We start from the raw sequence: 220714 nt of genomic DNA, 5'->3' as shown, positions 1-220714 counted from the left end.
AGGGTTACCGCTTCGTGGCCGAGCAAGTCGTGGCGCTCGACCGCATCAATCCGCAGATCGCCTCGCGGCTCGCTCGCGCCTTCGATCGCTGGAAGAAATACGACGCGGGCCGCCAGGCCCATGCACGTGGCGCGCTCGAATCGATCCGCTCCGCCGAGGGGCTCTCGAGCGACGTGGGCGAGGTCGTGGGACGCGCGCTCGGCTGAGCGCGCAGGTGCCGCCGGCTAGGGCTGCTGCAGGTTCGAAGGCTCGCTGAGCGGTGTTTCCGCCAGCGTGTCGCGCGTGAACGCGGCGCGCACGCGATCGAAGGCCAGCCTCGACCCGCCGGCATCATCCATCCAGCGTTCCCACGCCACCGCGATGCGGTGCTGCCGGCTCGCGACCTTCTGCCGCGCCATCGCGCCCAGGTGCCACAAGCGCCGGTGCTCGCGCGTTTCCCTCGACCGCAGGAAAGCGGGAACGGCCTCGGCCTCGATCAGCCGCAGCCAGCGATCGCGCGTGCGCTCGATGCCGAAGTCCGCCGCGCGCTGGAGGCCGTTGGCGACCAGCGCCCGATAGAGCGAAGGATCGCGGCGCAGGCTGTCCACGGCGCGCACGATGTCGCCGGGCCCGTGGACCTCGACGAAATCGAACACCGAACGCCGCAGCTCCAGATACGCCGGCTCCGGCATCGCGAGCACCGGGACCCCGGCGTGCCACGCGTTGTAGAGCTTCGTCGCGGGCTTCGTCGCGAGCACGCGAGGCGATTCGCGCCGTGCGGCGAGCGCGAGGTCGACGTCCCGATAACTTTCCCAGCCCGTTGCCCGCACCTCGAACGCGACACCTCGCGCACCGAGGTCGCGCAGGAAAGCCTTCGAGCGAAACCAGTCCGGCGCGGAACCGAGGCGGCCCTGGTAGGCGAGGGAGCGAATGGCGGCGCCGCGGGAGGGATCGCGCGGTACGAGGCCGGGCTGGGGCCACAGGGGAATGAAGCGCTCGTGCCTCGCGGCACCGAGGCCGTTCTGGACGATCGCGAGGTCGCAGGCATGGACCGGTGCGCGATCCGCGCGAATCACCAGGCGATAGGCCGTCGAAGCGGCCTGCGAGAAATCGTTCGCGTCGTCGCGATGGGCGATGCAGAGGGCTCCGGGCTCGAAGTGGCGGCAGAGGCCGACATCGAAGCCGCGCGCCGAGAGAGCGTCGCGCAGCCTCAGGTACGACTGCGCGATCCACGAGTTGCGGCCGCCGACGAAGCGCCGCGGGTCGCGCGTGATCGCCGACTCGTCGAGCCGCTCGAGATCCGCCCAATCGCGATCGCGATTGCGCAGGACGAACGTGATCCGGATGCCGCGTTGCGTTTCTTGCATGGCCATACGGGCGATAACACACCGTACGACTTGCGAATTCACCCGCCGGTGCCCTGCGATTTGTAAGAAAACGTAGGCGTTTCGGAAAACGAAAAGGGCCGCGCGAAGGCGGCCCTTTTCGAAGCGCGGGATGGATCAGTTCTTCTTGATCGTCTCCAGCAGCTTGAAGATCGTGCGCGGCGAGCCGATGAACAGACGCTTGAAGGACTTCGGCAGGCAGCGGCGCTCGAGGGTGTTGCGGCGCACTCGTTTACGTTCGGCCATGGGGCTCTCCGGACTGGATTTAGAAAGCGATTATACCAGTCAATTCAACCACCTGACATTCCCGCCCACCATCTCCGCCGGGACGCGGGAACCGTCCGCCTTGACCACCTCGCCCTTGGCCTTGGCCAGGCCCTCGAACTGCCCCTCGAACCGCGTGCCGTCGTTGAACCAGAACACGCCCTTGCCGTTGGGGAGCCCATTGGCCATGTCGCCTTCGTACTTGAGGCCGTTGGCGTAGAAATACGCGCCCTGCCCCGTGAGCGCGCCGCCGCGGATCTCGCCTTCGTAGCGGTCGCCGTTGGCGAAGGTGTAGGTGCCCGGGCCTTGCGCCTGCCCGTCCTTGAAGCGGCCCTGGATCACGTAGCCGTCCTTCGCGACGTAGCGGCCCTGCCCGTTCATGCGGCCGTTGGACATCTCGCCTTCGTAGCGGTCGCCGCTCGCGAAGCGATAGACGCCCGTGCCCTGCGGCTTGCCGTCGACGAAGGAGCCGTCGAAGGAATCGCCGCTCTTCGTGGTCGAGGTGCCCCTGCCGACGATCACGCCGGCCTTCACGTCGCCTTCGTACGTGTCGCCGGAAGCGAAGGTCCACTTCCCCTTGCCGCTCGGCCGGTCGTCGGCGAATTCACCCTGGTAGCGATCGCCGTTCTCCCAGACGTACACGCCGGTGCCGTGCTTCTGGTTGTCCTTGAACTCGCCCTGGTACTGGAAGGCCTTCGAGACGTACTCGCCCTTGCCGTGCAGCGAGCTGCCGCGCATCGCGCCGCGATAGACCGAGCCGTCGGCGAACGTGAACTCGCGCACACCCGGCTGGATCTCCTTGCCGGGCTGCTCTTCCTGCTTGGGCGCCGCGGCTGCGGGGGCAGGCACGGGCGCAGTGGCCGTGGGTGGCGCGGCGACCACGGCCGCGGGACTGGGGGAAGGCCTCGCGGCCGGCGCCGTACTCGCCGGAGCGGCCGCGATGACGACGGGCTTCTCCGCCGCCTTCGCGGGTGCCGCCGTGGAAGCGGACGACGCGGAAGGAGCGCTTGCGGCGGCAGGCTCGATCGGCGCGCTGCCCGAGGGTGCCGCTTGCGAATTCGCGGACGCGCCGGAGCGCATCTCGGGCGGCGCGGAAGCCACGCGCGTGGGGCGGAGCAGCGCCTCGAGACGGTTCTTGGCGAGCGGCGCGAAATTGCCGCTCGGATATTTGTCGAGATACGCCTGGATGTCGTCGGCGCGATTGGAGTCGCGCACGCTGATCCAGAACTCGCGCTCGATCTGCAGCTGGGAATCGGCGCTCGGCCCCGACGATCCGCCGGAGGCCACGCCGGTCGAGCGCGATGTCGGGTTGAACGCGAAGTCGCCCTTCAGCGAGGACGAATCCCACGGGGTCTGCTGGCGCTTCGTCTCGCGCTCAACGCCTTCGCGCACGCGCTTGAACATGATCTCGACCGGAAGGTCGGGCACGCGGATGTTCTGCAGGATGTGGTGCGTGTACATGCCGTTGCGGCCATAGCCATCCGCGGCGACAGAGCCCGGCGCGGTGGCGTAGCCGATGAGCGTCCCCGAAGGCGAGCTCATCTGCGCGAGGCCGGCGCTGGAGACCTTGAAGCTCGACGCGAACGGGTTGTCGCGGCACGCATCGAGCACGAGGAAGTTGAAGCGGGTCTTCGCCCGGTCCATGCGGTCGAAGATCTGGCCCACCTCGACGGAGAAGAACGTGACGTCTTCCTCGCTGCCCATCGCGGCATCGATGGGGACGAGATAGTTGCGGTCCTTGAACTGCATCGCGTGGCCGGCGTAGAAGAAGAGCGCGGTGCTCGCGCCGTCCAGCGCGGTGCCGAACTCGCGGATGGCGTCGATCATGTCGCGCCGCGTGGCGTTCTCCTTCACGATGACCGTGAAGCCCAGCTCCTTCAGGGCGCCGGCGAGATCCCTCGCGTCGTTGACCGCGTTGCGCAGCGGCGCGGCCGCGTAGTTGTTGTTGCCGATGAGCAGCGCGACGCGGTCGGCCGCAGCCGCGGGCAGGGCCGCGAGGAGAGCGAGGGTGGCGAGGAGCGCGAGACGCAACTGCGCTTACTTGCCGGCGAAGCCGGCCAGCTCGGGAAGGTCCGCGCGTTCCTTGGACAGCTGGGCCCATTGTTCCTGGGCTTCCTGGACCGCGCCGAGATCCTGCAGCATCAGGGCGTACATGAGGCGGTCGGAGAACTCGGCCTTCTCTCCCGGCTTGCGCTTCTCGGCCCGTTGCACGGCCTCGCCGGGCAGCGTGCGGAACTTGCCGGTGCCCAGCTCCTTGTCGCCGGCCTTCACGACCCAGGTGTAGTCGGTGTCGGGCTTCAGCTTCGCGGGCACGCGGTAGCTGTTGGTCGAGGTCTTGCCGGTGATGACGGGCTTGTCGCCTCCGGCCACCGAGAGCGTCACCATCGCGGGGCCCGGGTCGGACCAGCGGAAGGTCGGCTGCAGGTTCGCGATGTTGCCTTGCGTCGGGAAGAGCAGCGCGGGCGGCGGCGGCTTGGGAGGCGGGACCGAGCGCATGCGCACGCTCGCGGCCGACGTCTGCGAGACCTGGCCCAGGACGCGCGTGCTGGCGCGCCATTCGGTCGTGCGCGCCGCGGGAGCCGCGCCACCGCTCGAAGCGGCGAGGCCGCTGTCCTGCACGACGAATTCGCCGGGGCCTTTCAGGGGGAATTCCTTGCCGCTGGCGATGAACATCACCGAGGCCATCGCGTCCTTGCCGAGGGTCAGCTTCTGGCCGCGCGAGAGCTCGGCCAGGAGCTGCGGCTTGGCGCCGTCCACGGCGACATCGCCCTTGATGTTGGAGAAGAACGCGACGCTGTCCGCCGCCCACGCCGCGGCTGCGGCGATGAATGCGAGGCAGAAAAGCAGTGCGCGCTGGATCGTCTTTTTCATGTCGACCTCCGCTGTCATGCCGCCGCCGGCGTGGCACGTGCCGTGCGGATCCCCCAAACGTTGACCGGGCTGTGGCCTTTCAGCTTGTGCTCGCCCAGTGGATCGAAGTGGAAGCGTTCCCCGATCCGGCTCACCACCGCCTCCGTGATGAGGATCTTGCGGCCGAGCTCCTTGGTGAGCCCTTCGATGCGCGCCGCGACATTGACCGCATCGCCGATCGCCGAGTAATTGTGGCGCTCGGACGATCCGATATTTCCGACCGTCACAGTGCCATAGTTTACGCCGATTCCAATGGTCAAAGTCGGCAGTCCCTCGCTCTCGAATTCACGATTCAGGGCATCGAGCTCGGCCATCATCTCGAGCGCGCATTGCACCGCATCACCGCACGGATCCGCGGACTTCCCGGGGGCACCGAAGAGCACCATGAGGCCGTCGCCGATGAACTTGTCGACCGTGCCGTCGAACTTGTGGACCACCTTCACCATGCGGTCGAAGTAGCGCTGCAGGACGTTGATCACGATGCCCGGCGACATGTGCTCGGAGAGGGTCGTGAAATCCCTGACGTCGCTGAACAGGACGCAGATGTCCGCGAGCTGGCCGCTCACGCCCGCCGAGAGGCCGCCGCGCAGCATCTCCTTCATCACCGCGGGGCTCACCTGGCCGGAGAACGTGCGCTGCATGCGGATGCGCTCGAGGATCGCCTCCAGGGTGTCGTAGGCGGCGCGCACCGCGAGGGCAATCCAGAACGCCAGCACCACCGAGCCCAGCGGGATCAGGACCTGGGCTTGCCGGATGGATACGAGGCTCACGACCGCGAGGCCGAGCGGAAAGAGGATCGCCACGCCGATGACCGTCAGCGGGCGGGCCCGGACGAGGGTTGCGAGCGCGACGATTGCGCAGAGGAGCGCGCGGAGCCATTCCGGCATCGGGGTCAGCATGCCGTTGGCGAGGTGGCTGCGGAGGACCTGGACGTGGATCATCACGCCCGGTTGGCTGAGCGCGACGGCCGGTCCCGGGGCCGCGCGGCGCTTGCTCTCCTCGACCAGCATGTCTTCGGGCCGCTCGAGGAGCCGCACGGGCAGGATCCAGCGATCGCGGTCACCCGTCATGCTCCCGATGAGCACGATGCGGCCCGCGAACGCGGCCTTGATCTTCCCGACGTCGCCCGCATCGAACCACGCGGTCACGTCGTGCATCGGGATGTAGCGCATCGGGGCGATCCCGACGCTGTAGTCGATGTATCCCTCGTGGACGGAGCGCCCGAGCCGTCGCAGCATCTGGCCCGAGAGCGTGGGAATGGTTTCGCCCGTCGTTGCGCTGCGCAGGTCCTCGAAGAAGCGGCGCGAGACGCCGTCGGGTTCCTTCGGCTGCCGGTCTACGCCGAGGTTGTCGATGCCGATGATGTTGCGGTAGTTCTCCTGCACCGGGACCAGCTCCTCGCGATCGTCGATGTGCTGCACGATCACGAGGGGTGCCTCGTGCTTCAGCGCGACCAGGCCGATCATCATCGCGCGGTCGATGCCCGGCACGAGCTTGTCGAACGTGCGCTCGGGAAGCCCGAAGTCGACACCGACGACGCGCGGCTTCGCGAGGGCGAGCGCGCGATAAGTCTTTGCGAGGTGGCGGTGCCAGAGCGCGATCGGCTCCGGGAAGGCCTTCTCCGTCTCGCCGTCCGTCCCGATCAGGACGACGTCGTTCTCCACGGGCAGCGGGAAACGGTCGCGGAGGAAATCCATCTGGGCGTCGAACGCGTAACGGTCGGCGCTCGCGAACCGGGCGTTCTCCCGGTGTGGGAGGAAGCTGCCCGCGGCCACGACCGCGAGCACCACCGCATACAGGAACGCGCCCTTCAGCCGGGGCGACGTACGCAGTCGTTCCCAGAAGGCGAGCAATCGTGCAAACGCGGGGGTGCGCTCCGTGGCGATGCTGTCTCCCGGCGGCCGAGCGTGGACCGGTTGTTTGCGGCTATTCTAGCGGCGCCCCCCGACCCCCGGAAAGTTTGCGGCCGGAATGTCGATTCGCGGGCGGTCCGTTCGTCGTAGGAATGTCCCGCTCCGGGACGACACTGGCGGAGATCCAAACATGGAATACATGATCCTGATCTACAGCGACGAGCGCGCCTGGGCGAGCTTCGACGAGGCCGCGCTCAAGGCCGAGTACAAGAAATACATCGACTACACGAAGGAGCTGATGGCTTCGGGCGTGCTGCGCGGAGGCTCGGAGCTGAAGCCCTCGACGACGGCCACCACCGTGCGGGTGCGCGGCGGGAAGGTCCTCACCACCGACGGCCCCTATGCGGAGACGAAGGACCAGCTCGGCGGCTACTACCTCATCGACGTGCCCAACCTCGACGAGGCGGTGCGGTGGGCGACGAAGTGTCCGGGCTCCGCGTATGGAAGCTGCGAGGTGCGGCCGCTCAATCCTTCGCCCGCTCCGGAAGCCGGCTAGGCGCCAGCGCTTGCTCGCGCGGATCCTCGACGAGATCGCGCGGCGCGAAGGCCCGCGCATCCTCGCGGGGTTGATCGGCCGCCTCGGCGGCAATTTCGACCTCGCCGAGGAGGCACTCCAGGATGCCTACCAGCGGGCGCTCGCGACCTGGCCTTCGAGCGGCGTTCCGGCGCGGCCCGCTGCGTGGCTCACGCTCGTCGCGCAACGCCGCGCGGTCGACGTCCTGCGGCGATCGGGCCGGCAGGTCGAGGGTGCCGAAGAGATCCTGGCGCAGCTCGCCGCGCCGGAGGCCGTGGAGGCGGAGGGCTTCGAGTTACCCGACGATCGCCTGCGGCTCATCTTCACGTGCTGCCACCCGGCGCTCGCGGTGCCCGCGCAGATGGCGCTCGCGCTTCGCACGCTCTGCGGCCTCACGACGCGCGAGATCGCGCGCGCGTTCGTCGAGCCCGAGGCCACCACCGCGCAGCGCCTCGTGCGCGCCAAGGCGAAGATCCTCGAAGCACGGATTCCCTACGAAGTGCCGTCCGGTGCCGCGCTGGAGGAAAGGCTCGCCGGCGTGCTCGCGACGATCTACCTCGTCTTCAACGAGGGATACTCCGCCACGGAGAACGAGTCGCTGGTGCGTTCGGATCTCTCGGCCGAAGCACTGCGGCTCGCGCGCCTGGTCGTCGCGTTGCTGCCGGGCCGCCCGGAAACGCTCGGCCTGCTCGCGCTCATGCTGCTCCACGAGGCGCGGCGCGAATCGCGAGCCGATGCCGAGGGCGTGGCGATTCCGCTCGAGGAACAGGATCGCGCGAGCTGGGACCGCGCGATGATCGCCGAGGGTCTCGCGCTCCTCGATGCCGCGCTCGCCCGGCGCACGCCCGGTCCGTACCAGATCCAGGCTGCGATCGCCGCGCTCCATGCGAAGTCGCCCGCGCCCGAAGCCACGGACTGGCCGCAGATCTCGGCGCTGTATGGCGCGCTCTATCGCCTGGCGCCGACACCGGTGGTTGCTTTGAACGCGGCCGCCGCGATCGCGATGGTGGCCGGGCCCGAGGAAGGTCTCGCGTGGATCGACGAGATCGAACGCGACGGCACGCTCGAGGACTACGCGCTGCTGCACGCTGCCCGCGCGGATCTCCTGCGGCGCGCGGGACGCCACGCCGAGGCGCGCGAGCACTACGGCACGGCGATCGCGCGGTCCACCAACGGTGCGCAACGACGCTTCCTCGCGCGCCGCCTCGCACAAATCAGTGCGGCGTCCCCTGCGAACGCTCCGCCAGCATCGCCTCCAGGGCCGCCTCGGTCGTCCGGATGAAGTGGTCGTTCTCGAAGAGGACCGCGCGCGTCGCCGCGATGCGCTCGACGCAATGCGTGCGATACGCCGGATCGGTCACGATGCGCACCGCCTTTGCGACGTAGTCGGCTTCGTCCACGGCGACGAGGTCCCTGAATCCCATCGCTTCGTACATGCCCAGCCCGTGCCGGCCGCGCTGGAATGCGCGCGGCAACGTGACCACCGGCACTCCGAGTGCGAGGGCTTCCAGCGTCGTGTTGTAGCCGTTGAAGTGCACGGTATCGAGGATCACGTCCGCGTTCGCCACCAGTCCGAGGTAGCGCGCGAAGGGCATCGCGGGGACGAACCTCACGCGATTGGCCATGCGGTTCGAATGGGCGCGGAAGCGGCGCTCGAGCGCGGGGCGCAGGCCGCGGTGGCCCGCGTCGATGAGGACGATCGTCGCCTGCGAGTCCCGTTCCACGATGGCGTCGAACAGCGCGTCCATTTGCGGCTGCACCTTGAACAGCGTCTGCGGGCAGAGGTAGAGCCGTTGCACGTCCCCGAGCCCGTAGTCGTCTCGGGTGGGCCGGGGTCCCGTCAGCTTCGGCGTGTAGTAGTAGGCGAGCGTTCCGACATCCGGCAGCGCCACCAGGTGTTCCGAGTAGTTGTCCTGCGCCCCGGGCGGCTCGTAGAGGCTGGAGGACACGTAGTGGTCGACGTTGGGAATACCGGTTGTATCGGGGTGGCCGAACGAGGTCACCTGCACCGGCGCCAGGCGCGACAGGGCGAGATAGTACGAGAGCGGCTCCATGCCGACGTCCTGGTAGTAGAGGATGTCGAACGCCTGGGCGGCGAGCTCGGCGCGGGCTGCATTGAGCTGCGGCGGAAGCGTGATCACCGCATCGGCGGCGGCGTCGATGGCACGGGAAGTCTCGTCGCCCCGCGACGGCTCGAAGCGAACGACGGTGACCTCGAACCGCGAGCGGTCGAGGCGCTCGACCAGGCCTCGCGAAGTGTTGCCGATGCTGTGGTCGCGAAGAAAGCGCGAGGCGATCGCGAGGCGCGCGCGTCCCTTCGGGCGCTTCCATTCGCGGATATGGGGGGCTTCGTAGGCGAGCGCCGGATTCCAGCGCAGGTGCAATGCGGCCAGGCGCCGCACGATGTCGAGGTTGCCGGCGCCGTGATACGAGAGCGGGAAATAGGTCGTCGGGAAGACGAGCGGATCCAGGATCGCGTGCGCCTGCGTTTCGAGGAGGGCGAGCTTGCCGCGAATCGATTCGCGCACGCGCTCCGGGTAGCCTGCATCGGGCGTGATGTCCGAGACCAGCATGGCCTCGCAGAGCAGGTACGCGCCGGCGTTCGCCGGATCAAGCTTGGCGAGCGCTGCGAGCGCGGCCGAAGCTTCGTCAAGTCGATCGGCCTGGACCAGGGCGCGTGCGAGATTCGCCGCATAGCGAACGTCGGACGGCGCCTGTGCGAGGGCGGCTCGGAAGTGCGGGAGCGCGAGCTCGCCCTGCCCCTTCAGGAGGAGCATCGCGCCCAGGTTGTTGGCCGCGTCCGCGTGGCGGGGATCGATCTCGAGCGCGCGCCGGAACTGCGCCTCGGCCTGGTCGGACAGGCCGCCCGTCCTGTTGTGGTGGACGCCGAAATTGAAATGGCAGTCGGCGAGCAGCCCGCGTGCCGCGGCGGCATCCAGGCCCATCGCGATGGACTTGCGGCACTGCTCCGCCGCCGCGGTGAACTCGCCGGACAGGAGGAGGCGCTGCGCTTCGGCGAGGTATCGGTTCATCGGCGGTGAGGATACGGCAGGCGACGTGTTCGGGTGGCGCAAAAGGAAACGCCCAACTTCGTGTGAAGTTGGGCGTTTTGGGTAAGGCCCTGGCGATGACCTACTTTCTCACGGGCAATCCGCAATATCATCGGCGCGGCGTCGTTTCACGGACCTGTTCGGGATGGGAAGGGGTGGGGCCAACGCGCTATGGTCGCCAGGAATTCTGTCGAGTCGTTGAGTCGATGCATTGAGGCTCAACGATTCATGTTCGGTATTTGAAGGTGCTGGGGGTGATGCATTGCGTGATCGGTGCCATCGGATGGTGCTCGATGGTGATCTGCACAAGGTTTGCAAGGTTATAGAGTCAAGCCGCACGGGCAATTAGTACCGGTCAGCTCAGAGCATTACTGCTCGTGCACACCCGGCCTATCAACGTCGTGGTCTACGACGACCCTTTAGGGAGCTCGAAGCTCCGGGAGATCTCATCTTCAGGCGAGTTTCCCGCTTAGATGCTTTCAGCGGTTATCTCTTCCGTATATAGCTACCCGGCAATGCCACTGGCGTGACAACCGGTACACCAGGGATACGTCCACTCCGGTCCTCTCGTACTAGGAGCAGCCCCCGTCAAATCTCCAGCGCCCACGGCAGATAGGGACCAAACTGTCTCACGACGTTTTGAACCCAGCTCACGTACCACTTTAAATGGCGAACAGCCATACCCTTGGGACCGGCTACAGCCCCAGGATGTGATGAGCCGACATCGAGGTGCCAAACTCCCCCGTCGATATGAACTCTTGGGAGGAATCAGCCTGTTATCCCCAGAGTACCTTTTATCCGTTGAGCGATGACCCTTCCATTCAGAATCACCGGATCACTATGACCTGCTTTCGCACCTGCTCGACTTGTCAGTCTCGCAGTCAAGCCACCTTATGCCATTGCACTATGAGTACGATTTCCGACCGTACCTAGGTGACCTTCGCACTCCTCCGTTACCCTTTGGGAGGAGACCGCCCCAGTCAAACTGCCTACCATGCACGGTCCCCGACCCCGTCAAGGGGCCCAGGTTAGAACCGCAACGTCGTCAGGCTGGTATTTCAACGTTGGCTCCACGGCACCTAGCGGCACCGCTTCAAAGCCTCCCAGCTATCCTACACAGACAGCGTCACAGTCCAATGCAAAGCTACAGTAAAGGTTCATGGGGTCTTTCCGTCTAGCCGCGGGTAGATTGCATCTTCACAAACATTTCAACTTCGCTGAGTCTCAGGAGGAGACAGTGTGGCCATCGTTACGCCATTCGTGCGGGTCGGAACTTACCCGACAAGGAATTTCGCTACCTTAGGACCGTTATAGTTACGGCCGCCGTTTACCGGGGCTTCGATCAAGAGCTTGCACCCCATCACTTAACCTTCCGGCACCGGGCAGGCGTCACACCCTATACGTCGACTTCCAACGTCTTAGCAGAGTGCTGTGTTTTTGATAAACAGTCGCAGCCACCGATTCTCTGCGGCCTTTTTCGGCTTCGGGAGCAAGTCCCTACACCTACCAAAGGCACACCTTCTTCCGAAGTTACGGTGTCAATTTGCCGAGTTCCTTCTCCTGAGTTCTCTCAAGCGCCTGAGAATTTTCATCCTGCCCACCTGTGTCGGTTTGCGGTACGGTCCCAACGGGCTGAAGCTTAGTGGCTTTTCCTGGAAGCAGGGTATCCGCGACTTCGAAAGAGCAAGCTCTTCCTGGTCCCGCGCCTCGGCATTGACCCCCCGGATTTCCCTAAGAGATCTGCCTACACGCTTCACCGGCACATCCAACAGCCGGTTCGCATAACCTTCTCCGTCCCCACATCGCACCCGTCGGCGGTTCTGGAATATTGACCAGATTCCCATCAGCTACGGCTCTCGCCCTCACCTTAGGGGCCGACTCACCCTGCGCCGATGAACGTTGCGCAGGAAACCTTGGGCTTTCGGCGAGCGGGCCTTTCACCCGCTTTATCGCTACTCATGTCAGCATTCGCACTTCCGATACCTCCAGCAGGGGTTACCCCCCACCTTCGCAGGCGTACGGAACGCTCCTCTACCACCCCAGGATTGCTCCTGAGATCCGCAGCTTCGGTTATCGGCTTGAGCCCCGTTACATCTTCCGCGCAGGACGACTCGATCAGTGAGCTATTACGCTTTCTTTAAAGGATGGCTGCTTCTAAGCCAACCTCCTGACTGTCTGTGCCTTCCCACTTCGTTTTCCACTTAGCCGATATTGGGGACCTTAGCTGGCGGTCTGGGTTGTTTCCCTCTTGTCCCCGGACGTTAGCACCCGGGGACTGTCTCCCGTGCTGTACTCGACGGTATTCGGAGTTTGCAATGGTTTGGTAAGCCTATAGCGGCCCCCTAGCCATAACAGTGCTCTACCCCCGTCGGTAATACACGAGGCACTACCTCAATAGTTTTCGAGGAGAACCAGCTATCTCCGGTTTTGTTTAGCCTTTCACCCCTATCCACAGCTCATCCCCGACCTTTTCAACGGGCGTGGGTTCGGCCCTCCGGTGAGTGTTACCCCACTTTCAGCCTGGCCATGGATAGATCAACCGGTTTCGGGTCTACGCCGCGCAACTGAACGCCCTGTTCAGACTCGCTTTCGCTACGCCTCCGGCATCAAGCCTTAAGCTCGCTACGCAACGTAAGTCGCTGACCCATTATACAAAAGGTACGCCGTCACCCGGATTGCTCCAGGCTCCGACTGTTTGTATGCATGCGGTTTCAGGATCTATTTCACTCCCCTCCCGGGGTTCTTTTCGCCTTTCCCTCACGGTACTGGTTCACTATCGGTCGATTACGAGTATTTAGCCTTGGAGGATGGTCCCCCCATCTTCAGACAGGATTTCACGTGTCCCGCCCTACTTGTCTCGAGCTTAGTTCCACACACGGGTTTTCGCGTACGGGGCTATCACCCACTACGGCTGGCCTTTCCAGACCATTTCGCTAACGCGCGTGCTAAAACTCGACGGCTCTTCCCATTTCGCTCGCCACTACTTTGGGAATCTCGGTTGATTTCTGTTCCTGCGGTTACTGAGATGTTTCAGTTCTCCGCGTTCGCTCCTTCACTCCTATGTATTCAGAGTGAGGTGACCTCAAAGAGGCCGGGTTTCCCCATTCGGAAATCTGCGGATCAGCGCCCATTTGCCGGCTCCCCGCAGCTTATCGCAGGCTGTCGCGTCCTTCATCGCCTGTAATCGCCAAGGCATCCACCACATGCACTTATTCGCTTGACCCTATAACCTTGCTGCCTCGTTTTAAGAAGCACCGCGAAGTAAAGTTCTTCACGGCATCACACGATCATAGGAATTCTCGCGCGCTTGTGCGTCCATCAAAACAAACACGTTTGATGAACATGCAATACATCACCCAGTTAATGTGCTCGCGCCCCGGCTCTACCAACTTTCGCACGCTGTAGCGGACATCCCGGGCGATCGCTCGCACCAGGCGTCCACGCGCAAAAAGAGCCACGCGAACACACCACCTTCAAATCCGAATTGTTAAAGAGCAGCCGAATAGACACTTCATAAAGAAGCATCAAGGAGCATTCATCCAAAGCCCACGCAATCCGCGTAGTGCCCCTTCAAAAACACTCGTTGATGTTTCCTCGAAAACAACCTTCTACGTGAACACAACCTCAAGCCCCAGGAGCATCGAGGCATTGGTGGAGCTGGACGGGATCGAACCGACGACCCCCTGCTTGCAAAGCAGGTGCTCTCCCAACTGAGCTACAGCCCCCGTAACGATTCCGACTCCAGCGGCTTCGTTGGTGGGTCTGGATGGATTCGAACCATCGACCCCCGCCTTATCAAGACGGTGCTCTAACCAACTGAGCTACAGACCCGTACCGAGGCCAAACCCCAAAGGAACAACCGATAGATGGTGGGCGCTACGAACAAACGCGCGCTCTAGAAAGGAGGTGATCCAGCCGCACCTTCCGATACGGCTACCTTGTTACGACTTCACCCCAGTCATGAATCTCACCGTGGTCGGCGCCATCCTTGCGGTTAAGCGACCGGCTTCTGGTGAAACCCACTCCCATGGTGTGACGGGCGGTGTGTACAAGACCCGGGAACGTATTCACCGCGACATGCTGATCCGCGATTACTAGCGATTCCGACTTCATGCAGTCGAGTTGCAGACTGCAATCCGGACTACGACGCGCTTTCTAGGGATTGGCTCCACCTCGCGGCTTCGCAACCCTCTGTACGCGCCATTGTATTACGTGTGAAGCCCTACCCATAAGGGCCATGAGGACTTGACGTCATCCCCACCTTCCTCCGGTTTGTCACCGGCAGTCTCATTAGAGTGCTCAACTTAATGGAGCAACTAATGACAAGGGTTGCGCTCGTTGCGGGACTTAACCCAACATCTCACGACACGAGCTGACGACAGCCATGCAGCACCTGTGTTCCAGTTCCCTTTCGGGCACACCTAAATCTCTTCAGGCTTCCGGACATGTCAAGGGTAGGTAAGGTTTTTCGCGTTGCATCGAATTAATCCACATAATCCACCGCTTGTGCGGGTCCCCGTCAATTCCTTTGAGTTTTAACCTTGCGGCCGTACTCCCCAGGCGGTCGACTTCACGCGTTAGCTTCGTTACTGAGAGTGTCAAACCCCCAACAACCAGTCGACATCGTTTAGGGCGTGGACTACCAGGGTATCTAATCCTGTTTGCTCCCCACGCTTTCGTGCATGAGCGTCAGTGTCAGCCCAGAGACCTGCCTTCGCCATCGGTGTTCCTCCTGATATCTACGCATTTCACTGCTACACCAGGAATTCCAGTCTCCTCTGCCGCACTCCAGACTTCCAGTCCCAAACGCCATTCCCAGGTTAAGCCCGGGGATTTCACGTCTGGCTTAAAAGCCCGCCTGCGCACGCTTTACGCCCAGTAATTCCGATTAACGCTCGCACCCTACGTATTACCGCGGCTGCTGGCACGTAGTTAGCCGGTGCTTATTCTTCCGGTACCGTCAGTAGTCAGCGATATTCACGCTAACCGTTTCGCTCCGGACAAAAGAGCTTTACAACCCGAAGGCCTTCTTCACTCACGCGGAATGGCTGGATCAGGGTTTCCCCCATTGTCCAAAATTCCCCACTGCTGCCTCCCGTAGGAGTCTGGGCCGTGTCTCAGTCCCAGTGTGGCTGATCATCCTCTCAGACCAGCTACCGATCATCGCCTTGGTAGGCCTTTACCCCACCAACTAGCTAATCGGACATCGGCCAACCCAGTCGCGCGAGGCCTTACGGTCCCCCGCTTTCCTCTCTCGAGCTCATGCGGTATTAATCCGGCTTTCGCCGGGCTATCCCCCACAACTGGACATGTTCCGATGTATTACTCACCCGTTCGCCGCTCGCCGCCAGGGTTGCCCCCGCGCTGCCGCTCGACTTGCATGTGTAAAGCATTCCGCCAGCGTTCAATCTGAGCCAGGATCAAACTCTTCAGTTCAATCCAATCAAAACTCACTCGAATCACTTGGATCCAAGATGAGTGCACTACAAGTATCGCTATGAGTTCCTATCGCCCCTAACCTTTGACGGCCAGAAACAACAGGTACGCGATCACTCGCAGCACCCACCTCTATCGGCTGTAACTTTTTAAAGAGCGAATTGGCCTGCGACGGGTTTCCCCTGCTCGACCAACGAAGCCCACCACTATAGCGGAATTCGACCCCTCGGTCAACAAATGGCAAACGAGGGGTTGGAGGGCCCTAGGCCGCCTTCTTCAGGACAACCCGGGCGAATTTGCGCTTTCCGACCTGCAGGACGTAGGACTCGCCCGCTTTCAGCTTGAGCGCCTTGTCGGCGACCTTCTCGCCGTTCACGCGAACCCCGCCCTGCTCGATCATGCGGGCCCCCTCGGAAGTGCTTGGGCAAAGACTCGTGGCCTTGAGCACCTGGATGAGGGGGATGTCCGCCCCCTCGACGGCAACCTGCTGCTCGGGAAGGTCGGCGGGAATTTCCCCATGCTTGAAGCGCGACTCGAAATCCTCGAGTGCCGCCTCGGCCGCCCGCCGGTCGTGGAAGCGGGCGACGATCTCCTGCGCGAAGCGCACCTTGATGTCGCGCGGGTTGCCACCCGCTTCGATCTCGCGCTTCCATCCCGCGATGGTCGCGAGCGACTCGAAGGACAGCAGCTCGATGTAGCGCCACATGAGGTCGTCCGAGATCGACATGAGCTTGCCGAACATCTCGTTGGGTGCCTCGTCGATGCCCACGTAGTTTCCGAGCGACTTCGACATCTTGTCGACGCCGTCCAGACCCTCCAGCAACGGCAGGGTGAGGATCACCTGCGGCTCCTGGCCATAGTGCTTCTGCAGCTCGCGCCCGACCAGCAGGTTGAATTTCTGGTCGTTGCCGCCCAGCTCGACGTCGGCCTTCATGGCGACCGAGTCGTAGCCCTGCATCAAGGGATAGAGGAATTCGTGGATCGAGATCGGACGCTGCTCGGCGAAACGCTTCGCGAAGTCGTCGCGCTCGAGGATTCGCGCCACGGTGTAGGTCGCGGCGAGCTTGATCATGCCGGCCGCGCCGAGCGCATCGCTCCACGTGGAGTTGAACATCACCTCGGTCTTCTCGGGGTGAAGGACCTTGAAGACCTGCGTCTTGTAGGTCTCCGCGTTCGCGAGGATCTGCTCACGGCTGAGCGGCGGGCGGGTCGCGTTCTTGCCGCTCGGATCCCCGATGAGGCCGGTGAAGTCCCCGATCAGGAACATGACGTGGTGCCCCAGGTCCTGGAACTGGCGCATCTTGTTCAACAGGACCGAGTGCCCGAGGTGCAGGTCGGGCGCGGTCGGATCGAAGCCCGCCTTCACTCGCAGCGGCTTGCCGCGCGCGAGCTTGCGAACGAGGTCCTCCTCGACGAGGAGCTCGACGGCGCCCCTGCGAATTTCCTCGAGGTCCGTGGGATGAGTCATTGATTTAATTCCGTTTTCTGCCGATTTGCGGCGCTTTTCTGCTATGCTTCGACCATCCGGACGAACGTAATCCGATCAGGTGGAAAAAGCCGACATTCTAGCGCAGCGCTCCGCGCGCCTTCGCCCCCTGAGGCAGGCCGCTTTCGGGTTCCTGCTGCTGGGCCTCCCGGCCCTGGGGATCGTGACCGCCTTTGGCGTCGCCCCGGGGACCTCCGTCATCGACGTCCCCCAGGCGACGGTCGAGCAGGCCATCGATTTGCCGGAATTCGCTCCGCAGGCCGCGCCTCCCGCACGGTACGTGACGCAGGAGCGCGTGCTCCGGGGCGACACGGTCGCCGCACTGCTCGATCGCCTGGGCGTCCGCGACCCGCGCGCCATGGAATTCCTCCGGGCCGACCGCAAGGGCAGCACGATCTTCCGCAAGCTCGTTCCGGGCAAGACGCTGCAAGCCGAGACGGGCGCCGAGGGTGAGCTGCTGACCCTGCGCTACTACCTCGGGGACAGCGTCCTTGAAGTCACGCGCACCGCCGAAGGTTTGGTTGCGCGCGATCGTGCCGTGGATGCGTTGCCGCGCACGTTCCAGAAATCCGCAACGATCCGCTCTTCCCTCTTCGCGGCGACCGACGCCGCCGGCATTCCCGACGCGGTCGCGATGCAGATCGCGCGCGTCTTCGCGACCGACATCGACTTCCATTCGGACCTCCGCAAGGGCGACCGCTTCACCGTGGTCTACGAAATGCTCTACGACGCCGGCGAGCTCCTCGGGCCCGGCCGGATCCTCGCTGCCGAGTTCGTGAACGATGGCCGCGTGCATACCGCCGTGCTGTTCAGTGACGGCGAAGGTGGCGAGACGCACTACGCTCTCGATGGATCGAACCGCGCGAAGGCCTTCCTGCGCTCTCCGGTGGAGTTCTCGCGCGTGAGCTCGGGCTTCGGAAGCCGCTTCCATCCGGTGCTGCGCAACTGGCGCGCGCATACGGGCGTGGACTTCGCGGCGCCCAAGGGAACGCGCGTGCTGGCCGCGGCCGACGGACACGTTCTCTCGGCGGGGTGGCGCAACGGCTACGGCAACGCGGTCGAGATCAAGCACGGCGGCAGCATTTCCACGCTCTACGGTCACCTCTCGGGATTCGCATCCGGCATTCGCGCGGGAACGCGCGTGCGCCAGGGCGACCCGATCGGCTTCGTCGGCGCGACGGGTCTCGCGACCGGTCCGCACCTGCACTACGAGTTCAAGGTATCCGGCATGCACCAGGACCCGATGAAGGTGGCGCTCCCGAAGGCCGCTCCCGTGCCACCCCATCTGCGCGCCCAGTTCCAGGATGCGGCCGCGGACGCGAGCGCGAAGCTCGCCGTCGTGCGCGCCGTGCAAGCCGCCCGATTCGAATAGCGTGGCGGCGATCTTCGCCGGCGTGATGTCGGGGACCAGCCTCGATGGGGCCGATGCCGCGATCGTCGCGTTCGACGCGCAACAGCCCCGCACGTTGGGATTCGCGTCCCTGCCTTTCCCGTCCTCGCTTCGCGAAACGCTCCTCGCCCTTTCGCATCCCGGGCAGGGTGAGCTCGACAACGCGGCCCACGCGAGCCTTGCGTTGGCCGAGCTGTATGCGGAGGTCGTGAATCTCGCGCGAGCGAGCGCGGGCCTCCCTCGTGACCAGATCACCGCCATCGGATGCCACGGCCAGACCGTCCGCCACCGTCCCGAGCACGGTTTCACGATCCAGCTGAACGATCCCGCGCGCGTCGCCGAACAAACGGGGATCGACGTCGTCGCGGACTTCCGCAGGCGTGACATGGCCGCCGGTGGCCAGGGTGCGCCGCTGGCGCCGGCTTTCCACGATGCCGTGTTTCGCAGCGCTTCCCGTGCGCGCGCGGTGGTGAACGTCGGTGGAATCAGCAACGTGTCCCTCTTGCTGCACGGCACGCCCTGCCTGGGGTTCGATTGCGGTCCCGGCAACGTGCTGCTCGACGCGTGGGCGCAGCGTCACCTGGGTTCTCCGTTCGACACGGATGGAGCCTGGGGCGCGCGCGGACGCGTCGAGCCTCGCCTCCTGGCCCGCCTCCTCGAGGACGACTATTTCCGGCGCCCGCCTCCCAAGAGCACCGGCCGCGAGCGCTTCAACCTTCCGTGGCTCGAAGCACGCCTCGACGCGGGGTTGGCTCCCGAGGACGTGCAGGCCACCTTGATGGAGCTCACGGCCCAGGCGATCGCGGACGCCATCGAACGCTTCGGTCCCGCGACGGAGGAGATCTACCTCTGCGGCGGCGGCGCGCGCAATCGCGTGCTCGCCTCGAGGATCGCGGCCCTGGCCGGGACGCGGCGGCTCGCGGATACCGATGTGCTCGGCATCGCCGCGGGCGCCGTGGAAGCGGCCGCCTTCGCATGGCTCGCGATGAAGTGCGTGCGCCGCGAGGCGATCGACTACTCCCGCATCACCGGTGCGGGCGGGGCACGCATCCTGGGCGCCATCTACCCGCGCTGAAATGACGAAGGGGAGCCGAGGCTCCCCTTCGAGTCGTGCTACCGGCGCGGTCTAGACCGAGAACGACGACCCGCAGCCACAGGTGGAGGACGCGTTCGGATTCTTGATCACGAACTGCGCGCCTTCGAGACCCTCGGTGTAGTCGATCTCCGCACCCATCAGGTACTGGTAGCTCATCGGGTCGATGAGGAGGCTCACGCCGTTCTTCTGCATCACCGTGTCGTCCTCGTTGGTGATCTCGTCGAACGTGAAGCCGTACTGCAGGCCCGAGCAGCCCCCGCCCGTCACGAAGACGCGGAGCTTGAGGTCGTTGTTGCCCTCTTCCTCGATCAGCGCTTTCACCTTGCTGGCGGCGCTGTCCGTGAAGACGAGGGCTTCGGGAATGGCGGTCATGTCGTTCATATGAGGTTCTCCTGGCGCGCTTTCAACCGGTGATGCCGGTGTTGGTGGGCTTGAATTCGACCACCTTGTCGCTTTTCTGCGGGTTTTCGTAAACCAGCTGGCCCATCACGATCGCTCCGACGTGGATCTCGATGGACTTGTACGACACATTGCCTGTGACACGAGCCTTGGGAAGGAGTTCGACGTACTCCGTGGCGCGGACCGGGCCGGCGACCGTGCCGTTGATCACGACATGCGCGACGTCGATCTCGCCTTCCACCTTGGCCATCTCCGACAGGACCAGCGTGCCGGGCTTGCTGCCGGTCGCCTTCACGTTGCCCTTCACGTGCCCGTCGATGCGCAGGCCGCCCGTGAAGGTGATGTTGCCTTCGATGGTCGAGCCGGAGCCGATGAGGCTGTCGATGGGGCTGGGCTTATTCGGCTTTCCGAACATGGGAAAGACCTCCTACGAAAGGTTGACGGTCTTGGACAGTTTAACCTGTCCCCCTGGGGACTGCAGCACACGGACATCCACGCTGCGCAGCACCGAGCCCTCGGGAATCCGGAAGCGGCCCTCGAACTTCTGGTAGAAGCGGAACTCGACGCCGCCGACCGTTTCGGCCGCGGTGGCATCCGGGAACGTCACGGTGCTGAGGACGTTGTTCTGCTCGACCTTGGCCAGCACCTGGACCTTGCCCTTGAAGTCCTGCTTGCGCTGGCCGCCCTGCGTGAGCAGCATCCGGTAGCGGAATTCCAGGGGCTTGCCGTCCGACTCGACCTTGAGGTTGGACATCGCGATGCCCTCCGGCGTGGTCCCCGAGGACATGATGTTGCGCAGGAAGCTCAGGTCTTCCTTCAGCGCGGAGTTCTCGTCCTGGAGCTGCGCCACCGTTCGCGCGAGCTCCGATTGCGACGCCTTCTCGATCTGCAGCTGTCGATCGCGCTCGGTGAGCGAGCTCTTCGCGCCCTCGAGGTCGCGCTTCAGCTTGCCGTTCTCCTCGCCGAGCGTCGAGATCTGCTGGCGCGCCTCGTCGAAGTTGAAGCCGGTGATGCGGTAGCTGTTCTCGACGAGCCACCACACCACGCCGCCCACGACGACCATCATCAGCAGGTTCAGCATCCAGCGCCAGTACCACGCCATCTGGGAACGAATGGTCATCCGCGCCGAGCGCATGCCGAAGCTGCTTCGCAGGCGCCGCGCGATGCCCCTCATGGAAGCAGGGCCACCTGGTCGATGCCCTGTGTCTCGGGAAAGCCGAACATCAGGTTCATGTTCTGGATCGCCTGGCCCGCGGCGCCTTTGACGAGGTTGTCTTCGACGGCGAGGACCACGAGCGTGTCGCCGTCCATGGGACGATGCACTGCGATGCGGCAGTGGTTGGTGCCGCGGACCCAGCGGGTCTCCGGCTCGCTGCCCGGCGGAAGCACGTCGACGAAGGGCTCGCCCTTGAAGCGCTTTTCGAACAGCGCCTGGAAGTCGGTCTCGCGCGTGATGCGCGCATAGACCGTCGCAAGGATGCCCCGCACCATCGGCGTGAGGTGCGGCACGAACGTGAGGCCGAGCTTGCGCCCCGAAGCGCCTTCGAGCGACTGCAGGCTCTCGAGGATCTCGGGATGGTGCCGGTGGCCGTGCACGGCATAGGCCTTGAAGTTGTCCGTGGCCTCGGCGTACATGATGCCCAATTCCATCTTGCGGCCGGCTCCGCTCACGCCGGACTTTCCGTCTGCGATGAGGTGCGCGTGATCCACGAACTCGGATTCCACGAGCGGCAGGAGCGCCAGCTGGATGGCGGTCGCGTAGCAGCCGGGGTTGGCCACGAGGCGCGCCTTGCGGATGCGCTCGCGATTGATCTCGGGCAAACCATAGACCGCCTGCTCGAAGAGCTCCGGAGACGCATGAGTCACCTTGTACCACTTCTCCCAGGTCGCGCGGTCCTTCATGCGGAAATCGGCGGAGAAGTCGACGATGCGCGCGCCCCCTTCGAGCAGCGCGCGTGCCTGCGACATCGCCACGCCGTTGGGTGTGGCGAAGAAAACGACGTCGCAGCCCGACAAAGGCGACTTGGCCGGATCGGTGAACGCGATGTCGTACCGGCCGCGCAGGGACGGGAACATCTTGGCCACCGGCGTGCCCGCCTCGCTGCGCGAGGTGATCGCCGTCACTTCGACTTGCGGGTGGGCGGCGAGCAAGCGCAGCAGTTCCACGCCCGTGTACCCCGTACCTCCGACAATACCGACCTTGATCATGGTGTCCTTCCCGTCATGGATGGTGCGCCCTGCCGGGAGCGCGCTTCAGAAAACAAAAAGCCGCCCGGCAAAGGCGGCTTCTTGTCCCAAGCGCGATCGAACAGCGCTCCGCCTATCGCTTCGAGAACTGCTTGCGACGTCGCGCCTTGTGCAGGCCGACCTTCTTGCGCTCGACCTCGCGCGCGTCGCGCGTGACGAGCCCGGCCTTCGACAGGGTGGGCTTCAGCGTGGGATCGTATTCGATCAGCGCACGGGTGATGCCGTGGCGCACGGCGCCGGCCTGGCCGGATTCACCGCCGCCGAAGACGTTCACTTTGATGTCGAACGTGGCCAGGTGGTTCGTGAGTTCGAGAGGCTGGCGCACGATCATGCGGCCCGTTTCGCGGGAGAAGAACACGTCGACGGACTTGCCGTTGACGATGATGTCGCCCTTGCCCGACTTGATGAAGACCCGTGCCACCGCGTTCTTGCGGCGGCCGGTACCGTAATTGTATTTGCCGATCATGGTCGCTCCTTAGATCTCGAGGGACTTGGGCTGCTGCGAGGTGTGCGGGTGCGCGGGGCCGGCGTAGATCTTGAGCTTCTTGATCATCGCGTAGCCCAGCGGGCCCTTCGGGAGCATGCCCTTCACCGCGAGCTTCAGGACGCGGTCCGGATGGCGCGCCTGCAGCTTCTTGAAGTTGGTCTCGTAGATTCCGCCCGGGTACGTCGAGTGGCGGAAGTACTTCTTGTCCTGCTCCTTGGCGCCCGTGACTTTCAGCTTCTCCACGTTGACGACGATGATGTAATCGCCCGTGTCGACGTGGGGAGTGAATTCGGGTTTGTGCTTGCCGCGCAGGCGGGTGGCGACTTCCACCGCAAGGCGACCGAGCACTTTGTCCGTTGCGTCGACGAGGAGCCAGTCGCGCCGGACTTCGTGGCCTTTGGCCGAGAAGGTCTTCATGGCAAATCTCCGTTTTGCGTCCCTGGGTGCCGCTGGCCTCAAGAGGTCCGGCGATACGTTTGAACGCTTAGCTGTTTGGGTACTGAACCCGAAATTATAGGGAAATCAGCCCTTTGTGTCAAAGGCGGGGTCCGCTAGAATCCGGGGACATGCCTCCCACGCCCGCTTCGCCCGCACCCACCGAGCACTACGTCCGGATCGCCGTCGCCGCCCTCTTGGTGATCGGGACGGTCCTGGTGCTGGTTCCCTTCCTCGCCGCCATGCTGTTCGCCGTGGTCATCTGCATGTCCACGTGGCCGGCCTACGCCTGGCTGCGCGACCGCTGGGGCGGCCGCAGCTCCCTCGCGGCCCTGGTCATGGTCCTGGCGCTCCTGGTGCTCATCGCGCTCCCGGTGGCGCTCGTGGCCCAGAGCCTCATCGTCCACTCCGGCGACATCGTCGACCTCTTCCGTGGCCTCCTGGATCGGCGGGAATCGATCCAGCTTCCGGATTTCGTCAAGAACCTGCCTCTCGTGGGCTCCTCTCTCGACCAGTACTGGCAAGCGCTGACCGGCAGCCGCGACGAGTTGGCCGCGCTCGCGCGCCGCCTGGTCGATCCGGGCAAGAAGATCCTCATCGCCACCGGCGGCGCCGTGGGCACCGGGCTCTTCCAGGTGCTGGTGGCCACCTTCATCGCCTTCTTCTTCTATCGCGACGGCGAGTTCGCCTCCAACCTCTTCCGCCGTGCCGTCGCGCGGCTCGCCGGCCGGGAGCAAGGCGGCGTGCTTCTCATGACGGCCCAGAACACCGTTCGCGGCGTCGTCTACGGGCTGATCGGAACGGCGGTCGCGCAGGCCGCCGTGGCGCTCGTGGGATTCCTCATCGCGGGCGTGCCGGGTGCCTTCCTCCTCGCCGCCCTCACGTTCGTGCTCTCGCTCGTCCCCATGGGCCCCGTGCTCGTCTGGGGCGGCGCGGCCGTGTGGCTCTATGCGACGGACCAGCCGGGCTGGGCGATCTTCATGGGCATCTACGGCGCGGCCGTGATCAGCTCCGTCGACAACTTCGTGAAGCCGATCCTCATGAGCCGAGCCGGCGGCCTGTCGATGTTGCTCGTCGTCCTGGGCGTGTTCGGGGGCGCGGTCGCCTTCGGATTCATCGGCCTCTTCGTGGGCCCGGTCCTGCTGGCCGTTTCGTGGAAGCTGCTCAAGGCGTGGTTGATCGACCGCGATGCGGCGAACCCGGTCCCGCCCGCAAGCGGCACGCCGGCATGAAGGCCAGGATCAAGTTGTCGGAGGGCATGACGTTCGTCGCGGAAAGCGGCAGCGGCCACGCCGTGGTTTCCGACGCCGCGCCCGACGTCGGCGGCCGCAATCTCGGCGCGCGCCCGATGGAGCTGGTGCTGATGGGCACGGGAGCCTGCACGGCGATCGACGTCATGCACATCCTGCGCAAGGCGCGCCAGCCCGTGACCGATTGCGTGGTCGAGCTCGACGCCGACCGGGCCGAGACGGATCCGAAAGTGTTCACCGCGATCCGCATGCGTTACATCGTCACCGGCCGCGGCCTCGATCCCGCCCAGGTCGAAAGGGCGGTGAAGCTCTCGAAGGAGAAGTACTGCTCGGCGACGATCATGCTGGCCGCGACCGCGGCCATCACCTACGACGTCGAAGTGCGCGAGGCCTGACTCAGACGAGGTAGGCCGTCCGCGTCATCACCTTCGACGCGATCCCCATCACCGCCTTCACGGCAGAAGGCAGCTCGCGGGCTCCCAGCGCCTCGCCGCTGCGGCCGTGCTCGATCTCGTCCTCGCGCATCCGGGTCACGATCGCGCGGCTGCGCGCATCGCCCTCGGGCAACTGCTCGAGGTGCCCTTGCAGGTGGCGCTCGACCTGCCGCTCGGTTTCGACGAGAAACCCCAGGCTCCATCGGTCGCCCGCGAGCCCGGAGGCCACGCCAAGCGCGAAGGAGCCGGCATACCAGAAGGGATCGAGTGCGCTCGGACGCGCGCCGAGCTCATCGAGACGCGTGCGGCACCACTCGAGGTGATCGCGCTCCTCGGCGCTCGCGTGCTGCAACGCTTCGCGCACCCGCGGCTCCCGCGCGACGATCGCCTGGCCCGCGTAGAGAGCCTGCGCGCAGATCTCCCCCGCGTGATTCACCCGCATGAGGCCCGCAGCGTGGGCACGATCCGCATCCGCCAGCGGCGCGGCCGCGGAGGCGGGCACCGGACGTGATGCGGTCGCCGCGCCGGACAGCGTGCGCAGGGCGTTGTCCGCGGCGATGAGAAGGCGGTCGAAGGGCGAAGCGCTCATGGCTCAAGCATAGCAAGGAGACAAAAGAAAACGGGCGCGGCTTGCGCCGCGCCCGTCGATACAACTTGCTTCTGCGACTTTGCTTAGAACAGGTGACGCACGCCGAAGCCGATACCTTCCGGATTCTGGCCAGCAGCGCCGATCGCGTTCGTGCCGAAGTTGCAGTTCATGCCGTTGTCGTTCTCGACCTTGGTGTAGCTGGCGATGAAGAACGTGCGGCGCGTGAAGTCGTAGCGATAACCGATCGAGCCCATGTCGCACTCGCCGGTCGTGCCGTCGACTTCGGCGTGCTGCCACGAAGCCAGCAGGACGTTCTTGCCGAAGGCCCACTCGAGACCGAGCATGTACGACTGGTCTTTCGTCTCGCGGGTGGCACCGGAACCATCACGCTTGTACTCGCCGTACTGGGCCGACAGCTTCACGTCGCCGAACTTGTACGAGGCGGCGATCGCGTTGCCTTCTTCGCTGAGGTTCGTCGTGCCGACCGAAGCCACGTCCTTGTGCTTCTCGTACGCGTAGGCCACATACAGCGGGCCGGCGGAGTACGTGAGCGACGCGCCGTAGTTCTCGGGGTTGGCCGTGGCGGTCTTGCCTTCGTTCGCCACGTACATCAGGCGAACGGCGAAGCCAGCCATGGTCGGCGACCAGTACTGCACCGAGTTGTTCTCGCGGCGGCTGAAGTTGCCTTGGTCGAGGGCGGCGCCCGTGATGTCACCGTTGGTCAGGTCGCCCCAGGGGTCGACCGCCGTCTGCGTGACTTTCATCGGGGTATCCCAACGGCCCAGCAGGATCGAGCCGAAGCCGCCTTGCAGGCCGACGGCGCTGTTACGGTTGGCAAACACGCCCGTGTTGTCCGGCGGGAAGCCCGTCTCGAGCTGGAAGAAGGCTTTCAGGCCACCACCCAGATCTTCCGTGCCACGCACGCCGAGGTAGGACGCCTGGTCGCCAACGCGATTGCGACGGGACACCGGGGTCGCGCCGCCTTTCGCCTCGACCGACTCGAACGTCGCATAGATGCGACCGTACAGAGTGACCGGGTTGGCGGTCTGCGCCATGGCTTCGGGCGCGACGCACGCGCCGACGACAGCCAGAGCGATCAGTTTCTTGTTCATCAGAATCTCCTTTGTTGAGTGAGGCCGTGTGTGCTGTAACGCTGGGGAACCTCTGGGGATTTTGTCGCCCCGATTCTTGCACTTCTCCCGCTTAATCTTTTGAGAAGCCGCTAGCATCATGCCAAAGCCGCATGTATGTCTCAAGTAGAAACACCCAAATCCGCAACAAACCGTAGGCGCTGTTGCGTAAATACAACAGCGAAATTCACCCCTTCCGGACCCCCGAAAAGAGCTTCGAAAGCTCCGCGCCCGGGTCCGGGGCCGACATGAAGGCCGACCCCACCAAGTAGGCGCTCACACCCTGCGCCTTCAGCCCCAGGACCTGATCGGGGGTGCCGATCCCGCTCTCCGTCACGACGATCCGGCCCGTCGGAATCGCGGGCAGGAGCTCCACGGTCGTCTCCAGGCGCGTCGTGAAGGTCCGCAAGTCGCGATTGTTGATGCCCACGAGCGCGGTCTGGAGCTGCAAGGCGACCTCCAATTCCGCGCCGTCGTGGCTTTCGACCAGCACATCCATGCCCAAGGACTTCGCCAGGTGCTCGAGCTCGAGCAGCGTGTGCGCGGGAGCAGCGCCGACGATGAGCAGGATGCAGTCCGCCCCCATCGCGCGCGATTCGTACACCTGCCACGGGTCGACGACGAAGTCCTTGCGCAGCACCGGCAGGCGGCATGCGTCACGCGCGGCGCGAAGGTCGGCGGGCGAGCCGCCGAAATACTCGCGGTCGGTGAGCACCGAGAGGCAGGTCGCGCCGTTGCGCTCGTAGCTCGCGGCTACGGCGGCGACGTCGAGGTCCGCGCGGATCGTTCCCGCGCTCGGGCTCGCGCGCTTGATCTCGGCGATCACCGCGGCGCCGAGCGCGGCATCGCGCCGGATCGCCTGCTCGAAGCCGCGCGTGGGCGGCGCCTCGCGCGCTTCGCGTTCGACCTGCGCGAGGGGACGCTCTCGCTGTCCCGCCGCGATCTCCGTGCGCTTGGTCGCGAGGATGCGCTGCAGGATGTCCGAAGCGCTCATGGGGCCTTCGCGAATCCCTGCGTGAACGCGACGAGCCGATCGAGCTTCGCGCGCGCGGCACCGGTGGCGATCGCATCGCGTGCGGCGGCGACGCCGTCCCACAGGCTTGCGGACACGCCGCTGACGTAGAGCGCCGCGGCCGCATTCAGCACGACGATGTCGCGCGCGGGCCCCGTCTCGTTGCCGAGCACGGCGAGGACGCGGTCCCTCGACGCTTCCTTGTCCTTCGCCTGGATCGCTTCCAGCGGCGCCATGTCGATGCCGAACTGGCGCGGCTCGATCGTGTATTCGGTGATGAAGTCGTGCTTCAGCTCGGCGACGAACGTCGGTCCGGAGATGGAGATCTCGTCCAGGCCGTCCTGGCCGTGGACGGTCAGCACGTGGCGGCTGCCGAGCATCTTCAGCACGCGCGCCTGGATGCCGACGAGATCGCTGTGGAAGACGCCCATCACCTGGTTGGGCGCGCCGGCCGGGTTGGTGAGCGGCCCGAGGATGTTGAGGATCGTGCGCATGCCGAGCTCGCGTCGCACCGGGGCCGCGTGCTTCATCGCGGGATGGTGGCTCGGCGCGAACATGAACCCCAGCCCGACCTCGCGGATCGACTGGCCCACCTGCTCCGGCGTGAGCGCGAGGTTCACGCCGAGGAGCTCGAGCACATCGGCGCTGCCCGATTGCGAGGACACCGCGCGATTGCCGTGCTTCGCGACGCTCGCTCCGGCCGCCGCGGCGACGAACGCCGCCGCCGTCGAGATGTTGAACGTGTGGAGCTTGTCGCCCCCCGTGCCGCACGTGTCGACCAGGTGCTGCGCGCCGCCGGCATCGACCTTGGTCGCGAACTCGCGCATCACGGAGGCCGCGGCGGCGATCTCGGAAACGGACTCCGTCTTCACGTGCAGGCCCATCAACACCGCGGAGAGTTGCACCGGGGTGACCTTGCCCTCCATCACCTGGCGCATGAAGTCGACCATCTCGTCGAAGAAGATCTCGCGCTTGTCCGAGAGCCGGCTGATCGCTTCCTGGGGCGTGAACATGTCAGGTCACCTGCATCGTGAGGAAGTTGCGGAGCAGCGCGTGGCCGTGCTCCGTGAGGATGGACTCGGGATGGAACTGCACGCCTTCCACGGCGAGCGAGCGGTGGCGCACGCCCATGATCTCGCCGTCGTCGGTCCAGGCGGTGATCTCGAGGTCCTTCGGGCACGTCTCGCGCTCGATCGCGAGCGAGTGGTACCGCGTCGCGTCGTACGGCGACGGCAGCCCCTTGAACACGCCCACGCCGTTGTGCGTGATGCGCGAGACCTTGCCGTGCATCAGCGTCTTCGCGTGGATCACCTTGCCGCCGAAGGCCTGGCCGATCGCCTGGTGGCCGAGGCACACGCCGAGGATCGGGATCTTTCCCGCGAAGCGGCCGATGAGCCCCAGCGAGATTCCGGCCTCGTTGGGCGTGCACGGCCCGGGCGAGATCACGATGCGCTCGGGCGCCAGGCGCTGCACGTCGTCGAGCGTCACCTCGTCGTTGCGGACCACCTTCACGTCCTGGCCGAGCTCGCCCAGGTACTGCACCAGGTTGTAGGTGAACGAGTCGTAGTTGTCGATCATGAGCAGCATGGCGGGCTCCTCAGTCGACCGGCTTGTCGAGGCCGGCGCGCACCATCTCGGCGGCGGCCAGCACGGCGCGCGCCTTGTTCTGCGTCTCGCGCCATTCGTTGTCGGGGATCGAGTCGGCGACGATGCCCGCGGCGGCCTGCACGTGGAGCTGCCCGTCCTTCACGACGCCGGTGCGGATCGCGATCGCGAGGTCGATGTTGCCCTGGAAGCCGATGTAGCCGCAGGCGCCGGCATAGACGCCGCGCTTCTCGCTCTCCAGCTCGTCGATGATCTCCATCGAGCGCACCTTGGGCGTACCGGTGACCGTGCCCGCGGGGAAGGTCGCCCGCAGCAGCTCCATGGGCGTCAGCGCCGGGTCCACCTGGCCCTCGACGTTGGAGACCATGTGCATCACGTGTGAGTAGCGCTCGACCACCATCGTCTCCGTCACCTTCACCGTTCCCGTCTTCGCGATGCGGCCCACGTCGTTGCGGCCGAGGTCGATCAGCATGAGGTGCTCGGCGCGCTCCTTGGGGTCGCTCACCAGCTCCTGCTCCATGGCGCGGTCCTTCTCGGGAGTGGCCCCGCGCTTGCGCGTGCCGGCGATCGGCCGCAGCGTCACCTTGTCGCCCTCGCGGCGCACCAGGATCTCGGGCGAGGCACCGACCAGCTGCAGGTCGCCGAAATCGAAGTAGAACATGTACGGCGACGGGTTGATCGAGCGCAGCGCCCGGTAGAGGTTCACGGGCGAATCGTCGTAGGGCTGCGAGAGGCGCTGCGAGACCTGCACCTGCATGATGTCGCCCGCGGTGATGTACGCCATCGCCTTCGCGACCGCCGCGTGGAAAGCGGCCTCGCCCATGTTCGACCTCGGCGGCGCGGCCTCGCGGGGCGGAGCCTGCGGCGGCAACGCTGCCGGCTCGCGAAGGCCGCGGCGAAGCTGCTCGAGGCGCGCCTGCGCCTGCGCATATGCGCCCGCCTTTGCGGGCTCGGCGTACACCACGAGGTGCAGCTTGCCCGAGAGGTTGTCCACGACCGCGAGCTCGTCCGAGAGCAGCAAGCGGATCTCGGGGATGCGAAGCGGATCCGGCTTGGTACTTTCGCGCAGCCGCGCCTCGATGTAGCGAACCGTGTCGTAGCTGAAGTAGCCCGCCACGCCGCCCGCGAATCGTAGCGAAGGCGGTGGCGGTGCGGCCTTGAACCGCTTCAGGTAGGCATCGATGAACGCGAGGGGATCCGCGGTGCGTTCGCGCTCGACGATCGCGCCGTCGCGTTCGATCGTCACCTCGTCGCCGTCGCACTGCAGCTGTTCGCGCGCGGGCAGTCCCACGATCGAATAGCGGCCGAATCGCTCGCCGCCGATCACCGATTCCAGCAGGTAGGAGCCGGGCCGGTTGGCGAGCTTCAGGTAGATGGACAGCGGCGTGTCGAGATCCGCGAAGGTCTCGAGATGCAGGGGGACTCGGTTGTAGCCGGCGCGGCCGAGCGCCAGGAATTCGTTTTCAGTCATGGGTCACCACACGGTTCACTTCGGTAAAGGACGACAGGCAGTGCGACGCGATCTAGCGCCAGCTCTGCCATCGCCAACCGAGGTGCTTGCCGCGCAGTGACATGAGATTCGGCCGTGGAGGGTTATTCGAGGGACGAGGCCATTGTAATCGATCCGGCCGCGGCTTCAAGGCTCGCCACCACGGCATCGGCGCCGAGCGACTCGACCGCGAGCCCCTCGCGATACCCGTAGGGCACGACCGCGACCGCCATGCCGGCGGCGTGCGCCGCGAGCACGTCGTTGGCCGAATCGCCGATCACCCAGGATTGCGCGGGCGCGGCGCCGAGCCGCGCGGCAGCCAGGAGGAAGGCATCGGGCTCCGGCTTCTTGCGTGCCACGTCATCGCCGCATACAACCGCTTCGAAGTAGGACGCGAGTCCCGTCGCGGCGAGAAGCGGCTTCGTGAAACGCGATGCCTTGTTGGTGACGCACGCGAGGCGCAGGCCCTGCGCGCGAAAGCGCTCGAGCCCCGCGACGACGCCCGGATACGGCCGCGAACGGTCGGCGACGTGCGCGAGGTACGCCTCCTCGAAATGGGCCAGCGCGGCATCGTGCTTGCCCGCTTCGCCGCCCGTCTCGCCGAGAACCCGGGTGACGAGGTTCGCGATTCCCTTGCCGACGAACTCCACGACGCGCGCCTCCGGAAGCGGCGCGCGGCCGAGCTTCGCGAGCATCACGTTCGCCGCCGATGCGATGTCGGGGCCGGTATCGAGCAGCGTTCCGTCGAGGTCGATCAGGACCGCGCGAAAGGGACCGCGCGGGGCAGCGCTCATCGGGTGCCGAGCTCGGAGCGCATCCTGCGGATCATCTCCGCGCGATCCTTCGCGCCGAAGATCGCCGAGCCGGCGACGAACGTGTCGGCGCCGGCCTTCGCGACCGCGCCGATGTTGTCGGCCTTGATGCCGCCGTCGACCTCGAGCCAGATCTCGCGGCCGCTCGCGTCGATGCGCTTGCGGATCTCGCGCACCTTGTCGAGCGCGGAGGGGATGAACGACTGCCCCCCGAAGCCCGGGTTCACCGACATCACGAGCACGAGGTCGACGAGGTCCATCACGTGGTCGAGGTAGTCGAGCGGCGTCGCGGGATTGAACACGAGCCCCGCCTTGCAGCCCTGGTCGCGGATCAAGCCGAGCGTGCGGTGGACATGCTCGCTCGCTTCCGGATGGAAGCTGATGATCGACGCACCGGCCTTCGCGAAATCCGGAATGATGCGGTCCACCGGCTTCACCATGAGGTGCACGTCGATCGGCACCGTGCAGTGCGGCCGTATCGCTTCGCAAACCAGCGGGCCCACCGTGAGGTTGGGAACGTAATGGTTGTCCATCACGTCGAAGTGGATGAGGTCGGCGCCGGCGGCGATGACGCCGCGCACCTCCTCGCCGAGCTTCGCGAAGTCCGCGGACAGGATGCTCGGTGCGATGCGCTTTTGGTTCGGGCTCATCCGGAAATTCTACGCGCGAATCCTGCTACCATGAACGCATGACGGAAGCGAAGAAATACAGCGTGGCGGTGACTGCGCACTCCACCTATCTTCCCGACCAGTCGGACGAGGAAGAGGACCGCTACGTCTTCGCCTACACGATCCGCATCACCAACAACGGCAACGTTCCCGCGCAGCTCGTGAGCCGCCACTGGATCATCACGGACGCGGAGAACCAGGTGCAGGAAGTGCGCGGCATGGGCGTCGTGGGCGAGCAGCCCACGCTCAAGCCCGGCGACACCTTCGAGTACTCGAGCGGATCGTCCATCCCCACGGCCGTGGGAACGATGCGCGGCACCTACCAGATGGTGGCGGAGGACGGCACGCGTTTCGAGGCGCCGATCCCCGAGTTCACGCTGAGCGTCCCGCGCGTCCTCCACTGACGCGCGTCACTTCGGCTTTTTCGGCAGCGTCCACCACACGATCGCGATGGCGACCGCGATGACGACCGCGATTTCGAGGAAGACCCAGCCCATCCGCGAACTATACTCGCGCTCGATGCTGCATCGAATCGCGTTTCCCATCGCCGCCGCACTCGCAGTCGCCGGGTGCGCAACGCCGCCCCCCGCTCCCGCGTCGCCGTCCGTGGCGAAAGCACCCGAGGCCCTCATCTGCCCGCCGGCCGAGAAGCCCGTGTGTCCCGCGCCGACGGCAACACCCCCGCCGCCCGAGCCCGAGCTGAAGGGCCGCCTCATCGTCGCGCGTTGGTCCGACATTCCCGATTGGGGCCGCGAATCCGTGCGCGATTCGCTCGCCGCGTTCTCGCGTGGCTGCGCGACGCTCGAGAAGCAGGATGCATGGAAGGGCGTGTGCGCCGGCGCCGCGACGCTCACCGGCGGAAGCGAGCGCGACATCGTGTCGTTCTTCGAGCTCAACTTCGATCCGTGGCAGGCGCTGAACGGGGACGATTCCAACACCGGCATGGTGACGGGCTACTACGAGCCGCTGCTGCATGGCAGCCGCACGCGCACGGCGAAGTACAAGTACCCGCTCTATTCCGTTCCGCAGGACATGCTCACCATCGACCTCAGCTCGGTGTACCCGGAGCTGAAGGGCCGGCGCCTGCGCGGCCGCATCCAGGGCAACAAGGTCGTGCCCTATCTCGAGCGGGGCGACATCGACCGCGACACGAGCCCGCCGCTCGGCGGCCTCGAGCTCGCGTGGGTGGACGACGCGATCGACGTCTTCTTCCTGCACATCCAGGGCTCGGGCCAGGTCGAGCTGGAGAACGGCGAGCGCATCCGCGTCGGCTATGCGGACCAGAACGGCCACCCCTTCAAGTCGCTCGGCCGCCTGCTGATCCAGCGCGGCGAGCTGCCGGCGGAGCGAGCCTCGATGCAGGGCATCAAGGACTGGGCGCGCCGCAATCCCGCGAAGATGCAGGAATACCTCAACGCGAACCCGAGCTACGTGTTCTTCCGCGAATTGCCGAAGGACCTGAGCGGCCCGATCGGCTCGCTCGGCGTGCCGCTCACGCCCGAGCGGTCCATCGCCGTCGACACACGCGTGATCCCGCTGGGAGCCCCGGTGTTCCTCGCGACGACGTTCCCCAATTCGCCGCAGCCGCTCCATCGCCTGATGGTGGCGCAGGACACGGGCGGAGCGATCAACGGCGGCGTGCGCGCGGATTTCTACTGGGGATTCGGAGACGCGGCCGGGGCGCAGGCCGGAAAGATGCGCCAGGGTGGTCGCATGTGGGTGCTCTATCCGAAGGGCGCGACGCCGCCCACGGCCAACAACAACACGACTCCCGGAACGAGGACGCCATGACGATCGCCATCGCCTGCCTGCTGGTTGCTGCGCTGATGCCCTACCTCACGATCGCCCCGGCGAAGTATCACCGCAGCTACGACAACCGGGCGCCGCGCGATTGGGCATTGGCCGTGGAGGGCTGGCGCAAGCGCGCCATCGCGGCGCACCTGAATCACTTCGAGGCCTTCGCGCCGTTCGCCGCCGGATTGCTCGCGGCCGAGCTGGTGAAGGCGCCCCAGGGAGCGATCGACGGCATCGCGCTGGTGTTCATCGCGTCGCGCATCGGCTACACCGCGTGCTACTTCGGGAACAAGCCGGCGCTGCGGTCGCTCGTGTGGATGGTGGGCTTCGGCTGCACCGTCGCCCTCTACGCGATCGCGCTCGCCGCGCGCTGAAGCGGCGCTACTTCTTCGCGACCGGCGCCGCTTTGGCGACCGCGGCCGTCGCATCGGCGAGGCGCTTCTCGAGCGCCGCGCGCGGCATGGCGCCGGGCACGCGCTCGCCATCCTCGAAGAACATCGTCGGCGTCCCCGTGATGCGCTTCTCGCGGCCGAAGGCGAGCGTCTTCTCGAGCGGAGCCTCGCACTTGTCACCGGCCGGGGTGGGCGTCGTGTCCTTCAGCATCAGGTCGAGCCAGGCCTTGGCGCGGTCGGAAGAGCACCACACGGCCTTCGACTTCTCCGCGGAATCCGGCGAAAGGATCGGGAACAGGAAGACATAGACGGTGACATCGCTCACCGTCGCGAGCTCGCGCTCGAAATGCTTGCAATAGCCGCAGTTCGGATCCTCGAACAGGGCGACCTTGCGCGAGCCGTTGCCGCGCACGATCTTGATCGCCGCATCCAGGGGGAGCTGGTCGAATCTCACCGCCGTGAGCTGGCGCATGCGCGCCTCGGTCACGTTCTCGCGCGTCTTCGCGTCGACGAGCTGGCCGTTGGCAATGAGGAACGAGGCCTTCTCGTCGGTGTAGAAGATCTCGCCGCCACCGATGACCTCATAGAGGCCGTACGGCGTCTTCTTAACGCTCTCGGTGGGAAGGTCGGGGAAGCGCTTCTTCAGCTCCGCCTTGATCGAATCCGGCGTCTGCGCGGCGGCGGAGAAGGAGAGACCGAGCGCGAGAGCGGCGGCCAGCAGCGTGTGGGGAATTTTCATCGTTTTGGACTCGTGGTTTGGGGTTGGGCACCCCGCGTCGCCCGAAAGTTCAGGGCCGTGGACCCGATTATCGCATTGCACGTGTAGCCAGCAGGCGCTTGGCCCACGAGGCGCGCTCCACCATCCGAAGGCCGGCGCCGCGAAGGGCGGCCACGCCCGGGCGCTCCGCCGCGAAGAGTCGATCCAGCCCATGCGTCACGAGCTGCATGGCGCCGACATCCTCGCTCCGTGCGCGTGCGTAGCGGCGCAGCACCGCGAGATCACCGGCGCGCTCGAGGCGCGAGCGTTCAGCCAACACGCGAGCGAGTGCCTTCGCATCCTGGAAGCCGAGGTTCACGCCCTGCCCGGCCAGCGGATGCACCGCATGCGCGGCATCGCCGATCAACGCGACGCCTCGCGCCACGGGCTGCGGCACGCGGATCCAGCGCAGCGGAAAGCGCGCGACGCCGGAGGCGAGCCGCAGGTCTCCGAGGCAAGCTCCGCCCGCATCGCGCACGCGTGCGGCCAGCGCCTGCGGCTCGAGCGCGGACAACGCGTCGGCCACGGCGGCCGGCGCGGACCAAACGATCGAGATCCGCGATCCGGGCAACGGAAGCCACGCGAGCACACCTTCCGGAAGGAACCACTGGCGGGCGAGACCCTGTGCGTCGTGCTCGGTTTCGAAATGCGCGACCACCGCCGTCTCGCCGTACGGACGCTCGTCGACCGCCATGCCGAGCGCCGTGCGCACGGGAGAATCCGGCCCGTCGGCACCCACGAGGAGATCACCCTCGACGCGCTCGCCATTCGCGAGCTCGGCCCATGCGCCACCCGCACCGGCCCCGAAGCTGCTCGCCGGAGTGGAACGCAACACGCGGACATTGCCGCGCCGCGCGACGCTCTTCTCGAGCGCGGCCGTGAGGCGGCCCGCCTCCACGATCGAAGCGAGCTGGCCCCCGGATGGCGCCGCGAACGCGAGGCGCGCCCCATCGTCGCCGAAGATCTCCATGCGCTTCACCGGCGCGATGCGTTCTTCGTCGAGCTCCGCCCAGGCTCCCAGCTCGCGCAGGAAGTCGCGCGTGCCCGGGCTCACCGCGAAGACGCGAAGGTCGAAGCCCTCCACGGGCGGCACGCGCGACGGCGATGCTTCGATCACGGTCACGTCGAAGCCGCTCGCCGCGCCGGCGAACGCGAGGCCCACGGGACCGCCTCCCGCGACGACGATGCGCTCGGTCATGGCGCCGGTGCCCCGCGGATCATGCGCTCGGCGAGCAGGCGGCGCGCCGTCGGAAAGAGGTCGAGCGTGGCGAGCGCGAAGCCGCGGCCCCACGTCGGCAGGCGCCGCGCATCCGCGAAGGCCGACACGAGGAAATCGGTGAACGCGACACCGCGCGCGGCATCGCGGCGCCGCGCCTCGCGGTAGGCCGAAAGCATCGCGTCGTCGCCGAGCGATTCGCGCGCCGTTGCCGCCAGCGCATCGGCAAGCTCCACCGCATCGCGAAGCCCGAGGTTCAGGCCCTGGCCCGCGATGGGGTGCAGTGCTTGGGCCGCATTGCCCACGATCACCGTTCGCAATGCGACGGGCGTGTTCACGGTGCGCAGCTTGAGCGGGAATGCAGCGCGCGCGGCGACCGAAACGAAGCGTCCCGCACGATCTCCGAAGTGAGCCTGGAGCTCGGAGAGGAAAGCCGCGTCCTCGAGCTTCAGCAGGCGCTGCGCTTCGTCGGGAGTGGCGGTCCACACCAGCGCGTAGCGGTCGTCCACCGGCAGCAGCGCGGCCGGTCCCTGCGGCGTGAATCGCTCGTACGCGCGACCGCCATGCTCGCGGTCCGTGCGCACGGCCGCCGTGAGCGCGAGCTGGCCATAGTCCTTGGTCTCGTAGGAGATGCCGGGTATGCGTGACGAGTTGGCGCCACCGTCGGCCAGCACCAGCAGGCGCGCCCGCGCCTCGCGGCCCGAGGCGAACCGCACCACAGCCGCGTCGCGCGTGAGCTCGATCCCTTCGCACGACGACCCATAAGCCACTTCGACGCCGACCTCGCGCAAGCGAGCGTCGAGCGCAGCTTCGAGCGCGCCGTAAGCCACGGTATAGCCGAGGGCGGGCAGCCCCTGCTCGGCCGCATCGATCACCGTGCGGCCGGGCCCGCCCTTCTGCGAGATGTGGATCGAGGCGATCGGCGTGGTGCCGGATGTGGGCCAGGCACGCGCGTTCTCGAGGAAAGCCCGGCTCGCGTGCGAGAGGGCCAGCGTGCGCCGGTCTCCCGAAGGAGCGCTCCGCGCCTCGAAGACCGCGATCGAGAGGCCGCGTCCGGCCGAGAGCGCGGCGACGGTGGCGCCGACCGGGCCGGCCCCGATGATCGCGACGTCGAGCAGGTTACTTCCCGCGGACCGCGTCCTCGACGTCCTTCACCTTCTTGGGACACATGCTGGTGAGCACGTCGCGGCCCTTGGCGGTGACGAGTACGTCGTCCTCGATGCGGATGCCGATGTTCCAGAAAGCCTTCGGAACGTTGGCCGCCGGGCGGATGTAGAGCCCGGGCTCGACGGTGAGCACCATGCCGGGCTTCAACTTGCGCCACTTGCCCTTGCGCATGTAGTCGCCGGCGTCGTGCACGTCGAGGCCGAGCCAGTGGCCCGTGCGGTGCATGTAGAACTGCTTGTACGAGCCGTCCTCGAGCACCTTGTCGACGCTGCCCTTGCAGAGCTTGAAGTCGATGAGGCCCTGCACGAGCACGCGCGTGGCGGCATCGTGATAATCGATGAAGTCCGCTTCGGGCTTCACGGCCTTGATGGCCGCTTCCTGCGAGGCGAGCACCACTTCGTACACGTCCTTCTGCACGGGCGTGAACTTGCCGTCGATGGGCCAGGTGCGCGTGATGTCCGAGGCGTAGCTGTCCAGCTCGCAGCCCGCGTCGATCAGCAGCAGCTCGCCCTTCCTGAGCTCCGCGTTGTTCTCGCGGTAGTGCAGCACGCAGGCATTGGCGCCCGCGGCGACGATCGAGCCGTAGGCCGGGGACCGCGCGCCGTTGCGCACGAACTCGTGCAGCAGCTCGGCTTCGATCTCGTACTCGCGCTTGCCGGGCTTCGTGGCCGCCATCGCGCGCGCATGCGCGGCGCTGGAGATCTCGCCGGCCCTGCGCATGATCGCGATCTCGTTCTCGTCCTTGAAGAGGCGCATGTCGTTCACCGCGACACGCACGTCCTGGATGCCTTCGGGCGCCGTGACGCCGGAGCGCGCCTTGGCGCGCACGGCATTCAGCCAGCCGGCGACGCGCGCGTCCCACGCGGGGTCGGCGCCCACGGTGGTGTGCAGCGCCGGCTGGTTCGCCAGCAGCTCGACCATGCGCGCGTCGAGCTCGCCGTACGAATGGGCCTCATCGAAGCCGAACACGTCGCGCGCCAGCTCGGGCCCGTAGCGGAAGCCGTCCCAGATCTCGCGTTCGAGGTTCTTCTCGCGGCAGAAGAGGATCTCGCGCGGCTTCTTGCCCAGCACGAGCACCACGACGGCCTCGGGCTCGCGGAAGCCCGAGAGGTAATAGAAACCGCTGTCCCATCGGTAGTCATAGTGGGAATCCGCGTTGCGGGTGCGCTCGGGCGCGGTGGGAAGCACCACGATTCCGTTACCGAGCTCGGCGGCGAGCCGGGCGCGGCGCTTGCGGAAGGGCTTCAGCACATGGGGGTTTTCGAGTTTCATGGCGCCATTTTACTCCGAGAGCCGGCGGTCCAAGGAGGCGAGCTGCTCCGCGGTCCCGACGTTGTCCCAGGGCCCCGTGTAGAGCTCGCCGGTGACACGCCCCGCCTCGCACGCCTCGTACATCCACGGGAAGAGGCGCATGGCGGCGTTCGGGTCCACGCCTTCGAAGTGCAGCGGATGGAAGACCGAGATGTTGCCGTACGTGAGCCAGGGTTTCGCTGCCCGCGTGACGTGGCCGGCGGCGGTCAGGCCCATGTCGCCCGCGGGGTGGTAGTCCGGATTCGGCACCAGCACGAAGTGCGCTGCGCGCTCCTGCGGCCGGCGGGCGATGTCCTCGATCACGGGGCGGAGCGACCCGTAGTCGAAGCGCGTGTAGATGTCGGCGCTCACCGCGAGGAACGGCTCGGATCCGAGCAGCGGCAACCCGCGCGCGATGCCTCCCGCCGTCTCGAGCGCGGGTGACTCCGCCGAGTACTGGATGCGCGCGCCGTAACGCGACCCGTCGCCGAGCGCCTCCACGATCCGGGGGCCGAGGTGGGCGTGGTTCACGACGAGGTCGGTGAATCCGCCCGCCACCAGGCCTTCGAGCTGCCATTCGATGAGGCGCTTGCCGCCCGCGCGCAGCAGCGGCTTGGGCGTGGTGTCGGTGAGCGGCCGCAGGCGTTCGCCCCGGCCCGCGGCGAGGACGATGGCCTTCAAAACGTGTAGCGCGCTTCGGTGCGCGTGCCCTCGAGCGCATCGAGGAGCGGCAGCAGCGGCTGCAGGTCGCGGTAGCGCGCCGCCGCGTGCCGCACGTAGCCGATGAAGCGCGGGGTGTCCTCGAGATAGCCGGGCTTGCCGTCGCGATAGTTGATGCGCGCGAAGATGCCGAGCACCTTGAGGTGGCGCTGGAATCCCATCCACTCCACGTCGCGCCAGAAATCGGAGAAGTCCGCGCGCACCGGCAGGCCCGCCTTCCGCGCGAGCTCCCAGTAGCGGATGGTCCAGTCGAGGATGCGCTCCTCGTCCCAGCTCACGAACGCGTCGCGGAAGAGCGACGCGATGTCGTATCCGATCGGCCCCATCACCGCATCCTGGAAATCGAGGATGCCGGGGCCGGGCTCGCTCACCATGAGGTTGCGCGGCATGAAGTCGCGGTGCACGAAGACCCGCGGCTGGGCGAGGTTGTTGTCCAGCACCTTGCGGAACATCGTCTCGAGCCCTTCGCGCTCGCGATCGGACAGGGTGTAGCCGCGGTGGCGGCCCACGTACCACTCAGGGAACAGGTCGAGATCCCGGCGCAGGAGCGGCTCGCTGAACTCGGGCAGCACGCCCTCCCGGCTGGCCCGCTGCCACGTCACCAGCGCCGCGATGGCGTCGCGGAAGAGCGCATCGGCATTCGCGTCGTCGAGGACGTTCAGGTACGTCTGGCGCCCGAGGTCGGTGAGCAGCAGGAAGCCCTGGTCCAAGTCCTGCGCATGGATCTCGGGAGCGTTCAGCTGCGCGTTGCGGAGCAGGCCGGCCACCTGGATGAACGGGCGGCAATCCTCGCGATCGGGCGGGGCGTCCATGGCGACGAACGTGCGATCGCCGGCGAAGACGCGGAAGTAGCGGCGGAAGCTCGCATCGGCGGAGGCGGGCTCGCGGCGGAACGGAGTGCCGCCCAGCGCGCGGAGGAGCCACGCATCCAGCGCGGCGAGACGGTCTGTCACAGGGAAGGCGGGGGTTTTGCGTGTATCCTTCGACGATTCTAGCATCGCGCTCCGCCGCATCCGGATGTCCTCACGAAACCGCCCGACGGCGATCGCGATCGCGACGGCTCTGGGCTTCGCCCCGCCGCTCGCCGCGCAGCAGATCGACGGCCTGCGCCTCAAGCTCGACCGCGTCTTGCCCGCCGCGCCCAAGCGCATCGACCGCGAGGCCGCCAAGTTCTTCGAGGCCGACCACATCGAGGGCGATCGCGAGAGCGGCATCATCGCCACGGGCAACGTCAGCATGCGCCAGCTCGGCGCCGCGGTGCGCGCCGACCGCGTCGAGTACACCGAATCCAACGACACGGCGATCGCCACCGGCAACGTGAAGATCGAGCGCGAGGGCAGCTCGGCCACGGGCCCCAAGCTCACGTTCCATCCGGATGCCGACACGGGCGAGATGGAGTCGCCGGTCTTCGCAATCCCCAAGCTCGGCAACCGGCCGATCTCGGCCCGCGGCTCGGCCGACCGCGCCGTCCTGGAGCCCGATGACAAGACCCGGCTCTATCACGCGACGTACACCTCCTGCCCGGTGCCGCGCAACGACTGGTACCTCAAAGTGCGCGAGCTCGAGCTCGACAGCTCGCGCAACGTCGGCACAGCCTACAACTCGACGGTGTACTTCCTCGGCGTCCCGATCCTCTACTCGCCCTACCTCACGTTCCCGATCGACAACGCGCGCAAGAGCGGCTTCCTCGCGCCGACCTTCGGCACGTCGGGCCAGAGCGGCTTCGAGATGTCGCTGCCGTACTACTGGAACGTCGCCGAGAACCGCGATGCCACGATCACGCCCAAGCTCTTCACCAAGCGCGGCCTGCAGCTGGGCGGCGAGTTCCGCTACCTGGAGCCCAAGTTCGCGGGCCAGCTCGACGTGGAGTACCTGCCCAACGACAAGATCGCGGAGCGCGACCGTTATTTCGTCGGCATCCGCCACACGCACGCCCTCCCCTGGGGGTTCACCGCGGGCGTGACGGCGCAGAAGGTCTCCGACGACGACTACTTCCGCGACCTGTCGACGCGTCTCGCGGCGACGGCCCAGACCAACCTGCCGAGGGACGGCATCCTCGCCTGGAGCAACGAGGACGTCGCGTTCTCGGCCCGCCTGCTCGCCTACCAGACGCTGCAGGACCCGTCGCTCGCCCAGCAGGTCGACACGCCGTACAAGATGCTGCCGCAGCTCCTGGGCAGCGGCCTGTGGCAGAACCTCTGGAGCACCGGTGCGGACGTCACGGCCTCGGGCGAATACTCCAACTTCAGCCATCCCACGAAGGCGAACGGCCAGCGCGCGATCCTCTATCCCTCCGTGCAGCTGCCGTGGCGCCGGCCCTGGGGCTACGTGGTGCCGAAGGTCGGCTACCACTTCACGCGCTACGACACCGACCCGAATACCGAGGGCGTGGAGAGCGGCACGCGCTCGCTGCCGATCGCGAGCCTCGACGCGGGCCTGTACTTCGACCGTGCGTGGTCCTTCGGCGGGCGCGACTACCTGCAGACCCTCGAGCCGCGCCTCTATTACCTGTACGTGCCCTTCCGCGACCAGTCGAAGCTGCCGAACTTCACCACCGCCGAGATGGATTTCAACTACACCTCGGTCTTCACGGAGAACCGCTTCATCGGCGGCGACCGCATCGGCGACGCGAACCAGGTGACCTTCGCCCTCGGCACGCGCTTCGCGGAATCCGACACGGGCGTCGAGCGCCTGAAGGCGGCGCTGGCGCAGGTCTACTACTTCGAGCCGCGCCGCGTGACGCTCAATCCCGGCGAAGTGCCGCAGGACACGGGACGCTCCGACCTGCTCGCCGTCGTTTCGGCCCAGGTCGCGCGCAACACGGTCGTCGACGCCGGCGTGCAGTACGCGACGGGCACCAACCAGCAAAGCAAGAATTTCCTTGGTGTGCGCTACTTCCCGCAGCCGGGCAGCGTCATCAATGCGGCCTACCGGTACACGCGCGGCGCGATCGACCAGGTCGACCTCTCGTCGCAATGGCCGCTCACGAACAACCTCACGGGCGTGGCGCGCGTGAACTGGAGCTTCCAGGACAGCAAGCTCCTCGAGGGCCTGCTGGGCTTCGAATATAATGCCGGGTGCTGGCAGGTTCGCGCCGTGGCGCACCGGTTCATCACCTCGTCCCAGCAGGTCTCGACCTCGTTCCAGATCCAGCTCGAGCTCACCGGCCTCTCGCGCATCGGCATCAACCCGCTGGAAACCCTCCGGCAGAACATCTCCGGCTACCGCCGCTCCGACGAAATCGCTCCGCCATGAGACACGCTCCCGCATTCCTCGCCCCGCTGATCCTCGCCGCGGCCGCCGCCCAGGCCCAGGCCCCCGCCGCGCCGGCCGCTCCGGCCTCGCCGAGCGCCCCGAAGCTCGACCAGCGCCTCTCCACGACGCCGTCGCGCATCGTGCCCATCGACCGCATCGTCGCCGTCGTGAACGACGAGGTGGTCACGCAGAACGACCTGAACGAACGCGTGGCGCTCGTGGCCAACCAGCTTCGCAAGGGCGGCGCCCAGGTGCCGCCGCAGGATGCGCTGCAGCGCCAGATCCTCGAGCGGATGATCAACGACCTCGTGCAGGTGCAGATGGCGAAGGAGACCGGGATCCGCGTCGACGACGCGACGCTCGACCGCACCATCGGACGCATCGCGCAGGAGAACAACCTTTCGATGGGCGATTTCCGCCTCGCCCTCGAGAAGGACGGCGTGAACTACACCCGCTTCCGCGACGACATCCGCTCCGAGATCCTGCTCGCGCGCCTGCGCGAGCGCGAGATCGACAACACCCTTGTCGTGACCGACGCCGAGGTCGAGACCGAGCTGCTGCGCGAGGCGCGCGAGAAGACCACCGACGCCGAGTTCCGCCTGTCCCACGTGCTCGTGATGGTTCCCGCGCAGGCCACGCCCGACCAGATCGAAGTCCGCCGCCGCCGCGCGCTCGCCGCGCTCTCGGAGCTGCGCAAGGGCACCAACTTCGCGCAGGTCGCCGCGCAGTTCTCGGATGCGCCGGATGCGCTGCAAGGCGGCAACCTCGGGTGGCGTCCCTCCGCGCGCCTGCCGTCGCTGTTCCTCGAAGCCATCGAGAAGCTCCAGCCCGGCGAGGTGAGCAACATCGTGCGCAGCCCGAACGGCTTCCACATCGTGAAGCTGCTCGAGAAGCGCGGCAAGGCCGCGACCGCCGGCATCCAGCAAAGCCGCGTGCGCCACATCCTCGTGCGCAGCAAGGAAGGCGTGACGGACACGGAGATCCGCGAGCGGCTCGCCCGCCTGCGCGAACGCGCCACCACCGGCACCGATTTCGGCGAGCTGGCGCGTGTCAATTCGGAAGACTCCTCGGCCGCCAAGGGCGGTGACCTCGGCTGGGTCGCGCCGGGCGACACCGTGCCCGAGTTCGAGCGCGCCATGAATGCGCTGGCCGCCGGCGAGATCAGCCAGCCGGTGCAGACGCCTTTCGGCTGGCACCTGATCCAGGTGCAGGAGCGGCGTTCCGACGAGCTCTCCGAGGACCGCAAGAAGCTCGCCGCGCGCCAGGCGATCCGCGCGCGCAAGGGCGACGAGGCGTATGCCGACTGGCTGCGCCAGGCGCGCGACCGCGCCTTCGTCGAGAACCGCCTCGACGATCGCTAGCCCGCCTCCGGGGCCGAAGCCGATGGCGCCACGTCCCCGCATCGCGATCACCGCCGGAGAGCCGGCGGGCATCGGTCCCGACCTCTGCGTGCTGCTCGCGGCGAAGCCCTTCGCGGGCGACCTCGTGTTCCTCGCCGACCGTGACGTGCTTGTGGCCCGCGCGAAGCAACGCGGAGTGACGCTGTCCCTTCCCGACTATGCCCCGAGCGAGCGGCAGCCCGCATCGCTGCTGCACATACCCGCTCCGCAACCGGTCGCGCCCGGGAAGCTCGATCCCCGGAACGCCCGCCATGTGCTGGCCCTCCTCGACCGCGCGCTCGATGGCTGCGTCGCGGGTGAGTTCGGCGCGATGGTCACGGCGCCGGTGCAGAAGAGCACGATCAACGACGCCGGCGTCGCCTTCACCGGACATACCGAATACCTCGCGGAGCGCACGTCGACCCCGAAGGTCGTGATGATGCTGGTGGGTGGCACGCTGCGCGTGGCGCTCGCCACCACGCACCTGCCTCTTTCCGCCGTGCCCGCGGCCGTGACGCGCGAGAACATCGAGCAGACGTTGCGCATCATCGATCGCGACCTGCGGACGCGCTTCGGCATCGCGAAACCGCGCATCCTCGTCGCGGGCCTCAATCCGCACGCCGGTGAATCGGGCCACCTGGGGCGCGAGGAGATCGAGCGCATCGCTCCGGCCCTCGCGACCGTGAAGGCCGAGGGCATCGGCGCGAGCGGCCCGTATCCCGCGGACACGCTCTTCACGCCGCGCATGCTGGAGGGCGCCGATGCGGTGCTCGCGATGTATCACGACCAGGGCCTGCCGGTCCTCAAGCACGGCTCCTTCGGCGACGCGGTGAACGTGACGCTGGGCCTGCCGATCATCCGCACCTCGGTCGACCACGGCACCGCGCTCGACCTCGCGGGCCATGGGGCGATCGACACCGGCAGCCTCGAGGCGGCGCTCGCCCTCGCCATCGACCTCGCGGGCCACTGACATGCTCCCGAAGCCCCGCAAGCGCTTCGGCCAGCACTTCCTCACCGACCGGCACTATCTCTCGCGCATCGTCGCGGCCATCGACCCGCAGCGCGAGGACACGATCGTCGAGATCGGACCCGGGCCGGGCGCACTCACCACCGAGCTCGCGAAGCGCGTCGAGCGCCTGCACGTGATCGAGATCGACCGCGATCTCGCCGCCGTGCTGCGCCAGCGGTACGCACCCACGCAAGTGGTCGTCCACGAGGGCGACGTGCTCGAGTTCGATTTCACCGTGCTGCCTTCGCCGCTGCGCGTGGTGGGCAACCTTCCCTACAACATCTCGACGCCGATCCTGTTTCGCGTGGCCGAGATGGCCGAGCGCATCGTCGACGGCGTCTTCATGCTGCAGAAGGAAGTCGTGGACCGCATGGTCGCCGCCCCGGACGCGGAAGCCTACGGGCGGCTCTCGGTGATGCTGCAGTACCGCTTCGCGATGGAGTCGCTGCTGCACGTGCCGCCGGGCGCTTTCACGCCGCCGCCGAAAGTGGACTCCGCCGTCGTGCGCATGGTGCCGCTCGGAAGCGACCGGCTGCGCGCGAAGGACGAAGGGCTCTTCTCGCGCGTGGTCGCGGCCGCGTTCTCGCAACGGCGCAAGACGCTTCGCAACGCGTTGAAGCCCGTCGGGGCCCCGGAATCGTTCGAGAAGGCCGGCATCGACCTCGGCCGGCGCGGCGAGACGCTGTCGGTCGCCGAGTTCGTGGCACTCGCCGACGTCGCCTAGGCGGGCCGCGCGAGGTCCGGGGCCGGAAGCCCCTCGATCATCACGTTCACGACTGCGGGCAAGCGCGACGCGATCGCCCGCCTCACGGCCGGGGTCATGGCCTCGGCGCTCGTGACGTACTCGCCATGGCCGCCGAACGCGCGAGCGACGTCGTCGTAGCGAGTCGGCAGCAGGTTCGTTCCTGCCGCGCGGGCCGCGCCGTACTCGCGCACCTGGATCTGGTACTCGGCATTCCAGCGCGCGTCGTTGCCGACGACCGCGATGAACGGCAGGCCGTAGCGCACCGCCGTGTCGATCTCCGCGGGATGGAACCCGAACGTCCCGTCGCCCATCACCGCGATCACCGGAGCCTGCGGGTGCGCGAGGCGCGCCGCCAGCGCGAAGGGCAGCGCGGGACCGATGGCGCCGGCCACGCCGTTGATCACGCGATGCGGAGCGTGCAGGCAAGCCTGCGCCCACTGTCCGAACTCGCCGCCATCGGAAACGAACACGGCATCCGGGTAGGCGTCGAGGAAACCCTGCAGCGGCCGCAGGGCCTGCACGGGATGCAGCCGCGAGGCGACGCTCGCCGTTGCCTTGCTCCACTCGGGCGGCCGATAGTCGACGGCCGCGCGCACCTCGCCGAGCCACGACGAACGCGGCACCGACCGCAACAGGGACTCGTCGCGAAGTGCGTCGCATGCAACAGCGACGTCGGCGACGCAATCCACTTCCAGCCGCGCGCCCACCGAGCGCCGCGTGCGCACGATCTCTCCCGCCTCGGGATCGACCTGCAGGAAGATGCACTCCGCGGAGATCGCGGGCGCCTGTCCGAACTTGAGCGTGAAGTCGAGGCGCTTGCCCAGCAGCAGGATGCAATCGGCCTCGCCCAGCACTTGCGCAAACGACCCGAGGCTGGGGTCGGCGATGCCGCGAGGACTCTCCATGCCGATCACGGGAATGCCGCAGGCTTCCTCGAGCTTGGCGAGGCGTTGGCGTCCGGAGCGGGTGAGGCTCGCGGGTCCCGCGAGGATCAACGGGCGGCGCGCGGCGGCGAGGCGATCGAGCAGCGGCCCCGCATCGATCTTCGCGGGACTCGCTCCGGCGGGTTGCACGGCTGTCGCGACATCGCCGGCGTCCGCCTCGAGCACATCGGAAGGCAGGCTCACGTGCACCGGCCCGGGACGCCCTGCGCGCGCGATGGCCATCGCCTTCGCGACATCGCTCGCGACGTGGGCCGGCGATGCACACATCCACGACGCCTTGCACAGCGGCACGGCGATCTCCGCCTGGCGCATCTCCTGGAAGGCCCCGCGCCCGAGCTGCATGCGGGGCGCGTGGCCCGAGAGCAGGACGACGGGCGACTCGGCCATCGCGGCGGTGTAGAGCGCGGAGACGGCATTGGCGTGGCCCGGCCCGCCCGTCACCATCGCGATGCCGACTTCGCCGGTGAGCCTGGCCCAGGCGTCCGCCATGTGCACGGCGGCCGCCTCGTGACGGACGTGCAGCAGGTCGATGCCCGCGTCGATCGCGGCATCGAACACCGACATCACGTGGTTGCCGGAAAGCGTGAAGACACGCCGCACGCCCGCGGAGTGCAATTCGCCAGCGAGGAGATCGGCGCCGCGGCGTTTCATGGCCTAGAAGTACCCCGCCTTGTGCAGCTTGTAAAGGGCCCAGAGCAGGATCAGGACGCCGAACACGACCCCCAGGGCGGAGACGCCCTTCTTCGCGGGCGTTTGCGGGGCCTTCGAAGGCGACTGGGCTCCTCCCGCGTCGCCCTCGAGCCAGGCTTCGAACGAAGCGGGCGTGTCCCACTGCGACCGGAATTGCTGCATGAATGCCCGGAACGTCACGTCGGGCTTCACGACCGCGCCGAGCTGGTAGTCGTAGGCGACGAAGCCGTGCTTCGCAAACAGGCCGACGATCTCGTGGAGCATCCCGTAGAGCGCACGCGGATCGCTCGCCATGCTCATGCCGACGGTTGCACGGCGCGGACCGATCGCGAGATCGGGGATCTTCTCGCCATCGATGACCACCAGCGCGTCCTGCGCGCCTTCGTCGAACTTCACGGCCGGATCGTAGGTGAGGAGCGACGCGCGGAGGGCAGCGAGACGCGCCCGATCCTCGTCCGTCGGCTCACCCGAGGGCTCTTCGTCGACCTGCTCCTCGAGCGGAGCGTCGCCGGAGGGAACGAAGAGCGTCACGTCATAAGACATGATCAGCTTCGCTGGATGAACTCGATCTTGTAGCCGTCCGGATCCTCGACGAATGCGATGACGGTGGTGCCGTGCTTCATCGGGCCGGCTTCGCGCGTGACCTTCCCGCCCCGCTTCTTCACGTCCTCGCAGGCCTTGTAGGCGTCGGACACCGCGACGGCGAGATGGCCGAAGCCGTTGCCGAGGTCGTACTTCGGCGTGTCCCAGTTGTGCGTGAGCTCGATCACCGTGTGATCGGCCTCGTCGCCGTAGCCCACGAAGGCGAGCGTGAACTTGCCCTCGGGATAGTCCTTGCGGCGCAGCAGCTTCATGCCCAGCACGTTGGTGTAGAAGTCGACCGACTTGTCGAGGTCGCCGACGCGGATCATCGTGTGCAGCATTCTCATGGAGCCTCCGGCTTCAGAACGATCGGTAGAGATGATCGGTCGCTTCGAGCTCGGAGCGCAACCGCTTGTGCCCGGGGCACAGGCGCTCGACCTCGGCCCAGAACGCGGGCGAATGGTTCATGTGGCGCAGGTGGGCCAGCTCGTGGCACACCACGTAGTCGACGATCGCGGGCGGGGCCTTCACGAGGCGCCACGTGAAGCGGATCTCGCGCTTCGAGTTGCAGCTGCCCCAGCGCGCGAGGGCCGACGAGAGGAACACCGTCGGCATGGGCAGCCCCGAGTCGCGCGCGATGGAGTAGGTGCGTCCCGCGAGGTGGACCAGCGCCGCTCGCTTGTACCAGCCGATCACGCCTTTGCGCACGGCGTCGTTGGAGGACGCGGGAATGGTCACGTACAGCTCGTCGCCTTCGAGCTCCGCGCGGGCACGTCCCGTGCCCGCGAGGCGCAGCGTGAGCGATCGACCCAGGTACGGAAGCGGCGCTCCGTCCGCCCACGACGCTTCGGGGGTCTTGCGCTCGCCCCATTCGGCGAGCTTCTTCGCGATCCAGCGCTCGCTCGCGCGCAGGTAGCTCTCGATGCTGGCGACGGAGACGGTGAGCGGTGCGTTCACGGTCAGGCCGGCAGGATCCACCTTGAGGCCCACGCCACGGCGCCCGCGGCGGCGGACGAGGACGTAGTCGACTTCGACACCTCCCAGCAGCAGGCGGCGAAGGTCGCGCGAGACGAGCTCACGCGTCGGCATAGCGTTCCGGATTCATCTCGCGCATGCGGGCCTCGATCCACTCCTCGAGCTCGCGGTTGATGGACGGGGCATCGCGTCCCGCCGTTTCGATGGGCTTGCCGATGATCACGCGAACGGTGCCGGCGTGCTTTCGGAACGCATAGCGCCCCCAATACTCGCCGGCATTGTGCGCGATGGGGACCACGGGAGCGCCGGTCTTGGCCGCGAGCAGCGCACCGCCGAGGCCGTAGCGCCCGCGCTTGCCCACCGCGATGCGCGTGCCCTCGGGGAAGATGGAGACGCACATGCCCTGTGCCATGCGCTTCGCGCCCTTCTCGACGATCTGGTCGCGCGCCGAGGTACCGCTCGAGCGGTCGATCGGGATCGCGCGGATGCCCATCAGGCCCCAACCCACGAACGGCAGCCACAGCAGTTGCTTCTTCACGATCCAGCATTGCGGCGGGAACGTGGCCTGCATGAAGACCGTTTCCCACGCCGACTGGTGCTTGGCCATGAAGATCACCGGGCGCTCGGGGATGTTCTCCTGGCCCTCGATCTCCCAGCGGATGCCGCAGCACAGGCGCGCGAGCCAGATGACGCACGCCGCGTAGAGCTTGGCGGTGGCGCAGCCCGGCCGGTAGCCGAGGAGGCCGGCCAGCGGCACCGCGAATCCGAAGGGCACGGTGACCAGCACCGCGAGCACGAGGAAAAGTGCGGAGCGAAACCCCGTCATGAATGCGGCGCGGTGAGGTGCTTCACGGCGTCGGCGAGATCGTCGAACACGAGCGTCTTGCGCGGGAGCTTCCCGTCGGACTGCGTCTTCTTGCCCTTGCCGGTCAGCACGAGGATCGGCTGGGCGCCCACGGCATCGGCGGCCTCGAGGTCGCGCAGGCCGTCACCGATGCAGGGCACGCCCTTCAGCTCGGTATGGAAGCGCGAGGCGATCTCCTCATACATGCCGGTCTTGGGCTTGCGGCAGTTGCAGTTCTCCTCGGCCGTGTGGGGGCAGAAGAAGAGCGCGTCGATACGCCCGCCCTGGCGGAAGACCATCTCCATCATCTTGTCGTTCATGGCGTTCAGCGTCGCCATGTCGAAGAGGCCGCGGCCGATGCCCGACTGGTTCGTCGCCACCGCGATGCGGAAGCCATCCTGCGACAGCCGCGCGATCGCCTCGATCGAGCCCGGCAGCGGACGCCACTCGGCCGGCGACTTGATGTACTGCGGGCTGTCGTAGTTGATGACGCCGTCGCGGTCGAGGATGACGAGCTTCATGATCATGCGGAGAGCTTCGAGATGTCGGCGACCTTGTTCATCACGCCGCCCAGGTCGGAGAGCAGGCCCAGGCGCGCCGCGCGAAGCTTCGGATCCTCGGCGTTCACCAGCACCTTGTCGAAGAACGCATCGACATCCGCGCGGATGGCGGCGAGTGCCGTGAGCGTCCCGGTGAAGTCGTTCTTCGCGAAGAGGTCGTCGGCCCGCGACGCGACGTCGGTCAGCGTGGCGCGCAGCTTCTTCTCCTCCGGGAGCTGCAACAGCGCGAAATCCACCGCCCCGTAGCCCTCGGACTTGCGAAGGATGTTCTGGATGCGCTTGTTGGCCGCGGCGAGCGCCTCGGCATCGGGAAGCGCGCGGAACGCCTTCACGGCCTCGATGCGATCCCACACCTGCTTCACGCGCGTGGGGTTGCCCGCCAGCACGGCTTCCACCTCGTTCGCGTCGTAGCCCTTGTCGCGCAGCATCGAACGAAGACGATCGAGCATGAACGCGTGCACTTGCGCGACCGTCTCGGCGGCGAGCTTGCCCGCGGGGAATCCCGCGAACGCTTCCTGCAGCAGCGCTCCGAGGTCGAGGTCCTTCGCCTCCGGCTTCTCCGACAGGATGCGCAGCACGCCGAGCGCGGCGCGGCGCAAGCCGAAAGGATCCTTGTCGCCCGTGGGCACCTGGCCGATGCCGAAGAGGCCCACGAGGGACTCGAGCTTGTCCGCGAGCGCGAGCGCGATGCTCACGTCGCCCACCGGCAGCTCGTCGCCCGCGAAGCGCGGCCAGTAGTGCTGCTCGATCGCGCGCACGACGGAGGGTTCCTCGCCGTCGGCCTCCGCGTAGTACTTGCCCATGATGCCCTGCAGCTCGGGGAACTCGCCCACCATCAGCGTGACGAGGTCGGCCTTGGCGAGCAGGGCGGCGCGGTCGGCGTACGACTTGCCGAGCGCTCCGCGCGGCAGCATCGCCTGGATCGCGGAGGCGAGACGCCGCATGCGCTCCACGCGCTCCAGCTGCGTGCCAAGCTTGTTGTGATAGACGATCGTGGCCAGCTGCGGCGCGCGATCCGCGAGCCTGGTCTTGCGGTCGGTGTCGAAGAAGAAGCGCGCGTCCGCGAGGCGCGGGCGCACGACCCGCTCGTTGCCCTGCACGATGTTCACGGGATCGGCGAGCTTCATGTTGCTCACGATGAGGAAGCGGTTCGTGAGCTTCCCGGCCGCGTCGAAGAGCGGGAAATACTTCTGGTTCTGCCGCATCGTGAGCGTGAGGCACTCCGCCGGCACCGAGAGGAACTCGGTCTCGAACGCACCCGCGTACACGGTCGGCATCTCGACCAGCGCCGTCACCTCGTCCAGCAGCGCGTCGTAGCTGCCCGCGGGGCCGAGCGATCCGGCGTGCTGCTTCGCGGCCGCGTCGAGCTGCTGCTGGATCGCGGTGCGGCGGCGCGCGAAGGAGGCGATCACGCCGCCCTCCTCGCCCAACGCACGCTCATAGTCGTCCGCGCGAGCGAGCGTGATGCGCGACGCACCCTGGAAGCGGTGGCCGCGCGTCTCGCGACCCGACTGCAGGCCGAGCGCGCGAACCGGAACAACCGTGTCGCCGTGCAATGCCACCAGCGCATGCGCGGGCCGCACGAAATGGACCGTGGTCTTGCCGTCGGCGAGCTGGTAGCTCATCAACTTGGGGATGGGCAGCTGCGCGATCGCCTCGTCGAGCGCGCCCTGCAGCGCCTCGGCGAGCGGCATCGGCGCCGTCGTCGTGTCGACGAAGAGCGTCTCCGCCTTGCCGTCCACGCGGCGCTTGAAGCGCGACGGGTCGATGCCCGCGAGCCCCTGGGCCTGCAGCTTCTTCTCGAGCGCGGGCGTGGGCTTGCCGTTCGCATCGAGGCCGACCGACACCGGCATCAGCTTCACCTCGAGCGCCCTGGGCTCCGAGGCCTCGCGAACCGCGCGCAGGCCCATCGCAAGCCGGCGGGGTGTCGCGAAGAGGAGCGCATCGCTCGGCTCTTCCAGCAGGCCGCGCTTCGCGAGGCCGTCGCGGATGCCCTGCGCGAACGCCGCGCCCAGCCGGGCCAGCGCCTTGGGCGGCAGCTCCTCGCAGACGAGCTCGACCAGCAGCGGGGCGCTCATGCGGCGTCCTTCGCGAGCATCGGGAAGCCGAGGCGTTCGCGCGATTCGAAATAGCTGAGCGCCACCGCCTTGGCGAGGTTGCGGATGCGCCCGATGTACGCCGCGCGCTCCGTGACGGAGATCGCCCCGCGTGCATCGAGCAGGTTGAACATGTGCGCGGCCTTGAGGACCTGGTCGTAGGCGGGCAACGCGAGCGCCTTCTCCATCAGGTGCTTGGCCGCCGCCTCGTGGTCACCGAAGTGCTGGAAGAGCACCTTCGCGTCGGACTGCTCGAAGTTGTACGTGGACTGCTCGACCTCGTTCTGGTGATACACGTCCCCGTACGAGAGGCGGCGCGTCTTGCCGTTCTCCTCCCATTCCGTCCACACGAGGTCGTACACGTTCTCCACGCCCTGCAGGTACATCGCGAGTCGCTCGAGGCCGTACGTGATCTCGCCGGTGATCGGCTTGCAGTCGAGGCCGCCCACCTGCTGGAAATAGGTGAACTGCGTGATCTCCATGCCGTTCATCCACACTTCCCAGCCCAGGCCCCAGGCGCCCAGCGTCGGGTTCTCCCAGTCGTCCTCGACGAAGCGCACGTCGTTCTTGCCGAGGTCGAACCCCACCGCAGTGAGCGAGCCCAGGTAGAGATCGAGGATCTCCGGCGGCGAGGGCTTCAGGACCACCTGGAACTGGTAGTAGTGCTGGAGGCGATTGGGGTTCTCGCCGTAGCGGCCATCCTTCGGGCGGCGCGAGGGCTGCACGTACCCGGCACGCCACGGCTCCGGCCCGAGCGAGCGCAGGAAGGTCGCGGTGTGCGACGTGCCCGCGCCCACTTCCATGTCGTAGGGCTGGAGGATCGCGCAGCCCTGCGCGGCCCAGTAATCCTGGAGGCGCAGGACCAACTGCTGGAAGGTCACCATCGGGAAAGGAAATCGGCGTTGCCAAAGGAATGATTTTAGCGGATAAGTTTGGCAATCCCCTCCGAAACGGCATTTCCATGGCGCAAGTCGCACCGGTTCGGCGTCCCTACGCGTGGCAGTCGTGCCTCGACGTCGAGGGGCAGGACGTGGGGCACTACCTCGATTACGTGAACCAGCCGCTGCTCGGGATCATCTCGGGCGAGCCTCGGCGCGTGCTCGAGCTGGGCTGCGCGGGCGGCCGTTTCGGCCAGGAGCTGAAGCTTCGGTACCCGGGCGCGACCGTCGTCGGTATCGAGGCCGGCCGCGCCGCCGCCGCGCTCGCCGCCACGCGCATCGACCGCGTGATCTGCTCGCGCATCGAGGATATCGACTTCGCCGCCGAGGGCCTGAAGGAAGGCGAGTTCGACACCCTGGTCGCCGCGGACGTGTTCGAGCACCTCGTGAACCCGTGGGATGCGCTGGTTCGCGCCCGCACGCTGCTCGCGCCGGGGGCGCAGCTCGTGGCGAGCATTCCGAACGCACGCAACCTCATGGTGGTCGAGGCCCTGGTCTGCGCGGGCCGCTATCCCTACGCCGAGCGTGGGCTGCTCGACATCACGCACCTGCGCTTCTTCACGCTGATCGAGATCGTGCGCATGTTCGAGGAGACGGGCTTCCGTGTCGAAGGTCACGCCTCGACCGTCTCGCCGCCGCTGGTGGCGTGGCATCGCGAGCACCGCGGCCGCGCGCCGGCGAAGGTCGACGTGGGCCGGATGTCGCTCTCGAACGTCACGTCCGCGGAGATCGACGAGCTCTGCGCCGAGGTATTCCTGGTGCGGGCGCGCCGCGCCGAATCCGCCTAGGGCCGGCGCCGTCGCCACGCGGCCGCGGCCAGCAGGGCAAAGACGGCCAGCAGCGCGGGAGCGTTGCCCCCGTACACGAAGGGCGTGGATCCCGTCCGCGGAACCACCGATTCGACCAGCGTCCCCGCCGTGAATTGCGCCAGCCGCGACACGACCCGGCCGCGCTCGTCGACGACGGCGGTGACACCGGTGTTCGTCGCACGCGCCGACCAGCGGCCCATCTCGAGGGAACGCATCTGCGAGGACTGGAGGTGCTGGTCGGAGGCGAGCGATTCGCCGAACCACGCGGTGTTGCTCACGTTGAGGAGGATTCGCGCCTCCGGAAGCTGGTTCACCAGCTCCTCGCCGAAGATGTCCTCGTAGCAGACGGTCACGCCGAATGCGGTGCCGGCAGCGACCAGCGGCGGCTGCGAGGCCTCGCCGCGCGAGAAATCGGTGAGCGGGATGTGCAGGATGTCGAGCACCCAGCGGAAGCCCCACGGGATGAACTCGCCAAAAGGCACGAGGTGGCGCTTGCGGAACGACTGCGGCGCCCCGTCTCCGAGGCGCACGACGCTGTTGTAGTAGGCGAAGCGCTCGCCCGAGAACGTGCGCTCCAGCGCGCCCAGCAGGATGTCCTTCTTCGCCTCGAGCGCGTGGGCCTTCAGCTCGTCGAGGTAGCCCGGCGGCAGGCGATCGAGGAACGCGGGCAGCGCGGTCTCCGGCAGCACCACGACACGCGCGTTCGCGTTGCGAATCATCTCGCGGTACTCGATCAGCGTCTTCGCCCGCGTCTCGTCGCGGAACTTGAGGTTCTGGGGCACGTTGCCCTGCAACAGCGCCATCGTGACGGGCGGGCCGGCCGGCACCGTCCACTCCACCAGCCGGAGCAGCCCGCCCACGGCGAGGATCGCGACCAAGCCGCCCAGCAACGCGAAGCGGCTGCGCGACCACGCGTCGCTTCGGACGAGCGCCACGCAGAGCGCCGCCACGGCGGCCACCGCGAGCGAGACCCCGTAGGCGCCGACCACGGGTGCAAAGCCCGCCAGCGGGCTCGCGGGCGCCTGCGACGTGCCGAGGTTGAGCCAGGGAAATCCGCTGAAGAGCCATCCGCGCAGCCACTCCATCAGCACGAAGGCCGCCGGCATGGCGACGAACAGGCGCCACGGCGAGCGCCGCGCGAGGCTCCACGCGAGCCACCCCGCCAGCGCCGGGAAGATCGCGAGGTACGCGCAGAACAGGAAGGTCGCGATGGCCGCGAGCACCGCCGGCATCGCGCCATAGACGTGCAGGCTCACGTAGACCCAGGAGACGCCGGCGAGGAAATAGCCGAGTCCGAACGCGAAGCCCGTGAGCGAAGCCTGCAGGGCCGAGCCGCTCGCGGTCCACGCATGGAAGAGGACCGCCAGGGCGAGCATCGGGACGATCCACGCGTGGAACGGCGCGAAGCCGAAGACGCATGCGGCACCGGCGACGAGCGGCAGCAGCAGGCCGCGCGCCACGATGCGCGCCGCGGCGGCGCGCGACGGCGCCGCCGCGGGCGGGGTCACTGCGCGGGCTCCTTCGCTTCCTTCTTCTCGACCAGCAGCGCGTGGATCTTGCGGCTGTCGGCGCGCAGGATCGTGAAGCCGTGGTCGTCGAGCGTGACCGATTCGCCGCGCTTGGGGAGCCGGCCGAAGCGGGCGAGCACGAGGCCGCCCACCGTGTCCTGGTCCGCGTCGGAAAATTTGGTGCCGAAGTGCTCGTTGAAGTCCGCGATCTCGGTGGAGGCCTTCACGCGGTACTTGCCGTTCCGGTCGAGGATGATGTTGTCCTCGGTCTCGTCGAAGTCGTATTCGTCCTCGATGTCGCCGACGATCTGCTCGATCACATCCTCGATCGTCACGAGGCCGGCCACGCCGCCGTACTCATCGACCACCATCGCGATGTGGTTGCGGTTGGCGCGGAACTCCTTCAGCAGCACGTTCAGGCGCTTCGCCTCGGGCACGAACACCGCGGGGCGCAGCATGTCGTGCACGTTGAACTCCTCCTCGGCGTAGTACTTGAGGAGATCCTTCGCGAGCAGGATGCCCACGACGTTGTCGCGGTTGTCCTGGTAGGCGGGGAAGCGGGAGTGCGCCTTCTCGATCACGAACGGGATGAACGCCTGGGGCTCCTCGGAGACGTCGATCATGTCCATCTGGGATCGCGGAATCATGACGTCGCGGACCTGCGTCTCGGAAACCTGCAGCACGCCCTCGATCATGGAGAGCGCATCGGCGTCGAGGATGTGGCGCTCGAAGGCGGAATGCAGCAACACCACGAGCTGCTCCCGGTCCTCGGGCTCCCGCAGGAGCAGGGAAGACAGGCGCTCGAGCAGGCTCGGCTTCGCGGGTTCGCTCATGGAAGGGAAATCGGGGGCGGGTGACTCGGAAATACTGTACCTGAATCGTTCAATACGGATCTCCAAAGCCCAGCCGGCGCAGGATCGCGCGCTCCCGGGCTTCCATGCGTTCGGCTTCCGCGTTGCGCTCGTGGTCGAAGCCCTGCAGGTGCAGCAGCCCGTGCACGAGCAGGTGCGCGTGATGCGCGGCGACCTCCTTGCCCTGCTCGCGCGCTTCCCGCGCTACCACCGGCGCGCAGATCACCACGTCGCCGGAGAGCCCAGGGCCGCCCTCGTAGACGAACGTGAGCACGTTGGTCGCGTAGTCCTTGCCGCGGAACTCGCGATTGAGGCGCTGTCCCTCGGCCTCCGCGACGTAGCGCAGCGTCACGTTCGCCTTGCGGCCGAGCGCGGCGCGCGCCCAGGCGCGGAGCATGCGGTCCGTCGGAATGTGGCGCGCGCGCGACGCCCGCTGGATGGCGAGCGCGCTTCCGGGAGCGGCCATCAGCCCGGCTTCCGGCGGTCGTACGCGTCGACGATGGCCTGTACGAGGGGATGGCGCACCACGTCCTCCGACTGGAACTCGGTGAACCCGATGCCACGCACGCCCGTGAGCACCATGCGCGCGTCGATCAGCCCCGAGGCCTGGCCCTTGGCGAGGTCGATCTGCGTCACGTCGCCGGTCACGACCGCCTTCGAACCGAAGCCGATGCGCGTGAGGAACATCTTCATCTGCTCGGGCGTGGTGTTCTGCGCCTCGTCCAGGATCACGAACGAATGGTTGAGCGTGCGGCCGCGCATGAAGGCGAGGGGCGCCACCTCGATCTCGCTCCGCTCGAAGAGCCGTGCCACCTTGTCGTAGCCGATCAAATCGTAGAGCGCGTCGTAGAGCGGCCGCAGGTACGGGTCGATCTTCTGCGCGAGGTCGCCGGGGAGGAAGCCCAGCTTCTCGCCCGCCTCGACCGCCGGGCGCGTGAGCACGATGCGCTTCACCGTGTCGCGCTCGAAGGCATCGACCGCGGCGGCCACCGCGAGGAAGGTCTTGCCGGTGCCCGCGGGACCGACGCCGAACGTGATGTCGTGCGAGCGCATCTGCTGCAGGTACTGCGCCTGGCGTGGCGTGCGCGCGGTGAGGTCGCCACGGCGCGGCAGGACGAGCGCCGGCGAATCCCTCTCCGCCTTCTCCGCGCCCCGCCCTGCGTGGCCGATCTCCACCAGGCCCAGCTGGATATCCTCGACGGTGAGGTCGCGCCGGGCCCGCTCGTAGAAGCGCTCCAGCGCCTCGGCCGCGACCTTGCGCTTGTCGGCCGGCCCCGAGATGCTGAAGCGCTCGCCGCGGCGCGCGATCGTCACGTCGAGCGCGTTCTCGATCTGGCGCAGGTTGGCGTCGATCGGGCCGCACAAGGCCGACAGCCGGGCGTTGTCGATCGGCGTGAAGGCGAGGTCCTGCGTCGGGGCTTTATAGGAGGGCACGAGGGAAGCCGAAAGAAAAGGGCCGGCAAAACCCGGGTCAGAGTGGAGTTTCCGTCCACCGGAAAACTCCACTCTGACCCGGGTTTTGCCGACCCGTATTTTACCGCGTGGAGGGCTAAGCGCCCGCGCGTTGAATCTGGGCCTTCAGGGCCTCGTCGATCGTGTTGAGGCTCTCGGCGTAGTGCGCGCGCGTTTCCTTCGAGAGGCCCGCCTTGCCCTGGGCCCCGCGGAGGTCGGCGGCGAGCTGTTGCGCGTTCATCCGCTGCAGCGAGCGCGCATCCGCCGGCTGGCCCGCCGAGGAACGCGTGATCGCCACGGCGACGCGGCGCAGGTGCTCGCGCTGCAGGTTCCTGCGCATCGGCGTGACTTCGCGGCCGGTCTTCAGTTCGCTCCAGATCGAGCCCTGGAGGTTGTCGTAGAGCTCGGAGAGCTTGAACGAGGCCTCGCCCTTCTTCGAGATGTTCTGCGACTCCATGAGGCGGATCGCCACGACGTCGCTCATCACCTGGTCCAGCACGTCTCGCTGCAGCTTGAGGATCGTGCCGGGCACGCTCACCATCGGCTGGCGGTTCACGTCACCGCGCGTGAGCGCGTCGAAGTAGTCCTGCCGGTTGTGCGGCAGGCTCGCCAGGAACTCGGGCTTGAACGCGAAGCTGTCGACCGAGAACAGGCCGTCGTTCAGGATCTTGAGCGCCTCGCGCTGCTGCGCGGCGGGGACCGGCGTGAACGGCAGCCGGCCGGAGCCCGCGCGGTCGCGCACCTGCACGATGCCGCCCACGTACTTGGTGACGGGCAGCAGGCCCCGGTTCATCTGGTCGAACCCCGCGAGGAAGCTCCGGCGCAGCGTGTCGTACGACTCGCCATCGGCGAGCTGCTTCGACTGGATGCGATCCCACAGCTCGCGCGAGAGCTCGAGGCGCTTGCGGTAGTAGCCGAGCGGGTTGTCCGTGAGGTCCCACACGTTCACCGTCGGGTCCATGCCCTGCGGCGAGCCGCCGATGAAGGAATCCTCGTCGGTGCCGTAGGCGAGCAGCGGATCCTTGGCGCCGCGCGCGGCGATCGCCTCCAGCTCCGCCTTCTCGTTGGCCGGATCGATCGGCTTGTACGCGAACTCGATCGCCCAGTAGTCGTACGGCCCGAGGCTGGGCTGCACGTAGTTGGCGGCCTTCTGGCCCTTGGCCGGGATGTTGAACGGCGGGTAGTCCATCACCGAGCCGATCACGCCGTTCTTCGCCGTGAATTCCGGGTCCGCGATCTGCGCGGCGGTGAAGATCGTCGAGGAGCGGAAGTTGTGGCGCATGCCGAGGGTGTGGCCGACCTCGTGCGTGATCACTTCCTTCACGTACTCGTAGACGAATTTCTCCGCCTCGGGGCTGTCCGGCGCGATGTCGCCGCGGGCCTCGAGGATGTCCATCGCGAAATCCGCCTCGCCGTGCGCCTGCTCCGCGAAGTTGCAGAACTGCTGCGAGCTGCCGAGGAAGCCGGGCATGCCGTGCTCGTGGGCGTTCAGCTTCGGCGCGTCCTCGCTCACGAAGCGGCGGGAGGAGCGCGTGAAGCCGTCGGTCATGAGGATGTCGGCGTCGATGATCTCGCCGGTGCGCGGGTCGGCCAGCGACGGGCCGATGGCCGGCGCGCCGCCCGAGGCGAGGTACCAGCGAACCGTTGCGTACTTGGTGTCGGCCGTGTCGAAGTCCGCGTCGTCCGGCTGCACTTTCGCCTGGACCGCATCCTTGAAGCCGATGCGCTCGAACGCCTTGTTCCACTCGAGGATGCCGTCGGTCACCGCCTTGCGGTGCTTCATCGGGATGTTCTTGTCGAGCCAGAAGACGATCGGCTTCACCGGCTCGCTCATCGCGGCGGCGGGATCCTTCTTCTCCAGGCGCCAGCGGCGCACCAGGTGCACGTTCGGGTTCGGGCGGAGGTCGTCCGTGAAGTCGACGTACGTGGTCGTGAAGAAGCCCACGCGCTCATCGGCGATGCGCGGGGTCATCGGCTTCTCGGGAAGCTTCGCGAAATTCACGCGGTAGCCGAGGAAGAGGCTGCGCGCATCGGGCACGTTCGCGGGCGGCGGGACGACGGGCACGGCCGGGTTCGGCACCAGCGGGCGGGCCGGCAGCTTCGGCACGGCGAAGTGCAGCGAGACATCGAAGCCGGTGTTGTCGTCGTGCGTCGAGGCCTTCACCAGGCTCGAGTTGCGGCCGTCGAGGGCGTACGGGATGCGGAACGCGTTCTCGAGCGTCGTCGCGGCGCCGGCCATGTCCACCAGCAGCAGGCTGTTGGCCTCGACGAGGACCGCCTTCGTGTCGGGATGCGGGGCGCTCAGGACCGCGCCGGAGCCGATCAGGCTCTCGGAGAAGCTGGTCTTGATGGCGCGCTCCGTGGGCGAGCCCTTGGGCGCGCGGAAGCGCTCGTTGGCCAGCAGGAGCTGCATCTGCGTGCCCACCTTCTTGAAGTAGGCGATGCCGCTGTCGTCCATGAGGCCGCCGTAGATGCGCGCCTCGCCCAGGCCACCGGTGTTGACCAGGGCCAGGAGGAAGGGCTTGTCGATCTGCTCGGGCTTCACCTCGATCCAGACCTTGTCGTCCTTCTGCCAGAGGGTGAAGAAGCCCTTGGTCTCCTTCGCGTCCTTGATGATGTCCTTGAACGGGCGCGGGGCGCCGGGCACCGGGGCCGTGGAAGCGGCGGGAGCACCGGGGGCGGTCGAGGTCGGCGGGGGCGTCACGGGCGCGTTGTTGGGCGCGGGCGACGAAGGGGCGGGAGCAGGGCCGGGGGCCGGTGCCTGGGCGTTGGCGCGAGTGGCCGAGAAAGCGCCGGCGACGAGGCTTGCGCCAAGGGCCAGGGCGACGGCATCGCGAAGGCGAGTGCGCGGGGCTGTTTTCATGGGGTCTCCTGAATTCGGGATCTGGGGCATTTGTTACCGAAGCGCGAAAAGCTAACACGGCCCCCAAGGGGCGTTGTCACTGATTGTCACGATTGGGCCGCGGCTTCGAGGGCCGTTACAACCTCGCCGCGAAGGCTGTGCGGGTAGGCGTGGACAATTTGTAAATCGACGTAATTACCGATCAATCGCCGATTTCCGGCGAAGTTCACGACACGGTTGTTTTCGGTGCGGCCGGCCAACTCGGCCGGGTTCTTGCGGGCGTGGCCCTCGACCAGGACTCGCTGGCGGCTGCCGACCATGGCCGCGGAATACTGCTCCGAAAACTCCTGCAGCCTCTTCTGAAGTCGGGCCAGTCTCGCCAATTTCACGCCGGCCGGTGTTTCGTCCGAAAGATTCGAGGCCGGGGTGCCGGGGCGCGGGCTGTAGATGAAGCTGAAGGCGCCGTCGAAGCGCACGTCTTCCACCAGCGCCATCGTCTGCTCGAAGTCGGCCTCGGTCTCGCCCGGGAAGCCGACGATGAAGTCGGTGGACAGCGAGATGTCCGGCCGCGCCGCGCGCAGGCGCCGGATGATCGACTTGTATTCCATCGCGGTGTAGTTGCGCTTCATCGCCGCGAGGATGCGGTCCGAGCCGGACTGCACCGGGAGGTGGAGCTGCGAGACCACCTTCGGCAGCTTCGCGTAGGCCTCGATCAGGCGCGGCGTGAACTCGAGCGGATGCGAGGTGGTGTAGCGGATGCGCTCGATGCCGGGGATGCGAGAGACATGCGCGAGCAGCAGCGCGAAGTCCGCGGGCTCGCCGTCCTCCATCTCGCCCACGAAGGCGTTCACGTTCTGGCCGAGGAGGGTCACTTCCATCACGCCCTTGGAGGCGAGATCGCGCACTTCCGCGAGCACGTCGTCGAACGGGCGCGAGACTTCCTCGCCGCGCGTGTAGGGCACGACGCAGAACGTGCAGTACTTGCTGCAGCCCTCCATGATCGAGACGAAGGCCGAGCCGCCCTCGACGCGCGCCGGCGGCAGGTGGTCGAACTTCTCGATCTCGGGAAACGAGATGTCGACCTGCGCCTCGCCGCTCGAGCGGCGCTCGGCGATCATCGCGGGCAGGCGGTGGAGCGTCTGCGGGCCGAACACCAGGTCCACGAAGGGCGCGCGCTTCACGATCTCGCCGCCCTCCTGGCTCGCCACGCAGCCGCCCACGCCGATCAGCAGGCCGGGCTTGTCCTTCTTGAGGGCGCGAACGCGGCCGAGATCCGCGAAGACCTTTTCCTGCGCCTTCTCGCGCACGGAGCACGTGTTGAAGAGGATCAGGTCCGCGTCCTCGACGCGGTCGGTCTTCTCGAAGCCTTCGCTGGCGTGGAGCACGTCGGCCATCTTGTCCGAGTCGTACTCGTTCATCTGGCATCCGAACGTGCGGATGAAGACCTTCTTGGGTCCGGTCATGGCCTGGGTCGCGGAGGGTAATCCGGACAGGTGAAGTGCGGAGCGCGATTTTCTCACGAATGGCCAAGCTCCGACGGCCACCTCCTACGCGGGATCCGGCACGCACCGACAGTCATGCACAGGCGCGGTCCGTAGAGTCTTCGTCAGTAGCAATCCCTGTTTCGCACCCCTGACGGAGGTCCCTCCATGAATCGGTTTGTTCTCGGCTCCCCCATGGCCCTCGCGCTGGCGCTCCTTGCCGGTTGCGCGAGCGCGCCCCCTCCTACCGAACAGATGGCCGTCGGCCGCAAGGCCGTCGAGCGTGCCGCGGGCACGCCTGAAGTCGTCCAGCTGGCACCCACCGAGCTCGAGCGCGCGCGCATGAAGCTCGCCGACGCCGAACGCGCGATGGCCAACAAAGAGTACGACCAGGCCCGCCGCTCAGTCGACGAAGCTGAAGCCGATGCGCGCCTTGCCGAGGCCCGCGCCGGAGCCCGCAAGAACGATCGTGCCCTCGCCGAAGTGAACCAGGCCATCCGTGGCATGCGCGAAGAGCTCGCGCGTCGCCCGGGCTGATGGAGATCCTCATGGAAAAGCAAAAACGTATTCATCGCAGCGGCCTTGCGGTCTCGCTGCTGTGCGCCGCCGTTCTCGCCGCTTGCGCGAGTGTCGGCATCAACGACAACCTCGAAGCGGCGCGTGCCGAAGTGAACTCCGCTTCCGCCGATCCGGACGTGGTCTCGCGCGCTCCCCTGGAGTTGAAGAACGCGCAGGAAGCGCTGAATCGCGCGGACAACCTCAACCGCGGCCGCGAGTCGATCGCCGAAGTGAACCACCACGCGTATCTCGCCGCCGTCCGTGCGCAGACCGCGAAGGACCTCGCACGCTCCCGCCGCGACACCGACGAGATGACGCGCATGCAGGGCGAAGTCGATCGCCTGCGCCTGGCGAACCGCACTCGTGAAGCGAACGTAGCGCGTGCCGACGCCAACATGGCCCGCGCGGACGCCAGCGCGGCCCGCACCGATGCCGCGATCGCCCGCGACCAGGCGCAGGTTGCCGCGCAGCAAGCGGCCGCCGCGTCGGTCCAGGCGCAGAGCGCCACGCAGCAAGCCGACATCGAGCGTGCCCGCGCGGCGCAGTCCGCCGCCGACGCCGCCGATGCGCGCGAGAAGCTGCGCGTGGTGATCGTCGAGCTGCAGGGCAAGGAAACCGATCGCGGTCTCCTCGTCACGCTGGGCGACGTGCTGTTCCAGACGGGCCGCGCCGAGCTGCTGCCGAATGCGGGTCCTCGCATGGACAAGCTGGCCTCGTACCTGAACCAGTTCCCGGACAAGAGCCTGTTGATCGAGGGCTATACCGATTCCGTCGGTTCGGATGCGACGAACCAGGAGCTGTCGATTCGCCGGGCCGAAGCGGTCCGGGCAGCGCTTGCGCAACGCGGCGTGAGCCCGACGCGCATGGCCTCGCGCGGTTACGGCGAGCAGTTCCCGGTCGCCAGCAATTCCTCGGCCGAAGGGCGCGCGATGAATCGCCGCGTGGAAGTGGTCGTTGCGGATGATCGCGGCAACCTGAAGCCGCGCGCGTGACCCTTGTCGTTCCGGCCCGGGGCCTAGCGCTTGGGCCGGACGACGACGAAGACGAGGACCACGAGGCCGATGACCACGAAGGCCGCGAACGCGATTCGCGGCCAGTTGGGATCGATTCCCGACGACGCGGCCTTGTCCGCCGCCTTGAAAGCGAGCGCGTCGGTGTCGGACGGGAGCGCGCCGACATTGGTGATGGCACCCGTTTTCGTGTCGATGCGCACAAGCCGCGTGCTGGCCGGTGCTCCCATGTTGGTGTTGACCGCGAAGAGCACCCCACGAGGCGAGAGCGTGAGCGAGTTGATGCCGCTCTCGTACGGAGCCTGCGAAAGGCGCTTGCCGCGGGTGACCGCGCCCGTGGCGGCGTCCACCGTGTCGAGCGTGCCCGTGGCGCCCGTGGTCGCGATCAGCATCGCACCCGATTCATCGACCGTGAGACCTCCCGTGGGCACCGACTCGCCCGCCGTGCCGATGAGCGTGACCACCCCGGAGGAAATGCTCACGGTGCCGAGCTGCCCCAGCGACGGAACCCACATGTAGAGCTTGCCGTCGCTTCCGAAGGAGATGTCGGATCCACTCAAGCCGAGCGGCCCGATCACCTTGGCTTCCGCCGTGGTCGGATCGATCGTGACCAGCGAATGCGGCAGGTGCGGCGAGAGCCCGGCGGTAATGCCGTAGAGAACCCCCGTGGCCGGATGGAAGGCGAGCCCGGTGACGCCGATGGAAAACTTTCCGTCGACCTGGATCGGCCCGACTTTCGTGGGCGCGGCATCCGCGGGGTTGATCGTATAGAGCGCGCCCACGCCGACTTCGACCGAGGAGGCGTTGTAGCCGCTCACGGTGGATGCGTACAGGGTATCGGCCGCCCCGGCGACGGGCGCGGCAAGGAGCGCCAGGAGGAGCGCTGTGAAAGCGAAGGGTGTGCGCCAACGCCGCATCGGGCCGGATCGCCGGCAGCAGGGCCGGCGCTTCTCGAGAATTTGGTGGCGAGTCAGGGATTTGAACCCCGGACCAACGGATTATGATTCCGCTGCTCTAACCACTGAGCTAACTCGCCGTGAACCCGTTATTTTACTTGATCGCGAGGGGCGAGTCGATGGCGAGCGTGACGGCGTCGAAGAACGGGTCGCGCCTCGCCGCGGGGATTTCCAGGGCCTTCGCGACCTTCTCCACGAAGGCCTCGTTGAACTCCTGCGGCCCCGCCGGGAAGAGCGTGAGGTAGATCGTGAGGCTCGCCAGGTCGCTGCCGAACGACGAGGGATGGATGGGATCGGAGTAGAGCTTGAGCCTCGGGTCCTTCGTGAGGGCGCGCAGCCACGCCTCGCCGGCCGGGATGAGGATCGCGTCCACCGACTTCGCGGCCAGGCGGTACGAGAGCAGCACGTCGGGAAATTCCTTGGGCCGGTCCGCCAGCGGCCACACCATGTACAGCGCCGTTCGCGCACCGGCGGCCTTGATGAGCGGGTCGAACTTCTTCACCGAGGCGATCAGCTCCTGGCGCGCGTCTTCCTGCGCCGAGGTGCCCTGCTGCAGCACCACGATGTCCCAGCCCTGCTTGAGGGCGTCGAGCGATCGTCCGTCGCGCAGGTGGTCGTCGAGGCTGTAGGCGGGATACGCGCGCGACTCGATCACCACGTTGCGGCCCGTGGCCTTCGCGACCTTCGCGACGCGGCCAGGGATGTCGGTCTCGAAGGTAAGGCTGTTGCCGATGAACAGCACGCGGGTCGGCTTCGTGGCGGCGGCGGGGGCCTGGGCCCACGCGGCGCACGAAGCAACCAGCAGGAGGAGCGCGGCGAGATGTCGTCTCATGCGGCCCAGTCTATCGCCGTGGGGGCGCGGCCCTGTTACCGAATTTGCGCCCGCGTGATCAGACGTTGAAGCGGAAGTGCATGACGTCGCCGTCCTTCACGATGTAGTCCTTGCCCTCGAGGCGCATCTTGCCCGCCTCCTTGGCCTTGGCCTCGCCGTTCAGCGCGACGAAATCGTCGTACGCGATCACTTCCGCGCGGATGAAGCCCTTCTCGAAATCCGTGTGGATCGCCGCGGCGGCGCGCGGCGCGGAGTCGCCCTTGTGGATGGTCCACGCGCGGACTTCCTTTTCGCCCGCGGTGAAGTACGTCTGCAGGCCCAGCAAATCGTACGTGGCCCGGATGAGCCGGTTCAGGCCCGGCTCGTCCAGGCCCAGGTCCGCGAGGAACACCTGCTTGTCCTCGCCGGAGAGGTCGGAGATCTCGGCCTCGATCTTGGCGCAGATCGCCACGACGGGCGCGCCTTCCTTCTTCGCATAGTCCTTCACGCGGTCGAGGAGCGGGTTGTTCGTGAAGCCCTTCTCGTCCACGTTGGCGATGTAGAGCGCGGGCTTCGCGGTGAGCAGCTGCAGCGGCTGCAGCAGCGCGAACTCGTCGGGCGTGAAGTCCATGGTGCGCACCGGATGGAAGCCGTCGAGCGCCTTCTGGACCTTCTCCAGGATCGCGACCATCTTCGCCGCTTCCTTGTCGCCGGAGCGTACGGTCTTGCCGTGGCGGTGGATCGCCTTCTCCACGGTCGACATGTCGGCCAGCGCCAGCTCGGTGTGGATCACCTCGATGTCGGAGATCGGATCCACCTTGTTCGAGACGTGGATCACGTTGTCGTCCTGGAAGCAGCGCACGACATTCGCGATCGCGTTGGTCTCGCGGATGTTGGCGAGGAACTGGTTGCCGAGGCCCTCGCCTTTCGAGGCTCCCGCCACGAGGCCGGCGATGTCGACGAACTCCACGACCGCGGGCAGCACCTTCTGCGGCTTGGCGATCGCGGCCAGCTTGTCCAGGCGCGGATCGGGCACCTCGACGATGCCCACGTTCGGCTCGATGGTGCAGAACGGATAGTTCTCCGCCGCGATGCCGGCCTTGGTGAGCGCGTTGAAGAGGGTGGACTTCCCCACGTTGGGGAGTCCGACGATGCCGCATTGGAGGCTCATTCTTTCGGTTCCTTCGTTGACTGGGTCCCCGCCTGCGCGGGGACGACGCCCGCATCGGAAGTTGCCTTCCGTGCTTCAAGCGTCGCCTTGCGTTTCGCCTCGTCCTCCGGCGACGTGTGAAGCCAACCCATCGCATCCTGCAACCGTCCGGTGGCCAGGCGCGGCAGGAGGTCCAGGCTGCGGTCGAACGGCGTGTCGATGGCTTCCTGCTCGTCGCGTGTCGCTTTCTTCAGCACATAGTCCGGAACGCGGTTCTTGTCGCCCGGATGGCCGATGCCGACGCGCAGGCGCCAGAAGTCCTTCACGCCGAGGTGCTCCGCGATGTCCGTGAGGCCGTTGTGGCCGCCCGTGCCGCCACCCAGCTTGAGCTTGAGCGAACCCGGCGGGAGATCCAGCTCGTCATGCACCACGAGCAGCTCGGCGGGCTCGATGCGGTAGAAGCGCATCACCGCCGCCACGCTGCGGCCGCTCTCGTTCATGAACGTGGCGGGCTTGAGCAACCAGAACTCCTTGCCCCCCTCGGAAATGCGCGTGGTCCAGCCGGCAAACTTCGATTCCTTCTTCCAGTCGGAACGCGCGCGCTCCGCGATCGCGTCCACCCACCAATAGCCGGCGTTGTGGCGCGTGCGTTCGTACTCGGGCCCGGGATTGCCGAGCCCCACGATCAGGCGAATGTCCGACATCGAACGGGAAATCTCAGGTGGGGTGAAAACAAAACGCCCGCCGGGTTTCCGGCGGGCGCGACGCGTTGCTTGAAGCCGGAGGGATTACTTCTTCTCCTTGTCCTTGTCCTTCGGGCCACCGCCCTTGGAATCCTTCGCGGCGGCTTCGGCGGCGAGCTGCTCCGCCGTCTTCTGCGCGGTGGTCGGGACGTCCGCGGCCGACACGGCGGCGGCGGCAGCGGCTTCCGCCAGCTCCTCCTCCTCCGTCTTCACGCGCGGGATCACGATCGTGGCCACGGTCGGGTCTTCGCCCTTCGTGAAGACCGCTTCCACGCCCGGGGGCAGCGTGAGCGTCGACAGGTGCAGCGAGTGGCCGGCCTGCAGGTCCTTCAGGTCCACCTCGATGAAGCTCGGCAGGTCCTTCGGGAGGCAGGAGATCTCGAGCTCGTTCATCACGTGCTGCGCGATGCCGCCCGCGCCCTTCACGCCGGGCGAGATCTCGGCGTTCACGAAGTGCAGCGGCACCTTCATGTGGATCTTCTTGTTCGCGTCGACGCGCTGGAAGTCCGCATGCAGGATCTGCATCTTGAACGGGTGCATCTGGTAGTCGCGCAGCAGGACCTGCGACTTTTCCGAGCCGACTTGCATGTCCAGGATGGAGGCGTGGAACGCTTCCATCTTGAGCTGGAACCAGAGTTCCTTGTGGTCGAGCTGGATCGGCTGCGCATCCTTGCCGGCGCCGTACAGCACGCCCGGCACCTTCGACTCGCGGCGCAGGCGGCGGCTCGCACCCGTGCCCTGAACGCTCCGCGGTTCGGCTTTGACGGTGATTTTCACTTTGACATCTCCAGTTTCGTTTTTCTGCGGGGCTCGCGACCAAGCTCACCGCATTTCGAGGGAAGTCCCCTCACCTGCACTTACTCCACGAACAGAGAGCTCACCGAGCTCTCCTCACAAATCCTTCGCATCGTCTCCGCGAAGAGCTCCGCCACGCTGATCTGGCGGATCTTCTTGCACGCCTCCGCCTCGGGCTTGAGCGGGATGGTGTCCGTCACCACCAGCTCGTCGATCACCGAGGCCTCGATGCGGCCGATCGCGGGACCGGACAGCACCGGGTGCGTGCAATACGCCACCACGCGGATGGCGCCCTGCTCCTTCAACGCGCGCGCCGCTTCGCAGAGCGTGTTCGCGGTGTCGACCATGTCGTCCATGATCACGCACGTGCGGCCGTTCACGTCGCCGATGATGTTCATCACCGTGGCCACGTTCGGCCGCGGGCGGCGCTTGTCGATGATCGCGAGGTCGCTTTCCAGCCGCTTCGCGAGCGCCCTCGCCCTCACCACGCCGCCGACGTCCGGCGACACGACGACCAAATTCTTGTACTGGTGCTTCCACACGTCGCCCAGGAGGATCGGCGTCGCGTAGACGTTGTCCACCGGGATGTCGAAGAACCCCTGGATCTGGTCCGCGTGCAGGTCCATCGTCAGCAGCCGGTTCACCCCGGCGCTCACCAGCATGTTCGCCACCACCTTCGCCGAGATCGCGACGCGCGCGCTCCGCGGCCGGCGGTCCTGGCGGGCGTAGCCGAAGTACGGCACCGCCGCCGTGATGCGCGCGGCGCTCGAGCGGCGCAGCGCATCCGACATGATCATCACTTCCATCAGCGTGTCGTTGGTCGGCGCGCACGTGGACTGGAGGATGAAGCAATCCTTGCCGCGCACGTTCTCGAGCAGCTCGACCATCACTTCGCCGTCGCTGAACTTCGAGACTTGCGCCTTCCCGAGCTGGATGTTCAGCCGCTGCGCGACCTTCTGCGCGAGCTTGGGATTGGCGTTGCCAGTGAACACCATCAGGTTTTCGAAGGCCATGGGTCTTCCTGGATCACCGGCAACGTTCGGAAAATTGGCAGGGGAGGAAGGATTCGAACCTTCGAATGCTGGAATCAAAATCCAGTGCCTTAACCAACTTGGCGACTCCCCTGCAGCCCTGCAACTATGACGCCAGGGGGTGCTTCGCGATCCCTTGCGCCACGAATCCTTCCATCGACGCGGGCCGCTCTCGCAGCACGCGTTCGGCCTGCTCGCGTTGGTCGAACCCGGCGAAGACGCAGCCCCCGGAACCCGTGAGCCTCGCTTCCCCCGATTTCCCCTTGAGCCAGGTGAGACACCGCGCCACTTCGGGGAATTTGCCGACCACCACGCGCTCGAGATCGTTTCGGGTCGCCCCGGGCAGATCGCGCGCCGAAAAGTCTTCCATTTTAAGGGGTTCCGTGTTTCGGGTCAATTCCGGCGCCCCGAAAACGAGGGGGGTCGGGACGTGGACGGGGGGCACCAGGACCACGTACCAGCGGGGGGGCAGCTCGAACGGCCGCAGGCGCTCGCCGATCCCCTCGACCCAGGCCGTCCGTCCGAAGACGAAGAAGGGGACGTCGGCGCCCAGGCGCTGGCCGAGCGCCCCGAGGACCTCGGTTCCCAGGCCCAGGCCCCACAGCCCGTCGAGCGCCCGCAGCACCGTGGCCGCGTCGGAGCTGCCGCCTCCCAGGCCGCCGCCCATGGGGATGCGCTTCTCGAGCTCGATGTCGACGCCGAGGCGCGTGCCGGTGTGCTCTTGCAGCAGGCGTGCTGCGCGCACGGACAGGTCCTCCGCTTCGGGGACGCCGGCCACGTCGTTCACGCGCGCGATCACGCCGTCCTCGCGGACCCGGAGGCGGATCGTGTCCTGCCGGTCGATCAGCGTGAAGACGCTTTGCAGCAGGTGATAGCCATCCTCGCGCCGGCCGACGACGTGCAGGAAGAGGTTCAGCTTGGCGGGCGCGGGATAGCCCGGCCCGGGCAGGACCGCCATCACTCCTCCAGCGGGCGGTAGCTGTCGACGACGAGCTTCACCACGGTGTCGGCCCGCGTGGCCGTGATGCGCCGCGCGAGCTGCACCGTTCCCGCTTGCTGCGTCTCGTCGACGGTGACCTTCCAGTCGGCGGCCGCGTCGGGCTTCGCGCCGTGCAGCCACGACGCGAGGTCGCGCGGCTCGAGGGCCGCGCCCAGCAGGCGATCCGTGAGCGCCGCGAACGTCGCCGCGCGCTCATCGTCGGCACCCGCTCTCCTCAGCACGGCACCGCTCGCGTCGGAGCGGATCGAGGCGATCTCGTTGCCGATCGGCGAGGCGATGGTCCACGCATCGGAGGCAGGGCGGTGCGCCCAGCGCAGCTTCGCGATGTCGCTCTTGTCGCCGACGCGAACCGAGATGCGCCCCGTCATTTCGAAGGCGCTCGGCACCGAGGCGAGCGCGGGCAGCGGCTCGGGCGCGGAGCCCAGCCCCGCGCAGCCGGCGAGCGCGAACAGCCCGCAGGCGAGGAGGACGCGCGTGCTCAGGGCTTGAACTTCTGGATGACGGCGAGCAGCGTCTCGTGCTCGGGATTTTCCGCGAGCGCCGTGCGCCACACCTTGCGGGCCTCGTCGCGCTGGCCGATCTTCCACAGGACCTCGCCCAGGTGGGCGGCGATCTCGGGATCGGGCCGCTGCGAATAGGCGTTCTGCAGCACCTTCAGCGCCTCCTCGAGGTTGCCCTGCCGGTAGTTGACCCAGCCGAGGCTGTCGAGGATGAACGGATCGTCGGGTGCCAGCTTCACGGCCTGCTCGATCAGCGTGCGTGCTTCGGCGAGGCGGTTGGTTTTCTCCGCGAGGGTATAGCCCAGCGCGTTGTACGCATGCGCGTAATCGGGCTTGAGGCGGATCACCTTGCGAAGGTCGGCCTCGGCGACGGGGAGGTTGTCGATGCGCTCGGCGGCCATCGCGCGGTCGTAGAGGAGCTCGTAGGAATCCGGATACTCCTTCACCGCCGCGGAGAGCATCTCGTACGTTTCCTTCCAGGCCTTTGCATCCCGCAGCAGCTGCGCCTCGACCTGGACGATCTGGATACGGTCGTCGTCGGAGCGCGGCTCGACCTTCTTCAGGTATTCACGGCCCGCGGCGAGGCCCTGCTGCTTCGCGACCAGCGTGGCGATCTTCAACTGCGCGCGCATGAATTCGCCCGACTCGACCTTGCGGTACCACTCGATCGCCTCGTCGTAGTTCTTGCGGCCCTCGGCCGCCTGGCCGAGGCTCAGGTACACCGCGCTCGAGTCACGGTAGTTGAGGTCGAGCGCGCGCTTGAACGCGGCGGACGCGTCGTCGTAGTCCTCCATCTGGAGCGAGAGGAGGCCCACGGCATAGGCAGGCTGCGCATCGGTCGGCGCCAGCTTCTCCACGGCGCGGAACTGCTCGCGCGCTTCGGAAAGCTTGCGCTCGGAGGCGAGCTCTCGGCCGAGCTGCGTGCGCACGTCCTTCGACTCGGGATGCTGGGAAACGAAATTCGCGTAGTACGGGATCACCTGCTGCGCATCCGTCTTGCGCAGCACCTGGGCCTGCAGGATCGCGGCCTGCTCCCAGCCCGGCCGCATCTCGAGCGACCGGCTCGTCTCGCGCGTGGCGAGCTCGGTGCGGCCCGCGAGCAGCGCGGCCACGCCCATGGCGTAGTGCGCCTCGGGCATGTCCAGGTACGGCTGCGTGACCGCGATCGTGGAGTCGAGCACCGCGGTCTTGTCGGGGAATTTCGCGTACAGGTGCGAGAGCTGGCGCAGGAGCGACGCGCGGTCCGGGCTCTTCTTCAGGAGGTCCTCGAGCGTGGCCTGCGCCTTGGGAAGCGCTCCGTCGTTGGCGAGCAGCGACGCGATGATCTCGCGGGCGAGGCTCGAATCGGGCTCGACCTCGAGCAGCAGCGCCGCCGCCTCGAGCGCCGGGCCATAGGCCCGCGCACGCACCGCGGCTTCGACGGCGCGGCGGGCGACCTGTGGGTCGCGCGTCTCGCGCGCGATGCGCGAGTAGATGGCGAGCGCCTGGTCGAGGTCGCCGCGCTGCGCGGCCACCTCCGCCTTCAGGAACTCGTAGATCTGCTCGACGGGAACGTCGGGCGAGTCGGCCGCGGCCTTCGCGGGCCCCGCGATCGCGAGGGCGAAGGCGGTGCAGATGCCAATCCAGTACCTTGCTGCCATGGGTGCTTGCTCCGGTCCGACCCCAGCCGGGCCGGCGATATCTATCATAGTACGACCGGAAAGGGCGCGAGGCGTTGCAGGCCTGCCCTTATAATCCGCTGCAAATGCCGGAACTTCCCGAAGTCGAGACGACCCGCCGCGGCCTCGTGCCCCGCATGGTCGGGCGGACCATCCAGGACGTGGTCGTTCGCGACGCGCGCCTTCGCTGGCCCGTGCCGCGCGACCTCGCACGCCGCTTGCGCGGCGCTGAAGTGGTCGCCATCCGCCGCCGCGGGAAGTACCTCCTGTTCGATTTCCCGAAGGGCCACCTGCTGGTCCACCTCGGCATGTCCGGCCGCCTCACGATGGTCCCCGAGGACCGGCCCGCGAAGCTGCACGACCACGTGGACGTGCGGCTGGACAGCCACGAGTCGCTGCGCCTGAACGACCCGCGGCGCTTCGGAGCCATGCTGTGGATCGGCGGCGAGGCCGAGAAGCACGCCTTGCTGCGCGGCCTCGGCGTCGAGCCCTTCGATCCCGCCTTCACCGGAGCGCACCTGCATGCCCTCGCGCGCGGCCGGCGCGTGGCGGTGAAGCACTTCATCATGAACGCGAGCGTGGTCACCGGCGTGGGCAACATCTATGCGAGCGAGGCGCTGTTCCGTGCGGGCATCCATCCGACCCGGCCCGTGGGCCGCATCTCGCTCGAGCGGTGGAACGTGCTCGCCCAGGCCATCCGCGACACGCTTTCCCGCGCGCTCGATGCGGGGGGCTCGACCCTTCGCGACTACGTCTCTGCGACCGGCGAGCCGGGGCAGTTCCAGAACGTGACGTCGGTCTACGATCGCGAGGGCCAGCCCTGCCGGCGCTGCTCGCGGCCGATCAAGGCGCTGCGCCAGGGCCAGCGCTCCACGTTCTATTGCGCGGGCTGCCAGCGATGAGCGTCACCGGAACCTGGTTCATCGGCACCAAGGCCTTCGAGAACAGCCTGATCGAGCTGAAGGAATGGCGCGAATCGACGGCCGGGTGCCTCGCGGCCTTCCGCCGCTGGGCGCAGGTCGCGAAGCTGATCGACGACCACGCGGCCTCGCGCCTCGCGCACCTCGAGCGGCGCCTCTCGGCCGAGCGCCTCACCATCGCCTTCGTCGCCGAGTATTCGCGCGGCAAGAGCGAGCTCATCAACGCGCTCTTCTTCGGCGACCTGGGCGCCCGCCTGCTGCCCGCGGGACCGGGGCGCACCACGCTCTGCCCGACGGAGATCCTCCACGATCCCGCGCGGCCTCCCTCGATCCGCGTGCTGCCGATCGAGACGCGGGAGAGCGCCAAGTCCTTGCGCGAGTACATCACCGAGATCGATTCGTGGAAGGAGATCCCGCTCGATCCCGCGCATCCCGAGACGCTCGCCGCCGCCTTCGAAGCGCTGTCCGAGTCAGTGCACGTGACCGCCGCCGAGGCGGCGAGCCTGGGGCTTCCGGGCGACGAGGGTGCGCGCGTGGAGATCCCGCGCTGGCGCTACGCCGTCGTGAATTTCCCGCACCCGCTCTTGAAGCGCGGCCTCGTGATCCTCGACACGCCCGGCCACGCCGCGCTCGCCGCGGAGCCGGAGCTGCAGCTGAACCGCGTGCCCGACGCCGATGCGATCGTGTTCATCGCATCCGTGGACTCGGGCGTCACGCCGACCGACCGCGCCCTCTATATCGACCACATCGCCCCCATCGGAAGCGAGTCGCACACGCGCTTCATCGTCCTGAACAAGATCGACACGCTGCGCTCGGGCAACGCCAGCGAGAACGAGGTGTTCTCCGAGATCGACCGGCACGTACGCCTCGCCGCCGAGGCCCTGGGCGTGGATCCCACGCGCGTCTTCGCGCTCTCGGCCAAGCTGGGCCTCGTGGCGCGCGTCGCCAACGACCGCGACACGCTGATGCGAAGCCGCCTCTACCGGCTGGAGCAGGCGCTCTCGCAGGGGCTGGTGCACCGCCGCCGCCACGACCACGCCACCTCGGTGCGAGCCGAGATGCGACCCGTGCTCGCCGGCACGCGCGCGCTGCTGGACAGCCGCCACTCGTTCACCAGCGACCAGGTGCAGGAGCTCTCGGCGCTGCAGAGCAAGAACCTGAAGCTGATCGAGACGCTGGCGCGCAAGGCCAACGCCGAGCGCGCCCGCCAGGAAGAGGCGCGCGTCACGGTCGCGGGGCTGCGCACCCTGCACAACCGCCAGGCCGAGGAGCTGGCCCGCCTGCTCGACCCCGAAGGCGCACGCGCACGGGGCGTGAGGGCGCACGAGGCCATCACGGCGAGCGCGTTCTCGCGCGGCATTCCCGGGGCGCTCGACCTGTACTTCCGCGAATCGCGCGACCGGCTCCAGGACGCCATCGCGATCATCGCGGAGGTGAAGAAGGCGATGGAGGCGGTGAACCGCAAGTTCGTGGAGGACTACGGCCTCGCCGCGATCGACATCCCGGCCTTCGGCACGGAGCGCTTCCTGGTCGAGCTCTCGCGCCTCGAGGACCAGTGCGACCTGGACTTCAAGAGCCGCACCAGCCTGATCACGTTCCGCCGCAAGACGCTGGGGACGCTCTTCTTCGACACGGTCGCATTGAACGTGATCCGCATCTTCGAGATCGCCGACCGCGAGGTGCACGCGTGGATGACCGGCTTCCTGCGCCCGCTGGAGCAACAGCTCTCGCACTCCCAGGACCACACCAACTCCCGCATCGAGGGCATGGCGCGCATCCGCAACGCGGAGACCGACCTCGTGGCGCGGCTCTCCGAGCTGGAAGCGCTGCTCGCGGACGTGGAAGCGCAGCGCCGCGTATGGGACCAGCACAGCGACAAGCTCGCCTCGCTCCTCGACGTGGAGCGCGATTCGTCCCTGGCCTAGGACGCGCCCGCGGCCTTTTCCGCCGTCAGCGTTTCGTACTTGGCGAGCAGCTGCTCGGGTGTCTCGACGACGTCCGGATCGAGCGGGATGCAATCGACCGGGCACACCTCGACGCACTGCGGCTTGTCGAAATGCCCCACGCATTCGGTGCAGCGCTTCGGGTCGATCACGTAGATCTCCACGCCCGCGGAGATCGCCTGGTTGGGGCATTCGGGCTCGCACACATCGCAGTTGATGCACGCGTCCGTGATCATCAGTGCCAAGGCTAGACCTCGAATCCGCCCTTGCCGATCTTCTCGCGCATGCGCTGCACGGTGAGCGGGTGCACGAAGGCGCTCACGTCGCCGCCCAGCACCGCGATCTCGCGCACGATCGTGGCGGAAAGGAAGAGATAGGTGTCGGAGGGCGTGAGGAAGAGCGTCTCGACGCCCGGCGCCAGGCGGCGGTTCATGCCGGCCAGCTGGAACTCGTACTCGAAGTCCGAGACGGCGCGAAGGCCGCGCAGGATCACGCCCGAGCGCTGCTCCTTCACGAACTCCGAGAGGAGGCCCGCGAAGCCCAGCACCTTCACGTTGGGATAGCGGTCGAGCACCTTCCGCGCGAGCTCCACGCGCTCGTCGAGCGAGAAGAAAGGTCGCTTGGCCTGGCTGTGGGCCACGCCGACCACGACCTCGTCGAAGAGCTTGGCGGCTCGCTGGATCAAGTCCTCGTGCCCGTTGGTGATGGGGTCGAAGGTTCCGGGATAGACGGCGCGCTTGATGGTCATTGGCTGATCTCGTATTCGTACAAGGCGAAGCGTACCGCGCCGGCCTTCCCTTCGCGCGTTTCGCGCCACGGAGCGCCCGGTTCGAGCGGCTTCGCGCTCTCGACGTAGACCCGGGCGCCGGGGTTCAGCCGCGGGCCCAGCTTCGCCAGCGCCTGGGCCGCCAGGTCGCTCGCATAGGGTGGATCGACGAAGGCCACGTCGAACTTCTCGGTGCCTCGGCCGAGCCATGCGATCGAATCCGCGGCCACCACGTCCGCGCCCGTGGCGCCGAGCTCGCGGGCGGCTTCCTTCAGGGCTTCTACCGCCAGGCGGTCGCGGTCGATCATCACCACGCGCGCGGCGCCGCGCGACAGCGCCTCGAAGCCGAGCGCTCCGCTGCCGGCAAAAAGGTCCACGCACGACAGCCCGTCGAGGCGCTGGCCGAGCCAGTTGAATAGGGTTTCGCGCACCCGGTCGGGCGTGGGCCGCAGGCCCGGAGTACCGGGGAACCGCACGAGGCGGCTGCGCCATTCGCCGCCGATGATGCGCACGCGATTGCGGCCGCTCATCGATCGATAATACCGTAAAATATTTTCGCCCTTCCCCGCAGTCCTCCAGGTTTTCCTCCACTTGTTCTCGCGCGAACCGAAGCCTCCCAAGACCGACGACACCGCTGCCTCCGACTGGCGCACGCGCCTGAAGGCGGGCCTTGCGCGCACGGGCGATCGACTGAAGGAAGCCGCGAACGTCTTTCGCGCCGCGCCGAAGATCGACGAGGCGCTCTACGAATCGCTGGAGGGCACGCTGCTCGCGAGCGACGTGGGCACCGCCGCCACCCAGCGCCTGATCGACGAGCTGCGCCGCGCCGTGAAGTCGAAGCGGCTCGAAGAGGCTTCCGCCCTCGAAGGCGAGCTGCGCTCCGCGCTCACTCGGCTTTTGACGCCGCTGGAAAAGCCACTGCCCGACTCGCCGCCGCGCCCGTGGGTGATCCTGCTCGCCGGCGTGAACGGCGCCGGCAAGACCACCACCATCGCCAAGCTCACGCGCCTGTTCCAGTCGCAGGGGAAGTCCGTGCTCCTCGCGGCCGGCGATACCTTCCGCGCCGCGGCGCGCGAGCAGCTCATGGCCTGGGGCGAGCGCCACGGCGTCACCGTCGTCGCACAGGACAAGGGCGACTCCGCGGCCGTCATCTTCGACGCGGTGCAGTCGGCGAAGGCCAAGGGCATCGACGTCGTGCTGGCCGACACGGCGGGACGCCTGCCGACCCAGATGCACCTGATGGAAGAGATCCGCAAGGTGAAGCGGGTGATCGCCAAGGCCGATCCCTCCGCGCCGCACGAGACCTGGCTGGTGCTCGACGCGAACACGGGCCAGAACGCCGTGCAGCAGGTGAAGGCGTTCGACGAAGCGCTGCAGCTCACGGGCCTCATCGTCACCAAGCTCGACGGCACGGCCAAGGGCGGGGCGCTGGCGGCGATCGCGACGGAGCGCCCGATCCCCGTGCGCTTCATCGGCGTGGGCGAGAAGGCCGACGACCTCCGCCCGTTCGTCGCCGCGGAGTTCGTCGAGGCGCTGTTCTCGTGATCCAGTTCTCCGCCGTCACCAAGCGATATCCCGGCCGCGAGGCGCTGCACGACGTGAGCTGCGAGATCGGCTCGGGCGAGCTGGTGGCGGTGACGGGCCACTCCGGCGCGGGCAAGACCACGCTGCTCAAGCTCGCCGCGGGCCTCGAGCGGGCGACCGCGGGAAGCGTCGTGATCCACGGCCAGAACCTCGCCGCGCTGGGCGAGACGGCGCTCGCGGTGCTCCGCCGGCGCATCGGCTTCGTGTTCCAGGACCACAAGCTCCTCTTCGACCGCAACGCGTTCGAGAACGTCGCGCTGCCGCTGCGGGTCGCGGGCTTCACCGGCTCGGAGACGGCGCGCCGCGTCCGCGCATCGCTCGACAAGGTGGGGCTCCTCGAGCGCGAGAAGGCGATGCCCGTGGCGCTTTCCGGCGGCGAGCAGCAGCGCCTCTGCATCGCGCGCGCCATCGTGAACCGCCCGTCGATCCTCATTGCCGACGAGCCCACCGGCAACCTGGACAGCGACTACGCGGGCGCCATCGTCGACCTCTTCGTGTCCTTCAACCAGGTGGGCGTGACGGTGCTCATCTCCTCGCACGACGAGCGCAGCCTCGATCGCGTCGGGGGACGCCGCATCGCGCTCGCCAAGGGCGCGCTCGCCGCATGAGGACGTGGCTCACGCTGCACGGCCAGGCCGCGGCCGCCGCGCTCGGGCGCATCGCCGCGCAACCCTTCGCCACGCTCTCCGCGGTCCTGGTGATCGCGATCGCGCTGGCCCTGCCGATGCTCGCGGCCGTCGTGCTGAAGGGCGTCTCCAGCGCCGCGGCCGGGCTCGACACCGATCCGCACGTGAACGTCTATCTCGCCCTCGACGCCACGGAAGACGAGGCGAAGAAGCTCGAGCCCCGGCTGCGCTCGCATGCGGACGCGGCTTCGGTGCGCTTCGTCTCGCGCGAGGCGGCCCTGCAGGAGCTCAAGTCCACGACGCACCTGGCCGAGCTGCTCGCGAGCCTGGAGCGCAATCCCCTGCCCCATGCCTTCACGGTCCGCGTGCGCACCACCGAGCCCGCGCGCATCGAAGCTTTGCGGGGCGAATGGCAGAAGCTCCCCAAGGTCGACCAGGTCGTCGCCGACTTCGAATGGTCCGAGCGGCTCGGCCGCTGGGTCCGGTTCGGCGACCGGGCGCTCGCCGCCGTGGGCCTGTTCCTCGCCCTGGCCGTGGTCTTCATCGTCGGCCACCTGATCCGCCTCCAGGTCCTGACACGGCGCGAGGAGATCGAGGTGAGCCAGCTCGTGGGGGCGACCGCCGCGGACGTCCGCCGCCCGTTCCTCTACCACGGGATCTTCCAGGGCCTCCTGGCCGGCCTGGCCGCGGTGGCGCTGGCGGCGACCGTCTCGGCCTGGCTCCAGTACGAGTTGCGAGCCCTTACTAGCACCTATACCACTGAATTCAAGGTGGTTTTCATAGACTGGGCCGGGCTCATCGCCATTGGGCTGGGGGCCGCCCTGCTCGGCTGGATCGGCGCCTGGGTCTCGGTGGGCCGGGAGCTCCGGCAGTTCGCCAAGGGGCGGTAGCGGGGAACGATTTACCGAATTAGCACTCAAATCTCCCGAGTGCTAAAATCTCCCCAGGAGGCCCAAGCCACATGAGCACGATGACCCTTCGCACCCTGCCCGCCGTTTCCAGCCCGGAGTCGTACGTCCAGGCGGTGAACGCCATCCCGATGCTCACGGCCGAGCGCGAGACGGAGCTGGGACGCAAATTGAAGGCGTCCGGTGACGTCGCCGCCGCGCATGACCTCGTCCTATCGCACCTTCGCCTCGTGGTGTCGGTGGCCCGCAACTACATGGGCTACGGCCTGCCGCAGGGCGACCTCGTGCAGGAAGGCAACATCGGCCTGATGAAGGCCGTGAAGCGCTTCGATCCGGAACGCGGCGTGCGCCTCGCGTCCTTCGCGATCCACTGGATCAAGGCCGAGATCCACGAATACATCCTGCGCAACTGGAGGCTGGTGAAGGTCGCCACCACCAAGGCGCAGCGCAAGCTCTTCTTCAACCTGCGCAGCATGAAGAAGTCCTCGGCCGCGCTCACGCCCACCGAGGTGGCCCAGGTCGCCCAGACGCTGAACGTGAAGGAAAGCGACGTCATCGAGATGGAGCAGCGCCTCCAGGGCCAGGACATCGCCCTCGAGCCGCAGGTCGACGACGGCGAGGAATCCTTCGCGCCCATCGCGTACCTGCGCGAGCCGGGCGAAGGTCCGGCGGAGCACCTGGAACGCACGCGGGGCGAGACGCTCGAGGCCGACGGCCTCAAGTCCGCGATCGAGGGCCTGGACGCGCGCAGCCAGCGCATCATCCGCGCGCGGTGGCTGAACGAGTCCGACCCCAAGACGCTGCACGAGCTCGCCGACGAGTTCGGCGTCTCGGCCGAGCGCATCCGCCAGATCGAGGCGAAGGCGCTGCAGAAGATGAAGGTCGCGATGGCCGATCTTCGTTAACGAAGAGACTGGCAAGAAAAAAGGGGCGCCTTCGGGCGCCCTTTTCTTTTTACGGCAACGTCAAATCTTGAACCACGGAGGACACGGAGGCACGGAGGGCCACGGAGGAATACTTGAATGATCGCGAGTGATGCGGTCGGCAGTGGATCGAGATCGCCCGCAATTGACTTGCCCAGAAGTTTTTCTCCGTGGCCCTCCGTGCCTCCGTGTCCTCCGTGGTTCAGCTTTTGACTTCGCGCCAGCGAGAGCCAAGAAACGCTAGGAGTTCAGCAGGACCTTGAGGTCGCCCGCCATCTGCGCCGGCTCGATCCCGTAGGGCCATACCAGCCGAAGCCGCCCTTCCTTGTCGATCACGAACGATTGCGCGGTGTGGTCCACCGTATAGCTGCCCGCATCCTTGCCGGCGCGCTCCTGGAAATAGATGTTGAAGTCCTTCGTCGCCTTCGTCGTGGCGCCCGCATCGCCCCACAGGCCGAGGAACGAAGGGTCGAACGCGGGAACGTACTGCCCGAGCAGCTCCGGCGTGTCGCGCTTGGGATCGACAGTGACGAACAGCACCTGCACGCGCCGGGCGTCGGACTCCAGGAGCTTCATCGCCTTCGCCATGTCGGCGAGCGTGGTGGGGCACACGTCGGGGCAGTGCGTGTAGCCAAAGAAGAGTGCCACGACCTTGCCGCGGAAGTCGGCGAGCGCCCGGTCCTTGCCGGTGGAATCCTTCAGCCGCAGCTCGCCGCCCATCTTGGCGCCGGTCACGTCCACGCCGAAGAAGGGGCTGCGCGACGGGCCGAGCTTGTCGCAGCCGGAGGCGAAGGCGGCCCCGAGGGCCAGGGCTGCGGAGATCCAGCGGCGGCGCGTCACGCGCCCAGGAGCGGCAGGTAGTGGTCGATCATCAGCGCCGCGAAGAGCATCGCGAGGTAGAAGATCGAGTACGCGAACGTCTGCTTGGCGAGCGCGTCGCTGTAGCGGCGCCACAGCGCGATCGCATACGCGAGGAACACGGCGTCCAGCACCAGCGCGCAGCCGACGTAGAAGACGCCGGCCATGGCCGTGGCGAAGGGCAGCAGCGTCGTCGCGATGAGGATGAACGTGTAGAAGAGCAGGTGCAGGCGCGTGAACGCCTCGCCGTGCGTGACCGGCAGCATTGGCAGGCCGGCGCGCTCGTATTCCTTGCGGCGGTAGAGCGCCAGGGCCCAGAAGTGCGGCGGCGTCCACGCGAAGATGATGAGGAAGAGCAGCAGCGGCTGGAACGTGATGTCCCCGGTGATCGCAGCCCAGCCGAGCACCGGCGGCATAGCGCCCGAGGCGCCGCCGATCACGATGTTCTGCGGCGTCGCCGGCTTGAGGATCACCGTGTAGATGATCGCGTAGCCCACGAACGTGGCGAGGGTGAGCCACATGGTGAGGGGGTTCACGGCGTGCCAGAGGATCGCGAGCCCCAGGCCCCCGACGCCGCCGGACATCACGAGGATCTGCGTCTGGGTGATGGTGCCCATCACCGTCGGTCGCGCGCGCGTGCGGGCCATCACCGCGTCGATGCGCTGCTCCACGAGACAGTTGAACGCCGCGGCGGCGCCCGCGACGAGCGCGATGCCCACGGTGGCGTAGGCGACCAGGTCCAGCGGCGGCAGCACGGGCGCGGCCAGCAGCATGCCGATCACCGCGGTGAACACGATGAGCGACACGACACGGGGCTTCGTGAGCCGCCAGAACTGGGTGCCGATGCCTTCGGTGGGAGTGGTTGTCTGCTGGAGCATGGTTGCGCGGGGCGGGCACGGAGGGCGCCCGATCAAGCCCTTGAATTTTATCCCATTTGGGACGCCCTCAGCAGCCGGTTCAAGTCCCGGAGCATGCGCTTCGGGTCGGCTGCCGCGGGGAACCGCATCATCACGTTGCCGCGGGGATCGAGGAGGTAGATATGCGCGCGGTCGTTGGCCGGCGCGGCGGGCAGGGTCGTGTCCCTGGGCGTGAGCACGATCTCCATCCCGGGGAATTCGCTGCCCACGCCTTCGCGGGGCGGCTGCGTGTCGTCCACCACGAAGACGCGCTCGACCCGGCTCGCGTTGCGGCCGAGTGCCAGGCGCACCTGCCTCATCGTGGTCAGCTTGCCGACGCAAGCCTGGGCACATGCGCCGGAGTCCGACGCGACGAGCACCCACTTGCCGGAGAGGTCCGCGAAACGGAATGCCGGCCCCGACGCGTTCCCGAACACCTGCCCGGGTGCCGGACGGACGGGCAGGAGCTCGCCGTAGTTGGACGTCTCGGTCGGCGTGTAGAGCTGGTAGGTCACCAGCGAGGCCACGATGGGCGCCGCGAAGAGGCCGAAGAGCGCCAGCAGCTTCGCGCGCGGGCTCATCTTCATGCGATGCGCTTCGTGTTCACGACGATCCAGAGCACGAGCACGGTCACCGCGAGCGAGAACCACGTGAGCGCATATTCCTGGTGCTTGGCGACCCCGGCATCGGGTTGCTCCTCGACGGCCGCGAGCCCGGGCGCGGGCGGCGCGACGAGGATCTCGAAGGGCATGACGTCGATTCGCACGTGCTCGCGATAGCGCGCGAACGAGAGGTTCTGCCACACGTTGCCCGACACGGTTTGCGTCGAGAGCTCGAGGTAGCGCGCGGGGGGCGTCGCAGCGAGGCCCGCGACCGTGACCCTGCCCTCGGGGACCGCGACCGCCGGCGGTTTCGGATACTGCGCATCGCGCGCGATCCAGCCGCGATTCACGAGCACGGTGGCGCCCGAGGCGAGGCGCAGCGGCGTCATGACGTGGAACCCGGCGCGGCCGAGGTGCAGCCGGTTGTCGATGAAGACCTGGCCCTCGGGCACGTAGCGGCCTTCGGCCGCGACGTGGCGGTAGACCACCGGCGCGGCATCGGCGATCGGAGCCGACAGTCGGAGCACAGGTTCCTGCATCCGCGCCTCGAGCAGCGCCTGGCGCGCCTGCTTCTCCCCGGCGCGCGCGACCTGCCAGCGCCCGAGCGAGACCAGCAGCGCGATCATCGCCACGGCCGCCACCGTGGGAACGAGGCGGGGCGTGAAATGGAACGCTCCGATCCTCACCGCGGCAGGCCCCGGAGGGCGGCGTAAAATGGGTCCATGAAAATCGTCATCGTCATCCTGCTCTTCGCCGTCATCGTGAGCCTGTTCTCGGGGCTCTTCTTCATCTACAAGGACAAGGGCCAGTCGGACCGGGCCGTGAAGGCCCTCACCGTTCGCATCGTGCTCTCGGTCCTGGTGTTCGTCCTGCTGATCGTCTCGTACTACTTCGGCCTCTTGCCCGGCACTCCGGGAAACCCCTAAAGCAAAAGGCGTCCTCCGCAGATAAACGCGGATAAACGCAGATGGAAACCCGGCCTTAAGGTCTTATCTGCGTTTATCCGCGTTTATCTGCGGAGGACGCCTTTCGCCGTGATTCTTAAACCCAGTAGACGAAGACGAAGAGCAGCAGCCACACCACGTCGACGAAGTGCCAGTACCAGCTCACGGCCTCGAAGCCGAAGTGGTGCTCGGGCTTGAAGTGCCCGGCCACGCAGCGGAAGAGGATCACGATCAGCATCGTGACGCCGAGCGTGACGTGGAACCCGTGGAAGCCCGTCAGCATGAAGAACGTCGAGCCGAAGATGCCCGTCGTGAGCTTGAGGTTCAGCTCCGAGTACGCGTGCATGTACTCGTAGATCTGCAGCGACAGGAACAGCAGGCCCAGCATGACCGTGAGCGACAGGCCGAAGATCAGGTTCTGGCGGTCGCCCTTCTTGAGCGCCCAGTGGGCCCAGGTCACCGTGACGCCCGAGGTGAGCAGCAGCAGCGTGTTGATGGCGGGAATGCCCCAGGCGTGCATCGCCGAGAACTCCGGCGGGCGGTACGGGCCGGAAGACGGCCAGTGCGTCGCGAAGTCGGGCCACAGCAGCTTGTTGTCGATGTCGCCCAGCCAGGGGAGCGAGTAGACGCGAGCGTAGAACAGGGCGCCGAAGAAGGCCGCGAAGAACATCACTTCCGAGAAGATGAACCAGCTCATCGCCCAGCGGAAGGATCCGTCCACCTGCTTGTTGAACAGGCCGCCCTCGCTCTCGCGGATGACGGTGCCGAACCAGCCGAAGAGCATGTAGACCAGCGTGGCGAACCCGATCCCGAAGGGGATCCAGCCCACGCCGTAGCTGTTCATCAGCAGGACGCCGCCGATCGCCATGAAGAAGAGCGCGATCGAGCCGACGATCGGCCAGTGCGACGGAGGTGCGAAGTAGTAGCCGCCAGGTTGTGCGTTGCTCACGGTATTGCTCCCTTTTATCTTGTCACCAGCTTCACGATTCCGAACAACACGAGCACGAAGCCCACGGCGCAGATCACGCCTGCCGCGATCACCGCCTGCGGCTTGAGGTGCTTCGCATCCGACTCGTAGTCCGCCTTGCGGCGCACCCCGAAGAAACTCCAGAAGACCGCCTTGAAGGCGTCCTTCATGGCACTACGCCCCCGAGGCCTTCACCTCGAAGAACGTGTACGACAGCGAGATCACGTCCAGGTCCTTCGGCGCATCCGGGCTCACCCGGAACACCACCGGCATCTCGCGCGTCTCTCCCGCCGCGACGGTCTGGTTGGTGAAGCAGAAGCACTCCTGCTTCAGCAGGTATCTCGCGGCCACCGCAGGCGCCGTGTTCATCACCGCGTGGGCCGTGATGTCGCGCCCCAGCGTGTTCTGCACGCGGTAGCGCACCGTCACCAGCTCGCCCGGGTGCAGCTTCACGGAACGCTCCAGCGAATCGAACTTCCAGGGCAGCCCCGCGTTCGAGGCGAGGAGCTCCACCGTCACGTCGCGCGAGGCGTCGACCTGCGTGTTGCCGGAGGCGACCACGCGCGTCTGGGTGATGCCCAGCGCGTCGCAGATCTGCCGGTACATCGGCACCATCGCGAAGCCGAAGCCGAGCATCGCCACCGCGATCACGACGAGCTTGCCCATCAGCTGGCGGTTCTGGAGGGCGACGTCCGGCGTCATGCGCTGAACACCTTGAGCATGAACACCCCGTAGATCCCGAGCACGAGCGCCGCGAGCACGCCCGCGGTCAGCAGCGCATTGCGGCGCTGCTGCGGCGTGGGCTTGTGCGATTCGGCCATGGTCGGGTCCGCGATCGGCTTACTTGACGACCGGCTGCACTTCGAACGTGTGGTACGGCAGCGGGGTCGGCAGGTGCGTCCACTCGAGCGAATCCGCGCCTTCCCACTGCTTGTCCGCGGCCTTGCGGTGCGTGCTGCGGATCGTGTCGACCACGATGTAGAGGAACAGGATCTGCGAGAAGCCGAAGATGAAGGCGCCGACGGTCGAGATCTGGTTCCACTCGGTGAACTGCAGCGCGTAGTCCGGGATGCGCCGGGGCATGCCCGCGAGGCCCAGGAAGTGCTGCGGGAAGAACGCGACGTTGAAGCCGATCATCGAGAGCCAGAAGTGCGTCTTGCCCAGGGTCTCGTTGTACATGTGGCCGGTCCACTTCGGCAGCCAGAAGTAGATGCCCGCCATGATGGAGAACAGCGCGCCCGACACCAGCACGTAGTGGAAGTGCGCCACGACGTAGTAGGTGTTGTGCAGCGTGATGTCCACCGGCGTGATCGCGAGCACCAGGCCCGAGAAGCCGCCGATCGTGAAGAGGCACAGGAAGCCCACCGCGAAGAGCATCGGGGTCTCGAAGGTCATCGAGCCCTTCCACATGGTGGAGATCCAGTTGAAGATCTTCACGCCCGTGGGCACGGCGATCAGCATCGTCGCGTACATGAAGAACAGGTTGCCCGCGGCCGGCATGCCGACCGTGAACATGTGGTGGCCCCACACGATGAACGACAGGATGGCGATCGACGAGGTGGCATAGACCATCGACGCGTAGCCGAAGAGGGGCTTGCGCGCAAAGGCCGGGATGATCTGCGACACGATCCCGAACGCGGGCAGGATCATGATGTAGACCTCGGGGTGGCCGAAGAACCAGAAGATGTGCAGGAACATCGTCGGGTCGCCGCCGCCGGCCGCGTTGAAGAACGACGTGCCGAAGTGGCGGTCGGTCAGCAGCATCGTGACCGCGCCCGCGAGCACCGGCATCACGGCGATCAGCAGGTAGGCGGTGATGAGCCACGTCCACACGAACAGCGGCATCTTCATCAGCGTCATCCCGGGGGCGCGCATGTTGAGGATGGTCGTGATGATGTTGATCGAGCCCATGATCGACGAGGCGCCCAGGATGTGGACGGCGAGGATCGTCATGTCGATCGAGATGCCCTGCTGGATGATGAGCGGCGGATAGAGCGTCCAGCCCGAGGCGGCGGCGCCGCCCGGCACGAAGAACGAGCCCACGAGCAGGAGGGCGGCCGGGATCAGCAGCCAGAAGCTCCAGTTGTTCATGCGCGGGAACGCCATGTCGGCCGCGCCCACCTGCATGGGGATCAGCCAGTTCGCGAAGCCCACGAAGGCCGGCATGATCGCGCCGAACACCATCACCAGGCCGTGCACCGTGGTGAGCGAGTTGAAGAACTGCGGCTCGACCAGCTGCAGCCCCGGCTGGAAGAGCTCGGCGCGGATCAGCAGCGCCATCGTCCCGCCCAGCAGGAACATCGTGAACGAGAACCAGAGGTACATCGTGCCGATGTCCTTGTGGTTCGTCGTGTACATCCAGCGCGTGAAGCCCGCGGGCGGACCGTGGTGGTCGTGCGCGTGGTCGTCGCCGTGGGCGTGTGTGTCGTGAGCGTGGGTGGCAGTGCTCATGGTGCTCTCCGTCTCTTTGTTCGTTGGGGGCCGGCTTACTTGCGGGCCGCTTTGACTTCGGCCGGCATCACTTCGCCGCCCTTGTTGCCCCAGCTGGTGCGTGTATGCGTGATGACCGACGCCAGGTCGCTGTCCGAGAGCGACGCGAACGACGCCATCGCCGTGCCGGGCTTGCCCTTCAGCTCGAGGTCGATCTGCGCGCCCTTCGCGCCGTTGGCGACCTTGCTGCCGGCGAGCGGCGGGAACGCGGGCGGCGTGCCCTTGCCCTCGGCGCCGTGGCAGGCCTGGCAGTTGGCCGCGTAGACCTTCTGGCCGTTGGCCTTCAGCTCGTCGACGGTCCACTTCTTGTTCGGGTCCTCGGCCGGGGCCGCGGCGGCGACCTGCGCGGCCGGCTCGGCGGCGGGCGGGGGCGGCATCTTGGCCTTGGTGTCGGCGACCCATTTCTTGTAGTCGTCGGCGTTGACCGCCTTCACGACGATCGGCATGAAGCCGTGCTCCTTGCCGCAGATCTGCGAGCACTGGCCGAGGTACGTGCCGGGCTTGTCGATCTTGAACCACGCGTCCTTCACGAAGCCGGGGATGCCGTACTGGTTCACGCCCAGCTGCGGCACGTACCAGCCGTGGATCACGTCGTTGGAGGTGATGAGCACGCGGACTTTCTTGCCCACGGGCACGACCATTTCGCGGTCGACCTCGAGCAGGTAGTTCGGGTTCTTCGGGGCACCCTTGCCGTGGTGCTCCTCGATCTGGTCGCGCGGGGTCTTCAGGCTCGAGTAGAAACGCACGCCGTCCTGGAGGTAGTCGTACTCCCACTTCCACTGGTAGGCGGTGACCTTGATGCTCATGTCGGGGTTCGAGCCGTCCTTCATGTCGAGGACGGTCTTGGTGGCCGGGTAGGCCATGCCGATCAGGATCACGAACGGCACGACCGTCCAGATGATCTCGATGGTGGTGTTCTCGTGGAACTGCGCGGCCTTGGCCCCGCGGCTCTTGCGGTGCGCGAACACCGACCAGAACATCGCGCCGAACACCACGACGAAGATGCCGACGCACACCCAGAGGATGCCGAAGTGCAGGTCGTAGATCTGCTGCGCGATCGGTGTTGCCGGCGGCAGGATGTCGACGTGGTAGTCGGCGAGCACCGGCGCGGAAAGAAAAGCGGCGGCGGCGGCAACGGCTCGGTTGAATTTCACAGGCATGGCCAAGACCTTTTTAGTTATCCCTTATTCGGCGGCGACCCGGAGCCAACCCCGCAGCTGCGTGGCCAGTTCCCGTCTTCCGTCGTCGGACAGCATCCGCCCCAGCGGCACTGTCCTTCCTGCATACGCGAGCCCCAAGGTGCAGCGGCGCCCGCGTTCCTTCATCACCACGCGCGCCCAGGGGCGCTGCGCCACGAACCTCGTCTCGCACCTCGCGTCGCGCGCCTCGAGCCTCACTTCGCCCGCGGCGCCGATCTCGAGGCGCTCGTAATCCCCGTCGTGGCGCTGGATGGAACGGAATGCGATCCACAGGAGCAGGACCTCGAGCCCCGCGAAGGGCATCACCGGCCATGCGCCCAGGAGCGTCGCCCCCAGCGCCACCGCCAGCGTCGTCCCACCGATCGCCGCGAGGCACCCACGCCGGCCCCGCGGGCCCAACGAGCGGTTGGGAACCGAGAGATGCACGAAGGGTGGGGAACCCGCGGTATCCAAGAGGGAAGACCCTGCCGGAAAACCGCATCATTTTAGCCGACCCCGGGGGCGTTCGCAAAAAAGACGCCTTCAACCGGGCTCGCGCGAATCCCCGGAGGGGCCCTCGTCCTCGTTTTCGTCCGGCTTGGCGGGGATGCGGTAGGACTCCGTGGCCCAGGCTCCGAGGTCGACCAGGCGGCAACGTTCCGAGCAAAACGGCCGCCAGCGGTTCTCCGGGGTGAAGGCGGACGGCTCTCCGCAGGTCGGGCAGGCGACGGTGGTCACAGGTTGCAGAAGATGAGGTCGAAGGCGACGTCGCGGTCGTAGACGCGCGACTTCTGCACCACCTCGGGCAGCAGGAAGCGGATGTTGAGCGCGTACTTGTTGGCGCTGATCTCGGGCACGCACGGGATGTCGTTGGCCAAAACCAGGCGCAGCATCTGCGCCGGCTTGTCGGCGGGCGTCTGCTGGAACACGCCCTGGTAGGCCATCAGCGAGACGGTGCGCCCGCTCTCCCGCAGCACGCGCAGCACGATCGACAGCGCCGCGTGGACCGGCTTGATGGGCTTCATCCACTCGGCGAGGTGGCCGCGGCGCGCCTCGGGCGGCTGCTGCAGCCAGTAGTGGTACGAGGGCAGGTCGAACTCGCTGGTGCCGCCGGGGATGCCGGCGCGCTGCTTGATCGCCATCAGCCACTCGTTCTCGCGCAGGCTCTGCCCGGTCTTTCCCGAGAGCGCGTGGAGGTTGGAGAAGGCGGTCTCGATGTCGCCCAGCACCTGGTTCAGCTTGTCCTCGCTGATCGCGGGGTTGCTGCGAAGCGCGTCGAGGAAGGTGCGCTGGCGGTCCAGCTCCTGCAGGAGGTCGCTCTTCAGGTCCGCGCGGCTCGCCACCTCGAGGATCTCGAAGATGCCGGTGAGCGCGGCGTGGTGGTCGTTCGGGTCGTCGAGCCCGAGGAAGTGATCGACCCGGGCGTAGAGATCCTCCAGCCGGAGCAGCGTGCGGACGCGCTCGTTGAGGGGATATTCGTAGATGATCACCAGGGGCTCGCCGAAGACCGTCCTGTACGGTCCCCGTCGTGGGAAGGTGGCCGCATTGTGTCCCATGCGCGCCGCTGTTGACAATGCATCACGCTCTCTCTCGTGCCAGTTCGGCGTATCGGGCGTGCAATCGCTCGCACTGGGCATCGAGCTCGCCCTCGCTCCCGCCGTTGAAGACCACGTCGTCGGCCGCCTGCAGCCGGCGCCAGCGCGGCCACTGGGCCGCCATCACCTGCCGGACCTCTTCCGGCGCGAGGGCCGAGCGGCGCACGACGCGTTCGACCTGTGTTTCCTCGGGTGCATCGACCACGAGCGTGCGGTCCACGCGCGCCTGGCCGCCGGTTTCGAAGAGCAGGGGGACGATCATCATCACGTAGTGTCCTCCTGCGCCGGCCCGCGCGCGATCCGATTCCGCGCGGACCAGCGGATGGAGGATGGCTTCGAGCCGCGCGCGCGCTCCGGGATCGGTGAACGCGAGCTCGCGCATGGCCCGGCGGTCCAGGGCGCCGTCGGCCGCGACAAGACCCCTTCCGAAAGCCGCTCGCAGCGCCGGCATTGCCGCGCCGCCCGGCGCAGTAAGCGCCCGCGAGATCTCGTCGGCATCGACCAGCGACGCCCCGAGCCGCTCGAAGCGCTCCGCGACCGTGGACTTGCCCGACCCGATGCCCCCGGTGAGGCCGACGGACAGCTTCACGACGGCCAGTAGCCCAGCCAGTAGACGGTGACCACGCGGCCCCAGACCAGGGCGAGGATGCCGCCCAGCGCGAGATACGGGCCGAAGGGCATGCGGGCATCGGTCGAGTTGCCCTTCAACACGACGGCCGCGATTCCGATGACCGATCCCAGGCCCGCGGAGACGAGGATCACGAAGGGCAGCACCTGCCAGCCGACCCACGCGCCGATCGCGGCGAGCAGCTTGAAGTCGCCATAGCCCATGCCTTCCTTCTTGGCGATCAGCTTGAAGGCCCAGTACACCGACCACAGCACGAGGTAGCCCCCGACCGCGCCCAGCAAGGCCGCGCGCGGGGTGGCGAAGGTGGAGTCGAGGTTCACCAGGAGACCCAGCCAGAGCAGCGGAAGCGTGATGACGTCCGGCAAGTACTGCGTGTCGAAATCGATGAGGGACAGCGCGAGCAGCGCCCACGCGAACACCAGAGCTCCGGCGAGCGCGAGCGAGTAGCCGTAGCGCCACGCGAGGAATCCTCCCAGCAAACCGGCGGCGAGCTCGACGATGGGATAGCGCGCGCTGATCGGCGCGCGGCAGTTCGCGCACTTGCCCCGCAGGACGATCCAGCTCACCACCGGGACGTTCTGCAGCGCGGTGATGCCGCTGCCGCACGACGGGCAGCGCGAAGGAGGGAACATGAGGCTCAGGCGCGCCTCCCCTTCCCGTCCTTCGGCCCAGCGCTTCGCCTTCCACGGGCCCGCCCTCGAAGCCTTGGCCGCCTTGGCGGGCGGCCGGATGCGGAAGCGCCGCGACACGCCCTCGCCCAGCTCGGCCACGATCTCGCGAGCCTCCGAAACCCACTCGCGCTGCAGCATCAGCGGCAGGCGGTAGATCACGACGTTCAGGAACGACCCCACGCACAGCCCCAGCAGCGTGCATACGCCGATCAGCCATGCGGGGGAAGTCTGGAGGGCGTCGAGCACGGGCGCGGCCTAGGGAAGGGGAAAAGAAAAAGGCGCGGAAGCGATTCCGCGCCTTTGGGGTGGCATGCGGCTCGTCAGACGGCGCCGCCCAGCTTGAAGATCGGCAGGTACATGGCCACCACGAGGCCGCCGATGAGGCCGCCCAGGATCACCATGATCGCCGGCTCCATCAGGGAGGCGAGGGCGTCGACCGAGTCGTCGACCTCCTGCTCGAAGAAGTCCGCGACCTTGGAGAGCATCGAGTCGAGCGCGCCCGATTCCTCGCCGATCGCCGTCATCTGCATCACCATGCTCGGGAACACGTTCGCGTTCTGCATGGCCACGGTGAGGCTGGTACCCGTGGAGACCTCGTTCTGGATCCGCTTGGTCGCCTCGTAGTAGACGTAGTTGCCCGCGGCGCCCGCCACCGAGTCGAGCGATTCCACCAGCGGCACGCCGGCGGCGAACATCGTCGAGAGCGTGCGGCACCAGCGCGCGATCGAAGCCTTGCGGATCACGTCGCCGAACACCGGCAGGCGAAGCAGCAGGCGGTCGAAGCTGCGCTGCATCGCGGTGCTTCGCTTGTACGTGTACGAGACCGCGAAGAAGGTGCCCACGCCGATCCCGAGCATGATCCACCAGTAGGCGACGAAGAACTCCGACATGTTCAGCACGATCTGCGTGGGCGCCGGCAGGTCCGCGCCGAAGCTCTTGAAGAGGTCCTTGAACACCGGGATCACGAAAATCATGATCACCGTGACGATGATGATGCCGATGGCGATCACCGCGATCGGGTAGAAGAGCGCGCCCTTGATCTTCGACTTGATGGCGAGGATCTTTTCCTTGTAGGTCGCGAGGCGATCGAGCAGCGCGTCGAGAATACCGGCCTGCTCGCCCGCGGCGACCAGGTTGCAGAAGAGCGCGTCGAAGTGCTGCGGGTACTTGCGGAAAGCCTGGCCCAGGGAGGAGCCGGTCTCGACCTCGGTCTTGATGTCGAGCAGCAGCTTGCCCACGGACGGGTTCGCGTGGCCCTTGCCCACGATGTCGAACGACTGCAGCAGCGGGACGCCGGCTTTCATCATCACCGCCAGCTGGCGCGTGAAGATGGTGATGTCCTTCTCGGTGATCTTCTTGCCGCCGCGCGTCGAGACCTTCTTGACGGAGATCTGCTGCAGGCCCTGCCTGCGCAGCGTGGCCAGCACCACGTGCTCGCCGCCCGCGCGCACCTCGCCCTTGATCACTTTCCCGGTCTTGTCCTTCCCGGTCCAGGAATAGTTGTAGAGCTTGACGTCCTTGGTGTCTTTCTTCGCGACCGCTGCCATGTTGGCTCTCCCTGCTCGTTACTCGTTGGTGACGCCTTCGACTTCCTCGAGGGAAGTGAGTCCCTTCTTCACCTTGATGAGCCCCGATTGCCGCAGGTCCTTGATGCCTTCGCGGCGGGACTGGTCGGCAAGGTCGATCGCCGTGCCGTTCTTCATGATGATGCGTTCCATCTCCTCGGAGATGGGCATGACCTGGTAGATGCCGACGCGCCCCTTGTAGCCGGTATTCTTGCATACGTCGCATCCGGCGGGCGCGAAGGGCTGCCAGGTTCCGTCGAGGTCTTCTTCGGTGAAACCCGCGCGCTTGAGCGCTTCCTCCGGGATGTCGATCGGGCGCTTGCACACGCAGAGCTTCCGCGCGAGGCGCTGGGCCGTGACCATGATCACGGACGACGCGATGTTGAACGGAGCGATGCCCATGTTCATCAATCGCGTGAGCGTCTGCGGCGCGTCGTTGGTGTGCAGCGTGGAGAGCACCATGTGGCCGGTCTGCGCGGCCTTGATCGAGATCTCGCCGGTCTCGATGTCGCGGATCTCGCCCACCATGATGATGTCCGGGTCCTGGCGCAGGAAGGCCTTCAGCGCCGCCGGGAACGTCATCCCCGCCTTGTCGTTGATGTTGACCTGGTTCACGCCGGGCAGGTTGATCTCCGCCGGGTCCTCCGCGGTCGAGATATTGATGCCCGGCTTGTTCAGGATGTTCAGGCACGTGTAGAGCGACACCGTCTTGCCCGAGCCCGTCGGCCCCGTCACCAGCACCATCCCGTAGGGGCGCTGGATGGCGGTCATCAGGTTCTCTTTCTGGTCCGGGTCGTAGCCCAGGGCGTCGATCCCGAGCGTGGCGCTCGAGGGATCGAGGATCCGCATGCAAATCTTCTCGCCGAAGAGCGTCGGCAGCGTCGAGACGCGGAAGTCGATGGCGCGCGTCTTGGAGAGCGTGAGCTTCATGCGCCCGTCCTGCGGGACGCGCTTCTCGGAGATGTCGAGCTTGGAGACGACCTTGATGCGCGAGGCGATCTTCTCCTTGATCGCGAGCGGCGGCTGCGCCACGTCGTAGAGCACGCCGTCCTGGCGGTAGCGGATGCGGTAGAACTTCTCGTAGGGCTCGAAGTGGATGTCGGAGGCGCCGGCGTTGATGGCGTCGAGCAGCACCTTCTGCACGTACTTCACCACCGGGGCGTCGTCGATGTCCTCGACGGAAGCGGCGGTCTCGGCCTCGAGCTCGCCCTCGTCGGGCAGCTGCAGGTCGACGTCCTCGACCATCTTCTCGAGGGCCTTGCCGCCGCCCTCGGTGATCTTCTTCACGAAGATGTTGAGCTTGTCGTCCTCGACGACGATGGGCTCCATCGTCATGCCGGTCGAGAACTTCACCTCCTGCATCACCTGCTCGTTCGACGGGTCGCTCATCGCGACGAACAGGCGGTTGCCGCGCTTGCCGAGGGCCACAACGCGGTGGTTGCCGACGATCTTCGCGTCGATGAGGCTGGTGGGGAGCTGGTCGCCGTCGACCGCGTTCAGGTCGAGCAGCGGATAGCCGAAGGTGTTGGCGGCGAACATCGAGACTTCCTTCGCCGAGAGCTTCTTCGATCCGATCAGCTGCTGGATGAAGGAAATACCCGCCTTCGTCGCTTCCGCCTGGATGGCGTTGGCGTCGGCCTGTACGAGCTTGCCCTGTTGCACGAGGGCGCGCCCGAGGGCATTGAAATGGGAAGGCGCTGCGGCCATAAGAATCCTGTTAAATCAAGGATATGATGCGCCTTGCTGGAGCGAGTTGTAAAGAACGCCCGGTCAGCGTCCGGCGAGGGCGTTTTCCACGGTCTCGACCAGCTTGGGATCGTCGGGCTTCACGCGGGAATTGAAGCTGCCCACGGGCTCGCCCTTCCGGTTCAGCACGTACTTGTGGAAATTCCATTTCGGGGCCTCGCCGGTCTTCGCCGCGAGGCCCTTGTAGAGGGGCGTGGCCTCGGTTCCGGTCACCACGGTCTTCTCGTACATGGGGAATCGGACCTTGTAGGTGCGCTCGCAGAAGTCCGCCACCTCGGCGTTGGTGCCGGGCTCCTGCTTGCCGAAGTCGTTCGAGGGGAAGCCGAGCACCACGAGCCCCTGGCCCTGGTACTTCTCGTAGAGTTTCTCCAGTCCCTCGTATTGGGGCGTGAAGCCGCAATAGCTCGCCGTGTTCACGACCAGGACGACCTTGCCCTCGTAGCGGCAGAGGTCGTCGGCCTTGCCCTGGAGGGTGCTCAGCTTCTGGTCGAGGAGCGTCGGGCAGGCGGCGGCGGCGAGGCCGGGGGCCAGGAGCAGGGAAGCAGCGAGGAGGCGGAGGTTCATGGGGCGGCCTGGGGGAAGGGTCGAATCCCTATGATACGGACGCCCGGGGCCGTTCCGATGTGGCCTCGCATTCCGGCACCGGACCCTGCTGCCGCCGGACAGGGACAGGCTATAATTTCAGGTACTTACACGAGCCGCCCCCCGTCATTCCCGAGCAGCTTGCCCCCGAGTGACTCGATCGGGGGGCGGGAACCTAGTCGGCCCCGCAATCCGAATGCCTCTCCACGTCCTCGGCATCAACCACCACACGGCCCCCCTCGAGGTCCGCGAGAAGATCGCGTTCCCCGCCGAGCGGCATGCGGCCGTGCTGGCGGAGCTGGCGGCCCAGGCGGGTGTGGCCGAGGTGGTGCTGGTTTCGACCTGCAACCGCACCGAGGTCTACTGCGACGCGGCGGACGGCGCGGCGGTCCGGGCGTGGCTATTGGCCGAAGCGCAGCGCGCCGGAACCTCCCTCGAATCCCTCCTCTACCTCCACGCCGGCGACGATGCCGTGCGCCATGCCTTCCGCGTCGCCTCGGGGCTGGACTCGATGGTCCTGGGCGAGCCGCAGATCCTGGGCCAGGTGAAGGAGGCGGTCCGCACGGCGGAAGCCGCCGGCACCCTGGGCTCGCTGCTGCACAAGCTCTTCCAGCAGACCTTCGCCGTGGCCAAGCGCGTGCGCACCGAGACGTCCGTCGGCGCCCAATCGATCTCCATGGCCTCGGCCGCGCTCAAGCTCTCGCAGAACCTGTTCGGCGACCTCTCGCAGAGGCGCGTGCTGCTGGTGGGCGTGGGCGAGATGGTCGAGCTCGCCGCGACGTACTTCGCCGCCCAGCGCCCGGCGGCGATCGTCGTGGCCAACCGCACGCTCGAGCGCGGCGAAGCATTCGCCGAGCGATTCGCGGGCGAGGCGATCGCGCTCGCGGACGTGCCCGCCCTGCTCTCCACCTTCGACATCGTCGTGACCGGAACCGCGTCGCCGGAGCCGATCCTGCACAAGGCCCATTTCAAGCAGGCCCTGAAGGCGCGCCGCCACCGGCCGATGTTCGCCGTGGACTTCGCCGTGCCGCGCGACATCGAGCCCGAGGCCGCGGAGCTCGAGGACCTCTTCCTCTATTCGATCGACGATCTCGGGAAGATCGTCCAGGAAGGCACCGAGCAGCGCAAAGCCGCGGCCACCGAGGCGGAGACGATCATCGCCTCCCAGGTCGGAGCGTTCCGCGCGTGGCAGGCCACGCGCGCCGCGGTGCCGGTGATCGTGCAGCTTCGCAGCAAGGCCGAGCAGTACCGCAGCACCGAGCTCGCGAAGGCCAAGGCGCGCCTCGCCCGCGGCGAGGACGTGAACGCCGTGCTCGAGTCGCTCGCCCAGGGCCTCGCCAACAAATTCCTGCACCACCCCACTCAGGCGCTCGCCCGCGCCGGGGACGACGACCGCGCCCAGCTGCAACGCGCGATCGACGTGCTGTTCCCCGACGCCGAGGGCGAGGACAAGCGATGAAGCCCTCCATCGCCACGAAGCTCGCCGCGCTCGACACGCGCCTGAAGGAGATCGACGCGCGCCTCGCCGACCCCGACGTCACCAACGACCTCGAGAACTACCGCAAGCTCTCGCAGGAGCGCGCCGAGATCGAGCCGGTGGTGCAGTCCTTCGGCGAGTACCGCAAGGCCGAGGGCGACGTCGCCGCCGCCGAGGAAATGGCGCGCGATCCCTCGATGCGGGAATTCGCCGACGAAGAAGTGAAGTCCGGCAAGGCGCGCGTGGAGCAGCTCGAAGCGGAGCTCCAGGCGATGCTGCTGCCACGCGATCCCAACGACGAGAAGAACCTGTTCATCGAGATCCGCGCCGGCACCGGAGGCGACGAGAGCGCGCTCTTCGCGGGCGACCTCTTCCGCATGTACTCGCGCTACGCCGAGCGCAACCGCTGGCAGGTCGAGGTCATGAGCGCGAGCGACGGTGACGCGGGCGGCTTCAAGGAAGTCATCGTGCGCATCGTCGGCCGCGGAGCGTACTCGCGCCTCAAGTTCGAGTCGGGCGGCCACCGCGTGCAGCGCGTTCCCGCCACCGAGACGCAGGGCCGCATCCACACCTCGGCCGCCACGGTCGCCGTGATGCCCGAGGCCGACGACACCGGCGAGATCGTCGTGAACCCGGCCGACGTGCGCGTGGACACCTATCGCGCGAGCGGTGCCGGCGGCCAGCACGTGAACAAGACCGATTCGGCGGTGCGCCTCACGCACCTGCCCACGGGCATCGTGGTCGAGTGCCAGGACGGCCGCAGCCAGCACAAGAACAAGGAGCAGGCCTGGCGAATCCTCTCGGCGCGCATCAAGGACAAGCAGGAGCGCGAGCAGCACGCGAAGGAAGCGTCGGAGCGCAAGTCGCTCATCGGCACCGGCGACCGCTCCGACCGCATCCGCACGTACAACTTCCCGCAGGGCCGCGTGACCGACCACCGCATCAACCTCACGCTGCACCAGATCGAGAAGATCATGGACGGCGACATGGGCGACCTGCTGGACGCGCTCGCCGCCGAGCACCAGGCCGACCAGCTCGCGAGCCTCTCCGACGCGGCCTGATGCGCACCATCCACGCCTCGCTCCAGGAAGCGGAGGACTCGATCGGCAAGGTGGACGCCCGCGTGCTCGTCTGCGAAGTGCTCGGCGTGGACCGCGCCTTCCTAGCGACCAATCCGTTCCACATCCTCACCGAGACCCAGGACGCGCGCATCGACATGCTGGTCGCGCAGCGCCTGATGGGCCACCCGGTCGCCTACCTCGTGGGCCGGCGCGAGTTCTACGGCCGCGACTTCGCCGTCGACGGCCACGTGCTCATCCCGCGGCCCGATACGGAGACGCTGGTCGAGGCGGCACTGAAGCGCATGGCAGGCGCGTGCAGCGTGCTCGACCTCGGAACCGGCAGCGGTGCGATCGCGGTCACGCTCGCGTGCGAACGTCCCGAAGCGCGCGTGACGGCGGTGGAGAAGGATTCGCAGACGCTGCAGGTCGCGCGGTCGAACGGCGAGACTCTCGCGCCGGGCCGCATCGAATGGCTCGAAGGAAGCTGGTTCGCGCCCGTGGCCGGACGCCGCTTCGACGTGATCGTCTCGAATCCACCGTACGTCGCCGCAAAGGACCCGCACCTGGGCCAGGGCGACCTTCGCTTCGAGCCGGAGGGCGCGCTTACCGACGGCAGCGAAGACGGACTGGGTTCCGTTCGCGCGATCGTGGTCGCCGCGCGCGACTACCTCGTGCCGGGAGGATGGCTGCTGCTGGAGCACGGATACGACCAGGCCGAGGCCGTCGCCAAGCTCCTCGAGGAAGCCGGATTCGAATCGCGCGAGAGCATTCGCGATCTCGCGGGCATTCCGCGCGTCGCCGTGGGCCGGCTCCCGGCCTAACGAGCCTCGAGCAGCTTCACGGCCCGCGCCGCGTCCGGCCGCAATCCATCGCCGCCGCTGCGCACGTACTCGCCGATCGCGCGGCGCATGCGCGGATCCCAGAACTTCTTGATGTGCTCGGCGATGCCCGCCGGTGCCTGGCCGGGCTCCTGCGATTCGAAGAACTGCGAGATCTGGTTGGCCATCTTCACCAGGCTGTCGTAGTTCGGCTGTCCGGCGTGGCTCATGGGACGAGGCGCTTTCCGTGCGCGTAGGCGACATGGCGGGCGTTGCGCGCGAAGCCCACGAGCGTGAGGTTGGATTGCTCGGCGAGGCGGATAGCGAGCTCGGTGGGCGCGGAGATCGCGGCGAGGATGCGGATGCCGACGGTCGCGGCTTTCTGCACCATCTCGCTGCTGGCGCGGCTCGTGATGACGGCGAAGCCCGCATCGAAAGCGTGGCCTTCCATCGCCATCGAGCCGATCAGCTTGTCGAGGGCGTTGTGGCGGCCGACGTCCTCGCAGGCGAGCTCGAGCGCTCCATCGGGCCGCGACCATCCCGCGGCGTGGACCGCGCCCGTGCGCTTGAAGAGATGCTGGTGCGCGGGCAGCCCGGCGAAGGCGCGGTGCAGCGCGGCGGGTGCGACGCGCGGACCTTCGGGCACCTGCGAGAGATCGCGGATCGCGTGCTGCAGGCTTTCCGTGCCGCAGAGGCCGCAGCCCGTGCGTCCGGCGAGGTTGCGCCGGCGTTCCTTCAACGCGACGAAGCGCTCCGAGGCGATCGTCATGCGCACTTCGATGCCCCCGTCCACGGCGACCGCTTCGACGTCATGCACCTCGGAGGCCGAGGCGACGATGCCCTCGGAGAGCGAGAAGCCCACGCCGAACGCCTCGAGGTCGAGGGGTGTGGCGAGCATCACGACGTGCGAGATGCCGTTGTAGACGAGGGCAACGGGCACTTCAGCCGCGATGTCCTCGGACACGTCGGTGGATTCGCCCTCGCTCCAGCGGACGCCGGCGCAATTCACGGACTCCAGCGGCAGCGCCGAAACCATCTCTTCGACGATCATGGCCTCACACCTTCGCCTTTTCCTTGTCGCGGATGCGCCGCTCCACGAGCTGCTCCTGCTGCTCGCGGAACTGGTGGAAGCGCTTCTGCCACTCGGAGGGTTGCGTGACCGGCAGGACCTGCACCGCCGTCACCTTGTACTCGGGACAGTTGGTGGCCCAGTCGGAGTTGTCGGTGGTGATCACGTTGGCGCCCGACTCGGGGAAGTGGAACGTCGTGTAAACGACGCCCGGCTGCACGCGGTCGGTGATCACGGCGCGCTGCACCGTCTCGCCCGAGCGGCTGGCGATGCCGACCCAGTCGCCTTCCTTGATGCCGCGCTCTTCCGCGTCGTGCGGGTGGACCTCGATGCGGTCCTCGTCGTGCCACGTGTTGTTGTGCGTGCGACGGGTCTGCGCGCCCACGTTGTACTGCGAGAGGATCCGGCCCGTGGTGAGGATGAGCGGGTAGCGCGAGTTCACCTTCTCGTCGGTCGGGATGTACTCCGTCACGATGAAGCGCCCCTTGCCGCGCACGAACGTGTCGATGTGCATGGTGGGCGTGCCGTCGGGCGCCGCGTCGTTGCAGGGCCACTGGATGCTGCCCAGCTCGTCGATGCGGTCGTAGCTCACGCCCTTGAACGTCGGCGTGAGGCGCGCGATCTCGTCCATGATCTCCGACGGATGCTTGTAGTCCATCTTGTAGCCGAGCGCATTGGACAGCGCCATCGTCGCTTCCCAGTCGGCCAGCCCCGCGAGCGGCGGCATCGCCTTGCGGACGCGCGAGATGCGGCGTTCGGCATTCGTGAACGTGCCGTCCTTCTCGAGGAACGACGCGCCCGGCAGGAAGACGTGCGCGAAGCGCCCCGTCTCGTTCATGAAGATGTCGTGCACCACGAGGCACTCCATCGCCTCGAGCGCGGCGGTGACGTGCTGCGTATTCGGATCGGACTGGGCGATGTCCTCGCCCTGCACGTACATGCCCTTGTAGGTCCCCTCGATCGCGCTCTCGAACATGTTCGGGATGCGAAGGCCCGGCTCGCTCTGCAGCGGCACGCCCCACGCGTCCTCGAACAGCTCGCGCACGGTGGTGTTCGACACATGGCGGTAGCCCGGGAACTCGTGCGGGAACGAGCCCATGTCGCACGAGCCTTGCACGTTGTTCTGGCCGCGCAGCGGGTTCACACCCACGCCCTCGCGCCCGATGTTGCCGGTGAGCATCGCAAGGTTCGCGATACCCATCACCATCGTCGAGCCCTGGCTGTGCTCGGTCACGCCCAGGCCGTAGTAGATCGCGCCGTTGCCGCCGTTGGCGTACAGGCGTGCGGCCGCACGCATCTCAGCCGCGGGAACGCCGGTGACCTCTTCCATCGCCTCGGGCGAGTTCTTCGGTTCCAGGATGAAGGCTTCCCACTTGGCGAACTCCGCCATGTCGCAACGCTCGGAGACGTAGTCGACCTTCGCGAGGCCCTCGGCGATGATCGTGTGCGCGAGTGCGTTGATGATCGCGACGTTCGTGCCGGGCTTCAGCTTCAGATGGTAGTCGGCCTTGTAGTGCGCGCCGTCGACCATCTCGGTGGTGCGGGGATCGACGACGATCAGCTTCGCGCCCTCGCGCAGGCGCTTCTTCATGCGCGAGGCGAAGACCGGGTGGGCGGCCGCCGGATTCGCGCCGATCACCATGATCACGTCGGCGAAGTCCACCGAATCGAACTCCTGCGTGCCGGCGGAGGTGCCCAGCGTCTGCCCGAGGCCGAAACCCGTGGGCGAGTGGCACACGCGGGCGCAGGTATCCACGTTGTTGTTGCCGAACGCGGCGCGCACCAGCTTCTGCACGAGGTAGGTCTCCTCGTTCGTGCAGCGCGACGACGTGATGCCGCCCACCGAATCGCGCCCGTACTTGGCCTGGATGCGCTTGAACTCGGACGCCGCATGGTTGACCGCGACTTCCCACGAGACTTCCTGCCAGGGGTCGGTGATCTTCGCGCGGATCATCGGCTTGGTGACGCGGTCCTTGTGCGTCGCGTAGCCCCAGGCGAAGCGGCCCTTCACGCACGAGTGGCCATGGTTCGCCTTGCCGTCCTTGTGCGGGACCATGCGGACGACTTCCGTGCCCTTCATCTCCGCGCGGAAGGAGCAGCCGACGCCGCAGTAGGCGCACGTCGTGATGACCGAGTGTTCCGCTTGTCCCTTCTCGATGACGGTCTTTTCCATCAGCGTGGCGGTCGGGCAGGCCTGCACGCAGGCGCCGCACGAGACGCACTCGCTGTTGAGGAAGCCGTCGTCCTGGCCGGCGGAGACGAACGAAGCAAAGCCGCGGCCGTCGATGGTGAGCGCGAACGTGCCTTGCGTTTCCTCGCACGCGCGCACGCAGCGCGAGCAAACGATGCATTTCGAGGCGTCGAACGTGAAGTACGGGTTCGACTCGTCCTTGCCTTCCTGGAGATGGTTCCGGCCTTCGAAGCCGTAGCGCACTTCGCGCAGGCCCACCGTACCGGCCATGTCCTGCAGCTCGCAGTTGCCGTTGGCGCTGCAGGTGAGGCAATCGAGCGGATGGTCGGAGATGTAGAGCTCCATCACGCCGCGCCGGACGTCGGCGAGCTTCTTCGTCTGCGTCTTCACCTTCATGCCGGGCTCGCACGGCGTGGTGCACGACGCGGGCATGCCGCGGCGGCCTTCGATCTCCACCAGGCACAGGCGGCAGGAGCCGAAGGGCTCGAGGCTGTCGGTGGCACAGAGCTTGGGTACTTTCACGCCCGCGTCCATGGCGGCACGCATGATCGAGGTGCCGACGGGAACGGAGACTTCCTGGCCGTCGATCTCGAGCGTGACGAGCTTCTCGCTCTTGCTGGCCGGCGTGCCGTAATCGGTGGGTGCGAGGCTAGGCATGGGTGAAATCCTTCTCGAAATGCTTGAGGGCGCTCATCACGGGGAACGGCGTCATGCCGCCCATGGCGCAGAGGGAACCGGCGAGCATCGTCTCGTTGAGATCGCGGAGCAGCGCGAGGTTCTTCTCGCGGTCGTTTACTTGGGGGCCGCCTTCGGCGTCTCGGCCGGCGATGATCTTGTCGATCACCTCGACGCCGCGGGTGGAACCGATGCGGCACGGCGTGCACTTGCCGCACGACTCGATGGCGCAGAACTCCATCGCGTAGCGCGCCATCTTCGCCATGTCGACCGTGTCGTCGAAGGCGACGATGCCGCCGTGGCCGACCATGGCTCCGATGGCCGCGAACGACTCGTAGTCGAGCGGCGTGTCGAACTGCGATTCGGGCAGGTAGGCGCCGAGGGGGCCGCCGACCTGCACCGCGCGGATGGGCCGACCCGAACGCGAGCCGCCGCCGTAGTCGTAGAGCAGCTCGCGCAGCGTCACGCCGAAGGCTTTCTCGACGAGACCTCCGTGCTTGATGTTGCCCGCGAGCTGGAAGGGCAGCGTGCCGCGCGAGCGGCCCATGCCGTAGTTCTTGTAGTACTCGGCGCCCTCGGCCAGGATCGTCGGGATCGCCGCGAACGTGATCACGTTGTTCACGACGGTGGGCTTGCCGAAGAGCCCCACGATCGCGGGCACCGGCGGCTTGAAGCGCACGATGCCGCGCTTGCCTTCGAGGCTCTCCAGGAGTGCGGTCTCTTCACCACAGATGTAGGCGCCGGCACCGCGGCGCACGCCGAGCTCGAAGTGGTCGAGGAACCCGGCGGCGGTGGCGATGCGGATCGCCTCCCGCAATGTGGCCTCGGCATACGGGTACTCGGAGCGCACGTAGATGTAGCCCTTGCGCGCGCCCACCGCGTGCGCGGCGATCGCCATGCCCTCGATGAGCATGAAGGGATCGCCTTCCATCAGCATGCGGTCGGAGAACGTGCCCGAGTCGCCCTCGTCGGCGTTGCAGACGATGTACTTCAGGTCGGCCGGCGTGTTCAGCACCGTGTTCCACTTGATGCCGGCGGGGAACGCAGCGCCGCCCCGGCCCCGCAGGCCCGAGTCCGTCACCGCCTTCACGATCTCCGCGCCGCCGCGATGGATCGCTTTCTCGAGGCCGACGAAGCCTCCATAGGCCCGGTAGTCGTCGATCGAGAGCGGGTCGATCACGCCCACGCGCGCGAAGGTGAGCCGCTCCTGCTTCGCGAGGTACGGGTGGTCCTCGGGCTTGCCCAGGCGCAGGCGATGCGGCGCTCCGTGCAGGAACTCCGCGTCGAAGAGGCTCGCGACATCGGCGGGCGTCACCGGGCCGTAGGCGATCCGTCCTTCCGGGGTCTGCACCTCGACCATCGGCTCCAGCCACGCGAGCCCGCGCGAGCCGTTGCGAACGAGGCGGACGGCGCAGCCGTTGCGGATGGCCTGCGACGCGATCTCGCGCGCGACCGTGTCGGCGCCGAGCGAGATGGCGCTCGAGTCGCGCGGGACGAAGACGGTGACGCTCATTTTCGCGCCGCCTTCACGAGCGCATCGAAGCGCTCCGGCGTCACGCGCCCGTGCAGGTCGTCGCCGATCATGATCGACGGGCCGCAGGCACAGTTGCCCAGGCAGAACACGGCCTCGAGCGTCACGGCGCCATCTTCGGTGGTGCCGTGGAAATCGACGCCGAGCGATTGCTTTGCATGCTCGACCAGCGCATCGGCCCCGACGGCCTGGCACGCCTCGGCGCGGCACACCTGCACGACGCGGCGCCCGGCGGGCTGCTGGCGGAAGTGGTGATAGAAGGTGACGACGCCATGCACCTCGGCCCGCGAGAGGCTCAACGCCTTGGCGATCACGGGCACGGAATCCTTCGGCACGTAGCCCAGCCGATCCTGCACTTCGTGGAGGATCGGCAGCAGCGCCCCTTCCTCCCGCTGGAGGTCGGCGATGGCTTGGTTCACCACGACCTGGCTCTCGTTCATCGCGCCCATGGGCGGCTCCTCGGAATTCGACGTCATATGCGAAAAGTCGCATATGCGACGCTTATTCAGCACGTTTCCCTATGGAAACTAGGGTATGGACACGGAGACCGCAATATGAGATTTTTTGCCACTTGGACAAGATCGTCATCCGTCCCTCGTGGACTTTCACCACCACCGCCGGCGAGCGCGTGGACCCGCGCCTGTTCGATCTCCTGGGCGCCATCCACGAAACCGGCAAGCTCACGCTCGCCACCAAGCGGATCGGCCTTTCCTATCGCCATGCCTGGGACCTGCTCGCGAAGTGGTCGGAGTTCTTCGGCAGCCCGCTGGTGATCATGGCGCGCGGCAAGGGAGCGTCGCTGGCACCGCTGGGTGAAAAGCTGCTGTGGGCGGAGCAGCGCAGCGATGCGAGCCTTTTCCCGCTCCTCGAGAACATCGCCTCGGAGCTGAACCTCGAGATCAATCGGCATTTGAAGCCGGCGCAGGAGCTGCTGCGCATCCACGCGAGCCATGGCTACGCGGTGGAGAAGATCCCGCGCGTGATGCGCGAGCACGGCCACGCCGACGTGGACCTGCAGTACATGGGCAGCGTCGAGGCGCTCCGCTCGCTCGGCCGCGGCGCCTGCGAGTTCGCGGGCTTCCACATGCCCGAAGGTGAGCTGGCGGCCGTGCTGCGCGCCCACTACGAGCCGGTAGTGAAGCCGCGGCAGCAAGTGGTCATCAAGCTCGTGAAGCGCACGCAGGGTCTCGTGGTTGCCAAGGGCAACCCGCTGGGCATCCGTGGCGTCGCCGACCTTGCGAAGCCGGGCATACGCTTCGTGAACCGTCAACGCGGTTCCGGCACGCGCGTGCTGCTGGACGGGATGCTGGCCGCGGCGCGTATCGACCCGCGCCACATTCCGGGCTATGCGGAAACCGGGGAGTTCACTCACGCCGCCGTGGCCGCCTTCGTGGCGAGCCACATCGCCGACGTAGGCATGGCCGTCGAGCCGGCCGCGCGCCACTTCAAGCTCGACTTCATTCCGCTGGTGGTCGAGCGTTACATGCTCGCCTGCGACAAGCGCACGCTGGATTTGCCCGCCGGGCGCGAGATGGTCTCGCTGCTGGGAGGGGATGCCTTCCGGGAAGCGGTCGGCGGGGAGCCGGGCTACACGCTCGACGACCCCGGCGTCGTCATCCCCATGGCGCAGGCCCTTGAATTGCCGGGTCGGCGCTAAAATATCGGTTAGCCAAGGAGATTGAAGCCATGAGCGTCCAGGACACCATCAAATCGCAGGTCACCGGCCACCCCGTCGTGCTCTACATGAAGGGCTCGCCCCAGTTCCCGCAGTGCGGCTTCTCGGCCAACGCCGTGCAGCTGCTCAAAGCCTCGGGCGCGCAGGAAATCTTCACGGTCGACGTGCTGCAAGACCCGGAGATCCGCCAGGGCATCAAGGAATTCGCCAACTGGCCGACCATCCCGCAGCTCTACGTGAACGGCGAGTTCGTCGGCGGCTCCGACATCATGAAAGAGATGTACCAGAGCGGCGAGCTGCAGACGCTCCTCACCGGCACCCAGAAGTAATGCGCCACGCGCGCGGCCCTACCAAGCTGCGCGTGATGTACGGGGCCGAGATCGCGATCGGCCCCGGCAAGGCGGAGCTGCTGCAGGCCATCTCCACCACCGGCTCCATCTCCGCTTCCGCCAAGCGGCTCGGCATGTCCTACCGCCGCGCCTGGCTGCTCGTGGACACGATGAACCGCTGCTTCCGCGAGCCCGTCGTCGCATCGGCGACCGGCGGCTCGGGCGGTGGTGGCGCCGTGGTCACCGACTTCGGCCGCCAGGTCCTCGAACGCTTCGCCGCCATGGGCCGCGCCGTCGACCGCGCCCTCGATCCCGAGCTCGAGCGCTTCGCCGACCTCCTGAAGTAGCCGTCATTCCCGCGAAGGCGGGAATCCAGCTGGGCCCCCGCCTTCGCGGGGGCGACGTCTTGGAGGTCGTTATATCTCGCTGTATATTACGGACATGAAGACCGCCCGAATCCTTCTCGCCCTCACCCTCTCCTTCCTCCTGCCCGCCGCTTGGGCCGAAGACTTCACCGTCTTCGCCGCCGCGAGCCTCAAGGAAGCGCTCGATGCCCAGGCCAAGGCCTTCGAGGCCGCGAAAGGCCACAAGGCCGCGATCTCGTACGCGGGCAGCAACGCGCTCGCGAAGCAGATCGAGGCCGGAGCGCCCGCGGCGCTCTTCATCTCGGCGGACACCGACTGGATCGACTACGTCGAGCAGAAGCAGCTCACCGTGCCGGGCTCGCGCGTGGACCTGCTGCGCAACGAGCTCGTCCTCATCGCGCCCGCCGCCTCCACCACCCCGCTCAAGATCGCGCCGGGCTTCGGCCTCGCCATGGCGATCGGCAACGGCCGGATCGCGATGGCCAACCCCGACGCGGTGCCCGCCGGCAAGTACGGCAAGGCGTCGCTCACGGCGCTCGGCGTATGGGACTCCGTGGCGCCGAAGGTGGCGGCCGCCGAGAACGTGCGCTCGGCGCTCGCCCTCGTCTCGCGCGGCGAGGCGCCCTTCGGCATCGTCTATCGCACCGACGCGATGGCGGACAAGGGCGTGCGCATCGTCGACACCTTCCCCGCGGGCACGCATCCGCCGATCGTCTATCCTCTCGTGATGCTGAAGACAGCGAAGGCAGGCGCGGCGCAGGAATTCGCCAGGTGGCTCGCGGCCCCCGAGGCGCGCGCCACCTGGGAGCGCTACGGCTTCCTGCGCAACTAGGCCTTGCTGAGCGCCGACGAATGGCGCGTCGTCGCGCTCTCGCTGCAGGTCGCCTTCTGGGGCGTCGCGGGTAGCCTGCCGCTCGGCATCGCCGTCGCCTACGTCCTCGCGCGTTACGACTTCCCGGGCAAGACGCTCTTCGATGCCTTCGTGCATCTCCCACTGGTGCTGCCGCCGGTGGTCGTGGGCTTTGCGCTGCTCGTGCTCTTCGGGCGCAACGGGCCCATCGGCGGCCTCCTCGAGCCTCTCGGCATCGTGTTCGCGTTCAAGTGGACGGGCGCCGCACTCGCCGCGGCGATCATGGGCTTCCCGCTCCTCGTGCGGGCGCTGCGCCTCGCATTCGAATCGATCGACCCGCGCCTCGAGCGCGCCGCGCGCACGCTGGGCGCCGGGCCGTGGCGCGTGTTCTTCACGATCACGCTGCCGCTCTCGGTTCCCGGTCTCGCCACCGGTGCGCTCCTCGGCTTCGCGCGCTGTCTCGGGGAATTCGGCGCGACGATCACGTTCGTCTCCAACATTCCCGGCGAGACGCAGACCCTGCCGCTCGCGATCTACACGTACACGCAGGTGCCTGGTGCCGATGCGCAGGCGCTCAAGCTCTCCGTCCTCTCGGTGATCCTCTCGCTCGCCGCGCTCGCCGCCAGCGAATGGCTGGTTCGCCGCAGCCGTGGAAAGTCCGCGCATGGTTGAAGTCGACGTCGCCATCGATCGCGAGGATTTCCACCTCGAAGCGGCGTTCGCGGCCGACGCACCGATCGTCGCACTGTTCGGACGCTCGGGCTCGGGCAAGAGCACGCTCGTGAATGCGATCGCGGGACTGGTGAAGCCCGCGCGCGGTCGCATCTGCGTCGCGGGCCGCGTGCTCTTCGATTCGCAGCGGGGCATCGACCTCGCACCCGAGTCGCGCCGCGTGGGTTACGTGTTCCAGGAAGGCCTGTTGTTCCCGCACCTCTCGGTGCGCGCGAACCTGGACTACGGCGAGCGCCTCACGCTCGTCACGGAGCGGTTCGTCGATCGCGCGCGCGTCACGGCACTGCTCGGGCTCGAGGCGTTGCAGGAGCGGCGGCCCAACACGCTCTCCGGCGGCGAGAAGCAGCGCGTCGCGATCGGCCGCGCGCTGCTTGCGAGCCCGCACGTGCTGCTGATGGATGAACCCCTTGCGTCGCTCGATGCGCCGCGCAAGGCCGAGATCCTCGCGTACGTCGAGCTGTTGCGCGACGAGCTGCGCCTCCCGATCGTCTACGTGAGCCACGCGCTCGAGGAAGTCACCCGCCTCGCGGACCACCTCGTCGTGATGTCCGAGGGCCGCGTCGTCACGAGCGGGCCGGCCGCGGAAGTGCTCGGGCGGAAGGATCTCTCGCCGCACCTCGGGCGCTTCGAAGCGGGCTCGGTCATCGAGTCGCGTGTCGCGAGCCTCGACGAGTCGTATGGCCTCACGACGCTCGTCTTCGACGGCGGCCAGCTCATCGTCCCCAACCTCGATGCGCTGCCGGGAGAGCCGGTACGCGCCCGCATCCGCGCCCGCGACGTTTCGATCGCGCTTCGGCGGCCGGAAGGCGTGAGCGTGCAGAACATCCTCCCCGCCGTCGTGGAGACCATCGGTGACGAGTTCGGAGCGATTGTCGACGTGCAGCTGCGCATCGGCCGCGAGACGCTCACTGCCCGCGTCACGCGCAAGGCCGTGCAGGAGTTGGGCCTCGCACCGGGCTTGGCCGTCTTCGCGATGGTGAAGGCCGTCTCCATCGACCGGCGCAGCGTCGGTTTCGCCTGAATAGCCCTTCGCGGCACCATAGGAACACGAGTTCATATCTGTCCGGGTGCGGGTCTTGGGCAGAATCGCGGACATGAACGACCTCGGCGCGAGCCTCGGCCTCGCGCTTCGCCTCATCACCGGTGGTGATTCCTCGTTGTGGCAAGTGGTGATCCTCTCGCTGGAGGTGAGCCTCGCTGCCGCCGCGCTCGCCTGCCTGTTCGGATTGCCCCTGGGCGCCCTGGTCGCCGTCGAGCGTTTCCCCGGCCGCCGTGCCGCGATCGTGATTCTCAATGCGCTGCTCGCCCTGCCCTCCGTGGTGGTGGGCCTCGTGGTCTACCTCCTGCTCTCGCGAGCCGGCCCGTTCGGCTCGCTCGGCATCCTCTTCACTCCGAAGGCCATCGTGATCGCGCAGGCGCTGCTCGTGCTGCCGATCGTGGCCGCACTCGCGCGCCAATTCGTCGAGGACGGATGGCGCGAGTACGAGGAACAGCTCCGCTCGCTCGGCGTGACGCCGCTGCGCGCCATTCCCACGATGCTCTGGGACCTTCGCTACGGGCTGTTCACCGTCGTGCTGCTCGGCTTCGGGCGCGCGGCGAGCGAGGTCGGAGCCGTGATGATCGTCGGCGGCAACATCGACGGCGTCACGCGCGTGATGACGACCGCGATCGCGCTGGAGACGAGCAAGGGCGACCTTCCCCTCGCGCTCGGCCTGGGCATCGTGCTGCTCCTGATCGTGCTCGGGTTGAACGCCATCGCCTACGCGATCCGCGAATGGAGCGCCAAGCGATATGGCTGACGCGATGCTCCCGCTCGAGGCTCGCGCGATCACCGTCCGGTTCGACGGGCACACGGCGGTGGACGACGTGAGCTTCACGCTCGACGGCACCGCTCCCGCCGTGATCCTCGGAGCAAACGGCGCCGGCAAGAGCGTGCTGCTTCGCGTCCTCCATGGCCTCATCGCGCCGACCTCGGGCGCGGTGACATGGGCCGGGTCGACGGCAAGGCCGTCCGCGCAGGCGATGGTCTTCCAGCGGCCGGTGCTGCTGCGGCGCTCGGCGATCGCGAACGTCGAATATGCACTCGCCGTGAACGGCGTGGACGGATCGGAACGCAACATCCGCGCCCGTGCCGCGCTTGAACGCGTGGGCCTGGCCCACCTCGCCGACCGTCAGGCGCGCGTACTCTCCGGCGGCGAGCAGCAACGGCTCGCCCTCGCTCGAGCCGCGGCCCTCGAACCGCGCGTGCTGTTCCTCGATGAGCCCACGGCCAGCCTCGATCCTTCCGCCAGCGCCGAGGTCGAACGCACCATGAGCGAGATCGGCCGCGGCGGTACCGCGCTCGTCTTCACCACGCACAACCTCGGCTTCGCGAAGCGCGTCGCGGGCGAGATCCTCTTCCTCCACCGCGGCCGGCTGGTCGAACGCGCCGCGGCCACGACGTTCTTCAACAACCCGCGGTCGCCGGAAGCGGCCGCATTCCTCGAAGGAGAATTGCCATGGTCCGTTTCCTCTCCCGCCTGAGCCCCTCCCGGCTCGCGGCTTCGTTCGCCGCGGCGCTGCTCTTCGCGCTCTCCGCGCAGGCGCAGGACTTCATCACCGTTGCCTCGACGACCTCCACGGAGCAGTCGGGCCTCTTCAAGCACCTGCTGCCGGAAGCGAAGAAGGCGCTCGGCTTCGACGTGCGCGTGGTCGCCGTCGGAACTGGCCAGGCACTCGACATGGGCCGCAAGGGCGATGCGGACGTGGTCTTCGTCCACGACAAGGTGGCCGAGGAGAAATTCCTCGCCGAGGGCTTCGGCGTGAAGCGCTTCGAGGTGATGTACAACGACTTCATCATCGTGGGCCCGAAGGCGGATCCCGCCGGCGTGAAGGGCAAGGACGTGGAGGCCGCGCTGAAGAAGATCGCCGCCGCCCAGGCGCCGTTCGCCTCGCGCGCCGACAAGAGCGGCACGCACGCCGCCGAGCTCCGCTACTGGAAGGCCGCCGGCATCGATCCGCCGAAGGGCCCGTGGTATCGCGAAACCGGCTCGGGCATGGGCCCCACGCTCAACACCGCCTCGGGCCTCAACGCCTACGCGCTCACCGACCGCGGCACGTGGCTCTCGTTCAAGAACCGCGGAGACCTCGTGATCCTGGTCGAGGGCGACGTGAAGCTCTTCAACCAGTACGGCGTGATGCTCGTGAATCCGGCGAAGCACGCGCACGTGAAGAAGGACATGGGCCAGAAGTTCATCGACTGGGTGATCTCGCCCGCGGGCCAGTCGGCGATCGCCGCGTACAAGATCGACGGCGAGCAGCTCTTCTTCCCCAACTACAAGCCGTGATCAGGCTCGCGCTTCGCATCCTCGCCCTCGCGATCGCCCTGCCCGCCATGGCGCAGTCCACGGCACCAAAGGTCTACGCGGCCGGAAGCCTGAAGGCCGCGCTCACCGAGGTGGCTACTGTCTTCCGCATCGCAGGCGGCAGCGACGTGATGTTCGAGTTCGGCCCGTCGGGGATCCTGCGCGATCGCCTCGCGAAGGGTGAAGCGGCGGACCTCTTCGCCTCCGCGAACATGGAGCATCCGAAGGCGCTCGTCGATGCGGGCAAGGCGCAGCTCGTTCGAGCCTTCGCCCGCAACAAGCTCTGTGCGCTCGTATCTCCGAAGGTCGGAGCGACGACGGACAACCTCCTCGAGAAGATGCTCTCGCCCGGCGTGAAGCTGGCCACCTCGACGCCGAAGGCCGATCCGTCGGGCGACTACGCGTGGCAGGTGTTCGAGCGCGCGGAGAAGCTCAAGCCCGGCGCGTTCGAGTCGCTCTCGAAGAAGGCGCTGCAGCTCGTGGGAGGTCCGACCTCACCGCCGCCGCCTAAGGATCGCAGCGCGTACGGCGTGCTGGTCGCCAACGGCTCGGTCGATATCTTCCTCACGTATTGCACCGGCGCAGCGCTCGCGAAGCGCGAGGAGCCCACGCTCGAAATCGTCGCACTTCCGGAGACGCTCGCGGTCGGGGCGGAGTACGGCCTCGCGGTGATGAACGGAGTCTCGCCGAGCGGCGAGCGCTTCGCCGCGTTCATTCTTTCACCGGCGGGACAATCAGTCCTCGCCTCGCACGGTTTCTCCGCTCCGTGACTGCCGGGTCCCTCCGCTCCGTGACATGAGCCGCGTTCGCCTGGCGATCCTCGTCTGGTCCGCGACGCCGGATCGTCCCGCGCTGCTCGCCGCACCGTTCGTCTATGCCGCCGCGGCGGCCGCGCTCGACGCGGAGGTGGAGATGCACTTCGCGGGCGAATGCGTACGGCTGCTGGTCGCGGGCGAAGGCGAGCGGCTCGATTGCGGCCGGGGCGAGACGCTCGACCACTTCATGCGGCAGGCCGCGCAGGCCGGCGTGCGATTCCTCGCGTGCACCACGGCGAAGTCCGCGCGCTTGCAGGGAAACGAAGCGATGGTCGAAGGCTTCTCCGGCACGGCGGGCGCGGCCGCTTTCGCGGAACGCGCGATCGATCCCGCCTGGCGCACGCTGGTGTTCTAGCCACGCCGTTCGGAAGAGGCTGGCGGAAGGGAATGGGAGTCGAACCCACCCGGGAACGCCTGGCGTCCCCCACCGGCTTTGAAGGCCGGCCGCCCCACCGGGAGCGGATCCCTTCCGTTTGTTGGCGCCGCTAGGGACTCTCCCCCAGCCGCAGCAGGCTGTCGCCGCGCACGCGGTGCTCGTCGTGGGCGCGGCGCGTGAAGCCCACGCGGTCGAAGAACTCGAGGATCTGGATGGCGCGCTTGCGACCGATGCCGATGCGGTCGCGGAACTCGGCCGCACGCACGGCACCGGACTCGTCGTCGAGTGCCTTCGCTGCCAGTGCAAGCCGCTCGACGGCGGAGCGCGAGAAATAGAGATCCTTCACGACCGCGAAGACGTCGCCGCGCCGTCCCAGCCGCCGCATCAGCGCGCGAACCTCGTGCTCGGGAGCGCCGACGGCCTTCGCGTGATCGCGCACCCATGTCGGATCGACGCCCTCGGCATCGAGCCGCGGCAGGATCGCGCGGGCGAGCTGCTCCTCGCGCTCGGTGAGCCGGATCGAATGCGTGGGGAGATGCCACCACGGGCCGCTGCGCGCGACGCGTCCCTCCTCGAGCAACGAGGCGGCGAGCGCATCGACCACCGCGGAACGATGACGCGGGAACGCCATGCGCCGCACGCGGCCCAGGTCCGGGCCGAGCTCCTCGGGCCGCTCCTCGTGCGAGCGCGCGAGCCGTTCGACGAACGTGTCCCGCAACCTCTGCCAGGGAGCCGCGCCGATCGCGATGTCGCGCCCTCCCGATTCGATGCGAATCACGTCTCGGCCGAGCTCGAGCTCGCTGCCCGCGACGTTCTGCGTCGCACGGAATTGATCGAGATCGATACCGGTGTCGCTCGCCTCCAGCAACGCGTGCAAGCGCGCGGCGGGCGTGGGCGCTTCGAGCCTGCGCAGCGTGTCGAGGCGCTCCGGCGCCCGGCGATGACGCTCGCGGCCGACGGGGTCGACGACAACGCCGCCTCCGAGCGTGCGGGCACCCGAAGCATCGCGGACGATGAACGCATCGCCGGCCCATGCGCCGATCGGTTGCCCGACGACGAGCTGCGCGAGCGCCTCCGACCCCGGCGCCAGCGATTCGCCTTCGAGCAGCGCTACGCGCGCCAGCGCGTGCGCGGCACCGAGATGCAGGTGAACGGCGGTCCAGTGCCGGAAGGCCTTCGCCTCGCGCGCGGAAAGCCTCAGGCGCACGTCGATGCGCGCCGTCGGCAGGTGCAACGGCGGCGCCACGATCCAGTCGCCTCTCGCAATCGCCTCCTTCGCGATGCCCCCCAGCGCGAGGGCGCAGCGCTGGCCCGCATGGCCCACGGTGGCCGTGCGGTTCTGGGCATGCAGGCTGCGAACGCGCGTGCGCTCCCCCGAAGGCGACACGATGACCTCATCGCCCACGGTCACCGCGCCCGAAAAAACCGTCCCCGTCACGACGGTCCCGATGCCGTCGAGCGTGAAGCATCGGTCCACGGCCAACCGAAAGCCCGCGCCGGGGCGCCGGGCGTCTTGCGCCGCGGCGGCTTCCTGGAGGTGAGCCTGCAGCGCATCGAGTCCTTCGCGCGTCACGCTCGAGACTCCGAAGATCGGTGCATCCGCGAGCGGTCCTCCGGAAAGCAGCGCGCGGATCTCGCGTTCGCATTCGGCGCGGCGCGTGGCATCCACGCGATCCACCTTCGTCATGGCGACCGCGCCCGTGCGCACGCCCAGCAGCGACACGATGTCGAGATGCTCGAGGGTCTGCGGCATGGGGCCGTCGTCGGCCGCGATGACCAGCAACACGAAGTCGATGCCCGTCGCACCCGCCACCATGTGATCGACGAACTTCTCGTGTCCGGGCACATCGACGAAGCCGAGGATTGCACCACCGGGCAACGGCTTGTAGGCATAGCCCAGCTCGATCGAGATGCCGCGCGCCTTTTCTTCCTTGAGGCGATCCGTGTCCACGCCCGTCAACGCCTTCACGAGCGAGGTCTTGCCGTGGTCGATGTGGCCCGCCGTGCCGACGATCATGGCTATCGTCCCGGCTGGATTCCCGTCTTCACGGGAATGACGTCGAGCAGTGAGCACAGCTCCGCTTCGTTCTCGAGGCAGCGAAGATCCAGCCGCAGCGCATCGTCGGCGATGCGGCCGATCACGGGCACGGGCAGTGCGCGCAGCGTGCGTTCGAGCTTCGTCGGCGACATTCCTTTCGGGCCCGAGCGGCGCAGCACGATCGCCGCACTCGCCAGGCGCTCCACGGGCTGCGCGCCGCTGCCGATCTGGCTCGCGCACTCCTCGACGCTCACCGACACGCCCTCGCCCAACGCACGTTCGAACACGGGCTTCAGCCGCTGCGCCAGCGCACGGATCTCGGCCGTGTCGCGCGAGAGCAGTCGCAGCGTCGTGAGCTTCTCGCGAAGCCGATCGGGATCGCGATAGAGACCGAGCACGGCTTCCAGCGCCGCGAGCGTCATCTTGTTCACGCGCAGCGCGCGCTTGAGCGGGTTCTTCTTGATCTTCGCGACGAGGTCCTTGTCGCCGACGACGATGCCCGCCTGGGGGCCGCCCAGCAGCTTGTCGCCGCTGAAGGTCACGACGGAGGCGCCGTGCGCGAGCGTCTCACGCGGGGTGGGCTCCTTCGGCAGTCCCCAACGCGAGAGGTCCACGAGCGCGCCGCTGCCGAGGTCCACGAGGAACGGCACGCCGCGTTCACGGCACAGCGCGCCCAGTTCGGCCTCTTCCACCTCCGCGGTGAAGCCGGTGACCGCGTAATTGCTCTTGTGGACCTTGAGCACCAGCCCGGTCTTCGGGCCGATCGCCTCGGCGTAGTCCTTGAGGTGCGTGCGGTTGGTCGTGCCGACCTCGCGCAGCTTGCAGCCCGCGCGCGCCATGATGTCCGGCAAGCGGAAGGCGCCGCCGATCTCGATCTGCTCGCCGCGGGAAACAACGGCCTCCTTGCCGCGCGAGAGCGTGTTCAACGCGAGGAGCACCGCCGCGGCATTGTTGTTCACGATGGTCGCGGACTCGCAGCCCGTCAGCTCCGCGAGGATCGGCACGATCAGGTCGTCGCGATCGCCGCGTCCGCCGGACTCGATGTCGTACTCGAGGTTGCCGAAGCTCTCCATCACCTCGGCAACGGCGCGCACTGCTTCAGTGGGCATCAGCGCGCGGCCGAGGTTCGTGTGCAACACGGTGCCCGTGAGGTTGATGACGCGGCGAAGGCGCGGCGCGACTTGGCGCGCGACACGATGCGCGAGCTCGCTCGCCATCGTGGCCTCGTCGATCGCGGCCGGGCGCCCCGCTGCAATGTCCGCACGCTTTTCCGCCAGCCAGTCGCGCACGGCGGTCACCACGCACGTCCGGCCGTGGCGCTCGATGAGGGACAGGGTTGTCGCTTCGCCCAGCACCTTGTCGACCGAGGGCAGGCTGGCGAACGGCGCGTCACGCGCGACGGAAGTCATGGATCAGCGACTCTAGGAGCAACCGGAACCCACGGCCATATGAGCGGGTGTGCATATCGCCTCAAGCCGGAGGCACGTCGACTCCGAAGGACTCGGACAACAGCTCCATGTAAGCCAGCACCGCCGGGCCGAGCCCATCGGCCGCGACGAGCAATGCGGCATCCCGATCCCAGTCCTCGGGACGCAACCGCACCAGCCAGCCTTCGCCGTAAGGATCCGCGTTGATGAGCCCGGGGTTTTCGCGCACGGCCGCGTTGACTTCGGCGACTTCGCCGGCCACGGGAGAGCGCGCCGAGCGGATCACCTTCGACATCTCCAGCGCGCCCAGCGAGCGGTCGCGCTCGATCCGCGTGCCGACGGCCTTGGGCGTGAAGTCGATGAAGTCGCCGGAGATGTGCCCGCCGAGCGAGGTGAGGCCGACTGTCACGAGGCCGCCGGGCTCGAGGCGCGCCCACGTGTCCTGCTCGAGCAGGTACCGGAGTTCGGCGGGGAAATCGAAGCCCCGCACCGTCGCCACGATGCGCCTACTTCTTCTTTTCCTCGGTCGTCTGCGTCGCTCCGTGCGCAGCAGATTCCTGCACCTGCTTCGTGTTGCCCGGCGTCGTGGTGGGCGGCGACTTCGATTCGGCGGCGGCGTTGGGTGCCTGGCTTCCGGTCGTCGGCGCGGGCGTGGAGCTCGTGTTCGTCGGCGGCGCGGTCACCGCGGGAGGCGCGCCCGCCGGCGGGCTGCTGCTCGGCACGGCACCGGTGGGCGTGGAGGTCGTCGCGGACTTGTCGCCGCAGCCGGCGAGCAACGCGAGGCAGAAGGCGGCGGGAAGCAGCGCGGATTTCATCGGAGCTCTTTCTCGAGGAGGGGTTGGGACGGGGGCGCGTCGGGATCGCCGTGGACCAGCATGTAGTTCACGCCCCACGGCTCGCGGCCGTCCTCGGTGACGAGGAGATCGAGGGCCAGCGTGGCGAGATCGTCGGCACACGGGTCCACGTGGAGGTCGCGGTCCATGTGGCAGATCTTGAGGTAGTGGTTGCACTCGTCGCAGGTCTCGGCGAGCACGGGGCTCTTGCGGGCTTCGGACTTTCCGTCGTCGAGCGACAGATACGAGATTCCCTTGGTGCTCTCGCAGTGCGTGCACTTCACCCGAACCATGTGCCACTCGGTGCTGCAGAGCGAGCAGTGGAGGAAGCGGAAGCCAATCGCCTCGGAACCGACACGCGCGATGCTTGCCGTGGGGCGGCTGCCGCAGCACGGGCACACGCTGGGCACCTCGATCGGGCGAATGGCGTCCTGGCCCAGGGCCAGCGCGAGGTGCGTGAAGTAGACCTGCAGGCCGGCGCCGATCAAGGGAGCCGTGGCGATGTCGAGGCCGAACGTGATGCCCGCGAGCAGCTTGCTCGCCTGGGCCTCGTACAGCGCGTCCGGACTGTTCTCGAGGCGCGCCACGACATCGTGCGTGGTGCCCTCCGTCTCCGCGGCGATCGCGCGCAGCATGCGGCGAAGCGAATCGCACCAGCCGACGTCCCGCGCGTGCGTGGAGAAGTCGATCGGCGGCATGCCGTGCTCGTGGCTGCGATCGAGCGCCTCGGGCCGCGGGATCGCGACCGGCGGCATGTTGTCCAGCCGCACCTGCTGCTGGTCGGCGACGAGCGCCATGAACTCGAGGTAACCCTCGAGCGCGTGGCCCGGTGCCAGCGAGCGCAGGCGGCGAGCACGGCTCGCGAATGCATCCGCACGCTCCGGCAGGTGGAGGAACGGAATCTTCGCGCCACCCTTGGAGGCGATTTCCTCGGGCGTGAGGAGCTTGTGGACCGTCGACATCGAGCGCCGCTAGGAGCGATCCTTCGTGACCTGGCGGTACCACGCCGCGTGGTGCCGGCGGGCCCAGCGTCCGCTCACCCAGCCCTGCATCATGGCGCGCATCGAGCCCTTCACCCAGATCGCCGCATAGACGTGGACGATGATGCAGATGATGAGCAGCACCGCCGCGATGGAATGCAGCAGCGTCGCTCCCCGCACGGCCCAGATCGGCAGCAGGTGCGCGAACCACGGGCGCCAGAACATGAAGCCCGTGACGACGAGGATCAGCATCAGGATCACGAGCGCCCAGAACAGGACCTTCTGCCCGGCGTTGTAGCGGCCGACTTCGGGCAGGCGATCCTCGCGGTTGTCCACGACGTCGCGCCATTGCCGCATCCACTGCTTGTCCGACTCGTTCACGTGGTTCTCGCCGGCGAAGTGCAGCGCGAGGAACAGGAACCCCAGCGCCATCGCGAGGCCGATGAACGGGTGGAGGATCCTCGTCCACGGCCCGCCGCCGAAGAGGCCCGTGAGCCAGAACATCGCCGGATGCAGCAACGCGAGGCCGGAGAGCGCCGCGAGCACGAAGCAGATCGCCACCAACCAGTGGTTGGTGCGCTCGTTCTTCCCGTAGCGCTCGATACGCTCGGTCGTCTCGATGGGCTCATGCATGGTCGCGCTCCCGTTTGGGCGGAACGGCATCGGGCGGCGGATTCTCCGCGGGAACCGTGTCTCCATCGGCGTCGTTGGGGCCCGTCCTCACGTAGTGGAAGAAGCCGAAGAGCGCCACGGCGCCCATTGCCAGCAGCGATATCGGCTTGGCCACGCCTTTCCACAGCGACACCATCGGGCTGATCGTGGGATTCGCCGGCAGCCCCGCATAGAGCTCGGGGTTGTTCGCGTGCTGCAGCACGTACATCACGTGCGTGCCGCCCACGCCCTGCGGATCGTAGAGGCCCGCGTTCTGGTAGCCGCGCTCCTTGAGATCCACGAGACGCTCGGCCGCCTGCTCCTTCATGTCCTCCTTGGTGCCGAACATGATGGCGCCCGTCGGGCACGTCTTCACGCAGGCGGGCTCGAGGCCGACCGACACGCGATCCGAACAGAGCGTGCACTTGTACGCCTTGTTGTCTTCCTTCGAGATGCGCGGCACGTCGAACGGGCAGCCGGTGACGCAATAGCCGCAGCCGATACAGTGCTCCTCGATGAAATCGACGATGCCGTTCGAGTACTGCACGATGGCACCCGGCGATGGGCAAGCCTTGAGGCAGCCCGGGTCGGCGCAATGCATGCACCCGTCCTTGCGGATCAGCCACTCGAGCTTGCCGGCTTCCTCGCGCTCGGTGAAGCGCATCACCGTCCACGAGTCGGGCGAGAGGTCCGCGGGGTTGTCGTACACGCCCACGTTGGTGCCGACCTTGTCGCGAATGTCGTTCCATTCGCCGCACGCCACCTGGCAGGCCTTGCAGCCGATGCACTTCGAGATGTCGATCAGCTTCGCGACCTCCGGCGTCGCCCGGATGGAGGGTGGCATGGAGGTCGTGGCCGAGCGTTGCTTCAGGTCCAGCGATTGAAGTGAGGACATTGGGCGCCTACGCTTTCTCGATGTTCACGGTGAACGCCTTGTATTCCGGCGTCTGCGTATTGGCGTCCCCCACGAAGGGCGTCAGCACGTTGGCGAGGTAACCCATCTTCGCCACGCCCTTGAAGCCCCAGTGGTTGGGAATGCCGACCGTATGGACCTTGGTCCCGTTGCAGTCGAGGGCCTTGATCCGCTTGGTTACCACGCAAACCGTGATGATCTCGCCGCGGTTGGAGCGCACCTTCACCTTGTCGCCGTGCGCGATCCCCTTTTCCTTCGCGAGGTCCTCGCCGATCTCGACGAACTGCTGCGGCTGCGTGATCGCGTTGGACTCGACATGCTTGGTCCAGTAGTGGAAATGCTCGGTCAAGCGATAGGTCGTCGCCGCGTACGGGAAGTCCTTGGGCTTGCCGAACGCCTCCATGTCGCCCTTGAACACGCGCGCCGCGGGATTCGCGAACGCCTTCGGGTTGTTGGGCGACATCAGGTTCACCGTCATCGGCGACTCGAACGGCTCGTAATGCTCGGGCAGCGGACCTTCCGCCATGCCCGTCGGAGCGAAGAGCCGTGCGACACCCTCGGCCGTCATGATGAACGGCTGCACGTGCTCGTCGGGCGCGGCATCAGGGCGCATGTCGGGAACGTCCGAGCCGCCCCACGCCTTGCCGTTCCAGAACACGAGCTTGCGCTTGGCATTCCAGGGCTTGCCGCTCTGGTCCGAGGACGCGCGGTTGTACAGGATGCGGCGGTTCGCCGGCCACGACCACGCCCAGTTCAACGTCTGGCCGATGCCGAACGGATCGGCGTTGTCGCGCCGTGCCATCTGGTTGCCGGCCTGCGTCCAGCAGCCGGTGTAGATCCAGCAGCCCGCCGCCGTGCTGCCGTCGTCGCGAAGCAGGCCAAAGCCCGCGAGCTGCTGGCCCGCTTGCGCGAGCACCGCCTGCGGAGCTTTCGGGTCCTTCGGATTCGGCGGCGCGAGCACGTCGGTGATCGCCTTGCCGTTGTATTCCATCGCCAGCTCTTCGGCCGACGGCGAGCGCGCGATGCGGTACGGCCAGGTGAGCGCGAGGATCGGATCCGGGTACGCGCCTCCGTCCTTCACGTACAGCGCTTTGATGCGCTGGAAGAGCTCCGCCATGATGTCGACGTCGGTGCGCGCCTCACCCGGCGGATTCGCGCCCTTCCAGTGCCATTGCAGCCAGCGCCCGGAGTTGGTGAGCGAGCCGTCCTCTTCCGCAAAGCATGTCGATGGCAGCCGGAACACCTCGGTCTTGATCTCGGCCGTCTTCACGTCGTTGTAGACGCCGTAGTTCTTCCAGAAGTCCGCGGTCTCCGTGGCGAGCGGGTCGATCACGATCAGGAACTTCAGCTTTGCGAGCCCCGCGTTGATCTTGGCCTTGTGCGGGAACGACGCGAGCGGGTTGAAGCCCTGGCAGATGTAGCCGTTGATCTTGCCCTGGCCCATCAGCTCGAACGCCTGCAGCACGTCGTAGTTCTTGTCGAGCTTGGGCAGGAAGTTGTACGCCCAGTTGTTCTCCTTGGTGGCCGCGTTCCCGTACCACGCCTTCATCAGGCTCACGTGGAACTTGGGATAGTTCGACCAGTAGGACATCTGGTTCGGGCGCAGGGGCTTCAACGTCCGCGTCTCGAGGTACTTGTCGTAGTCCTGCTCCGCCTCGCGCGGTAGCGTGAGGTAGCCCGGCAGCGAGTTGGTGAGCAGGCCCAGGTCGGTGAGGCCCTGGATGTTGCTGTGGCCGCGCAGCGCGTTCATGCCGCCGCCGGGGATGCCGATGTTGCCCAGCAGCAGCTGCATGATCGCCGCCGTGCGGATCATCTGCGACCCCTGCGAGTGCTGCGTCCAGCCGAGCGCGTACATCACCGTCATGGCGCGATCGGGCCCGGCGGAGGTGGCGATGTACTCGCAGACCTTGAGGAACGCGTCCTTCGGCGTGCCGCAGATCTTCGACACCAGCTCGGGCGTGTAGCGCGAGTAGTGCGCCTTCATCACCTGGAAGACGCAGAGCGGGTCCTGCAGCGTCTCGTCGACCCTGGCGAAGCCGTCCTTGTCCTTCTGGTAGCCCCACGACGAGGGGTCGTACGAGCGCTTCGCCTCGTTGTAGCCGGAGAAGATGCCCTCGGAGAACTTGTACTGGTCGGTGAGCAGGAACGGAGCGTTGGTGTACTGCTTCACGTACTCCATCTGCAGCTTGTTGTTGCCGATGAGGTAGTTGATCACCCCGCCCAGGAACGCGATGTCGGTCCCGACGCGGATGGGCGCGTAGTAGTCGGCCATCGCGGCCGAGCGCGTGAAGCGTGGGTCCACCACCACCAGGCGCGCCTTGTTATGCGCCTTGGCTTCCGTCACCCACTTGAAGCCGCACGGGTGCGCTTCAGCGGCGTTGCCACCCATGATGAGCACGACATCGGCATTCTTGATGTCGACCCAGTGATTCGTCATTGCACCGCGGCCGAACGTCGGGGCGAGACTCGCCACCGTGGGGCCGTGTCAAACGCGTGCCTGGTTGTCGAAGACGAGGGTGCCGAGGGTCCGGATGACCTTGTGGGTGATGTAGCCGGCTTCGTTCGAGGACGCCGATGCGGCGAGCATCCCCGTGGTCAGCCATCGATTGACGGTCTTGCCGTCGGGCGTCTGCGTGACGAAGTTCGCGTCGCGGTCCGCCTTCATCAGCTTGGCGATGCGGTCCAGCGCGTCGTCCCAGGAGATGCGCTTCCACTCGTCCGAGCCGGGCGCGCGGTATTCCGGGTACTTGAGGCGGTTCTCGCTATGCACGAAGTCGAGCAGGCCCGCTCCCTTGGGACACAGCGTCCCGCGGTTCACCGGGTGGTCCGGGTCGCCTTCGATATGGATGATCTCGGCGGCGACGTTCTTCGCCTTGTCACCCAGGCTGTACATGAGGACGCCGCAGCCTACCGAGCAGTATGGGCAGGTGTTGCGCGTTTCCGTTGTTTTCGCGAGCTTGAAGCTTCGCGTTTCGGCGAGCACGGCCTGGGGCGAGTACCCCAGCATTGCGAGGCTGGAACCTGCCAACCCCGTGGTGCATGCCTTGAAAAACTGCCTCCGGTTCATGTCCATCTTAAAGGCGCCTCCTCGTGCCTGCGTCGGGTTCGAGTTGTGCAACCAATGTATGCCTCCCGGACGCCACGACCTATATGAACGAATTTGCATAGGCGCCTTGCGGGTCGCAACCCTGCGATAATCCCCGCCATGATCCGTATCGACATCCGTCCCGTCTGGACGTTTCGCGGCGAGGAGTCCCGCGAATTCGACTTCGTCCTCATAGCGTTGCTGGAGGGAATCGAGCGCACGGGCAAGCTCACGAAGGCCGCGGAGCATGCCGCGATTTCGTACCGCCATGCATGGAACCTTATCGAACAGTGGCAGGGGTTTTTCGGCACCTCGCTGGTGGTGATGGAGAAGGGACGGGGCACGCAGCTGTCGCAACTGGGGTCCGACTTGCTGTGGGCAGGCTTGCGGGCCCGCGAGCGCCTGGCGCCCGAGCTGGAAGGCCTCGCCTCGGAATTCGCGAGCACCCTGAACAAATCCCTTCGCGATTCGACCGTGGGCCTCGCGGTGCAGGCCAGCCACGATTTCGCGATCGGCGGGCTGCGCGGGCTGCTCGACGGGCGCGGCATCTCCGTCGACATCCAGTACCGCGGCAGCTTCGACGCCCTCGCCTCGCTTCGGCGCCACGAATGCGACCTCGCGGGCTTCCATTTTCCCGAGGGGCCGATGGGTGCGCTCATGGCGCGCCGCTATGCCGAGTGCCTTCCCCCGGGCGAGCACATGCTGATTTCCTTCGCCACGCGCATGCAGGGCTTCATCGTGCAGTCGGGCAATCCGAAGGAGATCCGCGACATCGGCGACATCGCGCGCGCCGGCGTGCGGTTCGTGAATCGCCAGCGCGGCTCGGGCACGCGCGCCCTGCTGGAATTCCTGATCTCGCGCGAGGCGATCGACCGAGCGCGCATCCGCGGCTACGACATCGAAGAGACGACGCACGCGGCCGTCGCCGCGCTGATCGCCGGCAAGCAGGCCGACGTCGGCTTCGGCGTGCAGGCCGCCGCCGCGCAATACCGGCTCGGCTTCGTTCCGTACTGCCGCGAGCGCTACATGCTCGCCTGCCGCACGGAGCACGTCGGCTCGCCCGCCATCGCCGCGTTGCTCGAGACGCTGCGCGGCCCCGACTTCGCCGCCCTCATCGCATCGCTGCCCGGCTACGAAGCGCCGGACCCGGGCCGCGTGCTGCAAACATCGGACGTCTTCGCCGCCCTGCTGGCCGAAGCCGTCGAGTGACTGGCGCGTTGCGCCGACAATCCCGGGAGAACCCATGAAAAGACGCACCCTGCTCCAAGCCGCGCTCGCCGCACCTGCCCTCGCAAGCATCCCGCGCTGGGCCGTCGCCCAGCAGCTTCCGTTCGACCCGCAGGTCAACAACTGGCGCACCTTCGAGCTCACCTCGCGCGTCGAGATCAAGTCCGCCGGCGTGACGACGGTGTGGATCCCGCTGCCGTCCGTCGAATCCGACTACCAGGACGCCCAGGGCAACGAGTGGAAGACCAACGCCGTGCGTGCGATGGTCGTGACCGACGGCAACTCGGGCGCGAAGATGCTGCGCGCCGAGTGGGGCTCGGACGAGCCGAAGCCGTGGGTCGAGGTCACCAGCCGAGTGGCCACGCGCAATCGCAAGCTGAACGTGGCCGCCGCCACCGGCGCGAAGCTCGATGCCGAAGAGCGCGCCTACTACCTCGCCGCCACCGACTACATGCCCACCGACGGCATCGTGCGCAAGACCGCACTCGAAGCGACCAAGGGCGCCAAGACCGAGATGGACAAGGCCAAGGCGCTCTACGACTGGATCGTCGACAACACCTTCCGCGATCCGAAGACGATCGGCTGCGGCCGCGGCGACGTGAAGGTCATGCTCGAGACGGGCAACCTTGGCGGCAAATGCGCGGACCTGAATGCGCTCTACGTCGCGATGGCGCGCTCCGTAGGTCTTCCCGCGCGCGACGTCTACGGCCTGCGCGTGGCCAAGAGCCAGTTCGGCTACCGCAGCCTCGGCGCCGGCACCGAGAACGTGACGCGAGCCCAGCACTGCCGCGCGGAAGTGTTCGTGAACGGCCGCGGCTGGATCCCGGTCGATCCGGCCGATGTCCGCAAGGTCGTGCTCGAGGAAAAGCCGCAGCCCACCACGCTGCAGGACCCAGTCGTCCCCGAGGTGCGCAAGAACCTCTTCGGCGCATGGGAGATGAACTGGCTCGCGTACAACGACGCCCACGACGTGAAGCTCCCGGGGTCTTCGGGCGAGAAGCTCGCGTTCCTCATGTACCCGCAGGCGGAGACCGGCGGCAAGCGCGTGAACCCCTACGCGCCGGACGATTTCACGTACAAGCTCACCGCGCGCGAGATCACCTGACACTGTAGGACAATTCCGACAAGGGGGCGCTTCGGCGCTCCCTATAATCGGGTTCCCCCACGCTGTTTTCGAGGAGCCCGGACAAATGCGGCCCATCCCGAGCAGAGCCGCATGCCTGGCGGCCACGGTGGCCGGCATTCTCGCCAGCGCCCCGGCCTCCGCAGCCCTCCTGCAGGTCGCCCGTTCCGACCTCGCCGACCTGAGCCTCGAGCAGCTCTCCAACGTCGTCGTCACGTCGGTCTCCCGGCGCGAGGAAAAGCTCTCGCAGGCCGCGGCCTCGATCTACGTCATCACCGGGCAGGAGATCCGCGCCTCGGGCGCCACCACCATTCCCGAGGCGCTGCGCCTCGCGCCCAACCTCGACGTGGCGCGCGCCGACGCCGTGCAGTACGCCATCAGCGCGCGCGGCTTCAACAACGTGCTCGCCAACAAGATGCTGGTGATGATCGACGGGCGCACCGTCTACACGCCGCTCTTCTCGGGCGTGTTCTGGGAAGCGCAGGACGTGCTGCTGGAGGACGTCGAGCGCATCGAAGTCATTAGCGGCCCCGGCGGCACGCTCTGGGGCGCCAACGCCGTGAACGGCGTCATCAACGTGATCACGAAGAGCGCGCGCGACACGCAGGGCGCGCTTGCGTGGATCGGCACGGGCAATCGGGAGACAAGCGGGGCGGCGCGCTTCGGCGGCGAGCTCCTCGGCGGCCACTACCGGATCTACGCGAAGTCCACGGACCGCAAGAACTCCGAGCGCGAGGACGGCGTCGACATCCGCGATTCGTCGCAGACGATGCAGGCCGGCTTCCGCGCCGACTGGGGCACGCACGCGAACGGCTTCACGATCCAGGGCGATGCCTACGACGGCTCGGTGGACCAGACGGGACCGTCGCGCGAGCTCTCGGGCGCGAACCTCCTGGGCCGCTGGGTGCACGACCTGGGCGGCCACGGCAACGTGAACATCCAGGCCTACTACGACCGCACGACGCGCTTCCATCCCAACTCGTTCCGCGAGGCGCTCGACACCTACGACATCGAGCTGCAGCACGGCTTCCACATCGCGCGGCACAACGTGGTGTGGGGTGGCGGCTACCGCGAGTCGCGCGACAACATCGAGAACTTCCCGCCGCAGGCCTTCCTGCCGCCGGACATCACGCTGCGCTGGGCGAACATCTTCGCGCAGGACACCATCGGCATCACCGAAGACATCGACCTCACGCTCGGCGCCAAGCTCGAGCGCAACAGCTACACGGGCAACGAGTTCCTGCCGACCGCGCGCGTAGGCTGGCGGCTGGGCCAGGAACGCTTCGTGTGGGGCGCCGTATCGCGGGCGGTGCGGGCCCCGTCTCGCATCGACCGCGATCTCTACATCCCGGCCACGCCGCCGTATGCGCTCGCCGGCGGATCCGATTTCGATTCCGAGGTCGCCACGATCTACGAGCTGGGCTTCCGCGCCCGCCCGTCCGATTCGTGGTCGTACTCGCTCACGGCATTTCGCCACGACTACGACCAGCTTCGCAGCATCGGCCTTAACGCCAGCTCCCAGCCCACGTTCCAGAATGCGCTGGAAGGAACGTCCACCGGCCTCGAAGCGTGGGGACGCTGGCAGGTGGTGCCGGCGTTCTCGCTCTCGGGCGGCTTCGTCGCGCAGGACGTGAAGGTCAACGTGAAGTCCGGCCAGGTCGACCTCGGTGGGCGCGGTTCCCTCGGCAACGATCCGGACCATTGGGTGAAGCTGCGCGCGTCATGGGCCATCACGCCGAAGCTCGAGGCCGATGCGTTCGTGCGCTACTACGCGGCGCTGCCCGCGCCCGTCGTGCCGTCGTACACCGCGGTCGACCTTCGCGTGGGCTGGAAGGTGATGCCGTCGCTCGAGCTCTCGCTCGTGGTGCAGAACCTCTTCGACGACAAGCACGTCGAGTGGGGCGCCTCACCCAATCGCGCCGCGTTCCAGCGCATGGCCTTCTTCAAGGCGACGTGGCGCCCGTGATCCGCCGCGCCCTCCTCGCCTTCGGTGCCGCGCTGGTTCTGGCCCCCGCGTGGGGACAGGACCCGTCCGTCACTGAGGAGAGCGTGAAGGCGGCGTTCCTCTACAAGTTTCCCGGCTTCGTCGAATGGCCCGCGCCGGCGCTCGAGCGTCCCGACGAGCCGGTGCTGGTCGGGGTGATCGGCGGCAACGACGTCTTCTCGGAGCTCAGCCTCATCTCGCAGACGCGCAAGGGCGGGCGTCCCGTCGTCGTGCGCCGGGTGTTCGACACCTCGAGCTTCGCGGGCCTGCACATGCTCTTCATCGGCGCGCGCGAGCGGGCCCGGGCGCCCGAGCTGATCCGTGCCGCGCAGCAGCAGGGCGTGCTCACGGTGACGGAGTGGGAAGGGGCGCTGCGCCTCGGGAGCGTCATCAACTTCGTCACCTCCGCCGACGGTCGCGTGCGCTTCGAGATCTCGCTCGAGCCCGCGGAGAAGAGCAAGCTCCGCCTCTCCTCGCGCCTGCTCGCCGTCGCGCAGCAGGTCCACAACACGAGGCCCTGACGTGGTGAACGTCATCGCACGTTCCGTCCGTCGCAAGCTCATGCTCGTGGTGCTCGCCACCACGACGATGGCGCTGTTCGTGGCCGCGGCATCGCTCATCGCCTACGACCTGCGCAGCTACCGGCAGACCGCGGTGGACAACCTCTCGACGCAGGCCGAGATCCTCGCCCGCGCGAGCGCCCCGGCACTCGCGTTCAACGATCCGAAGAGCGCCCAGGAAGACCTCGCGCAGCTGAAGGCGCGCCCGCAGATCCTCGCCGCGGCGATCTACCAGATCAACGGCCGGCTCTTCGCCTCGTTCAGCCAGGGCAAGGAATCGAGCATCCCCGCCTTCCCGGAAAAGGCCGGCTGGCGCATCGACGGCGACCGGCTGCTGCTCTTCCACCCCATTCGCGAGAAGGGGGAGTCGATCGGCATCGTCTTCCTGAGCGCCCGCTACCGTGTCGACGAGCGGTTGTCCGACTACCTCGTGATCGTCGCCATCGTCATGGCCCTGGCCTTCGGGGTGGCGCTGCTCATCTCGTCGTGGCTGCAGGGCACGCTCATGCGGCCCCTCCTGGAGGTGGCCAGCGTCGCGCGCGACGTGGTCGAGCGCCGCGACTATTCGCTGAAGGCGGTGAAGAAGACCGACGACGAGATCGGCGACCTCGTGGACGCGTTCAACGCCATGCTCCAGGAGGTGGGCCGGCGCGAGAAAGCGCTCGAAGAGGCCGATCGCCGCAAGGACGAATTCCTCGCGACCCTCGCCCACGAGCTGCGCAACCCGCTCGCCCCGGTGACCAACGCGCTGCAGATCCTCAAGATGTCCAACGACGAGGCCACGCGGCTGCGCGCGCGCGAGATCATGGAGCGGCAGCTGCGCCAGATGGTGCGGCTGGTCGACGACCTGCTCGACGTCTCGCGTATCACCACCGGCAAGCTCGGCGTGCGCATGCAGCGCGTGGAGGTGGCCTCGATCGTGCGCAACGCCGTCGAGACCGTGGCGCCGCTGATCGAGGCGCAGGGACACCACTTGCACCTCGACCTGTCCGGCGAGCCCGCGTATGTGGAAGGCGACGCAACGCGCCTCGCCCAGGTGTTCGCGAACCTCCTCAACAACGCGGCCAAGTACACGCCGTCCGGAGGCAACATCCGGCTTGGCTGCGGCATCGAGGGCAACGAGGTCGTGGTCACGGTGAAGGACGACGGCATCGGCATCGATCCCGCCGTGCTGCCGTACGTGTTCGAGATGTTCGCGCAGGCCGACCGTTCGCTCGATCGCCCGAATGCGGGCCTCGGCGTCGGCCTCACGCTCGCGCGCCGCCTCGTGGAGCTGCACGGCGGGGCCCTCCTCGCGAAGAGCGCGGGCCTGGGCCACGGGAGCGAATTCTCCGTTCGGCTGCCGATGGCCGCGTCCGCTCCCGCGCAACCGCGCGCGCCTTCCGCTCCCGAAAAGGCCGGCCACGCCTCCGAGGCGCGGCGCGTGCTCCTCGTGGACGACAACATCGACTTCTCCACCAGCCTTGCAGCGCTCCTGCGTGCGCTGGGGCATGAGGTGCGCGTGGCCGAGAGCGGCGCCGAGGGCCTGCGCGCGGCGGAGGAGTTCAAGCCGCAGTACGTGTTCCTGGATATCGGCATGCCCGGCATGAACGGCTACGACCTCGCGCACGGGCTTCGCAGGCTGCCCGGTGGGCGAGCGATGGTGCTCACCGCGGTCACCGGTTGGGGCCAGGACAAGGACCGGCAGCGCGCGCGCGAAGCGGGCATCGACCACCACCTCACCAAGCCGGTCGAAGTGGACAGCATCCGCGCGATCCTCGAGGCCACCGAAGCCGCGCTATAGTCGCGCCACACTCGTCATTCCCACGAAAGTGGGAATCCACAATGCGCGCCATCCTCGCAGCCCTCCTTTTCGCAGCCCTTCCCACCCTCGCCGCTCGCGACTTCGTCGACGACGCCGGCCGCAAGGTGGCGCTCCCCGACAAAGTGACGCGCGTCTACGCGGCCGGTCCGCCCGCCTCCGTGCTCGTCTTCGCGCTCGCGCCCGACACGCTCGTCGGCTGGACGCGGGCCTTCCGCCCCGACGAGACGGCGTGGGTACCGGAGAAGTACGCCAAGCTCCCCGAGCTGGGCCGGCTCACGGGGCGGGGCAACACCGCGAACGTGGAGGTGATCCTGCAGGCGAAGCCCGACCTCATCGTCGACATGGGTTCGACCAACGCGACCTTCGCCTCGCTCGCCGACCGCGTGCAGCAGCAGACCGGCATCCCGTACATCCTGCTCGACGGCCGCCTCGAGACGACGCCCCAGCAGATCGAGAAGCTCGCCACCGCGCTGGGCACCGAGGCGCGCGGCAAGGAGCTCGCGGACTACGCGCGAGCTCTATTCACGCGGCTCAAGTCGAAGATCGACGCCGTGCCCGCCGACAAGCGCCCCGAGGTCTACTACGCGCGCGGTCCGCAGGGCCTCACCACGGGGCTCAAGGGATCGATCAACGTGGAGATGATCGAGTTCCTCGGCGCGAAGAACGTCGCGGCCGGAACGACGGGCGGCCTCACGAACGTGGGACTGGAGCAGGTCGTGCTCTGGGATCCCGCGGTGATGGTCACCAACGACCCGAATTTCTATCGTGACGTGTGGACGCTGCCGGTGTGGAGCAGCGTGACGGCCGTGCGCAAGAAGCGCGTGTACCTCTCGCCGCACCTGCCGTTCGGATGGTTCGACTATCCGCCGGGCGCGAACCGGCTGGTCGGCCTGCTGTGGCTCTCCGAGATCCTCTATCCGGAGCAGTTCAAGCACGATCTCCGGAAGGAAGTCGCGACCTTCTACAAGCTCTTCTATCACCAGGAGCCGACGGCGAAGCAACTCGACACGCTGCTCGGCGAGGCCGGCGTCTCGCCGCGATGATCGTGGCGTCGCGAAGGTCGCCGTCCCGATGATCCTCCCTCCGCGATGATCGTCTCGCGTGCTCGCTTTCCGGCGTGGCTCGCGGGATCCGCGATCGTGCTCGTCGCGGTCGTCGCGATCAGCATGGGAGTCGGCAGCTTCCCCGTTCCACCGGGCGACGTGGCGCGCGTGCTCTGGGCCGCGATCACCGGAGGCGACGCGGGCGTTGCCGATAATATGCGTGCCGTCGTGCTCCAGGTGCGCGGCCCGCGTGTCATTGCGGCGCTGGCCGTCGGCGCGGCACTCGCGGCGGCGGGCGCGTCCTACCAGAACATGTTCCGCAACCCGCTCGTCTCGCCCGACATCCTCGGCGTCTCGGGAGGCTGCGCGCTCGGCGCGGTGACCGGCATTCTCCTGTCCCTGCCGATCGCCGCGATCCAGGGCCTGTCGTTCGCGGGCGGCTTGGTCGCCGTCGGCCTCGTGCTCTCCATCGGCGCCTGGGTGCGCGGCCACGACCGCGTGCTTACCCTGGTGTTGACCGGCGTCGTGGTGGGCTCGCTCTTCGGAGCCGGCATCGCATTCGCGAAGTACGTGGCCGATCCGTACAACCAGCTACCCGCGATCACCTTCTGGCTCCTCGGCAGCTTCTCCGGCGTGCTGCCCAAGGACCTCGTCTACGCACTGCCGCTGATCGCGATCGGGTTCGTGCCGCTCGTGTTGATGCGCTGGCGGATCAACCTGCTTTCGCTGCCCGACGACGAGGCGCGCGCCCTCGGCGTGGATGTCGGCAAGCTGCGGCTCGTGATCATCATCGCGGCGACACTCGTGACCTCGGCGGGCGTGGCGATCGCCGGCGTGATCGGTTGGGTAGGCCTCGTGGTGCCGCATGCGGCGCGGCTTCTCGTGGGCGCGGAGTTCGCGCGCGTGCTCCCCGTGTCCGCGATCCTGGGCGCTGCCTTCATGCTGCTCGTCGATACGTTGTGCCGCACCATCGCGCGCACCGAGCTGCCGCCGGGCGTGATCACCGCGCTGGTCGGGACACCGGTCTTCATTGTCTTGCTGGCGGCGACGTTCCGGAAAGCCCGATGAGCTCCGACCCTCTCCCGGAAGCGCGATGAGCCTCGCCGCCCAAGCCCTCGACTATGGATATGGCGAGCGCGCGATCGGCCGTGGGCTCGACCTCACGCTCGAAGCGGGCGAGGTCCTGTGCGTGCTGGGGCCGAACGGTGCGGGCAAGACGACACTCTTCCGCACGCTGCTGGGATTGCTGCCGGCGCTCTCGGGTCGCGTAACCGCGGGCGGCCAGGACCTGCACTCGCTCTCACGAGCGCAGATCGCTCGCGAGGTCGCGTACGTGCCGCAGGCGTCGGCCAGCTACTTCGATTTTTCGCTCGCGGAGATGGTGGAGATGGGCCGCACCGCGCACCTCGGTACCTTCGCCCGCCCCGGCAAGCGCGACCGGGATCTCGCGCGCGCGGCCCTCGATCGCATGGGCATCTCCGGCCTCGCCGATCGCCCCGTGAGCGCCGTGAGTGGCGGCGAACGCCAGCTCGCGCTCATCGCGCGCGCGCTTGCGACCGAAGCGCGCTCGATCGTCATGGACGAGCCGACCGCCAATCTCGACTTCGGCAACCAGTCGCGCGTGCTCTCGGAGATCGCGCGCCTCAAGGCCGCGGGCATCGCGGTCCTGCTATGCACGCACGATCCCGATCACGCACTCCAGGTCGCCGATCGTGCGCTGCTGCTGCGCGGTGGCCAGCCTCTCGCCCTCGGGCCGGCAGACTCGGTGCTGACCGGCGAGACGCTCTCGGCTCTCTACGGAATCGACGTCGTCGTCGCGGAAGTGGGAATTGCCCAAGGGGAAACCGGCGCTACGATTCGTCGCCGTGTTTGCGTTCCCCGGCTCGGTCGAGCATAGGATCGCCGATTTGCATGGCCCGCCCCGGCTGAGGGCAGAGACTATCGTCCACGACATGCAGCTTCATGCACTTAAGTCACTTAAGCGCATGAAGCTGCATTCTGACGAAAGGAGCAACAGGCTCGGCGACTTCGACGGAAGGATCAGCGCCCCGAGACGACACGCCACACGGCATTCCCGACGTCGTCGGCGACGAGCAGCCCGCCACGCTTGTCGATCGCGACACCCACCGGCCGGCCGTAGGCCTCATCGGCGCTGCTCACGAAACCGCCAAGCACCTCGACAGGCTTCTCGCCTGTGGGTCGTCCGTCGCGGAAGGGAATGAAGACCACGTTGTAGCCGCTTCGGGGCTTGCGGTTCCACGAGCCGTGCTGGCCCACGAAGGCACCGTTGGCGAAGGCAGGCGAGATGCCGCTGCCATCCGTGAGTGCAAGCCCCAGCGGCGCCACGTGATTGCCGAGCGCGTAGTCGGACTTCACCGCTTTCGCCACGAGGTCCGGGCGCGGAGGCTGCACGCGATCGTCCACGTTCGCGCCGTAGTAGCTGTACGGCCAGCCATAGAAGGCGCCGTCGCTCACCGAGGTGAGGTAGTCGGGCACTAGATCGCTGCCGAGCTCGTCGCGCTCGTTCACGACGGTCCACAGCTTGCCGGTGCGCGATTCCCACGCCATGCCATTCGGATTGCGCAGGCCCGTCGCAAAGAGGCGCTTGGCGCCGGTCTTCGTGTCGACCTCCCAGATCGCGGCGCGGCCCTCTTCTTCCGCCATGCCGTGCTCGGCGACGTTGCTGTTGGAACCGACGGTCGCATAGAGCTTCGAGCCATCGGCATTGGCGATCACGTTCTTGGTCCAGTGGTGGTTGCGGGGCCCGCCCGGAAGATCCGTCACCCGCGAGCCCGTCGAAGAAATGCGCGTATCGCCGGCTTGGTACGGGAAGCGCACGATCGAATCGGTGTTCGCCACGTAGAGATCGTTGCCGACGAGCGCGATGCCGAAGGGAGAGTTCAGCCCCTCGAGCAGCACGGTGCGCGTTTCCGCGACGCCATCGCCATCGACGTCCCGCAACAGCGTGATGCGGTTGGCGCTCGGCACGGCCGAGCCCGCCTTCTTCATGAAGAAGCCCATCGCCTTCGCCTTGAGGCCCTTGCCCTCCTCCGGCCGCTCGGGCGCCGAACCCTCTGCTACGAGCACATCGCCGTTGGGCAGCACGTACACCCAGCGCGGATGCTGCAAGCCCGTCGCGAAGGCCGTCACGCGCAATCCGCTCGCCGCGCGCGGCTGCACGCCCGCGGGCCAACCCTTCGCCTCGGCGACATGCACCGTGGGCACGAGCGATTTGTCGGGCGGAGGCAGCTCGGGATTCGGTCCCTGGCTCGCGGATTCGGGAAGGCGCGCCGCCGATCCGCAACCCCCGACGACAGCAAGCGAGCCCGCGAGGGCGACAGCGACAAGAAGGGAAAGCGTAGTCCGGGTCATCATCCGACGACGATGTCACTCCCCCGAACCGAACGGTATCGGCGCCTTCCTACTTCAGGGCATCAATTGGTCGCGGCTCGCAAGCGTCGGAAAGATTTTCACCCACAGCGCCGCCACGAGCAGCGTGCCGATCCCGCCCACGAGGACCGAGCCCACGGCGCCCAGCCATTCGGCCGTCGCGCCCGCGCGGAAATCGCCGAGCTCGTTGCTGGCCCCGATGAAGGTCGAGTTCACCGCGCTCACCCGCCCGCGCATGTCATCCGGCGTCTCGATCTGCACCAGCGTCAGGCGGATCACCACGCTCACCATGTCGGCTCCGCCGCTGATCACGAGCGCCAGCATCGAGAGCCAGAACGTCGTCGAGTAGCCGAACACCAGCATGGTCACGCCGTAGATCGCGACGGCAATGAACATCTTCTTTCCCACGCGGCCATCCAGGGGGTTGCGCGCGAGCCAGATCGCCACCACCAGCGCGCCGATCGCCGGCGACGAGCGCAGCAGGCCGAGACCCCACGGCCCCGTATCCAGCACGTCCTTCGCGAACATCGGCATGAGCGCGGTCACGCTGCCCAGCAGCACCGCGAAGAGGTCGAGCGAGATCGCGCCGAGCACCACCTTGTGCTGCCACAGGAAGGTGAAGCCCGCGAGCAGCGAGCGGATCGACACGGGCTCGCGCGACATCTGCATATCGGGGCGATGGATCATGCCCACGAACACGGTGGCCGCAAGCAGGAACGCCGCCGCAACGCCGTACACCACCTCCGCACCGGCCACGTAGATGAAGCCCCCCAGCGCAGGACCCCCGATCACCGCGAACTTCGCGGCCCCCGACGCGACCGCCGTGCCACGCGCGAGTTGACCCAGCGGCACGAGCGAGGGCATGAGCGCCTGTTGCGACGGCATCTGCAGCGCGCGCGACACACCGATCGCGATGCTGAGCCCGAGGATGAGGTCGCGGCTCACCCAGCCGCCGACGCTCGCCCATGCCAGCACGAACGAGACGGCAAACTGGACGAGCATCGCCGCGCCCATGACCTTGCGGCGATCGACACGGTCCACGAGGTGCCCGGCGGGAAGGGTGAGCAGGAACGCGGGCACGAACTGCATGAGGCCCACGAGGCCCAGGTCCCATGCGCTCGCCGTCAGTGCGTAGATCTGCCAGCCGAGCGCCACCAGCATCATCTGCTGCGCGGCGCCCCCGAAGAGGCGCGCCACGACGAAATGGCGAAAGCTTGGGGAAAAGCCCTCGGCGCTCGCGGCGCTCACGTGGCGTACAGGCGGAGCTCTTCCGGATCGCCAGGCATGGTGACGATCTTCTCGAAGCGCAGGCCCAGCTTCTCGAGGAGCTTCGCGGAATGCTCGTTGTCGCGCGAGTTGATGGCGACGATGCGCGTGAAGCCCAGCTCACGGCGTCCGTGATCGATGCACGCGGCCGCGGCTTCGTACGCATAGCCGCGGCCGCGAAAGCGCGGCAGGAACGCGAACCCGATGTCCGCGTCCTCCAGGCCCTCGCGGCGGATCAACCCGCTGATGCCCGCCGATTCACCGGTGCGCTTCACCTCCGCCAGCAGCGAGCCCACGCCGTGCCGCTCGTACATGGCGCACGTGCGGTCGATGTAGCCGCGAGCGTCCTCGAGCGTGCGCACCTTGCGGTCGCCGATGAATCGGATCCAGTCGGGGTCGTTCAGCAGCTCGATGATGAACGGCGCATCGTCGGCTACGAGGGGACGCAGGCGCAGGCGCTGCGTTTCTAGGGAATGCACGCCACCATTATAGGATTTTCCCGGCCGCGCACGCCGCGATGAGCTTCGCCAGGCGCCGCTCGCGCGTCTCCTCCTGCTTGGCGCTCGTGATCCAGTACGCCATCAGGCGCTTGTACGACGGCGCTCGCGCCTCGAAGAAGGCCCACGCCTTCCTGTTCTTCCGCACCTTCGCGAGCTGTTCGTCCGAGAGCTGCCCGTCGCGCCGAACGTAGGTATACCCGGTGGAAGCCTTGTCCTTGCGCGCGTCGTACACGGCCAGGCCCGCGGCCTTCATGCGCCCCGCTTCGCGAAGGGCCTCGATGCGCTTCAGGTTGATTGCACTCCATTTGCTGTCCACGCGGCGCGGCGTGAAGCGGATCGAGTAGCGCACGGCATCCACGTTGCGGCGGACGCCGTCGATCCATCCATGGCAGAGGGCTTCATCCACGGACTCCGGCCAGGTGACGCTCGCGATCCCGCACCCGACCTTGTGGTAGATGAGGATCAGCTCCCGCTTTCGTTGGTGGTGTTTCGCGAACCAGCGGCGAAGCTCGGCCGGCGTGGCGAACGACAGCTCTTCCGGCTCCGGCTTCTCGGCCACGACCTACTTACCGACGTCGCTCTCGATTTCCGCGCCCAGCTTCGCCCACTGGTCCTCGCGCAGGTAGCGCGGGCTCGCGACCACGAGCTGGCCCTTGCTGTGGATGATGCGGGAGGACTGCATCAGGTTCGGCGGCGTCTGGCCCGACGAGAGGAAGGTGACGGCCACGCCCTTGAAGCGCTTCAGCTCGGGATACTGCAGCGAGACGAAGCTCGAGAAGTACACCTTGCGCTCCCCGGCCTTGGCGAGCGCCCGGGCAATGGCGATGGCGTACGCCTCGGCGGAGGCGTCCTCGACGGCGATGCGCAGGTTGTCGGGCGACGGGGTGAATCGGCTCATCGCGCGATCATACAGGCTAGACGGCGCCGCTTCGAAGCTGCAGGAATTCGAACGGATCGCCGTTCGCAAAGGTTCCGACCACGCGGCCATCCTCGTAGAAATTCAGCGTCGCGGAGGGCGGGGGGGCGAGCGTATGGATGCCCTGCGGATAGACGACGATCAGCACCCGCGCATACCGGGGCCCGTCCTGCGCCGAGGAGATCTCCAGCACGTCCGTCTGCGCCTGCCACCAGTCGTCGTCCGAGGGGTTGCCAGATGCCGTGTCGCTCAGCTGGCCCACGCCGGGGTAGAGCGCCTCCCAGCTCGAGAACGGCACTTCCCGATACTTGCGGATCAGGTTGTCGAGGGCCTGCGTGAGCGTCATGGAGCCCTCGCCGCGTTCACGATCAGCACGATGCCATTGGCCGCGAGTGCCAACACGATCACGCCACCCAGCCATGCTTCCGGAAGATTGAGCACCACCGGCACGGCAACCACCGCCGCAACCACGAGCATCCCGATGCCAATCTTGGCGGTCGCGCTCAGGCGATTCATTTCTTCATGAGCTGGTCGTAGACCAGCTGGTACGAATCCGAAGGAATGGCCATCGCGCCGTGGAAGGGCCGGTCGAGGCTGATGATCACGAACAGCACCATGGCCACGAACCCCGACAGCCCGGCCATGAGAATCGCCTGGAACCGTCCATCCTCGACGGGGAAGAACAGCGAGAGAAGCAAGCAGCCCATCGCTCCCGGCAGCAGCGCAAACCACATGACGCCGGGCAGGCCCGTGCCCACCGCATCCAGGCGCTGGCGGCGCGCTTCGACGAGGCGGTTGTAGGCACCCAAGGTCTCGGCATGGAGGATCTTCTGCGACTCGAGCGTGGGCTCGAACGCGAAGAGCTTCACCTGGAAGCGATCCAGCCATTCCACCCCCATGCGTGGGATGCGCCCCTGGCGCTGCTCGGGCCACGCCTCCTGGATGATCTGGTTCGTGTAGCCGCGAAGCACGTCGCGCATCGCGTCGCGCTCGATTTGCGGATATCCGCCCAAGTCCCGCCACAGGCCGCCGATTGCCGTCGCCTCGCGGGAGACGGTGTCCTTCACTTGCGAATGCGTCGACCAGACGCTCACCGCGGTCAGGGCCGCGACCAGTCCATAGAGGACCATGCCCGACTGCATCGTGGCGGCGGCGAAGAAGAGCGAGGAGTCGGTTGCGATGCGCAGCCGCGGCAATATCCATCGCCGGTATGCCCAGACGCTCGCGAGCGAGAAGCCGACCAGCCACACGTTCAGGACGAGGGCGAGCGCCCACAACGGGAGCGAGAAGAGGAAATCGATCATGTCAGAAACGATACACGGCGGCCGCGAGAATCGACTTCCGTGCCCCTAGTCCGCCCTCCAACAGGACATAGCCATTCCTGCCGAAATCGATGAGGCCGCCGAGCAGCGTATTCCACGGCTTGGTCGGCGATTGGACCACCACGAACTGCAGGTCGGTGTCCGCGACGCTTCCCGCGACCGTCTGCTGGATGCGTTGGTGCATGCCGCCGATCCAGACCGCCCCGCCCATCCCCGGAGAAAGCGTGGCATGCAAGCCCAGCCGGCCCGAGAACACCGTGGCCACCGGCTTCGTCTCGGCGACCAGTGTCTCGTTCTCGAAGGACAGGTTCGTCCGGGTGCGATTCCAGTCGGCCACCACGAGAAACGTGAGGTCCCGCCACTCGTTCACCTTGCCGCCGCCCTGGAGCGTGAAGCCTGCGCCGTAGGTGGGGCCGTTGAAGGACGCATTGAGCTGCAACTGGCGGGGGCCGATGATGCCCAGGCCCGCATCGGCGGGAACCTCGATCACGCCCTGGGTCGTTCCCGTCGTGCGGCCGAGGATGGCGTAGACATCCAGGAACGGGAAGACCAGCACGTCGAGTTTCGCCGAGACGTTCTTCTGCGACGTATCCACCCGGTCGATCTGCAGGAAGTTCGCGACCGAGACGGGCGGCTCCCGGTTGCGTCCCAGTTGCAGGTCCTGGATGTTCACCGGCTGCCGGGCCGAGTAGGCCGTGACGCCGACGCCGAATGGGAGCGGGATCTGGTAGCCCCGGGCCTCGGCTTCCACGCCCCAGATCGGCAAGCCCGACCAGTGCGGCTCGATTTCCGCGGCGAGCACCTGCCCGGAGAACAGCAGTACGGCAGCCGCTACTTTTCGAACAGGCACTGCAGGGCTTCCCCGTTCATCGTGGCGCCGTCTTCCACATCGATGCTGGTGGAAACCACGTACAGGCCGTTTCCGCCGCGCTTGGTGACCTCGCCCATGCCCTTGATGAGGACGGCCATCTGCTTGTCGGGGCCGCCGCGCTGGACGACGGTGAACGCGCCCAGCGACTTGCAATGCCCGTCCTTTTGCGCCGCGGTGACGAGCTGCACGCGCTCGGGGATCGGCGTGGGCGTCGAGCTGCACGCGAGGAGGACCAGGGAGGGGAACACCAGGATGGCAATTCGCATCCCGGCATCGTACGTCACGGGCTCAGCCCGCGCACTCCTTCGCACCCTGTTTCGCCAGGGCGCTCCAGAAGCCGTACCGAGTTCATCGCTTGAGTCCCTCCTTGAGATCCGACGCCCGCTCCCTGAGATTTTGCACTTTTGTTTCGAGCTTTGATGGGAGGGGAGGCGGCGAGGGTGGAAGACTCGAAATGAACCACCAGATTCCCACCACGACGCCGACGCTCGCAAGAAGGGCGACCGAACCCCACGCAAAGTAGGCCGCTCGATACAACGGGTGGCGGCCTGCAAGTTCTCTCGCGGTCGTTTCGCGGAAACCCGGCGACAAGACGTAGCGCCATGGCCGGATGCTCGCCGCGAGAATGAGGACGGCCACGTCTGCCGCGGCCATGGCGATGGCCAGGCCCACTTCAACGGCGACGGCGGCCACCTCGATGATCATGGTCTAACGATCAGGTTGCGTTGGATGAGCCACGTCATCTCCCCCGTCGGGATCGCCCGGAGGCGCAGCTTCGCTGCGCACGAAGTAGGCAATGGCGCAGATCGTCACGAACGCGAGATAAGGATAGATGAAGAGGAGATCGACGCGAATGTTGCACTCACCCGTGCAATTGCGCGGAATGTAGATGGCCTCGTAGGCGATGTACCCGCCCCATGCGATGACGAGTGACGGCGCATACAGCCACCACGACACGCTTCTGCTCTTTGCGAAGGTGAACGAGACGACCATCGCGCAGATTTGCAGCAGGGCGATCATCACGACGAAAGTGGCCACGAAGCGCTACGCCGTGCGTGCCGGGTGATGCAATGACTTCCGGATATCGCCGTTGCTCATGAGGCGGCCGATGGACTGCGCGAGGTATCGCATCGACTCACGGTGATACTCGTCGTCATACGAAGCGATGGAATCCGTCGCGAGGATGACGTCGTAGTCCATCTGGAACGCGTCGATCGCGGTGGCCCGCACGCAGGCGTGTGAATTGACGCCGCCGATGATCAGTTGACTGCAACGAGCGCTCTCGAGCCGTTGCGCCAGCTGCGTGCCAAAGAAGGCGCTATAGCGCTTCTTCACGATCTCGACGTCGCTCGGCCGCCGTTCGATCTCCTTGATGAGGTCGCAGCCCGTCGTTCCCCGGATGGTGATTCTCGTGCCGGTCTCGCGCATCGATCGAAACGCATCGCTGAGATCCGGCTCGAACTCCTGCCGCACCCAAATGACCGGGAAGGCATTCTCACGGGCGAAGGACGCCAGCTCGTTCACGGCGGCCGAGAGCGCTCCTCGTTGCTCGGAGAGCGGTGGATTCGCAAAGAAGTCCTCGAGGAGGTCGACGAAGACGAATACGGGATTCATGCGGGTTTGTGGCAAACCAGCTCGACGTTGTGCCCGTCCGGGCCAATCACGAAAGCCGCATAGTAGTTCGCGTGGTACTTCGGGCGCAGGCCCGGTGCGCCATTGTCTTTAGCACCCGCTTCCATGGCCAAGCGATGGAAATCGTCGACTTGTTGGCGATTCTCGGCCACGAACGCAATGTGAAGGTGCGCGGGCTTCTCATCCGTTTGGTACAGGATCAAGGAAACGGTGCCGTCCTTTTGGCAAAGCTCGACGCCGTACGTCGGCACTCCTTCGCCGACGACAACGACGCCGAGGGGCTCCAGCGCCTTGACGAAGAAGGCTTTGCTCGCCGCGAAGTCGCTGACTCCGAACTTGACGTGGTCAAACATGACATCTCCTGGTCCGCTTCCACCGGAGCCTCACGCGCGAAGGATCCCGCGGAGGCCCCTGGCGGCATAGTAGGACTGCGCGCCATTGTGATACACGAAGATCTTGCCGTAACGCCTGTCGCAGAAGAGAGCTCCGCCGAGCGCCCTGACATCCGGTGGGGTCGCGATCCAGCTCGAAGTCTTCAGATCGAACTCGCCGAGCGCCTGCAGCTCCCGATACTGCTCCTCGGTCAGGAGCTCGATGCCCATCGCCGCGGCCATTTCCACCGCGCTCCCATTCGGCTTGTTCTCCTTGCGGGACTCGAGTGCCTCGCCGTCATAGCAAAGACTCCTTCGCCCTGGAGGGCTCTCCGCGGAGCAATCACAGAATGTGAAGGGGCCCGCCTTCGCAGCCCCACCGATCACATCCGGCTCGCCACCGGTACTCTCCATTTCCAGCAGGGACCTCAGTGCGTCGGCATTGCCGTCGAGCCGGGCGCGCACCTTGTCCCAGGCGATTCCCTTGTGCCGATGCATGTTCTTCAGGAAGCGATTCTCCAGGGCCTGGAGCAGCTTCGCCTGTATTTGTTCTTTCACTTCAGCTTCTCGGCAAGCGCGATCATGATGCCCTCGGGGCCGCGGATGTAGCAGAGCCGGTAGATGTCCTCGTACTGCGCGACTTCGCCAATGAGCTCGGCGCCATGGGCGCGCAAGCGCGCAACGACGCCATCGATGTCGTCGACGGCGAACATGATGCGGCGTATGCCAAGCGCGTTCACCGGCGCGTTCTCCGGCTCCAACCTCACTGCCGTCGGCGAATGGAACTTGTCCAGCTCGATACGGCAGTGGCCGTCCGGCGTTCGCAACGTCGCGATCTGGCATCGAACGTTCTCGAGCCCGACGATGCGGTCCACCCACGCCCCCTCGACGGGCGCCTCGCCCTCCAGCTCCATGCCCAGCTCGATCAAGAATGCCTTCACGGCCTCGAGGTCGTCGACCACGATGAGGACGTTGTCCATCCGTTTGAGTGTCATGTCGTCACTTTCCCAGGAGCTCCCATCGATACCAATACGTCTGGGAGCCCGCCATCGGAACAATGAGAAGGTGGCCGATGCTGAACAGGCTGTCTTCCCCGATGAGATCGCCGTTTCCCGCCTTGTACAGCGCGAGGCGGCGCTGTGACCGGTATCCGGCTGCTCCGGCGTCGCTGACGGAGACCACGATAGGGGATAGAAGAAGGACCCCGTCCTTGCACTCCCGACCCGTGCCTCCAATCCGAAAGGCTCGCCGAAAGCTGCTTCCGTCGGTGGCCACCCCTTCGACGGAGATCACCGACTCGGGAGAAGGGGTTGAGCCCGGGGCGATCTCCGATGCAGCAAGCCGCTGAGTGAGATCGCTGGCGTCTTTCGCCGGAAGGTACGAATAGACCCCGAAGTCTCGATAGTGACCCGCCAGGTGTGAGCAGTCCTTGCCTCTCACGGTGGAGAGCGGTGGCCAGCGATCCGGGTAACTCGAGGAGATCCCCGAACCGATGCTGCAGCCAGCCAACGCAAATGCGGCGACCCCCAACAACGCCTTGTCAGGCATCAGTCCTCCTTGAAACGCTCGCTGCTGCGCGGTGCATCCGGCGCCTGCTTGTCGAGGGACTGCCGGTACTTGAGGCAACCCTCCATGAACTGTGGCCACGCCGGCACGACGGGCACGGGATCCGTTCGCTCCGGGAGCAAAGCCCAAAGCGCCGGATGGTGCCAACACAGCTCCTGACCGGAGCTGTCGCGATGTTTCCGAATCCCGCCGCGGAGCCTTCGCACCTCCGCAACAAGCTGCTCTCGGGACATTGCATCAAGGTCGGTATCCATGTCGGCTCCTTCAAACGTCATTTTCTCCACGATCCGAGCTTCGCGGCAACCGTGCGCCTACTTGGCGCGAAAGCCCGTGGAGCGCACACAGACCCACTTGTCCGCGCGCTTCACGAAGACATCCATCCAGACGTACTTGCCGCTCGTGTCTTTGCCGTCATCGGTCCTCTTTTCCGTGACGATGCCCTGCACGACGGCGACATCGCCCAGCACCTTCACGTCCATCGGTCCCAGCTCGAAGGACTCGAGTTTGTGTTTGCCGGCCTTCAGGCTGCCGAGAAAACTGGCCTTGTCCGTAGGCTTCCCTGAGCCGCCGAAGCTCGACCAATCGTCCGCGAGGATCTGGCCGAGCCTGTCGACATCGCCTGTCACGGTCGAGTCCCCCCAAGCCTGTGCGAGTTGCTTCATCGTGGCGACGACGTTCTGATCTGCAACGGACGTCGGGGGAACATCAGCGGCCATCGCCGACGTAATGCCCAGGTACGTGGCCAGCAGAGCTGCTACGAGCGCTTTCATGCGACTTCCTTTCGCAATGGGGAAGCGACATGGTGCTGCGCTAAATATGACCATGCCTGTCATATTTAAACGGACCCGTGGGCAAGGTGAATGCGCTCGGCCATGTCCGAGACCATGATGCGCAGCGGCGCCGGTTCGACCACCTCGGCTTCGCCACCGAAGCCGAGGATGTGGCGAGCACCCTCCTCGATCGACTCGACGGCCAGCTGCACGAGACGCCATCCCGCTCGTTGACGTCCGCCCGGGGGCGCCGGCAGTTCCGTAAATCGGCTGCGCGTCTGCGCGAGCGATCCCAGGGCCCACGGGGACATCCACACGCGGACCTGCAACGGACGCAGGTCTTTTTCGAAGCGCGCCGACGACTCGCGCCAGTAGCGCGCGAGGTCAAAGCTCGGCGGGCGTTTGAATGTGCCGCGTCCAGGCAGCAACTCGAGCACGTGGGCCAAGCGATAGGTTCGAACATCGCGCTTGCCGGCCTCGCGTGCGGCGACATACCAGGCTCCCGCCTTCAGGATCAGGCCCACCGGCTCTAGCTCGCGCCAGGACGTCTTGCGCCAACTGGCATATCGCACCCGAATGCGCCCGCTGCGCCATACCGCATCGGCCACGTCGCGAAGCTGAGGTGGCGTGTCGTTTTCGCGGTACCAGTCCATCGGATCGATGTGCAATCGATCGGCGACCTTCGCTGCTTGTTCGCGCATCGGCATCGGCAAGCTCGCCACCAGCTTGAGCCGCGCGGACAGCGCGGCCTCCCCAAGTCCCAGCTCCGCGGCGGCTCCGGGCATGCCGGTCAACAGCAGTGCATTCGCCTCGTGTTCGGTCATGCCTGTGAGATGGGTGCTCCAACCCTGCCGCAAACGGAGTCCGCCCTCGCGTCCACGCTCAGCCCAAATGGGAACACCTGCGGCAGAGAGCTGATCGACGTCGCGCATGATGGTGCGCTCCGAGACATCGAGCGCCTGCGCCAGGGCAGCGGCGGTCATTCGCTCGTGCGACTGCAGGAGCATCAGGACCGACAGCAGGCGGCTGGCTTTCATGTGTACGACAGTCGGGCCACGAGGGCTGATGCGTCAAGCCGCCGCAGGTCGGTCTCGGTACGGAGCAACCGTCGAGAACACACCTTTCGTTCCGCCGTTGAACCCCGTCTCGGGTGTTCGATTGGGCAGGTACGTACCCTGCTTCAGAATGTCCGCTAACGATTTCTTCTCAGGCAGCATCCTTATCTCCCTGTGCGCGCTTCTTCAAGACGAACTGGCCCACGACAATCCCCAGCTGGATGATTGCCAAGGCCGCACCGACGAACAGCGGTGTGGAATACGGTTCGGCGTGTATGAAATAAGCGCCACCTATGGCCACGACCAGCAACCAGAACCCCGACCCGAAGACGGTAGCCGTGGCGATTCGCACGCCTTTGCCCTTGCTTCCCGCGTTCGTGGTGTCGTTGGCGAGTACGAGGACCGTGCCAACCCATCGAAGAACCCCGTTGAAGAGCATCAGTCCCGCGAAGAAACCGGCGAAACCGAAGCCGAAAATTTCGATAATGCTCACGCGGTGCGCCTCGCTCCATCCAGCCCGTCACCCAGCTGCCACACCCAGATGGTTCCGTCCTCGGGATGTTCCGTCGTCGCGACGTGCGCGAAGCCCAGCTTTCGAAGAACGGCCGTCGAGGCACCATGCTTCGGCAAGGTGTGCGCCGTGATAACAAGATCGGGCGACGATTCGCGCGCGATCTCAATGAGTCCGGAAGCCATGCGAGTTGCAACCCCGCGAGATTCGTTTTCCGGGAATGTGTAGTAAGCGATCTCTATGCGATTGTCACGGGGAGGAGATGTGAATCCACAGGTTCCGACGCACCGCTCGGCCTCAAACGCGAGATAGCAGATCCAGGGCGGTTGGAAGCCCACGCGACCGTATAACTGCTGCACGGTCGCGATCACGTCATGAGCATCCCCACTCGACGATGGGGGCTGATCGAGTTCCGGAATCGCGCGCAATATCAGCGGTGCTGGTTCCATTTGAGGCCTAGTTGTTTGCATCGAGATCCTTGCGGAAGAAGACCACACGTTCCGTCTCGATGAAGCCGAGCGCTCGATGAAAAGTGTGGCTCATTTCATTTTCAACGTGCGCGTCCGAGGCCATCTCACGGCATCCAATGGTTCGCGCCCACGTCTCCGCAGCTTGAAGCAACGCCCGACCCGTACCTCGCCGCCTGGCGTTCGCGATGACGTAGATTCCTTCGATGAACCCCACCGGCGATGAATCGGTGCCGTTGACGTAGTCCGTGCGCCCGGACGCCTCTACGAAGCCCGATGGGCGCGCCTCGTCGTCGTACGCGACGAAGGCACAGAGACGATCGGGATTTGAACAGATCGCTTCCATTTCGGGCACGTGTTCAGCGTCGCCGCCGCTCGGCCACAGCTCGCGCCGTAGCTCGAGCCACCCGCGATGCTTGATCGAAGTGCAGCGCTCGATCATGACGTCGTTGTTAAACAGCATGCTGCCACCGTAAGCCATAGCCGATCGAAGCGGGTCCGAAAAGAAAATGCAACACCCTGCGATGGCGCGGCGAGGCAGCTTTGGACGAGGCGTGAAGCAGGAGCGGCTTCAGGATAAGTGCTCCGCCCCGGCCGATCGGAAGTGGCACCTCGCCTGTCACTTTACGAAGGCGCTTCGCTTCGGACTCGTCGAGACGTCCGTGACGGTGCGAACCCGGGACCAGCCTGAGCGGGCCGTTCTCCGGATCACAGTCGTCAATGTGGATGCGAACGGCGGTGAGCTGCTCGAGCAGTGCAACCGGTGGTTGCACGAATTGCTGACCCTCCTTCACCGACCACGCCCGAAGCTCTGGATGCTCGACTCTTTCACGGACGGGGATGGAAAGGTCTTGATGGAAAGCGACGAGCCAGTTGCGTTCGGGTGTTTTGTCGAAGAGCGTGCATTGGACGGCAACGCCGCGGATCTCGAGGGTGCTGCGGATTCGCCCAACGAGCGCCCGGCACCACCCGAACTCGAGCAGATTCCGGGTACCGGCGCTCGCAATGGGCACGGCCTGCAGCGCCTCCGCAATCGATGCCGTTTCCATCAGGTCGAAAACCGCCGGAGCGACTGCGTAGCCATCCTGCTCCATTGCGCCCTTCACTTCAGAATGCCTACGTTGGGTAGAAACGTGCGGTAGTACTCAATCACGCGCGCTCGCGGCCGCGCCGCCTTTCGCTCGGCCTGCATCAGTTCCTCGAGTGTCTGACGCAGCACATCCACCTCCTCGGGCGTCGCCGATTCCAGGGCTTCGGCCAAGCCTTCAAGGATCGTCGCCACCGAATCGAGGTCCAGCGGGTCTTCAGCTTCCTCGAGGAGGCGCGTTTGCTCGATGAGTGCCTTTGCGATCGTGTCCATCTCGCTACGTCTAGTGTGATCCAACGACCAAGTTGAGGGGCCGGGCACGATACCCGTTTGCAATGACATTGCTAGATCGCTTCATCTCACCACTTTCTCCATGTACACGAGCTCGAGACCTGGATGGATGCGCTCACGGCGAAACGGCACATACCCCAAGCGGCGGTAGAGGGCGATGTTTCGCTCACTCTTGTGGTCGGTGCGATCTAACGACCAGATTTAGGCGTCACTGCATCGCCAGTCGGCGCGGGCGACCTGCCGAGTAGTACCACCCCGCCCAGACAAGGATCATGGCGTTCAGGGCAAACCCCAGTGAGAAGATGATTTTCAGCGCAACAATCGAGTCTTTGAACGAGAGCGCCCAGAGCGCACTTTCGCCAGCCGTCGCGACGACCCACGACCAGGGCCAGGAAGACAGGATCGAAAATGGATTGAAGTACGACTCCAGCAATACGGCCGAGACGAACCAATGAACGGCGGCGCCCAGGCAAAACACCAGGAACAGAGCCGCCCGGTGAGACTTTGCAAAGTTCATCATGCGAAGCTCTCCTTTCAGTGACGCTGCGCTTCAGCGCTTGGTTGCTGCATGCCGTTCGACAACACCCTTCCAGAGCTTCTCGAATTCACCCAGCAATTTCTGGAACGCTTCGGCCTCCGTCTTCAACCGGACGCTCTCGATGGCATCCTCGCTTGACCAGAATGTCGCACGTTGCTGCTCGGTGACGGTGGCCTCCGCTGCGCCAAAGACGAACCCGGTGCGAACGTCGAACAAAGCCGCTGAGGCGGTGGTAGTGACATGAGCCTTCTTGTTGGGAAGAAATCCGAGGGAGATCAGGCCCAGTGGCCCAATCTCGTTGCTCTCGACGGTAAATCGCGTGTCGATCGAATAGACGAGAAGCAAGTCCGTTTTCAACGTTGCGGCAGCAAGCCGAAGATCCTTGGTCGACTTGAGGTCCGACGACAGCAGGATTCGGCTTAAAGGGGCGACATCCGCCACCATCGGCAATCGCGTCAACCTCTCGATGTCCTTTTCCGTCTCTATGTCGCGCGTCGTGACAACGCAGAACTGCCCCTTCCCATAGCACTGGTTGTTTCGTGAGTAGTAGCCGGATGCCTGAACACGCACCATTGCCATTCGGGCGGGAAATGGCGCAGCGGGCTCCCGCTTCATCAGCTCGGCGATATCCTCGTCGGCCTTCGAAAGGTTGCCGACGTTCACTCCTGCGCCGGGTGTCTGGTATGTCGCGCAGCCCGAGACGATGAGCAAAAGAGTGAAACAAAGCCAACCACTTGTTCTTCGCACTTTGCGACCGTTGAGGTTCAAGTCAGTCTCCTGTGGTTGGTATACCGCTGCAACGCGTTGTCAGGTCTCATGCCCAATCGTGGCTTGCAAAAACTCTTGGTTCTCGAACGTGTCCGCATATGCGTCTCTGGGGACGAAGCCCCCTTTGGGCGGAAGGAAGAAGGGCGCCGATCGAAGAGACGCTGCGCTCCAGGCCTTCATTCGCGGAGCGTATAGGCAACGGCACAGATCCGCCCGCGCCTGCTGATAACCGGGCTCGTGACCTGCCAGGAACAGACTTGATTCCGGCTTTGATACCAGCGTCCAGGCATACGGGGGAACGCTGAAGGTGACCATTCCGTCGATGATGATTGCCTCCGCGGCCGGTGTGTAGTCCGGCCCCCGGTGGTAGAGATGGTGATCTCCGTTTAGCGAATGAATGCTCATGGAGTACCGCGTGAAAGCCGGAGAAGGGGAAAAGTAGATGGCGATGGCAGACGGAACGTTTCCTCCCGAATTGACATAGAAGCCGTCGCACCAGGCCAGCGCGTAGAAGTGGCCATCGTCGTCGCCACTGAAATAGAAGGGGACGCTTTTCATGGAGACCTAACGTCCAACGCGCTGTTAGGCATCACAGCTTCTGAAGCGACGACACGGTATAGGTGGGAACGCCAGGTACGAACTCGGTGCTGGAATCGACGACCACTCGGACTCGCCCACCGGAGGACGACAATCCCGAGTCGCGGACAACGCTAGCGGGGATTGCGACGAGGTGTCGAGTTTGCGCAGCTGCAATGACGCCGAAGTAGCCCGCGTCATTCGTCACATCAATGGAGAGCTGCCCTTCGAGCGTTGCGGGGAGGGGGGCGGCGATCGGCACAGGGGCTGAACTGCTGCCTCCCTTCGCAGAAGGACTTTCAGACCCGCAACCCGAAACGAGCAGGCTAAATGCGATCGCAACGAAAGCAAGACTTCGCACGGTGGCTCTCCGTCAAGTTCAAATGTGGACAGGAATCTCGCGTACTGCGCATCCGATCGCACTCGCAAGTTGCACCAATTGCTGTGAAGTGATGCCCTTTGCGGTTGGGTTGAACGCCTCGAGGGCATAACGCCCGAAGGCGGCCGGCCAGACGTACTCCAGGTCGTTGAGCGAGACAGTCGCACCGCAACAGCCTGCCCTGACTTGGAGCGATTCGAAATTCTTCTCCGCAGCCTTTGACATCGCGGCCGCCCACCAGCCGTGAGCGTCCGCGCGACATAGCGGGCAACGAACACCAGACCAATTCGCTCCCGGATCGAAGAACGTGATGTGCTCGGTGAATCTGGATCGGACAACCTGAGAGTGCGGCAGAAAGGACAAGAGGAGTCTTTCGGCCGCTTCAGCTTGACGGGAACCGGGTCGATACTCGGGGGAGACGGGAACGTATCGGAGCTCGCTGTCGGACATGACGTCTAACGACCAAGTTGCGCGACCGGGCACGACGCCCATTCGCAAAGACACAGCGCGCCACGATGTTTCACGGTCCGCTCCAACGCGTTGTTAGCCCGCTTGCGATACTGGCACCACATTCAGCACCTCGAATGAGCAGCAAATGACTGGCATGGTTTCATTCGGCATGCGGCCCATGCGCCCGCAATCTCGCGAAAAGCAGGCCCAATGTGCCTTTCGCCAATACTCCAGTGAGCCGTCCCCCTCACCTTCGCGGGCCGCGAACTGAGCGCTGACCTGGTTGAAGGGCACGACTTCAACTTCGGTCGTTCGGGTGACGAAGCATGGCGCATTGAAGTAATTCACGACGATCTCGATTTCGCCGATCCTTGGAAGTGGCTCCGACTCTGCCTCGTAAGCCCAGAGGAGAGCTGCTCCACCGCGCTTACGGCCCACTCGAATGAGGGAAAGTAGCTCCTGGGACAACTCATCGGAGTCACCGAATGCTCCAACCCGCACGACTCCTGGAGGAAGCTCGATGCCATGACTTCGCAGTTTCGGAGCGAGGTCTTCGACTTTCGGCAATGGCTCCATGTTCGCGGTCCGCTCAAATGCGCTGCTAGGCCTTGTGCGCATCGTCGGTTCTAAAGAGGCCGGCTTCGGCACACAGTTTGAAGAAGCCGAACTTTGATTGTTCGTGAAGTTGCTTGAACAGTGTTGCCGCCTCAGCGTGATTTCCCGCACGTTCAGTCTCACAGGCACGGTTGTGCAGCGCGCAGAGAGCCTCGAAGCGCGCCTCATCGACCTCTGATTCGGCGACAAAGTCCCGCTTCACTTCGGGATGTGCGCGGTAAAGAGCCTCGCGCACCTCCCACAGTGAATTGACCGCGTCGCCTATGCTCCTGAGATGACGATCGACAGGCGCGAGGCCAAGCTCGCGTATCTCTGCGGCCGCCTCAGTTGCACACTCGAGCGCTTCGCCGATCACTGCATCGAGATGCTGGTTGCTCGCCATAGGCCTAACGACCGAGTTGAGCGGCCGGGCACGATGCCCGTTCGCAATGACACAGCGCGTCACGATTGTTCACGGTCCGCTCCAGCGAGTTGTTCGGCGTCACTTCTCAGCAATCGTGAAAAGGTCGACCGAGCACTCGAGTTGCTTGGCGCTGCACATTCACACGGTAGCCGATCTGCGCGGCGTTGCCGAGCGCCTGGCACTGCACGATCGTCCCATCGTCTAGCCGAACTGATGCAGAGGTAGTGCGACCGGGCGCTTGGCGAGAGACAGAACCTTCATGGACGGCGACGATAGTGCCGCCCACGAGCGCCGGCGAACCAGAGGGCTGATCGGCCCACGCAATCAGGAGAATGGCTGCCGGAATGAGGACGAACAGCCCGACAACCACGATGCCCGTTCGACGCTTGGGCATGGCGCCAACGATCGCGGCAACGTCAGTATCGTGGCGTTGCATCGAAATGACGCCTAACGACCAAGTTGAGCGGCCGGGCACGACGCCCATTCGCAAAGACACAGCGCGCCACGATGGTTCACGGTCCGCTCCAACGCGTTGTTAGGTTGCATTGCAACGAGTCCCGGCTTTTCCCATGCAACATCACCCTACAGTTGGTCTGCGTCTATCAAGTGGTCTCTGCCGGGTGAGGACCCGCCCCCTATTGCTGCTTCTTCAGTTCCTTCGCAAAGCTCTCGCGCGCATCCTTCGCGTAAGCGCGGCATACGGTGGAATCCATCAACGCATCCGCATCGCCCTGATCTCGCTTGGCGACGCGCTGCCAAAAGCTAACCATTCCCGGATGCGGAGCGAGCGCAATTTCGCAAGGCAACGCTTCGACCACGGCAAAGCCGTGCTCGAAATCCTTGACGATGTCGGGGTACTTTGGATTGGCGATCAACCTGTAACCGGGCGCCGACAGGCTGCCAACAAGCACCATATGAAGACACCGCGTGTCCTCGCATGACTTCCAGGTCCACGTTGTGTTTCCTTTGGTATGTCCTGGTGTGGAATGCGCGGTGAGCACCAAATCTCCCAAGCGCAGACTCTCGCCATCGGCGACCGTCCGCGTCACGCGCACGGGCGGAAACGGGAATCTATCGCTGTATTGTGGGTCGTCGCGACCGCCGCGCGCAAGCAACTGGGTGTCTGCGGCGCTTGCGATGATTTGCGCACCCGAGGCGCGCGCGAGTTGTGCGATGCCCCCAGCATGATCGCAATGTGCGTGCGAATTGAGAATCCACCTGATGTCGCGCAGTTTGATTCCGAGACTTCGAATGTTGGCTTCGATCAACGGTGCGTTGCCCGGTACGCCTCCGTCAATCAGGACATTGCCCGTAGGTGCTGTTATGAGAAAAACACCGAGGCCACGGGGGCCGACATGCCAAGTATTGCCGTAGATTCGAAAAGGCTTCTGGGGAGCCGTCCATGACGGATCATTGACGCAAGAGGCATCGTTCGCGGTGTGTGCGAATACGCTCTGTGCAATCAAACCGGAAGCGATAAACGCAGCCACGGAAAGCTGCCACCCGACGACCAGTAGCGCCGCGTACACGCGGCGAGCCTTCGTCGAAGGCCAGGAGGTCACGCTGCGATGCTGAAGCTGATCGCCTGGGGTCCGGTCTCGCTATTTTCGAGACGCTCAGCCAGAACTCGAAGGGCAAGGACTTGCGCCTTGGCCATGGCGTCGTCGGCAGAGGTGCCGTACGCAAGAACGCCGGGCAGCTGCGGCACTTCCGCAAGCCACCGGCCGTCGTCCTCGCGTTCGCACTCGATCTCAAAGTTCATGGCGACGGCCATTTTACTCCGGTGTTTTCGAGATGCCTAACGATCGAGGTGAGCGGCCGGGCACGACGTCCATTCGCAAAGACACAGCGCGCCACGTTGGTTCACGGTCCGCTCCAACGCGTTGTTAGGCGGCAACGTTGATGTAGTCGACCTGGCTCGATGGCGGAGGAATGGGGGTGCCGTCCTCCCGCATGCCCGAGAGATGCAGCTCGATCGCGTCGCGAATGGATTGCTGCACTTCTGCCACGGTGCTCCCCGTGGCAATGCACCCGGGTAGATCCGGGACATAGGCGGAGAAGTTGTTCGGGGTTTTCTCGATTACGACCGCGTAGCGCATCGGATACCTCATTTCTTGAGGCCAGACTGCTTCAGGATGCTGTTTAGTGTACCCGGAGCGATGTCGTCGCTGGGCTTGCCGTGGACGGTAACGCGCCCCGGCTTGGAGGGGTGCTTGAACTGTCGGTGGCTGCCCCGGGTAGTCACGATGTACCACCCATCGTCGCTAAGCTGCTTGAGTATGTCGCTGACCTTCGGAGGCATGGGTGCTTAACGTTGCGAGGTCGTTCGCGATGACACCTCTCGTTGCCGCCTAACGACCAAGTTGAGCGGCCGGGCACGACGCCCATTCGCAAAAACACAGCGCGCCACGATGGTTCACGGTCCGCTCCAACGCATTGTTAAACCGAACGCTACTCCTCATTGTGCTTCACCTCGTGCTCCAGCCTCTCGAACGCAGATGAGGCTTCACGCGTGCAGCCAATTGCGAAGACGGTAGTTGCGGCAGTGATGAAAAGTAACACCACAGCGGCCGAGCCCACCGCACCGTGTGCCCCATGACGATTGAAGAACGCGCCGATGGTCATGAATAGAGACATCGCGGCAACTGCCCAAAGGATGGCGGCAAGTGTGGCAAGCCCGTACGTGCTCACTTTGCTGGGCGGTCCCGGATTGAGAGACGCCTCAGCCCGCGCGATTGCCCGGAACGTTCCCCTGGGCGTAGAAGTGGGCCTCCATGTGGAATCCCCGCGAAAACTGGCTTGGCAGTTCCAACACTCAAGGGCCACGCGCTCTAGCTCGGCCGAACAGTTGGGGCAATAGGACATAGCCTTCGTGCGGCCTAACGACCAAGTTGACCGGCCGGGCACGACGCCCATTCGCAAAGACACAGCGCGCCACGATGGCTCACGGTCCGCTCCAACGCGTTGTTAGACGCATAGCGCACTTTCCGCTGATTAGTTCGTGAGATTGGCGCTATGCGCCCCAATGATGCAGCTAGAAAGTGCCTCGTCTGTCGATGGAGGCGCGGACTGACACTCAAGCATTGCCGCTCCGAGCCCATCACGGAACTTCGGTTCGACGCCAGTTATGGCGTCGCGCAAGCAAGCCGCAACGCGATGAAATTTCAATGTCCGCCCGGTCAATTTTGGATAGGCGTACACGTCATTGAGCCGAGAATAGGTGGCGCGATCAAAGGTAGAGCTCTGAAAAGTCAGCGGCGGGAGCTTCGTAAGCACTTCGGACTTGGCAATCCCGCGGTCGCGCCCCGCGACCATCAGTTCAGTGGTCTGCTCTCGCACGTTGCAGATTTTCGTTACCTCCTCCAATAGCTCGCGCTCCGAACGTTGAGCAAGCGCCGCCGACGATCCGATGAGACAAAGGGCTACGAAAAGAATAGGCAGCCTTCTCATGTTCACTCACGCCTCCCTATGACGTCTAACGACCAAGTTGAGCGGCCGGGCACGACGCCCATTCGCAATGACACAGCGCGCCACGATGGTTCACGGTCCGCTCCAACGCGTTGTTAGGTTGCATGACGCTTCCTCGCTAGCCCCGCTTGGCGACTCGCCTCGGCTGCGGCCTTTCGTGCTTGTTCCCGGCGCCTGCAGGTACGGCACCGGACGGCGACGGTCCAGACGTCGCCTTTCGCAGATTCATACCACCATTTCTGCTGAGTGGCTGTCCAGATCTGCGCGGTGCCGCAGTCCTTGCATTGGAACGGACGGTCAACATAGAACTCTCGATCGACGAAGTCCGGCGTGCGGTAACTGTTCGTCGGACGGAGATTGTCCGGGTTCACCAGAACCTGCCCCTTGAGGCGGGCCGCTCGAGCCTTCGCGGCTGCCTTGGTCCGCTCCTTCTCGGCAGCCAGCGCCAGGGCCTCACGCTTGCCCGTGCGGCGCTGCTTCAGTTGTGTACGACGTTCGCGACCGCTGGTCATGCAACCTAACGACCGAGTTGAGCGGCCGGGCACGATGCCGACTCGCAATGACACAGTGCGCCACGCTCTTTCACGGTCCGCTCCAACGCGTTGTTAGGCATCACATTGCTCACTGTTGCGACCGGTTCAACTGAACGGGAAAGAAGCGGTCGTCCACCTTCCGCACGATTACCGTCCACAGGCCGTATGTGTCCCCCTCGAGGGAGAACGCGAACGACGCATCAGTCGGCAACCCACCAGGCACGCGGCCAAACTCGATACCTTCAAAGAACCACGGCGACCCCGCGGCCAATTTGCCCCGATCCACGAACTCGTCGAGATAGGCGGCTGCGCGGCTCGCGAGAGCGTCCAGTTGCGGGGCCATCTCTTCGAAGAGCGCCAGATACGCTCCAGACGGTGACTGACGGTCCCCGACGACGATGATCTCGGCGGAGGGCTTCTCGGCAACTGTGAGGAGCCACACCCCCTCTTCGTCCAGGAAGCGCTGCTCGTAGGCCGCGACGGTCGGCATGTGATGCCTAACGACCAAGTTGAGCGGCCGGGCAGGACACCCGTTCGCAAAGACACAGCGCGCCACGATGGTTCACGGTCCGCTCCAACGCGTTGTTAGACCTCACCTGCCCTCCCAGTACAGACGACGATTGGTGTAGCCCTCCAGCATTGGACCATCTCCGAAACGACGACGAAACTCCGCAACGGCTCTGAGCCGCTTGGCGCGGTACCGAGCGCGAACTGGACCCACCGATAGATACTCCTCGGTGCTCAACTTCCGGATGGCGACGGTGAGGAACGCCTTCGAGAGCTTTGGCCAATGGCTCGCCAAGAAGTACGAACGCGGTTGCTTGGGCGACGGTCTCCGCACCGGATACTTGAGGTGATGAAAGCGAGAACGCCACGGCATCGTTCAGGTGAGGTCTAACGACCGAGTTGAGCGGCCGGGCACGACGCCCATTCGCAATGACACAGTGCGCCACGATGATTCACGGTCCGCTCCAACGCGTTGTTAGGCATCGCCGTTACGTGCCTCCGCATATGCTCTGCTCCCCAATCCCACCTGGCTCCAAACCTCGCGCGAAAAGTTGCCGCGGTAATCGTACTGCTGGTCGGCGTCGTAGAGAGTCATAACCTGGCCAGGAAAGTAGTGTTCGTGTGCATCAAATGAATGTGGGCCAGTGTCGTCTGCAGCAGCGATCCGCGAATGCAGCTCGGGTGCTGTCAGCTCGAACACCTCTGTGCCCCGGTAGACCGCGCGGAACTTGTCCGAACACGCGACTCCGATGAAAGAGCTTCGTCCATCGGTGAACTCCACCTGGACAGAGCTCTCACAGAAGTAATCGGACCTGCCGTGAGTTGCCTCTAGCGGAAAGCCGATGCTGGCCATTGCCTCCCGAACGGCAGCTCGGTCGGCGTCCAGTCGAGCTGGCCCAAAGCCTTCGTGCGGTCGAAATTCGAAGGTGATGGTCAAGCGATGTCTAACGACCAAGTTGAGCGGCCGGGCACGACGCCCATTCGCAATGACACAGCGCGCCACGCTCTTCCACGGTCCGCTCCAACGCGTTGTTAGACAGCAATGCTACGGCCACGTACCTCGCCCCTTCAGCTTAAAGTTTCCCAACTCCACGCTCTCCGCACGAACAAGGCCGTCCGGTTCCCGCACAAGAAAATACGCAAGGAAGTGCATCAATCCCTTTTCGCGCAAGCAGGTGTTCGCAGCCACGAGCGACTGCACCGCCTCTTGGCCCGGCGCAAGTGACAGACCACGACCAGCCAGCTTCAGCGTTTCGTTCGTGGGTATTATCGTTAGAGTGCTGCGACTGAACTCGGCGCATAGGCCTAGAGCAATCCCATCGGCGCTAAGGAGAACTTTGATGGGCTTCGAAGTGAGGTTCTTGACCGAGTAGACGAAGACCTCAAGGTCACCTGCGTCGCGCTCAACGCGGAGCGCGCGTACCTCCAGGCTCGCCGTCCTCTTCTCAAAGACATCCTTGATAGGAGGCCCCGCAACCACGACATTTGCAGTCAACAGGGCCAATGCTGCGGCTATGCATCTCATTGCTGTCTAACGACCGAGTTGAGCGGCCGGGCACGATGCCCATTCGCAATGACACAGTGCGCCACGATCTTTCCCGGTCCGCTCCAACGCGTTGTTAGACAGCCTCAAGGCACTGCAGGTCATTCTGATGCTTCGCAAGATCTTTGCCAACGCTCGCAACGGCGAGGCGCTTCATCGCGGCGAGGTCAGCGCGTCCGATGACGCGAACCCTGGTTGAACCATTCAGGATCGCCACCTCCGCTCGCGAGTCGAGCTCGGAAAAGGAGAACTCCGGTGGCGGCGTTAGAACGTCGAGAAGGTAGTCGCGCTTGACGGGCATTTGGACCTTCGGCTTAGCCAGCTGCGATGCCGTGATATTGGCGCCAGGTAGAACCGACAGCATCAAAGTCGCGAATCTTTCGGCGTTGCCCGGACTAGGGTCCAGAAGGATGTCGAGATCATCAACGTTTGATGGGTCACGGCAACCATGGAATACGACAGCAAGACCCCCGACGATCATGAACCGAACGCGCGCCTTCTCGAGTTCTGCGACGAAATCGGCATTTCGCCCAAATGTGTACAGCTGCGCGGTCAGCATTTGAGGCTGCCTAACGACCAAGTTGAGCGGCCGGGCACGATGCCCGTGCCGCGGCCAGACGCGGCCCACGCTGTACCCCGGTCCGCTCCAACGCGTTGTTAGGCAGCATTTCTACGCCGCACCAAAGAACTTCGCACGACGTGTTGCATCGTCGACGCGAATCCGAAACCAGTTGTCCAGCACCATGACGCCTTTCTCGGATAGTCCCTCAAAGTGGACAGTCCATTCGCGAGATGCCGAATCGAAACACACCCTCGGCGGCTGGAATTTGGACAAGTCGAGTCCTTGCGCCTTCGCACTGGCACTAGCGATGGAGATGACGTGCGTGGACGTCAGCTTCGGCACAACGGTCGCGCCCTTTAGCTCGCTGGAACATTCTTGCGCCGGCGCATTGGCCCAGGCCGATGGCACAAGGAACGTCATAACAGTGATCGCGATTAGAGGTGCTCGCATCGAAATGCTGCCTAACGACCGAGTTGACCGGCCGGGCACGACGCCCATTCGCAATGACACAGCGCGCCACGATCTTTCACGGTCCGCTCCAACGCGTTGTTAGGTGGCCTCATCGTCCTTAGCGCTGACCTTCTCTGGTTTGTCAGCGTCGATCTCGGGTACTGCGCGGTCAAACCACGAAAAGAATCGCACAATCAGCGCAAATACGCCCGCGACAAGCAGCAATGATTGCACCCACCGAGGTGAGCTCTCAAGGAGATCGTCGACAAAGGTGTGGAACTGCTCGTCAAGGTAGATAAGGGCCGGAATCCCGACGAGTATTGCGGCGATGACTGCGACGATGACTCCGCGCTCGCCCCAAGCACTGGTCCCGTCTGAACTTGGAGGTACTCGCTGCGTCACGGGGCCACCTAACGACCGAGTTGAGCGGCCGGGCGCGACGCCCATTCGCAAAGACACAGCGCGCCACGATGGTTCACGGTCCGCTCCAACGCGTTGTTAGACGTCAACACGCAAACGTACCCCTTGACCGCAGTGCAGCGTCAGATCGGCAAGCCGCGTTCCTGGCTTCCGGGCCTCGATGCATTCAAGGTTCGCTGATGAGAGTGACACCCGCGCTCTCTCCGGATGCAACGAATCCCACAACACGGAGAAGCCGAAGCTGTGGTCCCCCGGCCCCGTAGCAGTGGATATCGGCTCACTCTCGGTCGACGCAAGACGAAAGCTAAAGCGCTCACGAATTCGCGGTCGCCCGGCCAAGTCTCGGAAGAGTTCGGAGAGCGGCTGAGACGGCCCGACTGGCTCCTCATAGTCGGGGAAGAGTTCGTCGATCGTCTTTCCATCGACGTTGGTAGTCGCTGATTCCACCAAGGTGACTTCGATCTCGTCGCCAGGGCGCATTGGTTGATCGTGTACCCACGTTAAGTAAGTCTTCGGTCCCAAATTCTCGTCGTAGTTTCCGCCCGACACGTCGAGCGACGCGAAGTCTGGACCAAGCATGTCTCCGTTCACGCGCACGGTCAAAACGCTCGTCCCCTCCGTCGAAACCGTGGCCAATGGCACATTGTTGAGCGCGATTGCGATGCCGGGCATTTTGACGTCTAACGACCGAGTTGAGCGGCCGGGCACAACGCCCATTCGCAATGACACAGCGCGCCACTATGGTTCACGGTCCGCTCCAACGCGTGGTTAGGCATGAACGTTTCGGAACAGTTTGATCATTTCCTTGTTTCCGCCGCCCTTCGCAAGGGTCCTAGGCGTGAAGCTGAGCTCGGTGTGGGCATCAGGGTCCGCTCCGTGCGCAAGTAGCACCTCCGCTACCAGTACATGACCCTGCATCACGGCATAGTAGAGAGGCGGGCAACTCATGTCTCCCTTTGCATTGACGTCCGCGCCCGCCTCGATCAGCAGACGTGTGATGTGCCTATCTCCCCACAGGGCCGCCAGGTGGAGCGGCGTGTCGCCGTCGGAGCCCCTGGTATGAATGCTGAGCGGACGAGCCTTTTCCAGCGGATCGAGAACCTCGCCAGTCCTACTAAGGAACTGCTCGATAGTCTCGGTGTGCTTCGCGTTCATGCCTAACGACCAAGTTGAGCGGCCGGGCACGACGCCCATTCGCAAAGACACAGCGCGCCACGATGGTTCACGGTCCGCTCCAACGCGTTGTTAGACATGGCCTTACTCCTCGACGCTACGCTGGCGGCGCCAAGCTTCGCCGACCCCGATTCTCGATGCTTCCCAACCGGCCACTAAGTCACGCAGTTCGATCAGTGATGAGTCTTTGGCGATGACACTCTGAAGCGCAACAAGCTTTGCCTCGTCCATCGAAAATGGCTCGCCGGTGAGAAATTGCCAGGTGCCGTCTTCGGCGTCGCGCACCACTCTTAGGATAGGGCGTCCGTCTTCGATGAAGCTGCGCAAAGTAACGACTGCCTCGTTCGGCGGCTCGTCAAACTGCCACGGCGTTTCGGCCATGTCTAACGACCGAGTTGAACGGCGGGTGCGCGAGCGGGCCACCAGGCCCGCGTTGCGCACTGGCCCGTCCGTTCGAACGCGTTGTTAGACCTCATTTCTTGCTCATCTTTGCTCGGACCTTTTGGGCTTCGGCAACGTACCACTGGCGCGACATGTCGTTGTCCGACGGCTGCCAGCGGTCCGATGCGAGCAGTTGGTCAAGTGCCTCAAGTTGCGATGCAGCCGCGGCCGAGTCGCGCAGATGCTCCAAGTAGCCCGTCGCGGCGAGCAAGTAGCTCATGGGGTTGTCAGGGTCGAGTGCAACTGCCTCTGCATGAAGCGCTCGCGCTCTTGCAACGTCGCCTGCGCGAGCTTCCACGTTCGCGAGCTGATGGAGCAGAAATGCCGCTTGGTCGTGGAGTTCATGGCGGCGCGTGCGAATGATGAGCGCCTCAAAGTTTTCGCGGGCCGTAGAAAAGTCGCCTCGCATGACGGCAGGTACGGCTGCGATGTACTCCGGTTCATCGGAGAGGCGCATTGAAATGAGGTCTAACGATTGCGTTGAGCGGCCGCACGCGCTGCCGCTCCGCCCCTGAGAGGGGCGCCACGCTGGTTCACGGTCCGCTCCAACGCGAAGTTAGAACGCTGGCCCACAAGTTGAGCGCACATGGCTGTATTTTGCCCAAACTGGTGAAGATGGTCTTGCGCAGAGGCTCTATGCATTGGGGATGGTTGCGGATGTTGTCGCTTCTCCGCTTCACGCCGCTCGCATGAGGAAACCCAAGATTGAAGCGTGATCGCCAGCCACGAGTGCATGGACTTGGACTTTGCCTGCGATCTAACGACCAAGTTGAGCGGCCGGGCACGACGCCCGTGCCGCGGGCAGACGCGGCCCACGATGTACCCCGGTCCGCTCCAACGCGTTGTTAGCTGGCAATGCCATTGCGGCACTCCTTGCCCTTGGTGGATGCAACCTCGATCACAGCACCACGGGGATTGACCGTGACCCACGCTGCGGAAGGCTCCCCGGAGACTCTCTCGTCGAGTGGAAAGGACACTATGAACTGGAGGGGACAACCACGGGCGTCATAGACGAGCGTGCAGCGCTCGCCGCTCCAGCCACACTTGTCGGGGAACAGCTCCCCCGCGATTCGTCGCATGTCGTTGCTCGGGACCTTGGCGCGCTTGGCGTGCTCGTCGTCGCCCAAGGAAGGGCCAGATGCCAGCAGCATGGCGAGGGCGAGAAGTGAGGCGACCGTAGTTGGAGCGCTCATTGCCAGCTAACGACCAAGTTGAGCGGCCGGGCACGACGCCCATTCGCAAGGACACAGCGCGCCACGATTCTCCACGGTCCGCTCCAACGCGTTGTTAGATGTCACCTTTACTCCCCTTCAGACGGTGCTCGATGCGTTTGGAAACAACGGCGGCAACAAAGAAGGCGGCGATCACCGCGAGATGTTCAATCAAGGTGTCCGCCCAGAGCCACCACGCCGCAACCAGGGGAAAGACCATAGCGCAGATTATCCACACTGCGGCAACCTCGCGACGTGCAGCTTGGCGCTCGGATACATCGGCGGCGTCAAATTGCTCGGGGCTCTTGGGTGACATCTAACGACCAAGTTGAGCGGCCGGGCACGATGCCCATTCGCGAAGACACAGCGCGCCACGATGGTTCACGGTCCGCTCCAACGCGTTGTTAGATTGCATGATCACTCGAGGGTCACTTTCGTGTCGCGTTTGTCACCGGGGACGATCTCGCACGGCAGTGCACTCTCCGGCTGCAATACGCACCACCGCACCCAACCGTCGAAGCGAAAACGCCTTGTCTGGCCGGGCGCCAACCAGAGGCGCTCCAAGAAAGCTCGCCGACGCCTCATTTGGTCTTGCTCGGAGGTGCGCGCGTCGGTTTCGGTAGGGTATGCGGATATCTCGTAGGCGACGTCATGCTTCCGTTTGTTTTCAATATCGATCCAGCAGCATGGGGCGGGCGTAAAGGCTGAGGCGACCGGCGCGATGAGGCCCGCGAATGCAAGTGCGGCGACGGCGTATCGCATGCAATCTAACGACCAAGTTGAGCGGCCGGGCACGATACCCGTTCGCAATGACACAGTGCGCCACGATGGTTCACGGTCCGCTCCAACGCGTTGTTAGGCGTCACGATTCGCTAAGACTCCTGTGGACACGACGCCTTTGAGTGTCTTTCGGAAGTACAGGGTCCCGGCTCGAAATCCAAACTCCACGCCCCCACCCTCTCCCGATGCCACGATATCGAAGAGCGACGATCGAGCTTCCGGGAGCGCACGCTCAAGAATTGCCTCGCGAATGGTGCTTCGTAGGGCTTCCGACACCGAATAGACAGTGATGGTTGTGTGGGTGGAAGGTTGCCCGTCTCGTCCGACGCGCCGGTAGCGCCCATTGGAGCTTGCAGTAAGGATGCGTGGCGCCAAGTCAGCGCCGAATGCGACTGCCTTGTCATGGAGCCTCAGGATCCGAAAGTCGAGATGGATGTTGTCATTCACTATCGAGGTCCCGAGGCCAACCTCTACCTCTTCGCGCCCGACTGTCCAGACTTCGTCGGCTCGGAGCGCATCCTTCACGTTGGTCATGACGGGCATCGTGACGCCTAACGACCAAGTTGAGCGGCCGGGCACGACACCCATTCGCAATGACACAGCGCGCCACGATGGTTCACGGTCCGCTCCAACGCGTTGTTAGATTGCACCTGCCTCTCCCTCAAGGCGCTCCGGTCGATAGTAGTACTGGCACTTTGGACAATGAAACAGGCCAGGGCCCGGGGGCTGCTTTTCGCGAGTACGGAAGATGAGAATGCCAATCGCCACCGCTGCGATGCCGCCCAAGACTGAGGATAGGGCGTACTTCGCATCGACTGCGCATGACACTGCGCCCGCGGTGAGGGCCGCGACAATCCAGCCCGCAAACTCGCCGCCGATCCACGCAAGGGTGCCGGTTTGCTTGGGCGGTGGCAGATACCGCAAATCGGTCGAACACTTTGGACAGATCTTCGGAGCCACGGTGTTTGGGTGCAATCTAACGACCAAGTTGAGCGGCCGGGCACGACGCCCGTGCCGCGGGCAGACGCGGCCCACGATGTACCCCGGTCCGCTCCAACGCGTTGTTAGCTGGCAATGCCATTGCGGCACTCCTTGCCCTTGGTGGATGCAACCTCGATCACAGCACCACGGGGATTGACCGTGACCCACGCTGCGGAAGGCTCCCCGGAGACTCTCTCGTCGAGTGGAAAGGACACTATGAACTGGAGGGGACAACCGCGGGCGTCATAGACGAGCGTGCAGCGCTCGCCGCTCCAGCCACACTTGTCGGGGAACAGCCCCCCCGCGATTCGTCGCATGTCGTTGCTCGGGACCTTGGCGCGCTTGGCGTGCTCGTCGTCGCCCAAGGAAGGGCCAGATGCCAGCAGCATGGCGAGGGCGAGAAGTGAGGCGACCGTAGTTGGAGCGCTCATTGCCAGCTAACGACCGAGTTGAGCGGCCGGGCACGACACCCGTTCGCAATGACACAGCGCGCCACGATGGTTCACGGTCCGCTCCAACGCGTTGTTAGGCAGCATTCTTACAACCTTCGGGTTTGAAGATGCGTTCAGTCGATGCGGGGTTGCGCACAAGCTCCTCCGCTGGACGCCGAGGTCTGGCGACGAATTCGCCACCGCAGTTCGGACAACGGTTCTTCAGTTGCTCTTCGACGCAGTCTCTACAGAATGTGCATTCGAACGAGCAAATGCGTGCGTCTGGAGAATCTGGCGGCAGGTCGCGATTGCAGCATTCGCAATTGGGTCGAAGTTGGAGCATGAGATCTCCGCTCGTTGTGTTTGGTTCTGCCGATTTCTGGCTGCTGCCTAACGACCAAGTTGAGCGGCCGGGCACGACGCCCATTCGCAATGACACAGTGCGCCACGATGGTTCACGGTCCGCTCCAACGCGTTGTTAGAGAGCATGGTAACTACTTCGCAACGGCGTCTGTAGCCGCGCGGACGGCTCGAACACAGGACGCACAAAGCTGGCCCTTCCCTTCGAAGATGAGATGGTTTTCCGGCGAGTCGGGTTCGCCGCATATTGCACATTGAACCGCCGGCAGAAGGTCAGCTGCGGCAAACGTTTCGGTGGCCAAACGCACGCAGTCGCTGCAGATGAATGCGCCTGGGCCCGCGATGAGGCGTCTTTGCGGTGCCTCACCAAGTCCACAGAAGGAGCACTGGTGGTTCATCGGATGCTCTCTAACGATTGCGTTGAGCGGCCGCACGCGCTGCCGCTTCGCCCCTGAGAGGGGCGCCACGCTGGTTCACGGTCCGCTCCAACGCGAAGTTAGAACGCTGGCCCACGAGCTGAGTGCACATGGCTGTATTTTGCCCAAACTTGCGGCGCCGGTCTTGCTCAAGAGCTCGGCGCACTGGGGATGATCGCGCTCCGCTGAGCCGCCCCGTGACACGGCTGTAGCGTGAGGTGATCTGAGAAGCGGTGTGATCGTGAGCCACGAGTGATTGGTGTTCGACTTTGCCTGCGATCTAACGACCGAGTTGAGCGGCCGGGCACGATGCCGAATCGCAATGACACAGCGCGCCACGATGGTTCACGGTCCGCTCCAACGCGTTGTTAGGCGTCATCCCAAACGTAGCCACGTGCGGCGCTTCCACTAGCGGCGCGCCTCTCGCAGGCAAGCTTGTAGCTTTTCGATGAACGCTTCAACCTCATGCTCGGCCAGATCAACTGGATCGCCGTCCGCTGCCACGGCGATGACACAAATGGCACCGCCGTCATACCAGGCGTCGAGGCGTTCGGGATTGCTGTCAGTAGGCACGTCGCCTCCTCGTATGACGCCTAACGACCAAGTTGAGCGGCCGGGCACGACGCCCATTCGCAATGACACAGCGCGCCACGATGATTCACGGTCCGCTCCAACGCGTTGTTAGATGTCATGGCCGTCGAACCTGGCGATGAGGCTCTTGCATGCCCGAGGCGCAAACTCGCCCGCCCATTCTTCGGTCCGAGCTAGCTCTGGCGCCAGTCTTTCAAGTGCTGAGGGCGACCACAACGGTCGTTGTGCCTTGAGGGGAAGGTGATCTGTTTCGCAGCTAATGACAACAAACGCATCGAAATCGGGATCTCCATCCCCGACGCCCCCAACTGCGTAACGTAGTGGAGCCATCTGCACTGCACCCTCGAAGTAGCTAAGGCGACCTGCGAGCATGTCCGCGGCCAAAGCAACGGCCCTTCTTCGCGCCGCAATTTCGTCCTCAGTGATCGCGACTCGGTCTGCCATGACATCTAACAACCAAGTTGAGCGGCCGGGCACGACGCCCATTCGCAATAACACAGCGCGCCACGATGGTTCACGGTCCGCTCCAACGCGTTGTTAGGTGGCCGGGCGTCATTTCGATTTGCAGTGTTCCGCCCGAAAATCCCCGGACCACTTCTCGCCGTTCACGAGGCGAATTTCGTAGCGCCCACGGTACTCATTGGCCGATTGGTCGAAGGACCACTGGATTGTGCCACTGGAACACAAGTGCTGAGACGTGCTTGCGACCAGCATGCATACGGGAAGCTCCGCCACCTTCAGCGATTTCCCGGCCCCCTGGGGGTGGACGCCGCCGGGACCAACAACAATGAAAGGTGGCGCCTGATATTTAAGCTGGGTGCACGAACCCGCACGCGCGTACAGCCAAATTCCAAACCCATCCGCATCGTTCCAAAGTGCGTTAATCGGGGTAGGAGGTTCGCCAGCCGTTGATGCGATTTACATGGATGAGGCAAGCGCGACCACGACACGAGCGAGTAGGCCACGGTTGCAATTCGGCCACCTAACGACCAAGTTGAGCGGCCGGGCACGACGCCCATTCGCAAAGACACAGCGCGCCACGATGGTTCACGGTCCGCTCCAACGCGTTGTTAGATTGCTTGCTTGGCAGCATAGTCGCGTAGGGCCCTTGCTGCACCCAGGAGATCCGGACGCGCCTCGGTCTCTCGTGCGTTGAGCTCGGTGTCTACTCGCGCTAGGGCACTCTCGCTGTAGTGATTTCGCACGTGATCCAGCGGGAGGTGGTCGGTTTCGCTGTCGTGAGCCACGAATGGGAAGAAGAGAGGGTTCTCCGATTCCTCCACTTGATGACGCAGGTGACTAATCTCGCGACTCGTAGCAATGGTTCCCGCGTCCCCTGAGAGGAACCTCTCAAGCACGGTCAGCATCTGCTTCCATTGAGGGGTTCGATCCTGCATGCAATCTAACGACCGAGTTGAGCGGCCGGGCACGACGCCCATTCGCAATGACACAGCGCGCCACGATGGTTCACGGTCCGCTCCAACGCGTTGTTAGGCGTCACGATTCGCCAAAACCCCTGTGGACACGACGCCCTTGAGTGTCTTTCGAAAATACATGGTCCCCGCCCGAAACCCAAATTCCACGGCCCCTCCTTCGCCCGACGCCACGATATCGAAGAGCGAGGAACGAACCTCGGGAAGCGCCCGCGCAAGAATGGCCTCCCGAACGGCACCGCGTAGGGCCTCTGAAACGGAAAAGACAGTGATGGTTGTGTGTGTGGAGGGTTGGCCATCCCGCCCGACGCGCTCGTAGCGCCCATTCGAACTTGCGGTAAGAACGCGAGGAGCTAAGTCGGTCCCAAATGCGACTGCCCTGTCATGGAGCCTCAGAAGCCGAAAGTCGAGATAGATGCTGTCATTCACTATCGAGGTCCCAAGGCCCATCTCAATCTCGTCGCGGCCGACTGTCCAGGCCTCGTCGGCTCGCAGTGCATCCTTCACGTTGGTCACGACGGGCATCGTGACGCCTAACGACCGAGTTGAGCGGCCGGGCACGACGCCAATTCGCAAAGACACAGCGCGCCACGATGGTTCACGGTCCGCTCCAACGCGTTGTTAGCCGGCATGGTCCTAGCACCTAGTCGAAAGGGACATCGCAAGTCTAGCGATGATTCCAATTAGCCCGATGCCTGAAACCAGACAACCCACCGCGAAGAACTTGAAACGCACGGAAAGGATCCGCCATTCGCGAGCCACCGTGAGCCCGCCGACGAGAAGGCCCAAGCCTGTGATGAAAAAACCGGAGCACACAACAAGAATCACACTGCATGGGTTGGCGTCTGTCATGAGATAGCCGATCGAAGCCACGGCGACGCCAATGGCCATGATGGCGAGCATGGCCCAAGCTCCGACGTTTACCGCCCTCGGAATGCCAGCGCCGCTCACCAATGCTTCGATGCTCTTCATGCCGGCTAACGACCAAGTTGAGCGGCCGGGCACGACGCCCATTCGCAAAGACACAGCGCGCCACGATGGTTCGCGGTCCGCTCCAACGCGTTGTTAGAAGGCACTGGCTCCGCCAGCCACCAAGGACGCCTAAGGCTTGCCACCGGGGACCGACCCTTCGCTGCGGTCCGAAAGCAGGGCGATCCAGGCCGCGATTTCGACGACGATCGCGAGAACGGAAACTACGACGGCGCCCGATGTGAAGCCGATGACGTATAGGGTGATGGCGATTGCGAACAGCACGCCGGCAATTGTGAGGTGGTTCTTGCGAAGGCTCATCGAAAGTACCTCCCTTTTCGCTGATGCTTGATTGTGCCTTCTAACGACCAAGTTGAGCGGCCGGGCACGACGCCCATTCGCAATGACACAGCGCGCCACGATGGTTCACGGTCCGCTCCAACGCGTTGTTAGGCGTCACGACTGCTCGCCTGAGAGAGACCGGCGATTGCTGCCCCGATCCCTGCGATGCCGGCGTAGGCGCCAATCCACGCAAGATAGGCGCCCATTGCGATGAGCGCAAAGTACTCCCCAGCCCCAACGCGACGACGTATGACCAGGGAGAGGCCAAGGGCAGTTGTCACGACGATGCCGAAGGGAAGCCCCCATGCCGCTGCAGCGTGCTCGGGAGTGAACAGCGTGTTCCAGTAGTGCGCGAACCCGTAACGGGAGGCGATGGCGATTAGTCCCATTACCTGGACGGCTGCCAAGGCGAGAGCTATTGCTCCAATTGCCGCCACTGGTGGATGTCTCGTTCTCATGACGCCTAACGACCAAGTTGAGCGGCCGGGCACGATGCCCGTTCGCAAAGACACAGCGCGCCACTAAGGTTCACGGTCCGCTCCAACGCGTTGTTAGATCGCAATGCATCGCAACTCCCTATCGATTGGCCCGACGTTTTGCGGCGTCGGCCTCATAGCTGGCGCGTTGTCGTTCGATGTACGCACCGAAGCTAAAGAATGGATTACGTCCGAAAATACTCAGCACGAGAAAGAAAACGATCCAAACGAGCATCACTGCGACGAGGGCGCCTATTTCGCTGAGCCATTCGAATGGCGGTGCCGCTGAGTCTAAGCCCAGCAAGAACACGTACGGACCGGGGAGACCGAGGATCGCAAGGAGAAAACACGCGAAGCGGATCATCGGAGAAAGCCGGCGCGGCTCGTTCGTTGAGGTCTCCATTGCGATCTAACGACCAAGTTGAGCGGCCGGGCACGGTGCCCATTCGCAATGACACAGCGCGCCACGGTGGTTCACGGTCCGCTCCAACGCGTTGTTAGGCGTCATTTGTACAAGCACATCGCGAAGTTTGGTATGCCATCGTCGCGAACCTTTCGCTCCCACAGATCGAGCCAGACTCCACCCATCTCCCAGAACTTGCGGCACTGGTCGAGGTAGGTCAGTACGGCTTCCCTTTCGCCAGTGCGCAGCAGATCCCTCGCCAACAGCATAGACGGCCCAAACGAGTTCAACTGGGGCGACCCCTTGGTCGCTCCAGCAAGTAGAAGCTCTCTCGCAGCCCGCTCCTTGTCCTTCGCCCTAAGGGCGAGGAGCCCTTGCACGGTGTGCGCTGCATGAATTGCGTTTCCGTAGTTCCAGTCGTCGGGATAGGTCGGGGCGCTCTGAAGAGCTTCAGCGGCAAGTTGAGCGGCTAGGTCGAAGCGCTCGAGATGATAGGCGGCCTTCGCAGCCTCTGGAAGCGCGTAGAACCGATCCCGGCCTGGGGCCGCGGACTCCAACTCCGCAAGGTCTTCCGGTGCCCGCTCAACCGCGATGGCTCTCAGCTGCGCCTCGTGCTCGGGCGTCAGCGGGGTTTTCTCAGTGTTGGCCTCCCACCCCATTTCTAATGACGCCTAACGACTGCGTTGAGCGGCCGCACACGATGCCGCTTCGCGCCTGAGCGGCGCGCCACGCTGGATCACGGTCCGCTCGAACGCGTTGTTAGATCGCATGCTCACTCCGATTGAACACTTCTTGCGGTGCGGCACTGAATCCAAAACTGGATGCCGCGGAACATGCCGAAGCCAATGAACACATAGTCGAGGATTGTATATATGGGAAATGCGTCTGGATGAAGGACAAGGACGTCGATGGGAGATAGCCCGGCAATCGAGGCCAAGACGAACGACACAGCCAATCCAATGCCGCCAACCGCAAGCCACACCTTCCAGTACCGCGGCTCGACAATTTCGTCCCCATGCGGCGGTGGTTTAAGCATGCGATCTAACGACCGAGTTGAGCGGCCGGGCACGACGCCCATTCGCAATGACACAGCGCGCCACGATCGTTCACGGTCCGCTCCAACGCGTTGTTAGATGCCACTTCTTGTTTGCCCACCGCGCAATTGCGGGAACTACCACGAACCACTGGAGATGGCCGACGACCACCTGCAATCCCCAATAGACCACGAACCAGGCAAAGGACTCGGGCAGAGGCACGCCTAGGCTTCTGCGATGGGGTAAAAGACAGCCAGGAGTCCGATAACGAGGACTCCCGCCGGAAATGAGGCGCAGACAAAGAACGCCATAGCTAGCAAGACGGCATCCGGCGATTGCGAGAAAAGGGCAAGGATAAGAACGGTCAGGCAGGCACCAAACCACACCGCCCAAAGCACTCGCCCTGTCCGGCTATAAGGAAGAAGTGGCATCTAACGACCAAGTTGAGCGGCCGGGCACAACGCCCGTTCGCAATGACACAGCGCGCCACGATGGTTCACGGTCCGCTCCAACGCGTTGTTAGACAGCATTCCCCTCACTCCCCGACGCATAGCGACGATTGACAATGCCACGGCCAACCACAGCGATTCCTTCTGCGATGAGAAAGGATGCACCCGGCACAATCTCGACGAAGTGGACGTCCGGTTCGACTTCCTCAGGAGTTTCGGCGAGCTCGACGGGCGCCAGGAGTTGCCACGACGTGGGCGCCTCCACTCCCAGCGGAGCAGTGCCGTGGACGAGGCGCGAGACGATGGGTGAGCCGCTCTGAGTTCGCAGGATAGCAATGTACGTTCCGTCGGTAGGCGGAGATCGGTCGCGGCCCCCAGCACCGGCCACAAACATCACGACGTCCGCGTCGATTCTCTCGGTGGTCATTGAATGCTGTCTAACGACCAAGTTGAGCGGCCGGGCACGATGCCCATTCGCAAAGACACAGCGCGCCACGATGTTTCCCGGTCCGCTCCAACGCGTTGTTAGGCATCACTGTCTCCGCCAGCCACATCAGAGGTAGTTTAGTGCGATGGTGCGCACCGATGTCGCCTGGCTCGCCGACAAGGAGGTACCGCTCCTGTTCAGCTCGGCGAGGACGTATTTCACTACGTCGGCCTCTAGTCCCTCTCTGCTCAGGAGAGACTCGACGTGCGCCAACGTAGCTCCGGAGAGACATGCCCGCGCGAGTGATAGCAATTCACGCTGATCGTCGCGCTCGTTCATGTGATGCCTAACGACCAAGTTGAGCGGCCGGGCACGACACCCATTCGCAAAGACACAGCGCGCCACGATGGTTCACGGTCCGCTCCAACGCGTTGTTAGAAGGCAGCAGTGTCACGCTCTTGCCTGCCACTCTCGAAGCTCCGCGACCAGACCCTCGGTATCCAAGACATACTCTCGGTGCTCGTGGGAAAACGAAACTATGGGGGGTTCAGGGTATTCGTATTGCTCGGCCTCAGGCAGTTCGTTCCAGTTTCCGTCGCGGTGGTAGGACGCAGCGAATTGGAACAAGTGCCCTGGCGTCGGCCAAGACTCACCGTCTAAGGTGTCGGGGCCAAGGTAGACGAGCGTCTCCACGATAGGCTGAAGTAGCTGCTCGTCCATATAGCGGATGACGAAGTACGTGCGCCCGATTTCAAACGTGTCGCGAACCGTCATGCTGCCTTCTAACGACCAAGTTGAGCGGCCGCACTCGGCGCCGCTTCGCGCCTGAGAGGCGCGCCACGATGGTTCACGGTCCGCTCCAACGCGTTGTTAGGTGGCACTACGTAAGATCCCGTTTGCACTGGTAGATAACACCGTAAGCCTTTTCGGCAACGTTGTCGTCCAGCAGGCACGCGAAGGCCTCAATGAGGGACTGCGGCGCCTGGGTCTCGCGAAACTGCTGCAGAAGGTACTGCACAACTTCCCGTCGCTTCTCGTTGGGCTGAGACAACAGCATTTCCAAAGTCTCGTTGATGCCCGCGTCGTCGCATGCGGCGAGCAACATTGAGACGAAGCCCTCAATCTCCCCTACCGTTTTCGGTGCTGAGGCCATGCTCGCCGAGTGCCAGCTAACGACCAAGTTGAGCGGCCGGGCACGATGCCCATTCGCAAAGACACAGCGCGCCACGATGGTTCACGGTCCGCTCCAACGCGTTGTTAGACAGACTTCCATTCGACATTCCAGCCTCCTTCACGAAAGAATGCCTCAAGGTCGGCCCGGGTGTGAACCCAGCTGTCGAAAGCGTAGTTCCCGTTCGGACCATCGGAGCCGTCCCACCATTCGTAGATGAGGAAGCCACCGGTGCTGGCGGCGTCATCGACTACACGGACGCGATGATTTGGGTGCTCGCTGTTCGTGACGGTGCCCTCGCGTCCAATTTCGATAGTGGCCAAGGAAGGCTGTCTAACGACCAAGTTGAGCGGCCGGGCACAGCGCCCATTCGCAAAGACACAGCGCGCCACGATGGTTCACGGTCCGCTCCAACGCGTTGTTAGACCTCACCTGCCCTCCCAGTACAGACGACGATTGGTGTAGCCCTCCAGCATTGGACCATCTCCGAAACGACGACGAAACTCCGCAACGGCTCTGAGCCGCTTGGCACGGTACCGAGCGCGAACTGGACCCACCGATAGATACTCCTCGGTGCTCAACTTCCGGATGGCGACGGTGAGGAACGCCTTCGAGAGCTTTGGCCAATGGCTCGCCAAGAAGTACGAACGCGGTTGCTTGCGCGACGGTCTCCGCACCGGATACTTGAGGTGATGAAAGCGAGAACGCCACGGCATCGTTCAGGTGAGGTCTAACGACCAAGTTGAGCGGCCGGGCACGACGCCCATTCGCAAAGACAGAGCGCGCCACGATGTTCCACGGTCCGCTCCAACGCGTTGTTAGGCATCCTGTTCATATGGGAACGTGGGTAGTCGGGAGGTTAACCCCATTGGCGCTATCAAGATCGACGCCGGAGAGGAGCATCACGGCCTTGTACGCATCGAGCAGAGTCGTGTGAATTGACTCCAGGTCTTCCAGCATGAGCGTACGCCCAGGCTCAGAGTTTCTTCGGAAATTGTGCTGTCGGTAGAACGAATGCGAAAGTCTGTTTCTCTCCTTCAGTGCAAGAGAGAGTTGGCCTTCGAGCGTCGCAAGCGAATCCGTTGACCGATTCAAACTCTTCAGGAGTTGCCCAAGCGTTTGGCGATTGACGAACGTGAGCAAGTCGGAAGCTCTCGCTGGGTCCGAGCCGTCAAACAGCCCAGCCTCAATTGCGCCAATTGAGAGAAGCATGGTGCCGAGTTCCGTTTCCAAGAGTTGCGCCGCCTCGGAGGTGAAGCCGAACTTGCAGTAGACATCGTCAAGTGTTGGCACGGCGCCTCCAGGATGCCTAACGACCAAGTTGAGCGGCCGGGCACGATACCCGTTCGCAATGACACAGTGCGCCACGATGGTTCACGGTCCGCTCCAACGCGTTGTTAGGCGTCACGATTCGCTAAGACTCCTGTGGACACGACGCCTTTGAGTGTCTTTCGGAAGTACAGGGTCCCGGCTCGAAATCCAAACTCCACGCCCCCACCCTCTCCCGATGCCACGATATCGAAGAGCGACGATCGAGCTTCCGGGAGCGCACGCTCAAGAATTGCCTCGCGAATGGTGCTTCGTAGGGCTTCCGACACCGAATAGACAGTGATGGTTGTGTGGGTGGAAGGTTGCCCGTCTCGTCCGACGCGCCGGTAGCGCCCATTGGAGCTTGCAGTAAGGATGCGTGGCGCCAAGTCAGCGCCGAATGCGACTGCCTTGTCATGGAGCCTCAGGATCCGAAAGTCGAGATGGATGTTGTCATTCACTATCGAGGTCCCGAGGCCAACCTCTACCTCTTCGCGCCCGACTGTCCAGACTTCGTCGGCTCGGAGCGCATCCTTCACGTTGGTCATGACGGGCATCGTGACGCCTAACGACCAAGTTGAGCGGCCGGGCACGACGCCCATTCGCAAAGACACAGCGCGCCACGATGGTTCACGGTCCGCTCCAACGCGTTGTTAGGTTGCATGCCGCCTCCGTATGCGCGAGATGCCCCAAGCTACGACCGCGGCGCCGGCAAAGAGCGCAGCCCATGATGCGAGGAACGGCTCGAACTCGAGTTTGAAGGAGCTGTCCCTGGGAGACACAAAGCTGAAGTTGACCGGGAATGATCCTGGGTCGTAGCGGCTTAGGTTTTGCTCGATGAATGTGAAGGGATACCCGGTACGGTGGGCCTTCATCTGCTCCTGCGACAGTACGGGCCTGTCGATGCAAGCGGTCAGCGCAGTTGCGACGAAGGTCAAAGCTGCGATGCCGGTAGCAAGTACGATTTTCATGCAACCTAACGACCGAGTTGAGCGGCCGGGCAAGACGCCCATTCGCAAAGACACAGCGCGCCACGATCGTTCACGGTCCGCTCCAACGCGTTGTTAGATGCCACTTCTTGTTTGCCCACCGCGCAATTGCGGGAACTACCACGAACCACTGGAGATGGCCGACGACCACCTGCAATCCCCAATAGACCACGAACCAGGCAAAGGACTCGGGCAGAGGCACGCCTAGGGCTTCTGCGATGGGGTAAAAGACAGCCAGGAGTCCGATAACGAGGACTCCCGCCGGAAATGAGGCGAAGACAAAGAACGCCGTAGCTAGCAAGACGGCATCCGGCGATTGCGAGAAAAGGGCAAGGATAAGAACGGTCAGGCAGGCACCAAACCACACCGCCCAAAGCACTCGCCCTGTCCGGCTATAAGGAAGAAGTGGCATCTAACGACCGAGTTGAGCGGCCGGGCACGATGCCCATTCGCAATGACACAGCGCGCCACGATGGTTCACGGTCCGCTCCAACGCGTTGTTAGGTGTCACTCCGCTCTCCTTCAGGAGGTGAAGCCTCGCTACTCGACGGCCGAAGAGGCTTCTTGGGCTGCGAAGGACGGGCCACTGGGCCACCGTCGGGCGGGGTGCCTTCGCCGACGTCGTCGAGCCACCTCGGCCCACCAAGCAATTTTATGGCGAGGCGGACTCCATTCGGGGAGTCGGCCTGGCGAAGCGCGTCCTCATAGGGGAGCGTCTCATCGACGTATTTTTGAACAAGCTGCCTGTCGTGAGCGGTGAGGTTCATGTTCTAGAGGATGCTCGAGACAACGTGGAGTGACACCTAACGACCGAGTTGAGCGGCCGGGCAAGACGCCCATTCGCAAAGACACAGCGCGCCACGATCGTTCACGGTCCGCTCCAACGCGTTGTTAGATGCCACTTCTTGTTTGCCCACCGCGCAATTGCGGGAACTACCACGAACCACTGGAGATGGCCGACGACCACCTGCAATCCCCAATAGACCACGAACCAGGCAAAGGACTCGGGCAGAGGCACGCCTAGGGCTTCTGCGATGGGGTAAAAGACAGCCAGGAGTCCGATAACGAGGACTCCCGCCGGAAATGAGGCGAAGACAAAGAACGCCGTAGCTAGCAAGACGGCATCCGGCGATTGCGAGAAAAGGGCAAGGATAAGAACGGTCAGGCAGGCACCAAACCACACCGCCCAAAGCACTCGCCCTGTCCGGCTATAAGGAAGAAGTGGCATCTAACGACCGAGTTGAGCGGCCGGGCACGATACCCGTTCGCGAAGACACAGCGCGCCACAATGGTTCACGGTCCGCTCCAACGCGTTGTTAGGCATCAGCTCTCTCCAGGCCGTGACCGACTGCGGCGGAACTCAATGTTCGCCCGTCCGCATACTCTACGGTGATACGCCCAAGTCCGTGTTCGGCTCGGACGTCGATCTCCGTGATGCGCCCGAGATTGCCCCAAGTGTCCCGGACGCGGTCGCCCACCTTGAATGGGAGGGACGCTATCGCCACGGGCGAAGCGCCCAGCGAGGCGCGATCTGTCGCCCACGCGGCAATACGGGAGATAACTCCTGACCTCGGCGCAGAGACTGGGTTTCCCGCAGGGTCGTAGAACTCGCCGTCGTCACCCTGTACGGTCGCACCGAGCTCGGCAGCTAGCCGAGCCATCTTCTGCACTAGGAGGCGTTCTGGATTCTTCGCCTCGATATTTCCGGCGCGCCAGCACAGGAGTGCGAGGTCAGGATCGTCGGTCGAGCGAGACAGCCATTCCGCTTCGGCGATAGTCGGACCATCGGCGTCGGACCAAGAGTTCCGGCGCGTGATGTGAACCACGTAGCCCATTAGCTGATGCCTAACGACCGAGTTGAGCGGCCGGCCACGATGCCGACTCGCAATGACACAGCGCGCCACGATTTTCCACGGTCCGCTCCAACGCGTTGTTAGATTGCACTGCTTTTCTCCGCTTTCCGCCTGGCACGAAATGGAAGACCAATGACGATGGAAATGACGACCGCGACCACGGCCGTTGTCACTGCGGCAATCCCCGCAAATGCGTCGAGGTGGCCCGCTTCAACGTATGCCGCAGCCTGGAAGAGCACGACAGTCGTGATTGTGGCCCCAAGTACGGCGCTGCCGAAACCCGCCACGAAGCGGTGCCAGAGGGTAGCGGAAATGATCGCAATCGCCAGGAATACCAGAATTGCCACGGCGTCCCTTCAGTGCAATCTAACGTTCGCGTTGAGCGGCCGCACGCGCTGCCGCTTCGCCCCTCAGAGGGGCGCCACGCTGGTTTTCGGTCCGCTCCAACGCGGAGTTAGAACGCTGGCCCATGAATTGATGGCACATGGCTGTATTTTGCCCAAACTGTGGAAGACGGTATTGCGCGGGAGCTCGGTGCAGTGGGGATGGTTGCGCCTGGTGGCACACCCTGTACTCGTGGCGATTGCAGGAGGGGCTCCAAGATTGATGCGTGATCGCCAGCCACGGGTGCACGGTGCTCGGCTTTGCCTGCGATCTAACGACCGCGTTGAGCGGCCGCACGGCGACCGAGTTCCCGCGCGAGACGCGGGCCACGCTGGATCACGGTCCGCTCCAACGCGAAGTTAGAACGCTGCTGCTCGAGTTCTTTGCGCATGGTTGTATTTTGCCAAAACCTGGGCTGCCCGCCCCACCTGCGCAGGTAGTGGTGCCAGATAGGGTGGCACCAGTGTGCGGTGGTGACTTGAAGGCGTTGGATCCACGGGCCGACAGAGAAGTGCGCGAGGTGCTGTGGGTTCTTGGCCCCAACCGCCGACAAAGCTGTGCGAGGTGACGGTTTCAGCTGCGATCTAACGACCAAGTTGAGCGGCCGGGCACGATGCCCATTCGCAAAGACACAGCGCGCCGCGATAGTTCACGGTCCGCTCCAACGCGTTGTTAGACAGCACCATTCTCGATGTACCCCTCAATGCACGTTCTGACCCACGGAGCATCGAGGTCGTAACCCGTCACGTTCTTTCCGCTCCAATTTACTCCGACCAGGTACCCATCGCGAGCGAGCTCGGGAAGCCATTTGTCACGAAACTCTTCCCAAGAAATCTTCTCTGCTTCGAACCCGGCGTAGTCGGGGGCGATTTTCTTGATTCGATCTATTCGCGACTTCGACGACCAGAAGGGCTGCGCTCGTTGTCCTGTTCGAGTCTTCGGCGCGGGATACCCGCCAGAATCGCGGATCGTCCAAACGACGCGATTCTTTGCGACTTCCCGATAGAACGTGTGCGCCTGCGATGCGGACTGTCCCATGGGTGCTGTCTAACGATCAAGTTGAGCGGCCGGGCACAGCGCCCATTCGCAAGGACACAGCGCGCCACGATGGTTCACGGTCCGCTCCAACGCGTTGTTAGGCATCACATTGCTCACTGTTGAGACCGGTTCAACTGAACGGGAAAGAAGCGGTTGTCCACCTTCCGCACAATTACCGTCCACAGGCCGTATGTGTCCCCCTCGAGGGAGAACGCGAACGACGCATCAGTCGGCAACCCACCAGGCGCACGGCCAAACTCGATACCTTCAAAGAACCACGGCGACCCACCGGCCAATTTACCTCGGTCCACAAACTCGTCGAGATAGGCGGCCGCGCGGCTCGCGAGAGCGTCCAGTTGCGGGGCCATCTCTTCGAAGAGTGCCAGATACGCTCTAGACGGTGACCGACTGTCCCCGACGACGATGATCTCGGCGGAGGGCTGCTCGGCAACTGTGAGGAGCCACACCCCCTCTGCGTCCAGGAAGCGCTGCTCGTAGGCCGCGACGGTCGACATGTGATGCCTAACGACCAAGTTGAGCGGCCGCGCACGACACCCATTCGCAAAGACACAGCGCGCCACGATGGTTCACGGTCCGCTCCAACGCGTTGTTAGGCGTCATCCCAAACGTAGCCACGTGCGGCGCTTCCACTAGCGGCGCGCCTCTCGCAGGCAAGCTTGTAGCTTTTCGATGAACGCTTCAACCTCATGCTCGGCTAGATCAACTGGATCGCCGTCCGCTGCCACGGCGATGACACAAATGGCACCGCCGTCATACCAGGCGTCGAGGCGTTCGGGATCGCTGTCAGTAGGCACGTCGCCTCCTCGTATGACGCCTAACGTTCGCGTTGAGCGGCCGCACGCGCTGCCGCTTCGCCCCTCAGAGGGGCGCCACGCTGGTTTTCGGTCCGCTCCAACGCGGAGTTAGAACGCTGGCCCATGAATTGATGGCACATGGCTGTATTTTGCCCAAACTGTGGAAGACGGTATTGCGCGGGAGCTCGGTGCAGTGGGGATGGTTGCGCCTGGTGGCACACCCTGTACTCGTGGCGATTGCAGGAGGGGCTCCAAGATTGATGCGTGATCGCCAGCCACGGGTGCACGGTGCTCGGCTTTGCCTGCGATCTAACTTACAAGTTGAGCGGCAGGTGGCCAAAGCGCGGAGCGCGTTGGCCACACTCCTGTCCGCTCGAACGCGTTGTTAGGCCTCGCCGCCTCTAGATCGATGCTCAAGGCATCTCTTGATCGGAGCGTCGGCCTATCAATTCGCGTCGCTGGATGAGACTGCGCGCCATCGATGCCCCCACGTTCAAAGCCTCCCGCAGGGCGCTGCGCTTTTGCATTAATGCGGCTCACGAAGTCCCCGTTGACCGATTGGAATTTTCGACGGCTCATCGCCTAACTCTCTGCGGCGTAGCGCCTAACGATTGCGTTGAGCGGCCGCACGCGCTGCCGCTTCGCCCCTGAGAGGGGCGCCACGCTGGATCACGGTCCGCTCCAACGCGAAGTTAGAACGCTGGCCCACGAGCTGAGTGCACATGGCTGTATTTTGCCCAAACTCGCGACGGCGGTCTTGCTCAAGAGCTCGGCGCACTGGGGATGATCGCGCTCCGCTGAGCCGCCCCGTGGCACGGCGGTAGCGTGAGGTGATCTGAGAATCGGTGTGGTCGTGAGCCACGAGTGATTGGTGTTCGACTTTGCCTGCGATCTAACGACCGAGTTGAGCGGCCGGGCACGACGCCCATTCGCAAAGACGCAGCGCGCCACGATGGGTCACGGTCCGTTCCAACGCGTTGTTAGATGCCCACCATAACTTGCACATGCAAGCCTCCGGGGGTGAGAAAGAGGGCCGTTGGGTCATAGGTGGTCGGCTTGAGCTTGAAGCCACTCATATTGAGGAGCTGCTTCCCATTGTGGCTCACGACAATGTTGAGGCTGCGGTTCGCTTCCGCGTATACGGCTCCAAGTACGAGTTCTTCTCCCGAGGGAATGGTGACTTGGGAGTTCCACGTGATTGTCCCCAGGCCATGCGTCGATGGTTCATCTGGATCCACTATCGCGGCCGATCGCCATTCGTCGGTCGCATCGTCGCCCACTGATACATGGAGCCTCATGGTGGGCATCTAACGACCAAGTTGAGCGGCCGGGCACGACGCCCATTCGCAAGGACACAGCGCGCCACGATGGTTCACGGTCCGCTCCAACGCGTTGTTAGGCATACCTGTAGCTTCCTGCGAGCACAAAGACGATGGTAAAGCCTGCGGCCACAAGCACCCAAGCAACGATGAAGCCGATGCCCGCAAATGGCCAGCTCGGCATGGTTGTGAAGATGGCGAGGAGTGCCGCGGCTATGGTGACCCCGACTACCGCAAGGATCGCATGAGGTGTGCAGCCGATGCGCCGACGAAGAACTACTGCCGCGGTGATGCAGCCCGCGAATGTCGCGATGAATCCAATGATTGCGAATGCCCAGGTGTTTCCGTTGCCCCAGGCGCCAGGGATGAGGAAGCGAACAGCCACGATGATGGATGGAAGGATCGCGGTGCTTACAACCTTGGTCACGTTCACCGGTATGCCTAACGACCGAGTTGAGCGGCCGGGCACGATACCCGTTCGCAATGACACAGTGCGCCACGATGGTTCACGGTCCGCTCCAACGCGTTGTTAGGCATCAGATACCTCGCGATTCGGATTCCCTCGACGAAGTTTGAACCATGCCCAGGACGCCAGGCACCCGATAACGAACCACTGCGCGAGGACACCTAGTGCGGTCGCCACCGGCGACGGCGCGTGTACGTTGCCCGAGACCAAGAATCCAAGAAGGATTGCCGGCATGTTGAGCAGGGTGATGGCGTTGCCTATGTCGGGGTTATATAGCGTGAACTGGTAGATGGGACTGCTCTCGCTCGAGAAGAGCCACATTAGGGCAAGCATCGCTGTGGCGACGACCAATCCAACGACAGCGTGTCTGAAAGGTGCCCAATCCATTCGACGCTGTTCCTCTCTGATGCCTAACGACCAAGTTGAGCGGCCGGGCACGACACCCGTTCGCAAAGACACAGCGCGCCACGGTGGTCCACGGTCCGCTCCAACGCGTTGTTAGGCATCACTTCCATGCGACGTATGTCATACCGATGACGACGATCATCGCAATGATCACGGCGTTTCGCCGAGCGCGCCTGCGGATGTCTTGAGACAGCGCCTCGACTTCGGCGTCGGAGTACGCATGGAACGGACCAGACGCAGCACACTCTGGGCAAGTAAATGAAACTGTTTCGGTCCCCTGGAGGGAGTCCCACAGCTTTCGATGATGGAACTCGTAAGTGCACGCTTGGCACTTCACAAGGCCAGGCATCTTGTATCCCATTTCGACGGTAACCATTTAGTGATGCCTAACGACCGAGTTGAGCGGCCGGGCACGATGCCCATTCGCAACGACACAGCGCGCCACGATGGTTCACGGTCCGCTCCAACGCGTTGTTAGACGGCACTACGCCTCCTCGCCACAAAGTAGGGCTGGCACCTGTGCCGCGGTCGTGGTGAAGGAGATGCCAAGAGAAAGGCAAAGTGCGGCGGCCAACCTGTGGATGAGTAACCACTCGGGCTCACTTTCCATGGCTGAGATTGCGGCGAACAGGCGCTCGTGCTCGGAGGGACTTCGCGCGGCATCCAGAAACACTAGCTGGACCAACGCCTCCAACTCTCGAGAAAGCGAATCTGTTTGCATCGCCTCCAGCCATGGCTCATGGCTCCCAAGATATGGCAAGAATTCCTCGATTTCGGATAGCAGTTGCTTTGCGGTGGTTCCGGCTTCGAGATCTGACCTATTCGCCCAGCCGCATTGCTCGATCATTGCGCAACGCACGGAGGGTGCGAGTGAAACAAACGCTAGCAATTTGGCCGCGTGACGAGGGGCTGCGTCGATGGCTCTCAGTTCGATCACGTATCCAGTGCCGTCTAACGACCGAGTTGAGCGGCCGGGCACGACGCCCATTCGCAAAGACACAGCGCGCCACGATGGTTCAAGGTCCGCTCCAACGCGTTGTTAGACATCGCTGGCCTATCCCTGCCGCTTCACATTTGATTTCACGACGCCAAGACCACGCCAGAACTCGGACGGCAAGGCCATGTCGGGTGATCCAATCCAACCTCGAGTGACATTGAGCTCGTATCCATTGTCGAGACGCCGGTATTCCACCGAGTTCAGCGCGATTGCGTCCCACTCCCCGGTGAACTTGAGGTCCTTGAGAGATTCCGGATAGGCCCCGGTTCGGACCTTGTGAAGTTCCACCAAAGCGATGGTTGTCTTGAAGTGCTGATCTCCGAACTTCGCGTCTGCTTGCCGCTGAAAGTCGCAGCCGCACAAGGTGAGGACAACCAGGATGATCGCGGCTCTTAGCACTTCGAAGGCCTCCAGCGATGTCTAACGACCAAGTTGAGCGGCCGGGCACGACGCCCATTCGCAATGACAAAGCGCGCCACGTTCGTTCACGGTCCGCTCCAACGCGTTGTTAGACAGCACGTTACTCACCGCTCGCCGTGTCTCACACACATGTGCACCGATCCGACTCCGGTCGGCGATACGTGCCCGAGAAATCTTCGTACCTGTAACTCTTGTGGCCCGCCGCTTGGCACTTCGCCTGGCACTCCTTCTCGCGGTGCCCGATGAATTGGTACGTAGCCACGTACACCGCCCCAAAGATGAGCAGGAACATTGCGACGATGGTGATCGTACGGCGCGGCATTCGTGCTGTCTAACGACCAAGTTGAGCGGCCGCGCACGACACCCATTCGCAAAGACACAGCGCGCCACGATGGTTCACGGTCCGCTCCAACGCGTTGTTAGGCGTCATCCCAAACGTAGCCACGTGCGGCGCTTCCACTAGCGGCGCGCCTCTCGCAGGCAAGCTTGTAGCTTTTCGATGAACGCTTCAACCTCATGCTCGGCTAGATCAACTGGATCGCCGTCCGCTGCCACGGCGATGACACAAATGGCACCGCCGTCATACCAGGCGTCGAGGCGTTCGGGATCGCTGTCAGTAGGCACGTCGCCTCCTCGTATGACGCCTAACGATCAAGTTGAGCGGCCGGGCACGATGCCCATTCGCAAAGACACAGCGCGCCACGATGGTTCACGGTCCGTTCCAACGCGTTGTTAGGCATCAATCCTTACGCTCCTCTCAACTGTTCCGCTCGCACCCTGAATTAGAACGCCAAAGTGACCGCCAGCGCGAAGTGGCAACAAACGCACCATCACCCACCAGTTGCACCCAACTCGAGATGACTCAACCTTGAATTGACCCGGCTCGAGCTTGACCCAGCTTCGCCGAACTTCGGCAACGGCGATCTCCTGAGCCTGCGCATGGGAGGCGACTTGGGGATTCTCGACGCACTTCTCTTCGGGCAGCAAAGGGACAGCGGTGGTCGTCGCGAACGTGCTGTTCACGGCAAGGCAGGCGGCAATTGCGATAGTGGCGCTTCGCGAATGCATGCGATTGATGCCTAACGACCAAGTTGAGCGGCCGGGCACGACGCCCATTCGCAAGGACACAGCGCGCCACGATTCTCCACGGTCCGCTCCAACGCGTTGTTAGATGTCACCTTTACTCCCCTTCAGACGGTGCTCGATGCGTTTGGAAACAACGGCGGCAACAAAGAAGGCGGCGATCACCGCGAGATGTTCAATCAAGGTGTCCGCCCAGAGCCACCACGCCGCAACCAGGGGAAAGACCATAGCGCAGATTATCCACACTGCGGCAACCTCGCGACGTGCAGCTTGGCGCTCGGATACATCGGCGGCGTCAAATTGCTCGGGGCTCTTGGGTGACATCTAACGACCAAGTTGAGCGGCCGGGCACGACGCCCATTCGCAAAGACACAGCGCGCCACGATGGTTCACGGTCCGCTCCAACGCGTTGTTAGACGGCATGCGGCCTCTCACGAGGTTGGCTCGAAGAAAGAGTAGACATGCTTTTGACCATCGCTCTCTTCGAGCAGCTCAAACCCCTTCGAGAAAAATTCGCACGATGCGGATTCAGAGCGCTTCAGGCCCGACCCGATCTGGCCGAAACGAACACCAACTGATTCCTTTGCGGCGGACTCCAAGCGAAGAAGTGCCTCCCGATGCTTGGAAAGAAGGGATGGATCCGACTTGAATGTATGTACGAACCACCCCTCACGATCAAATAGGACACGAATTGTGACTCGCTCGCATTTCGACCAAGGAGCCTCAGGATCGTCGCCAGGGACGAGCACTACCACGGCAGTCTCGTGGGCACCGCGCGCGACGCTGGCGACCTTCACAGGCCAGGATGTGCCCCCGGCGCAGGCAGCATTGGCGACGACTGTCAAAGCGAACGTGGTGGCGATGGTTCTAAGCATGCCGTCTAACAAGATATGGATGGATTAACTGCAGGGAAAGTCGGCATCCGGTCCTCTAAAAAATGTTCCGGGGGCTGGAAGTGTCTGATCGCCAATTGGAATCCGTTTGGACAATGTTAAAACGATCCGGGAAATACATCACCCTCCCTTCGGCCTTCGCGCCCGCTGTTTTTCCGACACCGAACGCAGCACCGTCCTGAGCTTCGGCGCAGCCGCAAACGCCTCCGCAAACGGCGCCAGCGCCTGGTCGATCAGCGCGCGAATGTCCCGCCGGTCGAGGTCCGCCGCCCCGCCCTCCAGCCGCACACTGCGTACCTGGCTCCCATCCCCGAGCAGGAGCTTCTTCGGATCGTCCAGCTGCACGCCCTGGATGAAGAAGAGCGTCACCCACCGCGGCATGGCGGCGATCGACACCTGCGCCTCCGACGGCCGCTCGCTCGAGCAGTAGGCGAAGACGAGCGCGTTGTAGTTGTCGTAGACCATCTCGTAGCCACGGGGGATCATCGCGCGCATCTTCTCCCTCGCGGCGGTGATCTCGCGCGCCATCTTGGGCGAATATTTGGCTACGGCCTTCTCGATATTGGTTTCGACGTTCAGGGTCATGGCGACATTCTGCACCCGGTCAACGTGTTCGACGAACTGCCGTTGTTTCGCCTGTGGATGCCCCATCGCCCCAACTCGAGCCGCGTTTGCTGGACCAGGTGCGCCACCGCATCCGGATGCGCCACTACAGCATCCGCACCGAGCGGACGTACGTGCACTGGGTCAAGAGGTTCGTCGTGTTCCATGGCAGCACCCGTCATCCCCGCGAGATGGGAGGCCAGGAGGTAACGGCTTTCCTCTCCGCTCTCGCCACCGATCGCAACGTCGCCGCCTCCACGCAGAACCAGGCGCTCTCCGCCCTCCTCTTCCTCTACAAGGTGCTGGCCGTCGAGCTGCCGTGGCTCGATGAGGTCCGCCGCGCCAAGAAGCCGGTTCGCCTGCCCACCGTCCTCACGCAAGCGGAGGTGCGCGTGCTCCTCGCCCACATCGAGGGCATGCACGGGTTGATGGCGCGGCTCATGTACGGCACGGGCATGCGCCTGATGGAGTGCGTTCGGCTCCGGGTGAAGGATCTCGAGCTGGAGCGACGGGAAGTTATCGTCCGCATGGGCAAGGGCGGGCGCGATCGCATCACCGTGCTGCCCGAATCGCTGGTCATCCCGCTTGAGGCGCACCTGGCGCTCGTGAAGGAGTGGTGGCTCCGCGATCGCGCGGATGGCATCGAAGGCGTCGAGCTCCCCAACGCCTACGGCCGCAAGAACCCCGGCATCGGAAAGACGTGGGGCTGGCAGTGGGTCTTCCCGTCGCACGACCTGTCGATCGATCCACGCACGCAGCTGCGCCGGCGCCATCACACCTACGAGCAGTCGCTGCAGCGAGCGGTATCGCGGGCCGCGGCCCATGCGCGCATCGCGAAGCCCGTCTCCACGCACACCCTGCGCCACAGCTTCGCCACCCACCTCATGGAGGCCGGCTACGACATCCGCACCGTGCAGGAGCTGCTCGGCCACAAGGACGTCAGCACCACCATGATCTACACCCACGTACTGAACCGCGGCGGCCGCGGCGTGGTGAGCCCGCTGGATCGCTAGGGCGCCGGTCGCGCGGACAGCGCCATCTGCGTCGCCGCCTCCGCACTGCGTTCCTCTCCGGGCCCGTAGAGCACCGTGAAGAACAGCATCTGGTTGCCCGTGACGACGAAGCCCTGGCGCATGAACTTGAAGCCCTCGCCCGGAGCGCGGTCGGTGGCGTCGAAGGTGTAGCCCCACGCGTCCTTGCCCTTCACCTCGCGCGGCTCGATCTTCTTCTCCACGGCGGTCTCCAGGACGCTCGCGGCGGCGCGCTTCGCATGGCCGAGCGCTTCTTCCCGCGTGGGCACCGGTGCATCGGGCGTGCGCGGCGGGATCAGCGTCACCAGCGCTTCGAAGCCTTTGCCGGTGCCGGGCTTGAAGATCACCGTCGGCAGCTTGTCGCCGCCCATCGCATCGCGCCACGCCATGGGGACGTCGAACGCGTACGACTTGCTGCCCGGCACCGCGTAGATCCGCGTTCCGTCGAGCGCCTTGGGAGTGATCGTGATCGCGTCCAGCACCGCGAGCAGCTCCTTCGGATCCGGCCGCGTCTTGCCGACCTTCGAGAGGTGCACGTCGATCCAGTGGCCCTCCTTGTACGCATGGCCCCACGCGTTGGCCTGCACTACGTCCAGGCCCTCGGGCTTGTCGAGCTGGAACTCGATAACGCTGAAGCCGTTGCGCTCGGACTCGCGCACCGCGGTCGCCTTCGCGAGGCCTTCGGCGGCGTTGCTCTTCCATTTCGCGCGGCAGGTGGGGCCCGAGTCGCACTCGGCGCTCTGCTGGACGATGACGGAGACGTTCACGCCGCGAGCCGGGCTGGAGCCGAGGAAGTACACGCCGCTGTCGTCGGGCTTCAGGCGCTGCTGGGCGATGAACCAGTCCTCGCGCGGGAGGGTCACGGCCCAGGTGGGCGCCGGAAGGTAGAGCTGCAGCCGGGTGGCGGAGTAGCGGAAATCGGCGGCGGCGGGCGTGGCCGCGATCGCAAGCAACAGGACGGTGAGGTAATTTCTCATCCCGCCATTCTAGGGGTTCGAGCCGGTCCTAGAACTCCGCCAGGACCTTCTCGATCAGCTTCTCGGCTTGGCCTATGTAGCTGCCACCGAAGAGGTTCGCGTGGTTCAACACATGGTAGACGTTGTAGAAGTCGCGCCGCACCGGATAATCGTCGGAGAGCGGCCAGGCGTTTCGATACGCCGAGTGGAAGTCCTTGGGAAATCCCCCGAAGAGCTCCGTCATCGCGAGATCCGCCTCGCGATCGCCGACGTACACCGCGGGATCGAACACCACGGGCGTCCCGTCCTCCAGCGCCGATGTATTCCCGCTCCAGAGGTCGCCGTGCAGCAGCGACTTCTCCGGCGAGTAATTGCGGAAGAGAATCTCCGCATCCGCGAGCAACCGCTCGCCACGACTGATCATCCGCGAAGGCAGGCGGTTGTGAGCCGCGTACCGAAACTGCATCTGCAGCCGGTGCGTGCGCCAGAAGTCGAGCCAATCGTCCGCGAGTACGTTCGATTGCGGCGAGCTGCCGATGAAGTTGTCGCGCGCCCAGCCGAACTTGGGTTGCGGCCGGCGGTGCTGTGCCGCGAGCGCTTCGCCGAGCCGGGCGCCACTCGGACCGTCCAGCGGCATGAGGTCGAGCCATTCGAGCACGAGCCAGGCGGGGGCTTCATCCCCGTCGCGCGAATCGTCGTCCCCGATGACCGGACCCGTGATCACGCCCGGCACCCGTATCACCCCCGCACGCGTCAGCGACGCAAGCCCCCGCGCCTCGGCCTCGAACATCGGGGCCTTGCCCGCATCGTTCGCCTTCACGAACCAGGAATGCTTTCCGTCGGCCGCGTCCGTCGTGAGCTTGAACGCGCGATGAATGCAACCGCCCCCCACGGGCTCGAGCGAGAAGGCGGCGTGCGATGCGCCGGTCGCGTCGCCGATGGAGCGTGCGACGGCCGCGGCGATCGGGTCCATCGCTATCCGATCTTCGCGAGCGCCTGCTCGAGATCCGCGATCAGGTCGGAGGGATCCTCGAGGCCGATCTGCAGGCGCACGAGCGGGCCGCCCGTCCAGGGCCGCACCGAACGCATGCCCTCGATGTGCGCGGGCACCACGAGGCTCTCGTAGCCGCCCCAGCTGTAGCCGAGCGCGAAGAGCTCCAGCGCCTCGATGAACGTGGCGGACTGCGCCTCGCTCGCGGCCAGCTCGATCGCGAAGAGGCCGGCCGCACCCTTGAAGTCCCGCTTCCAGAGGGCATGCCCGGGATCGGACGGCAGCGCGGGGTGCAGCACGCGCTTCACCTTCGAGTGCTTCTCGAGCGCACGTGCGACCTCGATGCCGCTCGCCTCGTGCTGCCGCAGCCGCACGTCGAGCGTGCGCATGCCCCGAAGCGCGAGGAAAACGTCGTCCGGGCTCGCGTGTTGCCCGAGGTCACGATGCGTATCGCGCAGTCGCGGCCACCACGCCTCGTTCGCCACCACCGCGCCCATGAGGAGATCGGAGTGGCCGCCGGGATACTTGGTCGCCGCCTGGATCACGAGGTCGGCTCCGTGCTCGAACGATGGAAAGAAGATGCCCGTGGCCCAGGTGTTGTCGTGGATCACCGCGGCACCGCGTTCGCGCGCCACCTTCGCGATCGCGGGGAAGTCCTGCACCTCGAAGGTGTGCGAGCCCGGGTTCTCGAGGTAGACCACCTTCGTGTTCGGTTTCATCAGCGCGGCAATGCCCGCGCCGACGAGCGGATCGTAGATCGTGGTCTCGACGCCGTAGCGCTTCAACGTGCGCAGGCAAAAGCGCCGTCCGGGACCGTACGCGGAATCCGGCAGCACCACGTGGTCGCCCGCGCTCACCGCGGAGAGGACCGCGACGGAGACTGCGGCCAGGCCGGAAGAAACCGTCACCGCACGATGGCCGCCCTCCACTTCCGCGATCAGCTCCTCGAACGCGGCGCGGATCGGCATGTTCGCGATGCCGTACGTGGGCACGGGCTCGTCGGCATCGAAGCGGCGCTGCACCTCATGCAGGTGCTCGACGCTGTCGAAGACGACCGTGGACGCCCGCGCGACGGGGAGGTTCACCGTGCCCGGCTGCGAGCGTGCCTTGCGCCCCTGTTGCGCGAGCTTCGTACGCAGCTTCATTTTCCGAGCGGCCTCACGTCGGCCTTCACCTCGACGGTGGTCTTCTTGCCGTCCTTGCCCACGACAGTGAAGGTGATCGGCACCTTGTCGCCCGCCTTCAGCGGCTTCACGAGCCCCATCATCATCACGTGGTAGCCGCCGGACTTGAGTTCCACCGCCTTGCCCGCGGGCAGCGGCAGTGCCTCGACGGACTTCATCTCCATCGTGCCGTTGGCCATCGCCATCTCGTGGATCTCGACCATCTTCGCGGCGGGCGAGGATGCGGCGACGATCTTCGCGTCCTCGGTGCTCTTGATCTTCATGTAGGCGCCCGTCGCCGTTTGCGCGGGCACGGTCCCCCTCACCCAGGCATCGGTGATCGTCACTTCCGCGTGGGCCGCGGCGGCCATGAGGAGGGTTGCCAGGAACAGCGTCGTCTTAACCAAAGGTCTTCTCCATCTCTCGTCTCACCTTCACCGCTTCCGACGACGCGTCGTAGTCGACGTCATCCCAGCTCACCGTCGCGCCTTCGGGAAGATCGCGCTTCAGCTTCACGTGGTGCGCGAGCCCGATCGGCAGCGCGCCCTTCGCCTTCGAATCCCCCGCGCTCATCAGCTTGCCCCACACCGTGTAGCCGCCCTCCCCGTCGAGCGACTCGCCCGCCTTGAGGGCCCGCTTGGCCGTGGCCACCGCATCCCCGCGCCAGCCGGTGGCCGCACCCGTCGCCTCCTTGCGCAGGGCCGCGCTGGCCACGCTGATGCCCAGCTCCAGCCCGATCAGGTGCGAGGGTTTGTACATCGCTGCATACTCCCCGGAAGGATCGGTGACGATGCCGTACTCATTGAAGCACCGGCGCACGTATTCATGCTCGGCGGAGAAGGTGACATAGACGCCCCACCGCAAGTCGCGGAAGACCGGACGCCCATCGCGCTCGAGGCTCGAGATCACCTCGACCTGCCCTTCGTGCTCCAGCGAGCCGCCCGCCGAACGCGGCCGCAGGATGCGCGGCAGGTCGTCCACACCGCAGGGCGGGAAGGCGAGGCCCTCGCGCGCGGGGGTCAAACCGGTTGCATTCGCAACCGCCGCCATCTCGATCGCGCTCTTGGTGCCGTCGAGGAACGAGTTGAACATCTGCGCGTTGAAGTCGCCCTTGGCGACCATCTCCTCACTGAATCCGTAGTGGCCCCACACCGTCTTCGGCGTGGAGGCGTGATACGCGGGCAGGTACTTGGTGCCCTTGCCGGCCGCGACGACCTTGAAGCCCGCGGCACGCGCCCAGTCGACGAGCTCGCAGATCAACGCGGGTTGGTCGCCGTAGGCCAGCGAATACACGATGCCGGCTTCGTGCGCGCGCTTCGCGAGCAACGGGCCCGCCAGCGCATCGGCCTCCACGTTCACCATCACGATGTGCTTGCGATGCTCGCAGCACGCGAGGACGTTGCGGATTCCCACGGCGGGATTGCCCGTCGCGTCGATCACGACCTCGGTGTCCGGGTGCGCGATCTGCGCGGCGGTGTCCTGCGTGATGAGCGTGGCGGCGATGTCGGCATCGCTCCACCCCGTGCGCTGGAGGGATGCGCGGGCCCGATCGGGCGCGAGATCGCAGATGGCGCGGATGCGAATGCCCGGCGTGCGCCGCGCTTGCGAGAGATACATCGAACCGAATTTTCCGGCACCGATCAATACGACGCGCACCGGATTTTTTTCCGCTTCGCGCTTCTGCAGGAGGGAGTGGAGGTTCATTACCGATGAAGTGTTGCAGCTGAAATCGCCCACGGGGCCTGTGGACTGGCGCACAGAGTTTACCGCCCCGCCCCGGGAAAATGCACGCATGCAAAACAACGAACAAGATCTCGACCCCGCACTCGCCGCGCGCATCGCCGCGCTGCGGCCGGATCTCGACCGCATCACGATGCCGGCGTGCATCATCGATCTCGATCAGCGCTACCGCTGGATGAACGAGGCGTATCTCGCCCACTTCGGCCGCCCGCGCGAGGATCTCCAGGGCTTCCGCGTCTCCGACGCCTTCAAGGTCCAGCCCTCCGACGGCCGGCGCGAGCATCTGCGCCGCGCGCTTGCGGGCGAGTCCCTCATCTTCGACCGCGAGACGCTCGAGGGTCCGCGCCGCGGCCGCTGGGTGCGCGCGAGCTACCTGCCGATTCGCGACGGCGACCGTGTGATCGGCGTGCTGGTGATGACGATGGACATCCAGCATCTCAAGGATGTCGAGCGCGACCTCGCGCAGCGCGAGCGCCAGCTCACCCTCATCAACGACAACATCGGCCTGCCGATGTCGTACATCGATTCCGAGTGGCGCTTCCTCTATACGAACCAGCCGGGCCTGGATTGGCTGCCCGGCGGCACGCGTGAGAGCTCCGTCGGCCGCCCGCTGAAGGAGATCGTTTCTCCCGAGGCCTTCGAGGTTGCCCGGCCGCATCTCGAGCGTGCGTTCCGCGGCGAGAAGGTCGTCTACGAGCGCCAGGGCACGCAACCCACCGGTGCCAAGCGCTGGATCCGCGTGCACCTCGTTCCGGACATCGCACAGGACGGCAACGTCCGCGGCGTCTACTCGATCGTGATCGACGTGGACGACGACCATCGCCTGCGCGAAGCCCTGCTCGAGCAGGAAGCGAGGCTGCGCTTTTTCGCGGAGAACATTCCCGGCCCCATCGCGTTCGTCGATGCGGAATTCCGCTACCGCTTCGTGAACAACGTGTTCCTCACGATCCGCGGCCTCGGGATCGAGGACGTGATCGGCCATCGCGTTTCCGACGTGCTGGGCCCCGATCTTTCGCGCTCCTTCTTCGAGCCCTTCATCGACCGCCTGAAGAAGGGCGAGATGTGCGAGTACGAACGTCTTGTCGGCGGCTCCAATGGCGCGGCACGCTGGCACCTCGTGCGCCTCGTGCCGACACTGAACGCAAGTGGACAATTCGACGGCTACTACATCGTCGGCACCGACGTGCACGAGATCAAGAGCAGCCAGGAGCGGTTGCGCGTAGCGCAGCAGGCGCTGGAGGAGAAGGAGCGCCAGCTTCGCCAGGTGATCGATGCGATCCCCACGCCGATGGTCTATTGCGATGCCGAGGGCTGCTACCGCTACGTGAACCAGGCTTTCGTGGACTACATCGGCCGCCCCGCGGACCAGATCATCGGCCGCACGGTGCGCGACCTCCTCGGCGAAGACCGCTGGAACATCTTCCAGCCCAGCCTCGATCGCGTGCGCGCGGGCGAATCGCTCGCCGTCGAGCGCCTGATCCGCTTCGCCGACGGCCGAAGCCGCTGGATGAACGTGCGCCTGTCGCCGCGCCTCGATGCCGAAGGCCGCTACCTCGGCCACTTCGCGACGACGAGCGACATCCACGAGCAGAAGATGGTGGAGAGCGACCTGCGTCGCGCCAGCTCCATTCTTTCCGCGCACTTCGACAACACGCCGCTCGCGGTGATCGAGCTGGACACCGAGTCGCGCGTCGTTCGCTGGTCCGGCCAGGCCGAGAAGATCTTCGGATGGTCCGCGTCCGAGGTGCTGGGCCGCAAGCTCACCGGCTGGCGCTTCGTCTACGAGGAGGATCTCGAAGCGGTCTCGCGCCAGGTGCGCGACATCACGGACGGTCCCGAGCCGCACAAGACGATCGTCAACCGCAACTATCGCAAGGACGGCTCGGTGATCTGGGTCGAGTGGCATAACTCGGCGCTGCGCGACGAGGAAGGCCGCGTGATCTCGCTGCTCGGCCTGGGCCAGGATATTTCGTCGCGCATGCAGGCCGAGGAGCGGCTCATGTACCTCGCCACGCATGACGGGCTCACGAACCTTCCAAACCGCATGGTGCTCACGGACCGGCTGGAGAGCGCGCTCTCCCGGGCTCGGCGCTCGCGCACCGGCGCGGCGGTGATGTTCCTCGACCTGGACCGCTTCAAGGACGTGAACGACTCGCTCGGCCACCGCGTGGGCGACCAGTTGCTGAAGGAGCTGGCCCGCCGGCTGCGCGCGACGCTCCGCCAGACCGACCTCATCGCGCGCATCTCCGGCGACGAATTCGTGATGGTGCTCGAGGACCTTCCCGACGACGAGGCGCCGGAACGCGTGGCCACCAAGGTTCTCGAGGAAGCACGCCGGCCGTTCAACGTGGACGGGCACGAGGTGCACGTGAGCGCTTCGCTCGGCGTGGCGCTCTTTCCGGGGGACGGCGACGATGCGGATACGCTCATTCGCAACGCCGATGCCGCGATGTACTCCGCGAAGGAGCTCGGCCGCAACAGCTTCCGCCTCTTTTCCTCGGAGCTCGCCGAGCGGCGCACGCGCCGCATGGAATCCGAGACCGCGCTACGCCGGGCGTTGAAGGGCAAGCAGCTCCTGCTCCACTACCAGCCCGTGGTCGACCTCAAGACGGGAGCGGTGACGCGCGCCGAGGCGCTGGTGCGCTGGAACGATCCGACCCGTGGCCTCGTCATGCCCGCCGCGTTCCTCCCGCTGTTGGAGGATCCGGAGCTCGCGCACGACGTGAGCGTGTGGGTGCTCGAGCAGGCGTGCAAGCAAGCGCGCGCGTGGCGTGACGCGGGCCTGGGCGGCCTGGTCGCCACCGTGAACCTCTCCTCGATGCAGCTACGCGACGCGACGCTCATGCCCGCGTTGAAGCGCATCCTCACCCGCACCGGCTGCGAGCCCACGTGGCTCGAGTTCGACATCACCGAAACCGGCCTGATGCGAGATTACGAAGGGACGGTGCAATTGCTCACGAAGCTGCGCTCGCTCGGCGTGAGCATCGCCATCGACGATTTCGGCACCGGCTTCTCGAGCCTCGCCCACCTGCGCAACCTCCCGGTGGACGTGCTGAAGATCGACAAGGCGCTGATCGCGGATGTCGGCGGGACGTCGAAGGCGAAGGGTGCGGGCACGGGAGGCGCCATCGTCTCGGCGATCCTCGGCCTCGCCCACGGCCTGGGCCTCGAGGTCATCGCCGAGGGCATCGAGAAGAAATCGCAGGTCACCTTCCTCGCACGCGAGGGCTGCACCCACGGCCAGGGCTATCACCTCTGCCCGCCCCTCACGCCCACCGACCTCGCCAAGTGGCTCAAAGCGAGGAAGAAGAAGTAGCGGGTGGAATAAAGGGGTCAGAACAACTTATTCGAGACGCTTCAACCGGGCTCTTGCCCGGACCGTCTCGAATAAGTTGTTCTGACCCCTTTATTCCACCAACTACCAAGTGATCGAGACGCGTGCTCCGCCCAATGGTGAATCGGAGATGCGAGCCGAGCCGCCGTGCCATTCGGCCACGCTCTTCACGATGGCGAGGCCGAGGCCCACGCCGCCGGTTTCGCGATCGCGCGCGCCCTCCAGCCGCGTGAAGGGCTCGAAGAGACGTTCGCGCTCACCGGGCGGGATGCCGGGGCCGTCGTCGTCGACGTTGATCACCGTGCGCTCGCCCGCGGTTTCCACCGTGAGCGCCACGCGGGTGTTGGCGTAGCGCGCGGCATTGCGCACCACGTTCACGAGCGCGCGCGACAGGTACTTCGTGTCGCAGGAGATGTTCTCGGGCAGGTTCTTCGGCGCCTCGATGGCGATGTCGCGGCGCGTGGCACGCATCTCGTCCTTCGCGCGGCGGATCACTTCATCCATCAGCGTCCTGGCGGCGATCTCGCGCGGCTGGTAGGGCGGCGCCTCGCGCAGGCTCGCGAGCAGCAGCAGCTCGTTCACCAGCTCCTCGAGGTCGATCACGTCCTGCTCCATCGCGAGGTAGCGGCGCTCGCGATCCTCCGGCGTGTGGCTCGTGCGCGCGAGCTCGAGGTCGAACTTGAGCTGGGCGAGCGGCGTCCTCAATTCATGCGCCACGCTCTGCTCGAGATCGGAGTGGGAGCGCAGCAGCGCCTGCACGCGCCCCGCCATCGCGTTGAACGCCGTGGCGATCGGCTCGACCAGCGAGCCGCGTCCCACCGTTGCCCGCACGTGGAAGTCGCCCTCGCCCACCCGAGCCGTCGCCGCCTTCAGCGCTTCGACATCGCGCCAGATCGGCTTGGCCCACCGGTAGAGGATGAAGCACATCGCGAGCGACACCAGCGCGATGATCGTCACGTAGTACCAGACGACGTACTCGAAGGCGCCGACCGACTCGATCTTCAGGACGCGGTCCGTGTCCTTCAGCCGCCGCATCGACACCGAGCCGCCGCCGGGCCGGTCGCGCAGCGCCACCTGCCCGTCTCGCAACCGCTCCTTCTCCCCGGCCGACATGAACCAGTCGGACTGCGCCTGCGACATGGGGACGATGGTGTGCTCGATGCGGAACGTCTCCTCGATCAGCTTGAGGCGCCCCTGCCAATCCGGCACGCGTGTGTCGTTGATGATCCGCTCGGCGCGCTCGAACGCCCCCGCCCAGCGCGCCCGCGATTGCTCGAGGTGCATCTGGTCCATCACCTGGTCGGTGACGTACATGAACAGGACGAACGCGGCGATGGCCGGCAGCATGAGGAACACATACAGCCGGATGAAGAGGCGCAGCATGGTCTGGATGCCGGTCGAATAAAGGGGTCAGACCACTTTATTCGTGCCGTTTGAATAAAGTGGTCTGACCCCTTTATTCAATCAGCCTTCGCCGGTGAAGAGGTAGCCGCGCAAACGGACTGTCTTGATCATCGTCTCCGCCCCGCCCGCGTCGGCGAGCTTGCGGCGAAGCCGGCAGATGCGCGCATCGATCGACCGGTCCAGCCCGTCGTAGTCGATGCCGCGCACGACACGCAGGATCTCGTCGCGCGTGACGACGGTGCCCTGGCGCGTGGCGAGGAGCCACAGGATGTCGAAATCGCCCGTGGTGAGGTCCACTTCACGCTGGTCGATCTCCGCGGTGCGCCTGGCGCCATCCACGGACAAGCGTCCAATGTTGAGCTTCGCATCGCGCGGCTCCTGGGGCGCCGTACGGGCACGCCGAAGGATCGCCTCGATGCGCGCGAGCAGCACGCGCGGCTCGACGGGCTTCACGACATAGTCGTCGGCACCCATTTCGAGGCCCAGCACCTGGTCGATGTCCTCGCCCTTGGCGGTGAGGATCAGGATGGGCGTGCGGTCGGCACGGCGGATCTCGCGGCACACCGTGAGGCCGTCCTTGCCTGGGAGCATGAGGTCCAGGACGACGATGTCGGGGCGCAGCCGCTCGAGACGCTCGGCCACGGCCATGCCGTCGCCCTCGATGAAGACTTCGAGGTTGTGGTTCTCGAGATATTCGCGGATGGACGCGGCGAGCCGGGCGTTGTCCTCGACGAGCAGCACGCGCGAGCGGCGCAGCTGCGGTGCGGCACCGGAATGGGTGCGCGAAACGGCTTCGACCTGCATCTTGTGCTCCCTCGGGAGATTTGACCCGAAGGATACTCTACGCCCCGGGACGGCCCGTCCCGGTGACCCTTGATCACCCGTTGTTGCCGTTTGTTACCGGCAGGTGACCGGCTGGGAGCGGGGTCGGGGCCCCGGGCGCCCGCGTCTCATCCAGTTCATACCCAGATCACTTTCGGCGACTTGGGCACGATCAGGGAGGATTTCTTCAGGCCGCCGTCGGTGGCTCCGCGGGTCTGCGCAGCGAGTTCCCTGGCCTTTTCGACGGCTGTGGCGGGTTGGGGTGCCGGCGTGGGCGCGGCCACGGCTTCGACCTTGGCCACGGCCGGGGTCGTCGGGTAGCCGTCGTGGGCCGGATCGTTGCAGGCAGTGAGTGCAACGCAGGCAAGGAACGCCACGGGCATCACGCGATCGAACAGTTTCATGGCTTTCCCTCCCTGGGACGAGTTTTGGAACCTGGAGCCATGTTGGCGGTCGCCTCCACGGCGAGCCATCGGAACTCGCCACGGCCGAGAGTAGGACGGCGCCGACAAGACTTAGCGTTTTTTACCGATGCGGCGCGGCTGTCTTACAGAGTGAAATGGCGGGACCATGCAAACACCCCCGCCCCGCGAAGTCCCGCCGACGGAAATACGCCCGGAACCCGCGGACGCCGTTCCCTTCTCCCTCGTGCTCGCGGTGTGGATGATCGTCGCCCTCGGAACGATCGCCCTGCTCTATTTCGCGCGCGCGTTCTTCATCCCATTGCTCCTCGCCATCACGCTCGCCTACGTGCTGCGGCCGGTCGTCGATGCGATGGTGAATTTCCACATTCCTCGAGGCCTCGCGGCCTCGGCCGCGGTCATCTCGCTGGCGGGAGTCATCGGCCTCGGCATCTACGCCTTCTCCGATGACCTCGTGAAGCTGACGGAGACGCTGCCGCGCGCCGCACGCGAAGTGCGCGTGGCGCTCCAGGACACGCGCGGCAGCAAGCCGGGACCGCTCTCCCAGATGCGCGAGACCGCCAAGGAGCTGGACCGCGCAGCCGCGGCCGCCTCCGGCAACTCCGCACCCTCCGCGCCCGCTGCGGCCCCCACGCTCGGCACGCGGGTCCAGGAATACGTCGTCACGCAGGGCATGGCCGTCGTGCTGCTCGCGGGCCAGGCGCTCTTCGTCTTCCTCCTCACGTGGTTCGTGCTCTCCGAGGATGAGACCTTCAAGAGGAAGCTGCTGAAGATCGTGGGGCCTTCGTTCGCGCGGAAGAAGATCACCGTTCGCATCCTCGACGACATCGACACGCAAGTGACCCGCCAGATGGGCGCGATGGTCGTGGCCAACGTCCTCATCGGGGCCTGCACCGGCATCGCGTTCGCCGTGATGGGCATGGAGCAGGCAACACTCTGGGGCGTGCTGGCCGGCGTCCTCCACTTCATCCCGTACGTGGGGCAGGCGCTGGTGACGACGCTGAGCTCCGCCGCCGCCTACCTGCAATTCGGCTCGATGAGCTCGGCGTTGACGATCGGCGGCATCACGCTGGCGCTGTCGTTCGCCATCGGCACCGTGCTGATGACGTTCATGCAGAGCCGCGTCTCGAAGGTGAACGCCACGGTGCTCTTCGTCGCCATCCTCTTCTTCGGCTGGCTTTGGGGCGCGTGGGGCCTGGTGCTCGCCGCGCCGATCGTGGCGATGATGAAGAGCGTCTGCGACCACGTCGAAGCCTTTGCCCCCGCGCGCGAATTCCTCTCCGGCAGCCCTCCGGCCCCCACGCCGCCGGTGGCCGTCCCCGCCGACTGAAGGCAATCCTTCGCGTCGTCTCCCCTGAGCGCTTCCATCGGGGGCCCATCCATGACGTAGGAGTCCGGCTACACCGGATTGGGCGCCGACCTACGACCCGCCCTGTCCGCACCTACATCCCCGACCGCCGCTAGAACCCAGAATTTTCCGGCAGGCTCGCGGACTTTCCGCGCGCTTCGGAATCCATCGAACCACAGCCTCTTCTAAGGAGCATGCACATGAACTGGGATCGCATCGAAGGCAACTGGAAGCAGCTCAAAGGTAAAGCCCAGGAGCAGTGGGGCAAGATCACCGACGACGATTTCGACGTGATCGGCGGCAAGCGCGAACAGCTCGCCGGCAAGATCCAGGAAACCTACGGCATCAGCAAGGACGAGGCCGAGAAGCAGATCAGCGACTTCGAAGCCCGCGCCCGTCGCGAAAACTGGCTGCAGTAATTCAACCCGCAATTCATCACCACACACACACCGAGAGGAACCCATCATCATGAGAACGAAACTGATCGTCGCGGCCCTGGCAGGGGCGTTTACCTTTGGCACCGCTTTCGCCGCGAATGCCGCGATGAGCGACGCCGACTACAAAGCCCAGAAGGACAAAGTCGCCGCCGACTACAAGGCGATGAAGGACCGTTGCAAGGGCATGTCGGGCAACGCCAAGGACATCTGCCAGGCGGAAGTGAAGGGTGAGCACGAGATCGCCGAGAAGCAGCTCCAGGCCGATTACAAGCCCACGGAGAAGAACCAGTACGACCTCCGTGTCGCCAAGGCCGATGCCACCTACAAGGTCGCCAAGGAAAAGTGCGACGACCTGAAGGGCAACGACAAGGACGTCTGCAACAAGGAAGCCAAGGCCGCGTTCACCAAGGCCAAGGCCGACGCGAAGGTCTCCAAGACCGTCGCCACGCAGACGGCGAACCCGTCGACCACGCTCGTGAACAAGGAGTCGAAGGCGCCGGAGAAGATCGCCGACGCGAAGCGCGAAGCCGTGGATGACAAGAAGGACGCCGAGTACAAAGTCGCGAAGGAGAAGTGCGATGCCCTGTCCGGCCAGCCGAAGGACAACTGCGTCGCCCAGGCGAAGCTGAAGTACGGCAAGTAACCGGTGATCGGAGGGTCCGCTCTCTATCGGAGGGCGGCCCGTCCGCAGCTACCAAGAAAGAGGGCCTGTCCTAGGACAGGCCCTCTTTCTTTGCTGCTCTCGCTCCCGCGGGCTGCGGGGTTCGATGACGAGCTTGCCTCGTCATCGAATCACATCAGCCACCCAAGGACAGGTTGTTGTGGACTTCCGTGACGCCGTTCTGCGCGATCGCGATGCGCTGCGCGCGTTCGGCGGCGGCCGGGGTGGGCGCGGTGCCGGTGAGCGTCACCGTGGAGCCGACGGTATCGACGTCGATCTTCAGCGCGGAGAGCTCGGGGTCGCGCACCAGCTCGGTCTTGATCGCGGCGGTGATCGCGGCTTCCTCGGCGGTCTTCTCGATCGCGTTGCCGGCCTGGGCGAGCTTGTCGCCGGCCTTGTCCACGGCGGCCTGGGTCTTGGCGGCGGCGCGATCGGTTCGGGCATTCATCTCATTGCGATCGCAAGCGGCGAGCGCGAAAACGCCCAACGCGATGGCGACCGCTGCAACTGCGGGCTTGCGGTTCATGCGGATCTCCTGGTGATTGAATAAGGGTGGATCGCACGATTTGACCCCAATCACGCCGCCCCAGCCGTCGGCCAGATTCGGAAATGCCTGTCGGAATCCGCAGGCTCCTGCGATCTGTCAGTGGAATCCCACGCGGGAATCGGAGCTTGTACCCCGGCCCATGCACCGGCGCCGACATTGGCGGGACGGGTCGGGACCTACGCTGTCGGGGTGTGGCGTGATCTCGCGCCCCCAAGGATTCCATCCACCTTTCTTTGATCAACAGGAGAACGCCATGAACGTCCGTAAACTTTCCAGCTTTGCCGCCGCCGCCTTCGTCGGCCTCACGCTCGCCGCCTGCGCGGGTACGTCCACCACCAAGAGCACGGGCGACGTCGTCGATGACGCCTGGATCGCGACGAAAGTGAAGTCCAAGCTGATCGATGACCCGATGACCAAAGCCCGCGACATCCAGGTCGAGACGTTCAAGGGCACGGTCCAGCTCGCCGGCTACGCCGACAGCCAGGCCGAAATCGATCGCGCCGTCGCGCTCGCTTCCAGCACGCAGGGCGTGAAGTCGGTCCGCAACAACATCACGCTGAAGCAGACGACCCGCTAAGCAACTGTTCTCGATCCAAGGAGCCGAAATGCAAACTGCCCGCCCGACGAATTCCCAGACCCCCATCGCGCGCGACTTCCAGAACGTGGTCGATGATGCCCACGAGCTGCTGAAGACCGTGCAAACCGAGGGCGAAGGGAAGATCAACGAAGTTCGCAGCCGTGTGCAGGAGTCGATCGACTCGGCCCGCGTCAAGCTGTCCGACGTCGGCACGCAAGTGACCGAGCGTGCCAAGGTGGCCGCGACCACCACCGATGAGTACGTTCGCGCGAACCCGTGGCAAGCGGTTGGCGTGGGTGCTCTAGCCGGTGCGGTGCTCGGTTTCCTGATCGCACGTCGCTGATCGGGGCGCGGCCATGGCGCGGGGAGGCATTGTGGCGGACGTGAGGGGAGTCGCGGCGGATGCGTTACGCATCGTCCGTACGCGGCTCGAGCTTCTCTCCATCGAGTTCCAGGAGGAGAAGGAGCGGATCGTCCGGCAAATGCTCGTCGCATCGGCCGCGCTGTTCTTCGCAGTCTTCGGGGTGATGCTGGCACTGGTCTGGCTGGTGCTGGCCCTTCCCGAGGAGTACCGGCAGAGCGCGCTCGGCGTGCTCTGCCTCCTATTCCTGGCGGGGGCGGGCGGTTGCTGGTTCTCGCTCTCGCGCAAGCGCACCCGCATCCCCTTCGCTTCCACGCTCGGGACGCTCGCGCGCGACGAGGCGGCGCTGAAGGGTGGCGATGATTGACCTTCGCGTCGACGATCTCGCGATCCTCGAGCAGCGCAGGCAACTGGTGGAGCTCTCGTGCGAGCTCCAGCGCGCCACGCTCTCGCGGCGGCTGGATGCCATCCAGGCCCGTCCCGGTGGAGCGCTCCTCGGAACGCTCGCCGCGATCGGCGCCAAACCCGCGGTTCGCCGCATCGCCTTCGCCACCGCCCTCATGCTCTTTCGCAAGTGGCGGCGGCGTTAAGGCCCATTCCATTCAACTCAACTGAGGAGTTCGACATGAAACTGAAGATCCTGGGCGCCGCGGCGCTCTGCGCGATGGGCCTTGCCGGTTGCGGCAGCAGCCCGACGTACAGCGACAGCCCGTACTACGGCAGCACCGTCGCCAGCAACTCGTACACCGAGTATGGCCGCGTCACGAACATCGAGACGGTCATCTCCAATGACGGCAAGGCCTCCGGCGCCGGCGCGGTGATCGGCGGCGTGGTGGGCGGCGTCCTCGGCCACCAGGTCGGCAGCGGCCGCGGCAACACGGCGGCGACGGTCGGTGGCGCGGTCGCGGGCGCGGTGGTGGGCAACGAAGTCGAGAAGCGCCGCAACACGGGCGAGGAAGTCGGCTATCGCGTCGACGTGCGCATGGACAACGGCGGCACGCGCAGCGAGATGATGGACTACGTGGGTGACCTGCGCGTGGGCGACCGCGTGCGCATCGCCGACGGCCGGATCGCGCGCTACTGACCGCGAAATTTTGGTCCGCGAACCTGAAGGCAACCTGCAGCAGCCGGCGAAACCAGTACTTCCGACGAAGTACTGGTTTCCGCTTCTTGTCGCGCTGATCGTCACCGGCGCGATCCTCGCTGTCTCCGAGTTCTCCTCCCGCTCGTTCAACCGCACCCGCAACGACCTGGGCCAGTCCATGGGCCTGCAGTCGAAGCTGCTCGAGCTGCAGAAGAACCTCGCGCAGGCCGAGGCCGGGCAGCGCGGATTCCTCCTCACGCACAAACCCGAATACCGATCGCCGTACGACCAGGCGGTGACGGCGCTGCCCTCGATCGCCACGCAGGCGCGCGATCTCGCGGCGGAGGACAAGCCGGGACGCGACATGCTCGCCGCGCTCACCGAGCTCATCGCGTTGAAGATGGCGACGATGCGTTCGAGCCTCGAGCGCGCGGACACCGGCGATTTCGAAGGCGCCCTCGCCCTCCTCGATTCCACCGACTCCCGGGCGCTCGATGCGCGCACCACCGCCGCCTTCGAATCCATGGCCCAGCGCAACACCGCGGCGCTGGCCGACCGTGCCGCGCGCTGGGAGGATTCGCTGGACGCCAGCCGCAGCGGCATCCTCGCGGTCGTGGGGCTCAACGCGGCGCTCATCGCCTTGCTCGCCCTGGTGCTCATCCGGGACACGCGCCGTGCGCGCGAGAACGCCCAGATCCAGGCCTCCTTCGCCGAGCGCATGAAGCGCGAAGTGGACGAGCGCACGGCGCAGCTCTCCGCGCTTTCGGAATTCCTGCAGGTGCAGTCGGAGTCGGAGAAGGCCAAGCTCGCCGGAGAGCTGCACGACGAGCTCTCGCGCTTCCTCACGCCCGCGCAGATGGACGTGAACTGGCTCGCGGGCAAGTGCGACGACGATGGCGAGGTCACCCGCCGGCTCACGCGCCTGACCGAGCTTCTCGACTCCGGCATCGACGTGAAGCGCCGCATCATCGAGAACCTGCGCCCCTCGTTGCTCGACCACCTGGGCCTGGTGCCCGCGGTGCGCTGGCACGTCGAGGAGGCGTGCAAGGCCGCCAACCTGCGCTGCAACCTGGACGTGCAGGGCAACGTGGAGCGCCTCTCACCGGACGTCGAGATCGCCCTCTATCGCGTCGTGCAGGAGTCGATGGCCAACATCGTCCGCCACGCCCGCGCCGGCCGCGTGGACATCCTGCTGGAGCGCATGACGGATGGCATCGGCGTCACTGTGCGTGACGACGGGGTGGGGATGGCTGACGTGAAGGTCGCGGCTCGCGACTCGTACGGTATCGAGGGAATGCGCCAGCGCCTTCGCGCCGTCGGCGGCCGGATGGACATCGATTCGCGTCCCGGCTCCGGCACCGCCGTGCGCGCCTTCGTCCCCCAGCGCCTCTCCGAAGCCCTCGACGCCACCCTCACCCGCCAGAACGAATAAAGGGGTCAGACCACTTCATTCGCCTCGTTGCCCGGCCCTCGCCGGGTTGAACCGAGACGAATGAAGTGGTCTGACCCCTTTATTCGTTGCTGTTTACTGGCGTTCGGAGAGGAGCTCTTCGACGACCCGCGGAACGGCGGGGAAGTCCTTGCTCTTGTCCAGGAAGTGATCGGCTCCCGCCTCGAAGGAGGCGACCTTCAGCGCCGGCACCGCATGGTTCGTGAGCACGACGATCGTGGTGTGGCGGCCCGCATCGGCACGAAGGCGGCGGATGACGCCAAACCCGGTGCCCTGCGCGAGCTGGAGATCCACGACCGCGATGTCGAAGACGCGCCCTGCGCAAGCGGCGACCGCTTCGGCTTCCGTCGTTGCGGTGGCAACCACTTCGACGCGGCCCGGGATGTTCAGCATCTCCACGAGTCGCTCGGCGATGGCGGGCGAGTCCTCGACCACCAGCGCCTGCAAGGGCTTTTGGGACAGCTCCGAATCGTCGCTCATCTGGGGGGAAAGCTTCATGAAGTCCCTTCCGGGCTCGGTATTCACCTGCACGGCGGCGCCGAACAGCGTCGCGAGCCAGGGCCTGCGGGGAACATTGAGGGTTTGGCTATGGATCATCGGGATCACGCAATCAGTTGGTTTTTCACCGCGTAATAAGTGATGTCCGCGTTGGATTTGAAATTCATTTTTTCGAGGATGCGCGAACGGTAGGTGCTGACGGTCTTCACGCTGAGGAAAAGCTCCTTGGCGATGTCGGACACGCTCTGTCCGCCGGCCAGCTTGCAGAAGATCTGGAACTCGCGCTCGGAGAGCGCGGCGTGCGACGGCTGGTCGGCCGCGTGCCCCGAGAGGCCCTGCGCGAGGCGATCGGCGACACGCGGGCTCACGTACCGGCGGCCCTGCGTGGCAGCGAGCACCGCGCTCACCAGGCTCTCGGGCGGCGCGTCCTTCGGGACGAATCCCGATGCGCCGGCCTTGAGGATGTTGATGGCGTATTGGTCTTCCGGATAGCCGCTCACGATGAGCACGGCCATTTCCGGTCGGATCGCCTTGGCGCGCGTGAGGACGTCCACGCCCGACATGTCGGACAGCGACAGATCCACCAGCGCCACGTCGAACGGTTCCTTGCGGATCAACGTGATCGCTTCGTCACCGGTGCGCGCTTCGGCCGCGATTTCCATGTCCACGCGGCTGTCGAAGACCTGCTTGAGGCCCATGCGAACTACGTCATGGTCGTCGACGATGAGCAGCCTGATCATTGGTTTTCTTCCGGTTGCGGTTGGATGTCAGCAAGGATTACATCACGGTCCTACAGGTGGGCCCCGTAGTCCGGGGCGGATTGTCTCGTAGGACAAATCCTACACCCCGTCATGAGCCTTTCCGGGCCTACCTGAAGCTGTATTTGAAGGTGACGCGGTCGCGCTTGACCGAGATGTGCTCCGCCCTCATGCCCGGGATGCTGGGCATGTACTCGGCGGTCTTCTTGTAGACGACTTTCCCCGAGTCCGTGTCGTAGCAAAGCGAGCGCCCCCCGTTCTCGCACGACGCCCGGATCTCCTTCAGGCGCTCGTCCGTGTTGTGGGGCTGGAAATCGAGGTTGGGCTCGCCCGGCTGGATCAGGAACGGCGCCTGCTGGATGGCGGAGGGGCTGGGCGTGAGGATGGCTTTCGGGCGCAGCTGGAGCGACTTGCCCAGCGAAGCGGGCGCGGCGTCGTCCGCGGCCGCCCCCAGGGGCGACACGGCTGCGAGTACGGCGAGAACCTTCAGGGCTCTTTTCATGCCGCCATCGTCGCCTTCCATACCTTCTACATATGCCGGAGGGCCGCGCGACCCAATGTCCGCACCGGCGCAAAGGCTTGTAGGACAGCATTCCGGGGAGTTGTCCTACACGGGGTCGGCGTGGGCCGACCTGCGCATCAGCACCGGTCGGATGCCCCGCCGAAGCCCGCCTGCCTATCGTGGAGTCCGGTAGCGCCGACTTTGGGCGCGAAGAAACCGGAGAAAAACGATGGACCGAAACACCCTCTTCCTCGCCGCCGCCGTCGCCATCGGCTGCTACGGCCTTTCGGCCAAGGCGCAGGACCCCGCGGTGCAAGCGGGCGACCCGGCGCGCTGGTACCAGCCGGCCGACACGCCGCAGAAGAAGTTCGAGACCCTCAAGAAGGAAGCCGGTGCCGCGCTGAAGGAAGCCCGCGACGAGTGCCGCAAGTCCGCCACCGATCGCCGTGCCTGCGAAGCCCAGGCGCGCGCCCAGTACGACTCCGACATGCAGCTCGCACGCGGCTACCTCGCGGGCGACAACCCCATGCCCCGATAAGACAACGACCATGAAATCCACCCTGCTCTCCACGCTTGCCGCCGCCTGCCTCTGCGCGACGGCCGCCCACGCCGCTTCGATGGACCCGACGTCGCCGTATCCGACCGCCGGCGAGGTGATCTCGCTCAAGCCCAACGGCACGAGCTGGCCCCCGTACATCCCGACCGCGAGCTACACGCGCCAGGGCAACATGCTCAACTTCGAGCTCGACCTCTCCGACGGCTTCTACTACAGCGGCGCGTTCGGCGCGTCGCCGATCGACGTGGGCGGCCTGCCCCCGGGCACCTACACCGCGAACATGCGCATGCGCACGCTGGGCCATGACGACGCGCCGCCGAAGTACGCGACGAGCTACTTCGTGGTCGCCGCGCCCTACCAGCCGGACGCGTACGCCGCGCCCGCGCAGCCGTTTTCCTACGCCAACTGGAACGCCGTGCTCTCGAGCGCGTACTACGTGTATCCGATGAGCCTGCGCGCGACGGTCGAAGGTTCCGTGGTCCGCGTCGCGTTCGAATACGAGCCCGCCTACCCGACGAGCTCGGGTGGCCCCGGCCCGGCAGGCACGACGCCCTATGCCTCGGTTCCCGTCCAAGGCCTCGCCCCCGGCATCTACACGCTGCAGTTCAACGGAACGCCGCGCGGCGCCAATGGCGTGACGCTCCAGTACGCGAAGACGATCGAAGTGCGTCGCGAAGCGCGCACGGCCGAGTTCTATGAGGAAGCCAGCGGCCACTATTACCTCACCGCCGATCCCGCCGAAGTGAATCGCCTCGAAACGCCGGGCTCCGGCTGGCGCCGCACCGGCGAAGGCTTCAGCGTATGGATGAACGCGAACGTCGCGCCCGCCAACGCCGTGCCTGCCTGCCACTACTACCTCGCGTCTTCGAACTCGCACTTCTATTCGGTGAGCAACGGCGACTGCGAGATGCTGAAGTCGATGGAGGCGAACGAGCGCCAGGGTGGCAAGGCCTTCACGGGCTGGGCATCCCAGGGCACGGCCTTCTATGCGCTCGCCCCGGTGAACGGCGATTGCGGCGCGGGCACCACGCCGGTCGCGCGGTTCTACAGCGGCGAAAACGGCGCGAACCACCGCTTCGCGGTGAGCCAGGGCGTGCGTGATGCGATGACGAATACGTCGTGGAACTCCGAGGGCCCCGCCTTCTGCGCCCCGCTCTAGGAACTGGCCGAAAAAGCCCTCTTTCCGCTATAATTCGCGGCTCACCGTGGGGTGATAGCTCAGCTGGGAGAGCGCCGCGTTCGCAATGCGGAGGTCGAGGGTTCGATCCCCTTTCACTCCACCAAATTTCCTGCTCCGCGTGGCTCGTCACCATCGCATAGCGCATTTCGCGGCCCTGGGCCTCGCTGTCTTGTCGTCGAGCGCGCTGCCGGTTCGTGCAGCGGATCCCGCCAACGGCATCCCCACGCCGATCCAGGCTCCCGAGTGCATCGGCGACCCCTCGTCGCTCTTCTTCTCCGAGAACGTCACGCCGGCGGAGCCGCCGCATCCGACGCTTCCCATCGGGCACTACTACCAGATCGTTCGCTACCTCGGCGACTCGGTCTCGGCGCCGGTGTCGATCGACTACGGGCACATCTCGCAGTCCTATCCGTGGCCGCCGTTCCGCGGCGTGCCGCTCACGGGACTGACCGTTCCCGAACCGGCGGCCTCGTACCAGCGCGCAAGCTTTCCCGAGGCGAACCCGGACAATTCATCCGGCTTCCAGCTGCACTGCTACGACGCCGGTTCTTTCATCAACACCTGGACGTTCCCGCGCCTGCCGATCACGGGGGGCGGCGCGCATTCGATCTACGGCTACAGCTTCTATCCGACGCAGCTGCCGTCGATCTACGACGCCAGCCCCGGCACGGACTTCGTGCTGCAAGCAGGCATCGAGATCCCCTGGTTCCAATCGGTGCTGGATCCGGACGCGCCCGCCGGGATCGTGCCCGTGGGACAGGTCAACTTCTTCGCATACTTCCTCGACCGCCGGTCCGGCAAGACCTTCGCGTTGCTGCTGGGCGTCTTCGACAATCGCTACAGGCCGTCCGACCCGACGGGTACGGGCTTCATCGCTCACGATGTGGCGACACCGTTCGTGTCCACGCCGATGGTCGCGACGTCGAAGTACGCGACGGTCTCGCCCTACTCGGGGACCTTCACCGGCACGACCTGGTCCGGCTTGCGCTTCTTTCGCGCGCACATCACGCAAGACAACTTCCGGCGAATGCTCGGTGACGTCAATGCGTACTGCGCGGCCAACCCGGGAATGCGTTACTGCTCGGCTTCCGCGCCCGGCGCACCGGCTTACAGCACGGCGGTGACGGACTACTTGATCACCGATTTCGGCGTGCTGCACGAGGTGTTTCCGCAAGGCGACAAGGCCAACCTCAGCATGGGCGTGCACGTGAACGGGCTGGGGGCCTGGAACTTCCGCTAGAACGGCGAACGGCCGGTCCTCCCGGCGCGTGGGAATCCGACTACGCGGCTATGGGAATCCCTCCGGCAGTCGCGGCCCTTGGGGCTTGCGACCATCTTTCAAATGCCTCATCGCCAATACCTCCGCCGGGCGCGGCGTACGCCCCGAAATTTCACGCGCATGTTGCTGCCGCACGAACGGGACGAGACAGCGGATCGTTCGCGGGCTGGCGAGCCGCACCCCGAGATGCAGCAGGCGGAGAAGGACCTGGCCGCGGGGCGCGAGGATACCGACTGCCGTTCGCAGCCGCCCGCACAGCGCGGCGGCTCGTGCGACGGCGGCAATGCCGGACGCGATACGAAGGAATGACCATGGCGAAATGCGACGTTTGCGGCAACGAGTACCACCGCTCCTTCGAGGTCCACAAGGACGGCCGCACGTTCACGTTCGACAGCTTCGAATGCGCCATCCACCGGCTGGCGCCGCTCTGCGCCCACTGCGGCTGCCGCATCGTGGGGCACGGATCGGAATCGGAAAGCCGCATGTATTGCTGCGCCAACTGCGCCCGGCTCTCGGGCATCGACACGATCGTCGACAACACAGCCACGCGCCCCACCTACGAGGCGCAAAGGAGACTGTCATGAGCACCATCATCGCCGGATTGTTCGACACGGGCCCGCGCGCTGCCGACGCCAAGGAGCGCCTGCGCCAGGCGGGTGTGCAGGAAACCGACATGTGCGAGTTCGTCGTGAACCCGCCGGGCCAGCACGACCAGTACCCGATCGGCGGCGACCGGAATGAATCCCCGGGCGCGCGGGGTGCCGATGGCTCCGCCGCGACCGGTGCCGTGGTGGGCGGTGCCGTGGGCATCGCTGCCGGTGCAGCCGCCGCGATCGCCGTGGGTCCGATCGCCATTCCCCTTGCCGCCGGCGTGGGCGCGTACACGGGCTCGCTCCTGGGTGCCCTGAACGGGACCGACGAAAACCCGAAGCGCGAGCACGAGGTCCTGCGCACCGCGGGCACGATGATCGCCGTCAACGCCTCGAGCAGCGACGTGAACACCGCGACCATTGCGCGCGTGATGATGGAGTGCGGCGCCGAGGAAGTGGAGCGCGCCGACGGCTCCTGGAACTACGGCGTCTGGTCGGACTTCGATCCGCTGAGCATTCCGCAGCGCGTGGACATGCCCCCGCCTATCCCGGAAGGCCGCCGCGCCGCTCCGCCCGGACACTGAGGTTTCCCGAGCGCACCGTGCGGTCGAGCAGCTTCACCGCACGGTAGAGCGCCTCGAGCGCGGGGGTGGGCACGCCCACCTTCGCCCCGAGCTCCACGACCGCGCCCGTGAGCGCGTCGATCTCCAGCGCGTTGCCCGCTTCCACGTCCTGAAGCATCGAGGTCTTGTGATGGCCGATGCGCCCCGCGACGTCGATGCGATTTTCGATGGTCATCGGGAAGGTGACGCCGAGCTTCGCCGCGACGGCGCTGATCTCCATCATCCCCTGCGTCACCAGCTTTCGCGCGTCCGGGTCGTTGCAGATGTCCGCGAGCGTGGAGTGCGTGAGCGCGGAGATCGGATTGAAGACCGCGTTGCCCCAGAGCTTGAGCCACACCTCGTTGCGGATGTCCTCGAGCGCTGGGCACTTGAAGCCGGCGTTGCGAAGCTCGGTGGCCACGCTCTCGAGGCGCTGCGTGGAGCGGCCGTCCAGCTCTCCCAGGCGCAGGCCTTCTCCACCGGTGTGCTTCACCTCGCCGGGACCGGGGCGCTCGCCCGCCATGAAGGTCACCACGCCGAGCACGCGCCGCGCGGGAATCGCACCCAGGCATTTGCCGCCGGGATCCACGCTTTCCACCGTGCTGCCGGCAAGCGCTCCGCCGTGCTCGTGGAAATACCAGAAGGGCAGGCCGTTCTGCATCGGGACGACGGCCGTGTCGTCATTGCAGATCGCCGCCACGCCGCTCCCCACCGCCGGGAGCTGGTGCGACTTGACCGCCACGATCACGACATCGAAGCCCTTCGCGTCTTCGAACCGCTCGGACGCATGCACCCGCGCCACCTCGCGCCGCCCGTCCATCTGCGTGATCGCCAACCCGCCTCGCGCGATCGCCGCATGGTTCTCGCCGCGCGCGAACACCGTGACGTCCTTGCCCGCCAGCGCGAGCCGCGCCGCCACGATGCCTCCGATGGCTCCCACCCCGACGACGGCGATTCTCACGTTCGTCGTCCCCGCGAAGGCGGGGACCCATGGATTCCCGCCTTCGCGGGAGTGACGATTTTCACTTTCGGTAGGCCCAAGCCATCATCGCGGCACCGATCACGATCATCGGCAACGAGAGCCATTGGCCCATCGAGAGCCCCATCGCCAGCAGGCCGAGGAAGTCGTCGGGCTGCCGGCCGAACTCCGCGATGAAGCGGAAGACGCCGTAGCCGATGAGGAACGCCGCGGAGACGGCACCCGCAGGCCGCTTCTTCGAGGCGAACCACCACAGCAGCACGAAGAGCAGCAGACCCTCGAGCGCGAACTGGTAGAGCTGCGAGGGATGGCGAGCGAGCGGTTCGCGATCCACCTGCGGGAACCACATGCCCCACGGCACGTCGGTAGGACGCCCCGGCAGCTCGCCGTTGATGAAGTTGCCCATGCGGCCGGCCGCGAGGCCCACCGGCACCGAAGGCGCGATGAGATCCATCACCTCGATCCAGCGCTTCTTCCGCCGCCAGCAGAAGAACGCCACCGCGAGCAGCACGCCGAGGAAGCCGCCGTGGAAGCTCATGCCGCCTTCCCACACCTTGAAGATCTCCATGGGGTGCGAGAAATAGAAGCCGGCCTTGTAGAAGAGGATGTAGCCGAGGCGGCCGCCGAGGATCACCCCGAGCACGCCGTAGAGCAGGAGGTCGTCGACGTCGTTCACCGTCATGTCGCCGCCGAAGCCGCGCTTCACGCGCAGCTTGGTGAGCATCAGGAATGTGACGAACGCGACGACATACATCAGCCCGTACCAGCGAACCGCGATCGGGCCGAGCGAAAAGAGGATGGGGTCGAACTGGGGATGGGTCAGCATGGGCGCGGCTCGGGAAACCGCGCCCATTCTAACGTGCCGCTACTGCGAGTCCTCCTCCGCGAAGACGAACACGTCGCGAACGCCGTCGACATGCCGGGCGACGCGATAGATCTCCGCTTCCTGCGCCTGGTCCTTCAGCGTGCCGGTGACGCTCACGTGCCCGTCGTGCACGGAGACGGTGAACATCGCGCCGTCCATGCGATGGTCGACCACGAGGCGGTTGTTGATGTCTTCCTGCACGCGGACGTCGGAAGGGCTCTCGAGCACGGCCGGGCCGAGCTCCTGCGCGAAGACGGTGGAATGCGTGGCAAGGGCCGCGGCGGCAATGCCACAAGTGGCGAGGATGCGTTTCATGGTGTTTCCTTTCGGGTAGATGAATGACCTGTGCTTATCGCGGCGCGATGATCGACGCCCCGTATCCCTGCGAGGGTCCACCGCGGCACGCCGTTCCTCGACGAAGCAATTCGATACAATGAAAGGCTCGATTCCGCTCTCGAATTCCCATGGCCGATAAATTCCGCTCGTTCACGATCACGCACGGCGTTCCGCGCTCGCCGAACCGTTCCATGCTCCGAGCCATCGGCTACCAGGACGCGGACTTCGAAAAGCCGATCGTCGGCATCGCGAACGGCCACTCGACGATGAATCCGTGCAACGCCGGCATCCAGCCGCTCGCGGATGCCGCGGACAAGGCCGCGCGCGAAGCCGGAGCGATGCCGCAGATGTTCGGCACGATCACCGTCACCGACGGCATCTCGATGGGCACCGAGGGCATGAAGTACTCGCTCGTCTCGCGCGAGGTGATCGCCGATGCGATCGAGACCGCGACGCAAAGCCAGTTCATGGACGGCGTGCTTGCCATCGGCGGCTGCGACAAGAACCTTCCCGGCGCGATGATCGGCATCTGCCGCATGAACGTCCCCGCGATCTGCGTTTACGGCGGCACCATCAAGCCGGGTAAACACAAGGGGCAGGATCTCCAGATCGTCTCCGTGTTCGAGTCCGTGGGCTCGTTCACCGCCGGCAAGATGTCGAAGGAAGACTTCGAATGCATCGAGCGCAAGGCGCTCCCGGGCGTGGGCGCGTGCGGCGGCATGTACACCGCCAACACGATGTCCTCTTCGGTGGAAGCGGTCGGCATGTCGCTGCCCTTCTCCTCGACGATGGCCGCGGAGGATGACGAGAAGCGCGAAAGCGCCGCCGAGAGCATGCGCGTACTCGTGGACGCCGTGAGGAAAGACCTCAAGCCCTCGGACATCATCACGAAGAAGTCGATCGAGAACGCGATCGCCGTGATCATGGCCACGGGCGGATCCACCAACGGCGTGCTCCACTGGCTCGCGATCGCGCATGCGGCCGGCGTGCCGTGGACGCTGGACGATTTCGAGCGCGTGCGCCAGAAAGTGCCGGTGCTCTGCGACCTGAAGCCCTCGGGCAAGTACGTCGCCGTCGATCTCCACAAGGCCGGCGGCATCCCGCAGGTGATGAAGATGCTGCTCGTGAACGGCGCGCTGCACGGCGATTGCATGACCATCACCGGCAAGACGGTCGCCGAGAATCTCGCCAACGTGCCGAACGAACCGCGTGCGGACCAGGACGTGATCCGTCCCTGGTCGAACCCGATGTACAAGGAAGGCCACCTCGCGATCCTGCGCGGCAACCTGGCGGTGGACGGCTGCGTCGCGAAGATCACGGGCCTGAAGAGCCCCGCGATCACCGGCCCGGCGCGCGTGTTCGATTCCGAGCCGCTCGCCATGGATGCGATCCTCTCGGACAGCATCAAGGCCGGCGACGTCGTGATCATCCGCTACGAGGGACCGAAGGGCGGTCCCGGCATGCGCGAGATGCTCGCGCCTTCCGCGGCGCTGATCGGCAAGGGTCTTGGTGAATCCGTGGGCCTCGTGACCGACGGACGCTTCTCCGGCGGCACGTGGGGCATGGTGGTCGGGCACGTCACGCCCGAAGCCTTCGAAGGCGGCACCATCGCGCTCGTGAAGGAAGGCGACTCCATCACCATCGATTCGCGCAAGCGCCTCATCCAGCTCAACGTGGACGAAGCGGAGATCGCGAAGCGCCGCGCGGCCTGGAAGCAGCCCGAGGCCAAGTACAAGACCGGCGTGCTCGGCAAGTACGCGAAGCTCGTCGGCACCGCGAGCAAAGGCGCCGTCACCGACTAAGCGTCATTCCCGCGAAGGCGGGAATCCAGCCAAGAGAACGATCATGAAAGCCCTCTCCGCCACGCCCGTCCTCTTCGTCGACCGCGTCGAGCCCACGCGCGACTGGTTCCTGAAAGCGGGCTTCACGGTGATGTTCGACGTCCCCGAGGGCGACCACCTGGGCTTCGCCGGGCTGCAGAACAACGGCGTCCAGGTGATGGTCGAGACGCGCGGCAACAAGAACGAGTCCGCCGGTGTGCAGGCAAAGACGAAGGAAGCGCGCAACGCCGTCGTCTTCATCGAGGTCGACGACGTCGAGTCGGTGATTGCCGCCATGAAGGGCACCAAGGTCCTCGCCGAGCGCCACAAGACCTTCTATGGCGCCGACGAGATCACCTACGAGGAGCCCGGCGGGCACCTCGTCACATTCGCGCAGATGGACCGCTAGGGGTCAGACTCCCATTCGCGTTTCTGTCCGAATCATGGGACTGCGAATGGGAGTCTGACCCCATGAATTTCGCGTCCGAGTTGCGGGACCTACTTCTTGGTGGCGTCCTGCACCTTGTCGCCGGCGGCCTCGATCTTCTGGCCGGCCTTCTCGACGGCGTTGTCGACTTTCTTGCCCGCGCGCTCCATCGGGCCTTCCTTCTTCTCGCAAGCGGCAAGCGACGCGGCGAACGCGACGACGGCAAGCAGGGCGAGGGGCTTGGTGATCTTCATCTTGTGCTCCCTTTGTTCGGTTGAGGAGAGAACAAGTTACCGGTCCTACAGACCCCGTTGAATAGGCCCTGTCCTACAAGGATGAAAGGAGTCTGACCCCATTCACGGCGCCCGATCTTTGCCAAATGGAGTCTGACCCCATTCATTCCGCCTCGATCTTCGCGGACTTCACGATCTTTCCCCACTTCGCCGACTCGAGCCCCTGGAATTTCGCGAGCTCCACGGGCGACGAGAACGCGGGCGTGGTGCCGGTCGACTCGTAGAACTTCTTCGCGCTCTCGCTCTTCATCGCCGCTCCGAGCAGCTCGTTCAGCTTCGCCACGACGTCCGGCGGCGTCTTCGCGGGCACGTAGGCCGCGAACCAGTAGCCCATCTCGTAGCCGCGGACGCCCGACTCGTGGAACGTCGGCACTTCCGGCGCCAGCGGCGAGCGGCTCCAGCTCGTCACGCCGAGCGCGCGCACCTTGCCGGCCTTCACCTGCGGCAGGCCCGTGGCCGTGTCGGTGATCATCATGTCGATCTGGCCGCCCAGCAGGTCCGTGATCGCGAGGGGGTTGCTCTTGTACGGCACGTGCAGGAGCTCGATGCCCGCCATCTGCTGCAGCAGCTCGCCGGCGATGCGTGACGAGGATGACCCGCTGCCGAACGTGAACTTGCCCGGCTGCCGCTTCGCGAGATTGATGAACTCCCACAGCGTGTTGCCGGGCACCTTCGGGTTCACGATCATGATCTGGCCGCCCTTGCCGAGCAGCGCGACCGGCGCGAAGTCCTTCACCGGGTCGTACGGCAGCGTCTTGTAGAGATGCTCGTTGGCCGCGTGCGTCGTGTTGGTGGTGATGAGCACGGTGTAGCCATCGGCGGGCGCCGTCGCCACGGCCTGCGCGGCGATGAACCCGCTCGCGCCCGGCTTGTTCTCCACGACCACGGACTGCTTGCCTTGCTCCGCGACCGATTGCCCCAGCGCTCGCGCGATCTGGTCGGTGGCGCTGCCCGCGGCGAAGGGCACCACGAACGAGATCGACTTCGCGGGATAGGTCTGTGCGGAAACGGATGCGGCGCCGAGCACGGCCGCGGCCAGGGCAATGGCTCGAAGGGGGGTCTTCATCTTGTTCTCCTCATTTCGTTGTCGTGGCATCGTCGACGCGATGCGATACGTACTTCTCGAGCGCCGCCGGAATCTCCACCGGAAGCTCCAGCAACAGGAAAGCCAGCGTCTTGCCGTGCGTGTCGAGGTTGAGCGATCCGTTCACGCCGCCATCGAGCACGCCATCCAGCACGAAATTCATCGCCCCCAGCTTCGGCAGGAGGTAGCGCTTCACCGCCGTGGGCTTGCGATGCGCGAACAGCTCCGCCACGCGCGCCTCCGTCACCTGCGCCACCAATACATCCCACAGCTCCGGACGATACGCGATCAAGCTGACGTTGGAGCGATCGCCCTTGTCGCCCGTACGTCCGTGGGCGATGCGGTGCAGGGCGACTTTCACGAAAGCATCTCCCAGCTCGCGGGCACTGCTTCGCGCGGCACGAAGCCCGAAAGCGTGTCGAGTCGCGGACGCAGGCTCGTGCGCACGCCGCCACCGCCCGCCGGCCCGCACGTGTAGAGCGCGGTCACCTCTCGCGTGAGCCGTTCCGCACTCGAACGGTCGACGTGCTTCGCCGCGACGCGCAGCCGCACCTCACTCGCGTGGCCCGCCGCCGTGCGCTCGAGCAATCGCCCCGAGTCGTCGCCGAAGACACTCACGATGCCGATGAGATCCACGCGGACATCCAGCCCCGGCAAGCGTTTGCGCAGGACTTCGCCTGCAAGCCGCGCCCGCGCCTCCGCGCCCGGTCCCGCATAGGAAATCTCGCCCTCCGCGAGCCATCCGCCCTCGTAGCAAACGTTGACCTTCAGCGTGGCGGGGCGTGCATGGCCGCGCACGCCCTCGAGCGCTACGCAATCGCGGCCCACGGTGCGAACTTCCGCCTGCGAGATATCGGCCGTCACGTCCGGCGTGAGATAGGCCGCGGGATCGTGCACCTCGTAGAGGAGCTGCTCCTTCAGGGTCGCTTCCGTGACGAAGCCGCCCGTGCGTTCGGCCTTGCCGATCGTGCAGCGGCCTTCCGCGTCCATCTCCGCGATGGGGAAGCCCACGTTGTGCAGATCGGGCACGTCTTTCATGCCGGGATCGGCGAAGTAGCCACCCGTCACCTGCGCGCCGCACTCGAGCAGGTGGCCGCACATGGTCGCGCGGCCGAGGCGCTCCCAGTCGTCCTGCCTCCAGCCGAAATGCGCGAGCGCGGGGCCGACCGCCAGCGACGGATCGGCCACGCGTCCGCAAACGACGATCTCCGCGCCGCCCTGGATCGCCGCCGCGATGGCCTCGGCGCCGAGGTACGCATTGGCGCTCACGACATCGATGCCGTCGAGCGCGGACCCGAGCGCCGAACGCAACAGCGGACGATGCACTTCGCCGGAGAGATCGTCTCCGTGGACGACGGCGATGCGCGGCTCACGCAAGCCGAGCTCTCGCGCGAGCGCCCGAATGCGACGCGCAGCTCCCGGTGGATTCGCCGCGCCGAAGTTGCTCACGATACCGATGCCGCTTACGAGGCAGCGTACGAGCACGGGCCGCAGCAGCTCGTCGAGGAGCGGTTCGTAGCCTGCATCCGGGTTCGAACGACGCGCGAGCTGCGCAAGGGCCAACGTGCGCTCGGCCAGCGTTTCGAAGAGAAGGAATGAGCGGCCGCCGCGAGCGGCCAGCGTCTCCACGACGGGCGCCGCGGCATCGGTGCGGTCGCCCGAGAAGCCCGCGGCACAGCCGAGATGGAGGGTCTCCATCCGGCGATTGTGCCGCGAAACCTACGGCCGGTTGCGAAGCACCGCGATGCCGCTGTCGATCCCGATGTAGAGGTCCGTGCCTTTCACCACCAGCGACCGCGGCGTGACGACGCCCGGCAGCCGACCCGGCGTGAATCCGTCCTGGCCCTTGGTGCCCGCGACGGTCGTCACCACGCCGGTAGGCGTGATCTTGCGGATCGTGGACGCGTCCGTCGCGTAGAGATTGCCGTCGCTGTCGATCGCAAGCCGGTTGACGCTCGCAAAGCGGGCCGCCGCGCCGTTGCCATCGGTCCCATCGGCCGGTGTCGCTGTACCCGCGATCGTGGTGACGACACCCGCGGGCGTCACCTTGCGGATCATCGAGCCTCCGTCGGCGACGAACAGGTTGCCGTCCCGATCGATCACGAGGCCGCGCGGGCCGAGGAAGCGCGCCTGCGAGCCCGTGCCGTCCGTGTGGGATCGAAGGCGCGGGCTGCCGGCGATCGTCGTCACCACGCCGGCGGGCGTGACGCGGCGGATCGTCGCGGAGCTGAAGTCGCTCACGTACAGGTTGCCGGCGCTGTCGATCGCGATATCCACCGCCGCTCGGAAACGCGCGGCCGTTCCGGTGCCGTCGGCATCGCCGGCCAGCGCGAGGTCGCCCGCGAGGGTCGTGATGGTGCCGGCGGGATCCACGCGTCGGATGGCGGAGCTGTTGCTCTCGCAGAAGAGGGGCGTGTGGCAGAAGAAGGTCTGCGTGTCGACGACGTAGAGGTTGCCCGCGCCATCGCTTGCGACGGCACCCGGCCCCATGAAGCGCCCCGTACCCGCCGGTCCGTCCTGCGTGCCGTTCGATCCCAAAACGCCGGCGATGGTCTGGACGTTGTTCGTCGCATCGAGGCGGCGGATCGCAAAGTTGCCCCAGTCCGCAACAAGGACGTTGCCCGCGACGTCGAGCGCGAGATCCGTGACAAAGCCGAAGCGCGCGGCCGCGCCGGCGCCATCCGTGGCACCCCGGGGTGGCGCAGCACCGATCAGCGTGAGGACGGATCCGGCACGGGTCAGCAGGCGGATCGTGTGATTGTCCGTATCGGCAATGAGCAGGTTGCCCGTCCCCGCGTCGACCGTGATTCCCGCCGGATGATTGAAGCGTGCGGCCGCACCGGCGCCGTCCGCGGAACCCGTGGCATCGAGCGTTCCGGCGACGGTCGTCACCAGGCCCGAAGGGGCGCGTTGCCGGATGACGTTGTGGACGTTCTCGGTCACGAAAACCGTCGCGTCGTTGGCGACCGCGATGCCGCCAATGTCTCCGAAGCGGGCGGTCCCGGAAGGACCGTCGACGACCTGGAGTTGCCCTGACGCTCCCGCGAGGGTCGTGACCAGGCCGAAGGACGTCACGAACCGGATCGTCCCGTTGTCCGCGACGTAGAGATTGCCGGTCGCGTCGATCGCGATCGCCGTCGGAATGAAGAACGACGCGGCCGTGCCCTGGCCGTCGATGGTGGCATGCAGGTTCGGATTGCCGGCGAACGTCGTGACCACACCCGCCGGAGTTACTCGGCGGATGGCGGCGTTGCCGGTGTCGAGGACGAAGAGGTTGCCGGTGGCGTCGCGCACGATGCCCTGCGGGAAGAGGAACCTGGCTGCGGCACCCGTTCCATCCGCATAGCCGCGCTCGGCACTGCCCGCGAGCGTGGTCGTGTTGCCCGCCGCGTCGATCTGGCGGATGGCGTGGTTGTAGGTATCGGCCACGTACGCGGTGCCGCCCGAGCTGGCGGCGATCGCGCTCGGCTGGTAGAAGAGCGCGTTGAGCCCGTCGACGAAGCCCGGTGCGCCCGTTTGCGAGGTGGGAAACTTCGAGACCACCCCGCCCACCGCGCGCCGGATCCGGTTGCTCAGCGGCTCCGTGACATAGATCGTTCCCGCGCCATCGGTCGTGATCCCGACCGGCCCGGACAACCGGGCGTTGGCGTACGCCCCATCCGCGCTGCCGGAGCCGCCGCTGGCACCGGCCACGAGCTCCAGCCTTGCGTTCGGAGGCGGCGCAGGGGGAGGCTGCAACTCGCTGCCGCCGCCGCCACCCCCGCACGCCGCGACCAGCGCCGCGATCGCGGCGCCCAGCACCAGGCGAATCATGGTCAGGCCGCCGAGACCGGGCGGGTGATGTCCTCGATCCGCTTCATGGCCGCGGCATCGAGCTTGGGGATCAGGGCTGCAGCTTTCATGTTCTCGGTGACCTGTTCGGGGCGGGATGCTCCTGTGATCACCGTAGAGACTTGCGAGTTCCTTGCGCACCACGCGATTGCGAGCTGGGCCACCGATCCGCCGAGGTCTTTTGCAACAGCTTCCAGCTTGCCCACGGCCTCGTTGGCCGCCTTATCGGTCAATTGCGGCAGGAGAAACTTCATGCGCTCGAGCGCGCCGCGGCTTCCGGCAGGAACGCCGTTGCGGTACTTGCCGGTGAGCAGCCCCGAGGCGAGCGGGCTCCACGTCGTGAGGCCCAGGCCGAAGTCCTTGTAGAGCGGCGCGTATTCCTGCTCCACGCGCTTCCGGTGGAGGAGGTTGTACTCGGGCTGCTCCATCACCGGAGCGCGAAGGCGGTACTTCTCCGCGAATTCGTACGCGGCGCGGATGCTCTTCGCGTCCCATTCGGAGGTGCCCCAGTAGAGCGCCTTGCCTCGCTCGATCATGTCGTGCATCGCCCACACCGTTTCGTCGACCGGCGTGTTGGGATCCGGGCGGTGGCAATACACGAGGTCGACGTAGTCCATCTGCAGGCGCTTCAGCGAGCCGTCGATGGCGTCCATCAGGTATTTGCGGTTCAGCGTGTTCTTCGTGTTGGGCCCCTCGGTGATGCCCCAGAAGAACTTGGTCGAGACCACGTACTTCACGCGCGGCCACGCGAGCTCCTTCAGCGCCGCGCCCATGATCTCCTCGCTCTTGCCGTTCGCGTAGATCTCGGCGTTGTCGAAGAAATTGACGCCGGCGTCCCAGGCGGCGGCCATGCACTCGCGTGCGGCCTTCGTGTCCATCTGGTTACCGTATGTCACCCACGAGCCGAACGAGAGCTCGCTTACCTTGAGGCCGGAACGGCCGAGTCGTCGATAGTCCATGCAGCGATTATAGTGGGCTGAACCAGGGGGATCGCATGAGATATCTCGCTACCGTTTTCCTCGTGATCGCGGCCAACGCGTTCGCACAGTCACCGACGACGATCACCACCCCGCCGCTCGCCACGCCGCCGCCCGGCCCGCAGCTTCAACCGCCGAAGGTCGCCGCGACGATCAACGACGCCGCGTGGCTGCAGGGCTATTGGGTCGGGGAAGGCATGGGGGGCGTCGGCGAGGACAACTGGATGCCGCCCAGCAAGGGCGTGATGCTGGGCACGTTCCGCCTGACGAAGTCCGACGGCTCGAAGGAATTCTACGAATTGCTCGGCATCGAGGAGTTCGAGGGGTCGCTGCGCATCGTCGTGAAGCACTTCAATATCGACTGGGTCGGCTGGGAAGAGAAGGACGTGTCGTACAAGTTCCGCCTCACCAAGCTCACCACGGACGAGATGGTCTTCGGCGCGCTCGCGTTCCAGCGCACGGCGCCCGACACATTCGTCTTCCGCCTGACGATGCGGCAGAAGGAAGGCCCGCCCAAGGTCGAGACGATCACCTTCCGCAAGAAGCCGCTGTAGCGATGCAGTACGCCGAACACGCGCCGCGCGCGGAGCTCGCGAGCGTGGTTCGCTGCATCTGGATCGGCGTGGACGCGTCGCCCGACCCGTCGCCGCAGCCCGTCGTGGGCGATGGATGCCCGGAGCTGCTGGTGCACTTCGGCTCGCCGATGTTCGAGCGCGACGAGGAGGGCCGTGAACATCTCCAGCCGCGCGCGTTCGTCGCGGGACAGCTCACGCGCCCCTTGTGGTTGCGGCCTTCGGGTCCCGTGGGCGTGCTGGGCGTCCGCTTCCATCCGTGGTCCGCGCATCGCGTCGTGCGCCGGCCGCTCAACGAGCTCACCGATCGGCGCGTGGCCCTCGACACGTTGATCGAGGGCTCCGGGGCGCTCATCGAAGCAGTGACCGCGTGCTCCGACGATGCCGCGCGCGTTTCGGCCGTGGAGTCCTTCACGGTTCGCCGGCTCGCGCACGACGATCCCGGCGAGGACCCGCTCCTGGCGCAATGCGTGGCAAGGCTCGATGCGGCCCGCGCCGGCCCCGAGGGTGACGATGCAGCGCTCTCGATCGACACGCTGGCCCGCGACCTGGAAGTCGGGCGCCGCCAATTGGAGCGCCGCTTCGCCGAGCGCATCGGCGTCTCGCCTCGTGCCCTGGGCGGCATCCTTCGCCTGCGCCGCTTCTTCGATCTCCTCGACCACGCCGGCGCACCGCTCGTCGACGCCGCGCTCGCCGCCGGCTACTACGACCAGAGTCATTTCGCTCGCGAGTTCCGTCGCTACGCCGGCCTCACCGCCACCGAGTTCCTCGCCACCCGTCCCGCCCTCGCATCCGCCATCTTCGAGATCAAGAATTAGGGTCAGACCCTGATTCTTGATGTCGCAAACGTACAAGCCCCGCCCCGAACCTCCGACTAGACTTCCGCATCCACACATCCGGGAGTCCCGATGAAACGCGCCGTCCTCGCCCTTGCAGCACTTCTCTTCGCCACGGCCGCGTTCGCACAGACGGCGCGCGTGGCCCAGCTCGACTGGATGACCGGCACCTGGGTCAACACCACGCCCGAGGGCACGACGACGGAGACGTGGCTCGGCCCCGGCAACGGCCTCATGGTCTCGGCGAACCTCGCGACGTGGAAGTCGGGCCGCAAGTTCTTCGAGTTCCTGCGCATCGCGGACACGGCCGACGGGTTCTCGTACTACGCGATGCCAGGCGGCAAGCCGCAGACGGAGTTCAAGATGAAGATGCTCGGAGATCGCAAGGTCGTGTTCGAGAACCCGCAGCACGATTTCCCGCAGCGTGTGATGTATTGGCGCGATGGCGAGGCGCTCGTGGCCCGCATCGAAGGCACCAAGGGCGGCAAGGAACTGGGCGAGGAGTGGCGGTTCGAACGGAAGTGACCGCGTAGTTAAGTAGAATCCATGGGTGGATCGCGCCCGCCGTAACATCCTTCTCCTGGCTGCCTGCCAGGCCCTGCTGCTCACGAATGCCGTCACGCTGATCTCGGTGACCGCGCTCGCGGGCTACTCGCTGGTCGACAACAAGCTCTTCGCGACGCTGCCTTCGGCCACGTACGTCTTCGGCGCCTGGCTCTCGACCATGCCCGCCTCGCTGTGGATGAAGCGCGTTGGCCGGCGCAATGGATTCCTCACGGGCGGCGTGTTCGGCCTCATCGGCTCGGTCATCGCCTCGATCGCGATCGCCACGGCGTCATTCCCGCTGCTGTGCGCCGGAACCTTCGTGCTCGGCATCTACAACGCCTTCGGCCAGTACTACCGCTTCGCCGCGGCGGACATGGCGCCGCCCGACTTCAAGGCGAAGGCGATCTCCCTCGTGCTGGCGGGCGGTCTCGTGGGCGGCATCGTGGGCCCCAGCCTCAGCAAGGTCACGATCGACCTGCTGTCCACGCGTTTCGTCGCGACCTACGCTTCGCTCTTTTTCTTCTGCCTGCTCGCGATGGCGATCGTCTCGTTCCTCGCCATTCCCGACGCCAAACCGGAGGGAAAGCCGGAAGCGCCACGTCCGCTGCGCGTGATCGCGATGCAACCCACGTTCATGGTCGCGGCCGGATGCTCGGCCATCGGCTACGGGGTGATGACGCTGCTCATGACCGCGACGCCGCTCGCGATGAGCTTCTGCGGCTACCCCTACTCGGCCTCCGCCGGCGTGATCGCGGCGCACGTCGTGGCGATGTTCGCGCCGTCGTTCGTGACGGGCTCGATCATCCAGCGCGTGGGCGTGCTGCCGGTGATCGTGACCGGCCTTTGCCTGGAGCTCGCGTGCGTCGGCGTGGCGCTCTCCGGCCAGGAGGTGATGAACTTCTGGTGGGCGCTCGTGCTGCTGGGCCTGGGCTGGAATTTCACCTACGTGGGCGGTTCCACGCTGCTGATCGAGTCGCACCGCCCCAACGAGAAGGCGAAGGTGCAGGGCCTGAACGAGATGATCACTTTCGGGGTGCAGGCGCTCGGAGCCTTGACCTCGGGCGTCTTGGTGAACGCCGCCGGATGGGCCACACTCAACTATCTTGCGGTG

251 protein-coding genes, 6 tRNA genes and 3 rRNA genes (2 of these 260 running past the window's edge) are annotated in these 220714 nt (G+C 65.9%); 71 read left to right on the top strand and 189 right to left on the bottom strand.

Annotated features, from left to right (window positions below; genetic code table 11):
- On the top strand, nt 1-206 hold the 3' end of the coding sequence (pepN, locus tag DSM104443_RS02350; protein WP_171089090.1) for an aminopeptidase N. 2422 nt of this gene lie to the left of the window's left edge; the window shows 206 of its 2628 coding nt (coding positions 2423-2628); the start codon falls outside the window, past its left edge; its stop codon occupies nt 204-206.
- Nucleotides 207-224: 18 nt separating this feature from the next.
- Here pepN and DSM104443_RS02345 read toward each other — a convergent pair whose 3' ends face one another.
- The 5 genes from DSM104443_RS02345 to DSM104443_RS02330 all read right to left on the bottom strand — a co-directional run bounded on the left by DSM104443_RS02345 (nt 225) and on the right by DSM104443_RS02330 (nt 6391).
- A complete protein-coding gene (locus tag DSM104443_RS02345) occupies nt 225-1352 on the bottom strand; it encodes a glycosyltransferase (protein WP_171089089.1) in 1128 nt (375 codons plus the stop codon).
- 129 nt (nt 1353-1481) lie between these two features.
- Entirely contained in the window at nt 1482-1610 is a 129-nt protein-coding gene (locus tag DSM104443_RS21995) for a hypothetical protein (protein WP_281359542.1), read from the bottom strand.
- 39 nt (nt 1611-1649) lie between these two features.
- Nucleotides 1650-3659: a caspase family protein gene (locus DSM104443_RS02340; RefSeq protein ID WP_171089088.1), complete on the bottom strand. Its 2010-nt coding sequence runs from the start codon at nt 3657-3659 to the stop codon at nt 1650-1652.
- Nucleotides 3660-3665: 6 nt separating this feature from the next.
- Nucleotides 3666-4499, bottom strand: a complete 834-nt coding sequence (locus DSM104443_RS02335; protein ID WP_171089087.1) for a hypothetical protein — start codon at nt 4497-4499, stop codon at nt 3666-3668.
- Nucleotides 4500-4513: 14 nt separating this feature from the next.
- The gene (locus tag DSM104443_RS02330) at nt 4514-6391 is read right to left on the bottom strand and encodes an adenylate/guanylate cyclase domain-containing protein (RefSeq protein ID WP_171089086.1); all 1878 of its coding nucleotides are present in this window, start codon (nt 6389-6391) and stop codon (nt 4514-4516) included.
- A 190-nt stretch (nt 6392-6581) separates the two neighbouring features.
- Here DSM104443_RS02330 and DSM104443_RS02325 point away from each other — a divergent pair, with 190 nt between their 5' ends.
- Nucleotides 6582-6947: a YciI family protein gene (locus tag DSM104443_RS02325; protein ID WP_171089085.1), complete on the top strand. Its 366-nt coding sequence runs from the start codon at nt 6582-6584 to the stop codon at nt 6945-6947.
- Nucleotides 6948-6957: 10 nt separating this feature from the next.
- On the top strand, nt 6958-8247 hold the full coding sequence (locus DSM104443_RS02320; protein WP_246232467.1) for an RNA polymerase sigma factor: 1290 nt from the start codon (nt 6958-6960) through the stop codon (nt 8245-8247).
- On the opposite strand, the gene DSM104443_RS02315 is transcribed toward DSM104443_RS02320, so the two are convergent.
- The 7 genes from DSM104443_RS02315 to tyrS all read right to left on the bottom strand — a co-directional run bounded on the left by DSM104443_RS02315 (nt 8180) and on the right by tyrS (nt 16919).
- Complete coding sequence (locus tag DSM104443_RS02315) at nt 8180-9997, bottom strand: O-linked N-acetylglucosamine transferase family protein (protein WP_171089083.1); 1818 nt, start codon at nt 9995-9997, stop codon at nt 8180-8182. The genes DSM104443_RS02320 and DSM104443_RS02315 overlap by 68 nt on opposite strands.
- Before the next feature lie 87 nt (nt 9998-10084).
- Nucleotides 10085-10198, bottom strand: a 5S ribosomal RNA gene (gene rrf, locus DSM104443_RS02310).
- Between the two features lie 141 nt (nt 10199-10339).
- A 23S ribosomal RNA gene (locus DSM104443_RS02305) occupies nt 10340-13238 on the bottom strand.
- A 426-nt stretch (nt 13239-13664) separates the two neighbouring features.
- Nucleotides 13665-13740, bottom strand: a tRNA-Ala gene (locus DSM104443_RS02300).
- Nucleotides 13741-13769: 29 nt separating this feature from the next.
- Nucleotides 13770-13846 (bottom strand) — tRNA-Ile (locus DSM104443_RS02295).
- Nucleotides 13847-13914: 68 nt separating this feature from the next.
- Nucleotides 13915-15451: ribosomal RNA gene (locus DSM104443_RS02290) — 16S ribosomal RNA — on the bottom strand.
- The 16S, 23S and 5S rRNA genes sit together here with 2 tRNA genes alongside, the layout of an rRNA operon.
- Before the next feature lie 262 nt (nt 15452-15713).
- A complete protein-coding gene (tyrS, locus tag DSM104443_RS02285; RefSeq protein ID WP_171089082.1) occupies nt 15714-16919 on the bottom strand; it encodes a tyrosine--tRNA ligase in 1206 nt (401 codons plus the stop codon).
- Between the two features lie 79 nt (nt 16920-16998).
- Between tyrS and DSM104443_RS02280 the strand changes: the two genes are divergently transcribed.
- Entirely contained in the window at nt 16999-18309 is a 1311-nt protein-coding gene (locus tag DSM104443_RS02280) for a M23 family metallopeptidase (RefSeq protein WP_171089081.1), read from the top strand.
- Between the two features lies 1 nt (nt 18310).
- Nucleotides 18311-19402 carry an anhydro-N-acetylmuramic acid kinase gene (locus tag DSM104443_RS02275; protein WP_246232463.1) on the top strand — a complete coding sequence of 364 codons (1092 nt, stop codon included), beginning with the start codon at nt 18311-18313 and terminating at the stop codon, nt 19400-19402.
- A 51-nt stretch (nt 19403-19453) separates the two neighbouring features.
- On the opposite strand, the gene erpA is transcribed toward DSM104443_RS02275, so the two are convergent.
- The 6 genes from erpA to rplM all read right to left on the bottom strand — a co-directional run bounded on the left by erpA (nt 19454) and on the right by rplM (nt 22973).
- Nucleotides 19454-19795, bottom strand: coding sequence for an iron-sulfur cluster insertion protein ErpA (gene erpA, locus DSM104443_RS02270; protein ID WP_425509628.1), 342 nt, complete (start codon nt 19793-19795; stop codon nt 19454-19456).
- A 31-nt stretch (nt 19796-19826) separates the two neighbouring features.
- A complete protein-coding gene (locus tag DSM104443_RS02265) occupies nt 19827-20237 on the bottom strand; it encodes a bactofilin family protein (RefSeq protein WP_171089078.1) in 411 nt (136 codons plus the stop codon).
- Nucleotides 20238-20249: 12 nt separating this feature from the next.
- Nucleotides 20250-20996 (bottom strand): DUF6776 family protein, encoded by a 747-nt coding sequence (locus tag DSM104443_RS02260; RefSeq protein ID WP_171089077.1) that lies wholly within the window; start codon nt 20994-20996, stop codon nt 20250-20252.
- Nucleotides 20993-22030, bottom strand: coding sequence for an N-acetyl-gamma-glutamyl-phosphate reductase (gene argC, locus DSM104443_RS02255; RefSeq protein WP_171089076.1), 1038 nt, complete (start codon nt 22028-22030; stop codon nt 20993-20995). The genes DSM104443_RS02260 and argC overlap by 4 nt, the downstream gene beginning before the upstream one ends.
- A 112-nt stretch (nt 22031-22142) precedes the next feature.
- A complete protein-coding gene (gene rpsI / locus DSM104443_RS02250) occupies nt 22143-22535 on the bottom strand; it encodes a 30S ribosomal protein S9 (protein WP_171089075.1) in 393 nt (130 codons plus the stop codon).
- A gap of 9 nt (nt 22536-22544) precedes the next feature.
- Complete coding sequence (gene rplM / locus DSM104443_RS02245) at nt 22545-22973, bottom strand: 50S ribosomal protein L13 (RefSeq protein WP_171089074.1); 429 nt, start codon at nt 22971-22973, stop codon at nt 22545-22547.
- A 149-nt stretch (nt 22974-23122) separates the two neighbouring features.
- Here rplM and DSM104443_RS02240 point away from each other — a divergent pair, with 149 nt between their 5' ends.
- Both DSM104443_RS02240 and DSM104443_RS02235 read left to right on the top strand, forming a co-directional pair.
- Entirely contained in the window at nt 23123-24223 is a 1101-nt protein-coding gene (locus DSM104443_RS02240) for an AI-2E family transporter (RefSeq protein ID WP_171089073.1), read from the top strand.
- Complete coding sequence (locus DSM104443_RS02235) at nt 24220-24636, top strand: OsmC family protein (RefSeq protein WP_171089072.1); 417 nt, start codon at nt 24220-24222, stop codon at nt 24634-24636. The genes DSM104443_RS02240 and DSM104443_RS02235 overlap by 4 nt, the downstream gene beginning before the upstream one ends.
- Nucleotide 24637: 1 nt before the next feature.
- Here the strand turns inward: DSM104443_RS02235 and coq7 are convergent, their stop codons facing one another.
- From coq7 to rpe, 8 genes are all read right to left on the bottom strand, one after another.
- Complete coding sequence (gene coq7, locus DSM104443_RS02230) at nt 24638-25264, bottom strand: 2-polyprenyl-3-methyl-6-methoxy-1,4-benzoquinone monooxygenase (RefSeq protein ID WP_171089071.1); 627 nt, start codon at nt 25262-25264, stop codon at nt 24638-24640.
- Between the two features lie 83 nt (nt 25265-25347).
- Nucleotides 25348-26376: a porin gene (locus tag DSM104443_RS02225; protein ID WP_171089070.1), complete on the bottom strand. Its 1029-nt coding sequence runs from the start codon at nt 26374-26376 to the stop codon at nt 25348-25350.
- A gap of 205 nt (nt 26377-26581) precedes the next feature.
- A complete protein-coding gene (gene trpC, locus DSM104443_RS02220) occupies nt 26582-27388 on the bottom strand; it encodes an indole-3-glycerol phosphate synthase TrpC (protein WP_171089069.1) in 807 nt (268 codons plus the stop codon).
- Nucleotides 27385-28419, bottom strand: a complete 1035-nt coding sequence (trpD, locus tag DSM104443_RS02215) for an anthranilate phosphoribosyltransferase (RefSeq protein WP_171089068.1) — start codon at nt 28417-28419, stop codon at nt 27385-27387. The genes trpC and trpD overlap by 4 nt, the downstream gene beginning before the upstream one ends.
- Before the next feature lies 1 nt (nt 28420).
- Complete coding sequence (locus DSM104443_RS02210) at nt 28421-28993, bottom strand: aminodeoxychorismate/anthranilate synthase component II (RefSeq protein WP_171089067.1); 573 nt, start codon at nt 28991-28993, stop codon at nt 28421-28423.
- 10 nt (nt 28994-29003) lie between these two features.
- Entirely contained in the window at nt 29004-30482 is a 1479-nt protein-coding gene (gene trpE / locus DSM104443_RS02205) for an anthranilate synthase component I (protein ID WP_171089066.1), read from the bottom strand.
- A gap of 122 nt (nt 30483-30604) precedes the next feature.
- Nucleotides 30605-31294: a phosphoglycolate phosphatase gene (gph, locus tag DSM104443_RS02200; protein WP_171089065.1), complete on the bottom strand. Its 690-nt coding sequence runs from the start codon at nt 31292-31294 to the stop codon at nt 30605-30607.
- Nucleotides 31291-31962, bottom strand: coding sequence for a ribulose-phosphate 3-epimerase (gene rpe / locus DSM104443_RS02195; RefSeq protein WP_171089064.1), 672 nt, complete (start codon nt 31960-31962; stop codon nt 31291-31293). Before rpe ends, gph begins: the two co-directional genes overlap by 4 nt.
- 38 nt (nt 31963-32000) lie before the next feature.
- Here rpe and apaG point away from each other — a divergent pair, with 38 nt between their 5' ends.
- The 3 genes from apaG (at nt 32001) to DSM104443_RS02180 (ending at nt 34148) form a co-directional block, all read left to right on the top strand.
- Nucleotides 32001-32384 (top strand): Co2+/Mg2+ efflux protein ApaG, encoded by a 384-nt coding sequence (gene apaG / locus DSM104443_RS02190; protein WP_171089063.1) that lies wholly within the window; start codon nt 32001-32003, stop codon nt 32382-32384.
- 115 nt (nt 32385-32499) lie between these two features.
- Nucleotides 32500-33771, top strand: a complete 1272-nt coding sequence (gene mltA, locus DSM104443_RS02185) for a murein transglycosylase A (RefSeq protein WP_171089062.1) — start codon at nt 32500-32502, stop codon at nt 33769-33771.
- On the top strand, nt 33768-34148 hold the full coding sequence (locus DSM104443_RS02180) for an MAPEG family protein (RefSeq protein WP_171089061.1): 381 nt from the start codon (nt 33768-33770) through the stop codon (nt 34146-34148). The genes mltA and DSM104443_RS02180 overlap by 4 nt, the downstream gene beginning before the upstream one ends.
- Nucleotides 34149-34155: 7 nt before the next feature.
- Here the strand turns inward: DSM104443_RS02180 and DSM104443_RS02175 are convergent, their stop codons facing one another.
- From DSM104443_RS02175 to DSM104443_RS02150, 6 genes are all read right to left on the bottom strand, one after another.
- Nucleotides 34156-34905 carry a DsbC family protein gene (locus tag DSM104443_RS02175; protein WP_171089060.1) on the bottom strand — a complete coding sequence of 250 codons (750 nt, stop codon included), beginning with the start codon at nt 34903-34905 and terminating at the stop codon, nt 34156-34158.
- Nucleotides 34906-34972: 67 nt separating this feature from the next.
- Nucleotides 34973-36121, bottom strand: coding sequence for an FAD-dependent monooxygenase (locus tag DSM104443_RS02170; RefSeq protein WP_171089059.1), 1149 nt, complete (start codon nt 36119-36121; stop codon nt 34973-34975).
- Nucleotides 36118-37239, bottom strand: a complete 1122-nt coding sequence (locus DSM104443_RS02165; RefSeq protein WP_246232857.1) for an FAD-dependent monooxygenase — start codon at nt 37237-37239, stop codon at nt 36118-36120. The genes DSM104443_RS02170 and DSM104443_RS02165 overlap by 4 nt, the downstream gene beginning before the upstream one ends.
- Nucleotides 37240-37258: 19 nt before the next feature.
- Nucleotides 37259-38578 (bottom strand): aminopeptidase P N-terminal domain-containing protein, encoded by a 1320-nt coding sequence (locus DSM104443_RS02160; RefSeq protein WP_171089058.1) that lies wholly within the window; start codon nt 38576-38578, stop codon nt 37259-37261.
- Nucleotides 38579-38587: 9 nt separating this feature from the next.
- Nucleotides 38588-39277 (bottom strand): N-acetylmuramate alpha-1-phosphate uridylyltransferase MurU, encoded by a 690-nt coding sequence (gene murU / locus DSM104443_RS02155; protein ID WP_171089057.1) that lies wholly within the window; start codon nt 39275-39277, stop codon nt 38588-38590.
- Nucleotides 39274-40269: an aminoglycoside phosphotransferase family protein gene (locus tag DSM104443_RS02150; RefSeq protein ID WP_425509617.1), complete on the bottom strand. Its 996-nt coding sequence runs from the start codon at nt 40267-40269 to the stop codon at nt 39274-39276. The genes murU and DSM104443_RS02150 overlap by 4 nt, the downstream gene beginning before the upstream one ends.
- A 64-nt stretch (nt 40270-40333) precedes the next feature.
- On the opposite strand from DSM104443_RS02150, the gene DSM104443_RS02145 reads away from it, so the two are divergent.
- The 4 genes from DSM104443_RS02145 to rsmA are packed head-to-tail and all read left to right on the top strand — an operon-like array spanning nt 40334 to nt 45683.
- Nucleotides 40334-42571, top strand: coding sequence for an LPS-assembly protein LptD (locus DSM104443_RS02145; protein ID WP_171089055.1), 2238 nt, complete (start codon nt 40334-40336; stop codon nt 42569-42571).
- Nucleotides 42568-43932: a peptidylprolyl isomerase gene (locus DSM104443_RS02140; protein WP_171089054.1), complete on the top strand. Its 1365-nt coding sequence runs from the start codon at nt 42568-42570 to the stop codon at nt 43930-43932. The genes DSM104443_RS02145 and DSM104443_RS02140 overlap by 4 nt, the downstream gene beginning before the upstream one ends.
- 22 nt (nt 43933-43954) lie before the next feature.
- Nucleotides 43955-44920 (top strand): 4-hydroxythreonine-4-phosphate dehydrogenase PdxA, encoded by a 966-nt coding sequence (gene pdxA / locus DSM104443_RS02135; protein WP_171089053.1) that lies wholly within the window; start codon nt 43955-43957, stop codon nt 44918-44920.
- A 1-nt stretch (nt 44921) separates the two neighbouring features.
- A complete protein-coding gene (rsmA, locus tag DSM104443_RS02130) occupies nt 44922-45683 on the top strand; it encodes a 16S rRNA (adenine(1518)-N(6)/adenine(1519)-N(6))-dimethyltransferase RsmA (protein ID WP_171089052.1) in 762 nt (253 codons plus the stop codon).
- Here rsmA and DSM104443_RS02125 read toward each other — a convergent pair.
- The 8 genes from DSM104443_RS02125 to glyQ are packed head-to-tail and all read right to left on the bottom strand — an operon-like array spanning nt 45680 to nt 53279.
- A complete protein-coding gene (locus DSM104443_RS02125) occupies nt 45680-47299 on the bottom strand; it encodes a thiamine pyrophosphate-binding protein (RefSeq protein WP_171089051.1) in 1620 nt (539 codons plus the stop codon). The two genes, rsmA and DSM104443_RS02125, sit on opposite strands and share 4 nt — an antisense overlap.
- 3 nt (nt 47300-47302) lie before the next feature.
- Nucleotides 47303-47881, bottom strand: a complete 579-nt coding sequence (locus tag DSM104443_RS02120) for a hypothetical protein (RefSeq protein WP_171089050.1) — start codon at nt 47879-47881, stop codon at nt 47303-47305.
- Nucleotides 47882-47883: 2 nt separating this feature from the next.
- Nucleotides 47884-48267: a lactoylglutathione lyase gene (gene gloA, locus DSM104443_RS02115; RefSeq protein WP_171089049.1), complete on the bottom strand. Its 384-nt coding sequence runs from the start codon at nt 48265-48267 to the stop codon at nt 47884-47886.
- A 13-nt stretch (nt 48268-48280) separates the two neighbouring features.
- Entirely contained in the window at nt 48281-49009 is a 729-nt protein-coding gene (locus tag DSM104443_RS02110; protein WP_171089048.1) for a M48 family metallopeptidase, read from the bottom strand.
- Entirely contained in the window at nt 48996-49721 is a 726-nt protein-coding gene (locus DSM104443_RS02105) for a lysophospholipid acyltransferase family protein (protein WP_171089047.1), read from the bottom strand. Before DSM104443_RS02105 ends, DSM104443_RS02110 begins: the two co-directional genes overlap by 14 nt.
- Entirely contained in the window at nt 49718-50260 is a 543-nt protein-coding gene (gmhB, locus tag DSM104443_RS02100) for a D-glycero-beta-D-manno-heptose 1,7-bisphosphate 7-phosphatase (protein ID WP_171089046.1), read from the bottom strand. The genes DSM104443_RS02105 and gmhB overlap by 4 nt, the downstream gene beginning before the upstream one ends.
- Before the next feature lie 2 nt (nt 50261-50262).
- Entirely contained in the window at nt 50263-52377 is a 2115-nt protein-coding gene (gene glyS / locus DSM104443_RS02095) for a glycine--tRNA ligase subunit beta (protein WP_171089045.1), read from the bottom strand.
- A complete protein-coding gene (gene glyQ, locus DSM104443_RS02090; protein ID WP_171089044.1) occupies nt 52374-53279 on the bottom strand; it encodes a glycine--tRNA ligase subunit alpha in 906 nt (301 codons plus the stop codon). The genes glyS and glyQ overlap by 4 nt, the downstream gene beginning before the upstream one ends.
- A gap of 77 nt (nt 53280-53356) precedes the next feature.
- Between glyQ and DSM104443_RS02085 the strand changes: the two genes are divergently transcribed.
- Nucleotides 53357-54121 (top strand): class I SAM-dependent methyltransferase, encoded by a 765-nt coding sequence (locus tag DSM104443_RS02085; protein ID WP_171089043.1) that lies wholly within the window; start codon nt 53357-53359, stop codon nt 54119-54121.
- Here DSM104443_RS02085 and lnt read toward each other — a convergent pair.
- The 6 genes from lnt to miaB all read right to left on the bottom strand — a co-directional run bounded on the left by lnt (nt 54118) and on the right by miaB (nt 62258).
- Entirely contained in the window at nt 54118-55650 is a 1533-nt protein-coding gene (gene lnt, locus DSM104443_RS02080) for an apolipoprotein N-acyltransferase (RefSeq protein ID WP_246232460.1), read from the bottom strand. The two genes, DSM104443_RS02085 and lnt, sit on opposite strands and share 4 nt — an antisense overlap.
- Nucleotides 55647-56483 carry a CorC family transporter gene (locus tag DSM104443_RS02075; protein WP_171089042.1) on the bottom strand — a complete coding sequence of 279 codons (837 nt, stop codon included), beginning with the start codon at nt 56481-56483 and terminating at the stop codon, nt 55647-55649. The genes lnt and DSM104443_RS02075 overlap by 4 nt, the downstream gene beginning before the upstream one ends.
- Before the next feature lie 49 nt (nt 56484-56532).
- The gene (ybeY, locus tag DSM104443_RS02070; RefSeq protein WP_171089041.1) at nt 56533-56967 is read right to left on the bottom strand and encodes an rRNA maturation RNase YbeY; all 435 of its coding nucleotides are present in this window, start codon (nt 56965-56967) and stop codon (nt 56533-56535) included.
- Nucleotides 56967-57935 carry a PhoH family protein gene (locus tag DSM104443_RS02065; protein WP_171089040.1) on the bottom strand — a complete coding sequence of 323 codons (969 nt, stop codon included), beginning with the start codon at nt 57933-57935 and terminating at the stop codon, nt 56967-56969. The genes ybeY and DSM104443_RS02065 overlap by 1 nt, the downstream gene beginning before the upstream one ends.
- A 115-nt stretch (nt 57936-58050) precedes the next feature.
- Nucleotides 58051-60816, bottom strand: coding sequence for a zinc-dependent metalloprotease (locus tag DSM104443_RS02060; protein ID WP_171089039.1), 2766 nt, complete (start codon nt 60814-60816; stop codon nt 58051-58053).
- 86 nt (nt 60817-60902) lie between these two features.
- Entirely contained in the window at nt 60903-62258 is a 1356-nt protein-coding gene (miaB, locus tag DSM104443_RS02055) for a tRNA (N6-isopentenyl adenosine(37)-C2)-methylthiotransferase MiaB (RefSeq protein WP_171089038.1), read from the bottom strand.
- Nucleotides 62259-62444: 186 nt separating this feature from the next.
- Here miaB and DSM104443_RS02050 point away from each other — a divergent pair, with 186 nt between their 5' ends.
- Together DSM104443_RS02050 and DSM104443_RS02045 are read left to right on the top strand one after the other, a co-directional pair.
- Nucleotides 62445-62813 (top strand): DUF4398 domain-containing protein, encoded by a 369-nt coding sequence (locus DSM104443_RS02050; RefSeq protein ID WP_171089037.1) that lies wholly within the window; start codon nt 62445-62447, stop codon nt 62811-62813.
- A gap of 11 nt (nt 62814-62824) precedes the next feature.
- Entirely contained in the window at nt 62825-63826 is a 1002-nt protein-coding gene (locus DSM104443_RS02045) for an OmpA family protein (protein ID WP_171089036.1), read from the top strand.
- Nucleotides 63827-63849: 23 nt separating this feature from the next.
- Here DSM104443_RS02045 and DSM104443_RS02040 read toward each other — a convergent pair whose 3' ends face one another.
- The 10 genes from DSM104443_RS02040 to DSM104443_RS01995 all read right to left on the bottom strand — a co-directional run bounded on the left by DSM104443_RS02040 (nt 63850) and on the right by DSM104443_RS01995 (nt 70698).
- Nucleotides 63850-64761, bottom strand: coding sequence for a DUF6923 family protein (locus DSM104443_RS02040; RefSeq protein WP_171089035.1), 912 nt, complete (start codon nt 64759-64761; stop codon nt 63850-63852).
- A gap of 43 nt (nt 64762-64804) precedes the next feature.
- A tRNA-Met gene (locus DSM104443_RS02035) sits at nt 64805-64880 on the bottom strand.
- 14 nt (nt 64881-64894) lie between these two features.
- The gene (locus tag DSM104443_RS02030; RefSeq protein ID WP_171089034.1) at nt 64895-65632 is read right to left on the bottom strand and encodes an SGNH/GDSL hydrolase family protein; all 738 of its coding nucleotides are present in this window, start codon (nt 65630-65632) and stop codon (nt 64895-64897) included.
- Between the two features lie 58 nt (nt 65633-65690).
- A complete protein-coding gene (ychF, locus tag DSM104443_RS02025) occupies nt 65691-66782 on the bottom strand; it encodes a redox-regulated ATPase YchF (RefSeq protein ID WP_171089033.1) in 1092 nt (363 codons plus the stop codon).
- A complete protein-coding gene (gene pth / locus DSM104443_RS02020) occupies nt 66779-67465 on the bottom strand; it encodes an aminoacyl-tRNA hydrolase (protein ID WP_171089032.1) in 687 nt (228 codons plus the stop codon). Before pth ends, ychF begins: the two co-directional genes overlap by 4 nt.
- A gap of 84 nt (nt 67466-67549) precedes the next feature.
- Nucleotides 67550-68281, bottom strand: a complete 732-nt coding sequence (locus DSM104443_RS02015; RefSeq protein ID WP_171089031.1) for a 50S ribosomal protein L25/general stress protein Ctc — start codon at nt 68279-68281, stop codon at nt 67550-67552.
- 80 nt (nt 68282-68361) lie between these two features.
- Nucleotides 68362-69312 (bottom strand): ribose-phosphate pyrophosphokinase, encoded by a 951-nt coding sequence (locus DSM104443_RS02010; RefSeq protein WP_171089030.1) that lies wholly within the window; start codon nt 69310-69312, stop codon nt 68362-68364.
- Between the two features lie 35 nt (nt 69313-69347).
- Nucleotides 69348-69424 (bottom strand) — tRNA-Gln (locus DSM104443_RS02005).
- Nucleotides 69425-69436: 12 nt separating this feature from the next.
- Nucleotides 69437-70288 (bottom strand): 4-(cytidine 5'-diphospho)-2-C-methyl-D-erythritol kinase, encoded by an 852-nt coding sequence (gene ispE, locus DSM104443_RS02000; protein WP_171089029.1) that lies wholly within the window; start codon nt 70286-70288, stop codon nt 69437-69439.
- Entirely contained in the window at nt 70288-70698 is a 411-nt protein-coding gene (locus DSM104443_RS01995) for an outer membrane lipoprotein LolB (RefSeq protein ID WP_171089028.1), read from the bottom strand. Before DSM104443_RS01995 ends, ispE begins: the two co-directional genes overlap by 1 nt.
- Between DSM104443_RS01995 and DSM104443_RS21990 the strand changes: the two genes are divergently transcribed.
- Nucleotides 70685-70819, top strand: coding sequence for a hypothetical protein (locus tag DSM104443_RS21990; protein ID WP_281359541.1), 135 nt, complete (start codon nt 70685-70687; stop codon nt 70817-70819). The genes DSM104443_RS01995 and DSM104443_RS21990 overlap by 14 nt on opposite strands.
- Here DSM104443_RS21990 and DSM104443_RS01990 read toward each other — a convergent pair.
- Entirely contained in the window at nt 70809-72470 is a 1662-nt protein-coding gene (locus DSM104443_RS01990) for a tetratricopeptide repeat protein (RefSeq protein ID WP_171089027.1), read from the bottom strand. The genes DSM104443_RS21990 and DSM104443_RS01990 overlap by 11 nt on opposite strands.
- 104 nt (nt 72471-72574) lie before the next feature.
- Between DSM104443_RS01990 and mutM the strand changes: the two genes are divergently transcribed.
- Nucleotides 72575-73390: a bifunctional DNA-formamidopyrimidine glycosylase/DNA-(apurinic or apyrimidinic site) lyase gene (gene mutM, locus DSM104443_RS01985; protein ID WP_171089026.1), complete on the top strand. Its 816-nt coding sequence runs from the start codon at nt 72575-72577 to the stop codon at nt 73388-73390.
- Nucleotides 73387-75333 (top strand): dynamin family protein, encoded by a 1947-nt coding sequence (locus tag DSM104443_RS01980; RefSeq protein ID WP_171089025.1) that lies wholly within the window; start codon nt 73387-73389, stop codon nt 75331-75333. Before mutM ends, DSM104443_RS01980 begins: the two co-directional genes overlap by 4 nt.
- Here DSM104443_RS01980 and DSM104443_RS01975 read toward each other — a convergent pair.
- The 3 genes from DSM104443_RS01975 to rsmD are packed head-to-tail and all read right to left on the bottom strand — an operon-like array spanning nt 75330 to nt 76647.
- Complete coding sequence (locus tag DSM104443_RS01975) at nt 75330-75596, bottom strand: YfhL family 4Fe-4S dicluster ferredoxin (RefSeq protein WP_171089024.1); 267 nt, start codon at nt 75594-75596, stop codon at nt 75330-75332. The genes DSM104443_RS01980 and DSM104443_RS01975 overlap by 4 nt on opposite strands.
- Nucleotides 75597-75598: 2 nt before the next feature.
- On the bottom strand, nt 75599-76099 hold the full coding sequence (coaD, locus tag DSM104443_RS01970) for a pantetheine-phosphate adenylyltransferase (protein ID WP_425509615.1): 501 nt from the start codon (nt 76097-76099) through the stop codon (nt 75599-75601).
- A complete protein-coding gene (gene rsmD, locus DSM104443_RS01965) occupies nt 76096-76647 on the bottom strand; it encodes a 16S rRNA (guanine(966)-N(2))-methyltransferase RsmD (RefSeq protein ID WP_171089023.1) in 552 nt (183 codons plus the stop codon). The genes coaD and rsmD overlap by 4 nt, the downstream gene beginning before the upstream one ends.
- A gap of 61 nt (nt 76648-76708) precedes the next feature.
- Between rsmD and ftsY the strand changes: the two genes are divergently transcribed.
- The 4 genes from ftsY (at nt 76709) to rpoH (ending at nt 80140) form a co-directional block, all read left to right on the top strand.
- A complete protein-coding gene (gene ftsY, locus DSM104443_RS01960) occupies nt 76709-77662 on the top strand; it encodes a signal recognition particle-docking protein FtsY (RefSeq protein ID WP_212756902.1) in 954 nt (317 codons plus the stop codon).
- On the top strand, nt 77659-78309 hold the full coding sequence (locus DSM104443_RS01955) for a cell division ATP-binding protein FtsE (RefSeq protein WP_171089022.1): 651 nt from the start codon (nt 77659-77661) through the stop codon (nt 78307-78309). Before ftsY ends, DSM104443_RS01955 begins: the two co-directional genes overlap by 4 nt.
- Nucleotides 78306-79217 (top strand): permease-like cell division protein FtsX, encoded by a 912-nt coding sequence (gene ftsX, locus DSM104443_RS01950; protein WP_171089021.1) that lies wholly within the window; start codon nt 78306-78308, stop codon nt 79215-79217. Before DSM104443_RS01955 ends, ftsX begins: the two co-directional genes overlap by 4 nt.
- A 71-nt stretch (nt 79218-79288) precedes the next feature.
- Complete coding sequence (rpoH, locus tag DSM104443_RS01945) at nt 79289-80140, top strand: RNA polymerase sigma factor RpoH (RefSeq protein ID WP_425509614.1); 852 nt, start codon at nt 79289-79291, stop codon at nt 80138-80140.
- Between the two features lie 258 nt (nt 80141-80398).
- On the opposite strand, the gene DSM104443_RS01940 is transcribed toward rpoH, so the two are convergent.
- From DSM104443_RS01940 to DSM104443_RS01925, 4 genes are read right to left on the bottom strand one after another with little or no spacing between them, the layout of a single operon-like run.
- Nucleotides 80399-80998, bottom strand: coding sequence for an SCO family protein (locus DSM104443_RS01940; RefSeq protein ID WP_212756900.1), 600 nt, complete (start codon nt 80996-80998; stop codon nt 80399-80401).
- Nucleotides 80995-81894: a heme o synthase gene (gene cyoE, locus DSM104443_RS01935; RefSeq protein ID WP_171089020.1), complete on the bottom strand. Its 900-nt coding sequence runs from the start codon at nt 81892-81894 to the stop codon at nt 80995-80997. The genes DSM104443_RS01940 and cyoE overlap by 4 nt, the downstream gene beginning before the upstream one ends.
- 47 nt (nt 81895-81941) lie before the next feature.
- Nucleotides 81942-82499: an SCO family protein gene (locus DSM104443_RS01930; protein WP_171089019.1), complete on the bottom strand. Its 558-nt coding sequence runs from the start codon at nt 82497-82499 to the stop codon at nt 81942-81944.
- A complete protein-coding gene (locus tag DSM104443_RS01925) occupies nt 82496-83200 on the bottom strand; it encodes an SURF1 family protein (protein WP_171089018.1) in 705 nt (234 codons plus the stop codon). The genes DSM104443_RS01930 and DSM104443_RS01925 overlap by 4 nt, the downstream gene beginning before the upstream one ends.
- A 36-nt stretch (nt 83201-83236) precedes the next feature.
- Between DSM104443_RS01925 and DSM104443_RS01920 the strand changes: the two genes are divergently transcribed.
- A complete protein-coding gene (locus tag DSM104443_RS01920; protein WP_171089017.1) occupies nt 83237-83440 on the top strand; it encodes a twin transmembrane helix small protein in 204 nt (67 codons plus the stop codon).
- Nucleotides 83441-83555: 115 nt separating this feature from the next.
- On the opposite strand, the gene DSM104443_RS01915 is transcribed toward DSM104443_RS01920, so the two are convergent.
- The 14 genes from DSM104443_RS01915 to DSM104443_RS01855 form a co-directional block, all read right to left on the bottom strand.
- Nucleotides 83556-84407, bottom strand: a complete 852-nt coding sequence (locus DSM104443_RS01915; RefSeq protein WP_212756898.1) for a cytochrome c oxidase subunit 3 — start codon at nt 84405-84407, stop codon at nt 83556-83558.
- A 14-nt stretch (nt 84408-84421) separates the two neighbouring features.
- Nucleotides 84422-84595, bottom strand: a complete 174-nt coding sequence (locus DSM104443_RS01910; protein ID WP_171089016.1) for a DUF2970 domain-containing protein — start codon at nt 84593-84595, stop codon at nt 84422-84424.
- 4 nt (nt 84596-84599) lie between these two features.
- A complete protein-coding gene (locus DSM104443_RS01905) occupies nt 84600-85127 on the bottom strand; it encodes a cytochrome c oxidase assembly protein (protein WP_171089015.1) in 528 nt (175 codons plus the stop codon).
- Nucleotides 85124-85246, bottom strand: a complete 123-nt coding sequence (locus tag DSM104443_RS21985; RefSeq protein ID WP_281359540.1) for a hypothetical protein — start codon at nt 85244-85246, stop codon at nt 85124-85126. The genes DSM104443_RS01905 and DSM104443_RS21985 overlap by 4 nt, the downstream gene beginning before the upstream one ends.
- 19 nt (nt 85247-85265) lie before the next feature.
- Nucleotides 85266-86876, bottom strand: coding sequence for a cytochrome c oxidase subunit I (ctaD, locus tag DSM104443_RS01900; protein ID WP_171089014.1), 1611 nt, complete (start codon nt 86874-86876; stop codon nt 85266-85268).
- Nucleotides 86877-86911: 35 nt separating this feature from the next.
- Entirely contained in the window at nt 86912-88075 is a 1164-nt protein-coding gene (coxB, locus tag DSM104443_RS01895) for a cytochrome c oxidase subunit II (protein ID WP_171089013.1), read from the bottom strand.
- A gap of 24 nt (nt 88076-88099) precedes the next feature.
- On the bottom strand, nt 88100-88540 hold the full coding sequence (locus DSM104443_RS01890; RefSeq protein ID WP_171089012.1) for a DUF2244 domain-containing protein: 441 nt from the start codon (nt 88538-88540) through the stop codon (nt 88100-88102).
- A 96-nt stretch (nt 88541-88636) separates the two neighbouring features.
- Nucleotides 88637-88831, bottom strand: coding sequence for a DNA gyrase inhibitor YacG (locus DSM104443_RS01885; RefSeq protein ID WP_246232452.1), 195 nt, complete (start codon nt 88829-88831; stop codon nt 88637-88639).
- Nucleotides 88828-89583, bottom strand: coding sequence for a cell division protein ZapD (gene zapD / locus DSM104443_RS01880; RefSeq protein WP_171089011.1), 756 nt, complete (start codon nt 89581-89583; stop codon nt 88828-88830). Before zapD ends, DSM104443_RS01885 begins: the two co-directional genes overlap by 4 nt.
- 88 nt (nt 89584-89671) lie before the next feature.
- On the bottom strand, nt 89672-90277 hold the full coding sequence (gene coaE / locus DSM104443_RS01875; RefSeq protein ID WP_212756896.1) for a dephospho-CoA kinase: 606 nt from the start codon (nt 90275-90277) through the stop codon (nt 89672-89674).
- The gene (locus DSM104443_RS01870) at nt 90274-91233 is read right to left on the bottom strand and encodes a prepilin peptidase (protein ID WP_171089010.1); all 960 of its coding nucleotides are present in this window, start codon (nt 91231-91233) and stop codon (nt 90274-90276) included. Before DSM104443_RS01870 ends, coaE begins: the two co-directional genes overlap by 4 nt.
- A 74-nt stretch (nt 91234-91307) precedes the next feature.
- The gene (locus tag DSM104443_RS01865) at nt 91308-92534 is read right to left on the bottom strand and encodes a type II secretion system F family protein (protein ID WP_171089009.1); all 1227 of its coding nucleotides are present in this window, start codon (nt 92532-92534) and stop codon (nt 91308-91310) included.
- 18 nt (nt 92535-92552) lie between these two features.
- Complete coding sequence (gene pilB / locus DSM104443_RS01860; protein ID WP_171089008.1) at nt 92553-94259, bottom strand: type IV-A pilus assembly ATPase PilB; 1707 nt, start codon at nt 94257-94259, stop codon at nt 92553-92555.
- Between the two features lie 63 nt (nt 94260-94322).
- Entirely contained in the window at nt 94323-94862 is a 540-nt protein-coding gene (locus tag DSM104443_RS01855) for a glutathione peroxidase (protein ID WP_171089007.1), read from the bottom strand.
- Between the two features lie 214 nt (nt 94863-95076).
- Here DSM104443_RS01855 and hemA point away from each other — a divergent pair, with 214 nt between their 5' ends.
- The 3 genes from hemA to prmC are packed head-to-tail and all read left to right on the top strand — an operon-like array spanning nt 95077 to nt 98239.
- Complete coding sequence (gene hemA / locus DSM104443_RS01850) at nt 95077-96339, top strand: glutamyl-tRNA reductase (RefSeq protein ID WP_171089006.1); 1263 nt, start codon at nt 95077-95079, stop codon at nt 96337-96339.
- On the top strand, nt 96336-97418 hold the full coding sequence (gene prfA, locus DSM104443_RS01845; RefSeq protein WP_171089005.1) for a peptide chain release factor 1: 1083 nt from the start codon (nt 96336-96338) through the stop codon (nt 97416-97418). The genes hemA and prfA overlap by 4 nt, the downstream gene beginning before the upstream one ends.
- Nucleotides 97418-98239 (top strand): peptide chain release factor N(5)-glutamine methyltransferase, encoded by an 822-nt coding sequence (gene prmC, locus DSM104443_RS01840; protein WP_171089004.1) that lies wholly within the window; start codon nt 97418-97420, stop codon nt 98237-98239. Before prfA ends, prmC begins: the two co-directional genes overlap by 1 nt.
- On the opposite strand, the gene DSM104443_RS01835 is transcribed toward prmC, so the two are convergent.
- The 5 genes from DSM104443_RS01835 to DSM104443_RS01815 are packed head-to-tail and all read right to left on the bottom strand — an operon-like array spanning nt 98236 to nt 104142.
- Nucleotides 98236-98466 (bottom strand): formate dehydrogenase subunit delta, encoded by a 231-nt coding sequence (locus DSM104443_RS01835; protein WP_171089003.1) that lies wholly within the window; start codon nt 98464-98466, stop codon nt 98236-98238. The genes prmC and DSM104443_RS01835 overlap by 4 nt on opposite strands.
- Nucleotides 98463-99287, bottom strand: coding sequence for a formate dehydrogenase accessory sulfurtransferase FdhD (gene fdhD, locus DSM104443_RS01830; RefSeq protein ID WP_212756894.1), 825 nt, complete (start codon nt 99285-99287; stop codon nt 98463-98465). The genes DSM104443_RS01835 and fdhD overlap by 4 nt, the downstream gene beginning before the upstream one ends.
- Before the next feature lie 4 nt (nt 99288-99291).
- Nucleotides 99292-102153 carry a formate dehydrogenase subunit alpha gene (gene fdhF / locus DSM104443_RS01825; protein ID WP_171089002.1) on the bottom strand — a complete coding sequence of 954 codons (2862 nt, stop codon included), beginning with the start codon at nt 102151-102153 and terminating at the stop codon, nt 99292-99294.
- The gene (locus tag DSM104443_RS01820) at nt 102146-103684 is read right to left on the bottom strand and encodes a formate dehydrogenase beta subunit (protein ID WP_171089001.1); all 1539 of its coding nucleotides are present in this window, start codon (nt 103682-103684) and stop codon (nt 102146-102148) included. Before DSM104443_RS01820 ends, fdhF begins: the two co-directional genes overlap by 8 nt.
- Entirely contained in the window at nt 103681-104142 is a 462-nt protein-coding gene (locus tag DSM104443_RS01815) for a formate dehydrogenase subunit gamma (protein ID WP_212757128.1), read from the bottom strand. Before DSM104443_RS01815 ends, DSM104443_RS01820 begins: the two co-directional genes overlap by 4 nt.
- Before the next feature lie 131 nt (nt 104143-104273).
- On the opposite strand from DSM104443_RS01815, the gene DSM104443_RS01810 reads away from it, so the two are divergent.
- The 11 genes from DSM104443_RS01810 (at nt 104274) to DSM104443_RS01760 (ending at nt 112167) form a co-directional block, all read left to right on the top strand.
- Nucleotides 104274-105359, top strand: a complete 1086-nt coding sequence (locus tag DSM104443_RS01810; RefSeq protein ID WP_246232448.1) for a substrate-binding domain-containing protein — start codon at nt 104274-104276, stop codon at nt 105357-105359.
- 29 nt (nt 105360-105388) lie between these two features.
- Complete coding sequence (gene grxD / locus DSM104443_RS01805; protein ID WP_171088998.1) at nt 105389-105706, top strand: Grx4 family monothiol glutaredoxin; 318 nt, start codon at nt 105389-105391, stop codon at nt 105704-105706.
- Complete coding sequence (locus tag DSM104443_RS01800; protein ID WP_171088997.1) at nt 105706-106053, top strand: winged helix-turn-helix domain-containing protein; 348 nt, start codon at nt 105706-105708, stop codon at nt 106051-106053. Before grxD ends, DSM104443_RS01800 begins: the two co-directional genes overlap by 1 nt.
- Before the next feature lie 94 nt (nt 106054-106147).
- Nucleotides 106148-106903, top strand: a complete 756-nt coding sequence (modA, locus tag DSM104443_RS01795) for a molybdate ABC transporter substrate-binding protein (protein WP_171088996.1) — start codon at nt 106148-106150, stop codon at nt 106901-106903.
- Nucleotides 106904-106909: 6 nt separating this feature from the next.
- Nucleotides 106910-107593: a molybdate ABC transporter permease subunit gene (gene modB / locus DSM104443_RS01790; RefSeq protein WP_425509627.1), complete on the top strand. Its 684-nt coding sequence runs from the start codon at nt 106910-106912 to the stop codon at nt 107591-107593.
- Entirely contained in the window at nt 107586-108674 is a 1089-nt protein-coding gene (gene modC, locus DSM104443_RS01785; RefSeq protein WP_171088994.1) for a molybdenum ABC transporter ATP-binding protein, read from the top strand. Before modB ends, modC begins: the two co-directional genes overlap by 8 nt.
- 73 nt (nt 108675-108747) lie before the next feature.
- On the top strand, nt 108748-109452 hold the full coding sequence (locus tag DSM104443_RS01780; RefSeq protein ID WP_171088993.1) for an ABC transporter permease: 705 nt from the start codon (nt 108748-108750) through the stop codon (nt 109450-109452).
- Nucleotides 109445-110176: an ATP-binding cassette domain-containing protein gene (locus tag DSM104443_RS01775; RefSeq protein ID WP_171088992.1), complete on the top strand. Its 732-nt coding sequence runs from the start codon at nt 109445-109447 to the stop codon at nt 110174-110176. The genes DSM104443_RS01780 and DSM104443_RS01775 overlap by 8 nt, the downstream gene beginning before the upstream one ends.
- Entirely contained in the window at nt 110152-110979 is an 828-nt protein-coding gene (locus DSM104443_RS01770; protein WP_171088991.1) for an ABC transporter substrate-binding protein, read from the top strand. Before DSM104443_RS01775 ends, DSM104443_RS01770 begins: the two co-directional genes overlap by 25 nt.
- Nucleotides 110976-111767, top strand: a complete 792-nt coding sequence (locus tag DSM104443_RS01765) for a molybdate ABC transporter substrate-binding protein (protein WP_246232446.1) — start codon at nt 110976-110978, stop codon at nt 111765-111767. The genes DSM104443_RS01770 and DSM104443_RS01765 overlap by 4 nt, the downstream gene beginning before the upstream one ends.
- A 25-nt stretch (nt 111768-111792) precedes the next feature.
- Nucleotides 111793-112167, top strand: coding sequence for a DsrE family protein (locus DSM104443_RS01760; protein WP_171088990.1), 375 nt, complete (start codon nt 111793-111795; stop codon nt 112165-112167).
- Nucleotides 112168-112187: 20 nt separating this feature from the next.
- Here the strand turns inward: DSM104443_RS01760 and DSM104443_RS01755 are convergent.
- The 9 genes from DSM104443_RS01755 to fdnG all read right to left on the bottom strand — a co-directional run bounded on the left by DSM104443_RS01755 (nt 112188) and on the right by fdnG (nt 121923).
- Nucleotides 112188-112283, bottom strand: a tRNA-Sec gene (locus DSM104443_RS01755).
- A gap of 14 nt (nt 112284-112297) precedes the next feature.
- Nucleotides 112298-114205: a selenocysteine-specific translation elongation factor gene (gene selB, locus DSM104443_RS01750; protein WP_171088989.1), complete on the bottom strand. Its 1908-nt coding sequence runs from the start codon at nt 114203-114205 to the stop codon at nt 112298-112300.
- 2 nt (nt 114206-114207) lie between these two features.
- On the bottom strand, nt 114208-115635 hold the full coding sequence (selA, locus tag DSM104443_RS01745) for an L-seryl-tRNA(Sec) selenium transferase (protein ID WP_171088988.1): 1428 nt from the start codon (nt 115633-115635) through the stop codon (nt 114208-114210).
- A gap of 61 nt (nt 115636-115696) precedes the next feature.
- Entirely contained in the window at nt 115697-116152 is a 456-nt protein-coding gene (locus DSM104443_RS01740; RefSeq protein WP_171088987.1) for a glycine cleavage system protein H, read from the bottom strand.
- 7 nt (nt 116153-116159) lie between these two features.
- A complete protein-coding gene (locus DSM104443_RS01735; protein ID WP_171088986.1) occupies nt 116160-116468 on the bottom strand; it encodes a hypothetical protein in 309 nt (102 codons plus the stop codon).
- Nucleotides 116465-117448, bottom strand: coding sequence for a formate dehydrogenase accessory protein FdhE (gene fdhE / locus DSM104443_RS01730; protein WP_171088985.1), 984 nt, complete (start codon nt 117446-117448; stop codon nt 116465-116467). The genes DSM104443_RS01735 and fdhE overlap by 4 nt, the downstream gene beginning before the upstream one ends.
- A gap of 9 nt (nt 117449-117457) precedes the next feature.
- Nucleotides 117458-118099 (bottom strand): formate dehydrogenase subunit gamma, encoded by a 642-nt coding sequence (locus DSM104443_RS01725; RefSeq protein ID WP_171088984.1) that lies wholly within the window; start codon nt 118097-118099, stop codon nt 117458-117460.
- Nucleotides 118092-119012, bottom strand: a complete 921-nt coding sequence (gene fdxH, locus DSM104443_RS01720) for a formate dehydrogenase subunit beta (protein WP_171088983.1) — start codon at nt 119010-119012, stop codon at nt 118092-118094. Before fdxH ends, DSM104443_RS01725 begins: the two co-directional genes overlap by 8 nt.
- A gap of 7 nt (nt 119013-119019) precedes the next feature.
- Nucleotides 119020-121923: a formate dehydrogenase-N subunit alpha gene (gene fdnG, locus DSM104443_RS01715; RefSeq protein WP_484600359.1), complete on the bottom strand. Its 2904-nt coding sequence runs from the start codon at nt 121921-121923 to the stop codon at nt 119020-119022.
- A 312-nt stretch (nt 121924-122235) separates the two neighbouring features.
- Here fdnG and DSM104443_RS01710 point away from each other — a divergent pair, with 312 nt between their 5' ends.
- The 8 genes from DSM104443_RS01710 to DSM104443_RS01675 all read left to right on the top strand — a co-directional run bounded on the left by DSM104443_RS01710 (nt 122236) and on the right by DSM104443_RS01675 (nt 131753).
- Nucleotides 122236-123324, top strand: coding sequence for a substrate-binding domain-containing protein (locus DSM104443_RS01710; RefSeq protein WP_171088981.1), 1089 nt, complete (start codon nt 122236-122238; stop codon nt 123322-123324).
- A gap of 34 nt (nt 123325-123358) precedes the next feature.
- Nucleotides 123359-124447: a transglutaminase-like domain-containing protein gene (locus tag DSM104443_RS01705; protein ID WP_171088980.1), complete on the top strand. Its 1089-nt coding sequence runs from the start codon at nt 123359-123361 to the stop codon at nt 124445-124447.
- 85 nt (nt 124448-124532) lie between these two features.
- A complete protein-coding gene (locus tag DSM104443_RS01700) occupies nt 124533-126431 on the top strand; it encodes a TOL_0244 family TonB-dependent receptor (RefSeq protein ID WP_171088979.1) in 1899 nt (632 codons plus the stop codon).
- Nucleotides 126428-126970 carry a TOL_0243 family YfiR-like periplasmic protein gene (locus DSM104443_RS01695; protein ID WP_171088978.1) on the top strand — a complete coding sequence of 181 codons (543 nt, stop codon included), beginning with the start codon at nt 126428-126430 and terminating at the stop codon, nt 126968-126970. The genes DSM104443_RS01700 and DSM104443_RS01695 overlap by 4 nt, the downstream gene beginning before the upstream one ends.
- A gap of 4 nt (nt 126971-126974) precedes the next feature.
- Nucleotides 126975-128792: a sensor histidine kinase, YfiR-like protein-associated gene (locus DSM104443_RS01690; RefSeq protein ID WP_171088977.1), complete on the top strand. Its 1818-nt coding sequence runs from the start codon at nt 126975-126977 to the stop codon at nt 128790-128792.
- A gap of 41 nt (nt 128793-128833) precedes the next feature.
- On the top strand, nt 128834-129856 hold the full coding sequence (locus tag DSM104443_RS01685; RefSeq protein WP_171088976.1) for an iron ABC transporter substrate-binding protein: 1023 nt from the start codon (nt 128834-128836) through the stop codon (nt 129854-129856).
- Between the two features lie 45 nt (nt 129857-129901).
- The gene (locus DSM104443_RS01680) at nt 129902-130924 is read left to right on the top strand and encodes a FecCD family ABC transporter permease (protein ID WP_171088975.1); all 1023 of its coding nucleotides are present in this window, start codon (nt 129902-129904) and stop codon (nt 130922-130924) included.
- A 25-nt stretch (nt 130925-130949) separates the two neighbouring features.
- Nucleotides 130950-131753 carry an ABC transporter ATP-binding protein gene (locus DSM104443_RS01675; RefSeq protein WP_171088974.1) on the top strand — a complete coding sequence of 268 codons (804 nt, stop codon included), beginning with the start codon at nt 130950-130952 and terminating at the stop codon, nt 131751-131753.
- A gap of 143 nt (nt 131754-131896) precedes the next feature.
- Here DSM104443_RS01675 and DSM104443_RS01670 read toward each other — a convergent pair whose 3' ends face one another.
- The 76 genes from DSM104443_RS01670 to DSM104443_RS01285 form a co-directional block, all read right to left on the bottom strand.
- On the bottom strand, nt 131897-133231 hold the full coding sequence (locus DSM104443_RS01670; RefSeq protein ID WP_171088973.1) for a PQQ-dependent sugar dehydrogenase: 1335 nt from the start codon (nt 133229-133231) through the stop codon (nt 131897-131899).
- Nucleotides 133232-133282: 51 nt separating this feature from the next.
- A complete protein-coding gene (locus tag DSM104443_RS01665) occupies nt 133283-134494 on the bottom strand; it encodes an MFS transporter (RefSeq protein WP_171088972.1) in 1212 nt (403 codons plus the stop codon).
- Nucleotides 134491-134991, bottom strand: a complete 501-nt coding sequence (locus DSM104443_RS01660; RefSeq protein ID WP_171088971.1) for a GNAT family N-acetyltransferase — start codon at nt 134989-134991, stop codon at nt 134491-134493. Before DSM104443_RS01660 ends, DSM104443_RS01665 begins: the two co-directional genes overlap by 4 nt.
- A gap of 7 nt (nt 134992-134998) precedes the next feature.
- Nucleotides 134999-135571, bottom strand: coding sequence for a YdeI/OmpD-associated family protein (locus tag DSM104443_RS01655; protein WP_212756888.1), 573 nt, complete (start codon nt 135569-135571; stop codon nt 134999-135001).
- Between the two features lie 3 nt (nt 135572-135574).
- On the bottom strand, nt 135575-135910 hold the full coding sequence (locus DSM104443_RS01650) for a hypothetical protein (protein WP_171088970.1): 336 nt from the start codon (nt 135908-135910) through the stop codon (nt 135575-135577).
- A 16-nt stretch (nt 135911-135926) separates the two neighbouring features.
- Nucleotides 135927-136274 (bottom strand): hypothetical protein, encoded by a 348-nt coding sequence (locus DSM104443_RS01645; protein ID WP_171088969.1) that lies wholly within the window; start codon nt 136272-136274, stop codon nt 135927-135929.
- A complete protein-coding gene (locus tag DSM104443_RS01640; protein WP_171088968.1) occupies nt 136271-136444 on the bottom strand; it encodes a hypothetical protein in 174 nt (57 codons plus the stop codon). The genes DSM104443_RS01645 and DSM104443_RS01640 overlap by 4 nt, the downstream gene beginning before the upstream one ends.
- The gene (locus DSM104443_RS01635; RefSeq protein ID WP_171088967.1) at nt 136441-137232 is read right to left on the bottom strand and encodes a bestrophin-like domain; all 792 of its coding nucleotides are present in this window, start codon (nt 137230-137232) and stop codon (nt 136441-136443) included. The genes DSM104443_RS01640 and DSM104443_RS01635 overlap by 4 nt, the downstream gene beginning before the upstream one ends.
- A gap of 1 nt (nt 137233) precedes the next feature.
- On the bottom strand, nt 137234-138100 hold the full coding sequence (locus tag DSM104443_RS01630; protein WP_171088966.1) for a hypothetical protein: 867 nt from the start codon (nt 138098-138100) through the stop codon (nt 137234-137236).
- Nucleotides 138082-138387 (bottom strand): hypothetical protein, encoded by a 306-nt coding sequence (locus DSM104443_RS01625; protein ID WP_171088965.1) that lies wholly within the window; start codon nt 138385-138387, stop codon nt 138082-138084. Before DSM104443_RS01625 ends, DSM104443_RS01630 begins: the two co-directional genes overlap by 19 nt.
- An 82-nt stretch (nt 138388-138469) precedes the next feature.
- A complete protein-coding gene (locus DSM104443_RS01620) occupies nt 138470-138826 on the bottom strand; it encodes a hypothetical protein (protein WP_171088964.1) in 357 nt (118 codons plus the stop codon).
- A 3-nt stretch (nt 138827-138829) separates the two neighbouring features.
- Entirely contained in the window at nt 138830-139159 is a 330-nt protein-coding gene (locus DSM104443_RS01615) for a hypothetical protein (protein WP_171088963.1), read from the bottom strand.
- Between the two features lie 6 nt (nt 139160-139165).
- Nucleotides 139166-139735: a cysteine hydrolase family protein gene (locus tag DSM104443_RS01610; protein ID WP_171088962.1), complete on the bottom strand. Its 570-nt coding sequence runs from the start codon at nt 139733-139735 to the stop codon at nt 139166-139168.
- Nucleotides 139732-140106: a VOC family protein gene (locus DSM104443_RS01605; RefSeq protein WP_171088961.1), complete on the bottom strand. Its 375-nt coding sequence runs from the start codon at nt 140104-140106 to the stop codon at nt 139732-139734. Before DSM104443_RS01605 ends, DSM104443_RS01610 begins: the two co-directional genes overlap by 4 nt.
- 30 nt (nt 140107-140136) lie before the next feature.
- Nucleotides 140137-140682 (bottom strand): DUF4256 domain-containing protein, encoded by a 546-nt coding sequence (locus DSM104443_RS01600; RefSeq protein WP_171088960.1) that lies wholly within the window; start codon nt 140680-140682, stop codon nt 140137-140139.
- Nucleotides 140679-141119, bottom strand: a complete 441-nt coding sequence (locus tag DSM104443_RS01595; RefSeq protein WP_171088959.1) for a VOC family protein — start codon at nt 141117-141119, stop codon at nt 140679-140681. The genes DSM104443_RS01600 and DSM104443_RS01595 overlap by 4 nt, the downstream gene beginning before the upstream one ends.
- A gap of 4 nt (nt 141120-141123) precedes the next feature.
- Nucleotides 141124-141672, bottom strand: coding sequence for a hypothetical protein (locus DSM104443_RS01590; RefSeq protein ID WP_171088958.1), 549 nt, complete (start codon nt 141670-141672; stop codon nt 141124-141126).
- Nucleotides 141672-141944 carry a hypothetical protein gene (locus DSM104443_RS01585; protein ID WP_171088957.1) on the bottom strand — a complete coding sequence of 91 codons (273 nt, stop codon included), beginning with the start codon at nt 141942-141944 and terminating at the stop codon, nt 141672-141674. The genes DSM104443_RS01590 and DSM104443_RS01585 overlap by 1 nt, the downstream gene beginning before the upstream one ends.
- A gap of 57 nt (nt 141945-142001) precedes the next feature.
- On the bottom strand, nt 142002-142460 hold the full coding sequence (locus DSM104443_RS01580) for a nuclear transport factor 2 family protein (protein WP_171088956.1): 459 nt from the start codon (nt 142458-142460) through the stop codon (nt 142002-142004).
- A 65-nt stretch (nt 142461-142525) separates the two neighbouring features.
- A complete protein-coding gene (locus DSM104443_RS01575; protein ID WP_171088955.1) occupies nt 142526-143497 on the bottom strand; it encodes a helix-turn-helix transcriptional regulator in 972 nt (323 codons plus the stop codon).
- 169 nt (nt 143498-143666) lie between these two features.
- A complete protein-coding gene (locus tag DSM104443_RS01570; protein ID WP_171088954.1) occupies nt 143667-144008 on the bottom strand; it encodes a hypothetical protein in 342 nt (113 codons plus the stop codon).
- The gene (locus DSM104443_RS01565) at nt 144005-144475 is read right to left on the bottom strand and encodes a GNAT family N-acetyltransferase (protein ID WP_171088953.1); all 471 of its coding nucleotides are present in this window, start codon (nt 144473-144475) and stop codon (nt 144005-144007) included. The genes DSM104443_RS01570 and DSM104443_RS01565 overlap by 4 nt, the downstream gene beginning before the upstream one ends.
- Nucleotides 144476-144482: 7 nt before the next feature.
- On the bottom strand, nt 144483-144935 hold the full coding sequence (aac(6'), locus tag DSM104443_RS01560) for an aminoglycoside 6'-N-acetyltransferase (protein WP_171096147.1): 453 nt from the start codon (nt 144933-144935) through the stop codon (nt 144483-144485).
- A gap of 10 nt (nt 144936-144945) precedes the next feature.
- Complete coding sequence (locus tag DSM104443_RS01555; RefSeq protein ID WP_171088952.1) at nt 144946-145599, bottom strand: phytanoyl-CoA dioxygenase family protein; 654 nt, start codon at nt 145597-145599, stop codon at nt 144946-144948.
- Nucleotides 145596-145853 carry a hypothetical protein gene (locus tag DSM104443_RS01550; protein ID WP_171088951.1) on the bottom strand — a complete coding sequence of 86 codons (258 nt, stop codon included), beginning with the start codon at nt 145851-145853 and terminating at the stop codon, nt 145596-145598. The genes DSM104443_RS01555 and DSM104443_RS01550 overlap by 4 nt, the downstream gene beginning before the upstream one ends.
- 226 nt (nt 145854-146079) lie before the next feature.
- Nucleotides 146080-146391: a hypothetical protein gene (locus tag DSM104443_RS01545; RefSeq protein ID WP_171088950.1), complete on the bottom strand. Its 312-nt coding sequence runs from the start codon at nt 146389-146391 to the stop codon at nt 146080-146082.
- A 30-nt stretch (nt 146392-146421) separates the two neighbouring features.
- Nucleotides 146422-147177, bottom strand: a complete 756-nt coding sequence (locus tag DSM104443_RS01540; protein ID WP_212756884.1) for a hypothetical protein — start codon at nt 147175-147177, stop codon at nt 146422-146424.
- A 39-nt stretch (nt 147178-147216) separates the two neighbouring features.
- A complete protein-coding gene (locus DSM104443_RS01535; protein ID WP_171088949.1) occupies nt 147217-147735 on the bottom strand; it encodes a hypothetical protein in 519 nt (172 codons plus the stop codon).
- Nucleotides 147736-148675: 940 nt separating this feature from the next.
- Nucleotides 148676-149149 carry an ASCH domain-containing protein gene (locus DSM104443_RS01530; RefSeq protein WP_212756882.1) on the bottom strand — a complete coding sequence of 158 codons (474 nt, stop codon included), beginning with the start codon at nt 149147-149149 and terminating at the stop codon, nt 148676-148678.
- Between the two features lie 34 nt (nt 149150-149183).
- Nucleotides 149184-149579, bottom strand: a complete 396-nt coding sequence (locus tag DSM104443_RS01525) for a hypothetical protein (protein WP_171088947.1) — start codon at nt 149577-149579, stop codon at nt 149184-149186.
- 106 nt (nt 149580-149685) lie between these two features.
- Nucleotides 149686-150036 (bottom strand): hypothetical protein, encoded by a 351-nt coding sequence (locus DSM104443_RS01520; protein ID WP_171088946.1) that lies wholly within the window; start codon nt 150034-150036, stop codon nt 149686-149688.
- A 199-nt stretch (nt 150037-150235) separates the two neighbouring features.
- Nucleotides 150236-151162, bottom strand: a complete 927-nt coding sequence (bla, locus tag DSM104443_RS01515; protein ID WP_212756880.1) for a subclass B3 metallo-beta-lactamase — start codon at nt 151160-151162, stop codon at nt 150236-150238.
- Nucleotides 151159-151374 carry a type II toxin-antitoxin system HicB family antitoxin gene (locus DSM104443_RS01510; RefSeq protein ID WP_212756878.1) on the bottom strand — a complete coding sequence of 72 codons (216 nt, stop codon included), beginning with the start codon at nt 151372-151374 and terminating at the stop codon, nt 151159-151161. The genes bla and DSM104443_RS01510 overlap by 4 nt, the downstream gene beginning before the upstream one ends.
- 112 nt (nt 151375-151486) lie before the next feature.
- Nucleotides 151487-151711 carry a type II toxin-antitoxin system HicB family antitoxin gene (locus DSM104443_RS01505; protein WP_246232441.1) on the bottom strand — a complete coding sequence of 75 codons (225 nt, stop codon included), beginning with the start codon at nt 151709-151711 and terminating at the stop codon, nt 151487-151489.
- A complete protein-coding gene (locus DSM104443_RS01500; protein WP_171088945.1) occupies nt 151708-151902 on the bottom strand; it encodes a type II toxin-antitoxin system HicA family toxin in 195 nt (64 codons plus the stop codon). Before DSM104443_RS01500 ends, DSM104443_RS01505 begins: the two co-directional genes overlap by 4 nt.
- A gap of 149 nt (nt 151903-152051) precedes the next feature.
- Nucleotides 152052-152291, bottom strand: a complete 240-nt coding sequence (locus tag DSM104443_RS01495; RefSeq protein WP_171088944.1) for a hypothetical protein — start codon at nt 152289-152291, stop codon at nt 152052-152054.
- Between the two features lie 303 nt (nt 152292-152594).
- Nucleotides 152595-153056 (bottom strand): hypothetical protein, encoded by a 462-nt coding sequence (locus tag DSM104443_RS01490; RefSeq protein WP_171088943.1) that lies wholly within the window; start codon nt 153054-153056, stop codon nt 152595-152597.
- 107 nt (nt 153057-153163) lie between these two features.
- Nucleotides 153164-153580 carry a zinc-ribbon domain containing protein gene (locus DSM104443_RS01485; RefSeq protein WP_171088942.1) on the bottom strand — a complete coding sequence of 139 codons (417 nt, stop codon included), beginning with the start codon at nt 153578-153580 and terminating at the stop codon, nt 153164-153166.
- A gap of 109 nt (nt 153581-153689) precedes the next feature.
- Nucleotides 153690-154091, bottom strand: a complete 402-nt coding sequence (locus tag DSM104443_RS01480; protein ID WP_171088941.1) for a hypothetical protein — start codon at nt 154089-154091, stop codon at nt 153690-153692.
- Nucleotides 154092-154583: 492 nt separating this feature from the next.
- A complete protein-coding gene (locus tag DSM104443_RS01475) occupies nt 154584-155045 on the bottom strand; it encodes a hypothetical protein (RefSeq protein WP_212756876.1) in 462 nt (153 codons plus the stop codon).
- Between the two features lie 108 nt (nt 155046-155153).
- The gene (locus DSM104443_RS01470) at nt 155154-155633 is read right to left on the bottom strand and encodes a hypothetical protein (RefSeq protein WP_171088940.1); all 480 of its coding nucleotides are present in this window, start codon (nt 155631-155633) and stop codon (nt 155154-155156) included.
- A gap of 94 nt (nt 155634-155727) precedes the next feature.
- Nucleotides 155728-156210: a hypothetical protein gene (locus DSM104443_RS01465; RefSeq protein ID WP_171088939.1), complete on the bottom strand. Its 483-nt coding sequence runs from the start codon at nt 156208-156210 to the stop codon at nt 155728-155730.
- Nucleotides 156211-156321: 111 nt separating this feature from the next.
- Nucleotides 156322-156633, bottom strand: coding sequence for a hypothetical protein (locus tag DSM104443_RS01460; RefSeq protein WP_171088938.1), 312 nt, complete (start codon nt 156631-156633; stop codon nt 156322-156324).
- A 129-nt stretch (nt 156634-156762) separates the two neighbouring features.
- Nucleotides 156763-157065, bottom strand: coding sequence for a hypothetical protein (locus DSM104443_RS01455; protein WP_171088937.1), 303 nt, complete (start codon nt 157063-157065; stop codon nt 156763-156765).
- 96 nt (nt 157066-157161) lie between these two features.
- Nucleotides 157162-157755, bottom strand: a complete 594-nt coding sequence (locus tag DSM104443_RS01450) for a hypothetical protein (RefSeq protein ID WP_171088936.1) — start codon at nt 157753-157755, stop codon at nt 157162-157164.
- A 96-nt stretch (nt 157756-157851) separates the two neighbouring features.
- Nucleotides 157852-158238 (bottom strand): ankyrin repeat domain-containing protein, encoded by a 387-nt coding sequence (locus DSM104443_RS01445; protein WP_171088935.1) that lies wholly within the window; start codon nt 158236-158238, stop codon nt 157852-157854.
- 102 nt (nt 158239-158340) lie between these two features.
- Entirely contained in the window at nt 158341-158637 is a 297-nt protein-coding gene (locus DSM104443_RS01440) for a hypothetical protein (protein WP_171088934.1), read from the bottom strand.
- Nucleotides 158638-158728: 91 nt separating this feature from the next.
- Entirely contained in the window at nt 158729-159154 is a 426-nt protein-coding gene (locus DSM104443_RS01435; protein ID WP_171088933.1) for a tetratricopeptide repeat protein, read from the bottom strand.
- 388 nt (nt 159155-159542) lie between these two features.
- On the bottom strand, nt 159543-159890 hold the full coding sequence (locus DSM104443_RS01430; protein ID WP_171088932.1) for a hypothetical protein: 348 nt from the start codon (nt 159888-159890) through the stop codon (nt 159543-159545).
- 94 nt (nt 159891-159984) lie between these two features.
- Nucleotides 159985-160224 carry a hypothetical protein gene (locus DSM104443_RS01425; RefSeq protein WP_171088910.1) on the bottom strand — a complete coding sequence of 80 codons (240 nt, stop codon included), beginning with the start codon at nt 160222-160224 and terminating at the stop codon, nt 159985-159987.
- 1528 nt (nt 160225-161752) lie between these two features.
- Nucleotides 161753-162100, bottom strand: a complete 348-nt coding sequence (locus DSM104443_RS01415) for a hypothetical protein (protein ID WP_171088931.1) — start codon at nt 162098-162100, stop codon at nt 161753-161755.
- 94 nt (nt 162101-162194) lie between these two features.
- The gene (locus DSM104443_RS22130; protein WP_171096137.1) at nt 162195-162443 is read right to left on the bottom strand and encodes a DUF1272 domain-containing protein; all 249 of its coding nucleotides are present in this window, start codon (nt 162441-162443) and stop codon (nt 162195-162197) included.
- A 151-nt stretch (nt 162444-162594) separates the two neighbouring features.
- Nucleotides 162595-162858 carry a ClpX C4-type zinc finger protein gene (locus DSM104443_RS22125; RefSeq protein WP_171088930.1) on the bottom strand — a complete coding sequence of 88 codons (264 nt, stop codon included), beginning with the start codon at nt 162856-162858 and terminating at the stop codon, nt 162595-162597.
- A gap of 426 nt (nt 162859-163284) precedes the next feature.
- Nucleotides 163285-163449: a hypothetical protein gene (locus tag DSM104443_RS01400; RefSeq protein WP_171088929.1), complete on the bottom strand. Its 165-nt coding sequence runs from the start codon at nt 163447-163449 to the stop codon at nt 163285-163287.
- Between the two features lie 2087 nt (nt 163450-165536).
- On the bottom strand, nt 165537-165872 hold the full coding sequence (locus tag DSM104443_RS01395) for a hypothetical protein (RefSeq protein WP_171088928.1): 336 nt from the start codon (nt 165870-165872) through the stop codon (nt 165537-165539).
- Nucleotides 165873-166001: 129 nt separating this feature from the next.
- Nucleotides 166002-166190, bottom strand: a complete 189-nt coding sequence (locus DSM104443_RS01390) for a hypothetical protein (protein WP_171088927.1) — start codon at nt 166188-166190, stop codon at nt 166002-166004.
- Nucleotides 166191-166787: 597 nt separating this feature from the next.
- On the bottom strand, nt 166788-167051 hold the full coding sequence (locus tag DSM104443_RS01385) for a hypothetical protein (protein WP_171088926.1): 264 nt from the start codon (nt 167049-167051) through the stop codon (nt 166788-166790).
- A 140-nt stretch (nt 167052-167191) separates the two neighbouring features.
- A complete protein-coding gene (locus DSM104443_RS01380; protein WP_171088925.1) occupies nt 167192-167749 on the bottom strand; it encodes a hypothetical protein in 558 nt (185 codons plus the stop codon).
- Between the two features lie 894 nt (nt 167750-168643).
- Nucleotides 168644-169000, bottom strand: coding sequence for a hypothetical protein (locus DSM104443_RS01375; RefSeq protein WP_171088924.1), 357 nt, complete (start codon nt 168998-169000; stop codon nt 168644-168646).
- A 450-nt stretch (nt 169001-169450) separates the two neighbouring features.
- Entirely contained in the window at nt 169451-169774 is a 324-nt protein-coding gene (locus tag DSM104443_RS01370) for a hypothetical protein (RefSeq protein WP_171088923.1), read from the bottom strand.
- Nucleotides 169775-169880: 106 nt separating this feature from the next.
- Nucleotides 169881-170153, bottom strand: coding sequence for a hypothetical protein (locus DSM104443_RS01365; protein WP_171088922.1), 273 nt, complete (start codon nt 170151-170153; stop codon nt 169881-169883).
- 104 nt (nt 170154-170257) lie between these two features.
- On the bottom strand, nt 170258-170494 hold the full coding sequence (locus DSM104443_RS01360) for a hypothetical protein (protein ID WP_171088921.1): 237 nt from the start codon (nt 170492-170494) through the stop codon (nt 170258-170260).
- Nucleotides 170495-171002: 508 nt separating this feature from the next.
- Nucleotides 171003-171464 carry a hypothetical protein gene (locus DSM104443_RS01355; RefSeq protein WP_171088920.1) on the bottom strand — a complete coding sequence of 154 codons (462 nt, stop codon included), beginning with the start codon at nt 171462-171464 and terminating at the stop codon, nt 171003-171005.
- Nucleotides 171465-172132: 668 nt separating this feature from the next.
- A complete protein-coding gene (locus DSM104443_RS01345) occupies nt 172133-172450 on the bottom strand; it encodes a hypothetical protein (RefSeq protein ID WP_171088918.1) in 318 nt (105 codons plus the stop codon).
- A 1951-nt stretch (nt 172451-174401) separates the two neighbouring features.
- A complete protein-coding gene (locus DSM104443_RS01340) occupies nt 174402-174668 on the bottom strand; it encodes a hypothetical protein (protein ID WP_171088917.1) in 267 nt (88 codons plus the stop codon).
- A 709-nt stretch (nt 174669-175377) separates the two neighbouring features.
- Entirely contained in the window at nt 175378-175743 is a 366-nt protein-coding gene (locus DSM104443_RS22120) for a DUF2750 domain-containing protein (protein WP_171088916.1), read from the bottom strand.
- Nucleotides 175744-175856: 113 nt separating this feature from the next.
- Nucleotides 175857-176258 (bottom strand): hypothetical protein, encoded by a 402-nt coding sequence (locus DSM104443_RS01330; protein WP_171088915.1) that lies wholly within the window; start codon nt 176256-176258, stop codon nt 175857-175859.
- Nucleotides 176259-176393: 135 nt separating this feature from the next.
- The gene (locus DSM104443_RS01325; RefSeq protein ID WP_171088911.1) at nt 176394-176558 is read right to left on the bottom strand and encodes a hypothetical protein; all 165 of its coding nucleotides are present in this window, start codon (nt 176556-176558) and stop codon (nt 176394-176396) included.
- A gap of 980 nt (nt 176559-177538) precedes the next feature.
- Nucleotides 177539-177865, bottom strand: coding sequence for a hypothetical protein (locus DSM104443_RS01320; RefSeq protein ID WP_171088914.1), 327 nt, complete (start codon nt 177863-177865; stop codon nt 177539-177541).
- An 88-nt stretch (nt 177866-177953) separates the two neighbouring features.
- Nucleotides 177954-178310: a hypothetical protein gene (locus DSM104443_RS01315; RefSeq protein ID WP_171088913.1), complete on the bottom strand. Its 357-nt coding sequence runs from the start codon at nt 178308-178310 to the stop codon at nt 177954-177956.
- A gap of 922 nt (nt 178311-179232) precedes the next feature.
- Nucleotides 179233-179595 carry a hypothetical protein gene (locus tag DSM104443_RS01310; protein WP_212756874.1) on the bottom strand — a complete coding sequence of 121 codons (363 nt, stop codon included), beginning with the start codon at nt 179593-179595 and terminating at the stop codon, nt 179233-179235.
- Between the two features lie 207 nt (nt 179596-179802).
- Entirely contained in the window at nt 179803-180144 is a 342-nt protein-coding gene (locus tag DSM104443_RS01305) for a hypothetical protein (protein WP_212756872.1), read from the bottom strand.
- Between the two features lie 480 nt (nt 180145-180624).
- Nucleotides 180625-180789, bottom strand: a complete 165-nt coding sequence (locus tag DSM104443_RS01300; protein WP_171088911.1) for a hypothetical protein — start codon at nt 180787-180789, stop codon at nt 180625-180627.
- 543 nt (nt 180790-181332) lie between these two features.
- Nucleotides 181333-181572, bottom strand: a complete 240-nt coding sequence (locus DSM104443_RS01295; protein ID WP_171088910.1) for a hypothetical protein — start codon at nt 181570-181572, stop codon at nt 181333-181335.
- Nucleotides 181573-181679: 107 nt separating this feature from the next.
- Nucleotides 181680-182123 carry a hypothetical protein gene (locus DSM104443_RS01290; RefSeq protein WP_171088909.1) on the bottom strand — a complete coding sequence of 148 codons (444 nt, stop codon included), beginning with the start codon at nt 182121-182123 and terminating at the stop codon, nt 181680-181682.
- A 138-nt stretch (nt 182124-182261) separates the two neighbouring features.
- The gene (locus DSM104443_RS01285; RefSeq protein ID WP_171088908.1) at nt 182262-182726 is read right to left on the bottom strand and encodes a DUF1801 domain-containing protein; all 465 of its coding nucleotides are present in this window, start codon (nt 182724-182726) and stop codon (nt 182262-182264) included.
- A gap of 98 nt (nt 182727-182824) precedes the next feature.
- On the opposite strand from DSM104443_RS01285, the gene DSM104443_RS01280 reads away from it, so the two are divergent.
- Nucleotides 182825-183757: an integron integrase gene (locus DSM104443_RS01280; protein ID WP_281359539.1), complete on the top strand. Its 933-nt coding sequence runs from the start codon at nt 182825-182827 to the stop codon at nt 183755-183757.
- On the opposite strand, the gene DSM104443_RS01275 is transcribed toward DSM104443_RS01280, so the two are convergent.
- Genes DSM104443_RS01275 through DSM104443_RS01255 form a run of 5 tightly spaced genes read right to left on the bottom strand, consistent with a single transcriptional unit; the run spans nt 183754 to nt 188589 of the window.
- Nucleotides 183754-184752: a hypothetical protein gene (locus DSM104443_RS01275; protein ID WP_171088906.1), complete on the bottom strand. Its 999-nt coding sequence runs from the start codon at nt 184750-184752 to the stop codon at nt 183754-183756. The genes DSM104443_RS01280 and DSM104443_RS01275 overlap by 4 nt on opposite strands.
- A gap of 28 nt (nt 184753-184780) precedes the next feature.
- Nucleotides 184781-185704 (bottom strand): fructosamine kinase family protein, encoded by a 924-nt coding sequence (locus tag DSM104443_RS01270; protein ID WP_171088905.1) that lies wholly within the window; start codon nt 185702-185704, stop codon nt 184781-184783.
- A 2-nt stretch (nt 185705-185706) separates the two neighbouring features.
- The gene (gene metC, locus DSM104443_RS01265; RefSeq protein WP_171088904.1) at nt 185707-186867 is read right to left on the bottom strand and encodes a cystathionine beta-lyase; all 1161 of its coding nucleotides are present in this window, start codon (nt 186865-186867) and stop codon (nt 185707-185709) included.
- Nucleotides 186864-187292 carry a copper chaperone PCu(A)C gene (locus tag DSM104443_RS01260; protein WP_246232438.1) on the bottom strand — a complete coding sequence of 143 codons (429 nt, stop codon included), beginning with the start codon at nt 187290-187292 and terminating at the stop codon, nt 186864-186866. The genes metC and DSM104443_RS01260 overlap by 4 nt, the downstream gene beginning before the upstream one ends.
- Nucleotides 187285-188589, bottom strand: a complete 1305-nt coding sequence (locus DSM104443_RS01255) for an NAD(P)H-dependent oxidoreductase (RefSeq protein WP_171088903.1) — start codon at nt 188587-188589, stop codon at nt 187285-187287. The genes DSM104443_RS01260 and DSM104443_RS01255 overlap by 8 nt, the downstream gene beginning before the upstream one ends.
- An 88-nt stretch (nt 188590-188677) precedes the next feature.
- On the opposite strand from DSM104443_RS01255, the gene DSM104443_RS01250 reads away from it, so the two are divergent.
- Nucleotides 188678-191941 (top strand): sensor domain-containing protein, encoded by a 3264-nt coding sequence (locus DSM104443_RS01250; RefSeq protein WP_171088902.1) that lies wholly within the window; start codon nt 188678-188680, stop codon nt 191939-191941.
- A gap of 102 nt (nt 191942-192043) precedes the next feature.
- On the opposite strand, the gene DSM104443_RS01245 is transcribed toward DSM104443_RS01250, so the two are convergent.
- The 3 genes from DSM104443_RS01245 to DSM104443_RS01235 all read right to left on the bottom strand — a co-directional run bounded on the left by DSM104443_RS01245 (nt 192044) and on the right by DSM104443_RS01235 (nt 194589).
- On the bottom strand, nt 192044-193342 hold the full coding sequence (locus DSM104443_RS01245) for an ATP-binding protein (protein WP_171088901.1): 1299 nt from the start codon (nt 193340-193342) through the stop codon (nt 192044-192046).
- Nucleotides 193343-193423: 81 nt separating this feature from the next.
- Complete coding sequence (locus DSM104443_RS01240) at nt 193424-194167, bottom strand: response regulator (protein WP_171088900.1); 744 nt, start codon at nt 194165-194167, stop codon at nt 193424-193426.
- Nucleotides 194168-194322: 155 nt separating this feature from the next.
- Nucleotides 194323-194589 (bottom strand): hypothetical protein, encoded by a 267-nt coding sequence (locus DSM104443_RS01235; protein ID WP_171088899.1) that lies wholly within the window; start codon nt 194587-194589, stop codon nt 194323-194325.
- Nucleotides 194590-194755: 166 nt separating this feature from the next.
- Here DSM104443_RS01235 and DSM104443_RS01230 point away from each other — a divergent pair, with 166 nt between their 5' ends.
- The 3 genes from DSM104443_RS01230 (at nt 194756) to DSM104443_RS01220 (ending at nt 197035) form a co-directional block, all read left to right on the top strand.
- Complete coding sequence (locus DSM104443_RS01230) at nt 194756-195937, top strand: AI-2E family transporter (RefSeq protein ID WP_171088898.1); 1182 nt, start codon at nt 194756-194758, stop codon at nt 195935-195937.
- 218 nt (nt 195938-196155) lie between these two features.
- Entirely contained in the window at nt 196156-196374 is a 219-nt protein-coding gene (locus DSM104443_RS01225; RefSeq protein WP_171088897.1) for a CsbD family protein, read from the top strand.
- A 49-nt stretch (nt 196375-196423) separates the two neighbouring features.
- Complete coding sequence (locus tag DSM104443_RS01220) at nt 196424-197035, top strand: hypothetical protein (RefSeq protein WP_171088896.1); 612 nt, start codon at nt 196424-196426, stop codon at nt 197033-197035.
- Nucleotides 197036-197189: 154 nt separating this feature from the next.
- Here DSM104443_RS01220 and DSM104443_RS01215 read toward each other — a convergent pair whose 3' ends face one another.
- Nucleotides 197190-197579 (bottom strand): BON domain-containing protein, encoded by a 390-nt coding sequence (locus DSM104443_RS01215; protein WP_171088895.1) that lies wholly within the window; start codon nt 197577-197579, stop codon nt 197190-197192.
- A 274-nt stretch (nt 197580-197853) separates the two neighbouring features.
- Here DSM104443_RS01215 and DSM104443_RS01210 point away from each other — a divergent pair, with 274 nt between their 5' ends.
- Genes DSM104443_RS01210 through DSM104443_RS01185 form a run of 6 tightly spaced genes read left to right on the top strand, consistent with a single transcriptional unit; the run spans nt 197854 to nt 201054 of the window.
- Entirely contained in the window at nt 197854-198177 is a 324-nt protein-coding gene (locus DSM104443_RS01210; protein WP_171088894.1) for a BON domain-containing protein, read from the top strand.
- Nucleotides 198178-198205: 28 nt separating this feature from the next.
- Nucleotides 198206-198520 (top strand): ElaB/YgaM/YqjD family protein, encoded by a 315-nt coding sequence (locus DSM104443_RS01205; RefSeq protein WP_171088893.1) that lies wholly within the window; start codon nt 198206-198208, stop codon nt 198518-198520.
- 40 nt (nt 198521-198560) lie between these two features.
- Nucleotides 198561-198905, top strand: a complete 345-nt coding sequence (locus DSM104443_RS01200; RefSeq protein WP_171088892.1) for a phage holin family protein — start codon at nt 198561-198563, stop codon at nt 198903-198905.
- A complete protein-coding gene (locus tag DSM104443_RS01195) occupies nt 198898-199128 on the top strand; it encodes a hypothetical protein (RefSeq protein ID WP_171088891.1) in 231 nt (76 codons plus the stop codon). The genes DSM104443_RS01200 and DSM104443_RS01195 overlap by 8 nt, the downstream gene beginning before the upstream one ends.
- Nucleotides 199129-199163: 35 nt before the next feature.
- Entirely contained in the window at nt 199164-199622 is a 459-nt protein-coding gene (locus DSM104443_RS01190; protein WP_171088890.1) for a glycine zipper 2TM domain-containing protein, read from the top strand.
- A gap of 10 nt (nt 199623-199632) precedes the next feature.
- Nucleotides 199633-201054 (top strand): sensor histidine kinase, encoded by a 1422-nt coding sequence (locus tag DSM104443_RS01185; RefSeq protein WP_171088889.1) that lies wholly within the window; start codon nt 199633-199635, stop codon nt 201052-201054.
- Between the two features lie 93 nt (nt 201055-201147).
- Here DSM104443_RS01185 and DSM104443_RS01180 read toward each other — a convergent pair whose 3' ends face one another.
- From DSM104443_RS01180 to DSM104443_RS01170, 3 genes are all read right to left on the bottom strand, one after another.
- Nucleotides 201148-201669, bottom strand: a complete 522-nt coding sequence (locus DSM104443_RS01180; RefSeq protein WP_171088888.1) for a response regulator — start codon at nt 201667-201669, stop codon at nt 201148-201150.
- 5 nt (nt 201670-201674) lie between these two features.
- Nucleotides 201675-202310 (bottom strand): response regulator, encoded by a 636-nt coding sequence (locus DSM104443_RS01175; protein WP_171088887.1) that lies wholly within the window; start codon nt 202308-202310, stop codon nt 201675-201677.
- A 127-nt stretch (nt 202311-202437) separates the two neighbouring features.
- The gene (locus DSM104443_RS01170; protein WP_171088886.1) at nt 202438-202830 is read right to left on the bottom strand and encodes a hypothetical protein; all 393 of its coding nucleotides are present in this window, start codon (nt 202828-202830) and stop codon (nt 202438-202440) included.
- Between the two features lie 229 nt (nt 202831-203059).
- Between DSM104443_RS01170 and DSM104443_RS01165 the strand changes: the two genes are divergently transcribed.
- The 7 genes from DSM104443_RS01165 to DSM104443_RS01135 all read left to right on the top strand — a co-directional run bounded on the left by DSM104443_RS01165 (nt 203060) and on the right by DSM104443_RS01135 (nt 207019).
- Nucleotides 203060-203368: a hypothetical protein gene (locus tag DSM104443_RS01165; protein WP_171088885.1), complete on the top strand. Its 309-nt coding sequence runs from the start codon at nt 203060-203062 to the stop codon at nt 203366-203368.
- 10 nt (nt 203369-203378) lie between these two features.
- Nucleotides 203379-204545, top strand: coding sequence for a hypothetical protein (locus DSM104443_RS01160; RefSeq protein ID WP_171088884.1), 1167 nt, complete (start codon nt 203379-203381; stop codon nt 204543-204545).
- A 48-nt stretch (nt 204546-204593) separates the two neighbouring features.
- Nucleotides 204594-204669: transfer RNA gene (locus DSM104443_RS01155), tRNA-Ala, on the top strand.
- Nucleotides 204670-204684: 15 nt separating this feature from the next.
- Complete coding sequence (locus DSM104443_RS01150; RefSeq protein ID WP_171088883.1) at nt 204685-205806, top strand: hypothetical protein; 1122 nt, start codon at nt 204685-204687, stop codon at nt 205804-205806.
- A gap of 159 nt (nt 205807-205965) precedes the next feature.
- Nucleotides 205966-206154, top strand: coding sequence for a hypothetical protein (locus DSM104443_RS01145; protein WP_171088882.1), 189 nt, complete (start codon nt 205966-205968; stop codon nt 206152-206154).
- Nucleotides 206155-206156: 2 nt separating this feature from the next.
- The gene (locus tag DSM104443_RS01140) at nt 206157-206429 is read left to right on the top strand and encodes a hypothetical protein (protein WP_171088881.1); all 273 of its coding nucleotides are present in this window, start codon (nt 206157-206159) and stop codon (nt 206427-206429) included.
- Complete coding sequence (locus DSM104443_RS01135; RefSeq protein ID WP_171088880.1) at nt 206426-207019, top strand: hypothetical protein; 594 nt, start codon at nt 206426-206428, stop codon at nt 207017-207019. Before DSM104443_RS01140 ends, DSM104443_RS01135 begins: the two co-directional genes overlap by 4 nt.
- Here the strand turns inward: DSM104443_RS01135 and DSM104443_RS01130 are convergent.
- The 3 genes from DSM104443_RS01130 to DSM104443_RS01120 form a co-directional block, all read right to left on the bottom strand.
- Nucleotides 206979-207998 carry a ketopantoate reductase family protein gene (locus DSM104443_RS01130; protein ID WP_171088879.1) on the bottom strand — a complete coding sequence of 340 codons (1020 nt, stop codon included), beginning with the start codon at nt 207996-207998 and terminating at the stop codon, nt 206979-206981. The genes DSM104443_RS01135 and DSM104443_RS01130 overlap by 41 nt on opposite strands.
- 61 nt (nt 207999-208059) lie before the next feature.
- A complete protein-coding gene (gene lgt, locus DSM104443_RS01125) occupies nt 208060-208842 on the bottom strand; it encodes a prolipoprotein diacylglyceryl transferase (protein WP_171088878.1) in 783 nt (260 codons plus the stop codon).
- A gap of 39 nt (nt 208843-208881) precedes the next feature.
- Nucleotides 208882-209196 carry a BON domain-containing protein gene (locus DSM104443_RS01120; RefSeq protein WP_171088877.1) on the bottom strand — a complete coding sequence of 105 codons (315 nt, stop codon included), beginning with the start codon at nt 209194-209196 and terminating at the stop codon, nt 208882-208884.
- A gap of 149 nt (nt 209197-209345) precedes the next feature.
- On the opposite strand from DSM104443_RS01120, the gene ilvD reads away from it, so the two are divergent.
- The gene (ilvD, locus tag DSM104443_RS01115) at nt 209346-211019 is read left to right on the top strand and encodes a dihydroxy-acid dehydratase (protein ID WP_171088876.1); all 1674 of its coding nucleotides are present in this window, start codon (nt 209346-209348) and stop codon (nt 211017-211019) included.
- A 43-nt stretch (nt 211020-211062) separates the two neighbouring features.
- Nucleotides 211063-211446: a VOC family protein gene (locus DSM104443_RS01110; RefSeq protein WP_171088875.1), complete on the top strand. Its 384-nt coding sequence runs from the start codon at nt 211063-211065 to the stop codon at nt 211444-211446.
- Between the two features lie 89 nt (nt 211447-211535).
- Here the strand turns inward: DSM104443_RS01110 and DSM104443_RS01105 are convergent, their stop codons facing one another.
- The 6 genes from DSM104443_RS01105 to DSM104443_RS01080 all read right to left on the bottom strand — a co-directional run bounded on the left by DSM104443_RS01105 (nt 211536) and on the right by DSM104443_RS01080 (nt 217631).
- Nucleotides 211536-211718 (bottom strand): hypothetical protein, encoded by a 183-nt coding sequence (locus DSM104443_RS01105; RefSeq protein WP_171088874.1) that lies wholly within the window; start codon nt 211716-211718, stop codon nt 211536-211538.
- 142 nt (nt 211719-211860) lie between these two features.
- A complete protein-coding gene (locus tag DSM104443_RS01100) occupies nt 211861-212823 on the bottom strand; it encodes a Bug family tripartite tricarboxylate transporter substrate binding protein (protein ID WP_171088873.1) in 963 nt (320 codons plus the stop codon).
- A gap of 10 nt (nt 212824-212833) precedes the next feature.
- Nucleotides 212834-213202 (bottom strand): AtuA-related protein, encoded by a 369-nt coding sequence (locus tag DSM104443_RS01095; RefSeq protein ID WP_212756870.1) that lies wholly within the window; start codon nt 213200-213202, stop codon nt 212834-212836.
- On the bottom strand, nt 213199-214539 hold the full coding sequence (locus tag DSM104443_RS01090; protein WP_171088872.1) for an acyclic terpene utilization AtuA family protein: 1341 nt from the start codon (nt 214537-214539) through the stop codon (nt 213199-213201). Before DSM104443_RS01090 ends, DSM104443_RS01095 begins: the two co-directional genes overlap by 4 nt.
- Before the next feature lie 21 nt (nt 214540-214560).
- Nucleotides 214561-216654 (bottom strand): NHL repeat-containing protein, encoded by a 2094-nt coding sequence (locus DSM104443_RS01085; protein WP_171088871.1) that lies wholly within the window; start codon nt 216652-216654, stop codon nt 214561-214563.
- A 2-nt stretch (nt 216655-216656) separates the two neighbouring features.
- The gene (locus DSM104443_RS01080) at nt 216657-217631 is read right to left on the bottom strand and encodes a potassium channel beta subunit family protein (protein ID WP_171088870.1); all 975 of its coding nucleotides are present in this window, start codon (nt 217629-217631) and stop codon (nt 216657-216659) included.
- Between the two features lie 35 nt (nt 217632-217666).
- Between DSM104443_RS01080 and DSM104443_RS01075 the strand changes: the two genes are divergently transcribed.
- From DSM104443_RS01075 to DSM104443_RS01060, 4 genes are all read left to right on the top strand, one after another.
- Nucleotides 217667-218203 carry a DUF6265 family protein gene (locus tag DSM104443_RS01075; protein WP_171088869.1) on the top strand — a complete coding sequence of 179 codons (537 nt, stop codon included), beginning with the start codon at nt 217667-217669 and terminating at the stop codon, nt 218201-218203.
- 2 nt (nt 218204-218205) lie between these two features.
- The gene (locus DSM104443_RS01070) at nt 218206-219039 is read left to right on the top strand and encodes an AraC family transcriptional regulator (RefSeq protein WP_171088868.1); all 834 of its coding nucleotides are present in this window, start codon (nt 218206-218208) and stop codon (nt 219037-219039) included.
- A gap of 90 nt (nt 219040-219129) precedes the next feature.
- Nucleotides 219130-219582 (top strand): DUF6265 family protein, encoded by a 453-nt coding sequence (locus DSM104443_RS01065; RefSeq protein WP_171088867.1) that lies wholly within the window; start codon nt 219130-219132, stop codon nt 219580-219582.
- A 25-nt stretch (nt 219583-219607) separates the two neighbouring features.
- Nucleotides 219608-220714, top strand: the 5' portion of a protein-coding gene (locus DSM104443_RS01060; RefSeq protein ID WP_171088866.1) for an MFS transporter. It continues 75 nt past the right edge of the window; 1107 of the gene's 1182 nt are visible here — the first part of the coding sequence; it begins with the start codon at nt 219608-219610; its stop codon lies off the right edge, out of view.

It is taken from the genome of Usitatibacter rugosus, from assembly GCF_013003965.1.
Taxonomy (GTDB): Bacteria; Pseudomonadota; Gammaproteobacteria; order Burkholderiales; family Usitatibacteraceae; genus Usitatibacter; species Usitatibacter rugosus.
The sequence above is the reverse complement of the archived record's forward strand: the minus strand, read 5'-3'. Positions and strand labels throughout refer to the sequence as shown.

Coding starts and splice junctions, on each gene's coding strand:
- DSM104443_RS01285 (WP_171088908.1), bottom strand. CDS start 182,726: ATGACCCTGAACGTCGAAACCAATATCGAGAAGGCCGTAGCCAAATAT.
- ispE (WP_171089029.1), bottom strand. CDS start 70,288: ATGGCGGTCCTGCCCGGGCCGGGCTATCCCGCGCCCGCCAAGCTGAAC.
- DSM104443_RS01100 (WP_171088873.1), bottom strand. CDS start 212,823: ATGAAGACCCCCCTTCGAGCCATTGCCCTGGCCGCGGCCGTGCTCGGC.
- coq7 (WP_171089071.1), bottom strand. CDS start 25,264: ATGAGCGCTTCGCCCTTCGACCGCCTTCTCATCGCCGCGGACAACGCC.
- DSM104443_RS02140 (WP_171089054.1), top strand. CDS start 42,568: ATGAGACACGCTCCCGCATTCCTCGCCCCGCTGATCCTCGCCGCGGCC.
- DSM104443_RS01855 (WP_171089007.1), bottom strand. CDS start 94,862: ATGAACCTCCGCCTCCTCGCTGCTTCCCTGCTCCTGGCCCCCGGCCTC.
- DSM104443_RS01225 (WP_171088897.1), top strand. CDS start 196,156: ATGAACTGGGATCGCATCGAAGGCAACTGGAAGCAGCTCAAAGGTAAA.
- DSM104443_RS01705 (WP_171088980.1), top strand. CDS start 123,359: ATGAAAAGACGCACCCTGCTCCAAGCCGCGCTCGCCGCACCTGCCCTC.
- DSM104443_RS02345 (WP_171089089.1), bottom strand. CDS start 1,352: ATGGCCATGCAAGAAACGCAACGCGGCATCCGGATCACGTTCGTCCTG.
- DSM104443_RS01145 (WP_171088882.1), top strand. CDS start 205,966: ATGTTGCTGCCGCACGAACGGGACGAGACAGCGGATCGTTCGCGGGCT.
- DSM104443_RS01685 (WP_171088976.1), top strand. CDS start 128,834: ATGCGCGCCATCCTCGCAGCCCTCCTTTTCGCAGCCCTTCCCACCCTC.
- DSM104443_RS02175 (WP_171089060.1), bottom strand. CDS start 34,905: ATGAAAATTCCCCACACGCTGCTGGCCGCCGCTCTCGCGCTCGGTCTC.
- DSM104443_RS01245 (WP_171088901.1), bottom strand. CDS start 193,342: ATGCTGCGCCTCTTCATCCGGCTGTATGTGTTCCTCATGCTGCCGGCC.
- DSM104443_RS01365 (WP_171088922.1), bottom strand. CDS start 170,153: ATGGCCTCAGCACCGAAAACGGTAGGGGAGATTGAGGGCTTCGTCTCA.
- DSM104443_RS01735 (WP_171088986.1), bottom strand. CDS start 116,468: ATGAAATCCGCGCTGCTTCCCGCCGCCTTCTGCCTCGCGTTGCTCGCC.
- gph (WP_171089065.1), bottom strand. CDS start 31,294: ATGAGCGCTGCCCCGCGCGGTCCCTTTCGCGCGGTCCTGATCGACCTC.
- DSM104443_RS02335 (WP_171089087.1), bottom strand. CDS start 4,499: ATGAAAAAGACGATCCAGCGCGCACTGCTTTTCTGCCTCGCATTCATC.
- DSM104443_RS22125 (WP_171088930.1), bottom strand. CDS start 162,858: ATGAACCACCAGTGCTCCTTCTGTGGACTTGGTGAGGCACCGCAAAGA.
- DSM104443_RS02170 (WP_171089059.1), bottom strand. CDS start 36,121: ATGACCGAGCGCATCGTCGTCGCGGGAGGCGGTCCCGTGGGCCTCGCG.
- DSM104443_RS01085 (WP_171088871.1), bottom strand. CDS start 216,654: ATGATTCGCCTGGTGCTGGGCGCCGCGATCGCGGCGCTGGTCGCGGCG.
- DSM104443_RS01545 (WP_171088950.1), bottom strand. CDS start 146,391: ATGATGAACTTTGCAAAGTCTCACCGGGCGGCTCTGTTCCTGGTGTTT.
- DSM104443_RS01080 (WP_171088870.1), bottom strand. CDS start 217,631: ATGGACTATCGACGACTCGGCCGTTCCGGCCTCAAGGTAAGCGAGCTC.
- DSM104443_RS01160 (WP_171088884.1), top strand. CDS start 203,379: ATGAAATCCACCCTGCTCTCCACGCTTGCCGCCGCCTGCCTCTGCGCG.
- DSM104443_RS01700 (WP_171088979.1), top strand. CDS start 124,533: ATGCGGCCCATCCCGAGCAGAGCCGCATGCCTGGCGGCCACGGTGGCC.
- DSM104443_RS01075 (WP_171088869.1), top strand. CDS start 217,667: ATGAGATATCTCGCTACCGTTTTCCTCGTGATCGCGGCCAACGCGTTC.
- DSM104443_RS01310 (WP_212756874.1), bottom strand. CDS start 179,595: ATGATCGAGCAATGCGGCTGGGCGAATAGGTCAGATCTCGAAGCCGGA.
- DSM104443_RS02040 (WP_171089035.1), bottom strand. CDS start 64,761: ATGCGGCGTTGGCGCACACCCTTCGCTTTCACAGCGCTCCTCCTGGCG.
- rplM (WP_171089074.1), bottom strand. CDS start 22,973: ATGAAGACCTTCTCGGCCAAAGGCCACGAAGTCCGGCGCGACTGGCTC.
- grxD (WP_171088998.1), top strand. CDS start 105,389: ATGAGCGTCCAGGACACCATCAAATCGCAGGTCACCGGCCACCCCGTC.
- DSM104443_RS02260 (WP_171089077.1), bottom strand. CDS start 20,996: ATGAGGGGCATCGCGCGGCGCCTGCGAAGCAGCTTCGGCATGCGCTCG.
- DSM104443_RS01710 (WP_171088981.1), top strand. CDS start 122,236: ATGATCCGTATCGACATCCGTCCCGTCTGGACGTTTCGCGGCGAGGAG.
- DSM104443_RS01415 (WP_171088931.1), bottom strand. CDS start 162,100: ATGAGCGCTCCAACTACGGTCGCCTCACTTCTCGCCCTCGCCATGCTG.
- DSM104443_RS01120 (WP_171088877.1), bottom strand. CDS start 209,196: ATGAAACGCATCCTCGCCACTTGTGGCATTGCCGCCGCGGCCCTTGCC.
- DSM104443_RS02160 (WP_171089058.1), bottom strand. CDS start 38,578: ATGAAACTCGAAAACCCCCATGTGCTGAAGCCCTTCCGCAAGCGCCGC.
- DSM104443_RS01680 (WP_171088975.1), top strand. CDS start 129,902: ATGATCGTCTCGCGTGCTCGCTTTCCGGCGTGGCTCGCGGGATCCGCG.
- DSM104443_RS01640 (WP_171088968.1), bottom strand. CDS start 136,444: ATGAATCGCCTGAGCGCGACCGCCAAGATTGGCATCGGGATGCTCGTG.
- DSM104443_RS01320 (WP_171088914.1), bottom strand. CDS start 177,865: ATGCCCACCATGAGGCTCCATGTATCAGTGGGCGACGATGCGACCGAC.
- DSM104443_RS01070 (WP_171088868.1), top strand. CDS start 218,206: ATGCAGTACGCCGAACACGCGCCGCGCGCGGAGCTCGCGAGCGTGGTT.
- DSM104443_RS01645 (WP_171088969.1), bottom strand. CDS start 136,274: ATGACGCTCACGCAGGCCCTCGACAACCTGATCCGCAAGTATCGGGAA.
- DSM104443_RS01675 (WP_171088974.1), top strand. CDS start 130,950: ATGAGCCTCGCCGCCCAAGCCCTCGACTATGGATATGGCGAGCGCGCG.
- DSM104443_RS01620 (WP_171088964.1), bottom strand. CDS start 138,826: ATGATCATCGAGGTGGCCGCCGTCGCCGTTGAAGTGGGCCTGGCCATC.
- ychF (WP_171089033.1), bottom strand. CDS start 66,782: ATGAGCCTCCAATGCGGCATCGTCGGACTCCCCAACGTGGGGAAGTCC.
- DSM104443_RS01465 (WP_171088939.1), bottom strand. CDS start 156,210: ATGCTGACCGCGCAGCTGTACACATTTGGGCGAAATGCCGATTTCGTC.
- lgt (WP_171088878.1), bottom strand. CDS start 208,842: ATGCTGACCCATCCCCAGTTCGACCCCATCCTCTTTTCGCTCGGCCCG.
- DSM104443_RS01580 (WP_171088956.1), bottom strand. CDS start 142,460: ATGAAAGCGCTCGTAGCAGCTCTGCTGGCCACGTACCTGGGCATTACG.
- DSM104443_RS02085 (WP_171089043.1), top strand. CDS start 53,357: ATGGCGCAAGTCGCACCGGTTCGGCGTCCCTACGCGTGGCAGTCGTGC.
- DSM104443_RS01190 (WP_171088890.1), top strand. CDS start 199,164: ATGAAACTGAAGATCCTGGGCGCCGCGGCGCTCTGCGCGATGGGCCTT.
- DSM104443_RS01065 (WP_171088867.1), top strand. CDS start 219,130: ATGAAACGCGCCGTCCTCGCCCTTGCAGCACTTCTCTTCGCCACGGCC.
- DSM104443_RS21985 (WP_281359540.1), bottom strand. CDS start 85,246: ATGGCCGAATCGCACAAGCCCACGCCGCAGCAGCGCCGCAATGCGCTG.
- argC (WP_171089076.1), bottom strand. CDS start 22,030: ATGATCAAGGTCGGTATTGTCGGAGGTACGGGGTACACGGGCGTGGAA.
- DSM104443_RS01375 (WP_171088924.1), bottom strand. CDS start 169,000: ATGACCACCGAGAGAATCGACGCGGACGTCGTGATGTTTGTGGCCGGT.
- DSM104443_RS01590 (WP_171088958.1), bottom strand. CDS start 141,672: ATGCCTGACAAGGCGTTGTTGGGGGTCGCCGCATTTGCGTTGGCTGGC.
- DSM104443_RS02050 (WP_171089037.1), top strand. CDS start 62,445: ATGAATCGGTTTGTTCTCGGCTCCCCCATGGCCCTCGCGCTGGCGCTC.
- hemA (WP_171089006.1), top strand. CDS start 95,077: ATGCCTCTCCACGTCCTCGGCATCAACCACCACACGGCCCCCCTCGAG.
- DSM104443_RS01105 (WP_171088874.1), bottom strand. CDS start 211,718: ATGAAGATCACCAAGCCCCTCGCCCTGCTTGCCGTCGTCGCGTTCGCC.
- modC (WP_171088994.1), top strand. CDS start 107,586: ATGGTTGAAGTCGACGTCGCCATCGATCGCGAGGATTTCCACCTCGAA.
- DSM104443_RS01575 (WP_171088955.1), bottom strand. CDS start 143,497: ATGAAAGCCAGCCGCCTGCTGTCGGTCCTGATGCTCCTGCAGTCGCAC.
- DSM104443_RS01430 (WP_171088932.1), bottom strand. CDS start 159,890: ATGAGCGCTCCAACTACGGTCGCCTCACTTCTCGCCCTCGCCATGCTG.
- DSM104443_RS01210 (WP_171088894.1), top strand. CDS start 197,854: ATGAACGTCCGTAAACTTTCCAGCTTTGCCGCCGCCGCCTTCGTCGGC.
- DSM104443_RS01435 (WP_171088933.1), bottom strand. CDS start 159,154: ATGCGCCTCTCCGATGAACCGGAGTACATCGCAGCCGTACCTGCCGTC.
- DSM104443_RS01780 (WP_171088993.1), top strand. CDS start 108,748: ATGAACGACCTCGGCGCGAGCCTCGGCCTCGCGCTTCGCCTCATCACC.
- prmC (WP_171089004.1), top strand. CDS start 97,418: ATGCGCACCATCCACGCCTCGCTCCAGGAAGCGGAGGACTCGATCGGC.
- DSM104443_RS01195 (WP_171088891.1), top strand. CDS start 198,898: ATGATTGACCTTCGCGTCGACGATCTCGCGATCCTCGAGCAGCGCAGG.
- DSM104443_RS01250 (WP_171088902.1), top strand. CDS start 188,678: ATGCAAAACAACGAACAAGATCTCGACCCCGCACTCGCCGCGCGCATC.
- pth (WP_171089032.1), bottom strand. CDS start 67,465: ATGTCGGACATTCGCCTGATCGTGGGGCTCGGCAATCCCGGGCCCGAG.
- rpoH (WP_425509614.1), top strand. CDS start 79,289: ATGAGCACGATGACCCTTCGCACCCTGCCCGCCGTTTCCAGCCCGGAG.
- DSM104443_RS02045 (WP_171089036.1), top strand. CDS start 62,825: ATGGAAAAGCAAAAACGTATTCATCGCAGCGGCCTTGCGGTCTCGCTG.
- DSM104443_RS01535 (WP_171088949.1), bottom strand. CDS start 147,735: ATGAAAAGCGTCCCCTTCTATTTCAGTGGCGACGACGATGGCCACTTC.
- DSM104443_RS01140 (WP_171088881.1), top strand. CDS start 206,157: ATGGCGAAATGCGACGTTTGCGGCAACGAGTACCACCGCTCCTTCGAG.
- DSM104443_RS02225 (WP_171089070.1), bottom strand. CDS start 26,376: ATGAACAAGAAACTGATCGCTCTGGCTGTCGTCGGCGCGTGCGTCGCG.
- DSM104443_RS02210 (WP_171089067.1), bottom strand. CDS start 28,993: ATGCTGCTCATGATCGACAACTACGACTCGTTCACCTACAACCTGGTG.
- DSM104443_RS02265 (WP_171089078.1), bottom strand. CDS start 20,237: ATGTTCGGAAAGCCGAATAAGCCCAGCCCCATCGACAGCCTCATCGGC.
- DSM104443_RS01460 (WP_171088938.1), bottom strand. CDS start 156,633: ATGACGTTCCTTGTGCCATCGGCCTGGGCCAATGCGCCGGCGCAAGAA.
- DSM104443_RS01500 (WP_171088945.1), bottom strand. CDS start 151,902: ATGCCTCCGAAGGTCAGCGACATACTCAAGCAGCTTAGCGACGATGGG.
- DSM104443_RS01610 (WP_171088962.1), bottom strand. CDS start 139,735: ATGAATCCCGTATTCGTCTTCGTCGACCTCCTCGAGGACTTCTTTGCG.
- DSM104443_RS02145 (WP_171089055.1), top strand. CDS start 40,334: ATGTCCTCACGAAACCGCCCGACGGCGATCGCGATCGCGACGGCTCTG.
- DSM104443_RS01220 (WP_171088896.1), top strand. CDS start 196,424: ATGAGAACGAAACTGATCGTCGCGGCCCTGGCAGGGGCGTTTACCTTT.
- DSM104443_RS01815 (WP_212757128.1), bottom strand. CDS start 104,142: ATGAACGAGAGCCAGGTCGTGGTGAACCAAGCCATCGCCGACCTCCAG.
- DSM104443_RS01595 (WP_171088959.1), bottom strand. CDS start 141,119: ATGACACTCAAACGGATGGACAACGTCCTCATCGTGGTCGACGACCTC.
- DSM104443_RS22130 (WP_171096137.1), bottom strand. CDS start 162,443: ATGCTCCAACTTCGACCCAATTGCGAATGCTGCAATCGCGACCTGCCG.
- ftsX (WP_171089021.1), top strand. CDS start 78,306: ATGAGGACGTGGCTCACGCTGCACGGCCAGGCCGCGGCCGCCGCGCTC.
- DSM104443_RS01980 (WP_171089025.1), top strand. CDS start 73,387: ATGAGCGTCACCGGAACCTGGTTCATCGGCACCAAGGCCTTCGAGAAC.
- DSM104443_RS02075 (WP_171089042.1), bottom strand. CDS start 56,483: ATGAGCGAACCCGCGAAGCCGAGCCTGCTCGAGCGCCTGTCTTCCCTG.
- DSM104443_RS01835 (WP_171089003.1), bottom strand. CDS start 98,466: ATGAGCCACGCCGGACAGCCGAACTACGACAGCCTGGTGAAGATGGCC.
- DSM104443_RS01445 (WP_171088935.1), bottom strand. CDS start 158,238: ATGAACGCGAAGCACACCGAGACTATCGAGCAGTTCCTTAGTAGGACT.
- DSM104443_RS01175 (WP_171088887.1), bottom strand. CDS start 202,310: ATGATCAGGCTGCTCATCGTCGACGACCATGACGTAGTTCGCATGGGC.
- DSM104443_RS01520 (WP_171088946.1), bottom strand. CDS start 150,036: ATGCAACGCCACGATACTGACGTTGCCGCGATCGTTGGCGCCATGCCC.
- tyrS (WP_171089082.1), bottom strand. CDS start 16,919: ATGACTCATCCCACGGACCTCGAGGAAATTCGCAGGGGCGCCGTCGAG.
- fdhF (WP_171089002.1), bottom strand. CDS start 102,153: ATGCCTAGCCTCGCACCCACCGATTACGGCACGCCGGCCAGCAAGAGC.
- DSM104443_RS01370 (WP_171088923.1), bottom strand. CDS start 169,774: ATGACGGTTCGCGACACGTTTGAAATCGGGCGCACGTACTTCGTCATC.
- DSM104443_RS01235 (WP_171088899.1), bottom strand. CDS start 194,589: ATGAAACTGTTCGATCGCGTGATGCCCGTGGCGTTCCTTGCCTGCGTT.
- DSM104443_RS01605 (WP_171088961.1), bottom strand. CDS start 140,106: ATGTTTGACCACGTCAAGTTCGGAGTCAGCGACTTCGCGGCGAGCAAA.
- DSM104443_RS02010 (WP_171089030.1), bottom strand. CDS start 69,312: ATGGCCTTCGAAAACCTGATGGTGTTCACTGGCAACGCCAATCCCAAG.
- DSM104443_RS01440 (WP_171088934.1), bottom strand. CDS start 158,637: ATGGCCGAAACGCCGTGGCAGTTTGACGAGCCGCCGAACGAGGCAGTC.
- DSM104443_RS01550 (WP_171088951.1), bottom strand. CDS start 145,853: ATGGACACGATCGCAAAGGCACTCATCGAGCAAACGCGCCTCCTCGAG.
- DSM104443_RS01775 (WP_171088992.1), top strand. CDS start 109,445: ATGGCTGACGCGATGCTCCCGCTCGAGGCTCGCGCGATCACCGTCCGG.
- DSM104443_RS01585 (WP_171088957.1), bottom strand. CDS start 141,944: ATGGATACCGACCTTGATGCAATGTCCCGAGAGCAGCTTGTTGCGGAG.
- mutM (WP_171089026.1), top strand. CDS start 72,575: ATGCCGGAACTTCCCGAAGTCGAGACGACCCGCCGCGGCCTCGTGCCC.
- prfA (WP_171089005.1), top strand. CDS start 96,336: ATGAAGCCCTCCATCGCCACGAAGCTCGCCGCGCTCGACACGCGCCTG.
- trpD (WP_171089068.1), bottom strand. CDS start 28,419: ATGTTCACGCCCCAGGAAGCGATCAGCCGGCTCTCGGACAAGCGCGAG.
- coaD (WP_425509615.1), bottom strand. CDS start 76,099: ATGACCATCAAGCGCGCCGTCTATCCCGGAACCTTCGACCCCATCACC.
- DSM104443_RS01230 (WP_171088898.1), top strand. CDS start 194,756: ATGCAAACACCCCCGCCCCGCGAAGTCCCGCCGACGGAAATACGCCCG.
- DSM104443_RS01180 (WP_171088888.1), bottom strand. CDS start 201,669: ATGATCCATAGCCAAACCCTCAATGTTCCCCGCAGGCCCTGGCTCGCG.
- DSM104443_RS01215 (WP_171088895.1), bottom strand. CDS start 197,579: ATGAACCGCAAGCCCGCAGTTGCAGCGGTCGCCATCGCGTTGGGCGTT.
- cyoE (WP_171089020.1), bottom strand. CDS start 81,894: ATGCTCCAGCAGACAACCACTCCCACCGAAGGCATCGGCACCCAGTTC.
- apaG (WP_171089063.1), top strand. CDS start 32,001: ATGACGGAAGCGAAGAAATACAGCGTGGCGGTGACTGCGCACTCCACC.
- DSM104443_RS02325 (WP_171089085.1), top strand. CDS start 6,582: ATGGAATACATGATCCTGATCTACAGCGACGAGCGCGCCTGGGCGAGC.
- selB (WP_171088989.1), bottom strand. CDS start 114,205: ATGATCGTCGGCACGGCGGGCCACATCGACCACGGCAAGACCTCGCTC.
- DSM104443_RS01275 (WP_171088906.1), bottom strand. CDS start 184,752: ATGAGAAATTACCTCACCGTCCTGTTGCTTGCGATCGCGGCCACGCCC.
- DSM104443_RS02060 (WP_171089039.1), bottom strand. CDS start 60,816: ATGAAAACAGCCCCGCGCACTCGCCTTCGCGATGCCGTCGCCCTGGCC.
- coxB (WP_171089013.1), bottom strand. CDS start 88,075: ATGCCTGTGAAATTCAACCGAGCCGTTGCCGCCGCCGCCGCTTTTCTT.
- DSM104443_RS01635 (WP_171088967.1), bottom strand. CDS start 137,232: ATGATCGATTTCCTCTTCTCGCTCCCGTTGTGGGCGCTCGCCCTCGTC.
- DSM104443_RS01910 (WP_171089016.1), bottom strand. CDS start 84,595: ATGAAGGACGCCTTCAAGGCGGTCTTCTGGAGTTTCTTCGGGGTGCGC.
- rpsI (WP_171089075.1), bottom strand. CDS start 22,535: ATGATCGGCAAATACAATTACGGTACCGGCCGCCGCAAGAACGCGGTG.
- DSM104443_RS01905 (WP_171089015.1), bottom strand. CDS start 85,127: ATGACGCCGGACGTCGCCCTCCAGAACCGCCAGCTGATGGGCAAGCTC.
- DSM104443_RS01135 (WP_171088880.1), top strand. CDS start 206,426: ATGAGCACCATCATCGCCGGATTGTTCGACACGGGCCCGCGCGCTGCC.
- DSM104443_RS01470 (WP_171088940.1), bottom strand. CDS start 155,633: ATGAGATGCATAGCCGCAGCATTGGCCCTGTTGACTGCAAATGTCGTG.
- DSM104443_RS01345 (WP_171088918.1), bottom strand. CDS start 172,450: ATGAAAATCGTACTTGCTACCGGCATCGCAGCTTTGACCTTCGTCGCA.
- rsmD (WP_171089023.1), bottom strand. CDS start 76,647: ATGAGCGGCCGCAATCGCGTGCGCATCATCGGCGGCGAATGGCGCAGC.
- DSM104443_RS22120 (WP_171088916.1), bottom strand. CDS start 175,743: ATGGGACAGTCCGCATCGCAGGCGCACACGTTCTATCGGGAAGTCGCA.
- DSM104443_RS02105 (WP_171089047.1), bottom strand. CDS start 49,721: ATGACGGGGTTTCGCTCCGCACTTTTCCTCGTGCTCGCGGTGCTGGTC.
- DSM104443_RS02180 (WP_171089061.1), top strand. CDS start 33,768: ATGACGATCGCCATCGCCTGCCTGCTGGTTGCTGCGCTGATGCCCTAC.
- DSM104443_RS02125 (WP_171089051.1), bottom strand. CDS start 47,299: ATGAAACGCCGCGGCGCCGATCTCCTCGCTGGCGAATTGCACTCCGCG.
- rsmA (WP_171089052.1), top strand. CDS start 44,922: ATGCTCCCGAAGCCCCGCAAGCGCTTCGGCCAGCACTTCCTCACCGAC.
- DSM104443_RS01165 (WP_171088885.1), top strand. CDS start 203,060: ATGGACCGAAACACCCTCTTCCTCGCCGCCGCCGTCGCCATCGGCTGC.
- DSM104443_RS01240 (WP_171088900.1), bottom strand. CDS start 194,167: ATGCAGGTCGAAGCCGTTTCGCGCACCCATTCCGGTGCCGCACCGCAG.
- ilvD (WP_171088876.1), top strand. CDS start 209,346: ATGGCCGATAAATTCCGCTCGTTCACGATCACGCACGGCGTTCCGCGC.
- DSM104443_RS02030 (WP_171089034.1), bottom strand. CDS start 65,632: ATGAGACGACATCTCGCCGCGCTCCTCCTGCTGGTTGCTTCGTGCGCC.
- DSM104443_RS01290 (WP_171088909.1), bottom strand. CDS start 182,123: ATGCTTAGAACCATCGCCACCACGTTCGCTTTGACAGTCGTCGCCAAT.
- DSM104443_RS02315 (WP_171089083.1), bottom strand. CDS start 9,997: ATGAACCGATACCTCGCCGAAGCGCAGCGCCTCCTCCTGTCCGGCGAG.
- fdhD (WP_212756894.1), bottom strand. CDS start 99,287: ATGATCGTCGAAGAGATGGTTTCGGCGCTGCCGCTGGAGTCCGTGAAT.
- DSM104443_RS01255 (WP_171088903.1), bottom strand. CDS start 188,589: ATGAACCTCCACTCCCTCCTGCAGAAGCGCGAAGCGGAAAAAAATCCG.
- glyS (WP_171089045.1), bottom strand. CDS start 52,377: ATGAGCGCCCCGCTGCTGGTCGAGCTCGTCTGCGAGGAGCTGCCGCCC.
- DSM104443_RS01625 (WP_171088965.1), bottom strand. CDS start 138,387: ATGCGAATTGCCATCCTGGTGTTCCCCTCCCTGGTCCTCCTCGCGTGC.
- mltA (WP_171089062.1), top strand. CDS start 32,500: ATGCTGCATCGAATCGCGTTTCCCATCGCCGCCGCACTCGCAGTCGCC.
- DSM104443_RS01800 (WP_171088997.1), top strand. CDS start 105,706: ATGCGCCACGCGCGCGGCCCTACCAAGCTGCGCGTGATGTACGGGGCC.
- pilB (WP_171089008.1), bottom strand. CDS start 94,259: ATGGCCGCAGCGCCTTCCCATTTCAATGCCCTCGGGCGCGCCCTCGTG.
- trpC (WP_171089069.1), bottom strand. CDS start 27,388: ATGAGCGCTTCGGACATCCTGCAGCGCATCCTCGCGACCAAGCGCACG.
- DSM104443_RS01990 (WP_171089027.1), bottom strand. CDS start 72,470: ATGGCAGCAAGGTACTGGATTGGCATCTGCACCGCCTTCGCCCTCGCG.
- DSM104443_RS01930 (WP_171089019.1), bottom strand. CDS start 82,499: ATGAAGATGAGCCCGCGCGCGAAGCTGCTGGCGCTCTTCGGCCTCTTC.
- DSM104443_RS02120 (WP_171089050.1), bottom strand. CDS start 47,881: ATGTCTTATGACGTGACGCTCTTCGTTCCCTCCGGCGACGCTCCGCTC.
- DSM104443_RS01760 (WP_171088990.1), top strand. CDS start 111,793: ATGAGCCGCGTTCGCCTGGCGATCCTCGTCTGGTCCGCGACGCCGGAT.
- DSM104443_RS01385 (WP_171088926.1), bottom strand. CDS start 167,051: ATGATCCGCTTCGCGTGTTTTCTCCTTGCGATCCTCGGTCTCCCCGGT.
- DSM104443_RS01485 (WP_171088942.1), bottom strand. CDS start 153,580: ATGACCAGCGGTCGCGAACGTCGTACACAACTGAAGCAGCGCCGCACG.
- DSM104443_RS01380 (WP_171088925.1), bottom strand. CDS start 167,749: ATGGGGTGGGAGGCCAACACTGAGAAAACCCCGCTGACGCCCGAGCAC.
- ctaD (WP_171089014.1), bottom strand. CDS start 86,876: ATGAGCACTGCCACCCACGCTCACGACACACACGCCCACGGCGACGAC.
- DSM104443_RS02110 (WP_171089048.1), bottom strand. CDS start 49,009: ATGCCGACGCGTGAGCTCGTCTCGCGCGACCTTCGCCGCCTGCTGCTG.
- DSM104443_RS01205 (WP_171088893.1), top strand. CDS start 198,206: ATGCAAACTGCCCGCCCGACGAATTCCCAGACCCCCATCGCGCGCGAC.
- DSM104443_RS01995 (WP_171089028.1), bottom strand. CDS start 70,698: ATGACGGGGCGCATCTCGGTTCGCGTCGGCGACAAGAGCGACATCGCG.
- DSM104443_RS02240 (WP_171089073.1), top strand. CDS start 23,123: ATGCCTCCCACGCCCGCTTCGCCCGCACCCACCGAGCACTACGTCCGG.
- DSM104443_RS21990 (WP_281359541.1), top strand. CDS start 70,685: ATGCGCCCCGTCATTTCGAAGGCGCTCGGCACCGAGGCGAGCGCGGGC.
- DSM104443_RS01330 (WP_171088915.1), bottom strand. CDS start 176,258: ATGTCGACCGTCGCGGCCTACGAGCAGCGCTTCCTGGACGCAGAGGGG.
- DSM104443_RS01505 (WP_246232441.1), bottom strand. CDS start 151,711: ATGAGGTATCCGATGCGCTACGCGGTCGTAATCGAGAAAACCCCGAAC.
- trpE (WP_171089066.1), bottom strand. CDS start 30,482: ATGACTGAAAACGAATTCCTGGCGCTCGGCCGCGCCGGCTACAACCGA.
- erpA (WP_425509628.1), bottom strand. CDS start 19,795: ATGACCGCCATTCCCGAAGCCCTCGTCTTCACGGACAGCGCCGCCAGC.
- rpe (WP_171089064.1), bottom strand. CDS start 31,962: ATGAGCCCGAACCAAAAGCGCATCGCACCGAGCATCCTGTCCGCGGAC.
- fdhE (WP_171088985.1), bottom strand. CDS start 117,448: ATGTCGACGGTCCACAAGCTCCTCACGCCCGAGGAAATCGCCTCCAAG.
- gmhB (WP_171089046.1), bottom strand. CDS start 50,260: ATGAAGCTCGTCATCCTCGACCGCGACGGCGTCATCAACTACGACAGC.
- pdxA (WP_171089053.1), top strand. CDS start 43,955: ATGGCGCCACGTCCCCGCATCGCGATCACCGCCGGAGAGCCGGCGGGC.
- DSM104443_RS02235 (WP_171089072.1), top strand. CDS start 24,220: ATGAAGGCCAGGATCAAGTTGTCGGAGGGCATGACGTTCGTCGCGGAA.
- DSM104443_RS01670 (WP_171088973.1), bottom strand. CDS start 133,231: ATGATGACCCGGACTACGCTTTCCCTTCTTGTCGCTGTCGCCCTCGCG.
- DSM104443_RS01865 (WP_171089009.1), bottom strand. CDS start 92,534: ATGGCAGCGGTCGCGAAGAAAGACACCAAGGACGTCAAGCTCTACAAC.
- modA (WP_171088996.1), top strand. CDS start 106,148: ATGAAGACCGCCCGAATCCTTCTCGCCCTCACCCTCTCCTTCCTCCTG.
- DSM104443_RS01725 (WP_171088984.1), bottom strand. CDS start 118,099: ATGCATGAGCCCATCGAGACGACCGAGCGTATCGAGCGCTACGGGAAG.
- miaB (WP_171089038.1), bottom strand. CDS start 62,258: ATGACCGGACCCAAGAAGGTCTTCATCCGCACGTTCGGATGCCAGATG.
- DSM104443_RS01650 (WP_171088970.1), bottom strand. CDS start 135,910: ATGAGCCGATTCACCCCGTCGCCCGACAACCTGCGCATCGCCGTCGAG.
- DSM104443_RS01390 (WP_171088927.1), bottom strand. CDS start 166,190: ATGAGCCTTCGCAAGAACCACCTCACAATTGCCGGCGTGCTGTTCGCA.
- glyQ (WP_171089044.1), bottom strand. CDS start 53,279: ATGGTGACCTTCCAGCAGTTGGTCCTGCGCCTCCAGGATTACTGGGCC.
- DSM104443_RS01170 (WP_171088886.1), bottom strand. CDS start 202,830: ATGAAAAGAGCCCTGAAGGTTCTCGCCGTACTCGCAGCCGTGTCGCCC.
- DSM104443_RS01110 (WP_171088875.1), top strand. CDS start 211,063: ATGAAAGCCCTCTCCGCCACGCCCGTCCTCTTCGTCGACCGCGTCGAG.
- DSM104443_RS01480 (WP_171088941.1), bottom strand. CDS start 154,091: ATGCCGACCGTCGCGGCCTACGAGCAGCGCTTCCTGGACGAAGAGGGG.
- selA (WP_171088988.1), bottom strand. CDS start 115,635: ATGACTTCCGTCGCGCGTGACGCGCCGTTCGCCAGCCTGCCCTCGGTC.
- DSM104443_RS01820 (WP_171089001.1), bottom strand. CDS start 103,684: ATGAGCGTCACCGTCTTCGTCCCGCGCGACTCGAGCGCCATCTCGCTC.
- DSM104443_RS01425 (WP_171088910.1), bottom strand. CDS start 160,224: ATGTCACCCAAGAGCCCCGAGCAATTTGACGCCGCCGATGTATCCGAG.
- DSM104443_RS01395 (WP_171088928.1), bottom strand. CDS start 165,872: ATGAAGAGCATCGAAGCATTGGTGAGCGGCGCTGGCATTCCGAGGGCG.
- DSM104443_RS01450 (WP_171088936.1), bottom strand. CDS start 157,755: ATGCCCGGCATCGCAATCGCGCTCAACAATGTGCCATTGGCCACGGTT.
- DSM104443_RS01295 (WP_171088910.1), bottom strand. CDS start 181,572: ATGTCACCCAAGAGCCCCGAGCAATTTGACGCCGCCGATGTATCCGAG.
- DSM104443_RS01510 (WP_212756878.1), bottom strand. CDS start 151,374: ATGGCCGTCGCCATGAACTTTGAGATCGAGTGCGAACGCGAGGACGAC.
- metC (WP_171088904.1), bottom strand. CDS start 186,867: ATGAAGCTGCGTACGAAGCTCGCGCAACAGGGGCGCAAGGCACGCTCG.
- DSM104443_RS01770 (WP_171088991.1), top strand. CDS start 110,152: ATGGTCCGTTTCCTCTCCCGCCTGAGCCCCTCCCGGCTCGCGGCTTCG.
- fdxH (WP_171088983.1), bottom strand. CDS start 119,012: ATGTCCTCACTTCAATCGCTGGACCTGAAGCAACGCTCGGCCACGACC.
- DSM104443_RS21995 (WP_281359542.1), bottom strand. CDS start 1,610: ATGGCCGAACGTAAACGAGTGCGCCGCAACACCCTCGAGCGCCGCTGC.
- DSM104443_RS01920 (WP_171089017.1), top strand. CDS start 83,237: ATGAAAATCGTCATCGTCATCCTGCTCTTCGCCGTCATCGTGAGCCTG.
- DSM104443_RS01090 (WP_171088872.1), bottom strand. CDS start 214,539: ATGGAGACCCTCCATCTCGGCTGTGCCGCGGGCTTCTCGGGCGACCGC.
- DSM104443_RS01525 (WP_171088947.1), bottom strand. CDS start 149,579: ATGGCGAGCAACCAGCATCTCGATGCAGTGATCGGCGAAGCGCTCGAG.
- ybeY (WP_171089041.1), bottom strand. CDS start 56,967: ATGGCCGCTCCCGGAAGCGCGCTCGCCATCCAGCGGGCGTCGCGCGCG.
- gloA (WP_171089049.1), bottom strand. CDS start 48,267: ATGAGAATGCTGCACACGATGATCCGCGTCGGCGACCTCGACAAGTCG.
- DSM104443_RS01270 (WP_171088905.1), bottom strand. CDS start 185,704: ATGGACCCGATCGCCGCGGCCGTCGCACGCTCCATCGGCGACGCGACC.
- DSM104443_RS01565 (WP_171088953.1), bottom strand. CDS start 144,475: ATGGAACCAGCACCGCTGATATTGCGCGCGATTCCGGAACTCGATCAG.